Origin of the sequence: Serratia sp. BNK-12 (assembly GCF_047456085.1) — a bacterium.
GTDB lineage: Bacteria > Pseudomonadota > Gammaproteobacteria > Enterobacterales > Enterobacteriaceae > Serratia > Serratia liquefaciens.
The window spans coordinates 3,495,391-3,726,076 of the sequence record NZ_CP179896.1 but is presented as its reverse complement, the minus strand read 5'-3'; the positions used below and the strand labels follow the sequence as shown (position 1 = coordinate 3,726,076).

Below are 230,686 nucleotides of genomic sequence, written 5' to 3'. Positions count from 1 at the left end.
GCAGAAATTCGTTTCTGACGGCCAAATAAAAAGCCCGGAGCGATCCGGGCCTATCAGGATTACTTCAATCCGGCTCTGCGTGCCGCCACTTTGGCCAACGCCGACCAATCCAAATCTGCGTCGCCTTGCGCCACCGCGTCGAGGAAGTTGTCCTTCAGCACGCTGGCGAACGGCATTGGCGTGTGGCTGTTGGCGCCGGCCTCCAGCGCCAGGCCGACGTCTTTCATCCCCAGGCTTAATTTAAAACCCGCAGGTTCAAACTTTTCTTCGGCGATCAACCCTCCATAACCCTTGTAAGCCGGAGAGGCAAACAGGGTACTGGTGAGCATGTGCAGATAATCCGCGCCGGAAACGCCGTAGTTGCGCACCAGAGCACTGCCTTCCGCCATCGCCTCAATGGCGCTGGCCAACGTGAAATTGGCGGCGATTTTAACGATGTTGGCCTGTTCGGGCTGGTCGCCAAAATGCCAGGTCTGCTGGCCGAGCACCTCAAACAGCGGCTGCACCTTGGCGAGCAACAGCGGATCGCCCGCCGCCAGAATATTCAGCTTGCCGGCTGCGGCTACGTCCATCCGCCCCAACACCGGTGCGGCGATATAACCGACGTTGCGCTCCGCGTGCAGCAACGCCAGCCGTTTGGCCAACGCCACCGAGACCGTCGCCATATTGATGTGAATCGCTCCCGCCCGCAGCTGTTGCAGCAGCCCGCTTTCCACCACTACCTGCTCGGTGGCGGCATCGTTGGCCAGCATGGTGATCAGTACGTCCACCTCCGCCAGTTCTTCCGGCTGCCGAGCCTGCACGGCCCCGGCGCTCACCAAAGGCTGTGCTGCCTGGGGCGAACGGTTCCATACCTTTACCCCATAGCCAGCCTGCAACAGGTTGGCGGCCATCGCGCTGCCCATACCGCCCAGGCCGGCAAATCCGATCTTCATATCGCGTTCCTTTTCTCAGGTTATCTTCCTTCACCCTAACGCGACGCTCGGAGAACGCAAATGGCGGAATGTAACGCTTTCTTAACCGACCCGCGCCCCCCCGTTAATCGAGGTAACGGTTCCGGTGATGAAAGAGGCCTCTTTCGAAGCCAGCCACAGCGCGGCGCTGGCGATATCCTCTACCCGGCCGGTGCGCCCCATCGGCGTTTCGGCCGCGATGGCGTCAATGCGATCCTGCGGCAAACCGGTACCGAAAAAGCGAGTATCGGCGATAAAGCCCGGCGCAATGGCGTTAACCGTGATGCCTGCTTCGCCCAGTTCGCGTGCCAGGCTGAGGGTAAAACCTTGCACGCCGGCCTTGGCGGCGGAGTAGCCCAGAGCACCGGCACTGTCGCTGCCGCATTGGGCGGCGATCGAACTCAGGTTGATGATGCGACCGCCCGGTTTACGTAGATGCGGCAACATCGCCAACGTAAACAAAAAGGTACTTTTCAGGTTTCCGTCGATCACCGCGTCCCATTCCTGCTCGGCCTGCGCCAGGGGCGTATCGGCGGCAATCACCCGGGTAAAACCGGCGTTGTTGATCAGCACATCCAAAGTGCCCAGATCGGCGGCCAATTGGGCGGCCACTTCTTCCACCGCGCCACGTTGGCTCAAGTCCGCCGCATAATAGCGGGTGCCGTGGCCAATTTGCTGCGCCGCCTGTTGCAGGCGTTTAGGGTTACGCGCCACGATGGCGATGCGGTAATCCTGTTGTGCCAGTTGCTGGGCGATGGCCAGTCCAATACCGCTGGATCCGCCGGTAATCACCGCTGTACGTTGCGTCATAGCTGATTCTCCTGTGCCCGTGGTCCACGCCGGAATGGCGCAGCACTTGAGGGTTCGGAAAGTATTGGCTTTCGCTATCGATACATCCAATACTCTATCTATGCTTCCAAAATACGAAAAAGGTATCACGTGATTGAGCTACGCCAACTGCGGCAATTTGTCGCCGTCGCCGAAGAGATGAGCTTTCACCGCGCCGCCGAGCGTTTGCACATGGCGCAGCCGCCGTTGACGGCCGCCATCAGAAAGATTGAGCAGGAGCTGGGTGTCCCCTTGCTGGAACGCGGCAATCGGATCACGCGCATCACCGAGGCTGGGCAGGTGTTTCTGATCGAGGCGCGGCGGACCTTGGCGCAGTTTGAGCGCACCCTTGGCAATACCCGACGTGCGGCGCGTGGCCTGACGGAATCGCTACGGTTGACCTTTGTCGATAGCACGGTCAATGCCCTGCTGCCGGGGATCCTGCGCCAGTTTCGTCAGGCGCACCCGCAGGCGGAGTTCCATTTGCAGGAGGCCACCACCGCCGAACAGCTGATCGCGCTGCGCGACGATCGCGCCGATATCGGTATGGTGGTCCTGCCGATAGCGCCGCAGGATGAGCTGCAGATTCTACCTTTTTTACAGGATCGCATGGTGCTGGCGCTGCCGGATCACCACCCTTTGGCGACGCAACGGCAAGTGACGCTGAGCGATTTGGCCGATCAGCCCTGGGTGCTGTTTCCGGCACATTATGGGCTGGGGATGCACGCGGCGATTTTGCAGGCCTGTGCGGTAGCGGGGTTCAGCCCGCGTATCGTGCAGGAAGCTCGGCAGATGCAAACCATCGGCGGGCTGGTGGCCGGTGGGGTGGGGATTGCACTGATGCCGGCTCTGTTTGCGGTACTGAAATCACCCGGCGTGGTGTTCCGCGAACTGAGTGGCGCAGGTAGCCCGGTGCCCTATACGTTGGCGCTGGCGTTACGCACCCCTTCACCGCTGATCGAGACATTTTGTCGTATCGCCGGCGAACAGGCGGCGGCCTGGCAGCGTGCGGTTATTGACAACCGGCGCAGTGGGGGGATACCTTAAAAGCATGAATATGCCGATGCACTCCACTCACAGCCAGTCTTGGTGGCGCCTCCTCTGAAGGCGGCACGGGTATTCACACCTCTTTTCAATGCCGCCGGTTCTGGCGGCATTTTTATTGCGTTGATCCGGTGGTGTATTTACTTTCAGGAGCAATGCAATGAGCTACACCATTTTGACCGGCGATCGCGCCACCGGATCCCTGCATTTAGGCCACTACGTCGGATCCTTGCGCCAGCGCGTTGAGCTGCAACAACAGCATCAGCAAACGGTGCTGGTCGCGGACCTGCAGGGGCTGACCGATAACGGCAACAATCCGCAAAAAATCAGCGCCAACGTGCTGAATCTGGTCGCCGACTACCTGGCGGTCGGCATCGATCCGCAGAAAACCACGATTTGCCTGCAATCCGCGCTGCCGGCGCTGGCTGAGCTGACCATATATTATCTCAATCTGGTCAGCGTGGCACGGCTGGAGCGCAACCCCACAGTGAAAAGCGAAATTATCGAAAAAGACTTTTCCCGCAGCTTGCCGGCCGGTTTTCTGGTTTACCCGGTCAGCCAGGCGGCGGACATCACCGCATTTGGCGCGACCCACGTGCCGGTTGGTGACGATCAGCTACCAATGCTGGAGCAGACCAACGAGATCGTGCGGCGTTTTAATCGCATCGTTGGCAGACCGGTACTGACGGAATGCCAGCCGTTGTTGAGCAACGTCGGCCGCCTGCCGGGGCTGGATGGGCAGGGCAAGATGTCGAAATCGCGCGGCAACACCATTACTCTGGGCGCCGATGCCGAGCAGGTGCACAAGGCGGTGATGAGCATGTTTACCGATCCTGGTCACCTGAACGTTAAGGATCCCGGCCGCGTGGAGGGCAATATGGTGTTCACCTATCTGGATGCTTTCTGTGAGGATGCCGATCTGGTTGCCGATCTGAAGGCGCATTATCGTCGTGGCGGGCTGGGGGACATGAAAATCAAACGCCTGTTGGAAGATTGCCTGCAAAGCCTGCTGGAGCCAATTCGTACCCGTCGGGCCGAGTATCTGGCCGACAAGGGCGAGCTGTTGCGTATTCTGCAGCAGGGCACCCAGCGTGCCGATAAGATCAGCAAGCAGACGCTGGCACAGGTGAAAGGCGCGTTGGGGCTGGATTTCTTTAGCCTGTGTTGAACGCACGCCCTCAATCGTGGGAGAGGGCGGCGGAGTGAAATCCTTAGGCGGCGCTGTCAACGATCGGGTGTTTAACCACGAAGATATACGACAGTGCACCTATCAGGGTGAAGCAGGAACAGAGGATGAGCGCCAGGTTGAAAGAGTGGGTGGTATCGAGGATCCAGCCGGTGACCACCGGCGCGAACGAAGCGAAGATAAAGCTGGCGAAGTTTTGAATGCTGCCGACGGAGGCCGTCATGCGCGAGGTTACCGCCACGTGGATCAGGCCCCAGCAGGAGGTGCCGGCAAAGTGGATACAAAACAGCGCCATGCCGATCAACAACACCGCGCTGTAGGTGGTGGTAGCCTGGGCAACCACGGCGGTAAAGGAAGCGGACAGCAGCATGCCGGCCACAATGCAAATTTTGCGGCTTTTCAGCGGTGCCATTCCGCGCCGAACCAAAAAGTCGGTGACGAAACCGTTCGACAACATACCGGCGGCGCCAAACAGGAAGGGGATGGCACTCATTAGCCCGGTGCTTTTCAGGTCCAGATGGTAAGTGGTTTGCAGGTAACCCGGCAGCCAGGCCAGATACAGCCAGGCGGTGTAGTTGATGCCGCTAAAGCCGATCATCATGCCCCACATGGTGCGGTTTTTGAATAGCCCACGCCACTCGCGAAAGTTCATCGGTTCAGGCCGCGCGCTGACGCTACCGGCGTTCAGATAGGCCTGTTCCTGAGCACTCAGGCTGACGTCCTGCCGGTTGCGGTACAGCATGTACCAGCCGATCGACAGGGCGATCCCCAACACGCCGATGGTGATGAACATACCGCGCCAGCCGAAGGCCAGCATCATGGCCGTGAGGATTGGCGGGCTGATCGCCAGCCCGATGGTCGAAGCGGCATTGAAAATGCCCATGGGCATGCCACGATCTTTAATGTTGAACCAGTCATTGATCACCTTTACGCCGCACGGATTCATTGGCGCTTCGCCGATCCCCAGCCCGATACGTACCCAGATAAACTGGGTGAAGTTATGGATCATGCCGGACAGCGTTTGAAACAGCGACCAGACAAACATCCCGATCCCCAGCATCAGACGTGGGCCTTTTCGATCCAACAGCGGCCCGCAGGGCAGTTGGGCGATGCCGTAGGCCAATGAAAAAGCCGACAGCAGCAAGCCGATTTCGGTACCGCTCAGCCCCATTTCTTCCCGAATGGTGGAGTTCGCCACTGAGAGCGAGCTGCGATCGAGAAAATTGATTATTGCCGCCAGAAATAGCAACAACATGGCCGTAGTTTGGATTTTTTTAATTTTTGCCGAGCGGACTAACATGCCCTCCGGTGGCATAGGAATTATGTTATCGGAATAGGGATCCGTTTGTGGTTTTCCGCTATCGACGGTATGGGTTCTTTCCATCTTTCTTTGCCTCCAGAATTTCGCATTAATAATATTTATTATTCCGGGTATTCCCCTGGGAAGTGCATTAGCAGGTGGTCGGCAGTAAGCCTAGTGGGCGAAATGGGGTTGGCGGTGTGTTTTGTCGCGGTTCCGTGCAGCAGCCAATATTTTGCTGCTTTTTATCGGTTTTAAATGCTGTGGGGGTGTTTTTTATCAATAAAGAGCGCCACCCCGAATCAGGCGATGCTCTGATTGATCGAGCGGATCATGGACTGCTTGGCGGTGTCCAGATGGCGGTGCAGGCCGTTGATGGCTTCCTGATCGTTACGGCAGATCAACGCGCTGAGAATGGTCATGTGTTCTTCAATGGCGACGATATTGCGCTGTTTAAGATCGGTTTCATCCCACTGGTAGTGGAAATGAAAAATCACGGAAATGATCTCCAGCGACTGGTTGAAGAACGGGTTGTTGGCAGCGGAGAGGATCAGCCCGTGGAAATCGCGATCCAATTGGGAAAACAGGCGATAGTTGTCGCTGATGTTTTCCCGCAGTTGGCGGTGACGGCTCAGCAGCTCTTTGGCCTGCAGCCAGCGCTCGTCGTGCATCGGCAGATTGATAAAGTGGGAAAGGGCGTGCGTTTCCAGCATCTGGCGCAATTCAAACAGCTGTTCGGCGTAGCGTTGATCAAATTTCTTCATGCTCCACTGACCGCGCCGGACGCTGTCGATCAGGTTGTAACGGCTGAAGTGCAGCAGAAACTCCCGCACCACCACCGGGCTCACGTTGACCGCACGCGACAGCTGCAGTTCGCTGAAGGTATCGCCGGCACGCAGCTGCTTTTGGTTGATCATTTGGTAGAACGCCTTTTCAAACTTTTTCCCCTGTTCATCAAGAGAAAGGTTCTGGCAGTCGAAGCCATCTTGCGGCAGTGCCCGGCGTAAAATAACGTAGTCATCGCCGACTTTTTCCAGCACGCCACACTGGGACAAGTGCGCCAGCGTATGGCGTACGGTGGTGCGGCTGATGTTGTACATTTCGGCCAGGGCGGCCTGAGACGGCAGCGGCGAGCGCAGGTGGCCGTTATTGATGCTGTCGATCATCTGGTTTACCACGTTTTGCCGCAGGTTTTGGGTTCTGCTCATGCTGTGCCTCAGGTGTTTTTTATGCATTTAAAACCAATTTAAATCGGTTTATTTAGCGATACCTCACAGATTTGTCTGAACATATCGCCGGCGCTCCGGTTTTTATTTAATAACCTCCTCATCATTAGTGGAGGAAAAACGATGACAACAATGAAAACCTTAGTGTGTGAGCAGCCGACAAAATTAGTTTATCAACGGCGTCCGGTGCCTTTTCCTGCCGCGCAGGAAGTGGTGATCAAAATAATCACCGTCGGCATTTGCGGCACGGATATTCATGCCTGGTCCGGTCATCAGCCTTTCTTCAGTTATCCACGCGTATTGGGCCATGAAATATGCGGTGAAATTGTCAGCGTCGGCAATAACACCACTGACTGGCAGGTGGGCCAGCGGGTGGCGGTAATGCCGTATATTTCTTGCCACCGCTGTGGCGCTTGCCAAAGTGGCAAAACCAACTGCTGCGAGAATATTTCGGTGATGGGTGTTCATCAGGATGGCGGTTTTTGCGAATACCTCAGCGTGCCGATCGGCAACCTGCTGGCGGTGGACGATGTGGCTCCTGAAGCGGCGGCACTGATTGAGCCCTTTGCCATCAGCGCTCATGCGGTGCGTCGTGCCGGAATTGCGGCGGACGATCAGCTGCTGGTGGTAGGTGCCGGGCCTATCGGGCTGGGCGTCGCGGCGATTGCCAAAGCCGATGGCGCGCAGGTGGTGGTGGCGGATACCAGCGCCGAGCGTCGGCGGCACGTCGAGCAGGTGTTGCAGTTACCAACGCTTGATCCGCAGGATGAACGCTTTGATGCGGCGCTGCACGGCCAGTTCGACGGCAAATTGGCCGCCAAGGTGATTGACGCCACCGGCAACCCGCAGGCGATGAACCACGCCGTCGATCTGATTCGTCACGGCGGCAGCATCGTGTTTGTCGGCTTGTTTAAGGGCGACCTGCAGTTCTCCGATCCGGAGTTCCATAAAAAGGAAACTACCCTGATGGGCAGCCGCAACGCGACCAGCGAAGACTTTGCCAAGGTGGGGCGGCTGATGGCGGCAGGGAAAATCACCGCGCAGATGATGCTTTCACACCATTTTGATTTCGATAGCCTGGCGGAGCATTACGAAGCGCAGGTGATCAACAACAGGCAGTTAATTAAGGGTGTCATTCACTTTCAATAAGCCCCAGCGGGAAATGATGGCACGCGTCATTTCCCGGCCACAAAAGCATCATCCCGTTGTCATAAACTTATCCGTTAATAGGTGCCCATAATGATTAGTCACTGAAACCAGAGAAATCATATGGCTCAGGCACTGTTAAAACTGGCACCAACCGATTTTCCAGGGCAGCAACCGGTTCAACTACAAAAAGTGTTATCGGTTAAAGGTTTGGGAAAAGCGTATAAATCTCAGCATCGCGTGCTGGATGACATCAACTTCGATCTGCACGTCGGTGAATTCGTGGCGGTGATCGGGCGTTCCGGCGCCGGCAAATCCACCTTGCTGCATACCCTGAACGGCACCATTCCTTCGAGCTGTGGCGAGATGCTGCACTTTGAGGATGACGGCGTAGCTCAGGATATCGCGCAGCTTTCCCCTCGTCAGATGCGGCAATGGCGTGCCCGCTGCGGCATGATTTTCCAGGACTTCTGCCTGGTGCCACGGCTGGACGTGATGACCAACGTGCTGTTGGGGCGACTGAGCCACACCTCGACCCTGAAATCCTTCTTCAAACTGTTTGACGATACCGACCGCGCCCGTGCTATCGAGCTGTTGCAATGGCTCAATATGCTGCCGCATGCCCTGCAGCGCGCCGAAAACCTGTCAGGCGGTCAGATGCAGCGAGTGGCGATCTGCCGCGCGCTGATGCAAAACCCCAAAATCCTGCTGGCCGATGAGCCGGTGGCGTCGCTCGATCCGAAAAATACCCGTCGCATTATGGATGCGCTGCAAAAAGTCAGCGAAAACGACATCGCAGTGATGGTGAACCTGCACTCGGTCGAGTTGGTAAAAGAGTACTGCACCCGGGTGATCGGCATTGCACAGGGCAAGATCGTGTTTGACGGCCACCCTTCGCAATTGAACGAACGGATACTGCACCAGCTGTACGGCGAGGAAGCCAATCAGATCCATTAACCACCAGAACCTTTATCTTCACTTTTACCTTTACACACACAAGGCATTGTAATGAAAAAAGTATTGAGTCTGACCACAGTGATGGCCGGCGCGATGATGGTATTTAATGCTGCCGCAGCGGATGCACCTAAAGAACTGAATCTGGGCATTCTTGGCGGACAGAACGCCACCCAGCAAATCGGCGACAACCAGTGCGTGAAGCAGTTCCTGGACAAGGAACTGAACGTGGACACCAAGCTGCGCAACTCCTCTGACTATTCTGGCGTGATCCAGGGCCTGCTGGGCGGCAAAATCGATCTGGTGCTGAGCATGTCACCGTCGTCGTTTGCCTCGGTCTATATCAAGGATCCGAAAGCGGTAGATATCGTCGGCATCGCGATTGACGACGTAGACCAATCTCGCGGTTACCACTCCGTGGTAGTGGTTAAAGCTGGTAGCCCGTATAAAAAGCTGGAAGATCTGAAGGGCAAGGCCATTGGCTTCGCCGATCCGGATTCCACTTCCGGTTTCCTGATCCCGAACCAGGAGTTCAAGAAACTGTTCGGCGGCACGGTAGACAATAAATATAATAACGCCTTCTCTAGCGTCACCTTCTCCGGCGGCCATGAGCAGGACATCCTTGGCGTGCTGAACGGCCAGTTCGAAGGCGCGGTGACCTGGGCGTCGATGATCGGCGACTACAACACCGGCTATACCAGCGGCGCGTTCAACCGCATGATCCGTATGGACCATCCCGATCTGATGAAACAGCTGCGCATTATCTGGCAGTCGCCGCTGATCCCGAATGGCCCAATCCTGGTGAGCAACTCGCTGCCGGCTGATTTCAAAGCCAAGGTCGTGACGGCCATCAAGAAGCTGGATAAGGACGATCACCAGTGCTTCATCAAGGCCATGGGCGGTAAACAGCACATCGGTGACACCACTCTGGCGGAATACCAGAACATCATCGACATGAAACGTGAGCTGACCAAAGGCGACCGTTAATGCTGACGGGGCTCGGCCTGGTCGAGCCCCGCTGAATTCCTCACGTCGGAAACCTATTTTGAATACAGATTTTGCGCACTACTACCAACAGATCCGCAGCAAGCAAAAGCGCGAGACGCTGTTTTGGTCGCTCGGTCTGGTGGCGCTCTACCTGGGCGCCGGCAGCATCGCCGAGTTCAACCTGCACACCGTGTGGGTCTCCATTCCTCACTTCTTTGATTATCTGGCGGAAACCATCCCCACCCTGCATTGGAATCTGCTGTTCGCCGATGGCCGCACCGAAGGCTCTTTGGCCTACTGGGGCTATCGGTTGAATATCCAACTGCCGCTGATTTGGGAAACGCTGCAGCTGGCGCTGGCGGCCACCATTCTTTCGGTACTGGTGGCGGGGGCGCTGGCATTCCTGGCGGCCAATAATACCCACAGCCCGGCGTCGTTGCGGCTGGCAATCCGGACGCTGGTGGCGTTTTTGCGCACCATGCCGGAGCTGGCCTGGGCAGTCATGTTCGTGATGGCGTTTGGCATCGGTGCCATTCCGGGCTTTTTAGCCCTGGCGCTGCACACCATCGGCAGCCTGACCAAACTGTTTTATGAATCGATCGAAACCGCGTCCAACAAGCCGGTACGTGGGCTGGCGGCCTGTGGCGCGACGCCGCTGCAGCGCATGCGGTTTGGCCTTTGGCCGCAGGTAAAACCGGTCTTCTTGTCGTACAGCTTTATGCGCCTGGAAATCAACTTCCGTCAGTCGACCATTTTGGGGCTGGTGGGGGCGGGCGGCATCGGCCAAGAGCTGATGACCAATATCAAACTCGATCGCTATGACCAGGTCAGCATGACGCTGCTGCTGATTATTCTGGTGGTTTCGCTGCTGGACTATGCCTCGGGCGAACTGCGCAAACGGGTCGTGGAGGGGAAAAAATGATCACAGCACCAACGCTCACGGCGGAAGGGATGCAGGCGCTCAAGCAGCAGCATCCGGAAATATTCTCGCAGCAGCGCCGCTACCTGCGCACCGTCGGCATTATCGCGGTAGCGATCGCGCTGTATTACCTGTTCTTCTTCCAGTTTTTCGGCATCTCCTGGCCGCAGTTCGTTAACGGATGCCATCAGCTTGGCCGCTATTTTATGCGCATGTTCGTCTGGCATGATTTCGTCAACTGGCCGTTCATGTACTATTTCCAGCAGATTTTCATCACCATCGGCATCGTGTTCGCCGGGACCATTACCGCTTCGCTGATCGCCTTGCCGCTGTCGTTCTTCGCAGCGCGCAACGTGATGTCAACGCCGCTGTTGCGACCCATATCGGTGGTGGTGCGGCGGTTTTTAGATATTTTTCGTGGCATCGATATGGCGATCTGGGGGCTTATTTTTGTCCGCGCGGTTGGTATGGGGCCGCTGGCCGGGGTGCTGGCGATCGTGATGCAGGACGTTGGTCTGCTCGGAAAACTGTATGCGGAAGGGCATGAGGCGGTCGATAAATCCCCGAGTCGTGGTCTGACGGCGGTGGGGGCCAACGGCCTGCAAAAGCACCGTTACGGTATCTTCACCCAGTCGTTCCCGACCTTTCTGGCGTTAAGCCTTTACCAGATTGAATCCAACACCCGCTCGGCGGCAGTGCTGGGCTTTGTGGGGGCCGGCGGCATAGGGTTGGTGTATGCGGAAAACATGCGGCTGTGGAATTGGGACGTCGTGATGTTTATCACGCTGATCCTGGTGGTGGTGGTGATGATTATGGATAAGGTGTCGTCGATCCTGCGTAATAAATACATCATCGGCGAAGACATTCCGTTGTACCAGCAGAAAAGCCAAATCGATTAAGCACTGATACTATTTCACTGGCGGTTGGACATATTTGGCTTCTGATGCTGCGTTATCCACTTACAAGATTAACGCAGCGTATAAATAGCCAGGTAATTATGATTAAGGCGCAATGTCACCGTTGCGCCTTGTTATTTTTATGGGATTTATCCCCCTCGATGTTCTATGTGTTGTGTGGTACTTCAGTAATCGCTATCGATTAGTGCGTAAGTGCATTCTTAATTATTTTATCCAGGTCTGTTAGAGGACAAAATAACCTTGAGGAATGCAGGATGCCAACTATCACTAAATCAAAATCACTTTATACTTTGACGCGACCCGTTTGGTTAGATGCTGCGGGCATGAGCAAAGGGATTGACCACGATCGTCAACATCTGGGGATTATTCTCGCCGCCGGCCAAGTGGTGCGCGTTCGCCAGACCAATGCGGCCTTTAGCGGCAAGCTGAAGCTGCGCTTGCTGAACGACGACAGCAAAACCGAGGCCGAATTCACTATCGGCAGCAGCTGGGTTGAGGCCAGCGTGAAGGCCGTATCCGTGCCGTTTATCGACACGCCATATGCGGCTGGGGCGCCCGTCGTGGAGGTTGAGTACCCGGACACGTCGAAAATCTTGCCGGTCTACCGTAAAGGCGAAAACGAAACGGCGTTCTTCGCCCGCTGGGATAATCAGGATGCGGAGTTTGCACTTGTCGAGTCCGACTACGCGGCGCTGCTGGTGCCAAAAATCAGCAAAAAAGAGCTGAAGGCGCTGGGCGAAGCTAAAAACATCGACGGCCTGATCGCCTATTACGATCGCATTTTCACTTTTTATAATGCGCTGGCGGGGGTGTCATTCGAGGCTGAGAATGCTTCGGATCTTAATATTAAAAACCGCTACTTTATTAAGGCCGATAAAAATGGCGCAGGCGCTGCTTATTACGGTGGTCGTTGGACGGCGGAAACCAGTAATTCCGTCAGCAGTTTCTGGCTAACCCCGAAAGACAATAACTGGGGAAGCCTGCATGAAATTGCCCATGGTTATCAGGGCCATTTTATGGGCGATAAATACTTCGCCACCGGTGAGATGTGGAACAATATCTATGCTGCCTGTTATCAGGACGTGATGCTGGGGGCGCGCAAATATCAAGAAGGCTGGTTGTATGCGCATGGCGATATGGCCGGCGTGGAGAAGGTTATTGTCGATTTTATCGCCAAAGCTACTCCGCTTAATCAATGGGACCTGCGCTCGAAACTCTACTTTGCGGTTCTGATGGTGGATAAGGCGGGCAAAAATGCCTTCACCCACTTTAATCAGCAATACCGTAAAAGTTGCAACACCCCAGGCTTTGTTCCTTCCGAACATGCGCTGCTGGATATGCTCAGCGAAAGCTTTGCGGTCTCCGGCGAGCAGATTGACGTTACGCCATTTATCCAACTGGTCGGCGGCTACGTCACACCGGCTCAGCAGAAGCGTAATGTCTTTAGCCACGCGAAAGCGGTTTATCCTCTCTATCAATTGGTTGCCGCGCAGGATCTCGATGCGGTGAAAACGCAGTTGAAGCTGGACTCCACCCTGCGTCTGGTGGATTCCGCCCAGTTGAAGGCTACCGGCCTGAAAGGCAACGTTACCCTGAGCTTTGACATTGACGATTTCGCCCAGATTTACGGCGAAGATCTGATCCTGCTGGAAGGGGCCCGTTACGTTCGCAAAATGCGGATCGACAGCTCAACCCTGGTGCTGAAAGAGCTACCGATTGGCGTTTATACCCTGCGACTGCCTACCGGCAAAGACCGGAAGTATCAGTTGGCCCAGGGTTACCTGGTGCTGAAACAGGGCGATAACGCGCTGAAGCTCGGCTTGGTTAAAAAAGTTGCGTCGCCGATCGCTACGCAAGAAATTAATCTGTTGGGGCTGAGTGATGCCGTTTTCGCCACGGTTGTGGCCGATCGCGGCAGGGGCAAAGTGGTGATTGACGTTACCAGCAAGGAACCGCACTCTTACTTCCCCGGAGAGACCTATGCCAAAATCACCCTGCGCAATGCACAAGATGCGGTGATCTTCAGCAAGGATATCCAGGGTACCGCCGCGAGCCTGAGCCATGATGAGTTGCCTCTTGCCGTCGGCGACAAAATTGAAATCTATCATGTGGAGCCGGGACGCGTACGGGTGGCACCGGCCTCTCCGGATATCATTGATAATAAAAATAAAACCAACGTATTGACGATCACCCAATACGGATTGAAGAACGAAACCTTGTCGGGAGATCCGCAGGCAGCTCTGTTGGTGCGTCTTGAGGCAGCGGTACAGCGTCTGCGTGAATACCGTCAGGCGTATTTAGCGCCATTCAGTGAGTTTAAAGACGATATCTATCTGGCGATCAACACCTTCGACAGCCCGCAGCGCGAGCAGTTATCGGCAAGCTATCAGGACTGCATTCCGGCTCACAATACCCGGCCGGGAGATCACCTGGGCAATGCCTTTACCCTTGCCGGCAAAGGCATTGGCGATCGTCAGTTCCTGACCGGTACGGTCGATTTGGTGAAGAAAACTTTCACCCTGTCGATTGGGGCAGGGATTGCACATCATTACTTCACGGATGTTTATGCGGCCGTTAGCTACACGGATGCGGAAGGTAACGTGCTGTATAGCGATGAGGTGGTGGGTAACCAGGAGCAACAGGCTCGTTCGGTCGTGTTGCCAATTTCCGGCTACGGCGGCGAGGTGATTCAACTGCGGCATGAGGAACCGGATAACCGCCTGATTATCACCAACGAGATGCAGCATGTCCGGCTGGCTGAAAAGGGTAAGCAGCAGAGCTATTGCCTCACGCCGGTGGGGTTGGAGCGGATGGCTGAATAACCTATACCCGTCATACTTGAAGCTGCCTCTGTGTTGGCTGCGCTCACTTACCCGAATCACTTACTACAGTAAGCTCATCGGGATGCGCTCCCTTGCCGCCTTGATGCAACTCCAATTATTTAGGGTATATATATGGTGCCGGTTTGATAACCCAAAAGCCAAATCGATTGAGAAACCCTGCACTGATCCTTATACTGCCGCACATATTCAAGGCGTGCGGCACTTATTTGATTTAACAACGCGAGCACGCCTTCCGGTTTACAAGCTAAAGGCAATTCTATGATCAACAATGACGTGCTGCGCAGCGTGCGCTACATGCTGAGTATTAACGACGCGAAAATGGTCGAGATTATCAAGCTGGATAATTTCGATGTTGCGGTCTCGGCAATGGGTGCTTACGTCATCAAAGAAGGTGAGCCAGGTTTCGAGAAGTGCCCGGACGAAGTGATGGCTCACTTCCTGAACGGTCTGGTGTTTTTCAAACGCGGTAAGGACGACAAGTTCCCGGCGCCGGAAGTGGAACTGCCGATCACCAATAACCTGGTGTTGAAAAAGCTGCGCGTGGCGTTTGAGTTGAAAGATACCGACATGCACCAGATTTTCACCGCCGTAGATTTCCGTATTTCCAAGCCGGAGCTAAGTGCGCTGTTCCGTAAAGAAGGCACCAAAAACTTCCGCCCGTGCGGCGATCAGATGCTGCGTTATTTCCTCAAAGGCTTGGCGCAACGCCTGCGCGGCGCATAAGTTACGCCACCATTGATGAAACCCGCTGCCCAACGCCAACATCCTGTTGGCGTTGTTCTTTCTGCGATATGAACCAAAATCGAGCTTAACTCTTATTTAGCGCCTCAAAAACGGCTCCAATTCTCCGTGTCATCATCGGCAAGCGCTGGTCCTTTCGCTGCGGTAATAACCTGCGGGCGGACATTAATCGCGGCGGGCACGGACGTGGATAGTTTGAAAACGGCGACGGTTTGGTTCAAGTGATTGGCCTGATCTTCCAGCGCACTGGCGGCGGAAGCTGATTGTTCAACCAGCGCGGCATTCTGCTGGGTCACCTTATCCATTTCGTTAACGGCTTGCGCGATTTGTGCAATCCCACGGCTCTGCTCTTCTGAGGCGCTTGAGATCTCCTGCATGGTTTCCGTGACCTGACCGATGGCGGTAACAATTTCCGTCATAGCCCCGTTAACGTTCTCCACCAGATCGTTGCCCTGACTGACGCGCAGCACCGACGTATCAATCAGCGTTTTAATTTCTTTGGCTGCCTGAGCGCTGCGCTGTGCAAGGTTGCGCACTTCACCGGCGACCACGGCAAAGCCACGGCCTTGTTCACCTGCACGGGCCGCTTCCACCGCCGCATTCAGGGCCAAAATATTGGTTTGGAAAGCGATACCGTCAATGACGCTGGTGATATCACCAATTTTGCGTGAGCTGTCGGCGATATCGCTCATGGTGACCACCATTTTGCGAGTAATCTCGCCGCCGTTGATGGCACTTTGCGAAGCGCTTTTCACCAACGAAGTGGCAGCGCCGGCGCTCTCTGCGTTGTTTTTCACCGTAGCAGAAAGCTGCTCCATGCTGGCCGCCGTTTCTTCCAGCGAACTTGCCTGTTCTTCCGTGCGGCTTGAGAGGTCGTTGTTACCCGCGGCAATTTCCTGCACGCCGGTATAAATATTTTGCGTGCCTGAACGGACGGCGCTGACGGTATTCGCCAGCTCATCACGCATATTGACGAGGCCTTGCATCAGCTTGCCAATTTCATTATTCCCACTGGCATTAATTTCTATCGCCAAATTTCCGTGTGCAATTTCAGCTTGATAGTCGATAATCTGATTGATTTTGTTGATCACATATTTTCTGATCCAGACCAGTACCACGCCGGTGAGCAGAATAAAGATGAAAATAAACGTCAACGATAAAGGCACCATTTTATGGTAACTGTCCTGTGCCGCAATACCCGCTGGAGTAATAATATCGTTGGCAACGTAGGCTGATGTCTCATCAAGCGCAGACATGAAATGCGTGGCTGAGCTATTGTGCATAATTGTTTGGAAACGGGAGATATCGCCATCTTCCAGGCTGATAATTAATTTAAGCAGGTCGCCGCGTGCTTTTTCATACAGATTCTTGACGTTCTTGGTCCGCGCTTGTTCATCCTGATCCTTCAGTGACAGTTGATAAAATTCTTCCATTAATTTATCAACTTCGGTGAGGCGCTGGCGAAGTTCGCCCAAAGATTTTTTTGCATTGTGATTTTGTGGCTGCGTGCTGAGCATCAAGGCATCTTTCAGCACGTCTTCACGGATCTCGGTAACGGAAGCGTAGGCATTATCCATTGCCATGATTTGATTAAAGCCGGAGGAGATTTGGGTAATGCGGTTATTGGTGCCTGAGGCATCCAGAATGCTCCATGCGCCGGAGAATATCTGAATAATACAGAATAGGGTTAAAATCCCCATTAGCCCGTGGGAGATTTTTAATCGTTCAAACATAGTACAACCTGAGATTTCAGTGAGGTGCCAGTGCGGCAAATAACACTATTTTGCCGCGAGAAGTGCTGTGTGTTTTCGGCAGATTACGATAAAACTTTAGTGATTAATTGGGAGCGGGATTTGAGGGCCATATTATCTTTGTTTTTAACTTTTCGTTTTTAGTTGAAACATACAGATAACATGAACTGGCCTGAGGCCTATTATCCAAAGCCCGGCAGTAAAGTAATAGCGATACCTCGAGGGAAAATAGCTTAAGGTTTTGTAACGGAGCGTATTTATTTTTCCTGGTAATTATTAATCATGTTTCTATTTTAATGGCGGTGCAGCCAAACCCAAACAGGGCTCAGACTGCTGACAAACGCTCGAAAAGGCTAAACCGGTAGGGGTCGAACATGTTCGACCCGATTTAATCCATTGATTATGCTATTGGGCGCAGCATGCGGCGCCCCTACCATTAAACAACAGAGCACTTTGTCAACGGCTTCAGCTCGCAGGGGGGATTGGCGAACCGCCGAGCAATTGCTGCGCCAGCGATTCTGCGTGTTGCGCCACCTGCGGCAACCCCATCAGTTCACCGAAGCGTCCGCGAGCGGCGGGGCCTGCCACATAGAGACGATCGTTACTTTTTCCCTGGCGATCAATCGCTCGCGAGTGGGCATCAACCCAAATTCCCAGCGCCAGCGGATCGGGCTGGATAGCCCCTTCCGCTGCGAGCTGCTTCAGCAGCGCATCGCTGTTGAGCAACGCACCGTGCGCCGGGCCCGTTGTGACAATCAGTTTATCCACCCGCAGAGTTTCCGTGACGGCTTTACCGCGTGCCTTCACCGTCAGAATGAGCGTTTCTTTGTCTACCTCAACCTGCTTAAGGCTGGCGGCCAGCACCTTAAGGCGCCCATTTTGCTGTAGCAGGGACAATACCTCACTGACCTGCGGTGCAATGCGGTAACGGTGCACGTCCCACCATGGACGCAGATGGCGTAGAAAGCGCCGCTGTTCTTTCAGCGAAAGCCGTTGCCAAATCTGCTGTCCGTTCAGCCGTACGTCATCCAGTACCCCTTGCCAGGGCAGGCCTTCCTTGGCGGCCAGCGCTACTTCCTGTCGGACTCGCCGCAGCCAGGCGCGGGCGCTGTCCGCCTGTGGACGCTGATAATCAAGCTGGCGAGGCGGCGACTCACCGGTCAGATTTGGCCGGGGCAGCAGGCCGCGGCGCGAGAATGCCAGGATCGGCCCACGATGCCCCTGGCGGTCAAGCGATGCCACCACGTCAGACATGGTTAACCCGGAACCGATGATAGCCACCCGCGCACTCTTCTCCACCCCGATTAACGCATCTGTCCGCCACGGGTTGGCGATCAGGCCTGGATGGTCTTGCGGCACCTGCTGTAGTTGTCTCGGTACGTCAGGGGGAGGGTGGCTGATGGCCAGCACCACCTCATCCGCGCGATATCTATCCCCGGAGGCCGTCAGCACCTCTGCATTTTGCAGCGCCACGGCATAATCCTGAACATGGGTGACCTCTACTGGCGATGTTTCCAGCGCAGCGGCCAGCTTGTCGACAATATAGGCGGCGAACCGTCCCCGTTGCGGATAAAGGCTGCCATCCGTCCAGAGCGCTTTGTCATCCTGTATGAGGCCTCCCTCCGCCCTCAGCCAGCGGTCGAAGTCACCTTCTTCGGCGGCGGAAAGCTGCATACGTGCGGCAGGGACGTTTATGCGATGCGCCGGGTCGACCGTGCCATAAGCCACGCCCTGAGCCAACTGGGCTCGAGGCTCGATAACGATCACCTTCAGGCCGGATTGGCCCAACCGCGCCAGATGAATAGCCAGCGCGGTACCGCTAAAGCCGCCGCCAATGATGACAATCTGCCGATCAGCCATGACTTAACACCGGTTGCTGTTGGCGTTCCAGCTCGCGAACCCGCGGGATCACTTCGCGGCCAAAGAACTCCACCTCTTCCTGAAAATGCAGGAAGCCCAGCAGCATCAGATCCACGCCGGCTTGTTTGAGTTCGACGATCCGCTCCGCTATCTGCTGCGGGGTGCCAATCAGGTTGGTTTTGAAGCCATCGTTATATTGCACCAAATCCTCCAGCGTCGATTTCGCCCAGTTACCTTCCCCCTCAGGGGAGGCGCTACCGGCATTTTTCACCTCAGACTGGAACCCTTTCACCGCATCCGGATTCGCATTGTCCAGGATATCACGCAGTACGCTTTGCGCTTCCTGCTCCGTTTGGCGGGCAATGACGAAGCCATTGACGCCGATCTTGACCTTGTGCTGATTTTCGGCGGCTTTTAGCTGGATATCTTCAACCTGCTGACGGATACCTTCCGGGGTGTTGCCGTTGGTGAAGTACCAGTCGGACACTCGTGCGGCCATATCCCGCGCGGCTCTTGAACTGCCTCCCTGGAAAATCTCCGGTTGCGGATCCAGCGGTTTCGGCTTCAGCGAATAGTCGCGGAAGCGGTAAAAATCACCGGCAAAGGTGAAGCTGTCCTGCTGCCAGATGCCCTGCAGGCAGCGAATGAACTCTTCCGAACGCAGATAGCGCTCCTCGTGATCCAGCCAGGGTTCGCCAATGGCTTTGAACTCGCCCCGGAACCAACCGCTGACGATATTGACCGCAATACGCGCGTTGGACAGATGGCTGATGGTGGCAATCTGTTTGGCGGCGAGGGTTGGATTCCATGGGCCCGGCAACAGGGCGGCGATGACCTTGAGCTTGTCCGTCGCTCCCAGCAAGTCCTGTGAAAATGTCACCGACTCATGTTGATTATCCGCGCCATAGCCGGCGGTAAAGCGGATCTGCGTCAGGGCATAGTCAAACCCGGCGCGCTCGGCAATTTGCGCCAGCTTGCGGTTATAGTTTGCATCCCAACTGGTGCGCTGAGGGATTTGGCTGATCACCAGGCCACCCGACACGTTAGGGACCCAGTAGGCGAACTTGATCGGTTCATTGCTCATGGTTTTCTCCTCAGTTTCACTTTTTCACCGGACGACGATCGCCGCCGATGGTTTCTCCAAATGGCCCGGTGTTAACCGTGCGCTGACGTTTTTCGACGTTGCCCGCCAGCGGCAACAGTGGCATCACCAGTTCGGCAAACCGGTGAGCCTCTTCCAGGTGCGGATAACCCGAGAAAATAAAATTAGTGATCCCCAATGCCTGATATTCACGGATGCGTTCGGCAACCTGTTGTGGATTGCCGACCAATGCGGTACCTGCGCCGCCGCGCACCAGCCCCACGCCTGCCCATAAGTTGGGGGCGATGCGCAAACTGTCCTTCGAGCCGCCGTGCAGTGCGCTCATGCGGGCCTGTCCGGTCGAGTCCATACGCGAGAAAATTTTCTGTGCGGCGGCGATGGTGTCATCATCCAAATGGGCAATCAGTTTGTCGGCGGCAGCCCAGGCTTCCTCTTCCGTTTCCCGAACAATGACGTGCAGGCGAATGCCGTAGTCCAGCGTGCGTCCGCGCTCCTGGGCGCGCCGACGCACCACGGCAATTTTCTCCGCCACCTGCTCAACCGGTTCTCCCCAGGTGAGATAGGTGTCGATCTGGCTCGCCGCTACCTCCAGCGCTTCCTCTGACGAGCCGCCAAAAAATAGCGGCGGCCCGTTCTCCTGTACCGGCGGGAACAGCACTTCAGCGCCTTCAACCCGCAAATAATCGCCCTGAAAATCGACCTTTTCGCCTTTCAGCAGGCGAGAATAGACCTCCAGAAACTCGCGGGTGACCTGATAGCGCTCGGCGTGACTGAGGAAGATCCCATCGCCTTTGTTCTCGATGGGATCGCCACCGGTCACCACGTTGATTAACAGGCGTCCCTCCGAAAGGCGATCCAGCGTAGCGGCCATCCGCGCGGCAAGGCTCGGGGGCTGCAACCCAGGGCGCACGGCGACCAGATAGCGCAGACGTTTGGTGAGGGGGGCGAGTGCGGCCGCGACCAGCCAGGAATCCTCGCAGCTTTTGCCGGTTGGGATCAGCACGCCGTAATAGCCAAGGTTGTCTGCCGCCAGCGCAACCTGTTGCAAATAAGGCAGATCTACGGCTCTTCCGCCCTCGGTCGTGCCCAGATAACGGCCGTCGCCGTGGGTTGGTAAGAACCAGAATACGTTGATGTTTTGCGCCTGCCGTTCGCTCATTATTCATTTCCTATATAACGATATCTTAATTTATTCAATAGAATTTCCACGCTTGGTTATAAACAACCAAGCAGAAAGCATGCCAAAATGATTGGTTATTTTTGTTCTTATCTATTAACAAGTTAGTGATTTTTGCCGTGGACGGTTTTGCTGCAAATGCAGCAGTGACTGATGGCAGGCTGTTGCATTTGCAGCAAAGGGGCGGTCGAGCCTCTCGTCTTGTCTGGCCGCTGTCGGTATTGTTTCTGTACTGTTCCCTTAAAGGTATCGACGATGCAAAGCTCCGGTCCGCGGTTAATTGACCCCGCTTCTCTTGCCTTCCAAAACGTTCTGGATCGTCTGGCTCCGACGGACGCCACCGTGCTTATCGTGGGCGAAACCGGTACGGGTAAGGAGCTAATGGCCCGCTATCTGCACCATCACAGCTTAAGGCGCGATCGCCCCTTTCTGGCGGTGAACTGTGGCGCGCTGACGGAGAGCCTTGCCGAGTCGGAACTGTTTGGACATGAGAAAGGTGCTTTCACCGGGGCGGTGGATCGCCACCAGGGTTGGTTCGAGGCGGCAGAAGGGGGCACCTTGCTGCTGGATGAAATCGGTGAGTTAAGCCTGCCGCTACAGGTAAAGCTGCTGCGTGTATTGCAAGAACGGGAAGTGACCCGGGTGGGCTCCCATCGGCCGGTAAAAGTGAACGTCCGCGTCGTGGCCGCTACCCATGTGGATCTGGCGAATGCCATCCGCGAACGCCGCTTTCGTGAAGATCTTTATTACCGGCTCAACGTGGCCGCCGTCACTCTGCCCCCCTTGCGCCAGCGGCGGCAGGATATTCCACTGTTGGCTGAGCATTTCCTGACGCTGTACGCGCGGCGGTTGGGGCGCCCTCAGCTGCGTCTTAGCGCAGAGGCGCTGGCCACGCTGATGGATTACCCGTGGCCGGGGAATATCCGCGAGCTGGAAAACACCCTGCATAATGCGGTGCTGCTCAGCAAAGCGCCGCTGATTACGCCGCAGCAGCTGAGGCTAAGCGCTGAAATGGCCAGCTTGCCGCCTCAGGGGGATGCTTCGCTGGACAGCTTCCTTCGCCAGCAGTTGGTGGGTAACGATGGCCCCCTCTACCAGCGGGTGATCGACTCGCTGGTGCGCAATGCTTTTGAACTGAGCCAGGGTAACCAGTTGCAGGCCGCGGCGCTGTTGGGCATCAGCCGTAATACGCTGCGTACCCATCTGGGGCATCTTGGCTTAATCAAAGCCAGGAGAAGCGTCGGCGGCACGGCGTTAAAATCAGGCCGGGAGACCGGCAGCCGTGAACGCGAACTGCGTATTGGTTACCAGAAGTTTGGCAACCTGGGAATACTCAAGGCCCGCCAGTCGCTGGAGGCGCGCCTGGCCGACAGTGGGGTGAGCGTGTTGTGGAGCGAGTTTCCTGCCGGTCCTCAGTTGCTGCATGCCCTGACTAACCGAGAGATCGATTTTGGCACTACCGGCGAGGTTCCTCCTTTATTTGCTCAGGCCGGTAACAGCCCATTGCTGTACGTTGCCTGGGAACCGGCCGCACCACAAAGCGTGGCGTTGCTGGTTACCGATGACAGCCCGATCCGCACTCTTGCCGACCTGCGCGGAAAGCGGATTGCGGTCAATAAAGGCTCCAATGTGCATTATCTGCTGTTGCAGATCCTTGATGAAGCCGGATTGACGCTGGAAGACGTGCGGGTGGTTTATGCGCCGCCAAAATACCCGCTGACCCCCAGCGATCATCATGCGGTGGATGCCTGGATGATGTGGGATCCCTTGCTGAGCGATGCCGAACAAAGCGGGCAGTTCAGGGTTATCGCCAACGGCGTAGGGCGGGTGAACAACCATCAGTTCTATCTTGCTCACCGCGATTTCGCCGGCCACTCTTCCGATTTGCTGCACGGCCTGATGGCGGCGCTGGAACAAACCGGGCACTATATTGACGCCCATCGCGACGAAGCGGCAACGCTGTTGTCGGCCGAACTGGGGCAAGGTATCCCCTCGCTCACCCACGCACTGGCTCGTCGCAGCCATCAGACACGCCGAATGGATTTAAATATCATTCGCCAGCAGCAGGCGATAGCCGACCGTTTTTACGCTTTGGGGCTGTTACCCCGAGCGATTAAAGTTCGCGAGGCGATATGGCAGTGACGGGTTACTTCCGTCATCAACCCAGTTCCCTTGGCGCTAATATATTCATCAAAGTGGGCTGCGGCTTGTTTGTGATCAATCGAAAAGCGGCATTTAGCCGCGTGAGTCGAGAGCGTGGTGCATACCAGAAAGCCCCGCCAGCGCTGTAATAACAGAAAGTGTACTGCACCTTTTTTGCTCGCCGATTGTGCAGCGCTGGTGCAGGATGATTATTTTATTGTCATAAGTTTTAATTATAATTTATTGAAATCATACGATTAAAAATTGGCACGTCGGTTGCTCTATTGAATCCCATCTTGTGTACTAGATGGAATTCAGCCGATGACCCAGCCTGTTAATACGCTACGCGGTTTCACCCTCAGCGAATGGCAACACCACTATCACACCCGCCCGGCCGACGAGCGCATTGCCTGCGTGCGCGCTACCCTGACTGCACTGGCCGCCGACCTGCCGGTGGATGACAACGCCTGGCTGTATCTTGCCAGCGCCGCACAGCGTGAAGTGCAGTACCAAAGATTGGCGCAGCGGCTTGAAGCGCTCGCCGGCGATATCAGCCAGCTCCCGCTGTTTGGCGTACCCTTTGCGGTAAAAGACAACATCGACGTCGGCGGCTGGCCGACCAGCGCGGCCTGCCCGGAGTTCGCTTATCTGGCGGCGTCGGATGCCACCGTGGTCGCCAATTTGTGCGCTGCCGGTGCCATCGTGATCGGTAAAACCAATCTCGATCAGTTTGCGACCGGGCTGGTGGGCACCCGTTCGCCACACGGCGCGGTGGTCAACAGTTTCGATAGTCGCTACGTCAGCGGTGGTTCCAGCTCCGGTTCGGCGTCGGTAGTGGCGCGCGGCCTGACGCCGTTTTCTCTGGGCACCGACACCGCAGGTTCGGGGCGCGTTCCGGCAGGATTCAACAATATTGTCGGCCTGAAACCGACCAAAGGCGGGCTGTCGAACCGTGGCGTGGTGCCCGCTTGCCGATTGAATGACACCGTATCGGTGTTTGCCCTGACGGTGGCGGACGCAGCGCTGGTGGCCGAATTGGCCGGCGGCTATGACGCAGCCGATGCCTATTCCCGCATTAACCCCCGCACCGCCCCGGCGGATTTACCTGCGTCACCTCGTTTCGCGGTGCCTGCGCAACTCGAATTTTTCGGCGATGTGCAGGCCGAGCGGGCATTTCAGCGGGCGCTGGCGCAGTTGAAAAGCAGCGGCGTGACGCTGGAAACCCTCGATTTTACGCCGTTTCGCGTGCTGGCGGAGCAGCTCTACTACGGCCCTTGGGTGGCGGAGCGCACCGTGGCGGTCGAAGCGATGCTGAGCGCCAACCCGCAGGCCATCAATCCGGTGGTGCGCGGCATCGTCAATAACGGCCTGAAGTACAGCGCCTGCGATGCTTACAAGGCGGAATACCTGCGTGCCGAACTGACGCGGCAGATTGAGCAGCAACTGGCTCCCTTTGATGCGCTGGTGGTGCCGACCTCGCCGACGATCCGCACCCTGGCGGAAATGGAGCAAGAGCCGGTTTTGTTTAACTCGCAGTTCGGCACCTACACCAATTTCACCAACCTGGCCGATCTGAGCGCACTGGCGCTGCCTGCGCCGATGCGTGACGACGGATTGCCTGCCGGTATCACCCTGATTGCACCCGCCTGGCACGATCGTGCGTTGGCGGCGTTCGGCCAGCGCTGGCAGCAGGCCCAGGATCTGCCGCTTGGCGCAACGGGTCGCCGGTTGCCTGCTGCTCAATTCTTGACGCCATCCAGCCAGCACGTGCGGGTAGCGGTGGTCGGTGCGCACCTCAGCGATATGCCGCTGAATTTCCAGCTCGTGCAACGCGCGGCAACCTTCGTAGAGCAAACCACTACCGCGCCGTGCTATCGCCTCTACGCCCTCGCCAATAGCCAACCGCCAAAGCCGGGGTTGGTCAAAGCCGCTCAGGGGGCCGCCATCAGCGTCGAACTATGGGATATCCCGCTGGCGCGTTTCGGCGAGTTGGTGGCCGAGATCCCGGCGCCGCTGGGTATGGGCACCTTGCTGCTGGCAGACGGGCGACGGGTGAAAGGCTTTATCTGCGAACCCTGGGCGCTAGAGGGCGCGACGGACATCACTGAATTTGGCGGTTGGCGCCACTATACCCGTCATCCTTCAAACCGTGGCGTTGTTGGCTGCACAGGCGCACCCCAGTCACTTACCTGAGTAAGCTCCCGGGGATTTACCTGTTTGCCGCCTAGCCACTGCCTGAAAACTATTGGGTATAGCGAATCTGGTCTTATAAGGGTTTCATTATGTTTACTAGCGTATTAATTGCCAACCGCGGCGAAATTGCCTGCCGGGCGATCCGCACTCTGAAACGTTTGGGCATCACCAGCGTAGCGGTCTATTCCGATGCCGATCGCAACGCCCCGCACGTAACCGAGGCTAATCTGGCGATACCGCTCGGTGGCGACAAGGCCGCTGACAGCTATCTGTGCATCGACAAGATCCTGGCGGCCGCGGTGCAAACCGGCGCGCAGGCGATTTATCCGGGCTATGGCTTCCTTTCCGAGAGCGCCGAGTTTGCCGACGCCTGTGAAACGGCGGGCATCGCTTTTATCGGTCCGACGGCGGCGCAAATCCGCGAGTTTGGCCTGAAACACCGTGCTCGCGAGCTGGCGGCGGTGGCGCAGGTGCCGATGACGCCGGGTACGGGCCTGCTGAACAGCGTTGAGGAGGCGGTCAGCGCCGCCGGCCGCATTGGTTATCCGGTGATGCTGAAAAGTACCGCCGGTGGCGGTGGCATTGGCCTGACGCGCTGCGACGATGAAGCCGCGCTGCGTGAGGCTTATGACAGCGTAAAACGCCTGGGCGAGCAGTTCTTCCGCGACTCTGGGGCCTTTATTGAGCGCTTTGTCGATCAGGCCCGGCACGTGGAAGTGCAAATATTTGGTGACGGTCAGGGCTGGGTGGTGGCGCTGGGTGAGCGCGACTGCTCATTGCAACGCCGCAACCAGAAAGTGGTGGAGGAAACCCCGGCACCGAATCTGCCCGCCGCCACGCGTCAGGCGCTGCATCAAGCCGCAGTGGCGCTGGGGACGTCGGTCAACTACCGCAGCGCCGGCACCGTGGAATTTATCTACGACGCTGCGCGTGACGAGTTTTATTTTCTGGAAGTGAATACTCGCCTGCAAGTGGAGCATCCGGTGACTGAATGTGTCACCGGGTTGGATCTGATCGAATGCATGTTGCAGGTGGCGGCGGGCGATGCGCTGGACTGGGCGGCGTTGCAACGAGCGCCGCAGGGGGCATCGATTGAAGTGCGCATCTATGCCGAAGATCCGCTGAAGCATTTCCAACCCAGCCCCGGCGTGCTGACTGAAGTGCACTTTCCGGACGACGTGCGCGTCGACGGTTGGGTGGCCACCGGCAGCGAAGTGTCGGCCTTTTATGACCCGATGATCGCCAAGCTGATCGTTCATGGCGAAGACCGCCGCCAGGCGCTGGAGAAAATGCGTGTCGCGCTGGATGCAACCCGACTGCACGGGATTGCCACTAACCTGGACTACCTGCGACAGGTGATTGCGACCGAGGCATACCAGAACGGCAGCGTCTGGACACGCATGCTGGACAGCTTCCGGTTCCAACCCAATAGCATTGAAGTGCTGCAGCCGGGCACCTACAGCAGCGTGCAGGATTATCCCGGCCGTGTTGGCTATTGGGATATCGGCGTGCCGCCGTCGGGGCCGATGGACGACTTCGCTTTCCGGCTGGCCAACCGCATTGTCGGCAACCACCCCAGCGCCGCCGGGCTGGAGTTTACCCTGCAGGGGCCGATCCTGCGCTTTCACTGCGACGCCATCATTGCCCTGACCGGCGCGGATTGTCCCGCCGATCTGGACGGTGAGGCCGTGGCCTACTGGCAGCCGATAGCGGTGCGTGCCGGTCAGGTACTGCGTTTGGGGCGAGCACAGCGGGGATGCCGTACCTATCTGGCGGTACGCAATGGTTTTGACGTGCCGGTGTATCTGGGCAGCCGTTCGACCTTTGCGCTGGGGCAGTTTGGCGGCCACGCCGGCCGTACCCTGCGCGTGGCGGACATGCTGGCGGTATCGCAACCGGGTTTGGCTGCCGCCACGACTCCGGCGCCGATTGCGGCCCCGCAGGCAATGGACGAAAGCCTGATCCCGCAGTACGGCAATCTGTGGAATATCGGCGTGCTGTATGGTCCGCACGGCGCACCCGACTTCTTTACCCCGTCATCCATCGAATGTTTCTTTGCCGCCGAATGGCAGGTGCATTACAACTCCAACCGGTTGGGTGTACGCCTGTCCGGGCCTAAACCGGAATGGGCGCGACAGGACGGCGGCGAGGCGGGGCTGCATCCGTCCAACGTGCACGACTGCGAGTACGCCATCGGTTCGATTAACTTCACCGGCGATTTCCCGGTGATCCTTACCCGCGACGGACCGAGCCTGGGCGGCTTTGTTTGCCCGGTGACCATCGCCAGGGCGGAGCTGTGGAAGGTCGGTCAGGTGAAACCAGGGGATCGCATCCGTTTTCATCCTATCGGTTTCAAGCAGGCGCAGTCGCTGGAGCAGGCGCAGCTCGGCAGTATCGAAGCCCTGGCGGCGGTGAAGGCCATCACCCTGGCACCGCCGGATCTGATGCCGGGCACGACTGCCTCCGCCGCCATAGTGGCGGCGTTACCGGCCACCGACAGTCGGCCGGCAGTGGTCTATCGCCAGGCCGGGGATGGTTACATTTTGCTGGAGTACGGCGACAACGTGCTCGATCTGGCGCTGCGGCTGCGCATCCATTTGCTGATGCAATCGCTCAAGCAGGACGTGATCCTGGGCGTGGAGGAGCTGGCACCCGGTGTGCGATCGCTGCAGATCCGTTATGACAGCCGCATTATCGGTCAGGCCGATTTACTCCAGCGCTTGTTGGCGCGCGAACAGGCGTTGGGTGATGTCAGCCAGCTGAAAGTGCCGACGCGAACGGTTTATCTGCCGATGGCGTTTGAAGATTCTGCCACGCTGGGCGCGGTGGAACGTTACCAGCAGACGGTGCGTTCGTCGGCCCCCTGGTTGCCGAACAACGTCGATTTTATCCAGCGCATCAACGGGCTCGGCAGCCGCGAGCAGGTGCGCGACATCATCTTCGACGCCAGCTACCTGATCCTCGGGCTGGGCGACGTCTACCTGGGCGCACCCTGCGCGGTGCCGATCGACCCGCGGCACCGTTTGCTCAGTTCCAAATACAACCCGGCGCGCACCCATACCGCCGAAGGCACGGTTGGCATCGGCGGCATGTACATGTGCATCTATGGCATGGATTCGCCGGGCGGCTATCAGTTGGTCGGACGTACCTTGCCGATTTGGAACAAATTTCTCAAAAACCCGCAGTTCAACCCCGGCGAGCCCTGGCTGCTGCATTTCTTCGATCAGGTGCGTTTCTACCCGGTGAGCGAGCAGGAGCTGGATGAGCAGCGCGAGGCATTCCGCGAAGGGCGCGCGCAGATCCGCATTGAGGACAGCGAATTCGATTTTGCCGATTACCGCCGTTTTCTGGCGGAAAACGCGGAAGACATCAGCGCCTTCCAGCAGCGCCAGCAACAAGCATTCAGCCACGAAGTGACGCGCTGGCAGGCGGAAGAGGGGGAGGCCGAGGCCCAATTGTTGCCACCGCAGACTGATGAGGAAGAGGTGGATGGCGATCTGGTCAGCGCCGACCTGAATGGCAGCGTGTGGAAGATCCTGGTTGAGCCGGGGCAGAGGGTAGAAGCCGGTCAGCCGCTGATCGTGGTCGAGGCGATGAAAATGGAGCTGGCGGTCACCGCGCCGCGCGCCGGGATCATCAAGCGCATCAGTTGCCAGCAGGGGCGACCGGTGGGGCCGGGCGATGCGCTGCTGTGGCTGGAACACGCCAGCTAACGCTCAATCATTCACGTCGGGGCGCGCTATGCCGCGCCCACGGAGAGGCATGCGATGCAAATCACCAATAACCGCAGCAAGGCTCGGCCGGAGGGGCTGGCGGAACGTATCTATCTGCAGCTCAAGGACGACATTTTTGATTTTCACCTGCTGCCGGGTGATCGCTTCAGCGAAAACGAAATTGCCGTGCGTATGGACGTCAGCCGTACGCCAGTGCGTCAGGCGTTGTTCTGGCTGGAGCGCGAGGGCTACGTAGAGGTGCATTTTCGCAGCGGCTGGCAGGTGCGCCCGTTCGATTTTGCCTACTTCGAAGAACTGTATGACCTGCGCATCGTGTTGGAGTGCGAAGCGGTAAAACGGCTGTGCGCTCGGCCAATGGGCGAGGTGCCGGGGCAGTTGGCGGCGCTTACCCGTTTTTGGATCGATGAACCGCGGCTGGAGGAGGGAAAAACCGTCTCAGTGTACGACGAGCAGTTTCATATGGCGCTGGTCGAGGCGGCGGGGAATGGCGAAATGGCGCGTATTCACCGCGATTTGACCGAGAAAATTCGCATCATACGTCGGCTCGATTTCACCCAGGAAAGCCGGGTGGAGGCGACCTACAACGAACACGCCGCCATTTTGCTGGCGATCTTGCAACACCGAACCGAGGAGGCGCAAACGCGGCTCAGTCACCATATTGCCGTCAGCAAGGCTGAAGTAAGAAAAATAACTCTGCATATGCTGCATCAGGCCCGGCTTCGTCAGCCATAACCCGGCGTCTTTCGAGCTGCAGCGTTGTTGGCTGCAACTCGAAATTCCTAGGGTTAATTCTTCTTAACAAGGTGGGTTTTCTAACATCAACATCAGGAGTTTGAATTATGCAACGTCGTCACTTTATAAAAGCTTTTGCGTTGTCCGCCACCGTGATCGGCATGGGGATGGCCTGGGGCGTACAGGCCGCCGACACCATCAAGGTCGGTATCCTGAGCTCGCTGTCCGGCACCATGGCGATTTCTGAAACGCCGCTGAAAGACGTGGCGCTGATGACCATCGACGATATCAACGCCAAAGGTGGCGTGTTGGGTAAAAAGCTTGAGCCGGTGGTGGTGGATCCGGCCTCCAACTGGCCGCTGTTCGCCGAGAAGGCGCGTCAGTTGTTGAGTCAGGACAAGGTGGCGGCGGTGTTTGGCTGCTGGACTTCGGTGTCGCGCAAGTCAGTGCTGCCGGTGTTTGAAGAGCTCAACGGCCTGCTGTTTTACCCGGTGCAGTACGAAGGGGAAGAGATGTCGCCGAACGTGTTCTACACCGGTGCCGCGCCTAACCAGCAGGCAATCCCGGCGGTGGAGTATCTGCTGAGTGAAGACGGCGGAGCGGCCAAACGCTTCTTCCTGTTGGGAACCGACTACGTGTATCCGCGCACCACCAACAAGATACTGCGCGCCTTCCTGCATTCGAAAGGGATCCAGGATAAAGACATTGAAGAGGTCTATACGCCGTTCGGTTACAGCGACTATCAGACCATTGTCGCCAACATTAAAAAATTCTCCGCCGGGGGCAAAACGGCGGTGATCTCCACCATCAACGGTGACTCCAACGTCCCCTTCTACAAAGAGCTGGCCAACCAGGGGATCAAGGCTACCGATGTGCCGGTGATTGCCTTCTCGGTCGGTGAAGAAGAGCTGCGCGGTATCGACACCAAACCGCTGGTGGGTAACCTGGCGGCCTGGAACTACTTCGAGTCGGTGGATAACCCGACCAACAAGCAGTTTGTCAGCGAATGGCGAGCCTACGCCAAGGCCCATAACTTGCCGAACTACGCCACCGCCGTGACCAACGACCCGATGGAAGCGACCTATGTCGGTATCCATATGTGGGCGCAGGCGGTTGAGAAGGCCGGAACTACCGACGTTGATAAGGTGCGCGCCGCCATGGCCGGACAGACCTTCGCTGCGCCATCGGGCTTTACCCTGACCATGGACGCCACCAATCACCATCTGCATAAGCCGGTGATGATCGGTGAGATTGAAGGCAACGGCCAGTTCAACGTGGTGTGGCAGACCGATGCGCCTGTTCGCGCTCAGCCGTGGAGCCCGTACATTGCCGGCAACGACAAAAAGCCGGATCACCCGGTAAAAGGCGGTCAGTAAAACCCGGTTCCCCCGCTGCGGCGGGGGCAGGCTACGACGCCCCATTGCGACGAGACACCCGATGAAACTTTTCTCTTTAAGCCAACTCAGGCCTCTGTGTTTTCTGCTGTGCTGCCTGCCGATGTTCGCGCAGGCGGGGCCGGCCGATGAATTTGCTACGGCCAATCGCACGCAGCAAGCCAAATTATTACAGGCATGGGCCACCGCGCCGGATGCTTCGCGACTGCCGCTGCTGCAAGCGCTGAAACAAGAAAGTGTGGTGATCGACGACGCCAAACATGCCTTTGTCCAGCAGGGCGAAAATTACCAGCCCTTGTCTGGCAGCGCTGCCCCGGTCGGCACACCGAAGAAGCTGTGGTTGAACAACCGGCTGCGCATCCTGATTGCCAACGCACTGTCGGCGCATCGGCTGGTCAGCGAGGACCCGGCGGTGCGTTTACAGGCGGCGCAGGCCCTGCAGCGCGAGGCGCAAAGCGATCAGTTGCCGCTGCTGACCCAGCGTTTGGCGCTGGAACAAGACAGCCGGGTGCATGAGGCATTGAGCATCGCGCTGGCGAATCTGCAACTTAACGATGCCGATGCCGGGGTACGCCTCAACGCGGTGCGCTTGCTTGGCAGCTCGGGCGATCCTGAAACGCAAACGCGCCTGCAGGCGTTGACGGAGACAGGCCATGAGCCGGACGCCGCGGTACGTGCCGAAGCGATGAAAAGCCTGAGCAGCGTGAAACATCGGCTGATGATCGGTGACCTGATCGGCCAGGCATTTACCGGTCTGTCGCTGGGTTCGATCCTGCTGTTGGCGGCGCTCGGTTTGGCAATCACCTATGGCCTGCTGGGGGTGATCAACATGGCGCACGGCGAAATGCTGATGCTCGGCGCCTATTCGGCTTATCTGGTACAGGGGCTGTTTCAGCAGTTTGCGCCGCAGTGGCTGGCGCTGTATCCGCTGGTGGCGCTGCCGGTGGCGTTCGCCATCACGGCCTGCATCGGCATGGCGCTGGAGCGCACGGTGATCCGCCACCTTTACGGCCGACCGCTGGAAACGCTGTTGGCCACCTGGGGCATTAGCCTGGTGCTGATCCAAGGGGTACGGGTGCTGTTCGGTGCGCAAAACGTGGAGGTCGCAAACCCGGCCTGGCTGTCGGGCGGTATTCAGCTCCTGCCGAATCTGGTGCTGCCGTGGAACCGCATTGCCGTCATCGTGTTTGTGGCGCTGGTCCTGATCCTCACCTGGCTGTTGCTGAATAAAACCCGACTGGGCATGAACGTGCGAGCCGTGACGCAAAACCGCGCCATGGCCGCGTGTTGCGGTGTGCCCACCGGCCGTGTCGATATGCTGGCGTTCGGGTTAGGGTCCGGCATTGCCGGGTTGGGCGGCGTAGCCTTGTCGCAGTTGGGCAACGTCGGGCCCGAGCTGGGGCAGGGTTATATCATCGACTCCTTCCTGGTGGTGGTGCTTGGCGGCGTGGGCCAGTTGGCCGGGACGGTGGTGGCGGCTTTTGGCCTCGGTATCCTCAACAAAATTCTCGAACCACAGATTGGCGCCGTGCTGGGTAAAATCCTGATCCTGGCGCTGATTGTCCTGTTTATTCAAAAGCGTCCTCAGGGGCTATTTGCCCTCAAGGGCAGGGTGAATGACTGATGAGCCAACCTTTGACTGTAACCGGGGTGCAAAAGGCCCCCCGGCTGGCGCTCGGCATCGGCGGGCTGGCGTTGCTGACGCTGTTAATCATGCCGTTTCTCGCGCTGTTACCGGCGGATCACCCGCTGGCGATCTCCACCTATACCTTGACGCTGGTAGGCAAAATTCTGTGCTATGCCGTGGTGGCGGTGGCGCTTGATCTGGTGTGGGGCTATGCCGGGTTGTTGTCCCTGGGTCATGGGCTGTTTTTCGCTCTGGGTGGCTATGCCATGGGCATGTACCTGATGCGCCAGGCGGCGGGAGAGGGCCTGCCGAGCTTTATGGCGTTCCTGTCCTGGAGCGAACTGCCCTGGTTTTGGAGCGGCACCCAGTATTTCGCCTGGGCATTGTGCCTGATTGTGCTGGTGCCGGGCGTGCTGGCTTTTGTCTTCGGCTACTTCGCCTTCCGTTCAAAAATCAAAGGCGTCTATTTTTCCATCATGACGCAGGCATTGACCTATGCCGGCATGCTGCTGTTCTTCCGCAACGAAACCGGGTTCGGCGGTAACAACGGCTTTACCGGCTTCACCACGCTGCTGGGTTTTCCGATCACCGCGACCGGCACGCGGGTGGCGCTGTTTCTGGCAACGGTGTTGTTGCTGGCGGCCAGTTTGGCGATCGGCTTTGCCCTGGCGCGCAGCAAGTTTGGCCGGGTATTAACCGCGGTGCGCGATGCGGAGAATCGCCTGACGTTTTGCGGCTACGATCCAAAAGGTTTCAAGCTGTTCGTCTGGACGCTGTCGGCGGTGCTGTGCGGCCTGGCCGGGGCGTTATATGTGCCGCAGGTGGGCATTATCAACCCGGGTGAAATGTCGCCGACCAACTCGATCGAGGCCGCTATCTGGGTGGCACTCGGCGGACGCGGCACCTTGGTGGGGCCGCTGCTCGGTGCCGGTATCGTCAACGGTGCCAAAAGTTGGTTCACCATGGCGATCCCGGAATACTGGCAGTTCTTCCTTGGCCTGATGTTTATCATCGTCACGCTGTTCTTGCCCAAAGGGGTTATCGGCCTGCTACGCAGAGGGAAATCACAATGAATTCGCTGCAAATGACCGACGAGTTGTTTACCCAACCGTTGCCGGCAGATAAACATCGCCAGCAAACCGATCCGGTGCTGTTGCTCGACAAGATCAACGTCAGCTTCGACGGTTTTCGCGCACTGAGCGATTTGTCGTTGCAGATTGGCGTAGGGGAATTGCGCTGTGTGATCGGGCCAAACGGGGCAGGGAAAACCACCTTGATGGATGTGATCACCGGCAAAACCCGGCCGGACAGCGGCAGAGTGTTTTACGATCAAACGGTCGATCTGACCGCGTTGGATCCGATGCAGATTGCCCAGGCCGGCATTGGCCGCAAGTTCCAAAAGCCTACGGTGTTTGAGGCACTGACGGTGTTCGAAAATCTTGAGATTGCCCAGAAGGCGAAGAAATCGGTGTGGGCCTGCCTGCGCGCCAGGCTGAGCGGCGAACAGCGCGACCGTATCGATGAAATGCTGAAAACCTTGCGGCTGGGCCATGAGCGACATCGGCCCGCCGGACTGCTGTCCCACGGGCAGAAGCAATTTCTTGAGATTGGCATGCTGTTGGTGCAGGAGCCGCACCTGTTGCTGCTCGACGAACCGGCAGCCGGAATGACGGATGCGGAAACCGAGTACACCGCCGAGCTGTTCCGCGCATTGGCGGGCAAGCATTCGCTGATGGTGGTAGAGCACGACATGGGCTTTGTCGAAACCATCGCCGATCATGTCACCGTACTGCATCAGGGCCAGGTGCTGGCGGAGGGCTCTTTGGCGCAGGTGCAGGCCAACGAGCAGGTGATTGAAGTCTATTTGGGGCGCTGAGGAACCACTATGTTGCAGGTTAATGAGCTGAATCAATACTACGGCGGCAGCCATATATTACGCGGCCTGTCGTTTGAGGCCCGCATCGGTGAGGTGACTTGCCTGCTGGGGCGCAACGGCGTGGGGAAAACCACGCTGCTGAAATGCCTGATGGGGCTGATCCCGGTTAAAAGCGGCACCCTCAGTTGGCAGGGAACGGCCCTTAACGGCAAAAAACCGCACCAGCGTGTACAAGCGGGGATCGCCTATGTGCCGCAGGGGCGAGAGATTTTCCCGCGCCTGACGGTAGAGGAAAACTTGCTGATGGGACTGGCGCGTTTTTCCGGCACCGAGGCACGTAAGGTGCCGGAGCATATTTATGAGTTATTCCCTGTCCTGTTGCAGATGAAAGATCGGCGCGGTGGCGATCTCTCTGGCGGGCAGCAACAGCAGTTGGCGATTGGGCGTGCGCTGGCCTGTCGGCCGCAGTTGTTGATCCTCGACGAGCCGACTGAAGGGATCCAACCTTCGGTGATCAAAGAGATCGGCGCTGTGATCAAGCAGTTGGCGGCAGGTGGTGATATGGCGATCCTGCTGGTAGAGCAGTTCTATGATTTTGCCGCCGAATTGGCAGACAGCTATCTGGTGATGTCGCGTGGCAGCATCATTCAGCGTGGGGCAGGCAGCGCGATGGAGCAGGACGGCGTACGCGGGCTGGTGGCGATATAAACGTGGGGATGACCCAATAAATTGCGTGTGGGTGGGATCCCGGGAGTGATGCAAAAGCCTGATGATTCTTACCCAATGGATATCTTCACGAAAATAAATGAGATGCCCAGTGGCTGGCAGAACGCAGAGATCTTGTGCAATCAAGGCTACGTTTCTGCCAAGCTGAAAATGGCTAAGATTATCAAATGCCTTATGAATATGGTTAAGGTAGCCTTCGGCGGCTTGTAATCCATACCGCTCCAGGCCATAGAAATAAATACTTTCCATATCATCCAGCGCTTTTGGGCGGACGACTAGTTTTCTCCGCATCCTTTTGTTTTACGCCGTATTCTTTCCATGAACACATCTCGATCCCACTCTTGGGCATCGCCACTATTTTCACCTTCGGCGATCAAGCGGCGCAGTTCTTCCAGTTTTGATGCAGCTGTACGTTCGCGCAGGGTACGTACCGATTCGCGGATGACCTCGCTTGGGGTACGGTAGTCGCCGCTGGCGACCAGGCCTTCGACAAACCCACGCAGTTCTTCACCCAGGTCTACCGTTAACGTTCTGCCCATTGTGCGCCTCCATCAATTATGTCTCTTTTGTAAGATTTGTTCTTACAATATAGTTGCTAAGATACTCCAGGAACTGACCGACTGCAAACCTCGGTCCGTTTGGATAATCGGGGATACACCTAAAATAATTAAGGATAATTATGAACGAAATCAATATCTCACGCCTGTCTTGTATCGTCCTGTCACTGTTCCCGGCCCTGTGGGGGATTTTCAGCCTGCTGAACAATACTGCGGATTTTGCCAATACCGCCCGGCATGCCGTGGGGCCCCTGCTAACTATGCAAAATACCTATCAGGTGCCCGGTCTGATGTGGCGTGCCATCACCGCGCCCTGGGCCGGAATGGTCGGGTTGGCGTTTATTACCCTGCTGGAATCTCTGGCCGGGATCGCGGCAACCTTGGGCATAGTGCTGATGGTGAAACATATGGGTCACTCTTATGCGACGTTCGCCAGAGGCAAAGCCTGGGCCATGCTGGGTGCGCTATGTGCGATTACAGTATGGGGGATCGGTTTTATGGTGGTCGCCGGCGACTGGTTTATGGCCTGGCAGGCCAAGGAGGATCCGCTGGCGGTGCAGCTGGGTGCCTTACTGTATATGGTGCCCAATACGCTGGCGCTGATGTTGTTGATGCTGCAACGGGACTCGCGATAGGCGCTGAGGGGGCGACATTTTAATAAAACTGCGGCGAAGTTCGCGAAAGTGTTGCCAAATGCTAACCTGCCGCAGTCTGTCACATTTCGTTCATAATTGTGCCATAGCATAATGACTCTTAAATAAATTGATAATAAATCAACAGGTTAAATTTTTTAAGGGAACAGGCATGAGCGATAAACCACAGAATGATTTGCCGCCGTCGGCGCAGCAGCAACCGAGCAACCCGGCGCGTCGCCGCTTTTTGGCGGGGGCGACGGCATTGGGCGTTGGCGCCTCTATTGCCCCCTTGGCCGGAGCCGCGGCGGAGGGGAACAAAAAAGTGCTGCTAAACGCTTTGCCGCAAAGTGCACAAAACTCGTTGCTGCGGCGCTATGTGAAGAATGTGGTGGTGATTTACGCCGAAAACCGCAGCTTCAACAACCTGTTCGCCAATTTCCCCGGGGTAGAAAAACCGCTGTCGGCGCTCAAGCCGGAGGAGTACCAGCAGCGCGATCGCGATGGTCAACTGCTGGATACGCTGCCGCCGATCTGGAAAGGCCTGGTGCCGAAGGCTCAGGAAGTCGGGCATGTTAACTACAAAATCGACGAAGATGCGGTTTTTACCACTCAACTGCCGAACCAGCCGTTTGTGCTGACCGGGCCGCAGGGGGAAAACCTGCCGCATGGCGTGGTAACTCGCGATTTGTGGCACGTGTTTTATCAGAACCAGATGCAGATCAACGGCGGCAAAAATGACAAATTCGTCGCCTGGGCCGATTCCGGTGCTCTGACCATGGGCTATTACGGCGACGGCGCATACAACCTGCGGCTATGGACGTTGGCGCAGGAATTTACCCTGTGCGATAACTTCTTCCAGGGGGCGTTTGGCGGCTCGTTCCTCAATCATCAGTATCTGATTTGCGCCCGCCCACCGTTCTACCCCGACGTGCAAAACTCTGTCGCCAAAGACGGCATTGCTCAGCTTGAAAGCGACGACGTGACGGACTGGCGTTTAAAGCCGCTGAGCGATTCGCCGGTCAGCGCTTCATTCGGCATTCCGCTGTTCGGCAAAAGCCTGATGACGCCGGACGGTTACGCGGTCAATACCATGGCGCCACCGTACTGGCCGTCATGGACGCAGGATGAGAAAGATCCGACGTTGGCGGATGCCACCATGCCCAACGTTATGCCGCCACAGAAACACCCGCACATTGGCGATTTGCTCAGCCAGAAAGGGATCGATTGGGCCTGGTACGCCGGTGGTTGGCAGTACGCGCTGGACAACCGCAAAGATCAGGGTGATTTCCCCGGCGCACCGGATTTTCAGTATCATCATCAACCGTTCAATTACTTTGAAAATCTGGGGCCGTCCAACCCGCAGGCGCGCGAAGCTCATTTGCGTGATGGCGGCATTGGCGATTCAACCGCCGGCAATAAATTCCTGGCGGCGGTGGAAGCGGGCACCTTGCCGCCGGTCGCTTTCTACAAGCCACAGGGCAACCTCAATATGCACGCCGGCTATTCGGATGTCGAAGCCGGAGACCGTCATATTGCCCATATTATCAATAGCCTGCGTAATGGCCCGCAGTGGGATAACAGCGTGGTGGTCATTACATTCGATGAAAACGGCGGCTGGTGGGATCACGTTGCACCGCCGCAGGGGGATCGTTGGGGACCTGGCTCGCGCATTCCAGCGTTGGTGATCTCACCGTTCGCCCGTAAGGGATATGTCGATCACCAAGTGTACGATACCGGATCCATCTTGCGATTCATCAGTCGGGTGTTTGATTTGCCAACGCTGGAAGGGCTGGCAGATCGCGATAAGGCAATGGCGACGCGTGGCCAGAAACCCTTGGGGGATCTGACCGGCACGCTGGAGTTTCCGGGTTAATCTCATGCTTGAGCGCTGGAGTTACAGCGCTTTCGACATATACCAGATGCCGATGGAACCTTGGGCGCTGGTGTAGCAGGTCTCGCCGCAAATGCTCAGCCCCTGACGTTGGTAAAAACGCTGGGCGCTGGTGTTGCGCTTTAGCACCTCCAGCCACAGCGTTGTCTGCTGGCGTTCGAGTGCCCGCTGCTGTACCTGTTCAAAAAAACGCTGGCCGTAACCCTGGCCGGCATATTCCGGCAGGAAATAGATTTTCTGCAGTTCTGCGCCCGTCTGTTGAGTGGGCGCCAGCAGGCTGTTGAAGTTCAGCCGTGCATAGCCCACCAGACGCTCGTCTTCATAGCCCAACAGCCAGCACACGTCCGGATCCTGCAGGGTCTGCTCCAGGGCTTCGACCGCAAAGTCCTGAGCCAAAAAAGCATCCAATTCCGCTTTATGGTGCCAAAGTTCGCCAAAATGGGCCTGATAAGTACGAATACCGACGTCACGAACTAGCGCTAAATCATGGCGTAAAGCCTGGCGAATACTGAACATGTAAACCTCTTGATGGATAGGAACAGGGCCGTTGGCGAGGATTTAGGCAATCCAGCGCATACTCAATATACTCAATATCCGCATACCGGAGGGAGTATGACCGAGAAACAACACACCCATCGTCGACAGGGACATCGCATGGCCATGCAGATGCTCACTGCCAATCAGCTACAGCATCTTAAGCCAAGTAAAGGTTCGGCGCGATTCCTGGTAGTTGAAATCGATCCCGATGCTCGTCAACCCCAAGGCCAGAGTCACGTCGGTAATAACACTTTGCGTAAAAAACTGACGGACATGGTCAATGACCCCGAGGTGGAGCCGAATACGGCGATGCAAATGCTGGAGATTGCGTGGGATAGGGTGACAAAGTCTGCTGGAGTGAAGGTTCCGGTAGCTGCAGTCGACATTGAAAGCGAAGCCAGTGAACCTGACGCTTTAATGGAAACGAGTTATCTATTGCTGTTAGCACGGTATCAGTAACAGATAAAAGCGTTTTAATACATCTATTCGAACTGGCCGATAGCATGGGGATGACGCTTCTGGAGGGGGTTTGAGCACGCCAATATTATCGGTTTAGCGCTTTTCCTCTCTTCTTCCTGATCCTGACTGAGCCCGATCAGTCCAAATGTTTCGGCGTCTCGCGCCTGAACCCCAGACCGATAATCCGGCCAAACAAATGTGGCAACCAACGGCTGTTGCCTACCCGGGCCATCAGTTTGGAGCTCTCGCCGGCACGGCGTTTTTTCGGCCTGCGCTGGCTCATTTTGATTTGCAGGAACTGAGTGGCTTTGGTGGGGAAGTTGCGGCGTCGCTGTACCTGCTGCAGGTGTTTTAGCTGCAAGCGCTGGCTGCGCAGCGGGGGAATGATCGCGTTGGCGGTCGCGACTGCATCCTGAATCGCCAGATTCACCCCAACGCCACCGATGGGTGACATGGCGTGCGCGGCATCGCCAATGCACAGCACGCCCGGCTTGGCCCACTGATCCAGACGATCGATGCGGATGCTGAGCAGCTTCACCTGTTGCCAACTGACGATCGTTTGCAGGCGATGATCCTGGAACGGTGCCACCTCGGCAATCTGCAGTAAAAAATTCTCCAGCCCGTCTTGTTGGATCGCCTCGAAGCTGCCTTTGTCGATCGAATAGCCACACTGCCAGTATTCACCCCGGTCGATCATGATGAAGTTTTGCTTTGGCCCGGTGTGGCCCATCGACCAGGCCGGATCGCCTTCCTGTTTATCGATTTTCATCCACAACACGTCGCGCGGTGAGCCAAAACTGTGGCTGCTGAGAGAAGCCTGTTCACGCACCACCGAGTTGCGTCCGTCGGTACCTATCACCAACTGGCAGCGAACGCGGATCGGCCCTTCCGGCGTGTCCGCCAGCACGCCGCAGACCTGGCCGCGATCGTACAACAGCTGGTGCACCTGCGCGGACTTGATCAGTGTGAATTCGGGAAAGGCGGCGGCCTTTTCTGCCAGAAAGTTGAGAAACTCCCATTGCGGCATAAAGGCGATAAATTTGCAGCGGGTTGGCAAGCGTGTGAAGTCTGCCAGCCGAATGTCACGCCCGGCGATCTCGGCATGCAGCGTTTCCGCACGCTGGTGTGGCAGAGCCAGCAATGCTTCCAGCAGGCCAAGCTGGTGCATGATTTCCAGCGTCGAGGGGTGAATGGTATCGCCGCGAAAATCACGCAGAAAATCGGCGTGTTTTTCCAGCACCGTCACGTTAATGCCAGCCCGAGCCAACAAATAGCCGAGCATCAGCCCGGCGGGGCCGCCGCCAACGATACAGCAACGGGTGACATAAGGCGTGATCAGGGACTGTGGCATAGCGGTGACCTCAACGAGTCGCATCCTGCAAATCGTTATTGAAAACTTTATTATGATAATGATTATCAATATCAAATAAGGCTGTCAACCCGTAGCACTGTGTGGTCAAAGAGTGAAAACCGATTTTTTTGCCCGTGTTCGCCTGGCGTTAGGCTTTACCTCATCCAGAATGGCCGCCCCGTCGTCACCGGCGGGCAGGGGGAAGCGTATTCCCGAGCGCCTTGCTGAAAGCGGTTGACCCGCGATGCCTGACGCGCCATCTTTATCCATAAATCGGTATTATTTTGATTAATGGTTCTTAAAAACGGGACGGTCAGTATGGGGCGTGTCACCTTTGATCTCGAAGATCTGCGCAGTTACGTTACCGGTATTGAGTTGGGCAGTTTCGCCAAAGCGGCGGAGCGGCTGGGGCGCTCAACCTCGGCAGTCAGCGCGCACCTGAAAAAGCTGGAGCAACAGGTTGGCACCCCGATTCTGCGCAAGGCCGGGCGCAACATGGTGATGACCGAGGCCGGCGAGACATTGCTGGGCTACGCCCGCCGGCTGCTGGAGCTGAACGATGAGGCCGCCGCGGCGGTGCGCGGGCTGGATTTGCATGGCCGGGTACGCTTGGGGTTACAGGAGGACTTCGGAGAAACCTTTTTGCCGCAGGTGTTGGGCAGTTTCACTCGCGCGCATCCGCGTGTGCGCATCGAAGCGCGGATCGCCCGCAATGCCGAGCTGATCGACTGGGTATTGAAAGGGGAGCTGGATTTGTCGCTGGCGTGGGACGGGGGCATCAGCACGCCATTTCACCAGGCGCTGGGGCAAAGGCAAATGCACTGGATCGCCTCGCCTGATTTTGATCTGTCGCTCTGGCGCAGTGGGCATGAACCGCTGCCGTTGGTGATGTTCGACGCCCCTTGCCTGATGCGCAGTGCGGCGACGCAGGCATTGGATCGCGCCGGGATTGCGTGGCGTGTCGCCTTTACCAGCCGTAGCCTGAATGGCGTATGGGCTGCCGTCAGCGCCGGGCTGGGAGTGACGGTACGCACCGATGCCGGGCTGCCGTCGGGAATATCCCTTCTGCCGCCCGGCATGTTACCGGCGTTAAGCCCGCTTGGCGTGGTGTTGCATCGCTCACAAGAAACTCCAACGGCGGCCATTCAGCGGTTGGCGCAAATCGTGGCCGACAGAATCAAAAACTAGTCCTGCTCGATCGGCTGATTGCCGCTCAGCGCACCCCATTCGGTCCAGGCGCCGTCATACAGTTTCACCTGTTTTGCATCGAGGGAAAGCAGGCCAAAAGCCAGCACTGCCGCAGTTACCCCGGAGCCACAGCTGGTGATGATTGGCCCGTTGAGATCGACGCCCTTGTCGCTGAAGGTTTTCTTGAGGGCTTCCAGCGATTTGAAGCGGCCGTTTTCCAGCAGTTCGCCGTAAGGAATATTGATGCTGCCGGGAATATGGCCACGGTGCAGGCCAGGGCGCGGCTCTGGGGCTTCAGCGTAAAAACGCGGCGCGGCGCGTGCGTCGAGGATCTGCACCTGCGTGTTCAGCGCCTGTTCCACCTGCTGCATAGTGACTACCGCGTCCGCGTTGAAGCGGGCGTTGAAGGTTTGCTGCGTGCGTTGCGTTGCGCCGGTTTCCAGCGGTTGGCCCAGGGCAGTCCAGCCGTTGAGGCCTTCGTCCAGCACATAAACCTGCTGCGCGCCAAAGTTACGGAAGGTCCACCAGCCGCGTGGGGCAGAGAACTGATTGCCCTCGTCATAGAACACAATGGTGTGTTGATCGCTAATGCCCAACTTGCCTGCCGCCGCGCTGAAGGCTTCCGCCGTGGGCAGCATATGCGGCAGATCGGTGTTTTTATCCGCGACGTCATCGATATCGAAGTACACCGCGCCCGGGATATGACCGCGTTCAAATTCGGCAAGCATATCTTTTTTCGGTACCAGGCCGACCGGAGACATTCTGACATCGACCACGACCAGATTTTCATCGTTGATATGTTGTGCAAGCCATTGGGGAGTAACCAGAAACGGAGAGTTCATCGTCATTGTTCGCCTGTGGTGAAAACGGTTTTTCACTATACACCAGCGCGCACTCCGATGAGGTAAGATGTTAGCTCAATGGCGAAAACGGGAGCCTGGCGGGATGACGGATAAGCATTTTGGCGGCGCGAAAATCGCGCTGTTGTGCGGCAACAGCGTGCTGACCTATCAGCGAGACGACAAGCCCGACATTCCCTGGCCTGGCTGCTGGGATCTGCCCGGTGGTGGGCGCGAAAACGAGGAAACGCCGCTGCAATGCGTGCAGCGGGAAACCCTGGAAGAGTTCGGCCTGCGGATTGCCGCGGGGCAGGTTCGTCACCAGCAGCGCTACGAGGGGATTTTCGCCGGCTATCCACCGACCTGGTTTATGCTGGGCGAAATCACCCCGCAGCAGATTGCCGCCATCCGCTTTGGCGATGAAGGGCAGCGTTGGCAGATGATGACACTCGACCGCTTTATCCATCACCCGCAGGGGATCTCCCATCTTCAGCAGCGGCTGGCGGAGCACCAGCAGCGTTAGGGACGTTCCTCGGCCTCCACCCGGGCGATCAGCGCCTCCAACTGACGGTCGGAAAAGACCTCAATGCCATTCTGACGCAGCAGTTCGGCGGTGACGCCGCTGCCGGGTTTGGTCTGGCCGCTGAAAGAACCGTCGTAGATAAATTGGCTGCCGCAGGACGGGCTGCCGTCGGTGAGCAGGGCAAAGCGGCAGCCGTGGCGCCGCGCGGTTTCCAGCGCCAGATGGGCGCCAAGCAGGTAACTGTCGGTGACGTCACCGCCGCTGATCTCCATAACCCGAGCCCGTTGCGCGAGCACCGTGGCCCCTTCGGCGGTCGGAGTGATTTCTGCTGAGGGACGTGGCGTGGAAAAGCCGGCGGCCAGTTCCGGGCAGCAAACCACCAAACGGCCTTCGCGCTGCCAGCGCAGCAGGGTGAGATGGGGCAACGGTTTATCGGAACCGTTATAGCGAACTTTAAAACCGGCCAGGCAGGCGCTGAATAAAATTTTTGACGGCATGGGTCTGTCTCTGTCGCAGTGGCGAAAGCGTGGCACAGGTGGCCCACGCGCGCGGCTTTAACATAGCAGAATCAACCCGCCGAGGGCAGGGCCAAACGGTTAATCTCCACCGGTTCAAGGATGCGCAAGTCTGTCTCGCGCCGTGCCACGGCCAACATTGCCAGTCCGATACGTTCGGTGGTGGTGACCTGATTGGGGAACAGCCGTTGGGCGCCAAACCACAGCGGTTTAAAAAGCCGGTACAGCAGATCATAAAGCCGGGTTCGGGAACGGATGCCGTGCAGCGGCACGATAACGCCAGGGCGGAACATCACCGCGTGGAACGGCAGCGCCAACAAGGCATTTTCGGTTGCGCCCTTGACCCGTGCCCACATGCTGCGGCCTTGCTCGCTGCTGTCGGTGCCGACGCCGGAGACATAAATAAAGACCATGTTCGGGTTTAACCGCGCCAGCGGGCGGCCCGCAGCCAGCGTCAGATCGTAGGTCAGGGCACGGTAGCGTGCTTCGCTCATGCCGGCGGAAGATACGCCAAGGCAGAAGAAGCAGGCGTCGTAGCCGCTGAGCTGAGTCTCCAGGGCGGACAAATCACTCAGATCGGGCAACGTCAGTTGGCGAAGCTTGGCATCGCTTTGCGCCAGTTCACTGCGGCCGATGCTCAGCACTTCCGTCACCTGCGGATCGAGCAGACATTCGCGCAGTGCGCCTTGCCCGACCATGCCGCTGGCGCCGAATATTATCACTTTCATAACCTGTTCTCCTGACGCCCGGCGATGCGTTGATGACGCCAGCGGTTCGGCGTTTGTGATTCCCATTGCATAAAGGCACGGCTAAATGAATTCAGTTCTTCGAACCCGAGCACGAAGGCAATTTCACCGGGCTCCAGATCGGTATCCGACAGCAGATGACAGGCCGTACGGTGGCGGGTTTTATCCAACAGTTGCTGATAGCTGTAGCCGTGCTGTTGCAGACGACGCTGCAGGGTGCGTGGGCTGAGGTACAGCTCGGCAGCCACGCTGTTCACGCTGGGCCGTTGTCCGCGCATGCTACGGGTGAGGATCGCCATCACCCGTGCGGGCAAACTGTCGTCCTGCTCGACCTTGGCCAACTCGGCTTCCAGCCCAGGCAGCAGCACGGCCAGCATGTCCTGGTTATAGGTGATAAAGGGCTGCTGCATCAGCGCACGATCAAACACCAGCACGTCCAACGGGGCGTCGAAGCGGATCGGACAGCTAAAATGGCGCAGCAACGGCGAAGCGGGATCGTGGTGCCGCGTCAGTTCAATCGCCCTCGGTTGAATTGCCAGGCCGGTGCCACGACGGCACAGAGTGGTGATGGACGCAAACATGGCGTCCACCAACAGTTCAGGGGCATGACCTTCGGCCATGGTCCAACGGGTGTGCAACCGCACGGCCTCGCCATCTTCCGTCAGCGTCAGTTCTTCGGGACACACCAACCGCTTGTAGCGGGCGACTTTTTGCAAGGCCTCCCCCAGCGTCGCCGAATGCAGCGCCGCGACCGAAGCGATATCGTAATGCTCCGGTGCGACGTCACTGCCGAGGCGAAGACCAAAGGCCGTATCATCGGTCAGGCGCGGGAGCGCCTGCCAAATATCAAAGAACTGCCTAGTGGAAAGCTTGACCTTTTCGCGCCCGTGGCTGAGCAGCCCGCTGGGGAGGCCGGCCAGTTGACCAAGCTTTTCAATATCCACCCCCAGCGCTTTGAGACGAATGGCTAAGGCGCTGGAGACCGGGATTTGATCGCTGCTCATGGTGTTCCTTATGATTTGCCGGCCACCAACGCCGCCATGGTTTCGTGATCCGGTTGGCTATCGTCCCGGTCGGTGCTCAGGCTGAGGTAACGGAATTTGGCATCCGCCGCTTCACGTTCGGCCTGCACCTGTCCGGCGATAAATACCGCATCGCTGCCGAGTAACAGGCGCAGCGGGGGTTCATCCATCTCGGCGATCTGCAAGATAACCTGCGCGGCCTTGGCCGGGTCGCCGGGTTGGTTGCCGTTATGCTGTTGCAAGTAGTCTAGCATGGGCCCAAGCGTTGCCTGATAAGCGGCGCTGACAGGGGCGATGGCCATTGATGAGCCGGCCCAGTCGGTGCGGAAACCGCCGGGTTCAACCAGGGTCACCTTCACGCCGAAGGGCGCAATTTCTTTTGCCAGCGATTCGGAGAAGCCTTCGACCGCCCACTTGGCGGTGTGGTAAGCGCTCAGACCCGGTACGCCAAGGCGTGCGCCTATGGTGGAGATCTGAATGATATGGCCGCTGCCCTGTTGACGCAGCACCGGTAGCGCCGCGCGGGTGACGTTAAAAACGCCATAGAAATTGGTATCGACCTGGGCGCGGAAATCGGCTTCATCGGCATCTTCCACCGGCGCGATGTTGCCATAGCCGGCATTGTTGACCACCACATCCAGTCGGCCGAAGCTGTCTATTGCTGTCTGTACCGCACGTTTGGCGGCCACGGCGTCAGTAACGTCCAACTCCACCGTGACCACTTGCTCACCGTACTGTTCCACCAGCGGCTGTAACTGCTGTGGCTGGCGTGCGGTCGCGACCAGACGGTGGCCGGCGGCCAAAACAGCCTGCGCCAACTGCTGGCCCAAACCGCGTGAACTGCCGGTAATTAACCATACCTGAGACTGAGACATAACCACCTTCCTGTACCTGCTTGTTGAAGAGGTTCTACTCTAGAAGGTTCGTCCACATGCGGATAATCCGATTGCGCCAGAGTTTAATCCGATCGCGCCAATGTGATGTCGCGCTCTGGGGCGTGCGCCAGCATCAGCATTTGAATGGTCTCGCCAACCCGTTGCACCGCTTGTTCAATCTCTGGCGTCAGCTTGGGCGCATAGTTGATACGCAGGCAGTTACGGTATTTACCGGAGGCGGAAAAAATGCTGCCGACGGCGATCTGCACACCCTGTTGTTCCAAATGGCGATTTAGCCGCAGGGTATCAAACGCTTCATCCAGCTCAATCCACAGCATAAAGCCGCCGCGCGGTTGGCTAACACGGGTACCGGGCGGGAAGTACTTCATAATCCATCCGGTCATCACGTCCCGGTTCTGCTGGTAGCGGGTACGCATGCGCCGCAGATGTTGCAGATAGTGGCCGTGACGGATGAATTCGGCAATCGCCAGCTGTGGCTGGGTCGCGGTAGAGCCGGTGCCGATATATTTCATGTGCAACACGCGCTCCAGATAACGCCCTGGGGCAATCCAACCAATGCGCAGGCCGGGGGCCAGCGTTTTGGAGAACGAGCTGCACAGCAATACCCGGCCGTCTTCATCGAAGGATTTGATGGTGCGAGGCCTTGGGTATTGGTAGGCGATATCACCGTATACGTCGTCTTCGATGATCGTCACATCGTAGCGCTGCGCCAGCGTCAGCAAACGCTGTTTACGCTCCTCCGGCATAATGTAACCCAAGGGGTTATTGCAGTTGGGCGTCAACAGAATGGTTTTCACCGGCCACTGCTCCAGCGCCAGTTCCAGCGCCTCCAGGCTGATCCCGGTCAGCGGATCGGTAGGGATTTCCAACGCCTTCATGCCCAACCCTTTCAGCGTTTGCATGGTGCCGTGAAAGCAGGGGGAGTCTACCGCCACGATATCCCCCGGCTGGCAGACGGCGCGCAGGCCGGTGAACAACGCCTCGTGGCAGCCGGTGGTGATCACCAACTGGTCGGCACTAATCTGGCAACCGGAGTCCAGCAGCAGCCGGGCGATTTGTTCACGCAAGCCGATAACGCCTTGAATGCTGTCGTAGAGCAGGCTGCGCAGATCGCCGTGACGGCCCAGGGTGCCCAGCGCTTTGGTCAACGGTTTCAGCGTAGGTTCGCTGATATCCGGCATGCCACGGCCGAGCTGGATCACATCTTCGCGCGGTTTATTTCGGATCAGTTCCAGTACCTGCTCCCACTGCGAAATATCCACCGGTCGCTGCACCGGACGGGTGACGGCGGGAAGCTCGGCCAGAGTGCGGCGCCTTTGTACGAAATAGCCGGATTTGGGGCGCGCTTCCACCAGTTGGCTCTCTTCCAGCAGGCGATAGGCCTGTTGCACCGTGCTGATGCTGACGCCGTGTTCCAGGCTTAGTGCGCGCACCGACGGCAGACGATCGCCGGCCGGATAGAGCCCCTGTTCGATGCGTTGGCTAAGGAGCGCGGCCAGGGTGGCGTAGCGTGTCATACAGATACCCAAAGTGAGAATGGTTGAGGAAAAAACCGGTACAGATGAGATTAAATTAGACCATTCAGATAGGCAGAGACAGCTTTTGTATGGAAAAAATATCAACGCCCTGAATCTGTATTGTTTTTCGCGCGATCAGCATCATAGGTTTCGTGATCAAACCGAAAGAGGATCTGTGATGAGCATTTCTGTTGAGGGCGAACCGGTACAGCACCGGGCGAGATTTCCACTTTGGCAGTTGTACCTGCAGCGTTATCGCACCCGTAGATCTTTGTTGCAGTTGGACGATGCTCAACTGGCGGACATTGGTCTGTCGCGCGCACAGGCAATGCAAGAAGGGCGCAAGCCTTTTTGGAGAACATAAATGTTGAAATTGTTGGGTAAGGCCTCGTCGATCAATGTGCGCAAAGTATTGTGGACCAGCCATGAACTGGCGTTGCCGCTGACCAGAGAAGACTGGGGCAGTGGTTTTCGCTCCACGCAAACACCGGAGTTTTTGGCCCTCAACCCCAATGGCCTGGTGCCGGTATTGATTGACGGCGATCGGGTGCTGTGGGAATCCAACACGATTTGTCGTTATCTGGCGGGCCGAGAAGGGCGTCAGGATCTGTTGCCGACAGAACCGGGCGCACGGGCAGCGGTAGAAATGTGGATGGACTGGCAGGCCACCGATCTCAACAACGCCTGGCGCTATGTTTTCATGTCGCGAGTTCGCCAGGATGCCGCCTACCAGGATCCGGAGCGACTGGCAGCGGCGGAGCGGGAGTGGAACAGGTTAATGGGCATGCTCGAACAGCATTTGGCGCAGGGGAATGCTTATATTGCTGGCACGACCTTTAGCCTGGCGGATGTGGTCATTGGGCTGTCGCTCAATCGTTGGCTGATGACGCCTTTCTCGCGCCCGGATTACCCAGGGTTACAAGGGTATTTGCAACGGCTGCAACAGCGGCCGGGTTTCTTGCTGTATGGTGCCAACGGGTTGCCATGATATGAAATAAAATATTCATTTTGGCCTGACATCTTTGGCCAGAAGACGCCGCGTACCCTCGAGGCTGCCTCGTTACATTCCCGTCTGCAAGGTTTCATGAACGGCATCACGGATATGAGTTTTATTTTTCTCTTTGCTTGTTATTGAAATTTATATTTCATATAACCGTATCACAGACGGCGCGTTTCATTGAGTGGCGCGCTGACCAGATTACGGATACAGGCAACGGGAGAGGGTGATGAAACAGGTACGCGTTGGTTTAATTGGCACCGGCTACATTGGGCGCTGCCACGCTATTGCTTATGCGCAGGCTGCCACGGTATTTCCACTGAAGGGGGAACTGGTGTTGGAAATGCTGGCGGAAGTGACGCCGGAGCTGGCGCAGCAGCGCGCTGCGGAATTTGGTTTCTCTCGTTCGACCGCCGACTGGCGCCAACTGGTGGCCGATCCGGCTATTGATGTGGTGGATATCTGCGCGCCGAATTTCCTGCATAAGGAGATGGCGCTGGAAGCGATTCGTCACGGCAAACACGTTTATTCTGAAAAACCGCTGGCGTTGGACGCCAAAGACGCCGCTGAAATGGTGCAGGCCGCTCGCGCCAAGGGGGTTAAAACGCTGGTGGGTTTCAACTATATGAAGAACCCGACCAGCCAGCTGGCGCGCGAAATTATCGCCAATGGCGAGATTGGCGAAGTGGTGCATTTTTACGGCACCCACAATGAAGATTATCTCGCCGATCCGCGTACGCCTATCGACTGGCACTGCCGCAAGGCCACGGCCGGGTTAGGCGCGCTGGGCGATTTGGCGGCGCATATTGTCAACATGGCGCATTACCTGGTGGGTGACATTGTGGCGGTCTCCGGCGATATGCAGACCATCATCAAACAGCGCCCGGATGCGAAAGACCCTACGCTGATGCATCAGGTTGAAAATGAGGATCAGGCCAGCGCGCTGGTGCGTTTTGCCGGTGGCGCCATGGGTACCATCGAGACTTCACGCATTGCCTGCGGGCGCAAGATGGGGCTGACCTACGTGGTCACCGGGACCAAGGGCACGTTAAGTTACACCCAGGAGCGAATGGCGGAGCTGAAGCTGTATCGTCACGATGAGCCGGCGGAGCGCCAGGGGTTTAAAACGCTGCTGGTAGGCCCTAAGCATCCGGATTACGCCGCCTTCTGTATTAGCGCGGGGCACGGCATTGGTTTTAACGATCAGAAAACGGTGGAGATCCGCGATCTGGTTAACGGCATTGCCGCCAGTGATCGCATGTGGCCTGACTTTGAAGAAGGCTGGAAAGTATCTTGCGTACTGGATGCGATAGCCGCCTCCGCCGAACAACGGCGCTGGCTGGAAATTAATCGCGATTAACCCAGGGCTATGACGCTCACAACTTGAGAGCGTCATAGCTTAGCTGGCTAATAAGTTAATAAGCTATTAGCTTGATAACTTGCTGCGGTGATAGCCTGCTAATCAAAAAGCGAAGCAGGAACAACCGAATGCGCCCCAAAAGGCATTGTCGTCTGAAACAGGAATGCTGGAACGGCGGGCGACGTCATGCTGATGCGCGTGCACGCCGCAAGGGCCGCAACACTGGTGCGCCTGGCTCAGCACCCCGACGCGGGCCGCGGCTGAAGGAGGGGCAGAGCGATAATGCCCCGGCACCTGGGTCACCGGCGACCAGTCAGGCAGTACCGGAATTGCCGGCGGCGCCAGCGGTGAAAAACTGCCGGCGGCGTATACCACCTTGCCGTCCACCACCGTCATCACCGATTCAATCCCCTTGATCTGCTCCTCGGGTATGCTGAAATAATCCTGCGACAGCACGGCCAGATCGGCTAACTGTCCGACCTTAATCTGTCCTTTTTTACCCTGTTCGGTTGAGAACCAGGCGCTGCCCTGGGTCCACAACATCAGGGCCGTTTCGCGATCCAATCGCGCACTGTCGTCGTACATCGCCATACCGCCAACGGTACGGCCGGACACCAGCCAATACAGCGCCGTCCACGGGTTATAACTGGCCACGCGGGTGGCGTCGGTGCCTAACCCGACCGGCAACTCGGCCGCCAGCATTTTTGCGACCGGCGGCGTCTGTTTGGCGGCTTCTTTGCCGTAGCGTTCGGCAAAGTATTCCCCCTGAAATGCCATGCGATGCTGTACGGCAATGCCGCCGCCCAGCGCTTTCACCCGCTCGATGTTACGTTCGGAGATGGTTTCCGCGTGGTCGAAGATCCAGTGCAGGCCGTTGAACGGAATATCGCGGTTCACCTTTTCGAACACGTTCAGCATGCGGCTGATGGATTCGTCATAGGTGGCATGCAGGCGGAACGGCCAGCGGTGCTCGACCAGATGGCGCACTACGCGCTCGAGCTCGTCTTCCGTACCTTCCGGCAGATCCGGACGCGGCTGGAGGAAATCCTCGAAGTCGGCGGCGGAGAACACCAACATTTCACCGGCACCGTTATGACGGTAAAAATCGGTGCCCTGACCGGGTTTCAGCATGTCGGTCCACAGCTGGAAATCTTCCAGCTCCTGCTTCGGTCGCTGAGTGAACAGGTTATAGGCGATACGCAGAGTGAGTTGCTGCTTATCGTGCAGTTCGGAAATCACCTGATAGTCATCGGGGTAGTTCTGGAAGCCGCCGCCGGCGTCAATGGCGCTGGTCAGGCCCAGGCGATTGAGCTCGCGCATAAACTGACGGGTGGAATTGACCTGTTGTTCAAGCGGCAGCTTGGGCCCTTTGGCCAGCGTGGCATACAGGATCATGGCATTAGGCTTGGCAATCAGCATGCCGGTTGGGTTGCCGTTGCCATCTCGCTGGATCTCGCCCCCCGGCGGATTTGGCGTGTCCTTGGTGTAGCCCACCACTTTCAGCGCGGCACGGTTGAGTAAAGCGCGATCGTACAGGTGCAGAATAAACACCGGGGTGTCCGGCGCCGCCTGATTAATTTCGTCCAGCGTTGGCATGCGGCGTTCCGCGAACTGGAATTCGGTCCAGCCGCCGACCACCCGCACCCATTGTGGGCTGGGGGTACGCAGTGCCTGCTGTTTCAGCATGCGCAGCGCATCGGCCAACGACGGCACTCCTTCCCAACGCAGCTCAAGGTTGTAGTTCAGACCGCCGCGGATCAGGTGCAGGTGCGAGTCATTGAGGCCGGGGACGGCGGTGTGGCCGTGCAGATCAATCACCTGAGTTTCAGGTCCTGCATGCTGCATAACGTCGTTTTCACTGCCGACGGCGAGGAATTTGCCGTCGCGGATAGCAACCGCCTGGGCGGTAGGCGCCTCGCGATCGACGGTGTGAAATTTACCGTTGGTGATAATCAGGGAAGCAGAGTTACTCATAACGTTCTCCCGGCAGGCCGCCTAACGGCGGGTGAGCCATTGATGAAATATGCGTGTGACTATCGGCATCCAGAGGAAGACCACCAGGGCGACGACGGTGGCGTCATTAAGCAGGTGGCCGACCAGCGTGCCGTTCAACTGCGGCAACAGGTTTCCCCAAAACCAGGGCACCAGATTGGTGGACGGAAAAATCACCAGCAGGGTGATCAAAAATTGTTTCCACTTGGCGGGCTGGCGGGTATTGGCGCTCGGCGGCGTGAACCAGAATTCTGCGCCGGGCCGAATTTCAATGCTGTCGCTCTCCAGCAGCAGCGGCGAAACTTCCTCGATGTAGCGTTTGCGCAGCGGTGAATTCACCCACTGGGACAGGTTGTCGAGATTGTCAAAACGAACCAGTACGGTGTAGGCCTGCTCATGACCGGTGGGGCGGATCACGTTAACGCCCAGATGTCCGGCAAAGTTGGCGGCTTCGGGCATAATGCGCTTCAGCCAGGCCTCGTAGGCCGGTTCCTGCCCCGGCGCCAAACGGTGAGTGATAACTAGCGTGACATGCTGCGGGTGGGCCATAGCACCGACTCCAGAAAAACCCCGGCGACGCGGCCGGGGTTAAGGTTTATTTCGCCACCCGCGCCGGGGCGTGATGCACCATGGTGTAAGCGTAGTCAACGCCCATGCCGTAAGCACCGCTGTGTTCGCGCACCAGTTCCATAACCGCGTCGTAAGTCTCTTTGCGCGCCCAGTCGCGTTGATACTCCAATAGCACCTGCTGCCAGGTTACCGGGATGGCACCGGCCTGCACCATACGGTCGATGGAACGCTCATGCGCATCCACCGAGGTACCGCCGGAAGTGTCGGTGACCACGTAAACTTCATAGCCTGCCTCGAGCGCCATCAGCGCCGGGAAAGTCAGACAGACTTCGGTCCACAGCGCGGAAATCACCAGCTTTTTGCGACCGGTGGCTTCAACGGCCTTTACGAAGGCTGCGTCTTCCCAGGAGTTCATCGAAGTGCGTTCAATCGGGGTGATTTCAGGGTGAACCGCCAACAGTTCTGGCCAGATATAGCCGCTGAAACTTTCGGTTTCAACCGAGGTGAAAAGGGTGGGAACATTAAAAATCTTGCCGGCTTTCGCCAGACCGACCACGTTGTTTTTCAGCTGCTGGCGATCAATATTGGCCACGCCAAAAGACATTTGCGGCTGGTGGTCAATGAAAATCAGTGCAGAATTATCTTTATCAAGTAATTGAAATTTAGACATTATTTACCTTCCCAGAAAGACTTAGGTTTAACAACGGGTGAATGTAACGTCGATAAACCGCATGGTAGGCAGGGGCTGATTTCAAAGATAGCGCAGAATTTTTGCCGTCTTGTTGAGTTTTTTTATACACGGAGAGGGAGCGATGAGGTTAAACCTGGAAGCGTTATTGATTTTGGATGCGCTCGATCGGCACGGGTCATTTGCGGCGGCCGCCGCCGTGCTGTTTAAAACACCTTCGGCGTTGAGCTATATGGTGCAAAAACTGGAGAGCGATCTCGACATCACCTTGCTCGATCGCTCAGGCCACCGCGCCAAATTCACCGATACCGGCAAGTTGATGTTGGAAAAGGGCCGGGTGCTATTGCGCGCCGCGCAGGATTTGGAGCAGCAGGCTCGCTATGTGGAAAACGGCTGGGAAAGCGAGATCACTCTCGGTATCGATGCCTCGTTTCCTTTTGAGCGCCTGTTGCCGCTGATGGAAGAATTTTATCAGCAGAATCACCATACCCGGCTGCGCGTTAGTCACGAGGTGCTGGCGGGATCCTGGGAGTCGCTGGTTTATGGTTGTGCGGATATTATTATTGGCGCGATTTGTGAACCCCCGTCGCGGGTAGGCTATGCTTTTAGTCAGTTGGGTCGGCTGGACTACGTATTTGCCGTCGCGCCGCAACACCCGCTGGCGACAATGGCGGAGCCTTTGCCGAAGGCAGAGATCCGTCAGCACCGTGCCGTGGTGGTGCGTGATACCTCAAGGGTGAACGCACCGCAGAACCTGAATATTCTTGAGGAGCAGGACACTTTGACAGTATTCGGTTTCGACGCCAAGTTGCGGGTGCAGCTCAGCGGTCTCGGCTGTGGTTATTTGCCGCGTTATCTGGCTGAACCTTACCTGAAAAGTGGCGAGTTGGTCGCGAAAAACGTCGAATCTGAGCGCTGCAGCGACGTCGCTTATTTTGGCTGGCGTGAGAATAACGCCGGTTTGGCGTCCAAATGGTGGCGTGAACGCTTGCAGCAGTGTGCCGATGCCGGGAGCCTGTACCCGGCATCTTGATGCCCCGCCATTGTGCGGAACGACAAGGATGCAGAATGATGAAAACAGGGATGTGGCTTTTGGTAGCGTTGTTACCGTTGCTGGCCGGTTGTAATACGGACCACCGTTCCGAGGCTGCCGGGCTGGAGAAACCGATGTCTGCCGCGGCATCGGTGCAGCCGCCGTCGGGCAACTACCCGGAAAGAATGCGTCGTGCCATTACGCAAGAAATGCCGACGCTCGGCAAATACAAATCCCAAACCTGTTCGATCAGCATTCATCTGTTACCGGACGGCTCCCTGAAGGATTTCAAGGTTCTGGCAGGCGATGCTGAGTTTTGCGCTGTAGCAAGTCAGGCAGTACAGCGCGCCAAACTGCCCAAAATGACCAGTCAGACCGAATACGCCTTATTCAACAGCTCGGTGCTGGATTTCGTTCCCTGATGCCGATGGCTTACCGCATCGGATGCCGGGATGCGGTGAGCAAAATACCTGTTACAACATGCCCTTCTGCGCAAAGGTGATGCGGGTGGCCTCATTGAGGTCAAGTTCACCTAACTTGTCAGGCCTCACCCAGGCCACTTCCTGAAACTCTTCATTGACGGTGATCTGACGATTGGCGCTGACACAATCGAAGATCAGATACAGCATATAGATAGGCTCTTGTGTCCCGTCAGGATATGTCTTGGTGCGGACATCATCTCTGAAAGTCCAGGGTGTCATCTGTGTGATCTGCAGGGCTTCGCCTAATTCTTCTCTGATCTCACGACGGAGCGCTTGCTCAATTGTCTCTCCCGGTTCCATGCCACCGCCGGACAATGCCCACTGGCCGGGAAAAACACCGCGGTCATCAGCCATTTTACAGAGTAAATACTCGCCATTATTCTCAATGATTGGGCAGACAATGATCCGTTGACGCATGCAACCTCCTGATGTGACGAATTTTTATTGCTAACGTGGGCAAAGGCTTTTCGACTCGGATCTTACCAGCAATCGCTGCTGGCGGACGGCGTTGAATTCAATGAACGCGCGATAATGGGAGCGCCATCAATAAAAGCGGCATAAATAGCTGATTTTTAACTTTGCTTTACCGCTTTCGTTATTTTGAGCGCCTGCGCTGCTCGCAGATACTGAGGAAAATGACCCACAGCGAGCCGCCGCATGTCCTCAACCAAAAGCCACAGCCACTATTTGCATTCTGCACAACGCCTTTGGATCCAACAGCTTAACCAGCGCTGGTATTGGCGATGCGAGTTGCCGACCTGGGGCATCATGGCGGCGGTGTACGGCGGCTGGTTTGGCGTGGTGCACTACTGGCAGTCGCTGGGACCCTGGCTTGGCACGCCGTTGCTGATTTTGTTGGCCACCTGGTATATGTCGTTGCAGCATGAGCTGATCCACGGCCATCCGACACGGTGGCCCCGCATCAATCAACTCTTTGGCCTGTTGCCGCTGGCGGTGTGGTATCCCTATGGGCTGTATCGCGATTCGCATATTCAGCATCACCGCAATGAACATCTGACCGACCCGCATGAAGATCCCGAAAGTTATTATTTCAGTCAGACACAGTGGCAGCGTTATCCCAGATTGTTTCCGCTGTTGGCCAAGGTGCGCAATACGCTTGGCGGGCGGATTGTGTTCGGTCCGGCGCTGGATATCGTCGCGACGGGGGTTAATGCGCTGAAAGCGATTGCCGCCGGTGAACTGCGCACGTTGGTGATGTGGTTGGTGCATCTGCTGCTGCTGGCGGCAGTGCTGGTTTGGCTGAAGCAACATGGCATTGGCACGGCGTTTTACCTGTTGGCGATCGGCTATCCAGCGCTGGCGCTGACCAAGATAAGATCGTTTTTTGAGCACCGCGCCGTTGAAGCTCCGCAGGCACGTTCTATTATTAATGAGGCGGCTTGGCCGTGGCGGCTGCTGTTTCTCAATCTGAACTATCATTTAGTTCACCATGATCTCCCCGGCTTGCCGTGGTACGGTTTAAGGCAGGTCTATCTGGCGGAGCGCGGTGCTTACCAGCAGCGCAGCCAGGGATTTGTGGTGCAGGGCTATGGCCAATGGGTCAGCGAATACGCTTTTACCCCGGTCGCCGTTGAGGTTCATCCGTTTAACGCCGGCGAGCCGCTAAAGGAAGTTCAGGGCGAAACCGAAGCCTGGCCGGCGGAGACTTTTATCGTGCGATGGAAACGCGCGTCTCAGGATTTTCCAATCGATCTGGCCAAATAGCCGGAAAATACACAACAAGAGGAAAAAGTATGGCAATCACCCCATTACGTGGTCGCGTTTTCGCTTTGGCACTGGGTTTACTTGCCGCGAGTATCGGCGTGGCTCAGGCGGCCGACACGGTGCGCGTGGGCTCAAAAATCGATACCGAAGGCTCGCTGCTGGGTAACATCATCGTGCAGGTGCTGGAGTCCAACGGCATCAAAACCACCAACAAATTACAGCTCGGTACCACCAAGGTGCTGCGCGGGGCGATCACCTCCGGCGAGATTGACATCTACCCGGAATACACCGGCAACGGCGCATTTTTCTTCTCCGATGAAAAAGATCCGGCGTGGAAGAACGCCCAGGCCGGTTTTGAGAAGGTCAAAAAACTCGATTACGACAAGAACAAAATTGTCTGGCTGGATGCTTCGCCGGCCAACAATACCTGGACTATTGCCATCCGTCAGGACGTGGCGGACGCCAACCACCTGAAGACGCTTGCCGATCTGGGCAAATGGATCAACGGCGGCGGCAAGTTCAAACTGGCGGCCTCGGCGGAATTTATCGAACGTCCGGACGCACTGCCGGCATTCCAGAATGCCTATGGCTTTAAGCTGAATCAGGATCAACTGCTGTCGCTGGCTGGAGGGGACACGGCGGTGACCATTAAAGCGGCGGCGGAGCAAACCTCCGGCGTGAACGCGGCCATGGCTTACGGCACCGATGGCCCGGTGGCGGCCCTGGGTCTGCAAACGCTGGAAGACCCAAAAGGGGTGCAGCCGATTTACGCACCGGCACCGATCATTCGTGAAGCCGCGCTGAAACAGCACGCCAATATCGCCGAATTGCTGAAGCCGGTCTTTGCAACGCTGGACGGCCCGACGCTGCAAAAACTTAATGCGCAGATCGCGGTGGAAGGTCAGGATGCCAAACAGGTTGCGGCCGCTTATCTGAAAGAAAAAGGATTGGTTAAGGGATAGCGCTGATATTCCCTCTCTCTCCATGGGAGAGAGGGAGAGCAGGGCCCATTGACTATGGAGCCGGAGAGTTTCTTTGATTATTGCCGTAAAAAACCGCGTATTACTGACGCTGCTTGTTTTGTTGCTGCTGGCCGCATTTGGCCTGCCGTTCCTCAGCTATGCCCCCAATCGCCTGCTGTCGGGCAAGAGCATTTCCCTGATTTCCCTGCTGCACGGCCCGGCGCTGTGGCTATTGGCCCCGCTGTTGGTGCTGGCAGTGCTCAGCCTGTTGCCACCGCTCAGGCGCAATGCATTGTTGACCGCGCTGGCGGCTGCAGCGCTGCTGGCGCTCACCTTCTGGCTGAGCGGGCATGCTGCGCAGCAGTTGGCGCAGGATGGTTCCAAACTGGCGCGTACCTCCTGGGGCAGCGGCTGCTGGCTGATGCTGGCGCTGAGCCTGCTGATGGCTGCCGATGCCATCACCCGCATCACGTCTTCGCATTTGTGGCGCATGCTCGGCAACCTGCTGGTGATATTGCCTGCGCTGGCGCTGCTGTTCGGCCATCAGTTGGATCAGCTTTCGCTGCTGAAAGAATATTACAACCGGCAAGATGTGTTTGATGCCGCGCTGTTGCAGCACCTGACTATTCTGCTGGCGACGATGGTCCCGGCGCTGCTGATCGGCGTGCCGCTCGGGGTGTTGTGTTTTCGTTCATCCCGTTTGCAAACCCCGATCTTCTCCACGCTGAACATTATCCAGACCGTGCCGTCGATTGCCCTGTTCGGCCTGCTGATAGCGCCGTTGGCCGGGTTGGCGAAGGCGGTGCCCTGGCTGGCGGAACACGGCGTCAGCGGCATTGGCATGGCGCCGGCGATAGTCGCCCTGGTGTTGTACGCCCTGTTGCCGCTGGTGCGCAGCGTGGTGGCCGGGTTACAGAGCGTGCCCGCCAGCGTGATCGAATCTGCCAGCGGTATGGGACTGACGCGCGGCCAGATTTTCTTTCGCGTACAGCTGCCGTTGGCTTTGCCGCTGTTTCTGACCGGCGTGCGCATTCTGGCGGTGCAGACCGTCGGTATGGCGGTGGTGGCCGCGTTGATCGGTGCCGGAGGTTTCGGCGCCATCGTTTTCCAGGGTTTGCTGAGCAGCGCGCTGGATCTGGTGCTGCTGGGCGTGATCCCGGTGATCGTGATGGCGGTAATCGTCGATTCGCTGTTTAAATTTATGGTTTCAATTTTGGAAGTGTCACGCCGATGATTCAGTTTAATCAGGTCAGCAAGATTTTTCAGGGTAAGCCGGCGGTGGACGATCTGACGCTGCAGATTGCCAAAGGCGAATTTGCCGTACTGATCGGTACCTCAGGCTCCGGTAAATCCACCACATTAAAAATGATCAACCGGCTGATCGAACACGATCAGGGCAAAATTTACTTTGCCGATGAAGAGATCCAAAAATTCAAACCGCAGGATCTGCGGCGCCGCATGGGCTATGCCATTCAGTCGATCGGCCTGTTTCCGCATTGGACGGTAGAGGAGAACATCGCCACCGTGCCGCAATTGCTGAAATGGCCGCGGGCACGGATCCGCGATCGGGTGACCGAACTGCTGGAGCTGTTGCACCTGGAGCCGGAACTGTTCCGACACCGTTATCCGCACCAGCTTTCCGGCGGGCAACAGCAGCGGGTGGGAGTGGCGCGCGCGTTGGCTGCCGATCCGGAAGTATTGTTGATGGACGAACCCTTTGGCGCTCTCGATCCGGTAACGCGCACCGCGCTGCAGACGGAGATTGCGCGTATTCATCATCTCTCCGGGCGCACCATCGTACTGGTGACGCATGACATTGACGAAGCGCTGGCATTGGCCGATCGCATCGTGTTGCTCGATCAGGGACGTGTGGTGCAACAAGGCACGCCGCTGGAGCTGCTGACTGCACCGGCCAACGATTTTGTGCGCGATTTCTTTGGCCGAAGCGATCGCGGCATCAAACTGCTTTCTTTAGGCACGGTGGCGGAACGGGTACGGCCCGGGCATGCGGACGGTGAACCTATTTCCTCCACCATGAACCTGCGTGAAGCGCTGTCGGTATTTGTGGCGCGCGGCAGTGAATGCTTGCCGGTGGTGGGGGAGCAAGGAGAAGCACTCGGCGTGCTGCATTTCAACGATCTGATTGCCCAAAAGGCGCTGTCATGAGTGCGCCTAAAGCCCTGCGTTGGCTTCGCGATCCGCTGCCCTGGACCTTTGCCCTGCTGCTGGCGCTGGTGTTTGGCATGAATCATTTGCATGGCCTGTTTGCTGCCTGGTTTCCCGATCTGGAAAGGCCGGTGTATCAGCAGGACAGTTTTATCTCGCTGGTGTGGGCACATCTGTTGCTGGTCGCGGTCTCCAGTCTGATCGCCGTGGTGATTGGCGTAGCGGCCGGGATCGGCGTGACGCGCCCTGCCGGTAAGGCGTTTCGTTCGCTGGTGGAAACCGTGGTAGCGGTCGGCCAGACTTTTCCGCCCGTGGCGGTGCTGGCGGTAGCGGTACCTGTGATGGGCTTTAGCGAACAGCCGGCGATTATCGCACTGGTGCTGTACGGTTTGCTGCCGATCTTGCAGGGCACTCTGACGGGTATTGAATCGGTACCCAGCGCGACACGCGAGGTTGCGCAAGGGGTTGGCATGAGCGCCAGGCAAATTCTGTGGCGCGTCGAACTGCCGCTGGCGGCGCCGGTGATTGTTGCCGGTATTCGGACCTCGGTGATCATCAATATCGGCACGGCGGCAATCGCTTCCACCGTCGGCACCAAAACGCTTGGTTCGCCGATAATCATTGGCCTAAGCGGTTTTAATACCGCCTACGTGATCCAGGGCGCGGTAGTGGTGGCGCTGCTGGCGATCATTACCGATATGCTGTTTGAGCGCTGGGTGCGCTATCTCACCGCCTGGCGTCAGCAGACGCAGGCGGCTTCTTCTGCGGGGTAAGGGAATAGGATGCAAGTATCTTTGCCGATGTATGGCGTGACTCATCAACCGGCCGAATCTTTCTGGCGAGTGCTGCGCGGTAAATTACTGCAGTTGGGATTGCCGCTGGCTCCTGAACAGCTCGTCTGGCCGCACGACCTGGCTCAGCAATGGCTACAGGACGATTTATTGCTCAGCCAAACCTGCGGTTATCCGCTGGTCAGCAGCCTGAAGCAGGTGCAGCTGATCGGGACTTATCACTACCGCGTCGAGGGTTGTGAGGGCGCGAATTACAGCAGTTGGTTGGTGGTGCGCGACGACGACTCAGGCGAGCGGCTGGCGGATTTTCGCGGCCGGATCGCCGCATACAACAGTACCGACTCTCAGTCAGGGCATAACAGCTTGCGTGCGCTGATCGCACCCTTGGCACAGAACGGCAGCTTCTTCAGTGCTGCCATCGCCTCCGGGGCGCACTATCAGTCGCTCAAGCTGATCCAAAACCGGCAGGCAGACATTGCCGCCGTCGACTGCGTCAGCCTGGAACTGTTGAAACGGGCACGGCCACAGGCGTTGGCCGGGCTGAAAATTATTGGACGAACGGCCAGCGTGCCGGGGCTACCCTTGATTACCTCGTCGCAGACCCCGCCGGAACAGCTGGAAATACTGCGTGCCGGGGCGAAGGCGATGCTGGGCGAAGCGGTAAGCGACAATCTGCTGATCGGCGATTTCAGCCTGGTGCCGCGTTCGGCATACCAAATAATCACCGAGCTGGAGCAGCAGGCCGCCGCCCGCGGGGTGACAACGCTGTAAGCTTATGACTGGCCTGCGTTCAGGCGGCGCTAAAGCGTGCGTTCAATTTTTGATCGACAATGATCTCGAAGTCAGTAAATAAGGCTTTGGGTTTGACCGTTCGGCCGCGTTTTTCCATCGATACCAGACCGTGGCCGCTGAGCGTTTTCAGCGTGGCGGAAAGATTGCTTATTTGCCGACCGGAGAGTTCCGCCAATCGGCTCATGGTTTCCGGTTTTTCCGTATCAATCATCCGCAGCAAGGCAATATTTTCATTGCTGAGCACCTGGGCCAAAGCAATCATTGAGGTGAACCAGACCTGCGGTTCACGCTCCTGCGGCTGGTATTCACCTTTTGCAATGGCCAGTATCCGTTTGCGGATCAACTCTTCAGGCATTACGCCAATCAGTGCTTTCATCTTCAACCTCGGTTTTCTCTCTTGCTTATGACTTCATCGATTTTATTGAAGAAATCTTCCACCAACTGAAAAGCGGAATGAAACTCATAGGGTGAGCCTTTATCCGTGGGCGTCTGATGTTGGTGGTCGTAAAGTATTCGGCCTGAAAATAGCCCTTTTCTAGGGACTTTAATGGCATGGGCATTGTCGATGCCAAACACTCGGGTGTTGTATTTATCATGCAGCGTCAAGTTGTAGCGTATGCCATGGGGAATGAAAGCCGTTTTGGTTACTTTCCATGCTTCTATTTTCCACCAGTAGCCATCTTCACGGTTTACTCGGGTGCCATGAAGGCTAAGGATGTAGTCCAGTCCATTGCTTGCATCCATTTTCAGTACTCCAGAAAGTTATGATTTAACCATAACTCTTGAGTGTTTTACGGTCAATGCTATTTCATCAGGAAGAGTGGCAGACTGAATAGATGAGACTTTGACCGCAGAATGGGGTTGAACACAGCGGTAATTTGTTGACGTTTCTGTCGGCGGCAGCGCGCAGAAAATCGCACCAACGGTTGGCGAAAGAAGAGAAGGGGAATTGCTGCTGAAATGGAGCAATGAGGCGGTTACCGCGCCCTTTGCAGATACCGGCGCGCGTCGGGCGACTGCAGCGTTTTTTTACAACAACGCTGCCAGCGCGGGACGCATCACTTGGCCTGAATGCTCTCTGCCGGAGTGGCAGTGGCGGCGGCTTCGTGTGACGTGGCGGTCTCTTCTAGCGGCGTGGTGGAACGGGTGTACATATTCAGCCCGGCCAGGAATACGCCGCCGAGTGAACCAAAGGCACACAGAAAGATAACGATAATGAACGATTTTTTCAGCATGGGGATGATTTCGCAGGTTGCCAGGAACAACGGGAATTATAGACGCTTCGTAATATGAAACAAGAATCGTTTTAATACCCGTCGTCTTTCAAGCTGCAGCGTTTAAACCTGTTTCCGGTGGATTTGTCACTCCAGCCGCTGTAGGGGGCGAATACATTCGCCCCGATTAATTCGGCCGCAGCGTGCAGCGCCTCTACCTTTCCCTGCTTATGCGACTGACCGGGCGAGTAAACAGGAATTTGCCCAGCGTCACCAGCACCACCGCCGCTACGATAATCACCAGCGCCGCCCATTCACGCGGTGCCAGCGATTCGCCGGCAAAACCGATGCCGAGCAGCACGGCCACCACCGGATTGACATAGGCATAACTGGTGGCTACCGCCGGACGCACGTTTTTCAGCAAAAACATATAGGCGCTAATGGCCAACATGGAACCGAAGATAATCAGGTATCCCAGCGCAAAGAAACCTTTGGCGCTGGGCATCTGCGTCAGGCGTTCGCCGCTGAGCTGACTGACGACCAGCAGAACCACTCCGGCAACCAGCATTTCCGCCGCGCCCGCCATCGGTCCGGCCGGTAGCGAAATACGTGACCCCAGCACCGAGCCAAAGGCCCAACTGGCGGAAGCCAGCAGGATCAATAACGCACCGGTAGGGTTGCCCACCAGGTTATTGCCGGTATTGAGCAATACGATCCCCACAAGGCCCAATGCGATACCTGCCCACTCCAGCTTGGTATTGCGCATGCCCCAAAACAGGCTGAAGAACAGGGTGAACAGCGGTACCGTCGCGACCATCACGGCGGCAATACCGGAAGGTACGTGCTGGTGTTCCGCCACGGTCACCAGACCGTTACCCACCGCCAGTAGCAAGATACCGATAGTGCCAGCGGCCAGCCACTGCCTGAGGGTTGGTAATGCATGGCCGCGCAACGCTAAAAAGCTGAACAGCACTATACCGGCGACCAAAAAGCGGATCCCGGCCATCATCAGCGGTGGCCAGCTCTCCACGCCCAGACGAATAACGAAGTAGGTAGAACCCCAGACAATATATAACGTGAACAGCGCCCCGATTAACGGCAGGACGTTACGGCTACTTTGACTCAGCATGGATATTTATTCTGCAGGGAGGTTATTATTAGAGGACTCAGTAAACCCGATCGCACGGAAGATTAGCAACGCTTTTCACTATTTTTTAACGGCAAGGTCGGCTGGCGAATCGATGAGAATCGAGAGAGAACGCCAGCCTGCAGATAGCCTTGAGCCGAGTGCCGATTACAGCAGCGAAATACGGTAGGCGCAGCGGCGTGCACCGGCCAGAATATGTTCGGAACGTTCAACCTGCGCCTGCAACACCTCGGTGAAAATACTCAGCTCAGCACGGCAGAACCCCTGACAAACGGTAGCGGCGGCGCAAATAGGGCAGTGGTTCTCTACCAGCAGAAAGGAGCCGTCTTCCTGAGTACGGCATTCGGCCATATAGCCTTCGCGGCAACGAATGGCCGTCAGACGCTGAACCCGTTCCTGCAAGTCGGTAGCGCCAATCATCGCCTGCTTGTAATTAATCCGCGTTTCTTGCTCGCGGGTGTCGATCAATAACTCAATCGCCTGCTCGCCCAGCTTGTCGCGTACGGTGCGCAGCAACTGTACCGTCAATTCTGAATGGGTATCCGGAAAGCGCGCATTGCCGGCGGCGGTCAGGTGCCAGAGCTGCACCGGTCGGCCGACGCCGCGGGTTTCCGCCACGGCTTCAACCAGCCCGTCTTTGGCCAGTTTGACAAACTGCTGGCGCGCAGCCTCACCTGTGGTGCCAAGAACCTTTCCTGCATCAGACGCTTGTTGTGGGCCGCGGGTTTTTAATAGTGTCAGCAAACGGTCACTGACCGATTGTGCGGGACTACCGCCATTTTCCAAGTTTATTCTTGACATATTTCTCCGCCTCGCCCTACCATTATTCCAAGTTAACTCTTGTTAAATTTAACGCAATATCACTATTAACTCAATGCCCTTCCTCTGAAAACAGGACGACAACCGTGATAACCAACGATGATAGCCGCTGGGCCGACTTATTCTCCGGCAAAAATGGCGCCAGTGCGATCGCGCTCTCACTCGGCGTAGCGCTGCATGCGATCAATATTCTGGTCGCCACCACCATTCTGCCCTCGGTGGTGCAGGATATTGGTGGCCTGAATCTGTATGCCTGGAACACCACGCTGTTTGTGGTGGCGTCGATTCTCGGATCGGCGTTATCTGCACGTCTGCTCAGTGGTTACGGTGCACGCAGTGCCTATCTGGTGGCGTCGCTGTTCTTTATTGCCGGGGCAATGCTGTGTGCATTGGCGCCGTCGATGCCGGTGATGCTGATAGGTCGCACCGTGCAGGGGTTCGGCGGCGGGCTGATTTTCGCGCTTTCGTACGCCATGATCAACCTGGTGTTCGAGCAAAAACTTTGGCCGCGGGCAATGGCGCTGATTTCGGCGATGTGGGGTATTGCTACGCTGGTGGGGCCGGCGGTGGGCGGCATTTTCGCCGAACTGAACGCCTGGCGCTGGGCCTTCGGCATCCTGTTGCCAATCATGGTGTTGTACGCCGGGTTCACCTTCCTGATCCTGCCGAAAGGCAAACCGCAACAGCAGGCAGCGCCGCTGCCGGTAGCCCAGCTGTTGCTGCTGGCGGTGGCGGTGCTGGTGGTATCCGCCGGCAGCCTGGCCGACAGCGCCTGGGTCAATTTTGGCGGTATTGCATTGGCCGTGCTGATGATGGTTTGGCTGATTCGCCGTGAAGCACACTCCCGCGCCCGTCTACTGCCTCAAGGCGCTTTACGCCGCGGTTCCCCTCTGGCTTCGTTGTATATCACCGTTTCCCTGCTGGTTGTGGGCATGACCAGCGAAATCTTCGTGCCTTATTTTCTGCAAACGCTGCACGGGCAGTCACCGCTGATTTCCGGCTATATCGCAGCCACCATGGCGGCGGGCTGGACGCTGTCGGAGATCCTCAGTTCGGGCTGGCGCAGTGCGGGTATGCGTCGGGCCATTATCAGCGGGCCGCTGTTTGTGTTTGTCGGGCTATTGGCCCTGGGCGTATTGATGCCAACGCCTTCCGGTGGTCATTGGTCGGCACTGACGCCGATTGTCATCGCTCTGACAGTGGTGGGGTTTGGTATCGGTTTTGGCTGGCCACATCTGCTGACGCGTATTCTGCAAGTCTCGCCAGAGGCGGATAAGGATATTGCCGGCGCGTCGATCACTACGGTGCAACTGTTTGCCACCGCGTTCGGTGCCGCGTTGGCGGGAATGGTCGCCAACCTGGCCGGGCTGAACGTGCCGGGTGGGGCACCGGGTGCCGCCTCCGCCGCGCGCTGGTTATTCCTGCTGTTTGCCTTGGCGCCGCTGCTGGCGGTCTTTAGCGCCTGGCGCTGTGCGGCGATTACTCCACCTGTTGTGGCAACCAGCGATGCCGAAATTGCGCTGGCATCGCCGGGGTTGTCGCTCTCTGCCACCCCTGTGAGCGAATGCGTTCGTCCTGAATAAGACGGGTGCCGCCTGCTGGTTTTTATAACTTCGCAGGGTTTACTTCAAAATCTGATTGACGAATCCCGTATTTGAGATTATTTCTCTCATATGGGATTTTTCATATCAGGGCTATAGAGACCATGGATAACGGAGTGGACAGCGCCGACCTTCGCTTGGCGCAACGGCTGTCTGATTTACGCCAGCAGCAGGGCTGGTCGCTGGAAGCGTTGGCGCAGCAAACCGGCATCAGCCGGGCAACGCTATCGCGGGTTGAGCGTGCGGAAACCAGCCCGACCGCCTCGTTGTTGAACAAACTGTGCGCGGCGTATGGGCTGACCATGTCACGGCTGCTCAGCGAGGTTGAGGACGAACCGCCAGAGTTGCTGCATCGCGAACAGCAGACGGTGTGGGTTGATCGCGCCAGCGGTTTTCATCGTCGTTCGGTATCACCGCCCGCCGCCCTCTATAAGGCGGAATTTATCGAGGGCACGCTGGAGGCCGGCGCGGTGATCGCTTATGACGCCCCTTCGATTCACGCGCTTGAACACCATTTATGGCTGCTGGAAGGCCGGCTTGAATTGACGCTGGAGGCGCGAACTTTTCAGCTAGAACCGGGCGATTGCCTGCGTTACCGCTTGTTCGGCGCTTCAAAATTTCATGCACCCGGCCCCGAGCCGGCCCATTACACCCTCGTTATCTGCAGGCCATAATCATGGTTGAGATACAGCAATTGAACGTCAGTGCGGTACAGAGTGCGATCCCTGAACTGGCGGCGATGCTGCATGCCAGCGTCTCGCAGGGGGCGAGCATCGGTTTTGTCATGCCGTTTAGCGTTGAGGAGGCGCAGGCGTTCTGGCACCGTCTGTTGCCGGCTATTGAACGGAAGGAAAGGCTGCTGCTGGTGGCCCGAGATCGAGATGCCGGAAGGGTGGTCGGTACGGTGCAACTGCTGCTGGATATGCCTGATAACGGCCGCCACCGGGCGGAGGTGGTGAAGCTGATGGTGCACCCGGATGCTCGCCGTCAGGGCATTGCCCGCAGCCTGATGTTGCAGGTGCAACAGCTGGCGGTTGAGCATCAACGGCATTTACTGGTGCTGGATACCCTGACCGGCGACACGGCGGAAGGCCTGTACCGTCGGCTGGGCTTTCAACTGGCGGGCAGCATTCCGCAATACGCACGCGCCAGCAATGGCGGTGCGCTGGACGCCACCAGTTATATGTATAAATTGCTCTGACTACCCCGTCGTTTTTCAAGCGTTATCGCCTAAGGGGGCGAACGTGGTACAAACCGGTCACATAGGTAACACTTTTAACCGGTCACATGGGTAACAGTTATAGACTGGCATAGCGGAGGTAATTCACTATGCCCTGGACCGAGACCGTTACCATGAAACGCCTTGAATTTATTCATGCCTGTCAGACCAGCGGGGATTCTTTTTCCGCTGTCTGCAGGCATTTTTGTATCAGCCGTAAAACGGGTTACAAGTGGCTTAAGCGTTTTCAGCCCGATGACGTCTCCTCTCTTGAGGACCATTCCCGTGCACCTCTGACTCATTCACGGCAACATTCATCCGACGTCATTAACTGCCTCATTAGCCTTCGTCGTGCTCATCCTGACTGGGGCCCAAATAAAATTCGTCAGTGGCTTCTCAACCATGAAATCCCTTTTGACGTTCCCGCAGGCAGTACGATTGGCGATATTCTCAAACGCGAAGGCCTTGTCCCAGACAGGATAAAACGCAGAAAAACTCCCGAAAATACGCATGCGCTCACTGATATTCAGGCCGTCAATCAGGTCTGGAGTGCTGACTTTAAAGGTAAATTTAGGCTACTCAGTCAGGAGTACTGTCGCCCTTTTACACTGACCGATAACCATAGCCGTTATCTTCTGGCATGTGAGGCTAGCGCGTCAGAAAACCTGCTGTTCACTCGAGCCTGTTTTGAGAGAGCCTTCCATGAGTATGGTCTGCCAGAGGTTGTGCGAACTGATAATGGGGCGCCCTTTGCCGGAACGGGTATAGCCGGGCTGAGTAGTCTCAGTGTATGGATGATAAAGTTAGGTATTTACCCGGAGCGTATAAAGAAAGGCCACCCGGAACAAAATGGCCGTCATGAACGGATGCACCGTTCGTTAAAGGCTGGCCTAAGCCATAACAACATCCGGCAAACGATGGAAGAACAACAGGCATGGTTCAGTGATTATCGTTATGAATTTAATCATGAAAGGCCGCATGCGGCACTGGGAGGAGCAACGCCTTCTTCGGTGTGGACACCTTCACCCCGGCAGTGGGACGGACGGATACCGGAGGTCAATTATCCGGAAGGAGCCCGGTTGTACAAGGTGGCTGAAAAAGGAGATATACGGCTCGGTAAAAGACTGTTTGTCAGCGAGGCGTTACGGGGAGAATATGTGATGCTTAAAGAAGTGGGTGAAGGGTTGGATGTCGTGTTGTTCGACCGGATGATACCGGCTTATTACGACAGAGCTAAGCACAGTATTATCCGTATCGATTAGACGAAAGTGTTACCTATGTGGCCGGTCAGATCTGTAACCCATGTGGCGGTTGTACCCGTATCGCCCCCTTAATCAGAACGCAGCCAGCGCCGTCCCTGCAAGGCTTGGGAGGTTACTGTCCGTTCCAGGCCTTGATTGCCTGTTGGCGAATCTGCAGCTTTTGCTCTGGCGTCAGCTTGTTATAGTCCTTCGCCATGCCGCTTTCCCAATCGCCGTACAACGGGTTGGGCAACACGATAAACTCGGTGCCGAATTTGCTTTGGTTGTCGGCGACGAACGCCCGCCGCTGCGCGTTATCTTTGTGGTAGGTCGCGGCGCCGAAGTCGTTCAGGTTGTCACCGGCGTAAACCACGATGTCGTAACCGGCGTTCTTGATTGCGTCGAAACGCGCCTGCTTGTTGGAGGTATCACCGCTTAACAGCACGGTTTTTTCCGACATGCCGGTGAAGCCCAATTTTTGCATATTGGCCAGCGTGGCGGCGTATTCAGACTGTTTGCGGTTGGAGACGTAAAACATGGTGCCCTGATGACTGTTGACGTAGCGGGCAAACTGCACGGCACCTGGCACCGCGCCGGCCTGTTGCGCCTGTGACCACTTCGCCCAGGTGGCAGCGGCGAAAGGTTGGCCCTGCTGCGCCTGCCAGCCGGAATAAGGGCTGTTATCCAGCATGGTTTCGTCCAAATCGACCACCACGGCCTTCTTCTTGCCCGGCGCGGCCTTGGCCTGATCAAAGGCCAGCCTGGCGCTGTTGAAGGCCTGGTGCGTCAGCGCCTGATATTCGCCGGATTGCTGGAACCAGTTCAGCGCCAGCACGGATTGCTCAGCCAACTGCTGTTGTGCCTGCCGATCGGTTTTTGCTGGCTGCACGCAGCCGGTCAGGGTCACCAGCGCAATGCCGATCGCCGCGCCGAGGGCCATTTTCTGTCTCATTATTCCTGCCATAAATAAATCACTCTCTGATTGTTATTGTGGTGTGTTCAAGGTCATCGTCATTTCAAACTGGCGCAACGCGTCCTGCTGCCAGCCGAGTCGGTCGAAGAAGGGGGCGGCCACTTCAGGAACGTAAACGTTGGCTACCAGCGGTAACGGCGCAAACTTCGCCTGTAATGCAGCCAGCATGGTACGGGCATGGCCCTGACTGCGGTGCTGCGGCGGCACGTAGATCATGCGCAAAAAGCACTTGTCGGCGCCCAACTGCACCACCGCATAGGCCTGGTGGCCAAGGCTGAAAGCATGGGGTTTGCCGGGTAGCTTGAACAACGTCTCCGGCGCGATCAGCCAGGGCAGGTCGGTGGCACCCTCGGCAATCAGGCGGTGAGAGACGAACAGCGGGTCGATCTCTTGCAACTGCGCAACTTCGTCAAGTACCGGCGTAGCGGCCAGATGCCCGGTCAGCGTGCGGACGATTTGCAACCCGGCCCGATGGTAGAGCGCCAACGCAGCCTCGTTCCCTTCAATCACTTCCAATGACAGTTGACGATCGCCGCGCTGATGCGCGTCGGCGACAATGCGTTTCATCAAGGCTTTTCCCAAGCCTTTGCCGCGCATTTCCGGACGGATGGAGAGTGCCGATATCCGGCTGTGCAGGCCACGGCGGCTGATCAGCGCCAGCGCTACCGGTTGTTGCTGGTGGGTAACGATAATACTGTCGTTCAGGCTGAGGTCTTCGGCACCAAAACGGCGGGCGAAGGTATCACCGTCAATCACGAAACGTACAATATAGTTTTCAAAACAATGACAAAGGATCTGCGCCAGCTCGTCGCTGCTGTAGCGCAGGGCGCTTTGGTACTCGAAGCTTTCATCGGTGTGCATGAGCTTTCCCTGTCTAAGGCGGAAGCTATACATCTAGACCCGATTGTTTTATAAGGCAAGTTTCCGCGTGCGGTTACGGGATATGCAGCGGTAAATGAGGCAGGAACAGGCGGTAAAAGCACAAATGAAAAAACCGGGCGTTGCCGCCCGGCGAAGTAACTCTGGGTATAAAGTGAAGCTAAGGTTTGCAGTGGTGGTTATTCATCACATCAGAACTGGTAGGTCAGGGCGACGGCAATCACGTTGTCGTCTTTCAGACCCAGCTTGTTATCGCTGTCGAGTTGGTTGATTTTATAATCGACATAGGTCGACATGTTCTTGTTGAAATAGTAGTAGGCGCCAACGTCGATATATTTCACCAGGTCGGCGTCGCCGATGCCTTCAATATCTTTGCCTTTCTGCTGAACATAACCCAGCGATGGACGAAGACCGAAGTCGAACTGATATTGCGCAACCAATTCCAGACCTTCCGCCTTATTGGCAAAGCCGCTTACGGAAGTGGAATTATTATTGATAGTGGCGGTGCCGGAGATTGGCGCGATATTACGGCTTTGCGAATAGGTTGCTGCCAGGTAAACATCGTTGTTGTCGTATTTCAGGCCGCCGGCCCAAATATCAGCTTTGTCGCCCTTACCGAAGGTACCCGCTTTTTGCCCGGCAGTACGGTTGGAAGAGGCATAGGCGGCACCCACGCTCAGGCCGTCGATGATTTCATAGCTGGAAGACAGACCCCAACCGTCGCCGTTCGCCTTGCTGTTGGAACGGCCGTCGTTTTCGTTCTTGCCCTGGTACTGTACCGCGAACTTCAGACCTTCGACCAGGCCGAAGAAGTCATTGTTACGGTAGGTTGCCACGCCGTTGGTACGACCATTCATAAAGTTGTCGGTTTTGACGTAGGCGTCATCACCGAACTCAGGCAGCATATCCGTCCAGGCGCCGACGTCATAGATAATGCCGTAGTTGCGGCCGTAGTCGAATGAACCGATATCTTTATATTTCAGACCGGCGAAGCCCAAACGGGTTTTGGTATCTTTTGTGCCGTCAGATTCAGAGTGGTTGGCTGCTATTTGATATTCCCACTGGCCATAGCCAGTCAGCATATCGTTAATTTGAGTAGCGCCTTTAAAACCGATACGCACATAGGTTTTATCGCCATCATTACCGGCATCGTCAGAGAAATAGTGCAGTGCTTTTACGCGGCCGTAAAAATCAAGTTTGTTGCCGTCTTTATTGTAGATTTCTGCTGCCTGTGCTGTCTGCGCAATTAAAAGTGCCGGAATAATAACGGCCAGAAGATTACGTTTCATGATTTACCCTGCTTTATTCGATTGAAAGACGCTTATCATCAGTAGTACTGCTGTTTCACTGTGCCGCCTGTTTGTTTGCAGCGAGGATTTTTTACCGTAGTTATGTGATCTATTTATGACAAAATATTCATTTCCATGTCGAACGATTAAAAATCTCGCGGAAAGCGTCTGTTTCTTCTACGGGCGCCTAGAATTCCCCGTGATGCCCATCAGGTCGCTGCCAAAAATCATGCGTGAGATTTATACGTTGACGACTTCCTTCAGCGCATCAGGAGGGCTTATTGTCCTGTTTATGTGAATGATTGATGCTGAAAATCCCGATTTTCACCCATGCAGGTTGAGGGTAGCGTAAAGCTTCCCTTAAGCAGCAGGAGTGCAAGATGCAACCTTCCCAACAGGCTGGCCAGCAGGCGTTTGGCGACATTGCCCCCAAGTTGGCACAGCTCAGCGACAGCGTATTATTCGACGATGTATGGCAGCGACCGGGGCTTACGCCGCGCGAGCGCAGTCTGATCACCGTGGCGGCGCTGGTGGCGCTCAACCGCGTGGAGCAGATGCCGTTTCATCTGCAACTGGCCGAACGCAATGGCGTGAGCGTTGAACAGCTCGCCGAGGCGATCACTCATCTGGCGTTTTATGCCGGTTGGCCAGCGGCGGCCTCTGCCGTGGCACGCCTGCGCGAATTGAAACAGGAGTAGTCCCATGCCATTCAGCCGTATCGCTTTGCATCAGGGCAAGTCAGCGCAATACCTGAAAACCTTATCTGACAGCCTGCACCAGGCGCTGGTCGAGACTTTTAGCGTGCCGCCGGCCGACAAGTTTCAGGCCATTGATCAATACCGCCCCGGCGAGCTGATTTACGATCCCAATTATCTCGGCGGCCCACGTTCGGCGGATTATGTGCTGTTTTACATCACCATTGGCCGTCCGCGCGATACCGCCACCAAGCAGCGTTTTTATCAGCGGTTGGCGGCGTTGCTGGAAGAAAACCTGCAGTTGAGCCCGCAAGATGTGATGGTAGTGATTACCACCACCCAACAGGACGAGTGGTCGTTCAGTGCGGGTCGCGCCTCAATGATCGAAGGCTAGGCTGACGCAGCCGACGGTCTGTGGGACAATAGCGCCATCATTTCGTTGAGATACAGAGTTGAATGGCGCTCTCCCCCGCAGTTAAAGATCAGATTGGCCAGTGGTACAAAGCCCTGCAGCAACAAATACCGGATTTTATTTCCCGTGCACCGCAACGGCAGATGATCGCCGAAGTCGCGAAAACCCTGGCCGGAGATTATCCGCGCCACCTGGCGATTGAGGCGCCGACCGGCGTGGGCAAAACCCTGTCGTACCTGATCCCAGGGATCGCCGTAGGCCGCGCGGAGAGCAAACCCCTGGTGGTCAGTACCGCCAACGTGGCGTTGCAGGATCAGATCTACAGCAAGGATTTGCCGTTGCTGAAGAAGATCATTCCCGATTTGAAATTCACTGGTGCCTTTGGCCGCGGGCGCTATGTTTGCCCGCGTAATCTGGCGGCATTGAGCACCGACGTCAGCGAGCAGGGCGATCTGACGCTGTTCCTGGATGACGAACTGGCGCCTTCCAGCGGGGAAGAGCAGGCGCTGTGCCAGAAACTGAGCAAAGCGCTCAGCCGCCATGAGTGGGATGGGTTGCGAGACCATTATCAGCTGACGATCGACGATCCGCTATGGATCAAACTGAGCACCGACAAGGCCAACTGCCTGGGGCGTAACTGCCATTACATTCGCGAATGCCCGTTTTATATCGCCCGTAAAGAGATTGAAACCGCCGACGTGGTGGTGGCTAACCATGCGCTGGTGATGGCGGCGCTGGAAACGGAATCGGTACTGCCCAACCCGAAAGAGCTGTTGCTGGTGCTGGACGAAGGTCATCACCTGCCGGAAGTGGCGCGTGACGCGCTAGAGATTGACGGCGAAATCACCGCGCTGTCGACCAATTTGCAACTGGACATGATCGTGCGTCAGGTTGAACAGTGCATGACGCAATATCGCCCGAAAAGCCCACCGGGGCTGACCAACGACGAACGTTTGAAAAATCACTGCGAAGAGATGCGTGAGCTGATCCAGATTTTTGAGCATCAGGTCAGCGCCTATCTGCCGACCGACACCGTGATTGCCGAACACCGGTTTGAAATGGGCGAACTGCCTGCGGAGATGGTGGAAACCAGCGCACGCTTGTTCAAGCTGACTGACGCGTTGCGTGGGGTGGCGGAATTTATCCTCAACGATCTCAGCGAGCAAACCGGTAAGCACGACATTGTGCGACTGCACCGTTCAATCATTCAGATGAGCCGCACCCTGGGTTATCTGGAAGCGATGAGCAAACTGTGGCGGCTGGCGGCGCTGGACAAGTCTTCCAATGCGCCGATCTCCAAATGGGTCACGCGCGATTTGCGCGATAACGTGACGCACCTGTATTTGCACTGCGTAGGCATTCGCGTCAGCGACCAGCTCGAAAAGCTGTTGTGGCGCAAGGTGCCGCATGTGGTCGTCACCTCGGCGACCCTGCGTTCATTGAACAGCTTTGCGCGCCTGCAGGAAATGAGCGGGCTGAGCGAGAAAGCCGGCGATCGTTTCGAAACCCTGTCTTCGCCGTTTAACCACGTTGAGCAGGGCAAGATTGTCATCCCGAACATGCGTTTCGAACCGGCGATGGCCAACGAAGCTGAGCATCTGGAAGAGATGGCGCGCTTTTTCCGCGCCGAGCAGGCCAGCGGCAAACACAAGGGCATGCTGATCCTGTTCAGCAGTCATCGGGCGATGCAGACCTTCCTCAGCTACGTGACCGATTTGCGCCTGATGCTGTTGGTACAGGGTGATCAACCGCGTTATCGCTTGGTGGAAGAGCACCGCAAGCGGGTCGAAAAAGGCACTGCCAGCGTGCTGATCGGCCTACAGTCGTTTGCTGAAGGGCTGGATCTGAAAGGGGAATTGCTGACCCAGGTGCATATTCACAAGATCGCCTTCCCGCCGATCGACAGCCCGGTGATCCTGACCGAAGGCGAGTGGCTGAAGTCGCTGAAGCGTTATCCCTTCGAGGTACAAAGCCTGCCGAGCGCTTCGTTCAACCTGATCCAGCAGGTGGGCCGACTGATCCGCAGCAATGAATGCCACGGCGAGATCGTGATTTACGATCGCCGCCTGCTGACCAAAAGCTACGGCTCGCGCCTGCTGGCGGCATTGCCGGTGTTCCCCATCGAACAGCGTGAGGTGCCTGAAGCCGACAAGGCACACCAGGCAGCGCTTAAATCCGCCGCCGAAGCGGAGAAAAAGAGCAAGAAGCGCAAGGGCCCGTTCGCCCGCAAACGTACCCGTTAATCACAGCATTGGCGGCAGGCGACGTTTCACCGGCGTTGTTTTGACGATGGAGGTATTGCTCTGTGCGCGCTCGGCCAGCCGATCGAGGATCTGGTCGAGTTGCTCCATCGAATGCGCCACCAGACGCACGATAAAGCAGTCTTCGCCGGTCACCTTGTCACACTCAACCACCTCCGGGATCTCCTGAATCATTTGCTCGACCTTTTTCAGCATGCCCGGCAGCGGTTTGATGCGCACCAGCGACTGAAAAGCGTAGCCCAACGCCTGCAAATTGACGTTCAGGGTGTAGCCCTGGATCACGCCGCTCTCCTCCAGCCGCCGCAGCCGCTCCGAGGTACTGGGTGATGACAACCCGACGCTGGCGCTGAGGGTTTTCAGCGATACCCGCGCATCCTCTGCCAGCAGGTTCAGGATTTGACGATCGATAGCATCCATAGGCTCTCCATTAGGTTTTTTTCAATTCATGCCTTAATTAAAAAGGAATTTAAGCATTATTGCCTTTTTTATGCCATGGAAACCGCTGTAGGAAAGCCGCAAGCTAAGTGCATAGGCTTACTGTGAGGAAACTAAGATGAATGCAGAGATAAAACGCGGCTCGCTGGAGATGATCGCCGCGATGTTGATTTCCGGTACCATCGGCTGGTTTGTGCTGATGTCCGGCCAGCCGGTGATCAACGTGGTGTTCTGGCGCTGTGCGGTAGGGGCGCTGGTGCTACTGGCCATTTGTGCTGCGCTGGGGCAGCTGCGGCGCGACAGCCTGACGCGTACTACGTTGCTGGTGGCAATCGCCGGCGGCGTAGCGCTGGTGGTTAATTGGCTGTTGTTGTTTGCTGCCTATTCCTATGCGTCGATCTCCATCGCGACGGCGGTGTATAACACGCAGCCGTTCATGCTGGTGGCGCTGGGGGCGCTGTTTCTCGGCGAGAAGCTGACCCTGCGTAAGCTGTTTTGGTTGGTATTGGCGTTTATCGGCATGACGCTGGTGGTGTTGGCGCAGCCCAAACAGGCCGGTGGACAGAACAACTACCTGATGGGCATTTTGTTGTCGCTGGGCGCGGCATTTTTTTACGCGCTGATGGCGCTGGCCGCCAAACGGCTGAAAGGGACGCCACCGCACCTGATCGCCTTGATCCAGGTAACGGTCGGCGCGCTGATGCTGTTGCCGATGGTAGATTTCCACGCGCGGGCCAATGCCGGACAGTGGGGCATGCTGGTGACGGTGGGCGTATTGCACACCGGGATCATGTATGTGTTGCTGTATGGCGCGATCCAAAAGTTGCCGACCAACCTGACAGGTTCGCTGTCGTTTATTTATCCGATCGCCGCCATGCTGGTGGATCGCCTGGCGTTCGGTCACCGATTGGTGGCGCTGCAGTTTGCCGGCGCTGCCCTCATTTTGCTGGCGGCGGCAGGCATGAACCTGCTGGGGGAGCGCCGTGTTCGGCTAGCGGCTGCGCCAGGCGGCAAGCAGGCCCCCGAACAATGACAGCGCCAACAGCAACAACATCACCGGCGTGTAGCCGTAGCTCGGGTAAATCAGGGTCGCCACCGCCAGGCCAACGGCGCCGCCGAGATTGTGCAGTGTCCAGGTGATGCCTAACGCGCCGCCGCTTTGCGACTCGCTGACGCTGTTGAGCGTCGCCAACACCAGCGGGCCGAGAATGCAGCCCCAGCCCATCCCCATCAGGGCGAAGGCCCCGAGCAGCAGCGGCAGCGGGCTGTCGACGCTAAACCGGCTTTGCAGGGCGGCGGAGCCGGCAAGGGCGGTAAAACCGAGGATCAACGTCGCGCGTGGGCCGGATTTATCCACCCATCTGCCGACCCAGGGCGAGAGGGCTGCCATCACCGCGGTGGTTGGCAGCAACAACAGTCCCAGCATCGTTCCCTGGTAGTGGCGGGTGTTCTCCAGGTAGATCGGCATCAAAAAGAAAGCGGCGCAGTAGAAAAAGGCCAATAGCGCGCTCATCAGGCAAACGCGCAAAAAGGCGGGACGCCGCAGCAAAACCAGCGGTACCAGCGGCGAATGTGCCCGTCGTTCAACCGGCAGTAGCAGGCCGAGCGCGGCGAGCGCCAGTGCAGCCGTTAACCCGGTTTTTGCGCTCAGCCATCCCCATTGGCTGCCCTGACTGATGACCAGCAGCAGCCCGGCAACGCCGATCACCAACAGCAATAAACCGGGGATATCCAGCCTGCTGCCTTGTTGGGCGCGAGACTCTCGAACGCTTCCCAGGCAGAAGGCGAAACTCAGCGCAATCAGCGGCACGTTCAACAGAAACACCCAGCGCCAGCCCAGGGAACCGACCAACAGGCCACCGGCCACCGGGCCGATCGCCAGACCCAGGCCGTTGACCGCCAGCAAAATGCCGATTGCACGACCGCGCTGCTGCGGCGGCCAGGCATCGGCGACAATGGCCGTAGTGGCGGTGTACAGTACCGCGCAGGCGGCGCCCTGCACAAAACGCCAGACGTTGAGCAGCTCAATACTGCCTGAGAGCCCGGCGCCCAACGACGCGGCGGCGAACGTCAGCATTCCGCAGTACAACACCCGACGACGGCCATACAGATCCGCCAGCCGCCCGGCGCTGACCATAAAGGCGCACAGTGCCATCACGAACAACGTCATCACCCATTGTACGCTGCTCAGGCTGGCGGCCAGCTCACGCTGGATCGCGGGGATGGCGGTATTGACGATGGTGAAATCGATACAGCCCAAAAAGCTGGCGATACTGATGCCAATCAGCAGACGCCATAGTTGGGGCGTGCCGCTGTCGGTCAGAATTTCACTGCGTTCGCTCATAGGGGTTTCCTGGCAGAGAAGAGTGCGTCCAGTTTACTCAGCGAAGGCGGTAGCCAGTGGCGTTGTTTCATCGTTTAATAGGCGAATTAATATCGCCAATAGGGCAGGTATCATGATTTCCAGCGAACGATTACATGCAATCCGCGCTTTTGTGCAGGCGGTGCAGGCCGGTGGTTTTAGCCGTGCCGCCGAGCAACTGGGCCTTTCGCGTTCAACGGTGGGTAAAGCCGTGGCTCGGCTGGAACAGCGGCTGCAGGTGCGGTTGTTCCAACGCACCACGCGCAGCCTGTCGCTGACCGATGAAGGGCAGTTGTTCTATGACGATTGCCTGAAGGCGCTGGCGGCGCTGGAAGCGGCGGAAAACCAGCTGGCGGTTCGGGCCCAAACGCCGGAGGGACGACTGCGGGTATCGCTGCCGGTGCTGTTCGGCCAAAAGTGGGTGATGCCGCCGCTGCTGGCATTGGCGGACCGTTACCCGAAATTGCACATTGAAGCGTTGTTTTCCAACCGTGCGGCAGATTTGGCGGAAGAGGGGATCGATTTGGCAGTGCGGATCGGTTCGCCGGGTGATGCCGCGGCCATCACCGCGCGGCAACTGGGTGAGCAGCGGCAAATACTCTGTGCTGAACCGGGTTATCTGACACGACAGGGGGAACCGAGCACGCTAGCAGAACTGTCGCAGCATCAGGCGATTGGCTTACTGCGTGATGGGCGTAGCCAGCCGTGGCATTTGCTGGATGAACAGGGTAAAGCTCAGCGACTGTTGCCACCGGCCCGTTTGAGATTGGGCAATATGGAGGCGGTGCTGGGGGCTGCCTGCGCCGGTCAGGGAGTTGCCATGCTGCCGCGTTGGCTGGCGCATGATGCGCTGACGGCCGGGACGTTGCGTGAGGTTTTACCTGGCAGCTGCGGTGCAGGGCTGGCGATTAACGTGGTCTGGCTAAAAGGGACCGGCATGCCGTTACGGGTGAGGGTCGCCATTGATGCCCTGCTGGCGGCCTTCACCCCCAAAGCGCCGTGGCAGTGATTTGGCGCTGGTAAACGCCGGTGGCGCGGCTATGATAAAGCCTGCTTCCCACCATGCTGCGTACGGGTGATTTATGATCGATGCTTCCACCATTTTGCTGTTTTCCGGGGCCTGTCTGGCGCTGACGATGACCCCTGGGCCGGATATGTTGCTGATTGCCTCGCGCAGCGTTAGCCAGGGGCGCCGTGCCGGTTTCGCGTCACTGGCGGGGATCCAACTGGGTACCTATTGCCACGCGCTGGCGGCGGCGTTAGGCCTGTCGCAACTGTTTGTCGCGGTCCCGCTGGCCTATGATGCGGTGCGTATGTTGGGGGCAGCCTATTTACTGTATCTGGCGTGGAAAACGCTGCGATCCGGCAGCAGTTTGCAGGCTTCTGCGGGATTAGCCGCGGTACCGGCTGCACGCATTTTCCGGCAGGGATTATTCACCAACATTCTTAACCCAAAAATGGCGCTGTTCGTTTTAGCGCTGTTCCCACAGTTTATCGATCCACACGCCGGTTCGCTGGTGGTACAAATGCTGTTGCTGGCGACGGTGTTAAATCTGGTGGGGTTGGTGATTAACGGTGGGTTGATCCTGGCGGTCAGCGGCATGAAAAACCGTTTTATCGGCCGCCGCTTCAGTGCGCGCTGGCCGAATTACCTGTTGAGCGGCGTGTTCGCCGGGCTGGCCTGCAAGCTGATTTTTGACAGCCGCAAATAGCCTTACGCCTGTAAGGATGCTTCAAAAGCCGCGCTGGCCGGGCATTGCGGTAGCGCGCTGTACATCACCAGCCGCAAATGATTTTCTTCATCGACAATAAACGACGCATGTTCGAAGGTTACCTGGCCGGCGCCCGGCACAATGAACGTGCGTTCTCCCTGGCAGCGACCGTGAATGTCATGCTGTTGCCATAGCTGACGGAACTGAGGCGAAACCTGCTCTAGCGCCTGCACCCGCTGTTGCATGGTGGCGTCTTGTGGCGCACGCGCATAGTCGCGGCGGAAGCTGGCGAGGATTTGCGGTGCCTGCGCTTGCCATTCCACCAGCCGTTGATTGAGTTGGGGATCGGCAAACAGCATCCACAGCATATTGCGCTGATCCGCCGGGCGATCGCCAATCGCGAATAGCCGTTCCGCCGCCGGGTTCCAGGCGATGATGTCCCAGCTCAGATTCATCACGTAAGCCGGGCGCAGTTGCAGATCGTCCAGCAAGCGGCGCACCAGCGGTGAAACCTGACACCACTGATGACCGACCGGTATCGGCGGGCGTTGATGCGCCAGCAAAAACAGATGGTAGCGCCCGGTCGCATCCAGCTTTAAAACCCGCGCCAGATTTTCCAGAAAATCGACCGAAACGTTGATTTCCCGCCCCTGCTCCAGCCAGGTGTACCAGGTCAATCCTACGCCTGCCAACGCGGCGACTTCTTCGCGCCTCAACCCCGGCGTACGGCGACGCGTGCCGCTCGGTAAGCCGACGGCCTGCGGTGACAGCTTCTCGCGTTTTTGACGCAGAAAATCCGCCAGATCCTGACGGGTTCGGTTGAGGGTACGCGGTGGCATAGCGGTCGTCCTGTTGCTGTTAGTAATAGTATAACTGGCTATATAGTAACAGTTTATGACATGTTCCATACTGCCGCCATCGTAATCTTTGGAGGCACGTATGGAACAGTCATTAGCACAAGGCGATCGTCGTCTGGTGGGGTTACCGGTGTTGCTGTTGGGCGGCTTTGTGACGGTGTTTGACCTGTTTGTGGTGAACGTCGCGGCGCCGGTGATCCAGCAGCAGTTCGCGGCCAGTTTCGCTGGCGTGGGGTTGATCATTGCCGGTTATGAGTTGGCATTCGGCGTGTTGTTGATTGCCGGTGGACGTCTGGGCGATCGCTTTGGGCGACAGCGTATGTTTAGCCTCGGCATGCTGGGGTTTACGCTGACGTCGGCGCTGTGCGGTATGGCTACGTCACTGAGTATGCTGATCGTTGCGCGTTTTCTTCAGGGGGCCGCCGCGGCTCTGCTATTTCCGCAGATATATGCGTTGATGCGCGTATTGTACAACCCACATCAGCGGCGGCGCGCCTTCGCCTGGCTGGGGATGACGCTGGGGCTGGCGGCGATTTTCGGCCAGATATTCGGCGGGTTTATTATTGAAGCCGATGTTTTCGGCAGCAGCTGGCGTATGATTTTTCTGATCAATCTGCCGATCGGCGTATTGGCAATCGTGGCGGCGCGTCGCATTCCCGAGTCACGTCTTGAACAAGCACAGCGGCTGGACGGCATGGGCTTGCTGTTGGCGGCGACCGGTTTGCTGTTGCTGCTAGTGCCCTTGTTGGAAGGGCCATCGCGCGGCTGGCCCTGGTGGGTATTACCGGCGTTGGCTTGCGGAATTGGCATGCTTTGGGCTTTTATTCGTTGGGAGCGGCGTCTGGCGCAGCGTTCTGGGGATGCGGTCCTGGATCCTGCGCTGTTGCGGCAGGGCAGTTTTACCCCGGGGGTGGCCGTGGTGCTGGCGATTTACTCGACCGCCTCTTCGTTCTTTCTGTGTTTTGCCCTGCTGCTGCAAGCGGGAATAGGCCTGACGCCGTTTCAGGCCGGTAGCCTGTTTGCCCCTGCCAGTGCGGCATTTATGTTGGCCTCGTTCCTGGCACCGGGGCTGGTGCAACGGTGGGGGAACGGCGTGCTGGCGCTTGGCGTCGCAGTCTATGCCGCCGGCATGGCGCTGTTGGTGGTGGAGGTGCTGTCGGGTGCGGCATTGGTACAGCCGTTGTGGTTATTGCCGGGGCTGGTGATCCTGGGCTTCGGCCAGGCGCTGAGCATGACGCCTTTGCTTAATTTGGTGCTCGGGCTGGCGAAAGAGCATCAGGCCGGGATGGCCGCGGGGGTCATTTCGACCGTGCAGCAGGTGGGCGGGGCGTTGGGGATTGCCGCCAGCGGCGCGTTTTTTGTTCCCCTGTTGGCGGGCGGTGCTGGCGCAGAACGTTACGGACAGGCGTTTGCCGGCGCGATGGTTTACAACCTGCTGGCGATGGCCGTTGCCTTCGGCTTGCTGAGGTGGATCATCCAAAAACAACGCAAACTGGCCCTTCAGTAAACCCATGGCGGGTGTTATTGCTATTTACCGCCAACCGTAAATCCCCAAGGAGCCAAGGTAATGTATCTGCCTGCCTCATTCCGTGAAGACCAACTGGACGCTCAAATTGCGCTGGTGCGCGCCAACCCGCTCGGCATGTTAATCAGCCAGGGGGAGCAGGGCCTGGTGGCGGATCCGCTGCCCTTTTTAATCGATGCCGATGAGCAGGGCAACGTCCTGCTGCGGGCGCATTTGTCCCGTGCCAATTCCCATTGGCGGCTGTTGCAGGCTGCCAGTGAGTGCCTGGTGATTTTTCAGGGAAGAGACGGATATATTTCCCCTGGTTGGTATGAGACCAAACGCCGGAGCGGCAAAGTGGTACCCACCTGGAATTACAGCGTGGTACAGCTGCGCGGTACGCCACGGATCACGGAAGATGCCCGCTGGCTGCGACAACAGCTGGAGGGTTTAACTGCGCTGCAGGAGGGGCATCAACCTGAACCCTGGCGAATGGAAGATGCTCCGGCCCACTATATTGCCGCACAGAACCAGGGCATTGTCGGCATTGAGATAGCCGTAACCGAGCGTTTGGGCAAATGGAAAATGAGCCAAAACCGCAGTGCCGAAGACGCTGATGGGGTGATCGCCGGGCTGCGAGCAGGCGATTCGGACCAGCAGCAACTGGCGGATGAGGTTGAGCGTCGACGCGGATAGGGTATGCTGATCCCAGATTGGATCAGGGGACAGCAGAACGATGGATTACACCAAAATTATCAAAGAAATCGGCCGTGGCAAAAACCATGCGCGCGATCTGGATCGGGAAACCGCTTTCCAGCTCTATCAAAAGATGCTGGCCGGTGAGGTGGGCGAACTGGAGTTGGGCGGTATTCTGATCGCCCTGCGGATTAAAGGCGAAGCCGAAGAGGAAATGCTCGGTTTTTATCAGGCGATGCAGCAACAGGTGATGCGTCTGCAGGTGCCGCAGGGACGGCCGATGCCGGTGGTACTGCCAAGCTATAACGGAGCGCGCAAGCAGGCGAATCTGACACCGCTGTTGGCGTTGTTGCTGACGCGCGTCGGGTTGCCGGTAGTGGTGCACGGCGTGCTGGACGACAGTACCCGGGTTACCAGCGCGGAAACTTTTCAGGCGCTGGGCCTGCCCTGGTCGCCAGACGCTGCCCATGCCCAACGGCGTTTGGATAACGGCGAAACGGTGTTTATCCCGGTCTCGGCGCTGTCTGCCCCTTTGGATCTGCAACTTGGCCTGCGCTGGCGCATGGGGGTACGTAACAGCGCCCATACGCTGGCCAAACTGGCAACGCCGTTTGGTGAACAGGATGTGTTGCGCATTGCCAGCGTGTCGCATCCGGAATACGTCGGTCGGGTGGCTTCTTTCTTCCGTCAAATTGGCGCCCGTGGCTTGCTGATGCACGGCACCGAAGGGGAGGCGTACGCCAATCCTCAGCGCTGCCCGCAGATCCATTACATCGTTAACGGCGAGCAGCAAGTGTTGCTGGAGCGTCCGGAGCAGGATCCCACGCCGGAGCTGCCGGCAGCCAAGGATGCAGAAACCACCGCTCGCTGGACTGAGCGTTGCCTGGCGGGGGACGTGGCGATCCCGCTGGCGATCCAACGCCAGATCGCCTGCTGCCTGTTGGCCGCCGGTGAAGTCGACACCCTGGAACAGGGACTTGAACGTTTACGCAGCGCGTAAAACCCTTGTCTATACTGGAATATTTCGCTAATCGGCTGAAAGGATGGTTATGCAACAGGCTCTCGATTACTTCAATCAATTGAATCAGGACTATCTTGAGGTGCACCGCACCAAGGAAGATTTGTTTTGGCAAAACTATATGGGCATTGGCGGTGAGGGCGTTTCGGCCCGCTTCTCGGCGGCGGAAAGCGCCTATAAGCGTTTTATCGCCGAGCCGCGTCGGTTAGCGGAAATTCGTCAACTGTTGGCCGGGCTGGAGGCCCTGCCGCAGGATGCTCAGCGAGATGCGCTGCAGCACGGGCTGAACGGTTGGCTACGCTTTTTTGATTGCAACGCGATTGAAGATGCCGAGGCTCAAACGCTGTTGGATCAAATCATCAGCGCTGAGGCGGATCTTTATACCCGCCGCAAGGCTAACCCGGTCAGCCACTTGAATGCCGCCGGGCAGCGGGTAAATGCCTCGCTCGGCGAGCTGTTGACCAATCAGGCGACCAATGAAAATGAAGAGTATCGCCGCAGCTCGCAGAACGCGCTGCGTGAACTGGAGCAGTGGCTGTTGCATAACGGCCTGCCGGAGCTGATTAGCCTGCGAAACCGTTTTGCTCGCCAGATGGGCTTTCGTAACTATTTTGACTACAAGGTGAACAAAACCGAGCGTATGACGCCGGAACAGCTGTTCGCCATCCTTGATCGCTTCGAGCAGCAAACTCGCGAAGCCAACTCACGCAGCCTGCAGCAATTGGCGGCGGAGAAGGGTGAACAGGCACTGGAACCCTGGAACGTACGTTTTGCCAGCGCCGGTGATGTGACCCGCCAACTGGATCCATACTTCCCGTTTGCCCAGTCGCTGGAGCGTTGGATCAACAGCTTTAAACGGCTGCATATCGGATTTCGCGGTGCGCAGATGGATCTCGATCTGCTGGTGCGTGAGGGCAAGTATGAAAACGGGTTTATGCATGGGCCAGTGCCGCCGTTTATCCAGCAGGGCAAATGGCTACCGGCACGCATTAACTTTACCAGCCTGGCGCAGCCGGATCAGGTCGGTAGCGGGGCTCATGGTTTAAATACCTTGTTCCACGAAGGCGGTCACGCCGCACACTTTGCCAATATCTGCCAGAATGCGCCCTGTTTTTCGCAGGAATTCCCCCCGACCTCGATGGCCTACGCCGAAACCCAGTCGATGTTCTGTGACAGCCTGCTGGACGACGCCGATTGGTTGAAACGCTATGCGAAAAACGCGGCGGGTGAGGCCGTGCCGGATACGTTGATTGAGGCCAGCATCGCTGCGCGTCAGCCGATGCGTGCGTTCAACGAACGTCATATTTTACTGGTGCCTTACTTTGAGTGGGCGTTGTATCAGTGGGATGACGAACAGCGCACCCCGGAAGCGATAACCGCACTGGCACGCGAAGTTGAGCAAAAAATATTGGGCATCAGCGGCAGCCCGCGGCCGACGCTGGCGATCCCGCATTTGCTGTCGCTGGAATCGGCCTGCTCATATCAGGGCTATCTGCTGGCGCTGATGGCAGTTGAGCAGACGCGACACTTCTTCTTGCAGCGCGACGGTTACCTTACCGATAACCCGGCAATTGGTCCGGATCTGGCGCGTCATTACTGGCTGCCGGGTAATGGTGTCAGCCACGATGACACGCTGCGGAGTTTGACCGGTGAAGGTTTCAACCCGGACTATCTGGCGCAGGCCTGCAACCAGACGGTGGCGCAGGCCTGGCAGGCTGCACAGCAAACCATAGCGGCTGCAGTTGCCCGGCCACAGCCGGCGGCAGACTTCGATTTGGCGGCACATATCCGCGTGGTGGATGGCGATCTCGTGCTGGCCGATAACGCCGAAGGCGATGAAAAGATGTGCCGTGATTTCGCCGCGGCGATTAATGCCCGCCTGAATTAAATAGCCATAAAAAAGCCCGCCGATAGCGCGTATCGGCGGGCTTTTTCATTGTAATCCGTTAATTACTTGTAGATTACCGCGGTGCCGTGCATCAGGTTGTTGCCGCCAGCGGAGGTAATGGTGAACGCTTTGGCACCGGCCGCATCGGCTTTGGCGGACAGTTGCGCTTTCAGGCTGCTCAGGTCGGTCGCGCCACTGGCAGAGATCACACCGGCCTTCTCAAACTGTGTGGCATCTTGTGCGCTGACGTAGTCGGCAGCAAAAGAAGTGAAAGAGACGGCGCTCAGAGCGATAGCAGCAGCAAAAGTTTTGATGTTTTTCATGATAGTCATTCCTGTCTGGTTTTTAAGGGAGAAAGGCGCTTGCCTTTCGATGGAGTGATTATTGCGCAGTGACAGGAAGGATGAAATCGGAGAGTATTGATAATATCGTTCAATTTATTTGATTATTAATTGAGCCCTCCCTTCAGAGGAAGAAAGGGCCGTTTATTATCGTTTTTGCGCATCCGGGCGAACCAGATCGAAACGGTGTTGCTCCGAGATGCCATAGTAGGCCGTCGGCCCGCCGGCGCGCAGGATAGGCTCGGCAGCAGCGGTCTGATAAACGCCGTGTTGGTCCAGCAGTGACGAATCGATATGTACCGCGACCACTTCTCCCAGTACCAGCCAGGTATACACCTTTTCTCCGTCGGCGCTTTGCAACTGAATGCACTGTGACAGGCGGCATTCAAAGTTCACCGGGCTTTCCGCCACCCTTTCCGCTTTCACCCGACGGCTGGGCAGCGGTGTCACGCCGGCAAAGGCAAATTCATCTTCACCGCGGGCCAGGCTGGCCGAGCTGTTGTTCATGGCATCGGCCAGCGGGCGCGTCGCCAGATTCCAGACAAACTCCCCGGTTTCGACGATGTTTGCTACGCTGTCTTTCCAACCGCTGCTGGCGAAACCGATGATCGGCGGGCGGTAGTTGAAGCAGTTGAAAAAGCTGTAGGGGGCCAGATTGCGCTGGCCGCTCGCGCTGACCGATGAGATCCACCCGATGGGGCGTGGGCCGATGATGGCGTTCAGGGGATCGTGCGGCAGACCATGGCCTGTCGCGGGCTCGTAGTAATATTGGGACTGACTGCTCATAAGTGACCCAGGGTGGCTAAACAGAACTTTTATTCTGACGGGTTTCCCGTCGGCTGCAAGTTTGCCGCTGCTTTATGGTATCTTACGCGCCAGAAATACCTTTAAGAGAGCCCGTCACGGTGGAAAAAAAGAAAACCTTCCCGCAGCAGAAAAGCGGCCTGCACCCGCGTAACCGTCATCGCTCGCGCTATGATTTCCCGGCGCTGATCGCCAGCTGCCCTGCGCTGGAGCCGTTCGTCAAGCCGAATGCCTGGGGCGATATTTCGGTAGATTTTGCCGATCCGGCGGCGGTTAAAATGCTCAACCGTGCGTTGCTGCAACATTTTTATGGTATCGAACATTGGGATATTCCCGCCGATTATCTGTGTCCGCCGATCCCAGGACGCGCCGACTATTTGCACCACCTGGCCGACTTGTTGGCGACCAGCAACGGCGGCGAGATACCGCGTGGTAAAGGCGTGGCGATCCTCGACGTAGGCATTGGCGCCAACTGCATTTACCCGATCGTCGGCCTGCGTGAATACGGCTGGCGCTTTACCGGTTCAGAGATCGACCCGGTGTCGCTCAATTCGGCCAAAATGATTGTCGAGATGAACCCGACACTGAGAAACAGCGTACGTTTACGTTTGCAAAAACAGCCTGAGTTTATCTTTAACGGTATCATTGGCGTGGCGGAGAAGTTCGACGCCACGTTGTGTAACCCACCGTTCCACGGTTCAGAGCAGGAAGCACAGGCGAGTACCCGCCGCAAACTGCATAAGCTGGGCAAGGGTGAGGTGGCGGATAAGCCGGTACAGAACTTTGGCGGCAAAAATAACGAGCTGTGGTGCGAAGGCGGCGAAGAAGCCTTCGTGCGTAAAATGGTAGAGGAAAGCGTGAGTAAGGCGCAAAACTGCCTGTGGTTCACCTCGCTTATCTCCAAAAACACCACTTTGCCATCTATTTACCACGCGTTGAAGCTAGCTGGCGCCGCAGAAGTGCGCACCATTGAGATGGCGCAGGGGCAAAAGATCAGCCGTTTTGTAGCCTGGACCTTCCACGACGCGGAACAGCAGGCTGCCTGGGCGGCAGAACGCTGGCGTTAATTTCGGGGTTTGCATAGATTTTTGTCGGTATGGGAGATAACTCCCATACCGGCTTTAGGTTTGACTCCCTTTCTTGACATATCCTATTAAGATTCCTTAACTGTAGCCATACCAATAATAGCTATCCCAGCAGTGTGCATCGTCTCTCTCTATGTTGCAGGAGACAGGTTGCGGCACTGATGTGCCGTCTCTTTCATTCGACACATTAGTGGGATTTATTATGATTCCTTTATCTACGCAGCAAGAGGTCGGCGCCCTGATTATCGGTATTTTTGGGCGTCTGCCAACGGTTTCAGAAATCGACTATTACGATAGTCAATTTGATATCAGCAGTCAGCCGCCGGCTTATATGGCCAGTATCTTAATGAGTCAGCCTGATGCCGACTGGATGAGCGGCCAGAGCGAATACGATATTCTAACCTCAGTCTACCTTTCAGTTTATAACGCCTACCCCGATCCGGATTATATCAACGAGCTGCTTATGCAGGGCCATTTCAACAGCGCGATCGCCAGTGTAGTCATCAGTCTTTTTAATTATCTTGGTGACGATCCTGTCATTCTGGCGCAGCGTGATGCATTGGACCAACGGATTGCCGAGGGACTCTTTCCTTCCGTCGCCGCGGATGCTGTCGGAGGGGCAGGCGATGCCATCGCCGTGTTCTACCTGCTGAAAGCCCCTTGGCTGGCCGACGAAATCAATTCGTATGGCAGTCAGCTCAATCAGGGTGCCGACCTGGCCGTTTTGGCGCAGGAAAAAATAGAGACCTTGCCAATCAATAACCTTTCCGACGGTGATTTTATTCAACAGTTGTTTGAACAGGGTTTCGAACGTTCGCCAACGGCGGCTGAGCTGGCCGATTATCAGCATCAACTGGCGGAAGGGGCGACACGTGGTGAGCTGCTGGTTGCCATGATTGAGCAATTACGTGGCGAAGTGGCACCGGCAGATCAAACTGCGCAACAGCATTTTAATGATGCCGGTTATGAATTTCCTTCGGGGGAGTTGCCCGCAACGGTTTATTTGGAACAGGTGGCAGCACTGTTCCGCGCTATTCCTGAACGGAGTATCGATGCCGGTTCATTGGATACCTGGAGCAAAACCCTGGCCTCTGGCACCCTGAGCTATGCTGAGTTGGTGGCTGGCCTGTTGGCAACTCCCGAGTTTCAGGAACAAATTGGCAACCTGCAGGGGGATGCTTTTATTCAGCACGTGTATCAAGCCGTTCATGGCAGGGCAGCAGATGAGCAACAGTTGGCGCATTACCGGACGTTGGGTGACGACAAGGGGCTAATCACGCAGGCCGTGGTTGAGGATCTGGTGACTAGCGACATCATCGGCGGTATTACTCAGAGTGAGCAATGGGCGTTTGCCCGCGAAATTGGCCAAAGTCTGGGTTATAAAACCACGGCTTCGCTAAGCACCAGCGAAGAGGGCGGAAATGCCTACGGGACGGTAAACACTCATGTCGGACACTCGTTGAGCAACGCCGAAACTGCGGTACTGTTCCGGGTTTTCCTTAATGCAGATACGGATGCCGCAGTGGATCTGAGCTACGCTGCCCAACTTTCCTATCTGATTATCAATGGGGATGGGGCTGCAGCCATTCAGTTGCACAACAATCCGAACGTCAAATATGGCGTGGCGGTGACCGTAAATAACGCTAACGTCACCCTCGACGGTACCTACGGTAGCGATCGGGTACAGTTAACCGGGCTGGCCGATGTCGCTGCCGCAACCGGAAATTTTAATCTGAGTGAGGGCAATGACAGCCTGCTGTGGGCCGGGAACTCTACCGGAGGCGCCAATCATGTAGGTTGGTCGCTGAAGGCTGACGGTGGCGCAGGCATGGACATTCTGTCCGCTAATCTGATCGTCAAACTCACGTCCACGCTAGACCTTTGGGGAATGCGTGTCAGCACGGTTAGCAGCAACGCTGCAAATTTCAGCCATTTTGAGCAGCTTGATCTGGCTGGTTATATTGGCCAGGCCGAAGCGACCCTGAATAAGGTCAGTTGGAGTGGGATTCAGACGGTAAAACTGGCCACTGAAGCACACGTTTTTGACTACGGCGTGATAAGTGGTAACGCAACGGTTGAGGGAACCCTAGGTGGGTATGTCATTCAGGATCGGGTGGCAAACGATCTTGGTAGTGGTGGACTGTTGCTTTCCGGCCGGGCAGATAACGTTAAAGTGATTAACGCCAATGCGCAAGCCGCACGGCTTGAATTCAGCAGTGTGGGCAATCAGTTTGACAGCCGGATCGAAATCGATTTTCTGGAAAATGCTACTCACCGCGTCGATCTGTTATTTTCCGGCAGTGGAAACGTCGGATTTTTGGCGCTGGATTCCCACGGCAGTGAAAATCCGCTGGAGCTGATTGCCATCAATGCCACGGGTTGGAGCCCCAGCACATTGACTTTGACCGGCAGCAATGACCAGGTGCATGACATCGTGCTTTCGGGTCGAGCGAGCTTCAACCTGACTTTAGAAGAGGGGTATCACAATGTGGGCCTGATTGATGCTTCAGCCTTTGCCAGCAACGCGTTCACTCTCAATTCGGCCCATGGCGGCAGCGGAAACGGTACGCTGATTCAGATGCTGGATTTACTGCCCCTCAGCGGCGCTAGCCAGGCGAAATTAGCTCCGTTATTGGTCGAATTGGGGCTGGTGGGTGAGCAATTGTTAGTCAAAGGTGGGGGCGGCAATGACCAGTTCAATATCATGGGCGATACCACGCTAATCGCAGGTGCAGGGAAAAACAGTATAACTCTGCAATCAAGTACGGCAGCTTCCGGCGTCACTCTCAAGGGATTTTCACTACAGCAAGACAGCGTTACTGACGTTTTGTCTGGCGTACGCTTATCCCATAATGCCGGGGGGAGCTCATTGGCAGATTACGGTACCAGCGACGGTCAAAATATTGAAGGCCGGATCGGTGCGCTGACAGATGAACAGATGGGGAGCCCCAGCCAACTGCTGGCGGCACTGTTGGATCTGGACAGACCGGGGGCGCTCAGCGCTAAGGTGGGGGTGAGCAGTGTATTGGCCGATCAAAACAGCAGTTATATTATTGTCGACAATAACGACGATCACCGGCTGGATGCTGCAGACAGCGTGATCTTACTTTTGGGCCAGGATCACCAGCTGTTACTTAGCGAACTGCGCTATGTCCCACCGGAGGTCACTGTCACCGGTTCGGCATCAACGGAGGAATTATTGGTTGCCTGAATCTTGGTTGTTGGATTAATGTACTCTGGTGCCGGTTATTTGACCGGCACCTATAAATCTTCGCGTTTCCCTTTCAATTTCCGCATGTTGCGTTATTCTCAATACGTCGTCCAATACTAAAAATCTTAAATAAGTTATTTATTCAAAACACAATAGTTACCTTACTTAATTGATATTTTAATCCGGTGAGCTTTATCTGCCAGGAGAATTAGGCCTGCCTGTTTCTCAGGGTGATGCACGTCTGCGTGTGGGCGCAGCGTGCAGAAAAATAAAATGAAAAGCACTTGTCTGCTAAATCATCTGCCAGAAGGATTTTAACCCTATGCTGTTACGATTCAGTCAGTTAAACACCCACAGCCGTGCCGAGTTGAGCGCGATAGAAAATGCCGTTGCCATGATCGTATTTAAACCCGATGGCACCGTGCTGCGCGCTAACGATTTATTTCTAAAAACGATGGGATTTCAACGACAGGAAGTTATCGGCCAGCATCACCGCCTCTTTTGTTCCCCGGAATATGTCGTCAGCCCGGCATATCGCAATCACTGGGATATATTAAATAACGGCAAGCCCATTACCGATAATATAAAACGCATTCGCAAAGACGGCGAGGCCGTGTGGCTGCAGGGCACCTATACCCCGGTGATGAATAAACAGGGGCGGGTGGTGGAGATCGTCAAGATCGCCAGCGTTGTGACGGAGCGCATCACCCAGGCGCAGGAGCATCAGAGCCTGCTGTCGGCGCTAAACCGTTCGATGGCAATGATCACCTTTGACGCGCACGGCAAGATCCTTGCCGCCAACGACAATATGCTGAAATTGATGGGCTACCGAATCGAGGAGGCGCGGGGACAGGCGCATGCGGTGCTCTGCCCACCTGAGTTTGCCCATTCTGACGATTACCGCCAGCATTGGCGGCGTCTCGCACGCGGCGAGTTTATCACCGGGCGTTTTGAACGGGTGAACCGGCGCGGAGAGCGGGTATGGCTGGAGGCCAGTTACAACCCGATTCTTGATGATGATGGGCAAGTGGTCAAAGTGGTGAAAATTGCTCAAGATATCACCCGGCAGATGATCCAACAGCAGCACGAAGAAGAAATGGTGCGTAATGCCCACCATTTATCACTGGATACTGACCGGACCGCTGCACAAGGGGCCGTGATCGTCCAGCAGGCGGTCGCAGGCATGCAACAGGTTGAAGCGGCCGCGCGCGATACTTCCGCGGTGGTCAGTGAGCTGGGCATTGGTTCACAGCAGATAGGCACTATGGTGGAGGCAATCCGTAAAATCGCCTCTCAAACCAACCTGTTGGCGATTAATGCCTCGATTGAGGCAGCGCATGCGGGTGAGCATGGGCGCGGATTTGCCGTTGTCGCTAATGAAGTACGTACTCTGGCGGAACAGTCTCGCCAGGCGGCGACTGAAATTGAACGTATCACCAAATCTATTCAGCAGGGAGTGGCGGCGGCCATAGCCGGCATGGCGGTCTGTGTGGAACAGGCTGGCGGTGGCGTGGCGTTGACGCACGATGCCGGTGAAGTGATTAATCGGGTGAATATAGGTATGCAGGATGTGGTCAAACTGATGCAGACGTTTACCACGGTCAAGCAGGGAGAGTCGTTGCACTGAGGTCGGTGACGCTAACCCCTGCCGGGGTTAGCGTCATTCTTCACTCAACTTGTTTTGTTGCCGACTGTTGCGTACCTGGCGCATAAGAAAGTTGCATTGCCTGTTGCGGCATAGCGATACCGGCTTGATCAAAGTGTATTTTGACCAGACGGTCGAGGGCATACTGCACCACCCACTGCTTTAACGCCTGGGTGCGTACGGTCACCCGGGTGGTGAAGGAGCGATCGCCCAGCGCCACTACGCCGTTGAACACCGGTTCGCCCACCAAAAAGCTCTTCACCTGTTCGTCTTGTTTCAACGCGGCGACGGCTTGATGCAGCACCTCATGGACATGATCGATATCTTCGTCACGGCTAACGCTGTAGTTGGCGCGGTACACGCCAAATTCACGGGCGTAATTCGCCAGCGTCGTGATCGAAGAAAAGGGGACGATATGATACACGCCGTAATCGTCCCGCAGGCCAATCGACCGGATGGTCATGCGCTCAACCGTACCGGTAATGCCGCTGACGGTGACGTACTCGCCGGTATTCATGCCGTTCTCAAACTGGATGAATACGCCGGTGATCACGTCCTTTACCAGCGTTTGCGCGCCAAAACTGATGGCCAGCCCCAACGCCCCGGCCCCGGCCAGCAGCGGGGCAATATTAATCCCCACCTGCGACAGCACAATCATAATGGTAATGGTGCTGATAACGATGGCCAGCACGTTACGAAACAGCGTCAGCAGCGTGCGTTCACGCGCGCTGGGACGGATGCCGTTGCTCAACTCCAGCGCCAGTCGATGTTCGATAACGCTGGCCATCAGCGTCCAGCTGATAACCGCAATCACCAGGATCAGCAGGATATGTACCAGTCCGCCGACGATTTTTTCCCCGTTTTCGCTGCTTGCCCACTGGTAAAGGTTGATCAGATGCCAGGCGTCAAACAGCAGCAGCGTGACCGTCAGCACCACCATCACCCGCAATATTTTCAACCCATTGGGAATATAGGAATTAATACGACGTTCCAGCATCGGATAGCGTCGGTTGACATCATCCGGCAGCGAAATACGGCGGAAAATCCAGCGGGTCAGTTGGCCGGAGATCAACGCCCCGACGCCGATAACCACCAGGCTTTTTACCGTTGCGGTCATCATAAAGTTCAGGCTGTTGCCAATATCGAACTGCGACAGGACAAACAGCACCAGGAAATAAGCGATCGCCAGCAGGTGCCAGACATGGCCCAAACCGCGCAGAATGATGCTGAAGAACGCCATCGATCGTTCGGCCAGCAGGTTAATCTGGAGCTGTATCGGCTTGCGGTTACGCAGGATCAACGCCAGTGCGTATAGCGTCAGTGCCAGCATGATGACCAGATTGGCTGCGGCGGCTGCGGGGTAACTGATCTGTGTCGCCACTACCGGCACCACCACCATCAGGCCGTAGCCGATCAGGCCACTCAGCCAGGCAAGGCGCGTATTCCAGTAATGGGCGACGGCATCGGAGAACGCAAAAGGACGCAGGTAATCGAAATTGGGTGCAAAAATCAGCCGCAGTACCGCCTTGAAGAATTCGATCACCGCGAAGGCGCTAAGAAACAGGGTTTGCAGCCGCAATATGGTGGCGTTGTCGGCGTGGACATGACGGGCAAACAGATTACCGGCAGTCAGTGCCAGCAACAACACCAGCAAATCGATAGCGAAGGCGCCGAGGATCGCCGTTGGCAGTTTGTACCACGAATCATGCTGAAGTTTGGCGTTGTGCCCCCAGTTGCCGATGCGTTTGTATAGCGGGCGGATTATCCGGCGGATCAGATGGAAGAGGGCAAAGGTCAGCGCAACCGTCAGCAGAAAATAGCCCAAAGCCCGAAAAAAAACGTCCGGATGGAAAGTGCGTTTTGGCCCAGAGTCGATCAGTTTTTGCCTCGAGTTTAACTTCTTGTCGAGGGTGCTAAGGCTGTCTTGCGCCAAACTGGTCAGGCTTTCGCTCAGCGAGTCTGACGGCTCGGGCGTTGCTGACTTGGGCTGCGCTGCGGCTGGTTGATCCGCAGCCTGTCTCAGATGGTTAATCAGTTCGGCACGGGCTTTGTCGTCTTGCAGAATATCTGCGAGCGCCGCGTAGGAGGTTTTTTGCTGCTCGGTTTGGCCACTGGGCGCGGGATCCTGTGCGGGCTGCGCCGTTGCCAGTGGAGAAACTGCATAAGTGATCAGCAGCAGCAACAGGGGAAACAGCTGTTCTCGCAGATGAGAACCGAATCGGGAGTATGCGGTTGCGGGCATGTATCCTCTCTTGGGGCTCTGTAAATCGGCGGATTAATTACAAATGTTAAGAAAAACAAAGAATATAGTAGAAAATGAAGAGGCGCAGGGAGTGATAACGCGTGCTATTGCCATATAGAAACGGCGGGCCCGGAACAGGCCCACCGCTGGGTAGGGTAAATCAGGATACGTGCTGCAAGAACTCCTGCAAGCGCGGGCTTGGCGGGTGGTTGATCAGGTCATGCGGGTTGCCGTCTTCCGCAATCCGGCCTTTATCAATAAAGATCAGTCGCGAAGCCACTTTTTCGGCAAAGCCGACTTCGTGGGTGACGATGACCATGGTCATGCCTTCTTCCGCCAGATCCTGCATAACCTTCAGCACTTCATGGCGCAGTTCCGGATCAAGTGCGGAGGTCGGTTCATCAAACAGCATCATTTTCGGTTTTACCGCCAGCGCACGGGCGATAGCCACGCGCTGCTGTTGGCCGCCGGAAAGCTCGGAAGGGTAGTGATGTGCACGCTCCGCCAGGCCGACTTTGGCCAGCAGTTCGCGCGCCAGTTTTTCCGCATCCGACTTTTTCAAACCGCGTACGCGGATCGGGCCGAAGGCAACGTTTTCCAGTGCGGTCAGGTGTGGGAACAGGTAAAACTGTTGGAATACCATGCCGGCTTCCTGACGGATCAGACGATCGTCAACCTTGGGATCGTTGGCTTTCAGGCCGTCGACGATCAGATCGCCACTGGTGATCTCTTCCAATTTGTTGATGCAGCGCAGCAGCGTGGATTTGCCGGAGCCGGAAGGCCCGATAATCACCACCACTTCACCCTGATTAATTTTCAGGTCGATATTGTGCAGCACCTGGGTTTGCCCAAAGTGCTTGGAGACGTTTTTAAATTCAATCACAGGATTTTCATCCTTCTTTCCAGACGACGCAGCACGAAGCTCAGCACCAGGGTAATAATCAGATAAATAACCGCCACGGCGCTCCAGATTTCCAGCGCGCGGAAGTTGCCGGCAATAATTTCCTGGCCCTGACGGGTCAGTTCCGCCACGCCGATCACGATAAACAGCGAGGTGTCTTTAATGCTGATGATCCACTGGTTACCCAGCGGCGGCAGCATGCGGCGCAGCGCCAGTGGCATAATGACATAACGGATGGTTTCGCGGCGCGACAGACCCAACGCCAGACCTGCTTCACGGAAGCCGCTGTGGATCGACAATACGGCGCCGCGAGTGATTTCCGCAATGTAGGCGCCGGAGTTGATCATGATGGTGACCACCGCCGCGCTAAAGGGATCGATGCGCAAATCGCTGAACGCCATCGGCAAGGCGAAGTAGATAAACATCACCTGCACCACGATAGGCGTGCCGCGAATAACTTCGATGAATACCAGGGCGATGTGGTTGGCAATCCAACCGCCGTAGGTACGGGCAAAACCGGCAACGAGGCCGATGATCAGGCCGCCAATCAGACCGAGGACCGAAATCCACAGGGTCATTTTGGCGCCTTCTAACAGGATAGGGATGGCGGGCCAGATGGCGCTCCAGTCGAACTGCATGGTGTTTTCTCCCGGTGATCCCAAACGTGGGAATCAGATACAACAAAGCGCAGGGGCTAAGGCACCACCCCTGTGCTTAAGTGAATCAGTGACTGACTTCATCCGTTATTTAGGTTCGGTACCGAACCATTTTTTGTAGATTTCGTTGTAGGTGCCGTTGTCGCGCAGCGTTTTCAGCGCGCCATTCACCTTCACGCGCAGTTCGTCACTGCCTTTAGGGAAGGCGATGCCGTATTGCTGTGCTTCCAGCGAGTCGCCAACGGTTTTGAACTTGCCGGCGCCGGCGGTTTTAATGAAGTACAGAATGTTTGGCGTGTCGTGCAGCACCGCGTCAGCGCGTTTGGTGCCCAGTTCCATATAGGCGTTATCGATGTTCGGGAACTGACGCAGGTCTTTGGTTTTGATGTGCTGCTTGGCGTAATCCACGGAGCCGGTGCCACTCTTCACCGCCACCACTTTGCCGTTCAGATCGTCAATGCCCTTGATGCTGTTATCGTTGGCGTTAACCATCACCAGCAGGCCGCTTTTGTAGTAGCCGTCAGAGAATTCGATGGCTTTTTTACGTTCTTCGGTAATGGTGATGCCCGCCAGCGCCAGGTCGATATTTTTGGTTTGCAGTGCCGGGATGATGCCGCTGAAATCCATAGGCTTCAGGGTGTAATCCAGTTTCAGTTCTTTGGCGATAGCGGCCCACAGGTCGATATCGAAACCAACGTATTTATCGCCTTGTTTGAATTCAAAAGGAACGAACGCGGTATCGGTGGCGACGACCAGTTTGTCTGCTGCGTGGGAGCTTACGGCAAAGGCCAGCGAAAGTGCGGCCAGGGAGACTTTAAAAATTGACTTCATGAGAGGAATTTCCTGTACAGGTTGCGGATTACCCATTTTTTATATTGCAGTTGGTGCCATGAAAAAATCGTGCCATGTTTTCAACTACTATAAAAACAAAGAGTTGCGGTGTGATGTTGGCTCTGAAGGTCGAATTATTATTTTTATGCACCAAATTGAGGCCCCAAAATGGTGCTTTTGGCGACCTGGTGGTGCATGGGTCTATCATTAACCAAATAATGGGGTTGAAACAACCGATAGTTAACGGTTTCGCTTCAATATTGATAACTAACTCTAACTTTTATGCCGCAAGCTTGTTGCATTTGGTGCAGGAGTGTTCTGTCAGAGAGGTCCATGGGGTATATTTTGCGTCGATAAGCTCAACGCAACTGGCTGTCTTTACTGCCGCGACGGTTATATAAACTGCTTGCCGCCTGCTTTTTATCCAACTCGGTTTGGCAGGCCAGGCAATAACGCACGCCTTTCAGCGCCTGCCGACGCGCCAGAGGGATTTCCTCTCCGCATTCCTGACAGTAATGTTCGCTTTCGCCCTGTCCCAGCGCCTGTCTGGCACGCTGTACGGCATCATCGACGGTAGAGTCGATTTGATCTTGTACGGCACCGTCTGCCGCCCATCCGCTTGCCATGATCACCTCGCTAGTGCTGAGTCTTCATCAGTTCGTTTTATCTACTATTTATCTACTATGGGCTGTTTTTTGAGCAATTCAAGCGGCGTAAAAGAAAAACAGGCCGGGGCAAAGCCCGCAGCCTGTTCAATCCCGCAATGCGGAACGCTTTGATTGTTTGTCGCGCAGATTTATTCGATGTTGGACTCGATAAACCACAGGAACTTGTCCAGATCGCGTGACGCAGCGGTAAACATATCCGCGGTATCTTCATCAGCGACTTCTGTGATGGCCTTGCGAATGTCGTTCGCGGCCACACCGTAGCGATCGGCCAGCGCTTTCAGGTGTTCCTGCACGCTGTGGATGTTGGTCGGATAGCTTTTCAGCGGGGTCTTGTCATTCACGACCTGCACGGTACCCAACGCCACGCCGCCCAACTGCACCACGCGCTCGGCAAAAGTGTCCAGGTGATCGATGATGGCGGTACGGAACCCGTCCAGCATTTCATGCACGGCAATGAAGTTGGCGCCACGCATGTTCCAGTGCGCCTGCTTGGTGATCAACGACAGATCGGTAAATTGAACCACCTGATGGTTCAACGCCTTGATGGCTTCCAGTTTGGTTTTTTCGTCCATGTCATTACGAGTGTAAAGCAGCTCAGAAGATTTCGTTTTCACCAGTTTAGCGGTACTCATATCAGATATCCTCTCGTTAGTTCGTTGTCCTATTTTTGTCACGGGAGTAATTATAGCAGCGATATAGCATTTTGCAGGCCGAAAATGGCTATTGGATAAATAGGTTCTAACGAATTGAAAATTAACTCCAGTAAGGGTAAGGTTATAGGGATATATTTATTTTTTTACTAATGGTTTGAATTGTAATGATATTGTTTCGTCCTCTCTCGTGAGGGTGGTTCCGCAGGGTAATAATTTCAGGAAGGCGTTTAATAACCATTTTCATTTATATTTTCATCAAAATTCGTCATTCTAAATCATTTTTATTTCATTTTATTAATTGCCTGTTAATTCATATTGATAGACGAATAACATCCCGCTAAGCTATTTCCCTCCATCTCAGAATTCGCTCCCATGAAAATTAACGTCGTTGGAACCAGTGGCAGTGGCAAAAGCACGGTGGCGCGCCAGCTAGCGGAAAAGTTTGCGCTGCCTCATATCGAGCTGGACAAGCTGTTTTGGCGTCCGCAATGGCAGGGTACACCCGATGACGAGTTTTTGGCGCAGGTCGCGCAGGCGCTGGCCAAGGCGGAGTCCGGCTGGGTGCTTGACGGCAATTACAGCCGGACCAAAACGATTAAATGGGAAAGCGTTGATTGGGTGGTATGGGTAGATTACGGCTTTTGTCGTACGCTGTTTCAGGCGGTGCGTCGTGCCGCTACACGCGCATGGCAAGGTACCGAGTTGTGGCCCGGCACCGGTAACCGCGAGAGCTTCCGCCGTTCCTTTTTCAGCCGTGATTCCATCGTTTTATGGACCATCAAAACCTACCGTAAAAACCGGGCCGGCTACCTTGCGGATATGAACGATGCCCGGTATCGCCATATCCGCTTTATCCAACTGCGCTCTCCGGCGCAGACGGCGAGGTTTATACGCGCTTTGCCCCAGTATTGATCAGGGCGGCTTTCGCTCAGCGCGATGGGAGGTCGGTCATCCAGACAGACCGGCTGGCCAATTACAGCAGCAGGGTGTAATGCACCTTTATCACCGCTTTTTTGATTGGCATCGATACATTAAGTTGGCAAGCGACTTTGTGCGGCTCATGAGGTAAAAATATGGCGTACATACCGGGAAACATCGCCAGCGTCTGGCGGTGGCGTATGATATCCAGCAGTTGTACATCTCGTGCATCGTCATAAGGCAACTCACTTTGCCAATCCCCCGGCAAACCGTAATCAATGCGTTCTTCACCGCCGAGGAGCAGATGAATGGCGGCATATTCCTGATGCAGCTCTGCACGTCGGGTTTCCGCTAGCCCGGTGGTTAGCGTCATCACGTCCATAAAGATCTTCTCACCCTTTATCTCATGCCGCCCCTGAGCCAGCTCGGCGAGATCGTATTGACGCACAGCGGTGATGGTTTCGACCAGTGTCGGTGACAGCCCACGCCCATAGCGTGGGTTAAACAGCGTGTTATAAATCACTTTAACTCTCCATGTGGTTAACCCTGCCGGGTTTATTTCCATAACTACCTGGGGGGACTGCGGGGAAAAGTATGCCTGTTTGCCAGCGTGAAAACAGTTAACCCGCCTGCATTCCGCTTTGGGCAAATGCAGGCGTAGCCAACACTCAGGACAGGTTTTCGATTTGCGGTTTGGGTTTGATGGTCAGGGTCGCCCCCATGGAGGCGGTAATGATCGCCGCCAGCGCCAGCCATTGCACCGTCGTCAGGTGTTCATTCAGGAACAGCATGCCCGAAAGCGCAGCCAGTGCCGGTTCCAGGCTCATCAATGTGCCGAAAGTCCGCGCCGGTATTTTTGGCAACGCAATAATTTCCAGCGAATAGGGCAGCGCGGTAGAGAGGATAGCTACGGCCAGGGCGACCGGCAGGATATCAATGTTCAGCAGTGCGCTGCCGGCTTGCCAGGCGCCAATCGGGCAAAACACCACGGCGGCAATCAGTGAACCCACCGCAACGGTTCCCGGCCCGTGGTCGCCACCGGCTTTCTGGCCGCAGATAATGTAGACCGCCCAACAGGCACCGGCACCCAGCGCACAGGCGGCGCCGAAGGGATCGATGCTGCCCATGTCATGGCCCAACGGCAGCAGGAACCAGAGTCCGGCGATCGCCAGTGCCACCCACAAAAAGTCAATCGCACGGCGTGAAGAGAACATGGCGACCGCCAGCGGGCCGGTGAACTCCAATGCCACGGCGATACCGAGCGGCAGAGTACGCAGAGAAAGATAAAACAGGTAATTCATCGCGCCCAGCGCCAGACCGTAAATGAACAACGGTAGTCGGCTACCGGCGGCAAATCGCATGCGCCACGGGCGGAAGATAATAAAGAGGATCAGCGTGCCGATACTCAAACGCAGCGTGGTGATGCCTTCTGCGCCGACCAGCGGGAACAGGCTTTTGGCCAGGGAGGCACCGCTTTGGATAGAGACCATAGCGATGATCAACAGGCAGATTGGCAGCAGCGTAGAAGACGCTTTTGCGGTTGCAGACGAAGACATCCTTTAGAGCCTTTTATGCATTTCCCACGATCTGGGAAGAGGTCGATGTTTGGATGACGGCAGTGTAAATGAATTGCGGTAAATGTGTCTGAGAAAAGCATTTTCAACGAAAAAAAGCGCTGGCTTACGGCACCAGAACAGCTTTTATGGTCAAAAAGTGCTCTTTTTTTAAGAATTGTCTGGATATTAAATAGGTGATTCTTATCACAGAAACGCGTAGAATGCGGCTCGAAAATAGAGCGAAATGAAGTAGATACACTGTTCTTGAAATCTAATGTTACACGATATAAAGCATTAGACACTCATTTTAAGGCAGAGTTTCACGCTAATTTTTGTTATATTTTCAATGCATGAACAAATGGATTTACTTAAAAATATAACGCGTTTGAGGTGGTTATGAAAAAAATTGCATGTCTTTCCGCAGTAGCAGCCTGTGTATTAGCAGTAACCGCAGGTACCGCATTCGCTGGTCAGAGCACCGTATCCGCTGGCTATGCGCAGGGTGATCTCCAAGGCGTTGCTAACAAAGCCGACGGTTTCAACCTGAAATACCGTTACGAGTTCGACAACAACCCACTGGGTGTTATCGGCTCCTTTACCCACGTAGAGAAGAACGGTTCTGAGAACGGTTACTACGGTAAAGCTCAGTACAACTCTATCACTGCCGGTCCAGCTTACCGCTTCAACGACTGGGCAAGCATCTACGGTGTAGTGGGTGTTGGTTACGGTAAAAACATCGACAACGCTCAAAACGGTACTGACCGTAACGGCAGCAGCGACTACGGCTTCACCTACGGTGCTGGCCTGCAGTTCAACCCAATCCAGGACGTAGCACTGGACGTTGGTTACGAGCAGAGCCGTATCCGCAGTGTTGACGTTGGTATCTGGAGCGTTGGCGTAGGCTACCGTTTCTAAGATTTCTCCATGCCTGCGGGCATGAGCATGTGGCGCAGTTGGCCGCATCAGATAAAAATCCGCCTTCGGGCGGATTTTTTTTGCCTGTCATTCGGCGTCGGTCACTTGCCCAGTTTTTGCGCCGGTTCCGTTGAAAACCGCGCGCTGCGGGCATCTCGCTCATAGCCTTGTGGTTGCGTAAGAATGTCGTACAGTGCCGGTCGACGACCGTGGATCCAGCGGCGGCCCGTGCTGAGCGGGATCAGCGACAGATCAAGGTTGGCCGTGACCATCTGATCTTCTGCCGCCCAGGTTTCCGCCAGAATGCGGCCATAAGGGTCGAGGATCATCGCATTGCCGGTACGCACTTCGTCATCGTCACGTCCCACTCCGTTGCTGAACAACACAAACAAACCGTTGTCATGGGCACGTGCCGGGAGCCAGCGCATCAGCCAGCCACGCCCGTGTTCGCCACGAAACGCCGCCTCTATCGCCGCCGGATCCTCCTGCCGCCGTTGCCAAATTTCCAGTGGGATCGGCTTCATGCCGTGTGGGCTACGCGAATGAGTGCCGCCGGTCTGATGCGGTGCCAACAGCACCTCTGCCCCCAGCAATGCGGTCGCGCGGACATTCTCAACCAGGTTATTGTCCCAACAGATCAGCACCCCCATTCGGATACCCCATGGGGTGTCGAACACGGTGAAACTGTCGCCGCTGGCGATTGCCGGGTGTTCAAAGGCATGCAGTTTACGGTGAACGTGAAGCTTGCCGTCGGGTAGGCAAACGGCGTAGGCATTGTAATATTTGCCGTCCTCTCCCAATTCGATCAGCCCGACGCCGATCGCCATGTTATAGCGTTCGGCCAGCGGGCGAATGCGCGCCAGCGAAGGGCTGTCGGCGATGGGCTCCGCCAGTGCACCAATTTCACCGGCGCTGAGGTGGCGTACGTGCCAATAGCCGGTGATGCACATTTCCGGGAAGGTCAGCAGCTGGATCTGTTCGGCGGCGGCGCGGGTGATAAAGCCCTCGATCACCGACAGGTTGTAGTTTTTATCATTGGCGCGATGCTGAAACTGCACCGTCGCGGCGCGTAAAGAGTTTGTCATAGGATTACCTTTTGGCTGTTATCTGGCGTTGATTACAGCAAAGCCTTTGATTACTGTATAATCAATTAAATTCCTTTTTTGATAACCTAACGGAATGGATATACGACAACTCCGCGCCTTCGTGGTACTGGCCGAACAGGGCAATTATCGCTTGGCGGCAGAGCGGCTGTGCATCACTCAGCCGGCGCTGAGCAAACAGATCCAGGCGTTGGAAACGCTGCTGGGCGCCCGCTTGTTTAACCGTGGCCGTCAGGGGGCGCAGCTGACCGCCAGCGGCCAACGGCTCTATCCTGAAGCTCAAACGTTAGTCGCTCAGCATCTGCAGTTTCAGCAGCGAGCCGTGCAGGTGGTACGGGGGGAGGCGGGGCGTTTGGCAATCGGCTTTGGCCTGTCCAGCTTTCATCTGGCGCCGCAGTTGGTGGCCGCTTTCCGTCATCGCTTTCCCGAGGTTGCCGTGGGGTTGGAAGACTTGCCTTCAGAACGGCAATATCAGTTGCTATTGCAGGGGGAGCTGCAGGTGGGATTTGTGCGATTACCTGTCAGTACGCCGTTGCGCGCCAGTGCGTTGTTGAGTGACCGATTGGTGCTGGCGGCGCCTTCGGCGCTGGCGCTGCGGGCGGACACCCTCATGGAGCAATTCAACACCTTACCGTTGTTACAGTTGACGCCCAAGCGTGGGCGCGGGCTGAGCGACCAGTCGCTGCGTTTTATTGCCGCCCATCAACTGGCACCTAACGTGGTACAGCAGGCCGGTGATATTCAAACCTTGCTGGCACTGGTTGCCGCCGGCATTGGCGTTGCTCTGCTGCCGCATAGCGTCACGCATATTGCGCCGGCGGGCATCGATATTCTGCCGCTGAGCGGCGAACAGACCCAATGGCAAGTCGGTATCGCTTGGAACCCGCAGCAGCCTGATGCGCTACGGGATAACTTTGTCCAGGTCGCTTTGGCTACCGCGTCGGGTCAGGTTGCCGGCTTATAGCGGGCAGTGCATCACCAGAATTGGGCTTTGGTGGTACTCGCTGCGATGACTTTCGCTGAAACCGACTTTCTTCGCCAATGCCAATGAGGGCTGATTTTCCGGGGAGATAATGCATACCGCCTTATCGCCCGGTAAATGGTCTTTTCCCCAGGCCAAAGCCGCGCGCAGCGCTTCGGTGGCATAGCCTTTACCCTGTGCCGAGGTCACCAGCGTCCAGCCCATTTCGGGGGCATCAAGCGCCGGATGGATATTGCGCTGGAAGTCGGAAAAACCGATGCCGCCAAGGTAAGCGCCGCTGACTTTATCGCGCACGGCCCAGTAGCCATAACCCAGCAACGCCCAGTGGCCGACGTAGCGCATCAGGCGGCCCCAGGAATCTTCACGATCCCTCGGCGTGCCGCCGATATAACGAACCACTTCAGGATCGGCCCACATGGCGGCCAGCGAGTCAAAGTCGTCCAGCGTATGTGCATCAAGGCGTAAACGTTCGGTAAGCAACAGCGGTGCGGTAGTGATAAGAGGCATTATTTTTTCCTGCACAGAGCCAGAGGCGGTCTGTGCAGTATGCCAGAGAAATTACACCGCCAGCCACAGTAACCAGGTGAACAGGAAACCGCTCAGGCCAAGGATCGTCGTCAGTACCGTCCAGGTTTTCAGGCCATCGGCGACCGAAAGCCCGAGGTATTTGGTGACGATCCAAAAGCCGGAGTCATTTACGTGCGATAAGCCCAGCCCGCCGAAGCAGGTGGCGAGAGTGACCAGTACCAATTGCAGCTGATTAAGCCCGCTAACCGCTTCCGATAACAGGCCACCAGTCGTGAGTATCGCTACAGTAGCGGACCCCTGAGAGGCGCGCAGCGCCAGCGAAATGATAAAAGCTGCCGGGATCAACGGCAGGCCTATGGTGGTCAGCACGTCTGCCAATGCCTTGCCCACGCCTGACTCCACCAGGACTTTGCCGAATACGCCACCGGCACCGGTAACCAGGATCACCACCGCGGCGGTCGGCAGAGCGCCCCCCATGACGTCGCTGGTGTGTTGCAGGCTCCAGCCGCGACGAATGGCCAGGAAGTAGAATGCCAGCAAGAGGGCAATCATCAGCGCTACCGCCGGTGAGCCGAGCAACGAAAGCGTGTCGCGCAGTGCTGAACCCGGCTCGAGCAGCGTGGCCGAAACGGTGCCCAGCATGATAATCGCGATAGGAATGACGATCAGCGCGGCCACCAACCCGGCGCCAGGCGGATTGATGCGGTCGCTCAATGGTGCTTTGCCTTCCGGCGCCGGTTCGGGCGCTGCCAGCTGCAGCTGTTCCAGTACCTCAATCGACAGTGGATAAGTTTTACGATTCAAATGCTTGGCTGTGAAATAACCGATCACGCCTACCGGAATACAAATCGCGAGACCGATAATGGTCAGCCAGCCAATATCGGCGTTCAGCAGCCCGGCTGCGGCGACCGGGCCTGGATGTGGCGGCAGGGCGACGTGAACCGTCAGCATTACGCCGGCCATCGGCAGGCCGAACTTCAGCGGCGAAACTTTAGCGACCTTGGCAAAACCGTAGATGATCGGCGCCAGGATGATAAAGCCGACGTCGAAAAAGACCGGAATGCCGAGAATAAATGCGGCGATGGTCAGGGCGGCCACGGTATGTTTCGGCCCCAAAGCTTTGCTGAAGCGCTGGGCCAGCGATTCGGCACCGCCAGAATGTTCGATCATACGGCCGAGCATCGCGCCCAGGCCGATGATAATGGTCACCGAACCCAGTACGCCGCCCATACCTGCGGTCATCACTTTCATCACTTCGCCGGTAGGAATGCCGCTGGCCAACGCCACCAACAGACTGACCACCAGCAAGGCGACAAAGGGCTGGATCTTGGCCTTGATGACCATCAGCAAGAGCAGTACCACACCTAATACGGCAATCATCAAAAGCATAGAGGTAGACATGAAATAGCCTTTAATCGGGTAAGAGTCAGGCACCGCGATCGCCGGTTGGCGATACGGGTGCGTTTAATTTTTATGTTTTGGAAATCCCTGGGTTGGCGCAGTGCCTTACTGGTAAGGTCTTAGCCAATCAAGCCCGACGGTGGTATCGCCACGCGGCCGGTATTCACAACCGATCCAACCTTGATAGCCGATGGCGTCCAGTTGGTCGAACAGCCACGGGTAATTCAGTTCGCCGTCGTCCGGTTCATGACGATCCGGCACCGAGGCAATCTGAATATGGGCGTAGCGGCCGGCCAGCGAATGCATCAGCCCGCTGATGTTGCCGTCCACCAACTGAGCATGGAAAAAGTCGAACTGTACGAAGACGTTCGAGCGATCGATGGCCTCGACCAGTTCGGCTGCCTGGTGCTGGCTGGAAAACAGATAATGCGGCTTAACCTGTGGGCTGAGCGCTTCAATCAGCACCTTGATGCCGTGCTGGGCGAAGCGGTCTGCGGCATAGCGAATATTATCGATAAAGGTATCGCGATAGCGCTGCCAGTCCGCCCCCGGGGGAACGACGCCGGCCATCACGTGCACGTTGGGGCAGTTCAGCGCAATGGCGTAAGCCAGGGCGCGATCGATATCTGCACGCGCATCTTGCTCGCGGCCCGGCACCGCCGCCAGCCCCCATTCGCCGGCTTCGGCATTGCCCGGCGCGGTATTAAACAGCACCTGCTGCAAACCGTTGCTGCGCAGTTGTTCCGCCAGCAATTCGGCCGGATAGTCATAGGGAAACAGGAACTCGACTGCCGTGAAACCTTCGGCTGCGGCAGCCTCGAACCTTTCCAGGAATGGCAGTTCGTTAAACATCATCGATAAATTGGCGGCAAACTTAGGCATGGTTCAGCTCCGTAGCTCGGTAATTTCATCATCGGTCAAATAGCGTATTGGGCGGTCGCCGAGGGTGAAAATCAGCCTGGCGGCATCTTCCATCTCTTCGGTATTATCCGCTGCCGCCCGCAGATCCTTGCCCGTAACCACCGGGCCGTGATTGGCCAGCAAAAAGGCGCGGTGGGTCGGTGCCAGTTTGGCCAGGTCTTCCGCCAGCCGTAAATCACCTGGGCGGTAGTACGGCACCACCGGCACCTTGCCGACCCGCATCACCACATAAGGGGTGAAGGGTTTTATGGCATTCTCCACGTCCAACCCTTGCAGGCACGATAACGCGGTGAGGTAGGTACAGTGCAGGTGCACCACCGCTTTGCACTCTGGGTTATTCAGATACAGCGCACGATGAAAGCTGATCTCTTTCGAGGGTTTGTCGCCGGACAGCCATTCGCCGTTCAGGCTGACTTTCGACAGCCGCTCGGCCTGCAGTTCGCCCAGGCAGGATCCTGTCGGGGTTGCCAGCAGCGTGCCGTCCGCCAGCAACAGCGAAAGGTTACCGGCGGAGCCCGTGGCGTAGCCGCGTTGGAAGAACGAGGCTCCGAGGCGCACCATCTCTTCGCGTGCCTGTTGTTCGGTCGTCATTGTCATAATGGGAATTCCGTTTGTGCCCGGGCGAAAAAGTTATCATCGCCAAAATTGCCCGATTTAAGGGCCAGTGAAACCGGTTGTTCGATGGCGCGAACCCAGGGTACGCCGGGAGAGATGCAGGGGCCGATGTGGAAGCCGCGAATGCCCAGCGCCTGCGTCACTACGCCAGAGGTTTCGCCGCCGGCAACGATAAAGCGACGGTACCCTGATTGTTGGAGCTGTTTAACCACTCCGGCAAACAGTGACTCCACTGCCTGACTGGCTGCAGCCATGCCATATTGTTGCTGAACCTGCTGCAGTTTCTCCGGTTCGGCGGTGGCATACAGCAGCGGGGCCAGCGGGGCATTTTCCTGCCGCTGTACCCAGTCGGCCAGTTCTGTGACATAGGCCGCGCGGTCAGATTCGCTAAGGCAACGCGCCACGTCGATAGCCATGGCCGGGGCCTGTTGACGATATCGAGCGACCTGTCGATTGGTCATGACGGAGCAGGAGCCGGACAGGACCACCGCTTTCTCCCCCTGTGGGGCTCCCGCGGCCTGCGGACGATCTTGTCCCGGCTGAGCCCATTGCCGTGCGAGGCCGATGGCCAGGCCCGATCCGCCGGTCACCAGCTTCATATTTTTCAGCGCTTCGCCCTGGGTCAGCAAGTGCTGCTCATTGAGCGTATCCAGCACCGCATATCGCACGCCTTGCTGCGCCAGCTGTTGCAGCTTTTCCACCACCGCACCGGCACCGCAATCCATCTCTGCGGCCGTTACCAGTCCGCAGCGTCCCTGAGCCTGTGCTTCCATCAACCGCAGCAGATTGCTGTCGGTCATCGGCGTCACCGGGTGATGGCGCATGCCGGACTCCGACAGCAGTTGATCCAACACAAACAGATAGCCCTGATACACCGTCCGGCCGTTGACCGGCAGCGCCGGGGAAATCACCGTTTGGTTTTCGCCCAGTGCATCAAGCAGCGCATCGGTCACCGGGCCGATGTTACCCTGCGCAGTGCTGTCGAAGGTTGAGCAATATTTGAAGTAAAATTGCCGGCAGCCCTGGCGCTGCAGCCAGGCCAGCGCCTGCAAAGATTGTTCAACTGCCTGCGAAGCTGGGCAGGATCTTGATTTCAGGCTGATAACGACCGCTTGCGCTTCAATCGGCATTTCATCATGCGGTACGCCATTTAACTGCACCGTCGACAGGCCGTTTTCCACCAGAAAGCTGGCAATGTCGGTCGCGCCGGTAAAATCATCTGCAATTACGCCGAGCAGCATTATGCGTTCTCCTTCTTTTGCGGCAGGTCGATACCGGAGAAGATTTTGATCACTGCGCTGTCATCCTCTTTGCCGAAACCGGCATTGCTGGCGGCGGTAAACATATTAAAAGCGGTAGATGCCAGCGGCAGCGGGAAATGCAGTGCTTTGGCGGTATCCGCCACCAGCCCCAGATCCTTCACGAAGATATCCACCGCCGATTTGGGCGCATAGTCGCCGTCAACCACGTGACGCATACGGTTCTCGAACATCCAGGAATTGCCGGCCGCGTGGGTGACGACGTCGTACATGACATCCAGAGGAATACCGGCGCGGGCAGCCAGCGCCATGGCCTCGGCTCCGGCGGCGATGTGCACCCCGGCCAGCAATTGGTGGATGATTTTCACCGTGGCACCCAGGCCAATCTCTTCACCAATGCGATAGACCTTGCCGGCAATGGCGTCCAGCACCGGCTGCAATTGTTGGAATGTAGATTCTGCGCCGGATGCCATCACCGTCATTTGGCCTTCAGCCGCCTTGGCTGCGCCACCTGAAACCGGAGCGTCAAGCATGTTCAGGCCAAGCGCCAGCAGTTGTTGTTCTATCTGCCTGGCATCGGCAGCGGAGATGGTGGAAGAGACCATGACTGGCGTATTGGGCTTCAGCTTCGCCGCCAGGCCGTTTTCGCCGAACAGGATCTGCTTGACCTGAGCAGCGTTAACCACCAGCAGCAATAACGCATCCAACTCAGAGGCGAATCCATCTGCGCTGGTGGCAGCCTGTTTGGCCCCGGCCTGCTGCAATGTGGCCAGCGCCAGTGGGTTAAGATCGACACCATAAGTCGTCAGCCCGGCATTAATGCACGACTTCGCCGCCCCCATTCCCATGGAACCTAACCCTACGATGCAAACTGCAAAATCCCCTGGCTGTGTCATTTGGCACCTCGTGTTAATTTTAGTGATAATTTGTTTTGTTGTGTTAAATGTAAGCGCATTGATACGCTGAGTCAGCGATCGATATCACAATTATTAACATTAAGTGGAGCCTTAATTGATGCGCTTAAAAAGGTTGATATCGCGTTATCTCACTGTTTTAAAAATATTTAAAATAAGTCATCGATACCATGAGCGATCTCACGGCCTGCAAAATGGCTGCTTTCATCGAACGAAAATTGACGTAAAATCACAATTATTATCACTGTGGTAAAAAGAGAGGGAACCGTGATACCTGTAGAACGCCATCAGCAAATTTTAGCGCTGGTATCAGAACGCGGGGTGGTCAGTATTGCCGAATTGACCGAGCGGCTGGGAGTGTCGCATATGACGATTCGCCGCGATCTGCAAAAACTGGAGGAGCAGGGCGCGGTACTGGCAGTGTCAGGCGGGGTGCAATCTGCTGAACGGGTGGCGATTGAACCTTCTCATCAGGATAAGGAAGGGATGTACAGCCAACAGAAAGCGGCCATCGGTCAGTTGGCTGCCCGGCAGGTCCCGCCCAACAGCTGCATTTATCTGGATGCGGGCACCACTACGCTGGCATTGGCAAAGCACCTCAGTGAGCGCGAAGATCTGACGGTGGTCACCAATGATTTTGTGATTGCGGGCTACCTGATAGAACACAGCCAGTGCAAGATCATTCACACCGGCGGCACCGTCTGTCGCGAGAACCGTTCCTGCGTTGGTGAAGCGGCGGCTCAGGCGCTACGTGGGTTGTTTATCGACCTGGCGTTTATTTCCGCCTCATCATGGAGCATGCGCGGCCTGTCGACGCCCAATGAAGATAAGGTGATGGTGAAGAAAGCCATCGTTGACGCCAGTCGCCGCTGTATCCTGCTCAGCGATACCTCAAAATACGGTAAAATAGCCACCTATCTGGCGTTGCCGATTGCGGTATTTGACGCGATTATTACCGATGATAATCTGCCCGCCGCAGCGCGAGAGGCGATCCTGCAGGCGGATATCACGCTGATGACGACCGGGGAGAAAAACTGAACATAGCCTCGTATTGACAGCGTCGGAATAAATGCACCAGCGGGCGGTGAGCTCTCTGCGCAGCGCTACGCAGAAATTAAATGCCGCTGAACCAGTTATAGCCCTGATCTTCCCAGTAACCGCCGGGATTGGTATCGCTGACGAAAATGGCGGCGATATGTTTGGCGTTCTTGAAGCCCAGCTTGGTCGGCACCCGCAGCCGTAGCGGGTAACCGTAATCGGCCGGCAGCGCCTTGCCGCCGAAATCCAGCGCCAGAATGGTTTGTGGATGCAGTGCGGTGGCCATATCGATGCTGGAATAGTAACGATCCGCGCATTTGAATCCGACGTAACGGGCGTTCAGATCCGCCCCGATGTGCTGCAGGAAATTGCGCAGCGGCACGCCACCCCATTGGCCAATGGCACTCCAGCCCTCGATGCAGATTAACCGGGTTATCTGGCTTTGCTGCGGCAGGCGTTGCAGTTGCTCCAGCGTCCAGGGGGCCTTTTTTTCTACTTTACCGGAGACTTCCAGCCGGTAGCTGGCGAGATCCACTTCCGGAACGTTGTATTCCGGGTAATACGCGTTGAACGGGAACGGATGGGTAATCTGATCCGAACGGTAGGTCTGCGCCAGCTTTTGGCCGTTGAACAGCCAGGCTTGCACCCGATCGTTCCAGCGGGACATTGCCCACAGCACTTTATCCACCTGGTCACCGTCCTGCAGGTTGCAGCCGGTCAGCATGGCGACGCCACCCAGCGTCAGGCCGGAGCGAAGCATCAGGCGGCGCTGCAAATTAACCAGCTGTTTCTTTTGTGCCGGTTCCAGCCCCGGTGCCATGGGGCGTTGTTTTTTATCCGTCATGTTTGCCACCCGTTATCATTGCCCACAGCGTGCGCGGCACGATAATCACCATCAGCAGGTGAATCACCACAAATAAGCCAATGCCTGCCATGGCGAAAAAATGTACGTAACGCGCAATGTCAAAGCCGCCGAACAGGCTAACCAAACCTTGTAACTGCACCGGTTTCCAAATGGCTAGCCCGGAGAGCACCAGCAGCAGCCCCAGAAGCAGTACGCCGAGGTACATCAGTTTTTGAATGGCGTTGTAATGACCATGCTGATGTTTGAGCCGCAGTGTTACGGCTTGCCAGATATCGCGCCGCAGCGCGCCGAGGCCAAGCGGCAGCAGATCGCGCCGCAAGTGGCCGCTGAACAGGCTCCACAAGACATAACACAGCGCGTTGCAGGCCAGCAGCCACATCACCGCCAGATGCCAGCCGATCGCGCCGCCCAGCCAGCCGCCGAGCGTGACTTGCGGCGGAAAGCGGAAGCCGAACAGCGGCGAAGCGTTATAGATTTCCCAGCCGCTCATGAACATGCAGACCATGGCGAACAGGTTAATCCAATGGGTCAGGCGGACCGGCCAGCGATGCACCGGCCGCGGCGCGTTGCTTTTCATCATGCACTCCTGAATTACATCGGTGGAACGGTACCGTCTTTGCCGGCAGAAATGCGGGTAGCAACGCGTTCGCCCTTATCGTCCGTGGCGGAGAACAACACGATATGCGCGCCCAGTTTCAACAGGCTGCGGTCACCGGGATCCAGAGTGACGATCGGCACATCTTCCGGCACGTTAACGGTTTTCTGCTGGTTACCGTAGGTCACGGTCAGGGTGCGGCCGTTGGACTTCACCAGTTTGCCCACGGTGCCGTTCGTCATGGTGTCGACCTTACCGTCGGCGGATTCCCAGGCCGAGTGGCCTTCGCCGGTGCCACGCAGGCTGGCTGCGAACACGTGCACTTCCAACGCTTTCAAAGAGCCGTCCGGCTGCGGTACGGCAGCGGTGCCGATAAAGCTGTCCGGCTTGATATCATCCAGCGTGCCCTTCGACACGCTCAGCACTCGGGTCTGGTCATTGAGCTTGACGCTGACCTTTTCCCCTTTGCGATCGGTGACCTGCAGGCTGGTGTCGCTCACCTGATCGATAACGCCACGCAGCGGGGCAATCACCTTGCCTGGGGTTTGCGCTGCGGCGGCCGCACCGCTGCACAGCATGAGAGTGGAAAGCAGTAAACCGGCAAAACGATGACGGGTAATCATAAAGTTCTCCTTTGTTTAGGTTGCCGGTTAAGCATGGTTGAACACCGGGGACAGCACCATGTCCGTTTGATGACATTAATGTCATCAAGAATGTCCGCCAGAACTGCTAGTATTTCCGCAAGAGTCATGAGGTGGCGATAATGCGAATACTGGTGGTTGAAGACGACATCAGCACGGGTGATTACCTGAAAAAGGGGCTGGGAGAGGCGGGGTACAGCGTCGATTTGGCACGTAACGGCACCGACGGCCTGTTTCGGGCACTGGAACACGGCTATGACGCTATCGTGCTGGACGTAATGTTGCCGGGGCTGGACGGCTGGCAGATTATCGAGGTACTGCGCAAGAAAAGTGATGTGCCCATTCTATTTCTGACCGCGCGAGATGGGGTGCAGGATCGCATTCATGGCCTCGAACTGGGTGCCGATGATTACCTGATTAAGCCCTTCTCCTTTACGGAACTGGTGTTGCGTCTGCGCACTTTGCTGCGGCGTGGCACGGTACGTGAAGCCGATCACTATGTAATAGCCGACCTGCAGCTCGACGTGCTGCGCCGTAAAGCGGTGCGGCAGGAGCAGGTGATCGCGCTGACCAATAAAGAATTTATGTTGTTGCATCTTCTGGTACGACGTGAGGGGGAGGTGTTGTCACGCACCATGATCGCCTCCCAGGTTTGGGACATGAACTTTGACAGCGATACCAACGTGGTGGATGTCGCCATCAAGCGGCTGCGTGCCAAGATTGACCGGCCGTTCGAGGTCAAGCTGATCCACAGCGTGCGTGGTATCGGCTACGTTTGCGAACCGCGTTCATGAAGGCCGTGATCCAGCGTTGGCGCGTCTTGTCACTGACGTTGCGCAGCGCCATGCTGTTTGCGCTGGTGGCGGCTCTGGTGGTTAGCGGCGCGGGCGGCTACCTGTACGGTGCAATGCGTCAGGAGATGACTACCCGTAGCGATTTGCAGGTTACCGGCCGGGTGGAGTATTACCGCAATTTGCTGAGTCAGCGTTTTCCGTTGGAGCGTCTGACGGCGAATACCGGCCTGTTCGAAAATATGCTGGGTAACGAACAGGACGTGCTGATTTTTCAGCAGCCGGGGAAAAAACCGTTAATCAACGTGAATCCGGCGAGGTTGATCCTGCCACCGGTGATCCCGACGCCGGTCGGCACGCCGCAGCGCTTGAGCGCGGTTCAAGGCGGAATGACCGCTCAAGGAGTGCCATTGCGTGCTGCATCGGCACTGGTCAGGCTGGAGGACGGTAACCTGCTGCAAATTTCGGCTGCCCATGTGATGGTCAATGAGCAGAAGATGCTGGCGCGTTATCTCTGGCGGATCGTCGCCGCCGTCGCGGTGGCATTTATTCTGATTGCATTGCTGGGGTACTGGGTGATGCGCCGCGGGCTGCAGCCACTGTGGCGAATGGCGGCGCAGGCGGCGGTGATCACCCCGAACACGCTGTCGACTCGCCTGAGCGAGCACGGGGTACCGAAGGAATTGCAGCAACTGACCCGTTCGTTCAACGCCATGTTGGATCGCCTGAATGAAGGTTATCTGCGCCTGACGCAATTCTCCGCCGATTTGGCCCATGAAATCCGCACGCCGGTAGGGGCACTGATGGGGCACTGTCAGGTAGCGCTGTATCAGGCGCGCAGTGTGGAAGAGTATGAAACCTTGTTGTCGAACAACATGGAGGAGCTGGAGCGTATTTCCCGTATGGTGGAAAATATTCTATTTCTGGCGCGCGCCGGCGAAGGGCAAGCGGTGTTGAACCCTCAGCGGCTTGATGTGGCGCAAGAGCTGCAACGGGTGGCTGACTACTTCGAAGGTTTGGCGGAAGAACGCGGCATTACGTTGGTCTGCCAGGGAGAAGGGCAATGGATGGCGGATGCCATGCTGTTTCAGCGCGCATTGAGTAACCTGGTCTCCAACGCGGTACGCTATGCCGATGAAAACAGTCAGGTACAGCTGCAGGCTGTCAGCCAGGCCGATGGTGGGCTAGCGATACTGGTTATCAATCAGGGCCCGCCGATCTCCCCGGCGCATCTGAACAAATTGTTCGACCGCTTCTATCGTGCCGATGCCGCCCGCAGTTCCGGCAGCCATGCCAGCGGACTGGGCCTGGCGATCGTCCGTGCGATAATGACACTGCATGGCGGCACAGCGCACGCCCATTGTGTTGTCGAAGAAAATACTGCTCGCATCACCTTCAGCCTGATATTCCCCGCGCAAGAATAGCCTATTTCCCACGCCGGATTTGATTGGCTGGGTCGGCCAAATCCGTTTATCCGGCCTGGTCGAAACTCTTTACTTTCATTTACCGCTGGGCTAACCCAATCACCTCCGGATCAAAAGATTAATTCTGACCAGAATTAGGGCAATGTTGTGGCCTAAGCCCGGTTTTTTGGCGGCGACCCCTTTTGGCAAAATTCACCCATCGTTACGTTGTTATTAAAATTGCTTGCATTAAAGGAATGACGAGAATTTTCAGCTTAAAGGCGGTAATTTACAAAACAAAAAACTAACTTTAAGATCTTTTACATATAAATATATCAATGATGTGGATGTTTGTATAATCTTTGGTTATGGCATATGAGAAAATTCTTATATCAAAAATGATAAGGTGAGAAATATTTACTTTGTGGCGTTAATTGATTTTCAGAAGGGTCAGTGGCTAAGGTTGGCTAATTAACCTGATTAAATATTGCTTAATATTCTATTAACATTTAACGCCGGCGATAAATAATCCTAGAGTGAAACCTGTGAAAAATGAAATATAGAATTAATGACCACATCATTTTTGACGTGGATACGGGAACCATGAGCCTGACAGATTTTCCTGACGATCCCATCTCTATTTCCAATCCGTCGAAGCGGTTACTGCTGCTATTGATTACGCATCATGGCGAGCCAGTGGGGCGGGAGGTAATATTCAAGAAGGTTTGGGATGATTATGGCATGGTGTCAGGCAACAATAATCTTAACCAATGTGTGAGTAAATTACGTCGGGTTATTAAAAATCTGGGAATTGAGGACGAGGTGATTGTCACCGTCCCCAAGGTCGGTTTTATGCTGCGATATGAAATTAGGGTGGAGTCTTGCGAAGGGCCGGAAGATCGTTTCGTAAATGGAGATATAAATTCCCCTCCACCGGCGCCGGTTCAAGCGGAAATCGCGCCTTCGTCAGGCTCTTCAGCCGCAGTCGAAGCGGTTTATACCGGGTATTCCCGGCGCTGGTGGGCGATAGTCAGCGTAGTGGCATTGGGGGTAATTATGCTGGCGGTTGGCATTACCACCTATCTCACCGGTTCGGTTTCCCGGCAAGAAATCTATCTGGGCAAAGTCAGCAGTTGTAAGGTGTTTATGTCGATGCCGGGCGCCTCAGCTGCCGTCAGTGCTGCTCTAAGTCGCGACATTCTGGCCTATGCGGGCCCGCAAACGGCAGAGTGCAGCGGTGACGAATTCCTGTTGGTAGTACGCAGCAATCAGGTACGTTCTTACATTTCGGGCATTTCCCGACTGTTTTTTCTGCGCTGTCGCATTTTACGCGAACATCGGGTAGAGATTTGCTCTGGACTCGAAAGCGACAACGCCGCAATTCTTAATTAATCATCAATCGGTGTCAGGATGAACGCCACCCCGGGGGAAAGGAATATGCCACCAATCTTTATTGTCTTGATATTAAATACTTAATTTTCACCACCTGGTTAATAATGCAGCATTTATTCGATGCAAGCCTTATATTTTGCTAGCCGGCGCTGCCTGGCATTTCTGCGCCAACCGCTTTTGTAATACCTAATTATGGTAATAGATTATGAAAAATATCTCTTTCAGGGAGGACATTCTCTTTTTCGAACCCAACCCCTGGGTGAGAAAAGGATTACGGGCACTTATTGGAACCGAACCCATACACTACCAATTTGTGCACAGCATCAGGACAGTGGAGGCAGGGTTAAAGGAGAATGAGAAACAAATCCTCATAATGGAGCTGTATAATGAAAGTGAGAGTTTGTATGATGTATTACATTTCATCCTGACGATAAAGGATATTTGGCCCAAGACGCCACTGATCATATTTACTGAAGTGACCAATGCCAGCATATTGACCATTCTGGCTGCTCAAACGCATTTATCCCTGGTGGCAAAAGACGATCCCTTGGATTGCCTGTATCAGGCCATTGACGCTGTCGGCACGGGGGTAAGTTACCGTAGTCCGGCGATTCAGGCAGCGTTGATATCCGCGGTAGAACCCTTGTCCCGTAGCGAATGGCAAATATTGGCGATGATGATCGCCGGCGCCAATCCGCGACATATCGCCAGTATTACCCATCGCAGTTGTAAAACGGTCAGTAGCCATAAGCTGAATATCATGCGCAAGCTGAGGCTTAATCAAGCAGGGTTTATGCGTCTGATTTTGGCCTTCAGGACTCAACACCCGGCCTAAAAATTCGCCGTCGGTTGTAATGGCACACGCCGCGCCGGCGGTTTAATACTTTCTCGTTCCAAGCGCTTATCCCTTTATTTCCTGTCAGCCACCCAGATGAATTGATCTGCATCAAATTAAACATCCTACAAAAATAAACCTGTCGCCCTTATTTATGCGCTGACGCAATAGTGCGTTTTATATACCGTTAACGCGGTTTTAGAGGGGATGAAAACAATAGGTGTTTTGTTCCCTGCAGCATCATTACATGGCCCTTTTAACTTACTGGAAGCAAAATAAACATTAAAGTAAGAATAAAAATCTAAATATTTGACCATTGGTAGTTAATGGTTCTTTTTTGATTTGATGCGGTTACTCTTTTCTCCGTCAAGCAGACTGGCTAAAAGCACTCATGCAAGTGACTGATTAAGGCACGTCAGGCTAATGGACGCACAATCATATTTAAAGTTGAAGGGAGTTTTACCATGAAGAAAATTACACTGGCTCTGGCAATCATTTCCGCCTTCGCTGCGGTCAGCACTGCTCAAGCCGCCGACGTTACCGCTCAGGCGCTGGCTACCTGGTCTGCTACCGCGAAGAAAGACACCACCAGCAAACTGGTTGTTACCCCAATCGGCAGCCTGTCTTTCAACTATGCGGAAGGCATCAAGGGTTTCAACAGCCAGAAAGGTCTGTTTGACGTGACCGTAGAAGGGGATGCCACTGCAACTGCCTTCAAACTGACTTCTAAACTGGTTTCAAACACCCTGACTCAGCTGGATACCTCTGGCTCAACCCTGAATGTCGGCGTGAACTACAACGGCGCAGCGGTAGAGAAAACGGCGGAAACCACCATGATCGACACCTCTGCCGGCATTTTGGGCGGCAACCTGAGCGCGTTATCCAACGCTTACAATCAGGCTGTCCGCACCAGTGCACAAGATCAGTTCACTTTCACCATTATTGGCGCCACCTCTGACGGTACCACTGCGGTCACCGATTTCAGCACCCTGCCGGAAGGTATCTGGAGCGGTGATGTGAGCGTGGAATTCAACGCCACCTGGACTGCGTAATCCCCGAGTTGCTGGTTTAGAGCAGGGGGCAATCCCCTGCTTATTCCACCCCGCTGAAGAACGTCACTGGAATACCGTTATGAAACGACTCTCTCTCGCCGCCTGCCTGTTGCTATCGCTGTCTCAACCTGTTTTCGCGCTCGACGTCGGTGAGATCAGCTCGTTCATGCACAGCGATAGCGCGCGTCTGAGTAAAGAAATCAAGAACACCACCGACAGCGGTCGTCTGGTGAATATCAAGATCGAGCGAATTTCCAGCCCGCTGGAGTCCGGCACGGTGCTTCCGATGGGCAGTAAAGATGAAATGTTGCTGTCGCCGGCCAGCCTGATATTGCCGGCCAATGCCAGCGACGTGATCCGTTTCTATTACAAAGGCCCCAGCGACAACCAGGAACGGTATTACCGCATTGTCTGGTTCGATCAGGCGTTGAGCGATGTGGGGAAAAACTCGGCTAAACGCAACGCGGTTGCCACCACATCGGCACGTATCGGCACCATTTTGGTGGTGGCGCCACGGCAGGACCAATTCGACTATCAGTTTGCCGACGGCCAGATCAAAAACACCGGCAACGCCACCTTTAAGGTGGTGGCCTACGGTAATTGCCGCGACAAGAAAGAGGGGAATGACTGCAAGGAAAACTATTTCGTCATGCCAGGCAAGGCTCGAGCTTTCAGCAAGGTGGATGTCAGCGACAAGAAGGGTCGCGTTGCGCTGTGGCATGGCGAGCAGTTTATCCCGGTGAAATAACGGACTGCGTAACCCACGGCAAAGCCTATACGGAATGGAACTCATAACAAGAATTCAAGGAGTGGATGTGAAAGGTGCGCTGGATGATGTGTTGTTGAAAACCCTGCTTGCCGCCGGCGCGCTTGTGCTTCCTGCCGTGCTGTTGCCGGGTCAGACGACGATGGCTGCCGGACTGACCCAGATTGATGGCGTTTTGATCCCCCAGACCTTCAGCCTGGCGTTGCGCGAAGGCATGAGCATCCCCCTGCTATTGCACTTTGAAAAAAACAGCGGTGTAAAAGACGACCGCCGTATTGGCCATGCCTTTTTGTACCTCGAAAACGACCAACTAAAAATTCGCCAAATTGCCCTGGAAGATGGCGACGAGGGGACACCGCTGACTGCGGAAACCATCAAACAGCTGCAGGCGCTGCAGGAGACCGCATTTGATCGGCAGCAGCGTATTGCGCTGACGCCCGACGCCTGGCTGGCGCTGGATTTCCGCCAGCTCAATTTACAGCTGGTGGTGAAAGCGTCCGCGATGGGAACCCTGCTCCGCGCGCGCTCCAGCGACATTGGCGCGTCGAGCGTCAATGCCGTCAGCAGCACGCTGGACTATAACCTTGGTATTTACGATAACCGCACCCGTGCCAGCGAGGGCAACACTTCCAGTTACCTGTCACTCAACAGCGTTACCGCTCTGCGCGAGCACCACGTGGAAGTGAACGGTTCGATTTACGGCATCGGCAGCGGCGACGAAAACGCTACGCTGTATAAGGCGATGTACGAGCGCGACTTTGCCGGCCGCCGCTTTGCCGCCGGCATGCTCGACAGCTGGAACCTGCAGTCGCTGGGGCCGGTCACCACCATCAACTCCAGCAAGATCTACGGCCTGTCCTACGGCAATCGTGCCAACTCTACCGTTTTTGATAACAGCCAGTCGCTGACGCCGATCGTGGCATTTTTCCCATCGGCGGGGGAAGTGCACTTGTCGCGTGAAGGGCGGCTGCTCAGCGTACAAAATTTTGCCATGGGTAACCATGAAGTGGATACCGGTAACTTGCCTTACGGCATTTATGACGTCGAAGTCGAAGTGGTGGTCAACGGCAAGGTGGTAGATAAGCGCATGCAGCGGGTGAACAAACTGTTCAGCCCCAATCGTGGTGCCAATGCGCCGCTGGCCTGGCAGTTTTGGGGTGGAATGATCCGTATGGACGACTGGCGCGGCGATAACCAACGTCAGCGACCGGCGAAAGATTCTTATCTGCTGGGTGCCTCTGCTACCGGCAACGTAAACAGGCTCAACTGGGCGCTGTCCGGCTATTCGTTTGACAGCAACGCGGTCGGTGAAAGCCGCATCAGCGTACCGCTCTCCGAGTCGATTCAGTTCAACCTGCAGAACATGGCGGCCTCCGACAGCTCATGGAGCATGGTTAACAGCGTCAGCGCAGCGCTGCCTGGCGGTTTCAGCAGTTTGTGGATCAATCAGGAAAAAACCTCGATTGGCGACAAACTGCTGCAAAACGATGCATATAACCGTGCGATCGGCGGCACGATGAATTTTGGTGCGCTATGGTCGCCGTTGGGTAGCCTGAGTCTCAGCTACAACGACGATAAGAAGAACAACAGTCATTACTACAACGCCGATTATTATCAAAATGTGTTTACTGGCCGTTTTGGCACGCTGGGCGTACGCGCCGGCATACAGCGCTATAACAACGGTGGCTACAGCGCAAATACCGGTAAATATATTGCGCTGGACTTCTCTTTGCCGATGGGCAATTGGCTCAGCGCCGGAGTTTCCAATCAAAACGGCTATACCACGGCTAACCTGGCGGCGCGCAAGGATATTCAAAACGGGCCGATCCGCACCCTCGGCGCCAACCTGTCGCGGGCGATATCCGGCGACACTAACGGCGATAACAGCCTTAACGGCGGTGCATACGCGCGCTTTGATACCAAATATTCCGCCGGTACGGTCAACGTCAGCAGCTCCGCCGACGGTTACGTCAACTCAAGTCTGTCCGCCAGCGGCAGCGTGGGTTGGCAGGGGCGTGATATTGCGGCCAGCGGCCGAAGCGAAGGTAATGCGGGCATCATCTTTAATACCGGTATTGAAAACGACGGCATGCTGACCGCCCGGGTCGACGGACGGACGGTCAAGCTGACCGGCAATAAAAACTATGTGCCGTTGTCGCCGTACGGTCAGTACGAAGTGGAGTTGATGAACAATAAAAACTCGGCGGAAAGCTTCGATATCGTCACCAAACGCAAGAGCAAGCTGACGCTGTATCCGGGTAACGTGGCGGTGATCACGCCAGAAATCAAACAGATGGTGACGGTGTTCGGTCGCATCAAGGCTGAAGACGGCACGCTGCTGGCCAACGCCTATATCAAAAACCATATCGGGCGCACCCGCACCGATGACAAAGGCGAATTCATTATGGACGTCGATAAGAAATTCCCGGTTATCGACTTTACGCATAGCGGTAACCAGAGCTGCGAAGTGGATCTGGATCTGAGCAAGGCTCAGGGCGCCGTGTGGGTCGGTGACGTGGTCTGTACCGGGCTGAAAACCTATGCCGGCAACAATATGCAGGCAGGAGAAACGATCAATGAAGGCTAAAATTGCGCTGCTGCTTATGCTGTGGGTGGCCCTGCCGTTGCGTGCGGCGGTTACCGTTACCAACTGGCCAAACGCCGCGACCGTGAAGTTCGTGTTCGTTGAAAACAACGCCGACGACAACTTTTTCGTTACGCCGTCCGGGGTGCTGGATCCGCGCATGACCGGTGCGAATAAATGGACCGGCCTGAAATACGGCGGCTCCGGCACCATTTATCAGCAGAGCCTGGGCTATGTGGACAATGGTTATAACACCGGCCTGTCGGCGAACAACCGCTTTGACATGTGGCTGGAAAATGCCCCGATAAAAAATCCGTTCCTCGGCCTGCGCTGCATTAACTGGTATGCGGGCTGTAATATGGACACCAGCCTGATCCTGCCGCAAAGCACCGATGAAAAAGGGTTTTATGGTGCGGTGGTGACGCCGGGCGGCGCAAAATGGATGCACGGCATGATGTCGCCGAGTTTCTACCAATATTTACAGCAGATGGCCCCCGGCGATGCATTCAGCATGCAGATTAACAGCTGCCAGACCTCGGCCACTTATGATGCCGGCGCTGGGGGACGGTGCCAGAACCAGGCCAGCGGTAATTGGTACAAACGCACCGTGACCCACAGCAAGGCCGCGCATCTGCGCTTTATCAACACCAACGCGGTATCGGAAGTGTTTGTTAACAGCGACGGCGTGCCGATCATCGGTGAGGGGAATGCCGACTGTAAAAACCAGACTATCGGTGCGCGCGCCGGCATCATGTGCAAAATGGTCAGCTACGATCTGCAGACCGATGGCAGCGTCAGCAATACCTCGATTCACGTGTTCCCGGCCATTAACCATGCGGCGCTGTCCTCGGCGGTTAACGCCGCCGACCTGCAGTTCAGTCTGAACGGCAACACCTGGAAAAACACTTCCGGTACCGGCAGCTATTACACCTTTAACGAGCTGAAAAGCAGCAATGCCATCTACGTCTTTTTCGCCAGCAACTTCTTTAAGCAGATGGTGAAGCTGGGGATCTCCGACAGTGGCACTCGCGACCTGATTAACTTCCGCTTCCAGAACACCACGTCGCCGGAGTCCGGCTGGTATGAGTTTTCCACCTCAAACCAGCTGATTATTAAACCGCGCGATTTCAGCATTAGCATTATTTCTGACGACTATGACAATACCCCTCATCGTGAAGGTTACGTTGGACCGGGTGAGCCACCACTGGAGTTTACTTATATTGTTACCACCAGTGGTAAAACCGCTGCCGATGAGGTGAGAGTCATGGCCACCGGCCCGACACAGGCCCTCAGCGGCAGAAGCTACTGCATTTTTTCCTCGGCGGATAACAGCACCAAAGTACCGTTCCCGGCGACGCTGAGCATCACTACCAGCACCAACGGGCAGCAGGATTATGACGCCGGCTGCGACGGGCAGTGGCATGACATGACGAATGCGTTATGGAGCAGTACGCCGTGGAATGACATTTCCGGCGAGGTAGGGGTGTTAAACAAAACACGGGTGAAATTCAGTATCCCGATGAATAACCCGATTTCACTGAGGACGATTGAAGGTAATGGTTGGTACGGCGACGTTAGCGCCGCCGGTGAGATCCATGTTGAAGCCACCTGGCGCAACATTAACTAGGGGAAAGGCTGTGAGAAGCTTGCTGCTCGGGCTATTGTGCCTGCCATTTTATGCCAGCGCGATTAACGTTGGCACCCTGACGTTCGCGATGGATCAGGACCAATCCTTCACCGCCAAGCGGGTGCTGAACAATAACCGCAGCGCGCGTATTTATCAGGTGACGCTGCGGGCCATTGATCGACCGGGTGATAGCGAAACGCGGAGCAAACCGGCCGATGGCGAACTGCTGTTTGCCCCTCGTCAACTCCAGCTGCAGGCGGGACAGAGCGAATATTACAAGTTCTTTTACCGCGGGCCGCAGGATAACCGCGAACGCTATTACCGGGTATCGTTCCGAGAAATTCCGACCCGTTTATTCGATCCCGCAGGGCAAAAGGCGACTGGCGTGACGCTGGAGCCAATCGTGGTAATGGACACCATTTTGGTGGTGCGGCCGCGTCAGACCAATTTTGCCTATCGGCTCGATTCACAGCGCGGCACCGTCACTAATACCGGCAACACCTACTTCAAGCTGTTGATCAAGCCCGGTTGCGACAGTACCGACGAAGAAGGGGTAACCGAATACCTGCGTCCTGGCGATACTTTGACTCATGCCGGTATTCGCCAGAAAGGGCAGAAATTTATTATCTATAACGACAAATTTATCAGCATCGATAAAAGCTGCCTCAACGAATAATAACGCGCTAACGCAGCGGGATTGAGAAGCGGAAGCAGGCACCGCGTTGCGGTTGTTCGATCAGTTGGATATCGCTGTCGTGCAGCAACAAAATGCGCCGCACGATCATCAATCCCAGCCCGCTGGCGTGGCGACGCGCGCTGCTCAGAATAGAAGGGCGAACGAACAGATCGGCGCGCAGCTCCTGTGGGATACCGGGGCCACTGTCGTTAAGTTGAACCAGCACCTTGCCTGCCTGCTGCCAGAGCCGCACTTCAATCTCGCCCCCCTGTGGCGTGTGACGAATAGCGTTGTCCAGCAGGTTGGTCAACACGCGTTCAATCATGCTGACATCGGCGAACACCAATGGAATGCCCGGGGCGATATCAGCCAGCAGCCGTTGCTGGCGAGCCTCGGCTGCCAGCTCGAACTTCTGGAACACATCCTGCACCAGCTCGCTGAGCGAGAACGGCTCTTTCTGCGGTTTCACCACGCCATACTCCAGCCGTGCCAGCTCGAATAACTCCTGCGCCAGCCGACCGACCTTGCGGCTCTGCGCCAGCGCGATCTCCAGATAGCGTTGGCGATCGTTTTCACTCAGGCTGGCGGATTTTACCGACAGCGTTTCCAGGTAGCCGTGCAGCGAAGTCAGCGGGGTACGCAGGTCGTGCGAGATATTGGCGATAAACTCGCGGCGCTGTTGGTCCTGCTGTGAAAGCGACTGCCACTGTATGGCGATGCGTTGCGCCATGCTGTTGAATGCTTGCTGCAGACGGCTGACCTCGTCGCGTCCGGCGGCGTCGACCGGCAGCGCGGCATAGGCCTGTACCGCAGCGATGCCGCCGCTGTCCAGCTCGCTGACCTGACGCGTAAGACGACGGATTGGCCGGGTGACCCAATAGAACGCGAATCCGCCGGCCAACAGGCTGAACAGCACCATCAGGCCCGATGACCACAGCGCCATGGAAACCGCAGAGCTAAACAGCGCGTTGCTGGCCAGTGCGTCGTAATCTTCGCCCAGCAGCACCACGTACAAATAGCCTTCAACCTGGCCATTGACCTTCAGCGGTGCGGCGCTGAACACTTTTCTGGCATTCGGGTTGCGCGGGTCATCGCCGTAAACCGGCATGCTGGCGCCATCGAACAAGGCCTGCAGCGGCAGCAAATCCACTTTCTGGCGTTTCAGGTGGCCGGCCGGCGCGGCGTTGCCAATGATATTGCCCTGTTTGTCGAGCAGGTAGACCTCAACGCTGGGGTTTACCGCCATCAGCTGATCGAACAGGCTGTGAACCGAGGGGGCGTTCAGCCCGTTTTGCCCCAACAGCGGGTTACTGTCGGCAATGTGCTGCGCCAGATTACCGGACAACCGCTGGATCACCGCCTGGCTATACTGGGTACTGCTGCGCACCTGCATCCAGCCGGATATGGCGCAGCTGACCACCATCAGCAGTGCGAAGATCAGGGTCAGACGTTGCGTTAACGTAAGGTTTTTCATGATTCACTCTTGCGGCGCTGCCGCGAATTTGTAGCCCATACCCCACACGGTGAGGATGCGCTCGGGTTCCGCCGGGTTGCTTTCAATCTTGATGCGCAGCCGGTTGATGTGGGTATTCACGGTGTGCTCATAGCCTTCGTGCTGATATCCCCACACCTGGTTGAGCAGGCTCAAGCGGGAAAAGACCTTGCCGGGGTGTTTGGCAAAAAAATACAGCAGGTCGAATTCACGCGGCGTCAGGTCGATGGCTTGATGATTCAACAGTACTTCACGCGCAATCGGATCGATGGTCAGGCCGTCAAAGCTCAAGGTGCCGGCGTCCATTTTCAGGTTGCGGCTCATGGCTTCCTGACGGCGAAACAGTGCCTTAACCCTGGCCACCAGTTCCAGCATCGAAAAGGGTTTGGCGAGATAGTCGTCGGCACCGAGTTCCAACCCCAGCACGCGATGTACCTCGCTGGATCGCGCGCTGGTGATGATGATCGGCGTGTAGCGCGTCATGTTGCGCGCGCGGCGGCAGATCTCCAGCCCATCGATCCCCGGTAGCATCAAATCGAGGATCAATGCGTCCCAGCCGCCCTGTTCCAGCATCGCCATCCCCAGATTGCCATCGGCGGCATGGCTGATGTCATAACCCTCGTCGCGCAGATGTAACTGCAGCAGCTCCGCGATATTGCCGTCATCCTCGACGATTAAAATTTTCTTTGGCTTTTCCATTCTCTCACCGCTGATTGCCAGGCCTTAGTGAAGTCTACACAACCACCGAAGCCGGAGTTATCACATTTTATTTAACTTTGCGTGAGGTCTTGGGGAACAAATCGGACGGATACTCAGCCCATCGAAACCGCCACCGTCAGGAGAGACGTCATGGCCATGTCCATTACGCCGGAGAAACCCGCACTGATCCACCCGCTGTGGCTGCGCCTGACGCATTGGTTGAATGCGTTGGCGATGCTGATCATGGTCACCAGCGGGTGGCGCATCTACAACGCTTCCCCGCTGTTCAACTTCAGTTTTATCAATGAGCTGACGCTAGGCGGTTGGTTGGGTGGGGCGCTCCAATGGCACTTCGCCGGCATGTGGCTGTTTGGGATCAACGGGTTGTGTTATCTGCTGATCAATCTGTTCAGCGGCCGTTTGAAACGCAAATTTTGGCCGCTCAGCCCAAAAGCCTTGTTGAGCGATCTGCTGGCAGCGCTGCGGGGCAAACTCGGTCATAGCGATTTGCGTCATTACAACATGGTACAGCGAGCTGCTTATCTGTTTGTGATGGTGGCAGGCGTAGTGATGGTGATATCTGGCCTGGTGTTGTGGAAGTCGGTGCAATTTCCGCTGCTGCGCGAATTGCTCGGCGGCTATGAAGCGGCACGTTATATCCACTTTTACGCCATGTCGGCGCTGGTGGGGTTTGTAGTAGTGCACCTGGTCATGGTGGCGCTGGTACCACGCACGCTGTTGGCCATGCTGCGTGGACGTTAAGGAGAACCCGATGAAAACAGATAAACCCCTTATCAGCCTGAGTGAAGGCCGGGAGATTGTCAGGGAGGCACAGCAGTTGCTGGCGCGTCAGTTGACCTCCTCTTCACGCCGCCGTTTTCTGCGTAACGGGTTGACGCTGGGTGGTATTGCGATGCTCACCGGCTGTGATCTTAGCGACAACACCCATGTGGAGCAGGCGTTGAGCCGTATCTCGCGCTTTAACGATCGGGTGCAGGGGTGGCTGTTTAACGCCGACCATTTGGCACCGGTGTATGCCGAGTCGCAGATTACTCGTCCGTTTCCGTTCAACGCGTTTTACGCCGAAGAAGAAGCGCCGGATATCAATGGCGAGGATTATCGGCTGGAAGTCAGTGGGTTAGTGCTGAATAAGCAGCCGTGGACCTTGCCGCAATTGCACAGCATGACGCAAATCAGCCAGGTGACGCGCCATATCTGCGTTGAAGGTTGGAGCGCCATCGGTAAGTGGGGGGGCGTACCCTTTGCGCAATTTTTGCAGGCGATCGGCGCGGACCTGAGCGCCAACTATGTCAGCTTCAAATGTGCCGACGACTACTACACCAGCATCGACATGGCCACGGCGCTGCATCCGCAAACCATTATGGCGCTGACTTACGATGGCCAGATCCTGCCACGTAAATACGGCTATCCGATGAAGCTGCGCATGCCGACCAAGCTCGGCTACAAGAACCCGAAACATATTCAGGTCATAGAGATCACCAACCGCTTTCCCGGCGGCTACTGGGAAGATCAAGGTTACAACTGGTTTGGCGGCAGCTAACGACGGCCCCAACTATCCCCGGCACACAGGTGCTTTTTAAATGAGAAAAGGAAATACCATGAAAAAGTTATTCGCAGTAATGATGTGTAGCGCGTTGATGTTAGGTTCCCTCGGTGCCAATGCCGCCGACAGCATGGGCAAAGACGCGATGAAAAAAGACGGCATGAACCAGATGTCGCACGACGGTATGGCCAAAGACGGCATGAAAAAAGAGTGTATGGGCAAGGATTGCATGAAGAAAGACGGCATGGGCAAAGATGCCATGAAACATGATGGCATGAAGAAAGACAGCATGGGTAAAGACGCCATGAAGCATGACGGCATGAAGAAAGACAGTATGAGCAAAGACGCTATGGGGCAGTAAGCCGCCGCGTCCCGCAGCCGGATGGACGCTGGTTTAATCCCGGCTGCGGGCAAGTACAACGGGAGGGACGATGGTTCAGACTATGTGGCTGCAGCGCTTTAAGCGCTCGAACTGGGACGTGGCCTTTATGCGGCTGGCGCTGGTGGTGATCTTCGCCGCTTTCGGCTATGCCAAGTGGTTTGATTATGAAGCGCAGGGGCTGGTGCCTCTGATTGGTAATAGCCCGCTGCTGGCCTGGATGCACGATGTGTTTGGCATTCGCGGTGCCAGTTATGCGTTAGGGGTTGCCGAGTGGAGCTTTGGTCTTTTGCTGCTGGCCGGTTTTTGGTCGCGACGTTTGGGGTTATTGGGGGCGGTGGGATCGACACTGACTTATCTGACGACCCTGACGCTGATCTTCTCCACACCGGGTGCCTGGGAAGCTTCGGCCGGTGGCTTTCCGGCGATGGGGGGGGCCACCAGCTTTCTGCTAAAGGATCTGGTGTTATTGGCGGGTTCGATACTGCTGCTAAAAGCCGACTTGCCTGACGATATACCGTAAAAAAAGGCGCAGTTTTTAAACTGCGCCTTTTGGCCATGATGAACGGATCACATATCCGGGAAGGTCAGGGTATTGCCCGGCGCCTCACGGTGGATATGCACAAAGTTCAGGTGTTTCTCATACTGATCGAGAATATCGCCGATCACCTGCTCTTTGCTGTAATCCATCAGGTCATTGCCCTGGGTGCCTTCCATCAGGAAGGTTTCCAACCGGTAGTAGTGCGACTTGCCGGAGCGAGCACGATAGGTAAAGCCCGGCACCGAATAACGCTGTGGCCAGATCTGATAGATGAAGTTCTGCTCTTCGCCCAGATGCACCAGCAGCTCCAGATGGCTCAAACGTTCATCTTCGGTCGGCGGTACCTCACTGAATTCCACTTTGGCACCGCGCAGTTCCAGCTCACGCGCCACTTCTTGCATTGCCGGTCGGCAACGAGTATCCAGCATTTTCTGCGTGTACTGCGTGCCAGGATAATTCATTACGCGCGACAGGCGCTGTTTCCAGTTGAGCACGTCATTGCTGGACACCGGCATTGGCGCACTGGTGTTCAACGCGCTGGCTTTGCGGTAATCCTCTACCCGCAATGACTTATACAATCCGGCCATCACGAAGAAGATCACAAAGCTGAACGGCAGGCCCATGATCACCGTGGTTTTTTGCAACGCGGGCACGCCGTCGGTCATCAGCATGCCGATGGTCAGCAGGCCAATGGTTATCGACCAAAAAATACGTAGCCAGTTGGGCGCATCGTTGTTGATGTCGCTCAGGCGCGAGGTGAAGTTACCCAAAACCAGTGAACCTGAATCCGCCGAGGTGACGTAGAACAGCAGGCCAGTGATGGTTGCCACCGAGGCGCTGAAGGTGAAGCCCGGATACTGAGCCAGCAGGCTGTAAAAACCGCGTTCCGGATACTGCATTACTTCCTGCGCGAAAGCGGCGTTACCGTGAATGATCTGATACAGCGCGCTGTTGCCGAAAATCGACAGCCACAGCAGGGTGAATACGAAAGGAATAATCAGCGTACCGACTACAAATTGGCGGATGGTGCGCCCACGCGAAATACGCGCCAGGAACAGGCCGACAAACGGCGCCCAGGCCACCCACCAGGCCCAGAAGAACAGGGTCCAGTTGTTCATCCATTCTACCGGACGATCGAAGGCGAAGCTGTTAAGGGTCATTCCCATAAAGCGGTTAACGTAGTCGCCAACGTTGAGCACCAGCGCATTGAGCAGGAATTCGGTATCCCCGAAGAACAGCACGAACATGATCAGTCCCAACGCCAACAGCACGTTGAGTTCGGACAGAATGCGGATGCCCTTGTTAACACCTGAGGTCACCGAAATGGTCGCCATGATCACCGAAAGCAGGATCAGCGCGGCCTGAACCGTCAGATTTTCCGGAATGTGGAACAGAACTTTCAGCCCGTAGTTCAACTGCACTACGCCAATACCCAGCGTGGTGGCGATGCCGAAGATAGTGCCCAGCACGGCCGCAATGTCTACGCTGTGGCCGATCGGGCCGTTGATGCGTTTACCGAAAATCGGGTAGAGCGCCGAACGGATGGTCAACGGCAGGTTATAGCGGTAGCTGAAGTAGCCGAGGGCGATGCCCATCAGCGCATACATCGACCAGCCGGTCAGCCCGTAGTGGAACAGTGTCCACACCATGGCCTGGCGGGCGGCTTCCATCGTCTGGCCCTGGCCTTCCGGTGGCATCATATATTGCGTCACCGGTTCGGCGACCGAGAAGAACATCAGATCGATGCCGATGCCGGCAGCGAACAGCATCGCTGCCCAACTCATCAGGCTGAATTCGGGTTTCGACTGTTCTGGCCCGAGCTTGATCGAACCGAAGCGCGACGCGGCGATAAACACCACAAATACGATGTACAGGGTAGCGGCCAGCAGGTAATACCAGCCGAAGGTGGTTGAAACCCAATTCAGGGTGCGGGTGATCCATCGCCCGGAGAAATCGGTAAAGAAGATGGTCATCAGCGAGAAGGCCAGAATCAGCCCCGCCGAGGTAAAGAAAACCACCGGATTAAGGCCATCCTTTTGTGGTTTTGAGGAGGTTTCGCGTGTTGTCATCGTCTTCCTCTGTTTTTTAACAACTGAGTAAAATCGTGCCCACACACCAGCCTGAACGGACGCATCGGCGCCGTCCGGAAAAGTGCGGATATAAAGCCGCGGCAATCGCTATTCTGCTTGCCAAAGATTGCCGCTTTGCTTGTTAACGAAACAGAAAATCGTTTCGTGGTGGGAACCGCTTACAGACACTGATTTTGGTCAGATTCGTTAAATACCTCACAAAAATCAGCCAGTTCCACAACCGAAAAGTACATATTTGTAACCAAGCGGTAATAAAATATATGCAATTTTTATTGAACGTTCAATCAAAAAAAAGTTTAATAGTGAGCATGAAGACCAAGTTCAGCAGGTGAAAAGGGCGTGAAATCCCGCCGCTGAGACGAGGCCGAAGTCGGTTTTGTGAGAGTCGAATTATGCCAAAGGTAGGAATGCAGCCAATCAGAAGGCAGCAGTTGATAGATGCCACGCTGGCCGCGGTGAACGAAGTGGGAATGCATGACGCCACCATCGCGCAAATAGCGCGGCGGGCCGGAGTTTCCAACGGCATCATCAGCCATTATTTCAAGGACAAGAACGGCCTGCTGGAAGCCACTATGCGCTATTTGATTAGCCATTTGGGCGAGGCGGTGAAGCTGCGGCTACAGGCGTTAAGCGACCAGAGCCCGGCATCACGGCTGCAGGCGATCGTCGCCGGTAACTTCGACGACAGCCAGATCAACAGTGCGGCGATGAAAACCTGGCTGGCGTTTTGGGCCAGCAGCTTGCACCAGCCGCAGCTTAATCGGCTGCAACAGGTTAACGGCCGTCGGCTGTATTCCAACCTGTGTGCCGAATTTAGTCGCCAACTGCCCAAGGCGCAGGCGCGACTGGCAGCCAAAGGATTGGCAGCACTGATTGACGGCCTGTGGCTGCGCAGTGCGTTGCGCGGCGCGGCGTTCAACCAGACGCAGGCGATCGCGCTCACGACCGAATACATTACGTTTCAACTCCGGGGGCAAACGCCACCCTGAGGATAACCCAAGGAGAACCTATGTCCCGTTTTGGCTTACAGAAGCTCTATATTAATGGTGCCTATGTAGACAGTACCGATGGAAAAACTTTCAACGCGGTTAACCCGGCGAACGGTGAAGTGCTTGCCGAGATCCAGTCTGCCAGCGCTGAAGACGTCAACCGTGCGGTGGCCAGTGCAGCCAGCGGACAGAAAGTGTGGGCGGCGATGACGGCGATGGAACGTTCTCGTATTCTGCGCCGAGCGGTGGATATTCTGCGCGAACGCAACGACGAACTGGCCGCGCTGGAAACGTTGGATACCGGCAAGGCCATGTCGGAAACCACTGCGGTGGATATCGTTACCGGTGCCGACGTATTGGAATATTATGCGGGTCTGATCCCGGCGATCGAAGGCCAGCAGATCCCGCTGCGTGACAGCGCCTTTGTTTATACCCGTCGTGAGCCCCTGGGCGTGGTGGCCGGTATTGGCGCCTGGAACTACCCGATCCAGATTGCCCTGTGGAAATCCGCACCGGCACTGGCGGCAGGCAACGCGATGATCTTCAAACCCAGTGAAGTCACTTCCCTGACGGCGCTGAAGCTGGCGGAAATCTATACCGAAGCCGGTTTGCCGGACGGCGTATTCAACGTGGTCACCGGCAGCGGCGCAGAAGTCGGCCAGTACCTGACCGATCATCCCGGCATTGCCAAGGTGTCCTTCACCGGCGGTGTAAAAACCGGCAAGAAAGTGATGGCTAACGCCTCAGGTTCGACGCTGAAAGAAGTCACCATGGAGCTGGGTGGCAAATCCCCGCTGATTATTTTTGACGACGCCTGCCTGGATCGCGCCGCCGATATCGCCATGATGGCCAACTTCTACAGCTCCGGCCAGGTGTGCACCAACGGGACTCGAGTATTTGTCCCCGCAGCGTTGCAGGCCGAGTTCGAAGCCAAAATCCTCGAGCGCGTTAAGCGCATTCGCCTGGGGGATCCTACCGATCCACAAACCAACTTCGGCCCGCTGGTCAGCTTCGCGCATATGGAGTCGGTATTACGCTTCATCGAAAGCGGCAAGAAAAGCGGCGCTCGCCTGTTGTGCGGCGGCGAACGTGTGACTGAGGGTGAATACGCCAAAGGGGCTTATGTGGCGCCGACGGTATTTACCGACTGCGGTGACGAGATGGAGATCGTGCGCGAAGAGATCTTTGGGCCGGTAATGAGCATTCTCACTTACCACAGCGAAGAAGAAGTGGTACGCCGTGCGAACGACACCACCTTCGGCCTGGCTGCCGGTTTGGTGACGAACGATCTGACCCGGGCGCATCGGGTGATCCACCAGTTGGAGGCCGGCATTTGCTGGATCAACACCTGGGGTGAATCGGCGCCGGAAATGCCGGTCGGCGGGTACAAGCAGTCTGGCGTCGGCCGTGAAAATGGCCTCAGTACGCTGGAACATTACACCCAGGTCAAATCGGTACAAGTCGAGCTGGGCGAATATATTTCCATCTTTTAAATATCCCCGTCGTCTTTCAAGCTACAGCGTTGTTGGCTGCGAACGCGGACCCCAGTCACTTACTTGACTCCTGGGGTTCCACGCCCTTGCCGCCTAGCTGTAACGCGAAATCCATAGGGCATAATCCTTTCTTGCATCCAAAACTGCCTGGATATATTCAGCATGCGATATTCAAGCCATTCGCATCATTCAGGCATACGAATATTTAGGAGATAATGTATGGAATACGATTACATCATTATCGGTGCCGGCTCAGCCGGTAACGTTTTAGCCACCCGTTTAACCGAAGACGCTGATGTTAGCGTATTGCTGCTGGAAGCCGGCGGCCCGGATTATCGGATGGATTTTCGCACCCAGATGCCGGCCGCGCTGGCATTCCCGCTGCAGGGCCGTCGTTACAACTGGGCGTATGAAACCGATCCTGAGCCGCACATGAACAACCGCCGCATGGAGTGTGGCCGGGGTAAAGGGCTGGGCGGCTCATCACTGATTAACGGCATGTGCTACATCCGCGGCAACGCGATGGACTTCGACAACTGGGCAAAAGCACCGGGGTTGGAGGACTGGAGTTATCTGGACTGCCTGCCATATTTCCGCAAGGCGGAAACCCGCGATATCGGGCCTAATGATTATCACGGTGGCGACGGCCCGGTCAGCGTGACCACGCCGAAAGCCGGTAATAACGAATTGTTCCACGCAATGGTGGAGGCCGGTGTGCAGGCGGGTTATCCGCGTACTGATGACCTGAACGGCTACCAGCAGGAAGGCTTTGGCCCGATGGATCGCACGGTCACGCCGAAAGGCCGTCGCGCCAGCACCGCTCGGGGTTATCTGGATCAGGCTCGTTCCCGTTCAAACCTGAAGATTGTCACTCACGCGTTGACCGACCGCATCCGCTTCGAGGGTAAGCGTGCGGTGGGCGTTGACTACTTGCAGGGCGAAAGTAACCAAATCACCAGTGCCCGTGCGCGTCGTGAAGTGTTGCTGTGTGCCGGGGCGATTGCCTCGCCGCAGATTTTGCAGCGTTCCGGCGTTGGTCCAGCGGCGCTGCTGAACCGCCTGGACATCGATCTGGTGCACGATCTCCCCGGCGTGGGCGAGAACTTGCAGGACCATCTGGAAATGTACCTGCAATACGCCTGTAAAAAACCGGTGTCGTTGTACCCGGCATTGCAATGGTTCAACCAGCCGAAGATCGGCGCAGAGTGGCTGTTCAACGGCACCGGCGTGGGCGCCAGCAACCAGTTTGAAGCCGGTGGCTTTATCCGCAGCCGCGAAGAGTTCGCCTGGCCGAACATTCAGTACCATTTCTTGCCGGTGGCGATTAACTACAACGGCAGCAACGCGGTGAAAGAGCACGGTTTTCAGGCGCACGTCGGTTCAATGCGCTCCCCGAGCCGTGGCCGGGTGCAGGTGAAATCGAAGGATCCGCGCCAACATCCGAGCATCTTGTTCAACTATATGGCGACCGAACAGGACTGGCAGGAGTTCCGCGATGCCATTCGCATCACGCGCGAAATCATGGCGCAGCCTGCATTGGACGAATACCGCGGCCGCGAGATAAGCCCGGGGCCAGAAGTGCAGACCGACGAACAGCTGGACGCTTTTGTGCGTGAGCATGCCGAAACCGCCTTCCATCCTTCCTGCTCATGCAAAATGGGCGAAGACGAGATGGCGGTGGTGGATGGGCAAGGGCGAGTGCACGGTATGGAAGGCCTGCGGGTGGTGGATGCGTCCATTATGCCGCTGATCATCACCGGTAACCTGAACGCCACCACCATCATGATCGCCGAGAAGATTGCCGATCGTATTCGCCAGCGCACGCCGTTGTCGCGTAGCACTGCCGACTATTACGTGGCCGGCGACGCCCCGGCGCGTAAGCCATAACCCACATGCCCTCTCGCCGTTGAGGGGGAGGGCCGCTGTAGCAAGCAACCCCCTCTCCAATGTCCTTCCCCGAGGCGAGGGGGCAATTCATTCCCGTTATCTCTCACCTCAGCAGGTACAAACGTACCCCTTAAGCCGGCAGGGCGATCGCCTGATCGAAACTGTTTGGCGTCGCCATGCGCCACATGCGCGCATAAAAATCGCTTTCGATCTCTTTTTGCAGCAGTGCACCAGGCTCCAGGTAGTAATAGATGTCGGCGTAGACCTTGATTTCGGTTGAAGTAATACGGCGCAGCATATGATGCGAAGTCAACTGCTCAGGGCGGCTGACGCCCGCCGCCGCAAGCATTTCTGCCAGCGCTTTCACCGTATTCTGGTGGAAGTGATAAACGCGTTCGGCCTTGTTTGGCACCACCAGGGCTTTCTGTCGCAGTGGATCCTGGGTGGCGACCCCGGTAGGGCAGTGATTGGTATGGCAGCTTTGCGACTGAATGCAGCCGACGGCGAACATAAAACCACGGGCTGAGTTCACCCAGTCGGCGCCCAACACCAGCACGCTGGCGATATCGAAGGCGCTGATGATTTTACCGCTGGCACCAATCTTGATTTTGTCACGCAGTCCGCAGCCCACCAGGGTGTTATGGACGAATAACAACCCTTCGCGCAGCGGCATGCCCATATAGTTGGACAGTTCGAGCGGTGCTGCGCCGGTTCCGCCTTCTTTGCCGTCCACCACGATAAAGTCCGGCAAGATCTGGGTTTGCAACATGGCTTTGGCGATGGCGACAAATTCCCACGGGTGGCCGATACAGAGTTTGAAGCCCACGGGTTTGCCACCGGACAATTCACGTAGCTGCTGGATGAAATGCATCATTTCAATTGGCGTGCTGAAGGCGCTGTGCGAAGCCGGAGAAATACAGTCGACCCCTTCAGGTACGCCGCGCGTTGCGGCGATTTCCGCATCCACTTTTTTCGCCGGTAGTATGCCGCCATGTCCGGGTTTAGCACCCTGGCTGAGCTTGATTTCAATCATTCTCACCTGCGGTTTTTTAGCCTGCTCGGCGAAGCGTTGCGGATCAAAATGGCCGTCGGCGGTGCGGCAACCGAAGTAACCGCTGCCCAATTCCCAGACCAGGTCGCCGCCATTTTCGCGATGATAACGGCTGATACTGCCTTCGCCGGTGTCGTGGTAGAAATTGCCCTTTGCCGCGCCGAGGTTGAGGGCGCGAATGGCGTTGGCCGACAGGGCGCCGAAGCTCATGGCGGAGATGTTAAAGATCGACGCGGAGTAGGGTTGGCTGCAATCTGGACCGCCGATCGTCACGCGGAAGCTGGTGGGGTCAGATACCTCGACCGGACGCATGGAGTGCCCGATACATTCGTAGCCGGTTTGATAAACGTCCAACTGGGTACCGAACGGCTTGTCGCCCATTTCATTTTTGGCGCGTCGGTAAACCAGCGTGCGTTGGGTACGTGAAAACGGGATCTGCGCGTTATCTTCTTCCAGTAAGTACTGGCGTATTTCCGGGCGAATAAACTCGAAGAAAAAGCGCAGTCGGCCGATGATCGGATAGTTTCGGCAGATGGCGTGGCGTTGTTGGGTCAGATCATAAATGCCCAGAGCGCTCAGACCACCAAAAATGATCGTCGGTAGCCAAAACCAGGGGCTATGGGACAACAGCGCCAAAGACGCCAACGTCAGCAAAAGACTCAACACAAGGCAGGTATAACGGCTGAATAATGATGACTTCATAACATCTCCTGATGTTTTTATTAGTCCAGACGACATGGCTCACAGAAAGTTTGCTGAGCGGATCCTAACCAATAGACAGGAGTGTTATGTGGCTGTTACTGCTTTATCGTTGATTGTTACATTAATTTAACGTTGAGTCCGCCCTTCAGGCCGCCGGGTGGCAGCCTGAAGGGGAGGAGGGAGTTACTTGCTGGCAACGAAAATACTGCTCATGCTGCGCAGACGCAGCTTTTTCATCGCACTGTATTTCTGAGAGAAAATCGTTTTGGGGTGGGTGCCGCGCTTTTGGGCAATATGCAGCAGGCTGTCACCGCGCAACAGGTTGAAGATAACGTCGCTTTCCGCCGGGCTAAGCTCGCGGGTTTTCTGCATTTTTATCCCCCCGGGCTCTTTGCTTTCCAGCAGGTTCTGTATTTTTTCCTGCAGCGAATAAAGTGGAATGCGTGTAGACACCAATTCAACGGAGATGCCCAGGATCGACAATAGTTTCACCACGCGTTCATCGTCATAAAACACCAACAGACGCGTTTTGGAGTTGTATTGCTGATGCAAAGACACCAGGCTTTCAATGACGTTAACGCTTTGCTCCAGATTTTGTGAGGTGAAGATCAGGGCGATGTCGTGCTTAATTATTTTCTCCGCCTTGGCGCCACCGTGCATAAAATCTGAAAACAGTCTGATATCGTACTTGCCGTAATGTTTTTTCAGTAACACCGAAAGGCCGACATAGCTGTACTTACACTCACTAATAACAAGGACATTGTTTTTAGACATAATGGCAAACACCCATAATGAGTTAAAAGTATTCAGCTGTAAGAAGCGAGTTCAAATCCTTGATGTCGGATTCCTTCCACAGCTTTCCCTGCAGTGCGTAATATGGCATTTCGTCCAGCCATTTTTTATGCTCGGGGGTTTCAACCCCTTCAATAATTACCTTGTAATGATTAAGGTAAAAAAAGCGCAATAAAGCGCGCATTAAACCGTCGCCGCCGGACTTTTTCATAAAGTCCCATAACAAAAAGCGGTCGAGTTTAACGAAGCGGAACTGGCTGTTATACAGCGCGGAAAAACCCGCATAGCCAGAACCAAAATCATCGAGCCAAAATGAATAGCTCTTTAGTGAAGGATCGCCATGAACGCGATCTTTAACCAAACGGGTTGAGTTCTCACTGATTTCGAAATGTATACAGCGAGTGGCGCTAATTCTTTCTGCAAAATGGCTATTGGCCAACGAACGCAGTGAATGGTCGTCTACATTCAGCGTGGCTATAACCTGATTCTCATGAAACCAGTGATTATATTTCTCTATCAGACTGACCTGGTCTAACAGAATCTCAATTCGGGTCTCGCTATCGGCAGTACGAAAGAACTGTTCAGGAGAGAAATGCGCATATTCACTATTAAAAGTGAATCGAGATAGGCACTCAACGGCCAGCAATTGTCCGGATTTTGCGAACATTGGCTGGAAAACATAATTAATTCCGTTATTTTTCTCTCTAAAAGAACTGCGCATTCCTCAATCCCTTGATTGATATGTAACTACCTGTTTTTTAACTAAAATTAATTCAATATCAGGCTGTTTATAGGTAAATGTCTTATTTGGTGCGACGTGATTGTGAAATGTCGCTTGCAGACCATTTAACGCGCATTTAGTCGTGAAGTCCAAAGGGCTCTAAAGGTAACAAAATGTAAATATACGGAATAATATGCTGTTAATCAGGCCTTAAAGAAAAATGTCTGACTGCATGACTTTCCAAAACACAGATTATTCCTATTCGATTGAATCGTCAACATCGATCGATAGGTATTTGTTGATAGTTTATTCCTATCAAGAGGGGGGTTATGAATGTTTTAAACGATTTAACAATAAGAATGCGCTTAGTCTATATTTCGTCCGGCAATGGGTTCATCGAGGCAACACTCCTTTTAAGCAAGGAGTGCTATCGCTGAGTGTATGCTCAGTGCCGGGGAACTATATATTCGTCTGTCACTGAATCGATTATTTTATTGTTTTTCTATGGAGCTGGAAATGAAAAAAGTATTATTGCCTTTGGCCGCGCTGGTATTGTCTGCTACTGCTTATAACGCTACTGCTGCAAGCGGCAACGTTAAATTCACCGGTGAAATCGTACAGTCCACCTGTAAAGTTGTTGATAAAGACCAGAATAAAGAAGTTTACCTGGGTAAATACCCTACTACCGCATTCCCAACTTCTGGTTCTACCAGCGGTGCTAAAGCTTTCGATATTAGCCTGGAGAAATGTGAAGCGGGTAACTACACCCTGCGTTTCGACGGTAACACCCCAGCTGGCCACCCAGAGCTGTTGGCTGTAACTGGCGGCGCTAACGGCGTTGGCGTTGAAATCCTGGATAACAACGGCGCAACTCTGCCAATCTCTCAGGAAGTTGCTACCCCAGCGACCGTTTCTGTTGCTGCTGATGGCGACAACCCAGGTTCTGCGACTTTCAACCTGCGCGCTCGTTATAAATCTTACCAGGATCTGGTCACTGCGGGTCAGGCAAACTCTAACGCTACCTTCACCATCGAATACAAGTAATTTAATTCGCTGGCAGGATAGATAGAGCTATTGGCCACGGACGGCTAAATTCTGAGAGTTGAGATATTCCGATGAAAAAAGTGCTTTCTTGTATTTTATTCGCGTTTTCCGTAAATGCTTTTGCCGGAATTCAGGTTGATTCGACGCGCGTAATTTATAACAGCGGAAGTAAATCCGCATCGCTCTCAATCAGCAATGACAGCGACGACACCTATATGGTGCAAACCTGGTTGGATAATGGCGATTCAAGCCAGATGCCGAAGAATTTACCGATCGTGGTCACTCCACCTATTTTAAAACTGGCTGCCAAAAAAGACGCAATTCTGCGCTTTATTTATTCCGGCAGCGGGTTACCGCAGGACAGAGAAAGTCTGCTCTGGGTAAACGTACAGGAAATTCCGCCAACGCCTAAGCAAGACAACGTGCTGCAGGTGGCGATCCGTACCCGTATCAAACTGTTCTACCGCCCAGAAGCCTTGAAGGCCAACCTGCAACAGCAGGCAGAGGCACTGAAATGGCAGCGTCAGGGCAGCAATCTGGTGGTGACCAACAATGGTCCACTGTTTGTGACGCTGGGTGTACTGACGCTGAAAAGCGGTGGCAAAAGCTGGAAAGTGAATGCCGACATGGTGAAACCGCAAGATAGCCTGCGGATTGCTCTGCCACAGGGCGCGCAGTCGGCCAACAGTATGTCGTTCACCTATATCAACGATTACGGCGGCCACACCGAGATTAAGAACGTTGCATTAAATTGATTTAAGCCCTTCAAGGAATGAACAAAAAATGGCACATAAAAGAATAACAACCCTCACGCCAAAACGTTTGGTCAGGCTGATTAATGGTGTAATTTATTTTTCTGCGGTGCCATTTTCATTCTCTCATATGGCCATGGCGGAGGAGCAGTTCAACACCTCCTTCATCCATGGCGATGACAACATTGCCCAGGTGGCAGCGTTGTCCAGCGGCGATGATATCCTGCCAGGTAAATATCCGTTCGATATTTACCTGAACGGACAGCGTATCGATCACCGTGACATCGAATTCAAAAAAGACGCCAAAGACACGCCGGTAACGCCTTGCCTGACTGCGCAGGATTACCAGGACTACGGTGTAAAACTGCCGGGCGATATGAAAACCGAAGGTGCCGCACAGTGCTACGCTCTGTCACAGCAAATTTCGGGTGCCAAGCTGAGCTACGACGCAGCCATACAGCGTATGGATTTGGAAGTGCCGCAGATATTCCTGGAGCCGCGTCCACAGGGTGCTATCTCGCCGAAGGTTTACGATCGCGGGATTAACGCCGGTTTCGTTAACTATAACTTCAGCGGCAACCATAATAATTATCGTAATAACGCCAACGATAAAACATCCGACTACTACTTCCTGAGCCTGAACAACGGCATCAATGTCGGTAATTGGCGCCTGCGTAACAACTCGACGCTGAATCAGCAGTCGGGTGCCGGCACGCACTGGAATACCGTTTCAAGCTGGGCGGAAACCGACATCGTTTCCCTGCGCAGCCGTCTGGTGATTGGCCAGACCAACACCAATAACAACGTATTCGACAGCATTCAGTTCCGCGGTGTGCAGATTTCCAGCGCCAACGATATGCTGCCGGAAAGCCAGCGCGGTTACGCGCCCGTGGTCCGTGGCGTGGCGTCGACCAACGCCCGCGTTGAGATCCGCCAAAACGGCTACACCATTTACAGCACCAACGTGCCGCCGGGTCCGTTTGCGCTGACCGACATCTTCCCAAGCACCTTGAGCGGTAACCTGAACGTCACGGTCATTGAGGCCAACGGTTCAAGAACCTCTTTCGTGGTGCCGTTCTCTTCCGTGCCGAACATGCTGCGCGAAGGGATCTGGGACTACCAGATGACCGCCGGTAAATACCATGACGGCACCACCAAATACCAGCCGAAGTTTGTGCAAGGCACCTTGTCCCACGGCATGGCGTATGACATCACGCCTTATGGTGGGGTGCTGGTCGCGGAAAATTACCGTTCGGCGGTAGTGGGTATGGGTAAAAACATGGGTGTCTGGGGGGCAGTTTCCTTCGATATGTCCTATTCCGACACCAACCTGGTCAACGGTGACGACAAACAGGGGGAGAGCTTCCGCTTCCTGTACTCCAAATCGCTCAACGACTGGGGCACCGAATTCCAGATCGCCGGTTACCGTTACTCGACCTCTGGTTACTATGATTTCTCTGATGCGGTTGCGGAACGCGATCGCTATGAAAACGGCGTCTACCGTAACGATTACTACGATGAGAATGACCGCAATCTGGGCGTGCCGGATTGGGCAGAATCACGTCGTCGTACCTATTACACCAGCCGTTTCAATAACAAACGCCAGCGTGTAGAGTTGTCGATCAACCAGCGTATTGCCGGTAACTCAACGCTGTATACCAATATCAGCAACCAGTCATATTGGGGCGGCTCCGGCCAGGATCGTACGGTTCAAACCGGCTTTAACAGCAGCTACAAAAATATCAGCTACGGCGTGTTCTATCAGGACAGCCGCAGCAACTACGGTTATAAAGATCGCAGCATCAACATGAGCGTCTCTATTCCGTTCAGCTTCTTCAGCCGCGATTCGTCTGATATGACGGCCAGCTTCAACGCCGGTCACAGCAAGCAGAGCGGTAATACATACAGCGCTGGCCTGAGTGGTACCGCGCTGGACGATAACCGTCTGAACTACGCGGTGCAAAGTGGTCACGATCGTTACTCCGGCCAAACCAGCTCGGCTAACGTCGGCTACCAGGGCAGCATGGGTACCGTCAATGCCGGTTACAGCTACAGCAATGATTACCAGCAGTCTACCCTGGGCGTGTCGGGCGGTATCGTGGCGCACTCCGGCGGCGTGACGCTGACCCAGCCGCTGCAAAATACCTTTGTGCTGGTTGAGGCCAAAGATGCCAAGGGCGTCCGTCTGGAAAACCAGCCGGGTGTGGCTATCGACCGCTTCGGTTACGCGGTAATGACCTCGGCCTCACCTTATCGTCACAACCGCGTGGCGTTGCGCACTGAGGATATCGGCAACGGCCTGGATATCCCGATGGCGGCCCGCGACGTGGTACCGACATATGGCGCCATTACCCGCGTGAAATTTGAAACGCATACCGGCCAAAGCCTGCTGGTACACAGTAAACTGTTGGACGGCAGCGTACCGCCAATCGGCGCCAACGTGTTTAGCGCCGACGGCAAGAACAACGGTACCGTGGGTACCAATGGGGATATTTATATCTCCGGCGCATCCGCAGGGGATCGCCTGTTGGTTAAATGGGGCAGCGATGCCGGCGACAGCTGTTCACTGGTGGTGCCGGAACTGAAATCGGCGACCGAACAGCTGATGGGCTATCAGGAACTTTCGCTGACCTGCGGAAAACCGTAAAAGGAATGAATATGTCTTCTTTGTTGTTAAAACATAAAAACCTCGGGCTGGCGGCAGGGCTGCTGGTCACGCTGGGGACGTTCTCGCAGAGCAGCTTTGCGCTGGCTTGTAAGCAGAATGGCAACATTCGTCAGGATATCGTGTTGGATAAGGCGATCAAGGTGTCAACGGCCAATACTGCCCCTGGGGCATTACTGTGGCGTTCACAGACCTTCACTTCGACCTTCCAGTGTGTGGATGACTGGAATAACCCAAAAGGGGAAAATGCCTTCCTGTACTGGGATCCTAAGGCTCGCATGAGCCAGATCCATAACTCGATTGAAGTCGGTGTAACCTACAACGGCCTTGATATCAAGCCAACTAAAGGTGCCAAGCAAGACGTGGGGCCGGGTACCGAGTGTCGTCGTTCCGGCTCACGATGTCTTTCACCAGCCAGGTCGTTGACCGTGACGGTTTCCTATGCCATTTACATCAAGGCGACGGGTAAGGCGCCACCTGCGGGCGGCAAGATCAATGACAATAACGCGTATTCCGTATTCCAGGTGGATGGGGTTGGTGGTCTGAACGGCACGCCAGACAGTAACTTTAACGCCTATATTTCCGGGTTGGGCAACATTCAGTTTATCTCTTGTAACCCGAAAATTACCGTGGTGGCTAACAACGGTTCAACCGTAAACTTTGGCACCATTCCGCGTCAAAATGCGGTGGCCGGCAAAATCGAGAAGCAGGTTCCTTTCTCCGTTGCGGCTAACATGTCTGACCCGACAACCGGGCAGGATTGCAAAGGGGAAACCTTGCAGGCCAGTTTCAGCACCACTTATCCCTTGCAGGATAACAGTCTGATTATGCCAACCAGCAACAGCGGCTTCGGTATTTTAATTTCGCAGGCCGCAACGCCGAACACGCCGATCATGATGAACTCCCCGGTTGATCTGGGCCTGGTCAACGGTACTATCGTTGAAAAGAACTTTTTGGCCAGTCTGAAGTGGTTGAATACCAATCCACAGGTTGGGCCATTCAGTGCTTCGGCGAATATTGACGTAACCTTTAAGTAATCTCTTTCAGTAAAAAAGGGGTTCAGCCTGCGCTGAACCCCTTTTTTAATGCATTTTTCTCTCAGCTCTGGCCAACCCAGTTGGTGCAGACACTGTCCAGACATTTCCCCGCATACCACAGATGAACGCCAGGGGACTCATGGCGATGCCCGTTCAGCGGTTCTATCGGCTGCGGGTGCATCTCTGCGACGTCCCAGCGAGTTGTGCGACGATAAACCGCCGGCGTTTTGCCGAACTGTTTTTTAAATGCGCGCGAAAAAGACGGCTGGGAATCGAAATGATATTGCAGGGCGATGTCGAGAATGGGGCGAGGGCTTGAACGCAGCGCCTGCGCGGCCTGCGACAGACGCCGCTCGCGGATGTAACTGCCTAAAGCATGTCCGGTAGTGCTGCGGAACATCCTTTGCAGGTGCCACTTGGAGTAGCCTGACTTCGCCGCTACGTTGTCTAACAGTAACGGCTGATCCAGATGGGTTTCAATCCAGTCCAGCAAATCGTGAATGATATTAACGCGATCCATTGTTTTAGTTCTCCTGCGGGTACGACATTCAGGTCACAGTAGGTAACAGTAATTATCCAAGCTAGTACTTTGATAATAGGCCGCGGAGACGGGTTACGCAAGTGTTAACCCGGGGGAAAAAGGTGGCTAAACGTGCTCTTTGGGTCGCAGGGAAATGAAAAAGGCCGCACGTGGCGGCCTTGAGCAAAGAGGGGAAAGACGGGGATCAGTTAGTTTCCGGCTTCACTTCGATATAGTCCAACTGCAAGACGCTGCTGGTGTAGCCGCGGATCTTGTTGGTCATTTCAATATCGCCGTTCAGCTTGTGGCCGTAAGACGGAATGATCTCTTTCAGTTTGCTCTGCCATTCCGGCGTAGCCACTTTATCTTTGAACACTTTCTCCATCAGGTGCAGCATGATCGGTGCGGCAGTTGATGCGCCCGGTGATGCACCCAGCAGAGCGGCAATGCTGCCATCTTCGGAGCTGACCACTTCGGTACCGAACTGCAGTACGCCACCTTTATCTGCATCTTTTTTGATGATCTGCACGCGTTGGCCGGCGGTCCACAGTTTCCAGTCTGCCTGTTTGGCTTCAGGGAAGTACTCTTTCAGCGCAGCGAAACGATCGTCGTCGTTCATCATCAACTGGCCTACCAGGTATTTCACCAGGTCGAAGTTGTCCAGCCCGACGTGGGTCATTGGCATCAGGTTCGAAGTGCTCAGGGAGTGCAGCAGGTCGAACAGTGAACCGTTTTTCAGGAACTTGCCGGAGAAGGTGGCGAACGGTCCGAACAGCAAGACACGCTTGCCGTCCAGCATGCGGGTATCCAGGTGCGGAACCGACATCGGCGGTGAACCTACGCTGGCCAGGCCATAAACCTTGGCCAGGTGTTGGTCAGCGATTTCCGGGTTGGTGGTGACCAGGAACTGACCGCCGACAGGGAAGGCACCGTAGCCTTCGGCTTCGGGAATGCCGGTTTTCTGCAGCAGCGTCAGAGAAGCACCGCCTGCACCGATAAACACGAATTTGGCATTCACGGTGGTTTCTTTGCCGTCGCGGTTCAGATCGGCCACGGTGACGCGCCAGGTGTTGTCGGCATTGCGCTTGATGTCGCGGACTTCATGGCTCAGGTTCAGCTTGAAGTTCGGGTTTTTGGTCAGCGTGTCCACCAGTTGGTGGGTGATCACGCCAAAGTTAACGTCGGTACCCAGCGGCATGCGGGTCGCAGCAATTTTCTGCGCCGGATCGCGGCCGTTCATCACCAGCGGAGCCCACTGTTTAATCTGGTTAGGGTCTTCTGAGTACTCCATACCACGGAACAGGGTGCTGTGTTGCAGTGCGGCATAGCGTTTGCGCAGGAAGTTGACGTTGTCGTCACCCCAGACAAAGCTCATGTGCGGCACGCTGTTAATAAAGGATTTTGGATCTTTCAGGACGTTATTTTTCACCTGATAAGACCAGAATTGACGCGAGATTTCAAAAGACTCGTTAACCACCACGGCTTTGCTGATGTCGATGGTGCCGTCTTTTTTTTCCGGGGTATAGTTCATTTCAGCGAAGGCGGAGTGACCGGTACCGGCGTTGTTCCAGCCGTTGGAGCTTTCTTCAGCCACGCCGTTCATGCGCTCATACATGTCGATGGACCAGTTTGGCTCCAGCTCATGCAGGTAGGTCCCCAGCGTGGCGCTCATGATGCCACCGCCGATCAATACCACATCAACGGACTTATTCTCTTCCGCCGTCGCCTGTTGCGTAACGCCAAACAGGTTCAGACAGAAGATCAGGACGAGTAATTTTCTCATTGAATCAAATCTCTTGTGTGTAAATTCTACTCATTGCAGGTGAAAGAATTTATCGGGAGTTACCCTGGAAATAAGTAAAACTAACCCGCCCGGCTAAGCCGAGTGACAGTGATAATGTCTTTTTGTTAATCGTTTTCTTAACGAAAAGTGGATTATTACAGGCTGTCTGGGGACAGGTTGTTCAACTCTGGTTACTGCGGGGATATTATTGTTTGCAATATTGTTAAAAACTACTTTTGTAACTAAAAAAAGCCCATTAAAGGCAGGAATCATTCATTTATTATTTTTATTTAAATATAACCGCTAAATTAATAAGGTCTAATTGCCGCTGATTTAAACGATATGCCAATATCACACAATATTTATGGAATAATGGCAAATAGCAGCAGGTAACAAAATGAAAATGGCCGCCGGGCATTTCAGTGCGGCCAAGATGCTGGTTGACGCTTAGCGGCGGGCCTTCATTGCTGCCGATGGCCACTCTTCTTTCAGCAGTGCATAAATCAGTTCATCACCCCATTGGCCATTGAAACGATCATTTTGTCGCAGGTGCGCCTCTTTGCGCATCCCCAGACGTTCGACGACCCCGATAGACCCCTGATTGGCAGCATCGAGCCGGGCAAAAATGCGGTGGCAGCCCACTTGGTTAAACCCCTGATCCAACATCGCTTGCACGGCTTCGCTGGCATAACCTTTACCGGCATAAGCCGGGCTGAAGATATAACCGATCTCGGCTTGTAATGCTGCGCGGTTAGCCAGTTTCAACAACACTTCACCGATCAACTCTCCGCTGTCCTTTAGGGTGACGGCGCAATAAAAAATATCGCCGTCCTGACTGAAGCGCGAAGCTATCGCCTGAGCAAGCTGATCGGCCAGTTGCGCGTTGTCCGGGGTGGGGGCATACAGATAACGATAGACCTCCGGCAAACGGTGGTAAGTCGAGTAGGCTTCGAGATCGTCGGGCGTGAAGCGGCGCAGTTGCAGGCGTTCGGTGTCGAAGGGCAGGGTAATCAAATGCAAGAGCACATCCTTATTGTCGGGTGGGATCACATTGGTTTGTTTACGAACAGGGCAGAACATTTTTGCGAGGAATACAGGTCCCACAATATAGCAGTAGCCTGGAGGTTTCAAACGGCGAAAACCCTGTTCATCGCCGGCGTGAGCAACGATGAACAGGGTTTAATTAATCAGTGGACGGGGTCGTTAGCTTACTTGATCGCCATGGCGTCACGCATGGTATAGAACAAATCTGTCTGATCGGTCAGCCCGACGACGTTGGCGGCATGCGGGCCGTAGGCGGCAACACGCAGCTGGGTGCCGGTGTGGCCCTGCGAATCCTCTTCCGAGTTGCCGTAGCTGATGGTCATCGGCGCACCATCTTTGGTGGTCAGCATTTGCGTCAGGCCCGGCGCTTTGGCGTCGGCGGCGATAATCTGGCTGGAGTGAGCATGGTCAGCGGTGACGATCACCAGAGTGTTGCCGTCGGCACGGGCGAATTCCAATGCTTTCTGCACGGCTTCATCCAGATCGACAGTTTCCCCGAACTGGCCGCACGGGTTGGCGGCATGATCCTGTTTGTCGATCGATGCGCCTTCAACCTGCAGGAAGAAACCATTTTTGTTGGTTTTCAGCAGATCGATGGCTTTCTCGGTCATGACCGCCAGCGTCGGGATATCCGCCGTACGTGCCGGGTTGTTCTGACAGGTCACCGCCGGTTGGTCGATATTACCGTGATAGCTGGCCTTCGGCCCCTGCCAGCGTACCGGCATATTGCCGGCGGCAAACAGCCCCAACAGCGGCTTTTGCTGATTGGCGACGTTAACGGCGTTCAGGGCATCGAGGTTTTCCACCCACTGATAACCTAATGCATTTGCCTGCTCTTTCAGTGATTTTCCCTGCCATTCGCCACTTTTGGCTAACTGATTAAAGGATTTTGCTCCGCCGCCTAAGGTGACGTCGGCGCGGGCTTTGAGTAACTGTTCACTGATCGAACCGCGGCCGCCATTTTCCAGCGCGTTGGTTGCGCATTTTTCACTGGTCTCTTCCGGGCCGTAACATTTACGCGAGGTGACGTGGGAAATCTGCGCCGCAGGTGTGGCGTCTTGCAACTCTGCGGTGGAAACGTTGCCGGTGGCTTTACCCGCCGCTTTGGCAATTTCCAATAAGGTCGGTTGGTCTTTGCCATTAACGTCAACGCCCAGCGCGCCGTTATAGGTTTTGACGCCGGTGGACCAGGCAGTCGCGGAGGCGGCGGAGTCAGTGACGTAATCCGGCTTGTGGGTTTTCTTGTCCAGCGAATAATGGGTGTATTGGCCGGTTAACGGCAGGGCATCGATGCCTTTGAAATAGCCGCCTGCGCCTTCGGCATAGTTGCGTGCCGAAGTGATTTCCGAATCGCCCATGCCGTCGCCAATCAGCAAAATCACATTCTTGACCGTTTTATCAGACAACGAAGCTTTCAATGCCGCGGTTTGATCGCCACTCAGGCGACGTGCTCCGCCGGGTTCAACGATATTGCCGCGAGCCGCACGCTCGGAAAGTCCGGCAGCGTTGGCCGGCGTCTCATCGGCGAAGGCGCTGGAGCATAATAAGGCGGATAACACGGCACTGGCGATCAGGGAAACAGGCTGCAACATCGGGGAAAGCTCCTTGTCGTAATAAAAAAACATAAATACCCGGTCGCCTTTCAAGCTACAGCGTGGTTACCAGCACTCGCTAACCCCAGGTTACTTACTGGAGTAAGCGCCTGGGGATGAGCGAGCAGGATGCCTGACTGTGGCTTAAAAATCATAGGGGTATAACACGAACTTGTTAAGCAGGGAGGGTAATGCAGGGGTGTGACACTTTTATGACGGTAAAGAAGACGCAAAAGGGATAGCCGGGCGGCTATCCCAGGCAAGCCATTATTCGCTGCGGGCGGGAATGTTGACGCCGCGTTGCACCGCCGGTCGTGCCAGACCGCGCTCCAGCCATTGCCCTACGCGTGGGAAACTGTCGAAATCGACTATCTCGCGGGCTTCGTAGAAGCCGATCAGATTACGCACCCAGCCCAACAGTGAAATGTCGGCAATGGTGTAATCCTGGCCCATGATCCAGTCGCGGCCTTCAAGCCGGCTTTCCAGTACGCCCAGCAGGCGTTTCGACTCATTCTTATAACGCTCAAGCGGGCGCTTATCTTCGTATTCACGACCGGCGAAACGGTGGAAGAAGCCGAGCTGACCGAACATGGGGCCAACGGCCGCCATTTGGAAAAATACCCACTGAATGGTTTCATAACGCAGAGCCGGATCCTGCGGCAGGAACTTGCCACTTTTTTCCGCCAGATACAGCAGAATGGCGCCGGATTCGAACAGGGGTAATGGCTTGCCGCCTGGGCCATCGGGATCGATGATTGCCGGGATCTTGCCATTCGGGTTCAGCGACAAAAACTCGGGCGTCCAGGTCTCGTTTTTGCCGATGTCGATCAGGTGCGCTTCATACGGCAGGCCGATCTCCTCCAGCATGATAGAAACTTTTACCCCGTTCGGCGTGGGCAGCGAATAGAGCTGCAGCCGCTCCGGATGCTGCGCCGGCCACAGTTTGGTGATTGGGAATTGGGTTTGATCGAGCATGGGGAGTCCTCGGGTTGACGGTTTGCTTATTGAGTATTGCACCAAAACTAACCTGTTGTGAGGTTAAACAGTGAGGTCAAAATGTGCTTTAAGCGCTTTTTTCCCGCTGGCGGTGAGCTGCAGTTCACGACTCTCCAACTGGCGTTTTATCCAGCCACGACGGATAAATGCGGTAAGCATCGCCGCACCTAATGCACCACCCAGATGGGCCTTGCGCTCGCTCCAGTCCAGGCAGCCGCAGGCGAAGCGCCTTCGTGAGGGCGCAGGGGAACAGTCGACGCCCAACCGAGTGAGTGCAGCGTGGCCAGCCTCGCTTAACCGATAGTCTTCCTCACCTTCTAACCAGGTTAGCTGATGCAGGCGTTGGTGCAGTTTTACCGCCACTTCACCGGCGAGATGGTCATAACAGGTACGAGCAAATTGCAATGACGTCGGAGTAGTGCTTTTCACCACGGGCTTTTCGACGCCGGCCAGTGCCATTAGCGTTTCCAGCGCGGCGGCGACTTCCGGCCCTGCCAGACGGAAATAGCGGTAACGCCCTTGCTTGACGCAGGCGATCAGTCGCTGTTCCTGCAGGCGTGCCAGATGGCCGCTGGCGGTAGAGGCGGCAACGTCCACCGCGGCGCTGAGTTCGGTGGCGGTATAAGCGCGACCATCCATCAGCAGGCACAGCATGCGCGCCCGGGTGCGGTCGGCAATGGCACCGCTCAGTGCCGCCAGACGATCTTCAATATCGATGTTATTCATACTTCGAGATTAGGCGAAGTATGGCTGTGCGTCCACCGTTAGGATGGGTTCACAAAATGCATGTGTGCCTGAGTTTTACCTCTGACAGGAGCGCCCTATGATTGCCGTTATTTTTGAGCTGCAGGCCGCTGACGGTCAGCGTGAGACCTACCTTGATTTGGCCGCCGATCTGAAGCCGCTACTGGCAGAAATTGACGGTTTTATTTCCATTGAACGTTTTCAAAGCCTGGCCGATCCGCAGCGGCTGCTGTCACTGTCCTTTTGGCGTGATGAGGCGGCGGTACAGCAGTGGCGAAATGTCGAGCAGCACCGAGCCGCACAGAAACGGGGCCGCCATGGCGTGCTGGCACAGTATCGCCTGCGGGTGGCTGAGGTGGTGCGGGACTATGGTCTGGATCAGCGAGAACAGACCCCGCATGACAGCCGCGGCTATCACGCGGGGTAAAGTGCGCGGCCATTATCAGTTATGACTCTGTGAGGCACAGCGTTGTTGACAATATTTGGGTATTTGCCTTATTGATAATGTATGAGCATAAACAAGGTTTCATTCGCGCAGATTATTATCACCATTCTCGGAGTGGTGGGATAGCGCGTCTCTGTCATGCTAAAACCCGCCGGTAAGGCGGGTCATATTTTCCTCCTGCCGGTACTCACCTTCAGGAGAACGCCATGAATAATTCCTCCCACGCCGTTTTACATTTGATGTGCGGCAAAGCCGGCTCCGGCAAATCAACCCTGGCAAATCGACTTGCGCAGCAGCCCCATACGCTGCTGATCGTTGAAGATAGCTGGTTGGCAACGTTATATGACCAGCAGATGAAAACCCTACAGGACTACGTTCGTTACTCCGCCAACCTGCGGCAGGTGCTGAGCGAGCATTTGGTGCAACTGCTGCGGCATGGTCTGTCGGTGGTGCTGGATTTTCCGATGAATACGCCGGATCGGCGCTTATGGGCCAGACAACTGGCGGAGGAGGCCTGTGTAGCGCACTGCCTGCATTTTCTGGACGTCAGCAATGCGCAGTGCAAGAGCAGAATAAAACACAGAAATGAGCAAGGTGAACATCCCTTTGTGCTCAGTGAAGAGACCTTCGATCTGCTCACGCAATATTTTGTCGCCCCTACCGAGGAAGAACGCCTGAGCCTTATCAGATACGGTGAATAGATGGGGTGAAGCGCAGAGACCGCGGAGAAAAGCATCCAATGCCGGCGACGCTATCGCCGGCATCGTCAGGATCAGAAAGGCTTGGTCGGCAGGTATTTACCGTCTAGCGTGATCACCGCGCGTTCGCCACCGTCCGGATCCGGCACTTTCTTGATGTCCAGTTTGAAGTTAATCGCACTGATAATGCCGTCGCCAAACTGCTCATGCACCAGCGCTTTCAGCGTGGAGCCGTAAATTTGCACCATTTCATAAAAGCGATAAATGGTTGGATCGGTCGGCACACCGCCAGGGATGCTGCCGCGCAGCGGAATGGTTTGCAGCAGACGGATGGCGTCTTCGTCCAGATCGAGCTTGGCGGCCACCACACGCGCCGCCTGTTCTGGCAGCGGATGCTGACCCAGCAGAGCGGCGGTGACGAAGGCCAGACTCAGCCCGGTACCCTGGTTGATCGCTTCGAAGGTCAGGTTTTTACGGATCTTGGCGGCCATAATGGTGTCGGTCAAGGTTTCGCGTGGGGATGAATAATGCAGGGACTGTGTCATGTTATCTCCTTATTGAGATTAAAAACGGGATACGGCAGGGGTAGCCGTGACATTTGGATTGGTGGCCAGTGGAATAAAGCGGCGGGTTTCGCCATCCAGCGCTTCAATACAGCCGCTGGCAATGTCATAGACCCAACCGTGCAGCTTCAACCGGCCCTGCTCAAGCGCCAGCGCCACTGAAGGATGGGTTTTAATATTGGTCAGTTGTGCGATGACGTTCTCACGTACCATCGAACTGACGCGTTCACTTTCAGAGGTATGCGGATGGGCCTGATTCACCGCCTTGGCTGAATCGGCGTAACGCAGCCAATTCGCTACGGTTGGCATATGATCCAGGCACTGACAGGTGGCGATGGCGGTCATTGCGCCGCAGTCGGAATGTCCGCAGATCACGATATCTTCCACGCCGAGTGCGGCGACGGCATATTCCACAGAAGCAGTTACGCCGCCCGGCTCCGGGCCGAACGAAGGCACGATATTGCCGGCATTGCGGATCACGAACAGGTCACCCGGCTCACGCTGGGTGATCAGTTCCGGCACCAGGCGGCTGTCGGAACATGAGATAAACAGGGTGCGTGGGTTCTGGCGCGTGGCCAACTGCCGGAACAGTTCGGACCGTTCGACAAACGCCTCGCGCTGGAACTTCAAAAAACCCTCAATAACCTCTTTCATGCTGTCTCCATCAGGATGCTGTTAAGCGATGGGGGGCATGATGCGCCACTCTGGCTATAGGGTCTAAGACCCATTTATAATGGTCTCCATAGGAATTACTAATAGTTGAGGCGTTATGCTGCTGCGACACATCCGTTATTTTCTTGCCGTTGCCGAACAGGGCAACTTCACCCGCGCCGCCGAAGCGCTACACGTTTCGCAACCGACGCTGTCGCAACAAATCAAGCAGTTGGAAGAAAACCTGGGAACGCCTCTGTTTGATCGTTCTGGCCGAACGGTACGCCTGACCGACGCCGGTATGGCCTGGATGCGCTATGCCCGGCTGGCGCTGCAGGATCTGGAAGCCGGCACTCGGGCGATCCACGACGTGGCGACGCTGGAACGCGGTAATTTGCGGCTGGCGATGACGCCAACCTTTACCGCCTATCTGGTGGGGCCTGTTATCGATGCTTTTTATCGGCAATATCCGGGCGTTTCGGTGAGTATTCATGAAATGACGCAGGACAGGATCGAGGCGCTTCTGGCGGAAGACCGGCTGGATGTGGGGATCGCGTTCAGTCAGGCGCAATCGGTGGACATCGTGGCCGAGGAGCTGTTTACCGAGTCACTGAATATGATGGTTGGGGCTCAGCACCCGCTGGTTCAACAGCATGAGCCTTTGAGTGCGCAGGTGTTCGAACAGCAACCGCTAGTGTTATTAAGCGAGGACTTCGCTACCCGTCAGTTTATCGACGATTATTGTCGTCGACAGGGGATCCGCCCCCGGGTAGCAATGGAGGCCAACGCAATTGGTGCCATCATTGAAATTGTGCGCCGTGGCCAACTGGCTACCCTGCTACCGGCAGCGGTTGCGCAGGAAAACCCGCAGTTGCACCCGGTACGGCTTACCGACGTCATGCCCGCTCGCCGGGCGGTGTTGCTGCAGCGTAAAGACGCCTACCATAGCGCGGCGTCACGGGCGTTTATCGAGGTTTTGCACCGGCAGAAATTTAGCCAGGGACATTCCGGCCCGCTATAAAACCGGCTGAATACCGTGGTAGTGTGGGGCACAGAGCTGGTCCGATCGTCACTTTCACTCTTGGCTGAATAGGGAGGTTTTTGTGAAAAGGATCTTGAGCGTTATTATTTTGGTTTTTGTTTCTTTCTGTTCCCTCAACGGTTACGCCGCTGAGCAACACCGTGAAGCGACAGAAAATAATTTATCCAAGGTGACTCATTTCTCTTTGGGAATGAACGGGTTTGTTGGCATTGGCAGTGCCGGAGAAACCGATGTAATAGAAATCCTAACCTACCAGGACGCGGGGGCCGTTTTCTTGCGTATTGCCAATAACCCGCAGGCAACCCCAGAAGCGAAACTTTATGCTGCCTGCGGCTTAAAAAAGCTCAATAACAAAACCGGCGAACCCAATTTCACCCAAGTGTGGGATCAACCGGTTTCGGTATTGAAAGGGGATGTTTTAAGGAAAGAAAAATTCAGCGATGTTTATTTCAGTATTCTAAAACAGGGGTGTTGGTAAACCTCTGCATTCACCTCCCTCAGGCCGAGACGTTCTTTCCACTTGGCCTGCCGCCGCACCTTTGCTCAAATTGTCACCGAAACTTCCCGCGATCTCTGTTGCCCGTTATGGCATAATGCGCGCCAAATCACATTCCCAATGATATGAAGAGCGAGCGCTGTGTTAAGCACTAACAACATCACTATGCAGTTTGGCAGTAAGCCGCTGTTTGAAAACATCTCCGTTAAGTTTGGCGGCGGTAACCGCTATGGTTTGATCGGCGCCAACGGCTGCGGCAAATCCACATTTATGAAAATCCTGGGCGGCGATCTGGTGCCGAGCGGCGGCAACGTGTTCCTCGATCCGAACGAGCGCCTGGGTAAACTGCGTCAGGATCAGTTCGCTTTCGAGCAATACAGCGTGCTGGACACCGTCATCATGGGCCACAACGAACTGTGGGCGGTGAAGGAAGAGCGCGATCGCATTTATGCGCTGGCTGAAATGAGCGAAGAAGACGGCTATAAAGTGGCCGATCTGGAAGTGGCCTACGGCGAGATGGACGGTTATACCGCCGAAGCGCGCGCCGGCGAACTGCTGCTCGGCGTCGGTATCCCGGTTGAACAACATTATGGCCCGATGAGCGAAATCGCACCGGGCTTCAAACTGCGCGTGTTGCTGGCGCAGGCGCTGTTCTCCGATCCGGAAATTCTGTTGCTCGACGAACCGACCAACAACCTGGATATCGACACCATCCGTTGGCTGGAGCAGGTGCTGAACGAACGTAACAGCACCATGGTTATCATTTCGCACGACCGTCACTTCCTGAATATGGTTTGTACTCACATGGCGGATCTGGACTACGGCGAACTGCGCGTGTATCCGGGTAACTACGACGAATATATGACGGCGGCCACTCAGGCGCGTGAACGTCTGGTTGCTGATAACGCCAAGAAGAAGGCGCAGATTAACGAACTGCAATCGTTCGTGAGCCGCTTCAGTGCCAACGCCTCCAAATCCAAGCAGGCAACCTCACGTGCCCGCCAGATCGACAAGATCCAGCTGGAAGAAATTAAGGCTTCAAGCCGTCAGAACCCGTTCATCCGTTTCGAACAGGACAAAAAACTGTTCCGTAACGCGCTGGAAGTGGAAGCGCTGGCCAAAGGTTTCGACAACGGTCCTCTGTTCAGCAAGTTCAACCTGATGGTTGAAGTGGGCGAGAAAGTGGCGGTGTTGGGCCCGAACGGTATCGGTAAATCTACCCTGCTGAAAACGCTGGTGGGCGATACGTTGCCGGACAGCGGTACCGTGAAATGGTCTGAAAATGCCAAGATCGGTTACTACGCTCAGGATCACGAATACGAATTCGATGACACCCTGACGGTGTTCGACTGGATGAGCCAGTGGAAGCAGGAAAAAGACGACGAGCAGGCGGTGCGCAGCGTGCTGGGCCGTTTGCTGTTCAGCCAGGACGACATCAAGAAGAAAGTGAAGGTGTTGTCCGGGGGTGAGAAGGGTCGCATGCTGTTTGGCAAGCTGATGATGCAGCGTCCTAATATCCTGGTTATGGATGAACCGACCAACCACCTGGATATGGAATCCATCGAGTCGCTGAACATGGCGCTGGAAATGTACGAAGGCACCTTGATCTTCGTTTCCCACGACCGTGAGTTCGTTAGCTCGTTGGCGACCCGCGTACTGGAAATGACGCCGACCAAAGTGATCGACTTTACCGGCAACTACGAAGATTATCTGCGTAGCCAGGGTATCGTGTAACCCAGCGGCAGAGGCGCGGCATGCTGCGCCCGAAGCTATAACCGGTGACGAATTTGTCATCAAACTCGGGCGGGAGCATTCCCGCCAGAGACTGCTGACAAACATATAATGTTTGGCGGCAGGCGCTAAAGGTTTTGAAAACAAATCAGGAAAATCAATTTATTGATTTTCGGCTGATAACACAAAGGGGGAAAAACCACGCTTTTATCCCCCTTTGTCAAAAAATCTCAGGCGGGAGCATTCCCGCCTTTTTTGTCTCTGCTATTCCCCGCCGCAAACTTCGCACTGCGGATCCTTCGGCAGCTTCATCTCGCGGAACTGCATCGTCATGGCATCAAACATCAGCAGTTTTCCGGTGAGCGGTTGGCCGTACTGCGTCAGCAGTTTGATGGCCTCCATCGCTTGCAGCGTGCCGATGGTGCCGACCAGCGGTGCCATGACACCGGCCTCGACGCAGGTGAGGGCGTTGTCGCCGAATAACCGACTCAGGCAGCGGTAGCAGGGTTCTCCGGGCTGATAGGTGAAGACGCTGAGCTGCCCTTCCATGCGGATGGCCGCGCCGGACACCAGGGGTTTGCGCTGAGCATGACAGAGGCGATTTAGCAGATTGCGCGTCGCCACGTTGTCAGTGCAGTCCAGCACCAAATCGCAGGCGGCAATCTGCGCCGCCATCTGGTCGTCGTCCAGCTGTGCATCAACAGTTTCAATCTGAGCATGTGGGTTGATGGCACTGAGTTCGAGACGGGCCGATTCAACTTTCGCCATACCGATGCGCGCGTCGCGGTGCAGGATTTGGCGCTGCAGGTTAGAGAGTGAAACGGTGTCGAAATCAACCAGCGTCAGGTGGCCGACGCCCGCCGCGACCAGATAGGGGGCGGCGGCACAGCCTAACCCGCCGAGGCCGACAATCAGTACCCGGGCGGCCTTCAGTTTTTCCTGACCGTCGAAGTCAAAGCCACGCAGGATAATCTGGCGGTTATAGCGCAGCGCTTCGGCATCGGTTAATTCCGGCAGCATGCTCAGCTCCTCAGCAAGGCGTTGAAGGGCTCAATGTCCACTTTTTCGCCCACTGCCACGGAGCCGCGTTCGCGCTCCAGCACGATAAAGCAGTTACCCTGGCTGAAAGAACTGAACACGTGTGACCCTTGATGGCCGGTGGTGCTCACTTCCAGCTCGCCCTGAGCGTTGCTGCTAAACACGCCGCGCTGAAAATCAAGGCGTCCCGGCGCTTTCTTCAGGGGGGTCAGGGCGCGAGCCTGCAAACGCGGTGGCAAATGCCAGTCGCTGTGGCCCGCCAGCTTCGCCAACAGCGGCTGCACCAGTTGGTAGAAGGTCAGCGCTGCAGAAACCGGGTTGCCCGGCAGGCCACAGAACCAGGCCTGCTTGAGCTTGCCGAAGGCAAAGGGTTTACCGGGTTTGATCGCCAGCTTCCAGAAGCCGACTTCGCCCAGCTCGTCGAGCATCTGCTTGGTGTAGTCGGCTTCACCGACCGAGACGCCACCGCTGCTGATCACCACATCGGCCTGGCGGTCTGCCTGCTCGAAGGCGGCGCGCAGCGCGTTTTGGTCATCACGGATAATGCCCAGATCCAGCGTTTCGCACCCTAACTGTTCCAGCATCAGGCGTACGGCAAAACGGTTGGTATCATAGATTTGGCCCGCCTGCAGCGGCTGCCCGACCGGCTGTAACTCGTCGCCGGTGGAGAATACCGCCACCTTCAGCTTACGTACCACCTGCACCTCGGCGACACCGAGCGAGGCCAACAGCGGCAACTGCGCAGCGCCCAGTCTGATACCCGCAGGTAAAACCCCGGCACCCTGGCGAATATCTTCCCCCGCCAGGCGAATATTTTGCCCGGCTTGCACTTCGGCCGTGAAGCGCACGCCGGCATCGCTGATCTCGGCCTGCTCCTGCATGATCACCGCCTCGGCCCCTGCTGGGACAGGCGCGCCTGTCATGATGCGTACGCAGGTACCGGTTGGCCAGTTGCCGTCGAACGGAGCACCGGCAAAAGCTTTGCCCGCGACTGGCAGCGGCGCGTTGGCTTGCAGATCGGCGAGGCGCACGGCATAGCCGTCCATGGCCGAATTGGCGAAGGGCGGTACATCAATCGGCGAAATGACCGGCGCGGCGGTAATGCGGCCGGCGGCGGCGGTCAGGGCAATGGATTCGGTCTGCTGAAGGGGGGAGATCTGGCTGAGCATCTTCTCCAGCGCCTGCTCCAGGGAAATAAGATCGGAAGTATGGCAATGATCCATAAGGAACTCCGTAATCAGGGTGCGCGACAAATGGCGGCAAAGTGGGGGTATTATGAAGGATGCTATGCTGAAGTAAACAACGGGAGGCAGTGATGCACAGACAGGTATTAGACTTTTGGTTTGACGAGATCGAACCGGCAATGTGGTTCAAAAAGGACGATGATTTCGATCGCCTGTTGCATACGCGCTTTGGTCAGATCTGGCAGGCCGCCGCCGCCGGCGAGCTGGCGCACTGGCGAGACAGCATTGAGGGGCGGTTGGCGGAGGTGATCGTGCTCGATCAGTTCAGTCGCAACCTGTTCCGCGGCACGCCGCGTTCATTTGCCAGCGACTGCATGGCGTTGGTGCTGGCACAGGAAGCGGTCCGTAGTGGGCAATGTGAACGACTTACGCCAGAGCAACGGGGCTTTCTCTATTTGCCCTTTATGCATTCAGAGTCGGCGTTGATTCATCAACAGGCTTTGGCGTTGTATACCGAGCTGGGCAATGCCAATCAGTTGGAGTTTGAAGTGCGGCACAAAGCCATTATTGACCGCTTTGGCCGTTACCCACACCGTAATGCGATATTAGGCCGAGTCTCTACCCCGGAGGAGGAAGCATTTCTGCTGTTACCGGGGTCAGGATTCTAAATATTGATCATCTGCGTTCAGCCGGCTAAAAAACAGCAGGTTGAACGCACAACGGCCGGATATTTAGAGATATCGATTATTTTTGCCGGTAATTACTGTGTGCCCCTCACGGGTTTCTACCAAAAATCCCAATCGTTATTCAGAACGGTTTTTCCAATTTATAACTCTCTGTTTTTATTCCATTAAGCTATTTCAATGTGCGAAATAATCTAAGCGGGCTACGCTAAAAGCTGGGCGAAGACTTTATGCTTTACTTCGATAGCGCGGCTAAATATAGTCGGGAAAAGGCCGAATAATAATTATACCCGTCGCCTTGCCGGCCGCCGCGTTGTGGGCTGCCGCCGAGGTGAATCTATTTCCCCTTCAATAAGGGGCGGGATTGGCAGGATTAACACAGGGTGACAGGCAAATGAGCAAACCAGTGATTGCCATTCATGGCGGCGCGGGCGCAATTACCCGTGCGGCGCTGAGTGCTGAAAAGGAACAGGAGTATATTCAGGCGTTGTCCGACATCGTCGCCGCCGGCCAGCAGATCCTGGCCCAGGGTGGCAGCGCCCTGGATGCGGTCACCGAGGCGGTAAGGCTGCTGGAAGAGTGCCCATTGTTTAATGCTGGTAAAGGCTCGGTATTCACCCATCAGGGCACCCACGAGTTGGATGCCTGTGTGATGGATGGGAGCACCTGCGATGCCGGTGCCGTGGCCTGCGTCAGCCGGATACGCAATCCGGTGCTGGCTGCGCGCGCGGTATTGGAAAACAGCCAGCACGTGCTGTTCGCTGGGGAGGGTGCGGAGAAATTTGCCGCCGCCCACGATCTTGAAATGGTCGCACCCGATTTCTTCTTTACCCAACCACGTTTTGACCAACTGCACCGTGCTCAGGCAGAGCTTGGGCGTGTGTTGCTCGATCACGATGGCGCAGCGCAAAGCGGTGAGCCGATCGACCCCGATCGTAAATTCGGTACCGTTGGCGCGGTGGCGCTGGATGCCCTGGGCAACCTGGCGGCCGCAACGTCGACGGGCGGCATGACCAACAAACAGGCCGGCCGGGTGGGGGATACGCCGATCATCGGTGCCGGTTGTTACGCCAACAATGCCACGGTGGCGGTCTCCAGCACCGGTACCGGGGAAACCTTCATGCGCGGCGTGTCGGCTTATGACGTTTCCGCGTTGATGGAGTACGCCGGGCTCAGTCTGCAGCAGGCCACTGACCGGGTGGTGATGGAAAAACTGCTGGCGATGGGTGGCAGCGGCGGCATGATTGCCATCGACAGTCACGGCAACGTGGCGCTGCCTTTCAACAGTGAAGGCATGTACCGCGGTTTCGGTTATGTCGGCGATGCGCCGTCCGTAGGGATTTACCGCTAACCGATCGCCAGGAGGGTGCATGACCGATGCCTTAATGCCGCTTGCGGCCGACGCCGGGCTATTATTGCCGCCGCAGCGCGTGCTGTCGGTGCGCGATCTGAGCGTCCAATTTCAACAACAGGGCGATACCGTAGAAGCGGTGCGCAACCTGTCATTCGATCTCGATCGCGGCGAGACGCTGGCGATCGTCGGTGAATCCGGTTCGGGTAAATCTGTCACCTCTCTGGCATTGATGCGCCTGGTCGAACAGGGCGGTGGCAACATCGTCAGCGGGACGATGCCCTTTCGTCGGCGTAACGGCGAGGTGCTCGATCTGGCCCACGCACGTCAGGGGACATTACGCACGGTGCGCGGTGCCGATATGGCGATGATCTTTCAGGAACCGATGACCTCGCTGAACCCGGTATTCCCGGTAGGGGAACAGATCGCCGAATCTCTGCGCCTGCATCAGGCGATGGATCACCGCGCCGCCAGACAAGCCGCCTTGCAGATGCTCGATTTGGTGCGCATTCCCGAAGCCAAAGACGTACTTAACCGTTACCCACATCAGCTCTCCGGCGGTATGCGCCAGCGGGTGATGATCGCCATGGCGCTGTCTTGCAAGCCGGCCTTATTGATTGCCGATGAACCTACCACAGCGCTGGACGTCACCATTCAGGCGCAAATCCTGCAGCTTATCCGCGTACTGCAGCAGGAAATGCAGATGGGGGTGATTTTTATTACCCACGATATGGGCGTAGTGGCGGAGATAGCCGATCGGGTACTGGTCATGCGTCAAGGGGAACAGGTGGAGCAGGGGCCGGTGCGCGAACTGTTTGCCGCGCCGCAACAGCCCTACACCCAAGCGCTGCTGGCGGCGGTACCCAGGCTGGGATCAATGGCGGAGTTGGACTTCCCGGCGAAATTCCCGTTGCCAAACGGCGCAGACAATGGCGGGCCGCAGGATACCGTACCGCCGGGGGCGACGCCGATCCTGCGGGTAGAAAATCTGGTGACGCGCTTTGACCTACGCAGCGGTATTTTAAATCGCGTCATCCGGCGAGTGCATGCGGTGGAAAACGTCAGTTTTGATCTCTACCCCGGCGAAACGCTGGGGCTGGTGGGAGAGTCCGGCTGCGGCAAATCCACGACTGGCCGCTCGTTGTTGAAGCTGGTGGACAGCCAGCGCGGCACCATTACCTTTGACGGTCGTCAGATCAATCAGTTGAAAGGCCCGGCGCTGCAGCACCTGCGGCGGGACATCCAGTTTATCTTCCAGGATCCTTACGCCTCGCTCGATCCGCGTCTGACCGTCGGGTTCTCGATCATGGAACCGCTGCTGGTACATAACGTGGCACGTGGCAAGGCGGCACAAGAGCGCGTGGCCTGGCTGCTGGAACGCGTCGGGCTTAAACCAGAGCATGCGCGTCGTTATCCGCATGAGTTTTCCGGTGGCCAGCGGCAGCGAATCTGCATTGCGCGCGCGTTGGCGCTTAATCCCAAGGTAGTGATCGCTGACGAATCGGTGTCGGCGCTCGACGTGTCGATTCAGGCGCAAATCGTCAATCTGCTGCTCGATCTGCAGCGTGAGTTCGGCATCGCCTTTTTGTTTATCTCGCACGATATGGCGGTAGTAGAGCGCATCAGCCACCGCGTAGCGGTGATGTATCTCGGGCAGATTGTCGAGATTGGCCCGCGTCGGGCGGTGTTTGAGAACCCGCAGCACGCTTACACCCGCAAGCTGATGGCGGCGGTGCCGGTGGCCGATCCTAACCATGCTTATAAACGCCAGCCGCTGCTGGTCGATGAAATCCCCAGCCCGATCCGCGCGCTGGGCGATGAACCCGTTACCGCACCGCTAGTGCAGGTTGGACCGGGGCATTTTGTCGCCCGCCATCCGATCGCCGGTGCCTTTTAGTGACCTCAGGAGAGACAAGCACCATGAAGCACTCATTCAAACGTAAGGCATTAGCGGGCGCCGTGCTGCTGGCGGCCGCGGTCGCCGGCCCAGCCTGGGCTGCGAAAGATGCGGTGATCGCCGTCGCGTCCAATTTCACCACGCTTGATCCGTATGACGCCAACGATACGCTGTCGCAGGCGGTGGCCAAATCCTTCTATCAGGGCCTGTTCGGTTTCGATAAAGACATGAAACTGGTGAACGTGCTGGCGGACAGCTATGAGGTGAGCAAAGACGGCCTGACTTACACCCTCAAGCTGCATCCGGGGGTGAAATTCCATGACGGCACCGAGTTTAACGCCGAAGCGGTGAAGGTGAACCTGGATCGCGCCAGCAACCCGGACAATCACCTCAAGCGCTACAACCTGTTCAAAATGATCGACAAAACCGAAGTGGTGGACGCCAATACGGTGAAGATCGTGCTGAAAGCGCCATTCTCGGCCTTTATCAACAACCTGGCGCACCCGGCGGCGGTGATCATTTCGCCGGCCGCGTTGAAGCAGTACGGCAAAGAGATTGGTTTCCACCCGGTGGGGACCGGCCCTTATCAGTTCGTGACCTGGAACCAGACCGATTTCGTCAAGGTGAAAAAGTTTGACGGTTATTGGAAACAGGGGCTGCCGAAGCTCGACAGCATCACCTGGCGCCCGGTCGTGGATAACAATACCCGCGCTGCCATGCTGCAGACCGGTGAAGCGACCTTTGCCTTCCCGATCCCGTATGAGCAGGCCAAGGTGCTGGAAGGCAATGCCAAGCTCGATTTGGTGGCCGCGCCGTCGATCCTGCAGCGTTATATCAGCCTGAACGTGACTCAAAAGCCATTCGATAACCTGAAAGTGCGTCAGGCGTTGAACTACGCCATCAATAAAGACGCGCTGATCAAGGTCGCGTTCTCCGGCTACGCCGTTCCGGCGGAAGGCCCGGTGCCGCCGGCGATCGATTTTGCCACCCGTTACCAGCCTTGGCCTTATGATCCGGCCAAGGCGCGCGAACTGCTTAAAGAGGCCGGTTATCCTAACGGTTTCACCACCACCCTGTGGTCGTCTCATAACCACAGCACCGCGCAGAAAGTGCTGCAGTTTGCCCAGCAGCAGTTGGCGCAGGTTGGCGTGAAAGTGACGGTGACGGCGATGGATGCCGGTCAGCGCGCGGCCCAGGTGGAAAGCGTTGGGGTGAAAGACACCGGCGTGCGTATGTTCTATACCGGCTGGTCAGCATCAACCGGTGAAGCGGACTGGGCCTTGTCACCGCTGTTCTCAACCCAGGCTGCGCCGCCGAAGCAGTTCAACACGGCGTTCTACAGTAATCCGCAGGTAGATCAGGATCTGACCGGCGCGCTGGCGACCACTGACCGCGCCGAGAAGCAGAAACTGTACAAGGACGCGCAGGATCGCATCTGGGCAGATGCGCCATGGATTTTCCTGGCCACCGAGCGCTTGCTGTCGGCTAACAATAAACAGCTGAGCGGCTTTTACGTGATGCCGGATACCTCGTTCAACTTTGATAATGCCGATCTTAAATAAGGCACCGATCCCCGCTCTCCTGGAGGGCGGGGTGAAGGGACGCACCCAAGATGCTTAATTATTTTCTTAAACGACTGCTGGGCCTGATCCCGACGCTGCTGATTGTCGCGGTGTTGGTGTTTTTGTTCGTCCATATGCTGCCCGGCGATCCGGCGCGGCTGGCGGCAGGGCCGGAAGCCGACGAAGCGGTAGTACAGCTGGTGCGTAAGGATCTGGGGCTGGACAAGCCGCTGCCGCAACAGTTCGTGCACTTTTTTGTCAATGCGCTGCGGGGGGATTTCGGAACCTCGATGGTTTCCAAGCGCCCGGTGAGCGAAGAGATCGGCTCGCGCTTTTTACCGACCCTGTGGCTGACGCTGAGCAGCATGCTGTGGGCGGTGATTTTCGGTATGGGCATCGGCATGGTGTCTGCCGTGTGGCGTAACCGCTGGCCCGATCGTCTCGGCATGACCCTGGCGGTCTCCGGGATTTCGTTCCCCGCCTTTGCGCTGGGTATGCTGCTGATGCAGGTGTTTTCCGTCAATCTCGGTTGGTTGCCGACGGTGGGCGCCGACAGTTGGCGGCACTATATTTTGCCTTCCATCACCCTTGGGGCTGCGGTAGCGGCGGTGATGGCGCGTTTTACCCGCGCTTCGTTTGTTGAGGTGCTGCAGGAAGACTACATGCGTACCGCGCGCGCCAAAGGGGTACGGGAAACCATGGTGGTAGTGAAACACGGGCTGCGCAACGCGATGATCCCGGTCGTCACCATGATGGGATTGCAGTTTGGCTTCCTGCTCGGCGGCTCGATCGTCGTGGAGAAGGTCTTCAACTGGCCGGGGTTGGGCAGGCTGCTGGTCGATTCGGTGGAGATGCGTGATTACCCGGTGATCCAGGCCGAAGTCTTGCTGTTCTCGCTGGAGTTTATTCTGATTAACTTGTTGGTGGACCTGCTGTATGCGGCAATTAACCCGGCAATACGATACAAATGAGGGCGCTGCATGATTAAGCATTGGCGACGCGACGCCGCACTGAAGGCGATGCCGACAATCGATCCTAACGCGGTACGAACGCCGTGGCATGAATTCTGGCGGCGGTTCCGTCAGCAACGCGTGGCGCTGGTCGCTGCGCTATTGGTGTTACTGTTGGTGGTTGCTGCGCTGCTGGCACCCTATCTGGTTCCCTTTGACGCGGAAAATTATTTTGATTACGACCGCCTGAACGAAGGGCCTTCGCTGATGCATTGGCTGGGGGTGGACTCGTTGGGGCGGGACATTTTCAGTCGCATTCTGATGGGGACCCGTATTTCGCTGGCCGCCGGAGTGTTCTCGGTGCTGGTGGGCGGGCTGATCGGTACGCTGCTGGGTCTGCTGGCGGGCTATTACGAAGGCTGGTGGGATCGCATTACCATGCGTATCTGCGATGTGCTGTTCGCCTTTCCTGGCATTCTGCTGGCGATCGGCGTGGTGGCGATTATGGGCAGCGGCATGGCCAACGTGATTATTGCCGTGGCCATTTTCAGCATTCCGGCATTTGCCCGGTTGGTGCGGGGCAACACCCTGGTGTTGAAACATCTGACCTACATCGAGTCGGCACGCAGCATTGGCGCGTCAGACTGGACCATCATCATGCGGCATATTTTGCCGGGGACAATTTCGTCGATTGTGGTGTATTTTACCCTGCGCATCGGTACTTCAATCATCACCGCCGCCAGCCTGTCGTTCCTCGGGCTGGGTGCCCAGCCGCCAACGCCGGAATGGGGCGCAATGCTCAACGAGGCGCGGGCGGATATGGTGATTGCGCCGCACGTGGCGATTTTCCCCAGCCTGGCGATATTTATCACCGTGCTGGCGTTTAACCTGTTGGGGGATGGCTTGCGCGATGCGTTGGATCCGAAGTTGAAGGGATAACCGTTTTTTAGTCCAAAGGAGCTGGCTATGAGTCATATCAGTAAAAAGGGAATTAAAACAAGCATGCTGATTACCATCATCACCTATTGGGGAGGATCCTATCTGGTGTGCAATTCGTCGCTTCTGGTAGCCTACCCCAATATTAGCTATGTCGATGTGGTTGTTGGTTTGCTGGCATTTTTTGGTATCTGGAAGGCCTGTAACCTGATGCAAGCCTTCTACCGTTGGTATAACGGCATCGAGAATGTTTCATGATCTTTAGCGTGAGAGAAGGCTAACGTACCGGATAAGATAAATTTATCTCAAGATTAATACGCTAAGCTTTTAGTGTTCTAATTAAATTGAGTCTTTTAGTGTTCTAATTAAATTGAGTCTTTTAGTGTTGTCGGTTAATAACCGAAGAATACATGATTAACCTATTGCTCTCGTCACGTTTTCACTAAATAAAGTTTGTATTTTACTTTCGCAATTATATTATCACTATGGTTGCCCAGTATGTTTGTTTGTGAGGATTTAATAACTTTAATTCATGGAGTGAATAATATGGCTATTCGTGAGTTAACATCACAGGATCTTGATTTAATTTCTGGCGGAAACGCTGACTCCGGTTATGAAGGCCGTGGGGATGGCCGTGGTCACTATGGTGGAGCACCGAATACCTGTGCGAATAAAGTGGGTGCCAGTCTCATTGCCGGTGTGATTGAAGGCGTGGTTATCGGTGCTATTCTTAGAGCTGGTCATCCGGCAGCTATGATTGCTGGTGCTGTGTTTGGGGGAATACAAGCGGGAATATCATGTGCGGATGAGGGGCCTAGCAGAGGGGGACGACAGGATGCGCTGGGAGGTAATAATAGCCGTAATAGTGTGAATGGCCAATGTCGCTGGTAATTCATATTTCATCAATGGAATATAAGATGAAAGCTTGCATTATTATCGCACTATGGACATCAATATTTTACCCTTTGATTAATCACTCATCACTGGCCATTATGAAACCGAATAATAGCTATGTGGATATTGCCGTGGCGGTTTTCGCCTTTTTTGGCGTGAAGGCGGTAATGACTTCAGTTGAGAATTTTTATTATTGGTTTAATGGCCGGGAATAAGCAGTCGCCGTAATAAGTGCTTGCGATAGCGATTATCGCAAGCACTGTTACGGTTTTATGATCAGCGGAACAGATGTTCGGCGTGGAAGCGCAGATGGTCTTCGATAAAGCTGGCGATGGTAAAGTAGCTGTGATCGTAGCCCGGCTGAATGCGCAGGATCAGCGGCCAGTCACGCTGGCGTGCCAGCTCGGCCAGTTTTGCCGGCTGCAGTTGATCTGCCAGGAACTGATCGTCGTCACCTTGATCCACCAATACCGGCATTTTTTCCGCGCCGTTGGCCAGCAGGTGGCAACTGTCATACTGCAGCCACTGGCTTTCGTCGTCGCCCAAATAGGCGGCAAAGGCTTTACGTCCCCAGGGCACCTGACAAGGGTTAACGATCGGCGCAAACGCCGATACCGACCGGAAGCGCTGGGGATTGCGGAACGCCATCATCAGTGCGCCGTGGCCGCCCATCGAATGGCCGAAAATCGACTGGCGCTCGCTGACGCTGAAATGCTGGTTGATCAACGCCGGTAGCTCATCGCTGATGTAGTCGTACATGCGAAAGTGCTTGTCCCACGGCGCTTGGGTGGCATTCAGATAGAAGCCTGCGCCCTGGCCCAAATCGTAGCCTTCATCATTCGGCACATCGTCGCCGCGCGGGCTGGTGTCGGCCATCACCAATACCAGTCCCAGCTCGGCGGCGATACGCTGCGCACCGGCCTTCAGCGTGAAGTTTTCGTCATTGCAGGTCAGCCCCGACAGCCAGTACAGCACCGGCGGCGGGTTATCATCGCGCGGTGGCGGCAGATAGATGCTGAAAGTCATGTTGCAATTCAGGCTCTGCGCCGCATGGCGGTAACGCTGTTGCCAGCCGCCAAACATGCGGTGCTCTTCGAGAAGTTCTAATGACAAGGTCATCTCTGCCTCCTGGCTTATTTTTTGTCGAAGTGAATAACGGAACGAATGGATTTGCCTTCGTGCATCAAATCGAACGCCTCGTTAATCTGCTCCAGGCCCATGGTGTGGGTAATAAAGTCATTCAGCGCGAATTCGCCGTTCATATAACGCTCAACGATACCTGGCAATTGCGAACGGCCTTTCACCCCACCAAAGGCAGAGCCGCGCCAGACGCGACCGGTCACCAGTTGGAACGGACGGGTGGAGATTTCCTGACCTGCACCGGCGACGCCGATGATTACGGATTCGCCCCAGCCTTTATGACAGCATTCCAGCGCTGAACGCATTACGTTGACGTTGCCGATACACTCGAAGGAGAAATCTACGCCGCCGTCGGTCAGTTCAACGATCACGTCCTGGATCGGCTTATCGTAGTCTTTCGGGTTGATCAGATCGGTAGCGCCCAGCTTGCGCGCCAGATCGAACTTGCTGGTGTTGATGTCGATGCCGATGATGCGACCTGCACCGGCCATCTGTGCGCCGATAATGGCCGACAGACCGATGCCGCCAAGGCCGAAGATGGCAACGGTATCGCCTTTTTGCACTTTGGCGGTGTTAATAACCGCACCCATGCCGGTGGTGACGCCGCAGCCGAGCAGGCAGACTTCTTCCAGCGGTGCTTCTTTACTGATTTTGGCCAGTGAGATTTCCGGTACCACGGTGTATTCGGAGAAGGTTGAAGTGCCCATGTAGTGGAAAATAGGCTTGCCGTCCTTAAAGAAGCGGGTAGTGCCGTCCGGCATCAGGCCCTTGCCTTGGGTGGCGCGGATCGCCTGGCACAGGTTGGTTTTGCCGGATTTACAGAATTTGCACTCGCCGCATTCCGGGGTGTACAGCGGGATCACGTGATCGCCTACCGCCACGCTGGTCACGCCTTCGCCGATGGCTTCCACCACGCCGCCGCCTTCATGGCCGAGGATTGCCGGGAACACGCCTTCGGGATCGGCACCGGACAGGGTGTAGGCGTCGGTGTGGCAGACACCGGTGGCGACGATCCGCACCAGCACTTCGCCTTTTTGCGGTGGCATCAGATCGACTTCTTCGATCTTCAGCGGCTGGTTCGGTCCCCAGGCAACGGCGGCACGGGTTTTGATCATTTCCATCATAGTCTCCAGTGGTCTATTTTTTAAATCAGGCTATGTCGATAGCATCGGGTAAGTCATGGGCAGTATTTTCAACCGCAACGGTTTCTGCCTGTTCAATAATCAGTTCTTTCAGGGCGCGAACGTTCGGGCCAAAGGCGTCGCGTCGCCACAGTAGCCAGGTGGCAGTTTGGGCAATGTCGTCCGGCAGGGTGTGTACTTTCACCCGTTCATGGCCGGGCAGCAGGCTTAGTACCGAATGCGGGATCATCGCCAGCCCGGCGCCGCTGGCGACGCAGGCCAGCATGGCGTGGTAGGACTGGATTTCCATAATCTGGCCTGGCAGTGCACCTTCGCGCTTGAACCAGGACTCCAACCGCAGACGGTAAGAACAGCTTGCGCGGAAGGCAAATAGGGTTTCGCCCTTGGCATCTTTGGCGTTATGGATCGGCAGGTGGTCGAGACAGGAGATCACCACCATATGTTCGGGGAAGGCAATACAGCCATTGAGTTCGTCATACTGTACCGGCCCGTCGACCAGCGCGGCCGCCAGCGTACCTGCGCGGACTCGCTCGGTGATCTCGCCGGAGGTGCCGGTGGTCAGCGACAGCGACACCTGCGAAAAACGCTGATGATACGCCGCCAACAGGGTGGGCAACCGGGTGGCGGCGGTGCTTTCCATCGAGCCGATGGCGAAGTTACCCGCCGGCTCACCGGCATGGGTAATGCTCATGGCTTCTTCGCTCAGTGCCAGGATACGGTTGGCATAACAGAGAAAGTTATGGCCCATCGGCGAAAGGCGCAGTCGCTGTTTTTCACGGATAAACAGATCGGTGCCCAGTTCCTGTTCGAGCTGACGCAGGCGTGTGGTCAGGTTCGAGGGGACGCGGTGCAATTGCTCTGCGGCACGGGCGACGGAGCCGGTTTCGGCGACGCTGCAAAACATGCGGAGCTGGGTCAGATCCATTATCTTCTCTTTTCGTGATGAACTTGATGAGTATTATTCAGTTTTTGTGAGTGTAATACTGCTGCATGATACTGGCAACTTTCTTTTAACAGTATGGATAACTCTACATGGCCTTAAGAATTGCCCTGAGCGGTTTTATCGCGTTGATCGTAGCCATGGGGATCGGCCGCTTCGCCTTTACCCCGCAGGTGCCGCTGATGATTGCTGAGCATCAGTTTACTCTGACCGGCGCCGGGTTGGTGGCGGCCATCAACTACCTGGGCTACCTGTGCGGCGCTTACGATGCCATGCGTGCCAGCCGACACGTTGAACGTCGGCTGTGGTTGGGCGTGTGGGGGGCGGTGATCTTGACGCTGCTTTCCGCCTGGGTGCAGGGGGAGTGGTGGCACGGAGCGGTGCGTTTCTTCATCGGGTGGGCCAGCGGTTGGTCGATGGTACTGGTAGCGGCCTGGACCAACGAACGGTTGGCGCACTACGGCCGACCGGCGCTCAGCGCGGCGGTATTTGCCGGCCCGGGAGCCGGGATTTTTATCAGCGGCATGCTGGCGGTGGGGATCCACAGCCTGGCGTTGACCGCGTCACAGGCCTGGCTGGTCTACGGCGTACTGGCGCTGGTATTGATTGGCGCGATCAGCATTAATCTGCCGAAGACCGGCGAATTGCATCGTCCTGACGTGGCGCCTGAGCCATTGTTGTTGACCCCGGCGCTGAAACGTCTGGTGTGGAGCTACAGTCTCGCAGGCTTTGGTTATATTCTGCCGGCCACTTTTTTGTCGCAAATGGCCGCGGCGCGCTTTCCCGGCAGCCTGTTCGCGCAATTTGTCTGGCCGATCTTTGGTGGGGCGGCGGTGCTGGGGATTGTCATCGGTATTCTGACCCGTCACCGGCTGACTACTCAAACCCGGCTGGCGATCACCCTGTGGGTACAGGCATTGGGGGTGTTAAGCGCGGAAATCGTACCGGGAGTTGCCGGCTTGGCACTGGGCGCGTTGCTGACCGGTGGCGGCTTCCTCAGCGTGGTGCAGCTGTCGATCCAGCATGGCCGTGAGCTGGCCCCCAACCATGCCCGTTATATGGCGGGACTGCTGACCACCGGCTATGCGATTGGTCAGTTGGTCGGCCCGACGCTGTCGGCGTTGTCAACCGCATTGACCCACCGGCTGGAACCGGCATTGTACGTGGCCGTGGCGGCGCTGATTGTGGCCGGTCTGCTGGTGGTCAATACGTCGGCTCGCGAGCTGGCGCGAAAACCGATGGCGCAGTGATTAAATTCCGTACAAAAAACGTGGAATAGCCGCAGCCGGCCTGATTGTGCTAAATGCGAATATTTCACCTGCGGATGAAACACAATCACTGGATAATCCCCTCGCTCTCATCTAGAGTGGGGGCAAAATCTTGACTGGGTTCACGTTATCAACTGCGGAAACGTCTGTCGTCAGGAGAGTATGCAATTCATCCCTCTGCTCGGTAAAACAGCCGGATGGGTGAGTTCAAGTCCGTTGGAGAGAAGAAATGACATCATCATTAAGTAAAGAAGCTGCATTGGTTCACGCGGCGCTCGAAGAGCGCGGTCTGGAAACTCCGTTGCGCGGCGAAGTGCTGGATCGCGAAACGCGTAAACGTCGTATTAAAGAGCACATGACCGAAATCATGCAGCTGCTTAATCTCGATCTGTCCGACGACAGCCTGGCGGAAACCCCGCACCGCATCGCCAAAATGTATGTCGATGAGATTTTCTCCGGCCTGGACTACGCCAACTTCCCAAAAATCACCGTCATTGAAAACAAGATGAAAGTGGATGAAATGGTGACGGTGCGTGATATCACGCTGACCAGCACCTGCGAACACCATTTTGTCACCATCGATGGCAAGGCGACCGTTGCCTACATTCCCAAGGATGCGGTGATTGGGCTGTCGAAAATCAACCGTATCGTGCAGTTCTTCTCCCAGCGCCCACAGGTGCAGGAGCGCTTAACTCAGCAGATCCTGGTGGCATTGCAAACCTTGCTGGGCACCAATAATGTGGCGGTATCAATTGATGCGGTCCATTATTGTGTTAAGGCGCGCGGTATCCGTGACGCGACCAGCGCCACCACCACGACCTCTCTGGGTGGGCTGTTCAAGTCCAGCCAGAACACCCGTCAGGAATTCCTGCGCGCGGTGCGCCATCACCAGTCGTGATGGGTCGCTAGAATGGTAACAGGCGCCTGCGGGCGCCTTTTTAATGAGCGGAATACAGCGATAAAATAATGAACACTAGCCCAACGGCTCCTTTGCCGCGCATCGCCACGCTGGACTGCGTGCGCGGTATCGCCATCCTTGGCATTTTGCTGCTGAATATCAGCGCCTTTGGCCTGCCGAAGGCGGCCTATCTCAATCCGGCCTATCTGGGCTTGCCTACAACGCGCGATGCCTGGACCTGGGCGCTGCTGGACATTTTCGCGCAGGCTAAATTCCTGGCGATGTTCGCCCTGTTGTTTGGCGCCGGGCTGCAGATGCTGCTGCGCCGCGGCAAAGGCTGGATACGTGCACGGCTGTCGTGGCTGGTGCTGTTTGGCCTGGGACATGCCATTTTCCTTTGGGACGGCGATATCCTGCTAGCCTATGGGCTTATCGGGCTGGTGTGCTGGCGGATGATCCGCGATGCGAAAGAAACCTATCAACTGTTGAAAACCGGCGTGGTGCTGTACCTGATTGGCGTCGGGGTGCTGTTGTTGTTGGGCTTCATTTCGCACGGTGAACCTGGCAGTTTCTGGCAACCCGGCGTGGCAGAGCTGCAGTATGAGAAGTTTTGGAAGCTGCAGGGCGGGATGGAAGCCTGGCGCAGCCGCACCGATCTTCTCTCCTCCAGCCTGCTGGCGATTGGCGCGCAATACGGTTGGGAGTTGGCGGGGCTGATGCTGTTCGGCGCCGGTTTAATGCGCAGTGGCTGGCTACGCGGCACTTATTCACCGGGTTACTACCGCCGGCAGGCAGCATGGCTGATACCGCTTTCATTGCTGATCCAACTGCCGGCCGTGGTGCTGCAATGGCATCTTCACTGGGACTATCGTTGGAGCGGTTTTTTATTGCAGGTGCCACGTGAGCTGGGGGCGCCCCTGCAGGCGATGGGCTATCTGGCGCTGTGCTACGGTTTTTGGCCGACGCTGTCGCGTTTGCGCATTGGGCACTGGTTGACGCAGGTCGGGCGCATGGCGCTGAGCAATTACCTGCTGCAAACGCTGATCTGCACCACGCTGTTTTATCGCTTTGGCCTGTATCAACAGTTTGACCGCCTGCAACTTTTGGCTTTCGTTCCGTTGGTCTGGCTGGCTAACCTGTTGTTTTCAAACCTGTGGCTGCGCTATTTCGAGCAGGGACCGGTGGAGTGGCTGTGGCGCAAACTCACCGCCCTGGCTACCGGCAAGGTAGAGCCCAAGGCGGTGAATTGAGATCTGGCGCAGGTAGGTTAAAAAAATGTATGTAAACGTTTTCTTTCCTGTGACGTAATTCACGCAGAGGAGGATGACAAACGGGGTAGGATAGCGCCACTGTCAACTACCCCGACCTCAGGATCCTTCATGACCTCTGTTCACCCAACCACCATTCGCGACGTGGCGAAGCGTGCGGGCGTGTCTGTGGCGACCGTCTCCCGCGTGCTGAATCACAGCGCCCTGACCAGCAAAGAGACGCGCGAGCAGGTATTAAAGGCGGTGGCTGAACTGGGCTATCGACCCAATGCCAATGCGCAAGCCCTGGCTACCCAGAGCAGCGATACCCTTGGGGTGGTGGTGATGGATGTCTCCGATCCCTTCTTCGGCGCACTGGTGAAAGCGGTAGACACCGTGGCGCAACAGCACCACAAATACCTGTTGATCGGTAACAGCTATCACCAGGCGGATAAAGAGCGCCACGCCATCGAGGTGCTGATTCGCCAACGCTGCAACGCCTTGATTGTTCATGCTAAAACTCTGTGTGATGCCGAGCTGATCGCCTTTCTCGATCAGGTGCCGGGTATGGTGCTGATCAACAGAATCATACCCGGCTATGAACATCGCTGCGTCGGGCTCGATAACGTCAGCGGCGCAGAGATGGCGATGCGTTTGCTGCTGTCGCAGGGCCACCAGCGTATTGGTTATCTGGGCTCGAACCATGCAATCGAAGACGGGCCGCTGCGCCAGCAAGGCTACACGCAGGCGATGGCGGCGGCCGGGCTGGCAACGCCCGACAGCTGGCGCGCCTATGGTTCGCCAGATTTGCAGGGCGGGGAAGAGGCGATGATCGAACTGCTTGGCCGCAACCTGCATCTTAGTGCGGTATTCGCCTACAACGACGCCATGGCCGCCGGGGCGATGGCGGTGTTGAAAGAAAACGCTATCACAGTACCGCAAAACTTCTCGCTGGTTGGGTTCGACGACATCCCCATCGCTCGCTACACCAGCCCCAAGCTCACCACGGTGCGTTACCCGATTGTCACCATGGCGACGCTGGCCACCGAACTGGCCTTGCTGGGCGCGGCAGGCAAGCTGGAGCCGCAGGCCCGCCATTTGTTTATGCCGACCCTGGTCCGACGCCATTCTGTGGCCCCTTGGCAAAGTGAGGCGGCGGTCACTCTCTGAACATTTAATCTTGTGTAACCGTTTTCAATCTGTGAGAAAATTCACAGATTATTAACATCACGCCGTCTATGCTCTAGGCGTTTTCCAGCGTAAAGGCACTTGCCGCTGCTGTTTTAACTCACGCTGGCGCCACATTTTTCAGGAATAACATGATTCACGGATGACAGGGAAACTGCCAGGCCCGGTCGTGCTGACACCGCCGGTTGCCCTTGGCCTAATACCGAGCAAGACCCTACATAAACCGGAGACACACAATGAATAAGAAGGTTTTCACCCTGGCCGCGACGGCCGCAGCCATGATGTTTGGCGCCGCAGCTCACGCAGATACCCGTATTGGCGTCACGATTTATAAATATGACGACAACTTTATGTCGGTGGTGCGCAAGGCAATCGAGAAAGACGCCAAGGCCTCTCCGGATGTCACCCTGCTGATGAATGACTCGCAGAACGACCAATCCAAACAAAACGACCAGATCGACGTGCTGATCGCCAAGGGCGTAAAAGCGCTGGCGATTAACCTGGTGGATCCAGCGGCTGCCCCGGTGGTGATTGATAAGGCACGCGCAAACGATATCCCTATCGTGTTCTACAACAAAGAGCCTTCCCGCAAAGCGCTGGACAGCTATGACAAAGCCTATTACGTGGGCACCGACTCTAAAGAGTCCGGCGTGATCCAGGGCCAACTGATTGAGAAACACTGGAAGGCCAACCCGAACTGGGATTTGAATAAAGACGGTCAGATCCAGTACGTGTTGCTGAAAGGTGAACCGGGCCATCCGGATGCAGAAGCGCGTACCACTTACGTGGTGAAAACGCTGAATGACGACGGTATTAAAACTCAGCAACTGCAGATGGACACCGCGATGTGGGACACCGCACAGGCAAAAGACAAGATGGATGCCTGGCTGTCCGGCCCTAACGCCAACAAAATCGAAGTGGTTATCGCCAACAACGATGCCATGGCGATGGGTGCGGTAGAAGCGCTGAAAGCGCACAACAAATCCAGCATCCCGGTATTCGGTGTCGATGCCTTGCCAGAGGCTCTGGCGATGGTGAAATCCGGCGCGATGGCGGGGACGGTGCTGAACGATGCCGACAACCAGGCCAAAGCCACCTTCGAGCTGGCGAAAAACCTGGCTGCGGGCAAACCTGCTGCCGACGGCACCCAATATAAAATCGACAATAAAGTGGTGCGCATTCCTTACGTTGGCGTAGATAAGGACAATTTGTCCAAATTTGTTAAGTAAGTTCTGAATGGCCCCGCCTGCGGTGCGCTGCCCAGCGCCAACACCAGGAAAGCCGCCGGCGGGGTAATTTTTCTTAAAATCACAGCCCAGATCCGATGAGTTTCAAGCTGCAGCTAATTAGGCGGTGGTTTGGAAGGTGTCGGATCACATAGCCAGGTGTATTTATGGCCGACAGCCCACGCGAATTTTTGCTGGAAATGACTGATATCAGTAAATCATTTCCCGGCGTCAAGGCATTGGATAATGTGAATCTGCGCGTTCGTCCGCACTCCATTCATGCATTAATGGGAGAGAACGGCGCGGGGAAGTCGACATTATTAAAATGCCTGTTCGGCATTTATAAAAAGGATGCCGGCAGTATTATTTTTCAGGGCCAGGAAATAGATTTCAAAAGCTCTAAAGAGGCGCTGGAACACGGCGTGTCCATGGTGCATCAGGAATTAAACCTGGTCTTGCAGCGCACCGTGATGGACAACATGTGGTTGGGGCGCTACCCGACCAAGGGCATGTTTGTCGATCAGGACAAGATGCTGAAAGATACCCAGGCGATATTCGACGAGCTGGATATTGATATTAACCCGCGGGATAAAGTGGGCACGCTATCGGTATCGCAAATGCAGATGATTGAAATCGCCAAGGCTTTCTCCTATGACGCCAAGATTGTCATTATGGATGAGCCCACTTCATCGCTGACGGAAAAAGAGGTGAACCACCTGTTCACCATTATCCGCAAGCTGAAGGAACGCGGCTGCGGCATCGTCTATATCTCGCATAAGATGGAAGAGATCTTCCAGCTGTGCGACGAAATCACCATTCTGCGTGATGGCCAGTGGATCGCCACCCAGCCGCTGGAAGGGCTGGATATGGACAAGATCATCTCGATGATGGTGGGGCGTTCGCTCAGCCAGCGTTTCCCCGATCGACAGAATACGCCGGGCGAGGTGATCCTGGAGGTGAAGAACCTGACCTCCTTGCGCCAGCCTTCGATTCGCGACGTCTCTTTCGATCTGCATCAGGGCGAGATCCTCGGCATCGCCGGGCTGGTGGGGGCCAAACGTACCGACATCGTCGAAACCCTGTTTGGCATCCGCGAAAAAATTGCGGGTACCATCAAGCTGCACGGTAAAACCATCAACAACCACAGCGCCAATGAGGCGATAAACCACGGTTTCGCACTGGTCACCGAAGAACGTCGTTCCACCGGGATTTATGCCTATCTGGACGTGGGGTTCAACTCGCTGATCTCCAATATTCGCAACTACAAAAATAAAATCGGCCTGTTGGATAACGCCCGCATGAAAAGCGATACCCAGTGGGTGATCGATGCCATGCGGGTCAAAACCCCGGGCCACCATACCCACATAGGTTCGCTGTCGGGCGGTAATCAGCAGAAGGTGATCATCGGCCGTTGGCTGCTGACTCAGCCGGAAATATTAATGCTGGATGAGCCGACGCGCGGCATTGACGTCGGCGCCAAATTCGAAATTTATCAGCTGATGACCGAACTGGCGAAGAAGGGCAAGGGGATCATTATTGTCTCGTCTGAAATGCCGGAGCTTTTGGGAATTACCGACAGAATACTGGTGATGAGTAATGGTCAGGTTGCGGGCATCGTCAACACCAAACAGACCTCGCAAAATGAAATTTTACGTCTCGCATCCCTGCACCTTTAAGGATCAGAATTATGAACGCGCTGAATAAAAAAACTTTGTTCACCTATTTCAAGGAAGGTGGCATTTACGTAGTGTTGCTGGTGCTGCTGGCAATTATTATTATCCAGGACCCGACCTTCCTCAGTCTAATGAACCTGAGCAATATCCTGACCCAGTCTTCGGTGCGCATCATTATTGCACTGGGCGTGGCGGGGCTGATTGTTACCCAGGGGACTGACCTGTCCGCCGGGCGCCAGGTTGGCCTGGCGGCGGTGATCGCGGCGACGTTGTTGCAGTCGATGGATAACGTGAACAAGGTATTCCCGCATATGGAAACCTGGTCGATCCCGCTGGTGATCCTGCTGGTGTGCGCCGTGGGTGCGGTGATCGGTCTGGTGAACGGTTTGATCATCGCTTACCTCAATGTGACGCCGTTTATTACCACGCTGGGCACCATGATCATCGTTTACGGCATCAACTCGCTGTATTACGACTCCGTTGGCGCCTCGCCAGTGGCGGGGTTTGATCCCAAGTTTTCCACCTTTGCCCAGGGGTTCCTGCGTTTTGGCGACTTTAAGCTGTCGTACATCACCTTCTACGCCATCATTGCGATTATTTTTGTCTGGATCCTGTGGAATAAAACCCGCTTCGGCAAAAATATTTTCGCCATCGGCGGCAACCCTGAGGCAGCCAAGGTTTCCGGCGTGAACGTGCCGCTGAACCTGATCATGATTTATGCGCTGTCCGGGGTGTTCTACGCCTTCGGCGGCTTACTGGAAGCGGGCCGTATCGGCAGCGCCACCAATAACCTGGGCTTTATGTATGAACTGGACGCCATTGCGGCGTGCGTGGTGGGCGGGGTGTCCTTTGCCGGCGGCGTCGGGACGGTGCTGGGGGTCGTGACCGGGGTCATCATCTTTACGGTTATCAACTACGGCCTGACCTACATTGGCGTTAACCCTTACTGGCAGTACATCATCAAGGGCGGCATCATTATCTTCGCCGTGGCGTTGGACTCCTTAAAATACGCCAAGAAAAAATAGTTGTGTCTCAGCTATGAAAACGGCCAGCAAATGCTGGCCGTTGCTGTTTCCAGGGCGGCATAAAGCTTATTTGGCCTTTTGTTTTTCCGCAGCCAGCTTGTGTTCCAGCTCAACCAATTGCTCTGGCGAAACTGCCGGGTAGCCTTGGGCATCTTCCGGTACGGTATGCATGGCGGAAATGGGGATCAGTGGCCCGAGGAAGCGCGGCTCGCGTTTTAGTATGTACAAATCGGTCAGTGCGCCAAGGCGGGCGAAGATCTCGCGTGCCCGTACCGTCATCATGTCTTTTGGCGAAGGAACTGCGTAGCACTGAGCCTGGATCCCCATATGCAGCGCGATAAACAGCGCGCGCTCGCAATGGAAGCGCTGGGTGATAATGATAAAGTCGTTGGTGTCGAACACTTTGCGGGTGCGGACGATAGAGTCAAGAGTACGGAAACCGGCATAATCCAGCACGATATCGCTGGGCGCCACGCCGGCGGCGATCAAATCGCGGCGCATGGTCATCGGCTCGTTGTAGCTTTGCTGGGCATTGTCGCCGCTCAGCAGCAGGTATTTCACTTTGCCGCTGTTATAGGCATTAATCGCGCCCTGAATGCGGTAGCGATAATATTGGTTGATCACGCCGGTGCGGTAATATTTGGCCGTGCCCAGTACCACGCCGACCTGGCGATGAGGCAGGCCTTGCAGTTCGTCATAGACGTAAGGCGCGGTTTTCCAGCTGATCCAACGATCGAGCGCGAGAGCCGAAAGCATCAACAGCGCAGTGATGATGAACAGGCTGATTATCAGGCGTTTCCACATGTTATTGCCTTACGCGCACAGGGGCCAAAAAAGATGGCTCAAGGCTACTTTACCTGACAGGCCGACGCAAGCTTGACGCCCTATCAAGCAAGCATTGCACCGCATTTTTAGGCGGTTTGAGCATAAAAAAAGCCCGGCGAGCCGGGCCTGATGTTTAACTGTGCAAATCAGAATGAAGTGCGCTTATAGCTGCGGTATTGCGGGCGCCAGAAGTTGTGTTCGATGCCTTTCGACAGCGCTTCTTCTGAGGTGACCACAGCAACGCCTTGCAGCTGTGCCGCTTTACCCACTTCCATGGCAATGCACTTGGACACGCCCTGAATATCGTCGATATTCGGCAGCAGTGCGCCATGCCCGTCGGTCGCCAGCGGCGAACAGTCGGCCAGCGCACGGCTGGCGGCCATCAGCATCGCGTCGGTGACGCGGGTGGCGCCGGAGGCCAGTACGCCCAATCCAATCCCCGGGAAGATATAGGAGTTGTTGCACTGGGCAATCGGGAATACCTGATCTTTGTAGCTCACCGGCGCAAACGGGCTGCCGGTTGCTACTAATGCAGCGCCTTCGGTCCAGTTAATGATGTCTTCCGGGCGGGCTTCCACGCGGGAGGTTGGGTTGGACAGCGGCATGACGATCGGGCGCGGGCAGTGCTTGTGCATTTCGCGGATCAGTTCTTCGGTAAACAGGCCTGGCTGGCCCGAAACGCCGATCAAAATGGTTGGCTTGGCATTACGCACCACGTCCAGCAGGGAAATGGCATCGCTTTCTGTCTGCCATGCGGTCAGATGCTCGCTCTTTTGCACCAGCTTGCTCTGGAAATCGAGCAGGTTAGGCAGTTTGTCGGTCAGCAGGCCGAAACGGTCGACCATAAAGACGCGCGCGCGGGCTTCGTCTTCGCTCAGGCCTTCGGATTTCATCTGCGCGATAATTTGCTCGGCAATACCGCAACCTGCAGAGCCGGCGCCCAGGAAGGTGACGGTCTGATCGCGCAGTTGGCTGCCGGCGGCGCGGCTGGCGGCGATCAGGCTGCCCAGCGTGACGGCTGCGGTGCCCTGAATGTCGTCGTTGAAGCAGCAGATTTCGTCACGGTAGCGGTTCAGCAGCGGGGTGGCGTTATTCTGCGCAAAATCTTCGAACTGCAGCAGCACGTTCGGCCAGCGGCGCTTGACCGCCTGGATAAACTCTTCAACAAAGGCGTGGTATTCGTCGCCTGAAATACGCGGGTGACGCCAGCCCATGTACAGCGGATCGTTCAGGCGCTGCGGGTTGTTGGTGCCGACGTCCAGCACCACCGGCAGGGTATAGGCCGGGCTGATGCCGCCGCAGGCGGTGTACAGCGACAGTTTACCGATTGGAATGCCCATGCCGCCGATACCCTGGTCGCCCAGACCGAGAATGCGCTCACCGTCGGTGACGACGATCACCTTAACGTTTTGCTTGGTGGCGTTTTGCAGCATGTCGTCAATGCGGTCGCGATTAGGGTAGGAGATAAACAGCCCACGCGCCCGGCGGTAAATATCGGAGAAGTGCTCACAGGCCTCGCCCACCGTCGGCGTGTAGATGATCGGCATCATCTCGCTCAGGTGCGCTTCCAGCAGGCGATAGAACAGGGTTTCGTTGGTGTCCTGGATATTACGCAGATAAATGTGTTTATCGCTGTCGTTTTTGAAATCCTGGTACTGGCGGTAGGCACGTTCCGCCTGCTCTTCGATGGTTTCTACCGCTTCTGGCAGCAACCCGTGCAGGTTGAAATGGCTGCGTTCATCCTCGGTGAAAGCGCTGCCTTTATTGAGCAGCGGAAATTCCAGCAGAATAGGGCCGGCATAAGGGATGTAGAGAGGGCGTTTGCTTTCGTATTCAAGTTCCATGGCTTTTGCTCTTCAACGTATCGGATAACTTTATGAGCTAGATCCTAAAAGATCGGGGAAATATGTACAGCAATTGTTATCGGATCATGAGGTAAATTGGCGTAATTATCGACGATCAAGTCCTAATTTAACTAAAGAAAGTGTTTTAAGACGTGAATGCCATTGTAATCGGCTGGCGGGGCTGGTAACAGCGGTGCCGGGCAGCACCGCCAGGGGGCAGATTTAGAAAGTGATACGACTGACATTTTGGCAACCCAGCGCGGCCAACGTGGCGCGGGTGGCATCCCATTGGGTGAGGATGGCACTGTCGGGCTCGGCCAGCACCGCTCGAACCACTTTTTGGCAGTCGCCGCCGGAGACGTTCATCAGAATCAGCGCGGCCTGCAGCGGCGGCAGGCTGGGGTTGAAGGCTGCGTTTTCCGCATAACGACCGCTATAAATCGTCCCGTCTTCGGCTTCCAGTGCGACGCCGCTGTGAGCATTGCTGTAGGGCGCGTGACTCTGATTGGCGGCAGCCAGCGCGGCCATCTCCAGTTCGTCGGTCAGCGTCAGTTGGAAACCATGATCGACGCGGTCCATCAGCAACGTGGCGATATTCAGGTCTTTCGGGCCGAAGGCATCCGGCAGATAGTCGCCCAGGGTGGCCGGTTCGCGACCGGGCAGACGAATTTTCAGCGTGGTACCACTGTTGAGTTCGTTCATAAACTGACGGCAGTGGCCACAAGGCGTGTAGTTAACGGTGATGGAGGCTAACGCTGATTCGCCGCGTAGCCAGGCATGAGTCACGGCACACTGCTCTGCATGAATGGTTTGTTGCATCGGCGCGCCGCTGAACTCCATGTTGGCGCCAAAATACAGGTTGCCGCTCTGCCCGCGAGCAATGGCGCCAACATAAAACTGCGAAATCGGCGCTAACGAGCAGGCCGCCGCCAGCGGCAGCAGAGCGAATGCCAGAGCATCATCATCCAGCCCGCAGCGCTGCTTGATAGCATCCACTTGTTCCGCCTTGAGCATGGCCGGAAAATCAGGCGCATCAAAATAAGGCAGCAGGGCGGATTGCAATGTGGCGGGCAGTTCAGCAAAAGCGGTTTGAAAACGCGGGTGCATAGAAACTCTCTCTACAGGTTAACGGGATAACATTCTAGGCAGCCCGGCGCGAATAAAGTGTGATGTAAATCTCTTTATTGATGAAATCAATGCAATGAAAACCATAAATGCGAGATGTATCGCAAGTTTTAGGCCTTAGGCAAACAGGTGCAACAGTACCGGAAACAGAAACGGCGCCAGCAGCGAGGTGATGATGCCGCAGATCACCAGGGCCAGTGAACCAAATGCCCCTTCCTGATAGTCCATTTCTGCACAGCGTGCCGTGCCGAGCGCATGTGACGCGGTCCCCATAGCCAACCCGCGTGCCGAGCGGGTGGTGATTTTCAATACTTTGAACAGCGTATGCCCGAAAACCGCGCCGAGAATACCGACGAAAATCACGCAAACGGCGCTGATTGCCGGAATGCCGCCGAGCGACTCTGCGACCGCCATGGCGATGGGCGTGGTGACCGATTTTGGCATGATGGAAGCGGCAATTTCCGGCGTAGCCCCCATCCATAAAGCGATGGCGCCGCCGCTGATCATCGCGGTGAGGCTGCCGATAAAGCAGACGGCGATAATGGACTTCCAGCGGGCGCGGATCTGATGCAGCTGTTCATACAGCGGATAAGCCAATGCCACTACGGCCGGTTGCAGCAAGTCATTGAGGATTTTACTGCCCTGAAAATAACGCTCATAAGGAATGCCGGTCAGCAACAGCAGGGGGATGATCACCGCCATCGACACCAGCAGTGGGTTCAGCAACGGCATGTTCAGCCATTGCGCCAGTTTGCGCGCTGCAAAATAGATGGCCAGCGTCAGCGGTAATGACCACCAGATTTCATGGATCATTTTTCGCCCTCCGCGGCATCAGGCTTGCCGATGATGCTGCGCTCCCGGTGGAAATAATGTGAGGTGTAGCCGACCACCACCAACACCATCAGGGTGCTGACGATGCAGGACACCACCAGCGGCCCCAGATGCTCGATAATCTGGTCATAGTATTTCATCACGCCCACGCCGATAGGCACGAACAACAGCACCATATAGCGGATCAGCAGGTGGCAACCGGGTTTGACCCATTTGGCCGGCAGAATTTGGGTGGAGAGCAGGGCGAACAGCAATAGCATGCCGATAATGCTGCCCGGAATGGCGATCGGCAGCAGAGCCGCGATGGCATTGCCGGCGAGCAGACAAAGGTAGATAAGGACGAATGCCCTCAGGTATTTCCAGCACAGAGTGAGTAGCTTGGCCATAACTTAATCCCGTTTAACCGATGCATTCATCATACAATTAAACTGTGATCTTCGCCACAAATCACACCATGAATTCTCTCTATGGCTACCATGCCGATGGGGCTGGTTGACAACCGCGATGAAAAGGGACGCGGGTTTATTCTGCACTGGCGAAGTTGGCATTCTGTTGTTGCCTCTGCGCTAGGCGATGCCCGAGAAAAAAGAATAGCAGGCTGAGCAGCGCAGCAGCAATCAACATCAGAAACATCATTTGCGGCGCGGCGTAGCTGAGAATAAAACCGCACAGTACCGGATTGATGGCGCCGCCCAGAGCGCTCAGGTTTTGTACGCCGTAATAGCTGCCTTTCAGATGCTGTGGCGCGATGAAGTCGATAAACATATATTCCACCGGGATCACTATGATTTCGCCCAGGGTGAATATCGCCATGGCAAGGATCCAGAGCCAGAGCGATTGCCCGGCCAGCCAAAAACCGATCAGCCCGAGAATGAAAAATAGCGTGCCCAGCGCCAGCCAGCGCAGCATATTTTCCTGGCGCATGCCGCGGCTGAGCAGATACTGCAGGGCGATGACGATACAGGCGTTGACGATCATCACCGCCCCAATGACCTGATAAGCGAACTCTGCATTAGAAACGGTGATCAGGTATTGCGATAAATAGCCGGAGAACTGGCCAAAAACCACCGCACCCAGCGTACTGCCAAGGGTAAAGTAAATCAGCCGGCGATCGTTACGCAGGATGGTCAGCGTCTGGCGAAAATTAGGGCGCGCGGCGGGCGTTGCATCCAGCGCGACCGGGGCCGTAGCGGACTGCCTGCGCAGGATGACGTTCAGCGTCGCCACCGTGAATAAAGCCAATCCACCGGAAAGGTAAAACGGCAACAGCGGATCCAGACCTGCCACCAGTACCCCCAACGATGATCCAACCGCCCAGCCGACGTTGACCAGCGTATAGTTTATTGAAAAGGCTTTGATGCGCTGCGCGACCGGCAGCCAGTCGGCAAAGCACGCTTTAATGGTGATGCCCAATACGGAATAGGCGGTATGTAAAATAGCCAAAACCACAACGATACCCCCCGGCCGCGGGATCCAAGGGATAGCGAAAAAACTCAGGGCGAACAAAAGAATGGAAATCAGGATCAGCGTGTTTTTGTTGAATTTGTCTACCAGGTAGCCGCCATACAGGCTGGCGAAAATGCCGATCGCCAGGCTGATACCCAGAATGATGCCGACGCTTTTGGGCAGCAGATGAAAATGCCCGGTCAGATAGATAGTAATGAACGGCAGCGTTACGCCGCGGCCAATGGTCAGTACCAGCGAACTGACCAGCAAGGCGTTAATCAGCGGTGGGAATCCCTTCATATCAGACCTGTTTATGCATACAGTGATAAAACCAGTATGGATAACATAGCTCATTTTGGCCGTCTGGGAAGAGGCGATGTAAAAAAAGAGGTTACCTCGGTAACCTCCTGGAGAGGGATTACTTGCCGGTTTTAGCCTGTAGCCTGGCGAACCACTGCTGGACTAAGCGCATAAAAAGGGCCGAGCAAGCTCGACCCTTTAGAGGTTGGAAAACCGGTGTTATTTCACCTGCATACCTGGCTGTGCACCGCTGTCCGGGCTCAGCAGGAAGATCTCTTTCCCTCCTGGGCCGGCAGCCATCACCATGCCTTCAGAAATCCCGAAGCGCATCTTACGCGGTGCCAGGTTGGCGACCATGATGGTCAGACGGCCTTCAAGCGCTTTCGGATCCGGGTAAGCGGAGCGAATGCCAGAGAAGATCTGACGTGATTCGCCGCCCAGATCCAGCTGCAGCTTCAGCAACTTGTCTGAACCTTCAACAAAGTCGGCGCTCTTGATCAGTGCAATGCGCATATCAACCTTGGCGAAATCGTCAAAGGTGATGGTTTCCTGAATAGGATCGTCCGCCAACGGCCCGCTGACCACTTTCGTTGCCGCCATGTCTTCTTTCGAGGCGCTAACCATTTCATTGACCTTATCCAGGTCGATACGGTTGAACAGCGCCTTGAATGCGTTGACCTGATGCCCCAACAGCGGTTGCTGGATGCTGTCCCAGGTAAGCTCGCAGTTGAGGAAGGCTTCGGTACGTTCGGTCAGTGACGGCAGCACCGGTTTCAGATAGGTCATCAGCACGCGGAACAGGTTGATACCCATGGAACAGATGGCCTGCAGATCGGCATCGCGGCCTTCTTGCTTCGCCACCACCCAAGGAGCCTGTTCGTCCACATAGCGGTTAGCCAAATCGGCCAGCGCCATGATTTCACGGATTGCACGGCCCGACTCACGGCTGGCGTAGGCATCGGCGATGCTTTGCGCTGCGTTAACGAAGGTCTGGTACAGCGCCGGATCGGCCAGCTTGTCGGCCAGTTGGCCACCGAAACGCTTGCTGATAAAGCCGGCGTTGCGCGAAGCCAGGTTGACCACTTTATTGACGATGTCGGCGTTCACCCGCTGCACGAAATCTTCCAGATTCAGGTCGATATCGTCAATGCGTGAAGACAGCTTGGCGGCGTAGTAATAACGCAGGCAGTCGGCATCCAGGTGTTGCAGGTAGGTGCCGGCCTTGATGAAAGTGCCGCGAGATTTGGACATCTTGGCGCCGTTCACCGTCACATAGCCGTGCACGAACAGATTGGTCGGTTTGCGGAAGTTACTGCCTTCCAGCATCGCCGGCCAGAACAGGCTGTGGAAATAAACGATGTCTTTACCGATAAAGTGATACAGCTCGGTCGTGGAGTCCTTACGCCAGAACTCGTCGAAATCCAGATTGCCGCGCTTGTCGCACAGGTTTTTGAATGAACCCATGTAACCGATAGGCGCATCTAGCCAGACGTAGAAGTATTTGCCCGGCGCGTCCGGGATTTCAAAGCCGAAATACGGCGCATCGCGGGAGATATCCCACTGTTGCAGGCCGGATTCGAACCACTCCTGCATCTTGTTTGCCACCTGTTCTTGCAGCGCGCCGGAACGGGTCCAGGCCTGCAGCATTTCGCTGAACGACGGCAGATCAAAGAAGAAGTGCTCTGAATCACGCAATACCGGCGTTGCCCCGGAAACTACGGATTTCGGCTCGATCAACTCGGTCGGGCTGTAGGTCGCGCCGCAGACTTCGCAGTTGTCGCCGTATTGGTCCGGTGATTTACATTTCGGGCAGGTGCCTTTGACGAAACGGTCGGGCAGGAACATGCCTTTCTCCGGATCGTACAGCTGTGAAATGGTGCGGTTCTTGATAAAGCCGTTTTCTTTCAGGCGGCCGTAAATCAGGCTCGACAGTTCACGGTTTTCATCGCTATGGGTGGAATGATAGTTATCATAGCTGATGCCAAAACCGGCGAAATCCTGTTGGTGCTCCTGGCTCATCTCCGCAATCATTTCTTCCGGCTTGATGCCCAACTGCTGAGCTTTCAGCATGATTGGCGTGCCGTGCGCGTCGTCCGCACAGATGAAATGAACCTCGTTGCCGCGCATTCGTTGGTAACGAACCCAGATATCTGCCTGGATATGCTCGAGCATGTGGCCGAGATGGATGGAACCATTTGCGTACGGTAGCGCGCACGTCACCAATAATTTTTTCGCGACTTGAGCCATAGTGAGAACTTGGTTTCTGTAATGAATAAAAAGGGTCTTCGATGTTACCCGATCGCGCCCGCTACGGCTAGGGCGGTTTCTTTGTGCGGACATGCGCCGACCGGCGCTCACTTCTGATATGCTTAGCGGGAAGCTATCCATTCAAAATCAAGGAGCCGGGATGAACGCAAAATCCCCCGAGCAGACCAACCCCGAAGTTCTGCGTGCCCTGGTGACCGGTGTACTGGCCGCCTTTGAACACCCGACGTTAAAAAACAATCTGACTGCGCTGAAGGCAATTCACCACTGCGCGCTGCTGGATAATGTGCTGCATATTGAATTGACCATGCCCTTTGCCTGGCAAAGTGGTTTTGAGGCGCTCAAAGACAGCGTCAGCACAGAACTGCTGCGCGTGACCGGCGCCGAGGCGATTGACTGGAAACTGAAGCATGATATCACCACGCTGAAACGCGCCAACGATCAGGCCGGCATCAAGGGCGTGCGCAATATTATCGCCATCAGTTCCGGCAAGGGCGGGGTGGGCAAATCCACCACAGCGGTTAACCTGGCGTTAGCGCTGGCGGCAGAAGGCGCCAAGGTCGGCATTTTGGACGCCGACATCTACGGTCCATCAATCCCGAACATGCTGGGGACGGAAAACGAGCGACCAACCTCACCGGACGGTCAGCACATGGCGCCGATCGTGGCCCACGGGTTAGCGACCAACTCGATCGGTTATCTGGTGACCGATGACAACGCCATGGTTTGGCGTGGCCCAATGGCCAGCAAGGCGCTGATGCAACTGCTGCAGGACACGCTGTGGCCGGATCTGGACTATTTGGTGCTGGATATGCCGCCGGGTACCGGCGACATCCAGTTGACGCTGTCGCAAAATATTCCGGTCACTGGCGCTCTGGTTGTTACAACACCGCAGGATATTGCGCTGCTCGATGCCGCCAAGGGCATTGTGATGTTTGAAAAAGTGCATGTGCCGGTCTTGGGTATCGTGGAAAACATGAGCGTGCATATTTGCAGCAACTGCGGACATCACGAGCCGATCTTCGGTACCGGCGGGGCGGAGAAGCTGGTGAAGAAATACCACAGCCGCCTGTTGGGGCAACTGCCGCTGCACATTTCTCTGCGCGAGGATTTGGATCGCGGTGCGCCAACGGTGATAAGCCGACCGGACAGCGAGTTTGCCGAACTGTATCGCCAACTTGCCGGACGGGTTGCTGCGCAAATGTACTGGCAGGGCGAGGCGATCCCGACGGAAATCTCTTTCCGCGCGCTGTAATCGCCGCAGGCAGGAAAATAAAAACCCCGGCTATCTCCGGGGTTTTTCTTATGGTGCTGTGACGTGTTTGTGCAAATCGGCGCGGGTATAAGGGTGTTCGATGTGCGCGAGGGTTACAGCAATATGTTCCAGCAGGCCTTGCGTGGGCGCCGGTTGTCGATTGCCCATCAGCGCCAGTGGTAAGGCCAGAGCGGCGATAATTCTCGGCCATGAAAGCTGTGGCCGCACCTTACCGCGTTGCAGCAACAGAAATAAGGTACTGGCCAGATAACCAAGCACTAGCCCGCTAACCACTTCCGAAGGTGAATGCACCTGAATGGCCAACCGCGATAGCCCTATGGTGAGTGGCAGGACCAAGCCGAACACTAACGCCATGCTGCGTACGGCATGGGAAAAACGTCCGGTCAGCGTCCAGAGGAATACTGGCCAGATGCTGGCGGCCAGGGCTGAATGACCGCTAAAACCGGTAAAGTCATAACTTTCGATGCCAATCCCCCAGCCCATAAAGGCCAGCTTGGACACACATACCACAGCGCCGGCGCTGCCGAAGATCAACGCCCATTGCCAGCCGGCGGTTCTGGTGGCGCGCGGGACGACCAATGCGACAAAGAGAATTAATGCACATGGCAACAGCAACATGCTGTCGCCAAAAAATGTCAGAAAATACCAATCCAGCACGTCAGACTCCGATAAAATACAGCACCCCATGGGTAGGATGATGAGCAAGCATGGGAGTTTATCTCGTGACGCCCAATTGCCCTAGACGCAATAATCTTAAAACGTTGCAAGCACCGTTGTGGCGAAATAACTGCAGATAGCAACCACCAGCGCCAATATAGTCTGGCGCAATGCCCGCTAACTCCCTATAATTGTCGCGTTTTAGTCCCCCCCTTCACACTACGAAATCAGGTCTTTAATTTTATGACTGACAAGCCGCATCAGTGCGTCATTATTGGTATCGCCGGCGCATCTGCCTCCGGAAAAAGCCTTATCGCCAGTACGTTGTATCGTGAGCTTCGCGATCAGGTTGGCGATGAACATATCGGCGTTATTCCTGAAGACAGTTACTACAAAGACCAGACACACCTGACCATGGAAGAACGGGTCAAAACAAACTATGACCACCCGAGCGCCATGGATCACAATCTGCTGTTCCAGCATCTGCAAATGCTGAAATCGGGCAGGGCGATAGAGTTACCTTTGTATAGCTACACCGAACACACGCGCAAAAAAGAGACTGTTCACCTGGAACCGAAAAAGGTGATTATTTTGGAAGGGATCCTGCTGTTAACGGACATCCGTTTACGTCAGGAAATGAACTTCTCGATCTTTGTCGATACGCCGCTGGATATTTGCTTGATGCGTCGTATGAAGCGCGACGTGAATGAGCGTGGTCGTTCAATGGATTCGGTAATGGCGCAATACCAGAAAACCGTTCGTCCGATGTTCCTGCAGTTTATCGAACCTTCCAAACAATATGCCGACATTATTGTCCCTCGTGGCGGCAAAAACCGCATTGCGATCGATATTCTGAAAGCCAAAATCAGCCAATTCTTTGAATAATGCCGTTCAATGGCCGGAAAACCTGTGTTTCCGGTCAGCGGGCAACTATTTGCGCTGCGGCGTAGACCTTTCGCCCGTTGTGTGGCAATTTTTGTTTTAGTGACACGCCTGATGGAGATAAAGAAATGAGACTGTGCGACCGTGATATAGAAGCCTGGCTGGATTGCGAAAAGCTGGTGATTTCACCGCGTCCGCCGATTGAGCGTATTAACGGGGCCACAGTGGATGTCCGTTTAGGCAATCAGTTCCGCGTGTTTCGCGGCCACACCGCCGCGTTTATCGATCTCAGTGGGCCGAAAGACGAAGTCAGTGCCGCATTGGATCGCGTGATGAGTGATGAAATCGTTCTGCCAGAAGGCGAAGCCTTCTTCCTGCATCCGGGCGAACTGGCGCTGGCGGTGACGCTGGAGTCGGTAACGCTGCCAAACGATCTGGTGGGGTGGCTGGACGGGCGTTCTTCTCTGGCGCGCCTGGGTTTAATGGTGCACGTTACCGCACACCGTATCGACCCAGGCTGGCAGGGCCGAATTGTTCTGGAGTTCTATAATTCAGGTAAGCTGCCATTGGCATTACGCCCGGGCATGCTGATTGGCGCGCTGAGTTTTGAACCGCTTTCTGGGCCGGCGGCACGTCCTTACAACAGCCGGCAGGATGCAAAATACCGCGATCAGCAGGGTGCGGTAGCCAGTCGAATCGACAAGGACTAACAGCGCTGGAAGCACTGTCGGTGGGGCGTTGACAAGAGGATGGCATGAGAAGATTACTGACGACTTTGGTGATTTTGCTGGTGGTGCTGGTGGCGGGAATGTCTGCGCTGGTGCTGTTGGTTAATCCGAATGATTTTCGCGCCTATATGGTCACGAAGGTCGAACAAAAGAGCGGTTATCATCTGACGTTGGACGGTGAGCTGCGCTGGCACATCTGGCCACAGCTCAGCATCCTTGCAGGGCGCATGACGCTGACAGCCCCCGGAGCCACTGCGCCGGTGGTGAGCGCCGACAACATGCGGCTGGATGTCAAACTGCTGCCGTTGTTATCGCATCAGCTGTTTGTGAAACAGGTTATGCTGAAAAACGCCGTTATCCGCCTGACGCCCGACAGTGAAGAGCAGACCCAACCTGACGCACCGATCGCCCCCGCGGGCCATTCCGAAGAGTCGGCAGAGGCGCCGTGGAAATTTGATATCGATAATCTTCGCGTGGTGGACAGTCTGCTGATCTGGCAGCGTGCCAACAACGAGCAGATTAACGTTCGCGATATCAACCTCACCCTGCAGCAAAATGCCAAACGCCAGGCGCAAATGGAACTTTCCAGCCGGGTGAACCGCAATCAGCGCGATCTGAGTTTCAGTATGGCGGCGGATATCGATCTGCAGCAATTTCCACGACGCATTGCCGCCAATGTGAGCCAGTTCAGTTATCAACTGGAAGGTGCTGACATTCTGGCCGGCGGTATTAAGGGCGAAGGCAGCGCTCAGGTGGTATATCAGCAAACGCCACAGCAAGTCGCACTAAGCCAGCTTAGCGTTAGCGCAAATGACAGCACGTTCACCGGTGACGCCGACATTAAGTTCGGTGAAATCCCGGCCTACACGCTTAACCTGGCGTCCACTGTGCTTAATTTGGATACATTTACCGGTTGGCAAGCCAGCAGTTCACAAGCTCAGCCATCACAGGTTGTGACCTCAGCGCCGGTCATAGCCAGCCAAATGGACGATCCTCAGCACAATCTTGAGGTGCTGCGAGATTTTAATGCTCAACTCAATTTAAGCGTGGATCAACTGACTTATCGCGGCATGAACATTGCCCATTTGGTGCTGCAAGCGGATAACCGGCAGGGGTTGTTGACATCTCATTCGCTCTCTGGACAGTTGGCTGGCGGTGATTTTGCGTTGCCAGGGACGTTGGACGCACGGGGGAGCCGTCCGGTCATCACGGTGCAGCCGGTTGTGAAACAGGTTGAACTTGGCACCGTTTTGAAAGCGTTCGAGATGCCACAGGTGTTGACCGGCAAATTCAGCATGCAGGGGGATTTAACCGGCGATCGCTTTACCTCACAGTCATTTGAACGACGTTGGCAGGGCACGGCTCAGATGACGATGCAGGACGCGCAGTTGCATGGTCTGAATATTCAACAGTTGATTCAGCAAGCGGTGGCGCGTAACGACAGCAGCGTACGCGGGCAAGACGAATATCAACGTTATACCGAAGTGAAACAACTGTCGGCGAAAGCCAGCCTTAATCGGGGCACGGTAAAAATTACCGAGCTGGGCGCAGATTCCCCATTGTTGAACCTGAGTGGCGGCGGTACCGTGGATATGCCGGGCAAACAGTGCGATATGGCGCTTAATGTCCGGGTAACCGGCGGTTGGCAGGGACGCGACGATCTGATCCAACAACTGCAGAAAACGCCGATCCCACTGCGGGTTTATGGCCCGTGGAACCAGCTTAACTACCAATTGCAGGTCGATCAGATATTGCGTAAAACGCTGCAGGACCGGGCGAAGGACGCGCTGAACAAATGGGCAGAAAAGAACCAGGATTCACGCGAAGGGCAGGATCTGAAAAAGCTGCTCGATAAACTCTAATCTTAACGATGCGGGTCGGTTCTCGGCCCGCATTTTTGATAAACCCCGTAAAGTGTTTCTCCCCCCAATAATTTCCTCCCGTAACATTGACGAACATCATGATGCATTTGACTGAGTTTGTGCAGAGTGTGCGCAGTAAGGCGATTTATACGCTTTGGCATGGTCAATAACGATAATGATAAGTTGAGGGAATATGATAGAGCTTCTGATTGGGGCGGTCGTCGCGGCGGGCGTTGGCCGCTACATCATCAAGGGTTACTCCGCTACCGGAGTGTTGATGGTGGGGGGCTTATTGCTGTTGGCAATCAGCGCCCTGATGGGCAAAAGCCTGTTGCCTGCCAGTGCTGCCACTACCGGGTGGCGTGCGACTGACATCATCGAATACGTCAAAATCTTGCTGATGAGTCGCGGTGGCGATCTTGGCATGATGATTATGATGCTGTGTGGCTTTGCAGCTTATATGACGCATATTGGTGCTAATGATGTGGTCGTAAAGCTGGCCTCACGTCCATTGCAGATGATCAACTCTCCTTATCTTTTAATGGTGGCAGCCTACTTTGTCGCTTGCCTGATGTCACTGGCGGTATCATCCGCTACCGGCCTGGGCGTATTGCTGATGGCAACGCTATTCCCGTTGATGGTTAATGTCGGCATCAGCCGCGGTGCAGCGGCGGCTATCTGCGCTTCGCCTGCGGCGATTATCCTGGCGCCAACCTCCGGTGATGTGGTATTGGCCGCCAAGGCAGCGGAAATGCCGCTGGTCGATTTTGCTTTTAAAACCACTTTGCCCATTTCCATTGCGGCCATTGTCTGCATGGCCATCGCGCATTTCTTCTGGCAACGCTATCTGGACAAAAAGGGCAACGAACAGCATCACATTATGGATGTGAGTGAAATCACTACTCACGCACCGGGGTTCTACGCCGTGCTGCCTTTCACCCCTATCCTCGGGGTGTTGGTATTTGACGGTAAATGGGGGCCGGAACTGCATATCATCACCGTGTTGGTCGGGTGCATGTTACTGGCAGCGGTAATCGAATTCCTGCGCAGTTTTAGCGCCAAACAGGTGTTCACGGGATTGGAGGTTGCTTATCGCGGTATGGCGGATGCTTTTGCCAGCGTCGTGATGCTGTTGGTGGCAGCCGGCGTTTTCGCACAGGGGCTTAGCACCGTCGGATTTATCAGTGGGCTGATCAGTCTGGCGCAGTCGTTCGGTACCGGTGGCATTATCATGATGCTGGTACTGGTGGTGATTACCATGCTGGCAGCCATGACGACCGGTTCGGGGAACGCACCTTTCTATGCTTTCGTTGAGCTCATTCCCAAGTTGGCGGCGCAGATGGGGGTTAATCCGGCTTATCTGGTGATCCCGATGCTGCAGGCTTCAAATCTGGGGCGCACCCTGTCGCCGGTATCTGGCGTGGTGGTTGCGGTGGCCGGCATGGCTAAGATCTCGCCTTTTGAAGTGGTAAAACGCACTTCGGTGCCGGTGATTGTCGGGTTAATCGTGGTGATTGTGGCGACGGAGCTGCTGGTTCCCCAGCATTTATAAAAGGGGCCGGGTCATACCCGGCCAGGCTTTACACCTCGTAGTCCGGCTCGGGCACCGACAGCGGGGTGATTTTCACTTTCAAGATACGGTGGCTACTGACTTCCAGCGGTTCGAACAGGTAGTCACCGATCCGCAACTGCTCGCCTTCCTGAGGAATACGCTGGCTGTGCTCCATCAACAGGCCGGCCAGCGTGTGATACTCACGCTTGTCTTCCAACGGCAACGGCAGGTACAACACCAAATCTTCCAGTGGCATATAGCCGTTAGCGGTCCAACTGCCATCCTCATTTTGCTGGATATCATGCCGGGCATCCACTTCCTCACCGGCTTCCGGCAGGTTACCGGCGATGGTTTCCATCACATCGGTCAGCGTGACGATCCCTTCCACCGAGCCGAACTCATCGACCACAAAGGCAAAATGCGTCTGCGCCTGACGGAATTGTTCCAGCGCGCTCAGCAGGGTTAACTGCTCGGGGAAGATCAGCGGTTGCAGCACCAGCGCGCGTAAATCTAGCGGGGCCTGGGTAAGCTGTTGTTTCAACACGTCAATGGTGTGAATAACGCCGAGCGGTTCATCACTGGCGCTGTTTTCCACCACCACGATGCGCGTATGCTGATTTTTTTCCAGCAGTTGGGTCAGCTTTTCCTGTGGGTCATTCAGCTCAAGGTATTCCACATCATGGCGGGAAGTCATAATGCTGCTTACCGTACGCTGGGCCATGCCCAACACGCGTTCGATCATATGGCGTTCCTGCTGATTGAAAATCTCGCCGCTTTCACTGTCGCTGTCGGCCAGCAGGTTGGCTGAGTGGCTGTCGACTTCCGCTTCTTCATGTTTGCCGCTCAGCATGCGCAGCACGGCCTCTGCCGTCCGTTCGCGCAATGGTCGCACTTTGGAAAGAAAGCGGCGCCGATTGAACTGCGACAGCTGGTTCAACGCTTCGATCATCACCGAGAAGCCAATTGCAGCGTACAAATAGCCTTTTGGAATATGGTAGCCGAAGCCCTCGGCGACCAGGCTAAAGCCGATCATCAGCAGGAAGCTCAGGCACAGGATAACGATTGTCGGGTGGGCGTTGACGAAGCGTGTTAAGGGCTTGCTGGCCAGCAACATCAGGCCGATAGCGATACAAACCGCAATCATCATGACGGCGAGGTGATCAACCATACCGACGGCAGTGATCACCGAGTCGAGCGAGAATACGGCATCCAACACCACGATTTGCGCCACCACCGGCCAGAAACGGGCACCCTTGCGCGAGCCATGTTGCTCTTCATCTTTACCCTCCAGCCGTTCGTTAAGCTCCATCGTGGCTTTGAACAGCAGGAAGATCCCCCCAATCAGCATGATAAGGTCGCGACCGCTAAACGGATGTCCGGCGGCAAAAAACAGCGGTTGGGTCAGCGTAGCCAACCATGAGATGGAGGCCAACAGGGCCAAACGCATCAGCAATGCCAGTAACAGGCCTACGACGCGAGCCTTATCTCTCTGATGTTTAGGTAATTTTTCCGCCAGAATGGCGATAAAGATAAGGTTGTCTATACCCAGAACGATTTCCAGCACGACCAGAGTGGCCAGGCCGGCCCAAATTGTTGGATCCGCGATCCATTCCATACGCCCAATTTCACCTGTAAGTTCGACGGCTTATGCCGCCAGTGAATGATGGGTGTTGCACCGGGAAAATTCAACTTTAAAACCATGGCCTGGAAGGCTAAGGATGCAACATGACGGAAATCACTAAAATAATGCATAAAAAATCACCCCGTTGAAGGGCATTCGGAATGAACTGTGGCGAGAAATAGGTGGTTTTCGGAAAAGAGAGTCCCTGGCCGGAGCATGGCATCAGACGCCTGATGATAAAATCAGCGTTAGTATAAATTTTAAAAATCAATCCGTTATAGGTTTGGCTGGCTGCTACACTTTGTTCAGTCTGCTCCAGTGGGTAGTCTTATTCTGAAAAGGGCATCCAACGGGTATCTTAGGCTTGTATCGATAAGGTAATAGTATAAGAATCTTAGCCACATAAACATTTACAAGTATCATCGTTTGGTTATAAGGGCGTATTTATTTTGTTTTTTCTGTGATCTATCTATCGCTTAACAAACGAATACGGCCCCTAATTTACATCAAAGTGAGATTGGAACCCCCAATCAACCCATAGAGAACGATGACAGTGCACTGGTAGCTGAAAGCCAGGGGCGGTAGCGTGTCCAAATCATACGGCCCCGGTTTCGTAAATATCTGGAAACAGGCTTAAGTCGGCTACGTTATAGTTATTAGATTGTGGATAAAAAAATGCAAAAGAGACTGAAGGCTGTGATCCCTGTAGCTGGCCTGGGAACCCGTATGTTGCCGGCGACAAAAGCTATTCCTAAAGAAATGCTGCCGGTGGTCGATAAACCACTGATTCAGTACATTGTGAATGAGTGTGTGGCCGCCGGGATCAAAGATATTGTGTTGGTCACCCACTCCTCCAAAAATGCGATTGAAAACCACTTCGATACCTCGTTTGAGCTTGAGGCGGTTTTGGAATCGCGCGTTAAGCGCCAGTTACTGGAAGAAGTACAGACTATCTGCCCGGCAGATGTGACGGTGATGCAAGTGCGTCAGGGTCAGGCTAAAGGTTTGGGGCACGCGGTGTTGTGCGCCAAACCTATGGTAGGCGATGAGCCTTTCGTCGTTTTGCTGCCTGACGTATTGCTGGATGATTCCACGGCAGATCTGCGTAAAGAAAACCTGGCCAAGATGATCGAACGTTTTACGCTGACTGGCTTTAGCCAGATCATGGTGGAACCGGTACCGGAGCAAGACGTCTCTAAATACGGGGTTGTCGATTGCGGTGGTGCAACCTTATCTGCAGGTGAGAGTACCCCGATGACGGCGGTCGTTGAAAAGCCAGCGCTTGAAGATGCGCCTTCTAATCTGGCGGTAGTGGGACGTTATGTTCTGTCTGCCGATATCTGGCCACTGCTGGAAAAAACCTTGCCGGGCGCCGGTGATGAAATTCAGCTTACCGATGCCATTGCGGCATTGATGGGGCAGGAAACCGTTGAGGCTTTTCACATGAGCGGCAAATCACACGACTGTGGTGATAAGTTGGGTTATATGAAGGCATTCGTGCAGTATGGTCTGCGTCACAGCTCGGAAGGCGAAGGCTTTACCCAATGGTTGAAGCAGACGTTGAACAGCAAGTAAGAGTTACGGCTAAAATACGATCACAAGATCGATAGAGGATTATCATGACTAAGTTGAAAGCTGTCATTCCTGTTGCAGGTCTGGGTATGCGTATGCTGCCTGCAACCAAGGCTATTCCGAAGGAAATGTTGCCGATCGTTGATAAGCCGTTGATTCAATACATTGTCAATGAGTGCGTCGCTGCCGGGATTAAAGAGATCATCTTGGTGACGCATTCATCAAAAAATGCGATAGAAAACCATTTCGATACCTCGTTCGAATTGGAAGCGATGCTCGAAGCGCGCGTAAAGCGCCAGTTGCTGGATGAGGTGCAGTCTATTTGCCCTAAAGGGGTAACCCTGATGCATATTCGTCAGGGGCAGCCTAAAGGTTTAGGGCATGCTGTACTGTGTGCCAAACCTCTGGTAGGGAATTCACCTTTTGTGGTTCTGTTACCGGATGTCTTGCTTGACGATGCGAAAGCCGATCTGAAGAAAGACAACTTACCGCATATGATTGCTCGCTTTGAACAAACGGGCTTGAGTCAGGTGCTGGTACAGGCTGCTGATGAACATGTCCTGCATGATTACTCCGTTGTGGAATGTGAAACTAACAGTTTGCAACCCGGTGAGAGTTCGAGGATGACCTCTATTATCGAGAAACCGGGCCGTGAGGTTCAGTTGAAATCGAATTATTCTGCAGTAGGGCGCTACGTTTTGTCCGCGGATATCTGGCCACTGTTGGAGAAAACAGAGCCAGGCGCTTGGGGAAGAATTCAGCTCACAGATGCCATTGCTGAACTGTTAAAACACAAGCCGGTCGAGGCTATGGAGTTGGTGGGTGAGTCGTTTAACTGTGGCGAAAAAATGGGCTATCTGAGAGCGTTTGTCACTTACGGCTTACGCCATCCTACCCAAGGCAAAGCGTTTCGCGAATGGGCTGAAACGCTGAAGTTGTGATATCCCTCAAATCTTGGGCGGCTGGCATAAACATGTCTTGTTTATTACGTTAGCCGCCTCATTTCACATAAATGTTTTTATATTAGTATCTGATAGCTTGTGGAATAATGCGGCGTTCAAGTGATAGGTCGCAATCCCATTACGGCACGGCAAAATTTTGTAAGCACCTACTCGTTGTGATTCAGCAGATATAGCAGTCACTGATGGCGAAAATGATACGGCTGATAACAAGAAAGTCGCAATTTTTCAATAGGCCATATTAACTCTTTTAACTTCAACAGTGGCTTAACGTTCTGACATTTTAGCGATCTGTGAAAGGTACCTATTTGCGAGTGGGCAGCTCAATGCAGGAACATAACAACGCAATTTGGTAAGGTTACAAACATGCAGCCATAGAGGCTAGCTTGGTAGCTTTGCGGATACATTTACTTTGAAAGTGATGATAACTCGATGGCAAAACGACAATTGAAAATGATATCGGTATTGGTATCAATTAGTATAATCAGTGGCTGTACGGTTATTCCGGGTACACATCTATCAACATCAGGAAAAGATGTTGTTAAACAAGAAGATAGCGACTTCGATATTGATTCTTTGGTTAATGTGTACCCGATGACGCCTAAACTGCTGGATTCGTTACGTACAGCTAAGGTTGTCGCTCAGCCCAATCATCTGCTCGATGCTTCATTACGCTCCTATGAGTATCGTATTGGCGTAGGCGATGTGCTCAATGTGACGGTCTGGGATCATCCTGAGTTGACTACGCCGGCTGGGCAATATCGCAGTGCAAGCGATACGGGCAACTGGGTCCACTCTGATGGCAGTATCTTTTATCCCTACATAGGCAAAGTGAATGTAGTTGGTAAAACAGTGACGCAGATCCGCGATCAGATATCCAACCGTTTAGCGCAATATATTGAAAGCCCGCAGGTTGATGTGAGCATAGCGGCCTTCCGTTCGCAAAAAGCTTATGTTACAGGGGAAGTGAGCAAGTCTGGTCAGCAAGCGATCACCAACGTACCATTAACGGTGATGGATGCAATCAATGCTGCCGGTGGTTTAACCGAGCAGGCTGATTGGCGTAATATTGTCCTGACTCACAACGGAAAAGAACAGCTCATTTCGCTGCAAAAGTTAATGCAAAACGGTGATTTGACTCAAAACCGTCTGCTGTATCCCGGCGATATTCTCTATATCCCGCGGAATGATGAACTGAAGATCTTTGTCATGGGCGAGGTGAAAGCACCAGCGACCCTCAAAATGGATCGCAGTGGTATGACATTGACTGAAGCGTTGGGCAACGCCCAAGGATTGACTCAAAGTACAGCCGATGCAACAGGAGTATTTGTTATTCGACCACTGCACGGCACAGAAGGGAATAAGCTGGCGAATATATATCAGTTAAATATGGCTGATGCGACAGCATTGGTGATGGGTGCCGAATTCAAGTTGCAGCCTTATGATATTGTCTATGTAACAGCAGCGCCGATTGCACGTTGGAACCGTTTGATTTCACAACTGGCACCGACGATTGCTAGCTTCAATGATTTGACTGAAGGTTCACTGCGTGTTCGTAACTGGCCATAGGAATGAATATGTTTGACTCAATTCTGGTTGTCTGCGTCGGCAATATTTGTCGCTCACCAACAGCAGAAAGATTGTTGATTAAATATTTGCCAGAAAAAAAAATAGCGTCTGCAGGGATTTCCGCATTAGCAGGGCGTGAAGCGGATAGTAGTGCTTGCGCCATAGCAGAGAAGAATCTTTTAAGTCTGGATGGGCATGTCGGCAGACAGCTGACCAAGGAAATGTGTCGGGAGTACTCTCTTATTTTGGTCATGGAAAAAGGACATATTGATGCTGTTTGCCAATTAGTACCCGAGGTTCGTGGAAAGACTATGCTTCTGGGACATTGGTTAGGGCAGAAAGAGATCCCGGATCCTTATCGGAAAAGTACTGAGGCATTTGAATTTGTCTACCGCCTTATTGATGAAGCTGCTCAGAAATGGGCACAGGCACTAAATCGTTAACCAGAGATCATAATGACTGATAATACTAAAGCAGGCTTATCTACGGCCAACGATAATGATGAGATTGATTTAAATCGTCTTTTAGGCGTTTTACTTGACCACCGATGGTTAATAACCGGTGTGATCACACTGTTTGCAGTGGTAGGAATTATTTATTCTATTTTTTCCACCCCTGTTTATCAGGCTGATGCCATGGTGCAAGTAGAGCAAAATGCCGGTAATTCAATTCTTAGCGATTTTTCTCAAATGTTGCCGTCAAGCCAACCTGGTTCGGCCACTGAAATTGAACTTATCTCCTCACGAATGGTGATAGGCAAAACGGTAGATGATCTGAATCTTGATATTGCTGTTAATCAGGATTATTTCCCTATGTTTGGCCGAGGTTGGGAAAGATTAAGTGGCAAAGAGCCAAGTGAAATTTCAATCAATCGCTTAAAGGTTCCAGAGTATATGGTTGAGAAACCACTGGAATTGAAAGCCTTGGGTGGAAAACAATATTCTCTAAGCTATGACGGTAACGAGATATTGAAAGGAACTGCCGGCGTTTTAGCGGCCGGTAAAGATATCCAGATATTTGTTTCTGATATAAAAGCAGAACCAGGTACCACCTTTCAGGTGGTTAAGCGACTAAAGCTTAATGTTATCAATGATTTACTAAGAAATTTAACAGCAGAAGATAAAGGCAAGGATACTGGCGTACTGGCCCTGAGTTTGACAGGGGAAAACCAAACGCGAATTCGTGAGGTTTTAGACAGCATCACTAAAAATTACCTGTTGCAAAACGTCGAACGTAAGTCTGAAGAAGCGGGGAAAAGTTTAACGTTCCTTAAAGAACAAATTCCAGATGTTCGTGCGAAGTTAGATGCATCAGAAGATTTACTGAATAAGTATCGTCAAAAGAATGATTCGGTGGATCTTTCACTAGAAACAAAAGCGGTATTGGATTCTATTGTTTCTGTTGAAACGCAACTGAATGAGTCAACGTTTAAAGAGGCTGAAGTTTCAAAGCTTTATACCAAACAGCATCCAGCCTATCGTGCGTTGCTTGAGAAAAGACAGACATTAGAAGACGAAAGAAACAAATTAAATAAGCGCATTGCGACAATGCCGAAGACTCAGCAGGAAATTTTACGTTTGACCCGAGATGTTCAGGTTGAGCAAGAAATTTTCATGCAGTTGTTGAATAAAGAGCAAGAGTTAAGCGTGACCAAAGCGAGCACGGTTGGCAACGTACGTATTATTGACCCGGCGTTGACCCAAATCAATCCTGTACAACCTCGTAAGACACTGATAGTACTGTTAGCGGTCTTCGTGGGGGGACTGCTTTCTGTTGGTTTTGTCCTGCTGAAAACCATGTTGCATAAGGGGATTGATAATCCTGAAGCTCTGGAAGAGCATGGTATAAATGTTTATGCCAGCATTCCTCTTTCCGAATGGCAACAGAAGAAAGACATTGAGATGGCAAATAAACGTGGAAGAAAAATATCTTCTACGGACTCGGTCTCCTTGCTTGCCATAGGTAATCCAGCGGATCTTGCTATCGAAGCCATTCGTAGCCTGCGTACAAGCTTGCATTTCGCCATGATGGAAGCGAATAACAATGTGTTAATGATCTCGGGCGCGAGTCCAAACATTGGTAAAACGTTTGTAAGTATTAACCTGGCGGCCGTAATTGCTCAGACCGGACAGCGCGTATTAGTTATCGATGCAGATATGCGTAAAGGTTACTCCCATATTTTAGTAGGAACTGAGTGGAATAATGGCCTGTCTGATTTCCTTTCAGGAAAAATTACTCAAGAGCAGGCTATTCATCAAACGAAAGTTGAAGGGATGGACTTTATTCCTCGTGGGCAATTACCGCCAAACCCTTCTGAGCTGTTGATGCATTCGCGTCTGGCAGATCTACTCAACTGGGCCGGTGGAAAATACGACTTGATTCTTATCGATACCCCACCAGTATTGGCTGTTACAGACGCATCTATCATTGGGCGATTGGCAGGTACTTCGCTTATGGTAGCGCGCTTTGGTGTGAATACCGTTAAAGAAGTTGATTTCAGTATTCGTCGTTTTGACCAGAATGGCATCAATATCAAGGGTGTTATTTTGAATGCTGTAGAAAAACGAGCCAGCAATTACTATGGTGGCTACGGTTACTACCAATATAGTTATACGAGTGATAAGAAGCAGTAAGCGCAAAGTTCGGGGTGAAAGCTACCAGGCACTGCCTGGTAGCTCTACTTTCAGATACTAAATAAAAGTAGTATACAATGAGCCATACATTAAAAGAGCGAGCCGTATCGGGGATGATATGGAGCATTATCGAACGTTTTCTAGTACAGGGAGTTCAGTTCGGAATCAGTATAGTTTTAGCCCGTATCATATCCCCTTCAGACTTTGGCCTAATTGGCATGGTTGCAGTATTTATCGTTTTATCTGATATAATAATTAATAGTGGGTTCACTCAGGCTCTAATTCAGAAAAAAGATAGAACTCAAACTGATTACTCAACGGTATTCTACTTTAATTTACTTATAAGCATCTTATTATACGCTGTCATCTACTTTATAGCTCCCCTTGTTGCTGATTTCTATAGCGCACCTCCATTGGTTCATATAATTCGAGTTTTGGGCATTAGTATAATAATAAAATCATTATGCTTAGTTCAAACGACAAAATTGGCAATAGACCTGAATTTTAAGTTAAGAACGAAGATAAATTTTTTATCTGTAATTATTAGTGGTTCAATTGCACTGTATCTTGCCAATCACGATTATGGAGCGATGGCACTTGTATATCAAACTTTAATAAACTCCATATGTGTTACTATTTTCATGGCTATCCTATTAAGATGGCGCCCAAATTTTGAGTTCTCATTTGATTCATTAAGCAGACTTTTCGGATTTGGTTCTAAACTTCTGCTTGCAAGCTTTGTACGGACAATTGTAGATAATTGTTATGCGATTTTAATCGGACGTTTCTTCTCCAGTAAAGAAGTCGGTTATTATACGCAAGGCAGAAATATTCCTGATCTTATCTCGGTAAATTTGTTTAATATATTGCAGGGTGTGTTGTTCCCAATATTATCCTCTACCCAAGATGACACTGAACGTCTTATACGTATCTACAAAAAAAGTCTCGATATGACGGCATTCATCGTTATGCCTGCGATGGTAGGGTTTACTTTTTTGGCCGAGCCATTCGTACATTTTTTCCTAACGGATAAATGGTTACCAGCAGTGGTGGTGATCCAGTGGATTTGCTTATCACGAATGATAATTCCTATAAGCGCTCTTAATTGTAGCTTGATTAATGCAGTAGGGCGTTCCGATACTTATTTGAAGGTTGATTTAAGCAAGTTACCTATTACCGTAGGTGCTTTATTGATTACAGCTCCTTTTGGGTTGACTGCTGTAGTCGTCGGTAACTTTATTGTTTCTCTGATTTGTTTCTTCATCAATGCTTACTACCCAGGAAAATGGTATGGGCATGGTGCGTGGCAACAGATTAAAAGTATGCTTCCAATGATGGCAGCGACTCTGATCATGTCGGCAGCACTGTGGTTCATACGGATTGATAACGGCATTTATGAAATAATGGTAAAGGTTGCTGTTGGTGCCATCGTTTATTATTTGGCCAGTATGCTGCTAAAGATTGAATCTTGTTATGAAGTTAACAAAATTATTCTTTCTAAGATAAAGAAAAAGAAAGCATGATGAAGTATCGCCTGAAAAATATTTAAGGAAGGATAATGAAGACGGTTATAATTATAAATGAAGTTTGTTCAGACAATATAGGCGATCATGCGATCAATGAAGGTTTGACTGAACTGGCCAGAATCACAGGATATGAAGCAAAAAGTTACGGATTTGATGCTGAGAAAAAAACGGTCAAACCTAATATTAAAAACGAAAAGTTAACACCAAAAGTGTTTCTAAGAAGGGCTAAAAACTTCCTTTTCAACCGGATACAAATTCTAAAATATCTTCGGTGGTACTTACATAATAGAAAAAGAATAAAAGAAACCTCACAAAGCGATGCTGCGTTGATGATGATTGGGGGCGGGCAACTGATCCAGAGTGGGGGCACTTTTCCTATTGCCATGTATACTTGGGCTAAATATGCCAAGGCTTCAAAGAAACCTTATGTTATTTTAGGAATCGGTTGTGCTGAGAAATTTAGCTATATCGATAAGCTTCTCTATAAATATGCACTGGGTAAGGCTGATGGTGTATATGTACGGGAAAAACGATCAATTGATAAATTGAAGACGTTTTTTGATATCACTCCAGATTACATTCCTGATCTTGCATTTGCGCTTTATGGTAAGAAAGAAAGTGTAGAAAAAAACAGTGTCATAGTTGGTGCGACTGCCTATTATGTTTATTTGAAAAATGTGAAAGAGTTACAGCAAACTGACTTTAAAAGTCAGGAAGAGTACATCAGTGATTGGCGTGAGGTAGTTGAAAAAGAAATAAAAGAATCAGAAAATAGAATAGTGCTTATTTCGACTACCGTAGAAGATGCCGAGCTTAATAAGTTGATTTACCGTGAAGTTATGAAGAAAAACCCAGGTGCTAACGTTGAAATTTGTGAAGCAGTACCGCCATTACCGGTTTATCTGAACTACTTGAATGCCTCACATAAGGTCTATTCAGGACGAATGCATTCGCTTATTCTTGGAAAAATACTGGATAATGAACTTGAGCCATGGTTAATTTCAAAGAAAATTGAATATTTCATGGATGAATATGGTTCGCGGAGTGTTGCAGACATCAACAATGAGCTTGTAGATGTTTTCTCAAAAATCATCAAGCGATTTAATTAAGGAGAGAATTTTGCTTTTATTTGATCTGACGGCAACACAGCCATCACCAGAGTCTAAATTTCATGGTGGTTCTGAGTATGCTAAGCAAATATTCTTTTCAAGTATTGAAAGGGGTCATAAAGACTTTGTCTGCGTTTATGATAAGAGTAAAGATCTTGATAACAAAATAAAGAAAGTTTGCGAAGAAAGTAATATCGAAATGATTGCGGTTGAAAATGATACTGCATTAATTTCGCTAGTTAATTCGAATCGCTTTTCTAAATTTTACTCGGCTTTGCCTTATCATCTCTACGATATCGATACAAGCAATGTTCAGTTTATAATGACAGTACATGGTTTGCGTGAAATTGAATGTAGCTATGATCCTGTTCAGTGGCATTATCGAAGTGGATTATCGTCAAAATTAAAGCTGCTGATAAAACGAGCATTATTTAGGAATAAAGAATGGGATACCTATTATAATCGCTTTGGTCGTCTGCTAAATAAGAATAAAATAAAAATAATTACTGTATCTGAACACAGCAAGTATTCAATGTTATGTTTTTATCCGGCACTGAACAAAGAGGACATATATGTCTCGCCAGCGCCTTGTCCTTTTGGCAAGGAGAACCCGGAGTTAGCGAAAGAATACGCAAATTTAGCACAGTACAGCCGTCAGTTTTTCTTATTGGTTAGTGCTAACCGTTGGATGAAAAATAACTATCGTGCAATAAAGGCGCTAGATAACTTTTACAATAAGAACCCAGGATGTGAATTAAAAACGATAGTGTTGGGTAAAAAAGATCCGCATCCAGGAATTAAGAATATTGAGAAGTTTATTTTTATCGACTATGTGGATTATGAGTCATTAGACTGGTTCTATAAAAATGCTTATGCGTTCATTTACCCTAGTCTCAATGAAGGTTATGGCTATCCGCCATTGCAAGCGATGCATTATGGAACTCCAGTGATAGCGGCAGCAGTATCAAGTATTCCTGAAGTATGCAAAGATAATGTTATCTATTTTAACCCTACTAATATAAATGAAATTGAAAATAGAATATCTCAAATTTTTCATAATGAAGCCCTGTATAATAGGCTTTCATCATCTGGCCAAAAGAATGCATTTGAAGTAAGTAATGTCCAGAATGAAAAATGGGATAAACTCCTGGATGTAATTTTTAACAGTAATGAAAATTGATTGATTAGCTGAGGGAATCGTGAAAAAAATTCTTTTTATTATGCCTATTCTTGGGCGGTCTGGCGCAGATAGAGTTATTTTTACATTGTTAAATAATATAGACAGATCACGGTTCCAGCCACATCTTCTTCTTTATAAAAATGACAATGAAAAAAATGTCCTGGTTAAGGAATTGGAAAGTGATGTTGTTGTTGAATATTTGAACATTACAGGCAGGGCGCGCTATGCATTACCTAAAATTGTTTTTGGAATTAAAAAAACCTGTAAAAGGCATGATATAGACACTATATTTATTAGTTCGGGAACCTCGAACGCAACATTGTCTCCTTTCCTTTCGTACTTCGGGAAGCATATAAAAAAGATTGCTCGAGAGTCAAACTTACCCAGTCTATTTGAAAAAAACTTTATCGCAAAATTTTTATATAAAACATGCTATAAAAGTTATGATGTTATCATTGCACAGAGTGATGATATGGTTAATGATTTAGTGACAAAAATGAATGTGCCTGAGGGTAAAATAGTAAAAATCAATAACCCACTTGATTACAAACGTATTAAGTCAATGAGTGTACTGCCATCAGAGCATAATTTCCCCTCTGACCGAGTTAACTTGCTCACTATTGGGCGGTTAACTTATCAGAAAGGGTACGATCAACTGTTAAAGTCATTTAGTTCACTTTCAAAAGACAAGTATCATTTAACAATTGTAGGTGAAGGAGAAGATGAGGCAATACTGAAAACTACCTGTTCTGAATTAGGACTTGAGAATAGCGTAACTTTCATTCCTGCAACAGATAATCCTTATGCACTGCTAAAAAAATGTGATGTGTTTATATCCAGCTCACGTTGGGAAGGATATCCCAATGTGGTCATTGAGGCAATTACATGTGGTACCCCTGTTCTGGCGAATGCTTATCCAGGGGGGATTAACGAAATTATTAATGATAATAACGGTATAATCTGTGATATTACCGGCGATATAGAGACAAGCTTAAATAAAGTTCTTAAAATTGAGAATGTTTTCATTGATCAAAGTGTTATTGATGGCATTTTGCGGAAATATGAAACCATTCTATAAGGCACTTATTTTTCAGCATTGTGAGAAGTATAGTTAACTCAGGAAAGTACGCTATGTCTTTTATTTCCTTTGTGTGCGGAGTTATGTATGAAACGATTTACTGTTCTTGATAGTTTTCGTGGCATATGCGCACTGTGTGTTGTATTTCACCACTTTAATATTACTGGAAGTATGACGGAATGGAGCTTGTTCCGTAATGCGACTTATATGGTGGAGTTTTTCTTTGTCTTGAGTGGCTTTGTTCTAACTCATGCATATAGCAAGCGTGAATTTGACTGGAATAAAATGAGGTCGTTTGCAGTCTCTCGTACATTCCGGCTTTTCCCTTTGCATGTTTTTATGCTGATAGTGTTTATTTTACTTGAATTAATAAAACTTATAGCACAATCAAAAGGGGTAGACTTTAATAAGCCTGCATTTACCGGTGTCAACGCACCAATACAAATACTTCCAAATTTACTTTTACTTCAAGCATGGCTACCGTCAGCGGCAACGCTGTCGTTTAATTACCCATCCTGGAGTATTAGCATTGAATATTACCTATATGTTATATTTGCACTTCTAATGTTTTCACTGCGTAAGGCTAGTAAAACTATAGTGCTGGCATTTTTCGCTATTTCAACCATTGCTTTTCTTGCATTAGTTTTCCCCATTACGACATCAGTAAAGGTTGAAGCACTTAACGGACTATCATGTTTTTTTGGTGGTGCGGTTACTTACTTTATTTATAAACGATTCCAACCCACAAAATTGAATCCATTACTCTTTTCTCTCCTTGAAATTGTAATGTTGCTGCTCTGTTATTTTTCAGTAACTATGCAATATGATTTTAAGAACGTTGCAACCAGTATGATATTTTGTATGACTATTTATGTCTTTTCTTTTGAGGCAGGTATAGTTTCTTCGTTGCTGGCTAAAGCCTTCTTTGAATTTTTCGGGAAAATTTCTTTCTCTATTTATATGACTCATGCAGCAGTTATTTTTATAGCGATAAGTATCGCGATGGCGTATGAGAAATTTTTCGGTAAAGAGTTGACTTACTCCATTACAACAAAATCACAGAGCACACTAAGATATATGGATCTTGGTTCAGGATTTTATAATAATGCACTGGCGCTGATAATTGTATCCATTGTTATTGCTGTTTCCTATTTCACCTATAGGGTAATAGAGGTAAGATCAATCTCTGCGGGGAAAAGATTTTCCAAGAAAGAAACTAATGATTACATTTTAAAATCTAAACCCGATGGTAAACTTTAGCCTTCGTATGGACTACACCTTATGGCTTATACAATGAGATTATTTCAACTTAAGAATATACCTGTAAGTTTTCTTTTGTTTTTTCTCACACTTTGTTTCTTTTCTGGTGTTATTGGCATTGCCTCGGCAATGCTGGGCATGCCTGTTTTAAAGGTGTGGAAGGAAGCTCTGATCGTTATTCTTTTCTTTATAGCATTGTTTTTTTCAAAAGGAAAAGTAAGTAGCAAGATAATTATCCCAACGACGATTCTTCTGTTGATTGGGGCTTTTTCTATTTACTCCATGCTGGATATTCTTGCATCACATACCTTCATAATACTGTATCAGCTTAAATTCGATATTATACCTGTGATGTTTATTGTCGCAGTTCTTATAATTTTTTCTAAGATGAGCAAAGAAGAACTACTGGCTTTTAGCATCAAATTTGTAAAAATGACCCTGTTTTTAGGTGCGCTAAATGCCATCGCTGTTATTCTTCAGCAGTTATTCCCCGATTCATTTATGGGGTTATTGGGCCTGGACGCTGGCCAATGGGGAAGTGATGCTGGTGTTCGCCTTAACTCAACGGAGGGGAACATTCGTGCAATTGGTTTGCAGCTTTCATTTACGATGTCTGGTGTCTTGATGTTGTTCTGTATGATTTTGTCTGTTGAGTGCAGTCATTTCATTAAAAGTAAAACTATAAAAATATTTCTTTTTGCTTTATTCCTGGTCGCGATTTTTTGCACTACTTATAAAACAGCTATCATTGGTGTGGTTGTGTATTTCTTGGTTAAATTTTTTGAGAAATTCCTTCCTTCAATCTCAAAGGTATCTATATTTATTATTGGTACCATTCTGGTTTTGTTTTTTGTTTACTCAACACATGATTATTCAGTTTATGACAGCGTTCGTGTCTACAACCAAACGGCAGCCTATAACTCCATTTACCTTAGGGTACTAGAGCACCATAAAATAATAGCCTCACTGGATTCACTAGAGAAGGTTCTCTTCGGTGCTGGATTAGGTATCAATGGTACTTTTGGTTTGGATAAATCAGAATATGGTATAAATGCAATTGCCACAGATAGTGCGTATATTTATTTGGTTAGTAACTATGGATATGTAGGGTTCTTCACTTATTTATTCCTTCTTATTTACATTCAGATAAAGCTATTTGTGATAAAGGACTGTGACGTTTTTGGTGCTAGGCATTTGATATTCTTTACGTTGTCAATTGAGTTATTTTACAACCTGGGATTAGGAAATTTCCCCAATAATATATTTTTGGTGGTTTTTGTTGCGATACCTTTTGTGCTAAAGAAAAAAGGTTGTACAAGGGAAGATATTGCCGCTTATAGCTATAGATAATAGTTTTTATAAAATATAGAGAGAGGTTATGATTTATATCAACGCAAGATTTCTTACGCAAGATGTGACAGGTGTGCAACGATTTGCTGAACAAATCTGCATCGAATTAGTGCGATTGAGAGATGACGTTATTCTCTTGGCCCCTAAGGATATAAAACGATCTTCACTACCGGCCAGTTTTAATATTCAAACTATCGGCGAGAAAAGCGGTCATTACTGGGAGCAAGTTGAGTTACCGAAGTATTTAAAATCCATAGATTCGCCATTGTTAGTGAATTTGTGTAGCACTGCTCCTGTTTTTTATAAAAACCAAATAGTTACACACCATGATGTCACCTATAAGCGATATAAAAAAAGCTTCTCATTGAAATTCAGGATGCTCTATTCACTACTTATCCCTATGATGTTGAAGAGTAGTAAAGCATTGATCACAGTTAGTGAGTTCTCGAAATCAGAAATATTACAGTATTTTAATTATAATCCTGAAAATATCCATATTATTTACAATGCCGTAGGAAGTGAGTTCGTTAATTATCCTAAAAACAATAATAACTCGGAGAAATATTTTCTCGCTGTCTCATCACCAAATTTCCATAAGAATTTTCATGGTATGCTTGATGCGTATAATCTATTGAAAAGCAGGACTGGAAGTGATGTGAAATTGAAAGTTATTGGTAAGTCGGCATCCAGTTTTGCGACCCAGGATTTTTCTAAAAACACGCAGGATGAAGATGTGACTTTCTTAGGTAGAGTTGATGACAATCAGTTAATATCACTTTATCAGAATGCGACCGCATTCGTATTCCCCTCTTTCTATGAAGGGTTTGGGATACCGCCCCTTGAAGCACAGGCATGTGGATGTCCGGTGATTTCTTCCAATAAAGCCTCAATGCCTGAGGTATTGCGTAATAGTGTTCTTTATTTCGATCCATATAATGTTTCCGAAATGGCAAGTATGATGGAGAAGATTATATCTGATTCATCTCTGAGAGATACTCTGGTGATTGCGGGCCTTGAAAATGTGAAAGATTACTCATGGAAGGTTTCGGCACAGAAAGTTAACTCCATCATTGAAACTACTACTGCATCGAGGACCTAAAATATTATGAAGGTTCTTCATGCAGCAGAAACGATTAAGGGGGGAGTTGCAACTGTTATGCGACAGATAGCCTTGGCGAGTGTTGCTAGTTCTGAGATAACCGAACTTCATTGCCTTGTCCCTGAAAATCAAAAGAATGAAATTAGCGCTTTACCGACTGAAAATGTAGTCACCTTCAAAAGGACAGGAAGAAACCTGGGTTCTTTTTTATCGTTTACGCTTCAGTTTATCTCCAATATTATCAAATATAAGCCTGAATTAATTCATCTTCACAGTACTTTTGCCGGTGTCTTAGGACGTATAGTCTTAATTTTACTTTATCCAATTTATCGTCCCAAGATTATTTATTGCCCTCATGCCTTTTCTTTTCTAATGGAGGGTAATAAATTAAAGAAAATGGTCTATAAAACCATTGAGCGTGCGCTACTCCCTATAACGGATGCCGTAATCTGCGTCAGTGAGTTTGAACGAAATGCTGCAATAGAAAATGGTTTAAACGAAAAAAAACTCAGCGTTGTATATAACGGTGTTCCTGTCGTTGATGTGAATGAGACGTTTACAAATCCTTATGATAATAATGTTATTAATTTATTGTTCGTAGGTCGCTTCGACTATCAGAAAGGGTTCGATATTTTATCTTCGATGATTGAGACATTAAAGGGAAAACCCTATCACCTGACGGTGGTTGGTGGTGCTGTCCATGGCGCGGAAGTTTATCCAGATTTGCCACAAACTACTTATACGGGATGGTTATCATCCACTGAGATTGCCCCCTATTTTTCTCATGCTGACGTTTTGATTGTTCCTAGTCGCTGGGAAGGTTTTGCGATGGTTTCACTTGAAGCCATGAGCTATGGCATACCCATCGTTTCCAGTAATTGCACGTCGTTTCCTGAAATGATTTTCCCTGGTGTAAATGGCTATATGTTCGAGTTATCGTCACCTGAAACATTGCCAGAAATTGTTGACGGTGTATCAAAAGAAGGTTGGGCATTGATGGGGGAAAATGCCAGATCTATTTTTATGGATAAATTCATCTCTGAGCGAATGGTAGATGGAACGTTTAATGTCTATAAGAAAGCTTAAGCTGACAGCTTACGGATGTGCTGCATTGCAACATTTGTAACGTTATTTAGTTGCATGAGTTCTTATGTTTATATTATGGATATTAGCTAATACAGGACTCTATTGAATTCAATTTCATTGGATATTGAATGGGGTTGGATGGTTTCGTCATTTATTTGGCATGGTAAAAATTATGGCAAAAGAACAAAAGTACCGTAGTAGTGGAGTAGCAAAACTAGCTCTTGCGTTCTCCGATGTGTTTTTTTTCAATCTAGCGGTATATATAACTTATTTATTATTAGATAATTTTTTTGGCGGTTTGGAAAAGTTTGTACCGGAAGACCAATTTAATATCAGATTGTTAGTCCAATTTATTTTATCAGTGATTTGTATGGTATGGTTTTGGGTGCGTCTACGCCATTATACCTACCGGAAACCTTTTTGGTTTGAACTGAAAGAAGTGGTACGAACATTATTGATTTTTGCACTTCTTGATCTTGCACTGGTTGCTTTTTCAAAATGGAATTTCTCACGTTATGTATGGTTGATTTCATGGATGTTAATTATCTTTTTAATCCCATTAGGCCGATCGTTAACAAAGAGATTACTTGATAAGTTTGGTTATTGGAAAAAGCATACAATCATTATTGGTTCTCGAAAAAATGCGTTCGAAGCCTATGCTGCTCTACAAAGTGAGGCAATACTTGGGTTTGAAGTCTGCGCTTTTGTATGCACCGATGACCCGTGTGAAACAAACTACTTTGGGGTTCCTGTAATCAACTCTGAAGAAGAGCTTTGGGCTGCTGTTGATATAGAGACAACGCAGTTTATCGTGGCATTAGAGTTTGAGCAGCATGCGTTGCGTGATCGTTGGTTAAAGGATCTTGCCAAACACAATTGTCGTTCAGTATCAGTTATACCGACACTTCGTGGTGTGCCGCTCTATGGCACTGATATGTCGTTTATCTTCAGCCATGAGGTCATGATACTGCGTGTAAGTAATAACTTGGCAAAACGGTCATCACGTATTATCAAACGCACATTCGATATTTTTGGCTCTTTATCGATCATGTTAATGCTTTCGCCAGTATTAATGTTCCTGGCCTTTATGGTTTCCAGAGATGGAGGAAAGCCAATTTATGGCCATGAAAGGGTAGGTCACAATGGCAAGAAGTTTAAATGTCTAAAGTTCCGATCTATGGTGATGAATTCTAAAGAAGTTCTTGAAGAGTTATTGAAAAATGATCCGGAGGCTCTGGCCGAGTGGAACCGCGATTTTAAGCTCAAGAACGATCCTCGCATCACAAAAATCGGCGCTTTTATTCGTAAGACTAGCCTGGATGAACTCCCACAGCTATGGAATGTTTTTATTGGTGAAATGAGTCTGGTTGGGCCGCGTCCGGTAATTGAGGATGAGCTAGAGCGTTATGCAGGTGATGTTGACTATTACTATATGGCAAAACCGGGAATGACAGGTCTCTGGCAGGTTAGTGGCCGAAATGATATTGATTACGACACTCGTGTTTATTTCGATGCCTGGTATGTCAAAAACTGGGCTTTATGGAATGACATCGCTATTCTGTTTAAAACAATATCTGTAGTGCTAAAAAGAGATGGGGCCTATTAACGTTATTTTCTGATATCCAAATGGCCTTTAAAAACCTGCTTGCTTTCGTTAGCAAGCAGGTTTTTTTATTCCAGGAACGAGAAGAGCAAAACGGGATGTTTAGGGTTGATTGCTCATTTTCAAGACAGGAGTGCTACTGTCAGCGTTGATAGGAGTATTACCTTGAATCAGTAATGGCGTCACTTTAGTGGGCTGTTGTGATAATGAGAAACTTTTTAGCTTATTCATAACTCCGCTCTCAGCTTGAGACGGTTTATTGCTCCAGGTAATGGTTGCTCTCTCAGTGCCTTTTTTCAGCACGACTATGTTGTCACCGTTCTCTGATTGTTTATAGTTAACTACCTGGTAGTTATTGGCAATTGCGGCTATTTTCTTTAAGTTATCGGCAGCAGGTTTTGCAACCAAATTTTGTGCTATAAATCCAAAGCGGTGTTCGCGATTGTTTGGATTTGCGCCATCATCAATCAGATCATACCACCAGATCCCTTTAATATAGTCCCTGGATTTCGCCAATAGGGTATATTTTATAACATTCTGTGCAGCCAAATCACCAGATATTCCACCATCGCCGATATGTGTTGGAAAACCCATTTCAGTAATGTAAATAGGCACAGTACGCCCGACCTTAGCCTTTAGTTTATTTTCGAAGACATCGATACCCGCCAGATTACCCTCAGGTTTTCGCATTTCCTTATCAGGGTTACGATAGGAATATGGATGGACAGATATACCATCAACATATTGCATCATTCCCATGTCAAGCAACTTATCCAGCCAGGCATTATCCTTATCCTTTAATGGATTAAGCGAGCCGGTCATCACGATTGCTTCTGGATCTGCTTTTTTTACAGCCAATGCGGTTTTCTTGACCAACTCAAAAAAAACTTCTTCAGAAGGGGGTTTTTTATTACCTCTGACCCCCGTTCCAACCAACCATTCATTCCATACTTCGTAATATTTCACTTTGCCTTTAAATCTTTTTGCCGTCCAGTAAGCGTAATTAGCAAACGCATCGATCGCGGCCTCACTGGAAGGATAACCATTTTTATCATACAAAGGATTGGTATAAGCCAATACCAACATAGAACTTAGGCCGAAGCTCTGTTCGCTTGTAGCAAACACTGAATCAACTTTCCCTAAATTGCCAATCAATGAATACTTTCCTACAGGGCCTTCTACCTGCGCCCATGGATAATCTTCACGTATGGAGGTAAAACCATATTCTTTTGCCAATTTTAAATAATAATCCCCAGAATTTGGATAATGCCGCACATGCATGTTTATACCCACTTCAAATGCATGGGAATAGGTGATTGGCATGAAAATAATCGCGGCAGAAAGCATTTTTAGAATTGCATTTCGGCAGTTGAAATTTTTCATAATGTACCCTTTTTGACTAATTTATCGGAGTTTTAAACTGTAAATTTAGTGGTTTATGGTTTTTTATATCAATCATTTTTGTAGGTAAATTCAGTGACTTAGGTAATAGTGGCGACTTTCTCTCTTTATGTATATAGGATTAATGGTAATTTTATATCTTATCTCTTTGTTTTTTTTGTCATAACCATTAAGTTTTGTGTGAAATCATTACGTTGTTTACTATTTTTTAATTCAATTCCCATCCATTTTCTTCAGGCCCCTTGCCTTGACAAAACTCGTTTCATTTCCTTTTATTTAAGTGCAGTAAAGTTTCTTATTCTTTATTACCGCTAAGTCTGGCATCTACGTTATGTCGGTTTGCGACGTAATATTTTGATTGTAAAAATCATGCATCCAAGGGGGATGTTATGGCTTCTCTAGTTTCGCAATATGAATCCGCAGCAATCTATTATGCTGTTCTGGGCAAGAACGCATCTACATCCGCTATTGATTACTTTGCACAGCAATTGCAGTTGGGAAATAAAACCGATTTGCAATTTATCAATGGATTACTAGCATCCGCTGATGGGATCGCCCGTTTTGGGACAAAAACGCCAACAGAAATTCTACAAACAATTTATACAAACATTCATGGTGTTGCAGCTTCCTCCGGCGTTATTGCTGACCTGCTGGGGACCGGGGATAGCATAGGGACAATAGTCCATGGTTTGATTGATGATTTGACGGGATATTTAGGCTCAGACAGCGCAACCTTGACGCAGCAGAGTTACTTTGATGCCAAAATCAAATCAGCTTTATTCCCTTCGTCTAGTGCGGGTTCTGCCGGTACCGGAGCTTCAGATGTTGCAGCTATTTATCATGTTCTTGGTGCAGGCCTATCAACTTCAGGCCTCAACTATTGGGGGGGCGCGCTGAATGCCGGCACCACGACCATCGATAAGGTTGCTCAAGCATTCGTTAACGATCGTTCCTACCTCACTTCTTTAAGTAATGAGGATTTTGTTGCACGTATTTTCCAGTATGGATTTGAACGTGCGCCAAGCTCTGCGGAAGCTTCCAGCTATTTAGCCTTGCTTAACGGTGGTGCGACCCGCGGAAGTGTTGTGGTTGATATCATTGAAGCATTGCGCGGAGGCGTGGCGCCAACAGATGCTACAGCCCAGTCTCACTTTAATGCTATCACCAGTGTTTATACGCCAGGTCAATTACCTGCGCTGAATATACAAGAACAAGTTGCTGCAATTTATCTGGGTGTTCCTGGACGTGGCATTGATGCCCAGGCGTTGGATACTTGGGGTAAGATTTTTGCCTCAGGCAGCCTAACCTCTACAGCACTGACTGCAAAACTGCTGGGGTCAACTGAATTCCAGCAAAAAGGTGGCCAGCTGTCAGGCGATGCTTTTATTCAACATGTTTACACTCTGGTACATGGTGTTGCAGCGACTACGGCACAATTAGCTGCCTATAGCGCTCTAGGCAGTGATAAGTCAGTTATTACTCAGGCAATTATCAACGATCTGCGCACTTCAATCGCAACCGATGCCGCTACTGTTACTCAACAGCACGGGTTTGAATTCGATATCGGCACCAGCTTGCTGTACAAAACAGCAGCTTCACTCACAGCAACCGCCGCTGGCGGCAATGCCACCGGCACGGTTAACACCGGTTCTTCACACCAGATCAGTAATGCTGAAACCGCCGTACTGCAAAACGTGTTGTTAAACGCCAACGCGGCCAGTGTCGTTAACCTGAAGTTCGCCGATCACCTGGCGAACCTGACCATTAACGGCACCAGTGCAGCAACGGTTAACCTGTCTGACAATGGCGTTAACCCGGGCGTAGGCATTACCGTCAACAACGGCAATGTCATTTTGAACGCCAGCTCGGGTGCGGATGCAGTGGTTGTTACTTCAACGGCTAATATTGCCACCGGCACCGGTCAGTTTAACCTTGGTGCAGGTAACGACAGCCTGGCGTGGGCGGGTAATGGGGTATCAAACGGCGCTAACACGGTAGCGACCACCATTAAAGCCGATGGCGGGGCAGGTATTGACTCGATCTCCGCCAACTTTATCACCAAGTCTGTTGTGACTAACCAAAACGCCCTGGGCATTCGTAGCAGCGTTGTCACCAGTAATGCTAATAACTTCTCGAATTTCGAGAAGATTGATCTGACTGGATTTATCGGCAAATCTGTTGGCACCCTGATTACCACGCCATTGATCGGTTCACCGACCACTACCAGCGTAACCACACCGACGCACGTCTTTGATTTTGGTTTAACCAACGGGACGGCGACAGTTGAAGGGACTACTGGGGGCACGGTAACTCAAGGCGCAGCAGCAACTAACCTGGGCTCTCAAGGTTTTGTGATCTCTGGCTTAACCAATGCCAGTGTCATTAACGCTGCGGGCGGCAACGCTGCACAACTGGAAGTGAAGGGCGATGCAACATCTGCCAGCACCTTGGGCTTCACTTTCGTTCAAAATGCTACCGACCACTTCAATATCAATTTTGATGCTGTAAGTTCTTCAAACGTTAATGCTGGCGCTATCAGCCTGACCAGTAGCAGCAGTGCTTTGTTGGGTACGGCACTGGGTACGGTGAATATTGCCTCTGGTGGTACGGGGTCGTTTAGCAATATCGTCTCATTGGCTGGTACCAACGCGCAGGTTCAGAACATAAACGTTACAGGTGATCATGTTCTGGATTTAACGCTGGGCAACGGCTTCAGTAATGTGCGTGATGTTAATGCATCCACCAATACTGCTGGCTTGAACCTGGATTCAAACCATGCCGGTACCGGTGACGGTATTATCGTTCAACTGCTGAATATCCTGCCGTTGAGTGTCGTGACTACTGGGCTGTTGGCTCCGGTACTTACCGCTCTGGGTCTGAACGGTTATCAACTGACTGTCGAAGGGACCGGCGCGGCTGACAGCTTCAACGTCCTGGGTAACACAACCCTGGCCGGTGGCAACGGTGTGAATACCTATGAGCTGAAGTCCAGTACCACTCAGGCCGGTGTTACCATTACCGACTTTGACAGCACCAAAGACAAGATCGTTGATGCAGCCTCTGCTTTGACCATCTCCGGTAATACCAGCGGCACCGCGGTGGCGGATTACGGCACTCGTGCTTCTGATACTCTGGATGCGCTGCTGGGTACTCTGGTTGGCGGGCTGACCAACGGCGTTATTGGCCTGTTGGGCGGTATCCTCGGTCTCGGTAGCAGCAACGCACTGACGGCTAAAGTGGGTGTGGCGTCAGTGGTGTTTGGCGGTACTGGCGATAATGCCAGCTCTTATGTGATTATTGATAACAACAATAACCACACGCTGGATACTAGCGACAGCGTTGTTTACCTGACAGGGCAAAACCATCAGCAACTGCTGGATACTCTGCATTACGCATAAGGTAAGCTCTGTAGGTTAATAGTTTCCATTGAAACTGTTATTGGTTAAATAATACGGGGAGGTCAAACTTCCCGTATTTTTTTATTTTGTGATCGGCGTCATTATCTCTAGCTTATTCCTTTCTGCATAATTCCCTCATATTTCACCATGTCTTTCATCTTGTTGTTTTCCTTGCGTTTCGAGGAAGTGACCTCCAGGCTTTTTTTTGCGTATTACCTTGCTGATATGGCCGTTCCCTATCTATAGTTAAAAAAAGTATCTGCAGTCTCGAGCATGTTTGGGGAGGCTTCTTTCGGATTTTCTTTATTTTTGTTTTTTTTAGGAATTTCCTTAGAAGAAATCAATGCGGATTGGACTGACAGTGCACATGATGTAAGGGCAGAATGTGAATCAATTTATACCGCGCAATGAAATTGCGGATGTTATACGGACACGCAGTAAAGTTTTTTGGACCGTTGGCATATTCACCGCATTTATTAACTTGTTAATGCTTGTTCCTTCAATCTATATGCTCCAGGTTTATGACCGGGTGCTTCCTTCGCGCAATGAAATCACCTTACTGATGCTGACGCTGATTATGCTGGGAATGTTCGGCATGATGGCGCTGCTGGAGTATGTGCGCAGCATGGTGGTGATCCGTATCGGTAGCCAATTGGATATGCGTTTGAATACGCGGGTTTATACGGCAGCGTACGAATCTAACCTTAAGAATGGTTCTTCCGATGCAGGGCAGATGCTGGGTGATTTGACTACCGTACGGCAGTTCCTGACCGGCAGCGCACTGTTTGCTTTCTTCGATGCGCCCTGGTTCCCGATTTACCTGCTGGTGATTTTCCTGTTCAACCCGTGGTTGGGTTTGTTTGCTCTGGTTGGCTCATTGCTGCTGGTTGCGTTGGCGGTGGTCAACGAAATGGTTTCCAAGCAACCCTTGGGCGAAGCGAGCAAGTTATCGATCATGTCCAGCAGCCTGGCAAGTACCAATTTGCGCAATGCTGAAGTGATCGAAGCATTGGGCATGCTGCCTAATCTAAAACGACGTTGGTTTGGATTGCATCAGAGATTTCTCAATAGCCAGCGTGTTGCCAGCGAGCGCGCGACTACCGTCAGTTCCATCACCAAATTTGTTCGTCTCTCTCTGCAGTCATTGGTCTTGGGGTTAGGGGGATGGTTGGCGATTGATGGGCATATCACCCCCGGCATGATGATCGCGGGCTCTATTTTGATGGGGCGTACTCTGGCGCCCATCGAGCAGGTGATTAACGTCTGGAAAAGCTGGAGCTCAGCCAAACTGTCCTATCAGCGTTTGGTCAAACTGCTTGATAAGCATCCTCCGCGCGGAATGGGGATGTCGCTTCCCCGTCCTGAAGGGATCATCTCGGTCGAAGGCGTCACCGCCACCCCACCGGGATCAAAAGCCGATGCGGTGTTGCACAATGTCAGCTTTGCTATTCAACCGGGCGACGTGCTGGGGATTATCGGGCCAAGCGCTTCCGGTAAGTCTACGCTGGCGCGTTTACTGGTCGGTATCTGGCCAGTCAGTGAAGGCATTGTGCGTCTTGATAATGCTGATATCTACCAGTGGAATAAAGATGAGCTGGGGCCGTACATTGGCTACCTGCCGCAGGATATCGAACTCTTTGCCGGCACCATCGCTGAAAACATCGCTCGCTTTAACGATATCGACTCCGAGAAAGTTATTGAAGCCGCCAAGCTGGCCGGGGTGCATGAACTGATCCTGCGCTTCCCTAATGGTTACGACTCGATCATCGGTAACGGCGGGGCAGGGTTATCCGGCGGACAGAAGCAGCGAATTGGCCTGGCGCGTGCGCTGTATGGCGATCCATCTCTGATCGTGTTGGACGAGCCTAACTCCAATTTGGATGACGCCGGTGAGAAAGCGCTGAATCAGGCCATTTTGTTCCTCAAGCAGCGTAATAAAACGGTGATTCTGATTACTCATCGCACCAACCTGCTGTCGATGACCACCAAGCTGCTGCTGTTAGTCAACGGTAGCGTCAATGCGTTTGGCCCAACGCAGCAGGTTCTGCAAGCCCTGGCCAATGCGCAAAAAGCGCAGACTCCACAGCAAGCCGTGCGTGCGGTCAATTCCGAGCCGGACGAAGGCAATATCCCAAAAACTCAAATTAATTAAGCCGTGAACTTGCCGGGCGGGGCCACAGCGCCGCCTGCAGTCGAAGGAGTTGGTATGTCTACGCACATTGGCGAGCCGCAAGACTCGTATTCAGAAGAGATCCCACAAGACGAGCGGCGTTTTACCCGCATGGGATGGTTGGTGGTGGGGCTTGGCCTGTTTGGTTTTTTCGCCTGGGCTGCATTTGCACCTTTGGATAAAGGGGTTGCTTCGCCAGGCTCGGTGATTGTTTCCGGCAACCGCAAGACCGTGCAGGCGCCGGCTAGCGGCATCATTAAAAGCATCACCGTAAAAGAAGGCGACAGGGTTAAAGCCGGTGAAGTATTGGTGCAACTCAGTCAGGTACAGGCGCAGGCGCAGGTTGATTCTCTGCGCGATCAATACTACACCACCCTGGCCACCGAAGGCCGCCTGCTGGCTGAACGTGATGGTTTAAGCAAAGTGACTTTCTCGCCGGTCTTCGAACAACTTCAGGCTCAGCCGCGGGTTGCCGAGATCATCGCGCTGCAAACCCAGCTCTTCTCCTCGCGCCGTCAGGGGCTGCAAAGCGAAGTCGACGGTTATAAACAGTCGATGGACGGTATGCGCTTCCAGTTAAAAGGCCTGCAGGATTCCAGGGTCAATAAACAGATCCAGCTTTCCAGCCTGCGTGAGCAGATGAACAGCATGAAACAACTGGCTGCCGACGGCTATTTACCGCGTAACCGTTATCTTGAAGTACAGCGCCAGTTTGCGGAAGTTAACAGCAGCATCGATGAAACCGTCGGGCGGATCGGCCAAGTACAAAAACAGCTGCAGGAATCTCAGCAGCGGATCGATCAGCGTTTTGCCGACTACCAGCGCGAGGTCAGAACTCAACTGGCGCAAACGCAGATGGACGCCAGCGAATTCAGAAACAAGCTGGAAATGGCGAATTTTGATCTCGGCAACACCGCTATCACCTCGCCGGTGGATGGCACCGTAGTCGGATTGAATATCTTTACTCAGGGGGGCGTCGTGGGAGCGGGTGACCACCTGATGGACGTTGTACCCAGTCAGGCTACGCTGGTGGTGGATTCCCGCCTGAAGGTAGAGCTGATTGACAAGGTGTACAACGGGTTGCCGGTGGATTTGATGTTTACCGCTTTCAACCAGAATAAAACCCCGAAAATTCCGGGGACGGTGACGTTGGTTTCTGCCGACCGCTTGGTTGACAAGGCCAATGGCGAACCCTACTACCAAATGCAGGTCACGGTATCTCCAGAAGGCATGAAAATGCTGGGTGGGGAGGATGTTAAGCCGGGTATGCCTGTTGAGGTGTTCGTGAAGACAGGGTCACGCTCACTGCTGAGCTATTTGTTTAAACCTATTTTGGATCGCGCTCATACTTCATTAACCGAGGAATAATTTTGATTCAATTTAAACGACAGGTTGCTGGCCTTGCTATCAGTACCCTCTTGTTTGCGATATCTGCGCCGGTTCATTCGATAGGGATTCTAGACGCATATTCGCTGGCACTTGAAAAAGATCCGACCTTTCGGGCGGCTATAAAAGAAAAAGAAGCGGGGGATGAAAACGAAAATATCGGCAGGGCGGGGCTGCTGCCGAAGGTGTCGGCCAATTACCAGAATTCACCGCGTAACTGGCAGACGCAAAAGTATCCGGCGAGTGACATTTTTGGCAACAGCCTTGGTGAGGCGACCAAACGACAGCAGTATCGCAGCCATTCCAGTTCGATAACGCTGACGCAACCGTTGTTTGATTACGAAGCCTATGCGCGTTACAAGGCCGGCGTGGCGCAAACGCTGATGTCAGATGAGCGTTACCGCAGTAAGTATCTCGATCTGGCTGTGCGGGTGATCTCCGCCTATGTTGAAGTGGCTTACTCCAAAGACCAGATTGCGCTGGCCTCAGCGCAAAAGGCGGCTTACAAAGAGCAATTGGCGCTGAACGATCGCTTAATGAGCGCGGGTGAAGGCACCATTACCGACGTTTCAGAGACCCAGGCGCGCTACAGTCTGGCAGAGGCGCAGGAAATTGAGGCACGTGATGCCCTGGATGCGGCACAACGCGAGCTGGAGGTGATTATTGGCGTACCGCTCGATCAACTGGATGAGCTACAGGTACTGCGCCCCGGTAAATTCCAGGTGGCACCGTTAATCCCTTCCAAATTTGAAGAGTGGCAAAAAATTGCCCTGGAGAATAACCCGATGTTGGCTGCCTCTCGCCATGGCGTTGATGCTGCCAAGTATGAGGTAGAGAGAAACCGCGCGGGCTTCATGCCGCAGGTTCAGCTCTATGCTTCCCATTCGGAAAATGACTCCAGCAGTGATAACACGGTTAACCAAAAATACCGCACCGACAGTATCGGCGTGCAGGTGAGCGTGCCGATCTATGCCGGCGGTGGGGTATCAGCATCGACTCGCCAGGCGGCTTCACGCTATGGGCAGGCGATGTATGAAATGGATGCACAAGTCGGTACCACGCTGAACGATCTGCGTAAGCAGTTCAATCTTTGCATCAGTAGTCGTGCAAAATTAGCGGCGTATGAACTGGCGGTAAAATCGGCGACAACGCAGGTAACGGCCACCCGCCAGAGCGTGTTGGCAGGGCAGCGCGTCAACGTCGATGTGCTGAATGCCGAGCAACAACTTTACAGCGCGCAGCGAGACCTGGCTTCGGCTAAGTACACCTACATAAAGTCCTGGATCACCCTGTTGAGCGACTCTGGAACGCTTGACGAAAAGGACGTGAAACGAGTGGCGCAGTATTTCTCTATGAATCGCTGACCGGGTAGGGATAAATGGTTCAAATACTCACCATGAGTATTTGTCTGAAAGAGCAGCCTCAAGCTGCTCTTTTTTGTCTCAATACGTTATGTTAGCAACCGGTGGTGCTCCTGCCTCGCCTGTAAAACTGTACTTTTCGCTATAAATCATTGCGTATAGATCTATGGGAAGATATTGGCATAGGCAGGGGTTTTTAACATACATGTAACTTCTGTATGTAATTGTATGACTTTTATAATGCTGGGTTGGCTGGCGCTACGCCGCACTCTCGTTTATAAGACAGACGACTGAGTTAAGGGTTAATAATGTCAAAACTAATTCCTGTGGTTATGGCCGGTGGTACCGGCAGCCGGTTGTGGCCACTGTCGCGCGAATCATTCCCCAAACAGTTCCTTTCCATTGATGACAGTGGATTTAGTTTGCTGCAGCAAACTTTACAGCGCTTATCTGGACTGGAGGGCGTCGAAGTCGCCGCACCGTTGGTCATCTGCAATGAAAATCATCGTTTTCTGGTCGCGGAACAACTGCGTGAAATCGGGCAGCTTGCGACAAACATTATCTTAGAACCGGTTGGACGCAATACTGCGCCAGCTGTTGCATTGGCAGCACATCTGGCCGCAGAAGAAGATGATGACAGCATGCTCTTGGTGTTGGCCGCAGATCATTTGATTACGAAAGTGGAAAACTTTCACGCGGCAATAAAAGCGGCTATTCAACATGCTACTGAAAATAACTTGGTGACTTTCGGTATTATTCCTGGACATCCAGAAACGGGCTACGGCTATATCAAGCGTGGCAATGCACTTTCTGGCGAATGTTTTAAAGTTGACGCTTTTGTAGAAAAACCTTGCCTTGAAAAAGCCGTTGAATATTTGGCAAGTGGTGAGTTTAGTTGGAATAGTGGCATGTTTATGTTTAAAACTGCCAAATTTTTGCAAGAACTACAACAGTTTAGCCCAGAAATTTTCAGCACTACGCAACAGTCCGTGGCAGCCAGTCAGCGCGATATGAACTTTATTCGCGTTGATCAGGAAATCTTCAAGCACTGCCCTAGCGACTCCATTGATTATGCTGTCATGGAGAAAACACAGGATGCGGTGGTGATCCCTATCGATGCAGGTTGGAGCGATGTGGGGTCATGGTCATCGCTGTGGGAGGTTTCCGAAAAAGATGCTCGCGGAAATGTTAACGTCGGCGAGATTATCTCCATCGATTCGAATAATAACTATATATCATCTGACGCTGCGCTAGTTGCGACTATTGGGTTGGACGACCTTATCGTGATCAATACCAATGATGCATTGTTGATTTCGACAAAAGATCGCGTTCAGGACGTTAAGAAAGTGGTCGATGAGCTCAAAAAACGCAATCTTCATCACTTCCGTCAGCACTCCTCTTCTTATCGCCCATGGGGCAAGATCTGTGATATCGACAACGGCGAGCATTTCCAGGTCAAAAAGATCATTGTTCGTCCTGGTGAGGGATTGTCAGTACAGCGCCACCTTCATCGAGCAGAGCACTGGGTCGTCGTTAGCGGTACGGCGAAAGTGAATGTTGAAGACAAAGAATTCTTCTTATCTGAGAATCAATCTACATTCATCCCTGCCGGCAGTGTCCATACCCTGGAGAACCCTGGGAAAATCGACCTTGAAATTATTGAGGTTCGATCAGGATTTTACCTGGAAGAAGATGACATTGAACGTTTACATGATCGGTACGGCCGAGTTTAATTAAAGGATTTGGTGATGGAAAAGTTAGCCTGTTTTAAAGCTTATGATGTGCGCGGTAAGTTGGGTGAGGAACTGAATGATGATATCGCCTACCGCATTGGGCGCGCTTATGGCGAATTCCTAAAACCGAAGACCATCGTTCTCGGTAGCGATGTACGCCTGACCAGCGAAAGCTTGAAGCTGTCGTTGGCAAAGGGTCTGCAGGACGCCGGCACCGACGTGATCGACATTGGTATGACCGGCACCGAGGAAGTCTATTTTGCCACCTCTCATCTGAAAGCGGATGGCGGTGTGGAAGTGACAGCCAGCCATAACCCGATTGACTACAACGGAATGAAGCTGGTGCGTGAAGGCTCACGTCCTATCAGCGGTGATACAGGCTTGCGCGCAATTCAGGAGCTGGCGGAGAAAAACCAATTCCCTGAGCCGGCCGCGACTCGTGGCAGCTATGTTCGTCAGGATGTGTTGGCAGATTATGTGCAACATGTGCTGTCCTATGTGAACGTCGAGAACTTTAAGCCACTAAAGTTGGTGATCAACTCTGGTAATGGTGCCGCCGGTCATGTGATCGATGCGATTGAAGCCTCCCTTAAAGCTTTGAACGTCCCGTTGGAATTTATCAAGGTTCACCATCAGCCGGACGGTACCTTCCCGAATGGTATCCCCAACCCGTTATTGCCAGAATGTCGTGCAGATACCGCCAATGCGGTGCGTGAACATGGCGCAGATATGGGGATTGCATTCGACGGCGATTTTGACCGTTGCTTCCTGTTTGACGAAAAAGGCGACTTTATTGAAGGATATTATATTGTTGGCCTTCTGGCAGAAGCTTTCCTGCAAAAACAACCCGGTGCAAAAATCATTCATGATCCACGCCTGAGCTGGAACACCATCGATGTGGTGAGCGAAGCGGGCGGGGTACCAGTAATGTCGAAAACCGGGCATGCATTTATTAAGGAACGCATGCGTGCGGAAGACGCGATTTATGGCGGCGAAATGAGTGCGCACCATTATTTCCGCGATTTCGCCTATTGCGACAGCGGCATGATCCCATGGTTGCTGGTGGCTGAATTGGTGTGTGTTAAAGGACAAACTCTGGGGGAATTGGTGCAGGACCGTATTGCGGCGTACCCATCTTCAGGGGAAATCAATATCAAACTGGCACAGCCGGCAGCTTCAATTGAAAGCGTCAAACAACATTATCTGTCGCGGGCAGTCGAGGTTGACTACACCGATGGTATCAGCATGGAGTTTGGTAACTGGCGTTTTAACCTGCGCTCGTCCAACACCGAGCCGGTAGTTCGTCTCAATGTTGAGTCACGTGCAGACGTGGCCCTCATGAAAGAAATGACAGATGAGATTTTAGCGATACTGTCTCGCTAAATTCGCCGTGATGGTGTTGTATCAGAACAGGGCTGCGTTTTGCAGCCCTGTTTGTTGAATGAGTTCGATAAGCGGGGCTGTGATCAATAAAAACGGACTCAATCATGGGCGTTGCCATCGAGCACATATGATTTATCCTAAAGACAATGACGTCGATGGAGGTTACTGTCAGCACTTTGCTGTCTTGTCCATTTTTAGGCTGTAACTCCCAAAGGCTATCGGATTGAGAAAGTAATAGAATTTGTGTCGTTAGCGCTTCAGGCGCGCATAAGGAGTGGTGAATGGCAATTTTAGTTACCGGTGGTGCCGGTTATATCGGTTCTCATACGGTATTAGCCTTGCTGGAACGCGGTGAAGAAGTGATTGTGCTGGATAATCTGTCGAACTCGTCAGAAGAATCACTGCATCGTGTCGAACAGTTAACGGGCAGAGCGGCTACCTTTTATCAGGGGGATATCCAAAATGGCGACTCCCTGCGTAGCATATTCGATGCGCATGATATCTCTGCCGTCATCCATTTCGCTGGATTGAAGGCGGTGGGGGAATCGACCCGTAAGCCACTGGAATACTATCAAAACAACGTTGCCGGTACGTTGGTGCTGCTAGAGGAAATGCGTCGTGCCGGTGTGGCTCAATTTATCTTCAGCTCTTCAGCTACGGTATATGGTGCGAACTCCCCGGTTCCTTATGTAGAAACCACGCCGATTGGTGGTACCACCAGTCCTTACGGCACGTCAAAGTTGATGGTTGAGCAAATTCTGCAGGATTTCGCTAAAGCGGAACCGCAATTTTCCATTATCGCATTGCGTTACTTCAATCCGGTAGGTGCGCACGAATCTGGTTTGATTGGTGAAGATCCAAATGGCATTCCAAACAACCTGTTGCCTTATATCTCTCAGGTGGCCATTGGAAAGCTGGAAAAGCTGGGTATATTCGGCGGAGATTATCCGACTAAAGATGGTACTGGCGAGCGTGATTACATCCATGTGATGGATCTGGCTGAGGGGCACCTGATGGCTATGGACCATCTTAAGAACGTTGATGGTTTTAAAGCTTACAATCTCGGGGCAGGCGTGGGTCACTCGGTATTGAGTATGGTGCAGAGCTTTGAGAGGGCGTCAGGCGTGAAGATACCTTATCAAATCTTACCGCGGCGCGACGGAGATCTGCCCGCTTTCTGGGCTGATGCCAATTTAGCGCGCAAGGAACTGGGGTGGGAAGTGCGTCGCGGTATTGACGATATGATGCGCGATACCTGGAACTGGCAGAAAAATAACCCACAGGGTTACCGCAGCAAGAGTTAGCGAAAATCTAAGTACAATTCTCAAAAGCCCATATGATATGGGCTTTTTTGTTGGTTTGGTTAGAGGCTTTCATTGATTATCAAAATAAAGAATTAATAAGCATTCTCAATAAGGATTATTATGATTACGTTAGGTATTATAATTATGCTATCTAATAAGTCTTGATGCATTGGTAGCGGTATATTATACACAATTGCTCATTTCGTTAATGTGTCAAGTGGATGTGAATTGGTTTTTTGTTTTTGTTTTTCAGTGTATTACCTGTTTTTCTGCCGATGGGCGACTAACCGTTAGACAGATAACGTTTTGTCTATGTCGTGTTAATGTATTAACGCCTAACATCGGTGTATACTTCAGGCCGAAGAAAACTGATATCGTTTTGGCAGCGCGCTTAAGAACAGTTAATGACCATGAAACGCCATTATGATGATTTTTGACGTGTTGCATTAATGAACCTGAAGTTGTTGGGAGTCCCCACAGAAATGCTAAAAGCTGTCATTCCAGTTGCTGGTCTCGGTACCCGCATGTTACCGGCGACAAAGGCTATCCCGAAGGAAATGTTGCCGGTCGTTGACAAACCTCTCATCCAATACATCGTGAATGAATGTGTCGCAGCGGGTATTAAAGAGATTATTCTTGTTACGCACTCATCAAAAAACGCCATTGAGAATCACTTTGATACGTCGTTTGAACTGGAAAGCATGCTGGAATCACGTGTCAAGCGCCAACTGCTGGAAGAGGTACAATCGATCTGTCCCAAAGGGGTCACGCTGATGCATGTGCGGCAGGGCCAATCCAAAGGATTAGGCCACGCGATTCTCTGTGCTCGTCCACTGATCGGCGATGAGCCTTTTGCCGTGCTGCTGCCAGATGTTTTAATGGATGATGTCGCAAGTGATTTGGCAAAAGATAATTTAGCAAACATGATCGCCATATTTGGCGAGAGTGGCCGCAGCCAGGTTATGGTTGAGCCCGTGCCTGAAAAAGACGTTTCTAAATATGGCGTAGTTGATTGCAGTGGTGCTCCAGTAGCTCCGGGGCAGAGTGTGCCGATGCACGCCATTGTCGAGAAACCATCAGTTGATGAAGCGCCTTCGAACCTGGCAGTGGTTGGTCGCTATGTGCTGGCTGCGGATATTTGGCCATTGCTTGAGAAAACACCCTATGGCGCAGGTGGTGAGATTCAGTTAACAGATGCTATCGCAATGTTAATGGAACAACATCCCGTAGATGCTTTTGCCATGGTAGGGCGTTCCCATGACTGTGGCGATAAATTGGGATACATGAAGGCTTTCGTTGAATATGGACTTCGTCATTCTACGCAAGGTAAGGACTTTACTGCATGGCTGAGAGACCAACTCTTAGCTTGAATTAGAGTGATCTGATGAATCCAGCCGATTCCTAAAGTAAAATGAAACGGCTGGATGTAACGTGGATCCTCATCACTCGCCATGAAAAGACACTGTTGCCATGGTGAGTGTTAAGGGATATGCATTGCTGAATGTTATATTAAAATCAATCGGTTATGATGAGAGTGCTCTGGTTGCCGCAATGCCAGGGGCGGTAGCGTGGTTACAAATGCTCTTGAAAAATATCCTGAAGTTCACTCGGTCGATTCTGCGACTTGGAAGTGTTACTAATTATTATCGATGCCAGTTGAAATAACATTAGGTTTCAATTGCTAGGGAATTTTAATCTTAAATCGAGTTTTCATATGAAGTATAGCTTAGGTTACCTCTGGGATTTGGCTGCAGTCATCACAGAGAAAGAATTGAAAGTAAGATATAAAAGTAGTTTTTTCGGTTATTTATGGTCAATTGCCAATCCATTGCTCTTTGCCATGATCTATTACTTTATCTTTAAGTTGGTCATGCGTGTTCAGATTCCAAACTATACAATATTCATTATTACTGGTCTTTTCCCATGGCAATGGTTTGCTAGTTCAACGACAAATTCTCTATATTCTTTTATAGCAAATGCGCAAATAATAAAGAAAACAGTATTCCCACGCTCAGTTATCCCTTTCAGTAATGTGCTCATGGAGTGTTTGCATTTTTTATGCACCATTCCTGTGATCATTGTTTTCCTCTATGTGTACGACATGCGCCCTTCGGTTGACTGGATTTGGGGTGTTCCATTAATTGGTATAGCCCAAATGTTGATGACTTTTGGTATTGCTATGATGTTGTCGACATTAAATCTTTTTTTCCGTGATTTAGAAAGGTTCGTGACGCTAGGCATTATGCTTATGTTTTATTGCACGCCGATTCTTTATTCTGGTGACATGATTCCAAAAGAGTACAAATTCTTGATTGATTATAACCCGCTGGCAAATATGATACTGAGTTGGCGGGATCTCTTCATGAATGGGGTTATTGATTACCATCAAGTTGGTATGCTTTATGGATATGCTCTTTTATTCGTCATCATTGGCACTAGCATATTTAATAAATTAAAGTACAGATTTGCAGAGATACTATAATGAGCTTGGCTATAGAATTTAAAAATGTCACTAAGCGCTATCCATTATATCATCATATTGGATCTGGCATTAAAGAATTGATTTTTAATCCACGCCGTGCGTTGAGCTTGCTAAGTGGCCGAAGTTATTTAGCGATAGAAGACATCAGCTTTCAGGT

The 230,686-nt window shown here is 54.1% G+C and carries 207 protein-coding genes and 1 pseudogene (2 of these 208 running past the window's edge); 126 read left to right on the top strand and 82 right to left on the bottom strand.

The window, feature by feature from the left end; genetic code table 11:
• A protein-coding gene (locus ACMGG1_RS17305; protein ID WP_020825820.1) for a cysteine hydrolase family protein crosses the window boundary here: on the top strand, positions 1 to 18 show its final stretch. It extends 510 nt beyond the left edge of the window; 18 of the gene's 528 nt are visible here — the last part of the coding sequence; the start codon falls outside the window, past its left edge; the stop codon is at positions 16 to 18.
• A 41-nt stretch (positions 19 to 59) separates the two neighbouring features.
• Here ACMGG1_RS17305 and ACMGG1_RS17300 read toward each other — a convergent pair whose 3' ends face one another.
• The gene (locus tag ACMGG1_RS17300; RefSeq protein WP_414160895.1) at positions 60 to 935 is read right to left on the bottom strand and encodes an NAD(P)-dependent oxidoreductase; all 876 of its coding nucleotides are present in this window, start codon (positions 933 to 935) and stop codon (positions 60 to 62) included.
• A gap of 81 nt (positions 936 to 1,016) precedes the next feature.
• Entirely contained in the window at positions 1,017 to 1,763 is a 747-nt protein-coding gene (locus ACMGG1_RS17295) for an SDR family NAD(P)-dependent oxidoreductase (RefSeq protein ID WP_414160894.1), read from the bottom strand.
• 129 nt (positions 1,764 to 1,892) lie between these two features.
• Between ACMGG1_RS17295 and ACMGG1_RS17290 the strand changes: the two genes are divergently transcribed.
• Both ACMGG1_RS17290 and trpS read left to right on the top strand, forming a co-directional pair.
• Positions 1,893 to 2,828, top strand: coding sequence for a LysR family transcriptional regulator (locus tag ACMGG1_RS17290; protein ID WP_414160893.1), 936 nt, complete (start codon positions 1,893 to 1,895; stop codon positions 2,826 to 2,828).
• Positions 2,829 to 2,985: 157 nt separating this feature from the next.
• Positions 2,986 to 3,993: a tryptophan--tRNA ligase gene (gene trpS, locus ACMGG1_RS17285; protein ID WP_414160892.1), complete on the top strand. Its 1,008-nt coding sequence runs from the start codon at positions 2,986 to 2,988 to the stop codon at positions 3,991 to 3,993.
• Between the two features lie 43 nt (positions 3,994 to 4,036).
• Here trpS and ACMGG1_RS17280 read toward each other — a convergent pair whose 3' ends face one another.
• Both ACMGG1_RS17280 and ACMGG1_RS17275 read right to left on the bottom strand, forming a co-directional pair.
• Positions 4,037 to 5,395 carry an MFS transporter gene (locus tag ACMGG1_RS17280; RefSeq protein WP_046374184.1) on the bottom strand — a complete coding sequence of 453 codons (1,359 nt, stop codon included), beginning with the start codon at positions 5,393 to 5,395 and terminating at the stop codon, positions 4,037 to 4,039.
• A gap of 218 nt (positions 5,396 to 5,613) precedes the next feature.
• Entirely contained in the window at positions 5,614 to 6,519 is a 906-nt protein-coding gene (locus ACMGG1_RS17275; RefSeq protein ID WP_130015958.1) for a GntR family transcriptional regulator, read from the bottom strand.
• A 141-nt stretch (positions 6,520 to 6,660) separates the two neighbouring features.
• Here ACMGG1_RS17275 and ACMGG1_RS17270 point away from each other — a divergent pair, with 141 nt between their 5' ends.
• The 7 genes from ACMGG1_RS17270 to ACMGG1_RS17240 all read left to right on the top strand — a co-directional run bounded on the left by ACMGG1_RS17270 (position 6,661) and on the right by ACMGG1_RS17240 (position 15,026).
• The gene (locus ACMGG1_RS17270) at positions 6,661 to 7,686 is read left to right on the top strand and encodes a zinc-binding alcohol dehydrogenase family protein (RefSeq protein WP_201895604.1); all 1,026 of its coding nucleotides are present in this window, start codon (positions 6,661 to 6,663) and stop codon (positions 7,684 to 7,686) included.
• A gap of 120 nt (positions 7,687 to 7,806) precedes the next feature.
• Positions 7,807 to 8,640, top strand: a complete 834-nt coding sequence (gene phnC, locus ACMGG1_RS17265) for a phosphonate ABC transporter ATP-binding protein (protein WP_020825828.1) — start codon at positions 7,807 to 7,809, stop codon at positions 8,638 to 8,640.
• A gap of 51 nt (positions 8,641 to 8,691) precedes the next feature.
• Positions 8,692 to 9,624 (top strand): phosphonate ABC transporter substrate-binding protein, encoded by a 933-nt coding sequence (gene phnD, locus ACMGG1_RS17260; RefSeq protein WP_020825829.1) that lies wholly within the window; start codon positions 8,692 to 8,694, stop codon positions 9,622 to 9,624.
• Positions 9,625 to 9,682: 58 nt separating this feature from the next.
• Complete coding sequence (gene phnE / locus ACMGG1_RS17255; RefSeq protein ID WP_020825830.1) at positions 9,683 to 10,546, top strand: phosphonate ABC transporter, permease protein PhnE; 864 nt, start codon at positions 9,683 to 9,685, stop codon at positions 10,544 to 10,546.
• Positions 10,543 to 11,442, top strand: a complete 900-nt coding sequence (phnE, locus tag ACMGG1_RS17250; protein ID WP_041414326.1) for a phosphonate ABC transporter, permease protein PhnE — start codon at positions 10,543 to 10,545, stop codon at positions 11,440 to 11,442. Before phnE (ACMGG1_RS17255) ends, phnE (ACMGG1_RS17250) begins: the two co-directional genes overlap by 4 nt.
• Before the next feature lie 272 nt (positions 11,443 to 11,714).
• Positions 11,715 to 14,282, top strand: a complete 2,568-nt coding sequence (locus ACMGG1_RS17245; protein ID WP_414160891.1) for a putative mucin/carbohydrate-binding domain-containing protein — start codon at positions 11,715 to 11,717, stop codon at positions 14,280 to 14,282.
• A gap of 279 nt (positions 14,283 to 14,561) precedes the next feature.
• Positions 14,562 to 15,026, top strand: a complete 465-nt coding sequence (locus ACMGG1_RS17240) for a DUF1456 family protein (protein ID WP_020825833.1) — start codon at positions 14,562 to 14,564, stop codon at positions 15,024 to 15,026.
• 104 nt (positions 15,027 to 15,130) lie between these two features.
• Here ACMGG1_RS17240 and ACMGG1_RS17235 read toward each other — a convergent pair whose 3' ends face one another.
• The 4 genes from ACMGG1_RS17235 to ssuD form a co-directional block, all read right to left on the bottom strand.
• Positions 15,131 to 16,777, bottom strand: a complete 1,647-nt coding sequence (locus ACMGG1_RS17235; protein WP_201895602.1) for a methyl-accepting chemotaxis protein — start codon at positions 16,775 to 16,777, stop codon at positions 15,131 to 15,133.
• Between the two features lie 483 nt (positions 16,778 to 17,260).
• Positions 17,261 to 18,655: an FAD/NAD(P)-binding protein gene (locus tag ACMGG1_RS17230; protein WP_217330949.1), complete on the bottom strand. Its 1,395-nt coding sequence runs from the start codon at positions 18,653 to 18,655 to the stop codon at positions 17,261 to 17,263.
• On the bottom strand, positions 18,648 to 19,739 hold the full coding sequence (gene sfnG / locus ACMGG1_RS17225; RefSeq protein WP_122077743.1) for a dimethylsulfone monooxygenase SfnG: 1,092 nt from the start codon (positions 19,737 to 19,739) through the stop codon (positions 18,648 to 18,650). The genes ACMGG1_RS17230 and sfnG overlap by 8 nt, the downstream gene beginning before the upstream one ends.
• 16 nt (positions 19,740 to 19,755) lie before the next feature.
• Positions 19,756 to 20,916: an FMNH2-dependent alkanesulfonate monooxygenase gene (gene ssuD, locus ACMGG1_RS17220; protein WP_020825837.1), complete on the bottom strand. Its 1,161-nt coding sequence runs from the start codon at positions 20,914 to 20,916 to the stop codon at positions 19,756 to 19,758.
• Positions 20,917 to 21,189: 273 nt separating this feature from the next.
• Between ssuD and ACMGG1_RS17215 the strand changes: the two genes are divergently transcribed.
• The 9 genes from ACMGG1_RS17215 to urtE all read left to right on the top strand — a co-directional run bounded on the left by ACMGG1_RS17215 (position 21,190) and on the right by urtE (position 35,340).
• Entirely contained in the window at positions 21,190 to 23,076 is a 1,887-nt protein-coding gene (locus ACMGG1_RS17215; protein WP_259216638.1) for a sigma-54-dependent Fis family transcriptional regulator, read from the top strand.
• Positions 23,077 to 23,397: 321 nt separating this feature from the next.
• A complete protein-coding gene (atzF, locus tag ACMGG1_RS17210) occupies positions 23,398 to 25,269 on the top strand; it encodes an allophanate hydrolase (protein ID WP_414160890.1) in 1,872 nt (623 codons plus the stop codon).
• A gap of 89 nt (positions 25,270 to 25,358) precedes the next feature.
• Entirely contained in the window at positions 25,359 to 28,982 is a 3,624-nt protein-coding gene (uca, locus tag ACMGG1_RS17205; RefSeq protein WP_414160889.1) for an urea carboxylase, read from the top strand.
• A 54-nt stretch (positions 28,983 to 29,036) separates the two neighbouring features.
• On the top strand, positions 29,037 to 29,735 hold the full coding sequence (locus tag ACMGG1_RS17200; RefSeq protein WP_414160888.1) for a GntR family transcriptional regulator: 699 nt from the start codon (positions 29,037 to 29,039) through the stop codon (positions 29,733 to 29,735).
• Positions 29,736 to 29,842: 107 nt separating this feature from the next.
• On the top strand, positions 29,843 to 31,111 hold the full coding sequence (gene urtA / locus ACMGG1_RS17195; protein WP_020825842.1) for an urea ABC transporter substrate-binding protein: 1,269 nt from the start codon (positions 29,843 to 29,845) through the stop codon (positions 31,109 to 31,111).
• A gap of 61 nt (positions 31,112 to 31,172) precedes the next feature.
• On the top strand, positions 31,173 to 32,753 hold the full coding sequence (gene urtB / locus ACMGG1_RS17190) for an urea ABC transporter permease subunit UrtB (RefSeq protein WP_048761414.1): 1,581 nt from the start codon (positions 31,173 to 31,175) through the stop codon (positions 32,751 to 32,753).
• Positions 32,753 to 33,829 carry an urea ABC transporter permease subunit UrtC gene (gene urtC / locus ACMGG1_RS17185; RefSeq protein WP_122077754.1) on the top strand — a complete coding sequence of 359 codons (1,077 nt, stop codon included), beginning with the start codon at positions 32,753 to 32,755 and terminating at the stop codon, positions 33,827 to 33,829. The genes urtB and urtC overlap by 1 nt, the downstream gene beginning before the upstream one ends.
• Entirely contained in the window at positions 33,826 to 34,632 is an 807-nt protein-coding gene (gene urtD / locus ACMGG1_RS17180) for an urea ABC transporter ATP-binding protein UrtD (protein WP_020825845.1), read from the top strand. The genes urtC and urtD overlap by 4 nt, the downstream gene beginning before the upstream one ends.
• A gap of 9 nt (positions 34,633 to 34,641) precedes the next feature.
• Positions 34,642 to 35,340, top strand: coding sequence for an urea ABC transporter ATP-binding subunit UrtE (urtE, locus tag ACMGG1_RS17175; RefSeq protein ID WP_020825846.1), 699 nt, complete (start codon positions 34,642 to 34,644; stop codon positions 35,338 to 35,340).
• Positions 35,341 to 35,385: 45 nt separating this feature from the next.
• Here urtE and ACMGG1_RS17170 read toward each other — a convergent pair.
• Both ACMGG1_RS17170 and ACMGG1_RS17165 read right to left on the bottom strand, forming a co-directional pair.
• A pseudogene (locus ACMGG1_RS17170) lies at positions 35,386 to 35,649 on the bottom strand (type II toxin-antitoxin system RelE/ParE family toxin); the annotation flags it as partial.
• Positions 35,634 to 35,897, bottom strand: a complete 264-nt coding sequence (locus tag ACMGG1_RS17165; RefSeq protein WP_129940125.1) for a type II toxin-antitoxin system ParD family antitoxin — start codon at positions 35,895 to 35,897, stop codon at positions 35,634 to 35,636. The pseudogene ACMGG1_RS17170 and the gene ACMGG1_RS17165, both read right to left, overlap by 16 nt.
• A 140-nt stretch (positions 35,898 to 36,037) precedes the next feature.
• On the opposite strand from ACMGG1_RS17165, the gene ACMGG1_RS17160 reads away from it, so the two are divergent.
• Both ACMGG1_RS17160 and acpA read left to right on the top strand, forming a co-directional pair.
• The gene (locus ACMGG1_RS17160) at positions 36,038 to 36,550 is read left to right on the top strand and encodes a DUF2165 family protein (RefSeq protein WP_130015971.1); all 513 of its coding nucleotides are present in this window, start codon (positions 36,038 to 36,040) and stop codon (positions 36,548 to 36,550) included.
• A 169-nt stretch (positions 36,551 to 36,719) separates the two neighbouring features.
• Positions 36,720 to 38,423 (top strand): acid phosphatase, encoded by a 1,704-nt coding sequence (acpA, locus tag ACMGG1_RS17155; protein WP_414160887.1) that lies wholly within the window; start codon positions 36,720 to 36,722, stop codon positions 38,421 to 38,423.
• A 21-nt stretch (positions 38,424 to 38,444) separates the two neighbouring features.
• Here the strand turns inward: acpA and ACMGG1_RS17150 are convergent, their stop codons facing one another.
• Complete coding sequence (locus ACMGG1_RS17150; protein WP_198640175.1) at positions 38,445 to 38,957, bottom strand: GNAT family N-acetyltransferase; 513 nt, start codon at positions 38,955 to 38,957, stop codon at positions 38,445 to 38,447.
• 96 nt (positions 38,958 to 39,053) lie between these two features.
• Here ACMGG1_RS17150 and ACMGG1_RS17145 point away from each other — a divergent pair, with 96 nt between their 5' ends.
• A complete protein-coding gene (locus ACMGG1_RS17145; protein ID WP_414160886.1) occupies positions 39,054 to 39,437 on the top strand; it encodes a hypothetical protein in 384 nt (127 codons plus the stop codon).
• Positions 39,438 to 39,573: 136 nt separating this feature from the next.
• Here the strand turns inward: ACMGG1_RS17145 and ACMGG1_RS17140 are convergent, their stop codons facing one another.
• Positions 39,574 to 40,788 (bottom strand): FAD-dependent oxidoreductase, encoded by a 1,215-nt coding sequence (locus ACMGG1_RS17140; protein ID WP_020825853.1) that lies wholly within the window; start codon positions 40,786 to 40,788, stop codon positions 39,574 to 39,576.
• Positions 40,789 to 41,106: 318 nt separating this feature from the next.
• Here ACMGG1_RS17140 and ACMGG1_RS17135 point away from each other — a divergent pair, with 318 nt between their 5' ends.
• On the top strand, positions 41,107 to 41,976 hold the full coding sequence (locus ACMGG1_RS17135) for a LysR substrate-binding domain-containing protein (protein ID WP_130015974.1): 870 nt from the start codon (positions 41,107 to 41,109) through the stop codon (positions 41,974 to 41,976).
• Here the strand turns inward: ACMGG1_RS17135 and sseA are convergent.
• Entirely contained in the window at positions 41,973 to 42,818 is an 846-nt protein-coding gene (gene sseA, locus ACMGG1_RS17130) for a 3-mercaptopyruvate sulfurtransferase (RefSeq protein ID WP_046374167.1), read from the bottom strand. The two genes, ACMGG1_RS17135 and sseA, sit on opposite strands and share 4 nt — an antisense overlap.
• A gap of 103 nt (positions 42,819 to 42,921) precedes the next feature.
• Here sseA and ACMGG1_RS17125 point away from each other — a divergent pair, with 103 nt between their 5' ends.
• Positions 42,922 to 43,338, top strand: coding sequence for an NUDIX hydrolase (locus ACMGG1_RS17125; RefSeq protein WP_400825192.1), 417 nt, complete (start codon positions 42,922 to 42,924; stop codon positions 43,336 to 43,338).
• On the opposite strand, the gene ACMGG1_RS17120 is transcribed toward ACMGG1_RS17125, so the two are convergent.
• The 5 genes from ACMGG1_RS17120 to ACMGG1_RS17100 all read right to left on the bottom strand — a co-directional run bounded on the left by ACMGG1_RS17120 (position 43,335) and on the right by ACMGG1_RS17100 (position 48,034).
• Entirely contained in the window at positions 43,335 to 43,835 is a 501-nt protein-coding gene (locus ACMGG1_RS17120) for a DUF523 domain-containing protein (RefSeq protein ID WP_414160885.1), read from the bottom strand. The genes ACMGG1_RS17125 and ACMGG1_RS17120 overlap by 4 nt on opposite strands.
• Positions 43,836 to 43,906: 71 nt before the next feature.
• Positions 43,907 to 44,581, bottom strand: coding sequence for an epimerase (locus tag ACMGG1_RS17115; RefSeq protein WP_020825858.1), 675 nt, complete (start codon positions 44,579 to 44,581; stop codon positions 43,907 to 43,909).
• Positions 44,578 to 45,603: an AraC family transcriptional regulator gene (locus ACMGG1_RS17110; RefSeq protein WP_046374163.1), complete on the bottom strand. Its 1,026-nt coding sequence runs from the start codon at positions 45,601 to 45,603 to the stop codon at positions 44,578 to 44,580. Before ACMGG1_RS17110 ends, ACMGG1_RS17115 begins: the two co-directional genes overlap by 4 nt.
• Positions 45,604 to 45,611: 8 nt before the next feature.
• Positions 45,612 to 46,496: an oxidoreductase gene (locus ACMGG1_RS17105; RefSeq protein ID WP_262244492.1), complete on the bottom strand. Its 885-nt coding sequence runs from the start codon at positions 46,494 to 46,496 to the stop codon at positions 45,612 to 45,614.
• Positions 46,497 to 46,579: 83 nt separating this feature from the next.
• Positions 46,580 to 48,034 (bottom strand): PLP-dependent aminotransferase family protein, encoded by a 1,455-nt coding sequence (locus tag ACMGG1_RS17100; RefSeq protein WP_048761448.1) that lies wholly within the window; start codon positions 48,032 to 48,034, stop codon positions 46,580 to 46,582.
• A 178-nt stretch (positions 48,035 to 48,212) separates the two neighbouring features.
• Between ACMGG1_RS17100 and ACMGG1_RS17095 the strand changes: the two genes are divergently transcribed.
• The 3 genes from ACMGG1_RS17095 to ACMGG1_RS17085 all read left to right on the top strand — a co-directional run bounded on the left by ACMGG1_RS17095 (position 48,213) and on the right by ACMGG1_RS17085 (position 50,391).
• A complete protein-coding gene (locus ACMGG1_RS17095) occupies positions 48,213 to 48,398 on the top strand; it encodes a DUF1127 domain-containing protein (protein WP_046374161.1) in 186 nt (61 codons plus the stop codon).
• Positions 48,399 to 49,022, top strand: a complete 624-nt coding sequence (locus ACMGG1_RS17090) for a glutathione S-transferase family protein (protein WP_116690922.1) — start codon at positions 48,399 to 48,401, stop codon at positions 49,020 to 49,022.
• A gap of 238 nt (positions 49,023 to 49,260) precedes the next feature.
• Entirely contained in the window at positions 49,261 to 50,391 is a 1,131-nt protein-coding gene (locus tag ACMGG1_RS17085; protein ID WP_414160884.1) for a Gfo/Idh/MocA family protein, read from the top strand.
• A gap of 102 nt (positions 50,392 to 50,493) precedes the next feature.
• On the opposite strand, the gene ACMGG1_RS17080 is transcribed toward ACMGG1_RS17085, so the two are convergent.
• Genes ACMGG1_RS17080 through ACMGG1_RS17070 form a run of 3 tightly spaced genes read right to left on the bottom strand, consistent with a single transcriptional unit; the run spans position 50,494 to position 53,623 of the window.
• Positions 50,494 to 52,365, bottom strand: a complete 1,872-nt coding sequence (locus tag ACMGG1_RS17080; protein WP_414160883.1) for an amidohydrolase — start codon at positions 52,363 to 52,365, stop codon at positions 50,494 to 50,496.
• Between the two features lie 21 nt (positions 52,366 to 52,386).
• Positions 52,387 to 52,932 (bottom strand): antibiotic biosynthesis monooxygenase, encoded by a 546-nt coding sequence (locus ACMGG1_RS17075; RefSeq protein WP_115059469.1) that lies wholly within the window; start codon positions 52,930 to 52,932, stop codon positions 52,387 to 52,389.
• Positions 52,933 to 52,978: 46 nt separating this feature from the next.
• Positions 52,979 to 53,623 carry a hydrolase gene (locus ACMGG1_RS17070; RefSeq protein WP_020825867.1) on the bottom strand — a complete coding sequence of 215 codons (645 nt, stop codon included), beginning with the start codon at positions 53,621 to 53,623 and terminating at the stop codon, positions 52,979 to 52,981.
• A 142-nt stretch (positions 53,624 to 53,765) separates the two neighbouring features.
• Here ACMGG1_RS17070 and ACMGG1_RS17065 point away from each other — a divergent pair, with 142 nt between their 5' ends.
• A complete protein-coding gene (locus ACMGG1_RS17065) occupies positions 53,766 to 54,674 on the top strand; it encodes a LysR family transcriptional regulator (RefSeq protein WP_115059468.1) in 909 nt (302 codons plus the stop codon).
• A 35-nt stretch (positions 54,675 to 54,709) separates the two neighbouring features.
• Positions 54,710 to 55,096, top strand: coding sequence for a cell envelope integrity TolA C-terminal domain-containing protein (locus ACMGG1_RS17060; protein ID WP_020825869.1), 387 nt, complete (start codon positions 54,710 to 54,712; stop codon positions 55,094 to 55,096).
• A 51-nt stretch (positions 55,097 to 55,147) separates the two neighbouring features.
• On the opposite strand, the gene nudI is transcribed toward ACMGG1_RS17060, so the two are convergent.
• Positions 55,148 to 55,573 carry a nucleoside triphosphatase NudI gene (gene nudI, locus ACMGG1_RS17055; protein WP_020825870.1) on the bottom strand — a complete coding sequence of 142 codons (426 nt, stop codon included), beginning with the start codon at positions 55,571 to 55,573 and terminating at the stop codon, positions 55,148 to 55,150.
• 240 nt (positions 55,574 to 55,813) lie between these two features.
• On the opposite strand from nudI, the gene ACMGG1_RS17050 reads away from it, so the two are divergent.
• The 6 genes from ACMGG1_RS17050 to ACMGG1_RS17025 all read left to right on the top strand — a co-directional run bounded on the left by ACMGG1_RS17050 (position 55,814) and on the right by ACMGG1_RS17025 (position 61,571).
• The gene (locus tag ACMGG1_RS17050) at positions 55,814 to 56,881 is read left to right on the top strand and encodes a fatty acid desaturase (RefSeq protein ID WP_217330960.1); all 1,068 of its coding nucleotides are present in this window, start codon (positions 55,814 to 55,816) and stop codon (positions 56,879 to 56,881) included.
• A gap of 29 nt (positions 56,882 to 56,910) precedes the next feature.
• Positions 56,911 to 57,843, top strand: coding sequence for an ABC transporter substrate-binding protein (locus ACMGG1_RS17045; RefSeq protein WP_020825872.1), 933 nt, complete (start codon positions 56,911 to 56,913; stop codon positions 57,841 to 57,843).
• 79 nt (positions 57,844 to 57,922) lie between these two features.
• A complete protein-coding gene (locus ACMGG1_RS17040) occupies positions 57,923 to 59,077 on the top strand; it encodes an ABC transporter permease (protein WP_234529104.1) in 1,155 nt (384 codons plus the stop codon).
• On the top strand, positions 59,074 to 60,009 hold the full coding sequence (locus ACMGG1_RS17035) for an ABC transporter ATP-binding protein (RefSeq protein WP_048761476.1): 936 nt from the start codon (positions 59,074 to 59,076) through the stop codon (positions 60,007 to 60,009). Before ACMGG1_RS17040 ends, ACMGG1_RS17035 begins: the two co-directional genes overlap by 4 nt.
• The gene (locus ACMGG1_RS17030) at positions 60,006 to 60,782 is read left to right on the top strand and encodes an ABC transporter permease (RefSeq protein WP_116690916.1); all 777 of its coding nucleotides are present in this window, start codon (positions 60,006 to 60,008) and stop codon (positions 60,780 to 60,782) included. The genes ACMGG1_RS17035 and ACMGG1_RS17030 overlap by 4 nt, the downstream gene beginning before the upstream one ends.
• 9 nt (positions 60,783 to 60,791) lie before the next feature.
• Entirely contained in the window at positions 60,792 to 61,571 is a 780-nt protein-coding gene (locus ACMGG1_RS17025) for a phosphate/phosphite/phosphonate ABC transporter substrate-binding protein (RefSeq protein WP_129983536.1), read from the top strand.
• A gap of 19 nt (positions 61,572 to 61,590) precedes the next feature.
• Here ACMGG1_RS17025 and ACMGG1_RS17020 read toward each other — a convergent pair whose 3' ends face one another.
• From ACMGG1_RS17020 to ACMGG1_RS17000, 5 genes are all read right to left on the bottom strand, one after another.
• Complete coding sequence (locus ACMGG1_RS17020; protein WP_048761481.1) at positions 61,591 to 61,968, bottom strand: transcriptional regulator; 378 nt, start codon at positions 61,966 to 61,968, stop codon at positions 61,591 to 61,593.
• 2 nt (positions 61,969 to 61,970) lie between these two features.
• A complete protein-coding gene (locus ACMGG1_RS17015; RefSeq protein WP_414160882.1) occupies positions 61,971 to 62,336 on the bottom strand; it encodes a hypothetical protein in 366 nt (121 codons plus the stop codon).
• A gap of 314 nt (positions 62,337 to 62,650) precedes the next feature.
• Positions 62,651 to 62,827, bottom strand: coding sequence for a hypothetical protein (locus ACMGG1_RS17010; RefSeq protein WP_162838007.1), 177 nt, complete (start codon positions 62,825 to 62,827; stop codon positions 62,651 to 62,653).
• Positions 62,828 to 63,020: 193 nt separating this feature from the next.
• Entirely contained in the window at positions 63,021 to 63,935 is a 915-nt protein-coding gene (gene yedA / locus ACMGG1_RS17005) for a drug/metabolite exporter YedA (RefSeq protein ID WP_414160881.1), read from the bottom strand.
• A 165-nt stretch (positions 63,936 to 64,100) separates the two neighbouring features.
• A complete protein-coding gene (locus tag ACMGG1_RS17000) occupies positions 64,101 to 64,754 on the bottom strand; it encodes a helix-turn-helix transcriptional regulator (RefSeq protein ID WP_046374146.1) in 654 nt (217 codons plus the stop codon).
• A 104-nt stretch (positions 64,755 to 64,858) separates the two neighbouring features.
• On the opposite strand from ACMGG1_RS17000, the gene ACMGG1_RS16995 reads away from it, so the two are divergent.
• The 4 genes from ACMGG1_RS16995 (at position 64,859) to ACMGG1_RS16980 (ending at position 68,854) form a co-directional block, all read left to right on the top strand.
• Positions 64,859 to 66,355: an MFS transporter gene (locus ACMGG1_RS16995; protein ID WP_238387431.1), complete on the top strand. Its 1,497-nt coding sequence runs from the start codon at positions 64,859 to 64,861 to the stop codon at positions 66,353 to 66,355.
• 122 nt (positions 66,356 to 66,477) lie between these two features.
• Positions 66,478 to 67,047, top strand: a complete 570-nt coding sequence (locus tag ACMGG1_RS16990) for a helix-turn-helix domain-containing protein (protein ID WP_048761487.1) — start codon at positions 66,478 to 66,480, stop codon at positions 67,045 to 67,047.
• 2 nt (positions 67,048 to 67,049) lie between these two features.
• Positions 67,050 to 67,574 (top strand): N-acetyltransferase family protein, encoded by a 525-nt coding sequence (locus ACMGG1_RS16985; protein ID WP_414160880.1) that lies wholly within the window; start codon positions 67,050 to 67,052, stop codon positions 67,572 to 67,574.
• 152 nt (positions 67,575 to 67,726) lie between these two features.
• Positions 67,727 to 68,854, top strand: coding sequence for an integrase core domain-containing protein (locus ACMGG1_RS16980; protein ID WP_414160879.1), 1,128 nt, complete (start codon positions 67,727 to 67,729; stop codon positions 68,852 to 68,854).
• Positions 68,855 to 68,966: 112 nt separating this feature from the next.
• Here ACMGG1_RS16980 and ACMGG1_RS16975 read toward each other — a convergent pair whose 3' ends face one another.
• The 3 genes from ACMGG1_RS16975 to ompC form a co-directional block, all read right to left on the bottom strand.
• Positions 68,967 to 69,785 carry a 5'-nucleotidase, lipoprotein e(P4) family gene (locus ACMGG1_RS16975; protein WP_369982326.1) on the bottom strand — a complete coding sequence of 273 codons (819 nt, stop codon included), beginning with the start codon at positions 69,783 to 69,785 and terminating at the stop codon, positions 68,967 to 68,969.
• Positions 69,786 to 69,818: 33 nt separating this feature from the next.
• The gene (locus ACMGG1_RS16970) at positions 69,819 to 70,667 is read right to left on the bottom strand and encodes a GNAT family N-acetyltransferase (RefSeq protein ID WP_259216658.1); all 849 of its coding nucleotides are present in this window, start codon (positions 70,665 to 70,667) and stop codon (positions 69,819 to 69,821) included.
• A gap of 209 nt (positions 70,668 to 70,876) precedes the next feature.
• A complete protein-coding gene (gene ompC / locus ACMGG1_RS16965; protein WP_046374141.1) occupies positions 70,877 to 71,974 on the bottom strand; it encodes a porin OmpC in 1,098 nt (365 codons plus the stop codon).
• A gap of 380 nt (positions 71,975 to 72,354) precedes the next feature.
• Here ompC and ACMGG1_RS16960 point away from each other — a divergent pair, with 380 nt between their 5' ends.
• The 3 genes from ACMGG1_RS16960 (at position 72,355) to dinG (ending at position 75,324) form a co-directional block, all read left to right on the top strand.
• Complete coding sequence (locus tag ACMGG1_RS16960) at positions 72,355 to 72,672, top strand: carboxymuconolactone decarboxylase family protein (protein WP_020825886.1); 318 nt, start codon at positions 72,355 to 72,357, stop codon at positions 72,670 to 72,672.
• Between the two features lie 4 nt (positions 72,673 to 72,676).
• Complete coding sequence (locus ACMGG1_RS16955) at positions 72,677 to 73,063, top strand: tautomerase family protein (protein WP_122077792.1); 387 nt, start codon at positions 72,677 to 72,679, stop codon at positions 73,061 to 73,063.
• 62 nt (positions 73,064 to 73,125) lie between these two features.
• Positions 73,126 to 75,324, top strand: coding sequence for an ATP-dependent DNA helicase DinG (gene dinG, locus ACMGG1_RS16950; RefSeq protein ID WP_174573941.1), 2,199 nt, complete (start codon positions 73,126 to 73,128; stop codon positions 75,322 to 75,324).
• Here the strand turns inward: dinG and ACMGG1_RS16945 are convergent, their stop codons facing one another.
• Entirely contained in the window at positions 75,325 to 75,759 is a 435-nt protein-coding gene (locus ACMGG1_RS16945; protein ID WP_020825889.1) for an Lrp/AsnC family transcriptional regulator, read from the bottom strand. It abuts the gene before it with no gap.
• Between the two features lie 136 nt (positions 75,760 to 75,895).
• Here ACMGG1_RS16945 and ACMGG1_RS16940 point away from each other — a divergent pair, with 136 nt between their 5' ends.
• Positions 75,896 to 76,810 carry a DMT family transporter gene (locus ACMGG1_RS16940; RefSeq protein ID WP_046374138.1) on the top strand — a complete coding sequence of 305 codons (915 nt, stop codon included), beginning with the start codon at positions 75,896 to 75,898 and terminating at the stop codon, positions 76,808 to 76,810.
• Here ACMGG1_RS16940 and ACMGG1_RS16935 read toward each other — a convergent pair.
• A complete protein-coding gene (locus tag ACMGG1_RS16935) occupies positions 76,769 to 78,121 on the bottom strand; it encodes an MFS transporter (protein ID WP_414160878.1) in 1,353 nt (450 codons plus the stop codon). The genes ACMGG1_RS16940 and ACMGG1_RS16935 overlap by 42 nt on opposite strands.
• A 112-nt stretch (positions 78,122 to 78,233) precedes the next feature.
• Between ACMGG1_RS16935 and ACMGG1_RS16930 the strand changes: the two genes are divergently transcribed.
• Complete coding sequence (locus ACMGG1_RS16930) at positions 78,234 to 79,148, top strand: LysR family transcriptional regulator (protein WP_198640167.1); 915 nt, start codon at positions 78,234 to 78,236, stop codon at positions 79,146 to 79,148.
• A 73-nt stretch (positions 79,149 to 79,221) separates the two neighbouring features.
• Positions 79,222 to 79,851 (top strand): LysE family translocator, encoded by a 630-nt coding sequence (locus ACMGG1_RS16925; protein ID WP_414160877.1) that lies wholly within the window; start codon positions 79,222 to 79,224, stop codon positions 79,849 to 79,851.
• A gap of 2 nt (positions 79,852 to 79,853) precedes the next feature.
• Here ACMGG1_RS16925 and ACMGG1_RS16920 read toward each other — a convergent pair whose 3' ends face one another.
• The gene (locus ACMGG1_RS16920) at positions 79,854 to 80,690 is read right to left on the bottom strand and encodes a helix-turn-helix transcriptional regulator (protein WP_261108226.1); all 837 of its coding nucleotides are present in this window, start codon (positions 80,688 to 80,690) and stop codon (positions 79,854 to 79,856) included.
• A gap of 100 nt (positions 80,691 to 80,790) precedes the next feature.
• On the opposite strand from ACMGG1_RS16920, the gene ACMGG1_RS16915 reads away from it, so the two are divergent.
• Genes ACMGG1_RS16915 through ACMGG1_RS16900 form a run of 4 tightly spaced genes read left to right on the top strand, consistent with a single transcriptional unit; the run spans position 80,791 to position 85,814 of the window.
• Positions 80,791 to 82,215 carry an MFS transporter gene (locus tag ACMGG1_RS16915; RefSeq protein ID WP_262215359.1) on the top strand — a complete coding sequence of 475 codons (1,425 nt, stop codon included), beginning with the start codon at positions 80,791 to 80,793 and terminating at the stop codon, positions 82,213 to 82,215.
• A gap of 60 nt (positions 82,216 to 82,275) precedes the next feature.
• Positions 82,276 to 82,908: an FMN-binding negative transcriptional regulator gene (locus ACMGG1_RS16910; RefSeq protein ID WP_414160876.1), complete on the top strand. Its 633-nt coding sequence runs from the start codon at positions 82,276 to 82,278 to the stop codon at positions 82,906 to 82,908.
• 40 nt (positions 82,909 to 82,948) lie between these two features.
• Positions 82,949 to 83,908: a DNA-binding protein YbiB gene (ybiB, locus tag ACMGG1_RS16905; RefSeq protein ID WP_122077804.1), complete on the top strand. Its 960-nt coding sequence runs from the start codon at positions 82,949 to 82,951 to the stop codon at positions 83,906 to 83,908.
• A 49-nt stretch (positions 83,909 to 83,957) separates the two neighbouring features.
• Complete coding sequence (locus ACMGG1_RS16900) at positions 83,958 to 85,814, top strand: M3 family metallopeptidase (protein ID WP_414160875.1); 1,857 nt, start codon at positions 83,958 to 83,960, stop codon at positions 85,812 to 85,814.
• Positions 85,815 to 85,876: 62 nt separating this feature from the next.
• Here ACMGG1_RS16900 and bhsA read toward each other — a convergent pair whose 3' ends face one another.
• Together bhsA and ACMGG1_RS16890 are read right to left on the bottom strand one after the other, a co-directional pair.
• The gene (gene bhsA, locus ACMGG1_RS16895; protein WP_020825899.1) at positions 85,877 to 86,137 is read right to left on the bottom strand and encodes a multiple stress resistance protein BhsA; all 261 of its coding nucleotides are present in this window, start codon (positions 86,135 to 86,137) and stop codon (positions 85,877 to 85,879) included.
• Between the two features lie 165 nt (positions 86,138 to 86,302).
• A complete protein-coding gene (locus ACMGG1_RS16890) occupies positions 86,303 to 86,941 on the bottom strand; it encodes a flavin reductase family protein (protein WP_414160874.1) in 639 nt (212 codons plus the stop codon).
• 119 nt (positions 86,942 to 87,060) lie between these two features.
• Here ACMGG1_RS16890 and rlmF point away from each other — a divergent pair, with 119 nt between their 5' ends.
• From rlmF to ACMGG1_RS16875, 3 genes are all read left to right on the top strand, one after another.
• The gene (rlmF, locus tag ACMGG1_RS16885; protein WP_020825901.1) at positions 87,061 to 88,026 is read left to right on the top strand and encodes a 23S rRNA (adenine(1618)-N(6))-methyltransferase RlmF; all 966 of its coding nucleotides are present in this window, start codon (positions 87,061 to 87,063) and stop codon (positions 88,024 to 88,026) included.
• A gap of 220 nt (positions 88,027 to 88,246) precedes the next feature.
• Entirely contained in the window at positions 88,247 to 91,255 is a 3,009-nt protein-coding gene (locus tag ACMGG1_RS16880) for a DUF4214 domain-containing protein (RefSeq protein WP_414160873.1), read from the top strand.
• 322 nt (positions 91,256 to 91,577) lie between these two features.
• Positions 91,578 to 92,882, top strand: a complete 1,305-nt coding sequence (locus ACMGG1_RS16875; RefSeq protein WP_414160872.1) for a methyl-accepting chemotaxis protein — start codon at positions 91,578 to 91,580, stop codon at positions 92,880 to 92,882.
• 40 nt (positions 92,883 to 92,922) lie between these two features.
• Here ACMGG1_RS16875 and ybiO read toward each other — a convergent pair whose 3' ends face one another.
• From ybiO to dps, 6 genes are all read right to left on the bottom strand, one after another.
• Positions 92,923 to 95,142: a mechanosensitive channel protein gene (ybiO, locus tag ACMGG1_RS16870; RefSeq protein ID WP_217330971.1), complete on the bottom strand. Its 2,220-nt coding sequence runs from the start codon at positions 95,140 to 95,142 to the stop codon at positions 92,923 to 92,925.
• Positions 95,143 to 95,302: 160 nt separating this feature from the next.
• Positions 95,303 to 96,025 carry a glutamine ABC transporter ATP-binding protein GlnQ gene (gene glnQ / locus ACMGG1_RS16865; RefSeq protein WP_020825913.1) on the bottom strand — a complete coding sequence of 241 codons (723 nt, stop codon included), beginning with the start codon at positions 96,023 to 96,025 and terminating at the stop codon, positions 95,303 to 95,305.
• Positions 96,022 to 96,681, bottom strand: a complete 660-nt coding sequence (gene glnP / locus ACMGG1_RS16860) for a glutamine ABC transporter permease GlnP (RefSeq protein WP_020825914.1) — start codon at positions 96,679 to 96,681, stop codon at positions 96,022 to 96,024. The genes glnQ and glnP overlap by 4 nt, the downstream gene beginning before the upstream one ends.
• A 105-nt stretch (positions 96,682 to 96,786) precedes the next feature.
• Positions 96,787 to 97,530 (bottom strand): glutamine ABC transporter substrate-binding protein GlnH, encoded by a 744-nt coding sequence (gene glnH / locus ACMGG1_RS16855; RefSeq protein ID WP_046374121.1) that lies wholly within the window; start codon positions 97,528 to 97,530, stop codon positions 96,787 to 96,789.
• A gap of 359 nt (positions 97,531 to 97,889) precedes the next feature.
• The gene (locus tag ACMGG1_RS16850) at positions 97,890 to 98,156 is read right to left on the bottom strand and encodes a DksA/TraR family C4-type zinc finger protein (protein WP_020825917.1); all 267 of its coding nucleotides are present in this window, start codon (positions 98,154 to 98,156) and stop codon (positions 97,890 to 97,892) included.
• Between the two features lie 170 nt (positions 98,157 to 98,326).
• Positions 98,327 to 98,830 carry a DNA starvation/stationary phase protection protein Dps gene (gene dps / locus ACMGG1_RS16845; protein ID WP_020825918.1) on the bottom strand — a complete coding sequence of 168 codons (504 nt, stop codon included), beginning with the start codon at positions 98,828 to 98,830 and terminating at the stop codon, positions 98,327 to 98,329.
• Positions 98,831 to 99,223: 393 nt separating this feature from the next.
• Here dps and ACMGG1_RS16840 point away from each other — a divergent pair, with 393 nt between their 5' ends.
• Positions 99,224 to 99,763, top strand: a complete 540-nt coding sequence (locus ACMGG1_RS16840; RefSeq protein ID WP_122077820.1) for an adenylate kinase — start codon at positions 99,224 to 99,226, stop codon at positions 99,761 to 99,763.
• 61 nt (positions 99,764 to 99,824) lie between these two features.
• Here ACMGG1_RS16840 and nanQ read toward each other — a convergent pair whose 3' ends face one another.
• Together nanQ and rhtA are read right to left on the bottom strand one after the other, a co-directional pair.
• Positions 99,825 to 100,292: an N-acetylneuraminate anomerase gene (gene nanQ, locus ACMGG1_RS16835; RefSeq protein ID WP_261108206.1), complete on the bottom strand. Its 468-nt coding sequence runs from the start codon at positions 100,290 to 100,292 to the stop codon at positions 99,825 to 99,827.
• A 145-nt stretch (positions 100,293 to 100,437) separates the two neighbouring features.
• Complete coding sequence (gene rhtA / locus ACMGG1_RS16830; RefSeq protein ID WP_142815651.1) at positions 100,438 to 101,325, bottom strand: threonine/homoserine exporter RhtA; 888 nt, start codon at positions 101,323 to 101,325, stop codon at positions 100,438 to 100,440.
• A 396-nt stretch (positions 101,326 to 101,721) separates the two neighbouring features.
• Here rhtA and ompX point away from each other — a divergent pair, with 396 nt between their 5' ends.
• The gene (gene ompX, locus ACMGG1_RS16825; RefSeq protein ID WP_020825922.1) at positions 101,722 to 102,240 is read left to right on the top strand and encodes an outer membrane protein OmpX; all 519 of its coding nucleotides are present in this window, start codon (positions 101,722 to 101,724) and stop codon (positions 102,238 to 102,240) included.
• Positions 102,241 to 102,341: 101 nt separating this feature from the next.
• Here the strand turns inward: ompX and ACMGG1_RS16820 are convergent, their stop codons facing one another.
• Entirely contained in the window at positions 102,342 to 103,325 is a 984-nt protein-coding gene (locus ACMGG1_RS16820) for a nitrilase family protein (RefSeq protein ID WP_048761562.1), read from the bottom strand.
• A 94-nt stretch (positions 103,326 to 103,419) separates the two neighbouring features.
• On the opposite strand from ACMGG1_RS16820, the gene ACMGG1_RS16815 reads away from it, so the two are divergent.
• Positions 103,420 to 104,307 (top strand): LysR family transcriptional regulator, encoded by an 888-nt coding sequence (locus ACMGG1_RS16815; RefSeq protein ID WP_128864010.1) that lies wholly within the window; start codon positions 103,420 to 103,422, stop codon positions 104,305 to 104,307.
• Here the strand turns inward: ACMGG1_RS16815 and ACMGG1_RS16810 are convergent.
• The 6 genes from ACMGG1_RS16810 to ltnD all read right to left on the bottom strand — a co-directional run bounded on the left by ACMGG1_RS16810 (position 104,302) and on the right by ltnD (position 109,945).
• Positions 104,302 to 104,832 (bottom strand): GNAT family N-acetyltransferase, encoded by a 531-nt coding sequence (locus ACMGG1_RS16810; protein ID WP_020825925.1) that lies wholly within the window; start codon positions 104,830 to 104,832, stop codon positions 104,302 to 104,304. The two genes, ACMGG1_RS16815 and ACMGG1_RS16810, sit on opposite strands and share 6 nt — an antisense overlap.
• Positions 104,833 to 104,883: 51 nt before the next feature.
• Positions 104,884 to 106,254: a GntP family transporter gene (locus ACMGG1_RS16805; RefSeq protein WP_122077826.1), complete on the bottom strand. Its 1,371-nt coding sequence runs from the start codon at positions 106,252 to 106,254 to the stop codon at positions 104,884 to 104,886.
• Positions 106,255 to 106,359: 105 nt separating this feature from the next.
• Positions 106,360 to 107,136, bottom strand: coding sequence for an HPr family phosphocarrier protein (locus ACMGG1_RS16800; protein WP_046374115.1), 777 nt, complete (start codon positions 107,134 to 107,136; stop codon positions 106,360 to 106,362).
• A gap of 3 nt (positions 107,137 to 107,139) precedes the next feature.
• Positions 107,140 to 107,772, bottom strand: coding sequence for an aldolase (locus ACMGG1_RS16795; RefSeq protein ID WP_122077830.1), 633 nt, complete (start codon positions 107,770 to 107,772; stop codon positions 107,140 to 107,142).
• Complete coding sequence (gene otnK / locus ACMGG1_RS16790; protein WP_414160871.1) at positions 107,769 to 109,031, bottom strand: 3-oxo-tetronate kinase; 1,263 nt, start codon at positions 109,029 to 109,031, stop codon at positions 107,769 to 107,771. The genes ACMGG1_RS16795 and otnK overlap by 4 nt, the downstream gene beginning before the upstream one ends.
• Entirely contained in the window at positions 109,031 to 109,945 is a 915-nt protein-coding gene (gene ltnD, locus ACMGG1_RS16785) for an L-threonate dehydrogenase (RefSeq protein WP_041414346.1), read from the bottom strand. Before ltnD ends, otnK begins: the two co-directional genes overlap by 1 nt.
• Before the next feature lie 285 nt (positions 109,946 to 110,230).
• Here ltnD and ygbI point away from each other — a divergent pair, with 285 nt between their 5' ends.
• Positions 110,231 to 111,001 carry a DNA-binding transcriptional repressor YgbI gene (ygbI, locus tag ACMGG1_RS16780; RefSeq protein ID WP_116690890.1) on the top strand — a complete coding sequence of 257 codons (771 nt, stop codon included), beginning with the start codon at positions 110,231 to 110,233 and terminating at the stop codon, positions 110,999 to 111,001.
• 76 nt (positions 111,002 to 111,077) lie between these two features.
• On the opposite strand, the gene ACMGG1_RS16775 is transcribed toward ygbI, so the two are convergent.
• The 3 genes from ACMGG1_RS16775 to ACMGG1_RS16765 are packed head-to-tail and all read right to left on the bottom strand — an operon-like array spanning position 111,078 to position 113,084.
• Positions 111,078 to 111,845 (bottom strand): molybdopterin-dependent oxidoreductase, encoded by a 768-nt coding sequence (locus tag ACMGG1_RS16775; protein ID WP_020825932.1) that lies wholly within the window; start codon positions 111,843 to 111,845, stop codon positions 111,078 to 111,080.
• Positions 111,835 to 112,443, bottom strand: coding sequence for a cytochrome b/b6 domain-containing protein (locus tag ACMGG1_RS16770; RefSeq protein WP_020825933.1), 609 nt, complete (start codon positions 112,441 to 112,443; stop codon positions 111,835 to 111,837). The genes ACMGG1_RS16775 and ACMGG1_RS16770 overlap by 11 nt, the downstream gene beginning before the upstream one ends.
• A gap of 14 nt (positions 112,444 to 112,457) precedes the next feature.
• Positions 112,458 to 113,084 (bottom strand): hypothetical protein, encoded by a 627-nt coding sequence (locus ACMGG1_RS16765; RefSeq protein ID WP_414160870.1) that lies wholly within the window; start codon positions 113,082 to 113,084, stop codon positions 112,458 to 112,460.
• A gap of 140 nt (positions 113,085 to 113,224) precedes the next feature.
• Between ACMGG1_RS16765 and ACMGG1_RS16760 the strand changes: the two genes are divergently transcribed.
• From ACMGG1_RS16760 to ACMGG1_RS16720, 9 genes are all read left to right on the top strand, one after another.
• Positions 113,225 to 113,896, top strand: coding sequence for a heavy metal response regulator transcription factor (locus ACMGG1_RS16760; RefSeq protein ID WP_020825935.1), 672 nt, complete (start codon positions 113,225 to 113,227; stop codon positions 113,894 to 113,896).
• Positions 113,893 to 115,317, top strand: a complete 1,425-nt coding sequence (locus ACMGG1_RS16755; RefSeq protein ID WP_130015999.1) for a heavy metal sensor histidine kinase — start codon at positions 113,893 to 113,895, stop codon at positions 115,315 to 115,317. Before ACMGG1_RS16760 ends, ACMGG1_RS16755 begins: the two co-directional genes overlap by 4 nt.
• A gap of 531 nt (positions 115,318 to 115,848) precedes the next feature.
• Positions 115,849 to 116,688, top strand: coding sequence for a winged helix-turn-helix domain-containing protein (locus tag ACMGG1_RS16750; protein WP_130016000.1), 840 nt, complete (start codon positions 115,849 to 115,851; stop codon positions 116,686 to 116,688).
• Positions 116,689 to 116,893: 205 nt separating this feature from the next.
• Entirely contained in the window at positions 116,894 to 117,523 is a 630-nt protein-coding gene (locus ACMGG1_RS16745) for a LuxR C-terminal-related transcriptional regulator (protein WP_414160869.1), read from the top strand.
• A gap of 464 nt (positions 117,524 to 117,987) precedes the next feature.
• Positions 117,988 to 118,575, top strand: coding sequence for a common pilus major fimbrillin subunit EcpA (gene ecpA / locus ACMGG1_RS16740; protein WP_020825939.1), 588 nt, complete (start codon positions 117,988 to 117,990; stop codon positions 118,573 to 118,575).
• A gap of 79 nt (positions 118,576 to 118,654) precedes the next feature.
• The gene (locus ACMGG1_RS16735; RefSeq protein ID WP_334647399.1) at positions 118,655 to 119,323 is read left to right on the top strand and encodes a hypothetical protein; all 669 of its coding nucleotides are present in this window, start codon (positions 118,655 to 118,657) and stop codon (positions 119,321 to 119,323) included.
• A gap of 79 nt (positions 119,324 to 119,402) precedes the next feature.
• The gene (locus ACMGG1_RS16730; protein WP_414161456.1) at positions 119,403 to 121,928 is read left to right on the top strand and encodes a CS1-pili formation C-terminal domain-containing protein; all 2,526 of its coding nucleotides are present in this window, start codon (positions 119,403 to 119,405) and stop codon (positions 121,926 to 121,928) included.
• On the top strand, positions 121,918 to 123,552 hold the full coding sequence (ecpD, locus tag ACMGG1_RS16725) for a fimbrial adhesin EcpD (RefSeq protein ID WP_115059434.1): 1,635 nt from the start codon (positions 121,918 to 121,920) through the stop codon (positions 123,550 to 123,552). The genes ACMGG1_RS16730 and ecpD overlap by 11 nt, the downstream gene beginning before the upstream one ends.
• Positions 123,521 to 124,228 (top strand): fimbria/pilus periplasmic chaperone, encoded by a 708-nt coding sequence (locus ACMGG1_RS16720; protein ID WP_048761595.1) that lies wholly within the window; start codon positions 123,521 to 123,523, stop codon positions 124,226 to 124,228. Before ecpD ends, ACMGG1_RS16720 begins: the two co-directional genes overlap by 32 nt.
• A gap of 7 nt (positions 124,229 to 124,235) precedes the next feature.
• Here the strand turns inward: ACMGG1_RS16720 and ACMGG1_RS16715 are convergent, their stop codons facing one another.
• Entirely contained in the window at positions 124,236 to 125,702 is a 1,467-nt protein-coding gene (locus tag ACMGG1_RS16715; protein WP_115059432.1) for a sensor histidine kinase, read from the bottom strand.
• A 3-nt stretch (positions 125,703 to 125,705) separates the two neighbouring features.
• Positions 125,706 to 126,419: a response regulator transcription factor gene (locus tag ACMGG1_RS16710; protein ID WP_020825945.1), complete on the bottom strand. Its 714-nt coding sequence runs from the start codon at positions 126,417 to 126,419 to the stop codon at positions 125,706 to 125,708.
• A gap of 150 nt (positions 126,420 to 126,569) precedes the next feature.
• Between ACMGG1_RS16710 and ACMGG1_RS16705 the strand changes: the two genes are divergently transcribed.
• From ACMGG1_RS16705 to ACMGG1_RS16690, 4 genes are all read left to right on the top strand, one after another.
• The gene (locus ACMGG1_RS16705) at positions 126,570 to 127,181 is read left to right on the top strand and encodes a cytochrome b/b6 domain-containing protein (RefSeq protein ID WP_020825946.1); all 612 of its coding nucleotides are present in this window, start codon (positions 126,570 to 126,572) and stop codon (positions 127,179 to 127,181) included.
• A gap of 10 nt (positions 127,182 to 127,191) precedes the next feature.
• Complete coding sequence (locus ACMGG1_RS16700; protein ID WP_020825947.1) at positions 127,192 to 127,980, top strand: molybdopterin-dependent oxidoreductase; 789 nt, start codon at positions 127,192 to 127,194, stop codon at positions 127,978 to 127,980.
• Positions 127,981 to 128,038: 58 nt separating this feature from the next.
• Positions 128,039 to 128,344, top strand: a complete 306-nt coding sequence (locus ACMGG1_RS16695) for a pentapeptide MXKDX repeat protein (RefSeq protein WP_414160868.1) — start codon at positions 128,039 to 128,041, stop codon at positions 128,342 to 128,344.
• 70 nt (positions 128,345 to 128,414) lie between these two features.
• A complete protein-coding gene (locus tag ACMGG1_RS16690) occupies positions 128,415 to 128,885 on the top strand; it encodes a YkgB family protein (RefSeq protein ID WP_046374100.1) in 471 nt (156 codons plus the stop codon).
• A gap of 47 nt (positions 128,886 to 128,932) precedes the next feature.
• On the opposite strand, the gene ACMGG1_RS16685 is transcribed toward ACMGG1_RS16690, so the two are convergent.
• A complete protein-coding gene (locus ACMGG1_RS16685; RefSeq protein WP_020825950.1) occupies positions 128,933 to 130,972 on the bottom strand; it encodes a choline transporter in 2,040 nt (679 codons plus the stop codon).
• 413 nt (positions 130,973 to 131,385) lie between these two features.
• Between ACMGG1_RS16685 and betI the strand changes: the two genes are divergently transcribed.
• The 3 genes from betI (at position 131,386) to betA (ending at position 135,362) form a co-directional block, all read left to right on the top strand.
• Entirely contained in the window at positions 131,386 to 131,982 is a 597-nt protein-coding gene (gene betI / locus ACMGG1_RS16680) for a transcriptional regulator BetI (protein ID WP_046374098.1), read from the top strand.
• A 20-nt stretch (positions 131,983 to 132,002) separates the two neighbouring features.
• Positions 132,003 to 133,475 (top strand): betaine-aldehyde dehydrogenase, encoded by a 1,473-nt coding sequence (gene betB / locus ACMGG1_RS16675; RefSeq protein ID WP_020825952.1) that lies wholly within the window; start codon positions 132,003 to 132,005, stop codon positions 133,473 to 133,475.
• Between the two features lie 219 nt (positions 133,476 to 133,694).
• Entirely contained in the window at positions 133,695 to 135,362 is a 1,668-nt protein-coding gene (betA, locus tag ACMGG1_RS16670; RefSeq protein ID WP_414160867.1) for a choline dehydrogenase, read from the top strand.
• 130 nt (positions 135,363 to 135,492) lie between these two features.
• Here betA and ACMGG1_RS16665 read toward each other — a convergent pair whose 3' ends face one another.
• From ACMGG1_RS16665 to ACMGG1_RS16655, 3 genes are all read right to left on the bottom strand, one after another.
• The gene (locus ACMGG1_RS16665; protein ID WP_115059427.1) at positions 135,493 to 137,115 is read right to left on the bottom strand and encodes an FMN-binding glutamate synthase family protein; all 1,623 of its coding nucleotides are present in this window, start codon (positions 137,113 to 137,115) and stop codon (positions 135,493 to 135,495) included.
• Positions 137,116 to 137,298: 183 nt separating this feature from the next.
• Positions 137,299 to 137,889, bottom strand: a complete 591-nt coding sequence (locus ACMGG1_RS16660; RefSeq protein WP_020825955.1) for a LuxR family transcriptional regulator — start codon at positions 137,887 to 137,889, stop codon at positions 137,299 to 137,301.
• A gap of 22 nt (positions 137,890 to 137,911) precedes the next feature.
• Complete coding sequence (locus ACMGG1_RS16655; RefSeq protein ID WP_122077852.1) at positions 137,912 to 138,628, bottom strand: EAL domain-containing protein; 717 nt, start codon at positions 138,626 to 138,628, stop codon at positions 137,912 to 137,914.
• A gap of 516 nt (positions 138,629 to 139,144) precedes the next feature.
• Here ACMGG1_RS16655 and ACMGG1_RS16650 point away from each other — a divergent pair.
• The 4 genes from ACMGG1_RS16650 (at position 139,145) to ACMGG1_RS16635 (ending at position 144,126) form a co-directional block, all read left to right on the top strand.
• Positions 139,145 to 139,672, top strand: coding sequence for a fimbrial protein (locus ACMGG1_RS16650; protein ID WP_012005952.1), 528 nt, complete (start codon positions 139,145 to 139,147; stop codon positions 139,670 to 139,672).
• Between the two features lie 71 nt (positions 139,673 to 139,743).
• Positions 139,744 to 140,427, top strand: a complete 684-nt coding sequence (locus ACMGG1_RS16645) for a molecular chaperone (protein ID WP_414160866.1) — start codon at positions 139,744 to 139,746, stop codon at positions 140,425 to 140,427.
• Between the two features lie 28 nt (positions 140,428 to 140,455).
• A complete protein-coding gene (locus ACMGG1_RS16640; RefSeq protein ID WP_020825959.1) occupies positions 140,456 to 143,071 on the top strand; it encodes a fimbria/pilus outer membrane usher protein in 2,616 nt (871 codons plus the stop codon).
• Positions 143,072 to 143,082: 11 nt separating this feature from the next.
• Positions 143,083 to 144,126, top strand: coding sequence for a fimbrial protein (locus ACMGG1_RS16635; RefSeq protein WP_128864018.1), 1,044 nt, complete (start codon positions 143,083 to 143,085; stop codon positions 144,124 to 144,126).
• A gap of 61 nt (positions 144,127 to 144,187) precedes the next feature.
• On the opposite strand, the gene ACMGG1_RS16630 is transcribed toward ACMGG1_RS16635, so the two are convergent.
• The 6 genes from ACMGG1_RS16630 to ACMGG1_RS16605 form a co-directional block, all read right to left on the bottom strand.
• A complete protein-coding gene (locus tag ACMGG1_RS16630; protein ID WP_142815637.1) occupies positions 144,188 to 144,646 on the bottom strand; it encodes a helix-turn-helix domain-containing protein in 459 nt (152 codons plus the stop codon).
• A gap of 205 nt (positions 144,647 to 144,851) precedes the next feature.
• Positions 144,852 to 146,429, bottom strand: coding sequence for a malate:quinone oxidoreductase (locus ACMGG1_RS16625; RefSeq protein ID WP_020825962.1), 1,578 nt, complete (start codon positions 146,427 to 146,429; stop codon positions 144,852 to 144,854).
• Positions 146,430 to 146,876: 447 nt separating this feature from the next.
• Positions 146,877 to 147,449: a GNAT family protein gene (locus ACMGG1_RS16620; RefSeq protein ID WP_316044338.1), complete on the bottom strand. Its 573-nt coding sequence runs from the start codon at positions 147,447 to 147,449 to the stop codon at positions 146,877 to 146,879.
• 188 nt (positions 147,450 to 147,637) lie between these two features.
• Complete coding sequence (gene phoA, locus ACMGG1_RS16615; RefSeq protein ID WP_414160865.1) at positions 147,638 to 149,065, bottom strand: alkaline phosphatase; 1,428 nt, start codon at positions 149,063 to 149,065, stop codon at positions 147,638 to 147,640.
• A gap of 267 nt (positions 149,066 to 149,332) precedes the next feature.
• The gene (locus tag ACMGG1_RS16610) at positions 149,333 to 150,040 is read right to left on the bottom strand and encodes a glutathione S-transferase N-terminal domain-containing protein (RefSeq protein ID WP_020825966.1); all 708 of its coding nucleotides are present in this window, start codon (positions 150,038 to 150,040) and stop codon (positions 149,333 to 149,335) included.
• 63 nt (positions 150,041 to 150,103) lie between these two features.
• Complete coding sequence (locus ACMGG1_RS16605; protein ID WP_020825967.1) at positions 150,104 to 150,787, bottom strand: ArsR/SmtB family transcription factor; 684 nt, start codon at positions 150,785 to 150,787, stop codon at positions 150,104 to 150,106.
• A gap of 97 nt (positions 150,788 to 150,884) precedes the next feature.
• Between ACMGG1_RS16605 and ACMGG1_RS16600 the strand changes: the two genes are divergently transcribed.
• Entirely contained in the window at positions 150,885 to 151,232 is a 348-nt protein-coding gene (locus ACMGG1_RS16600; protein WP_020825969.1) for an antibiotic biosynthesis monooxygenase family protein, read from the top strand.
• Between the two features lie 224 nt (positions 151,233 to 151,456).
• Positions 151,457 to 151,951: an AAA family ATPase gene (locus ACMGG1_RS16595; protein ID WP_400825285.1), complete on the top strand. Its 495-nt coding sequence runs from the start codon at positions 151,457 to 151,459 to the stop codon at positions 151,949 to 151,951.
• Positions 151,952 to 152,022: 71 nt separating this feature from the next.
• Here ACMGG1_RS16595 and cynS read toward each other — a convergent pair whose 3' ends face one another.
• Positions 152,023 to 152,493, bottom strand: a complete 471-nt coding sequence (cynS, locus tag ACMGG1_RS16590) for a cyanase (RefSeq protein ID WP_046374089.1) — start codon at positions 152,491 to 152,493, stop codon at positions 152,023 to 152,025.
• 18 nt (positions 152,494 to 152,511) lie between these two features.
• Positions 152,512 to 153,165 (bottom strand): carbonic anhydrase, encoded by a 654-nt coding sequence (locus tag ACMGG1_RS16585; protein ID WP_046374088.1) that lies wholly within the window; start codon positions 153,163 to 153,165, stop codon positions 152,512 to 152,514.
• A gap of 115 nt (positions 153,166 to 153,280) precedes the next feature.
• Here ACMGG1_RS16585 and cynR point away from each other — a divergent pair, with 115 nt between their 5' ends.
• The 3 genes from cynR (at position 153,281) to ACMGG1_RS16570 (ending at position 156,434) form a co-directional block, all read left to right on the top strand.
• Positions 153,281 to 154,183, top strand: coding sequence for a transcriptional regulator CynR (gene cynR / locus ACMGG1_RS16580; protein WP_414160864.1), 903 nt, complete (start codon positions 153,281 to 153,283; stop codon positions 154,181 to 154,183).
• Positions 154,184 to 154,265: 82 nt separating this feature from the next.
• Positions 154,266 to 154,682: an MchS3 family protein gene (mchS3, locus tag ACMGG1_RS16575; protein ID WP_201895568.1), complete on the top strand. Its 417-nt coding sequence runs from the start codon at positions 154,266 to 154,268 to the stop codon at positions 154,680 to 154,682.
• A 159-nt stretch (positions 154,683 to 154,841) separates the two neighbouring features.
• Positions 154,842 to 156,434 (top strand): ABC-F family ATPase, encoded by a 1,593-nt coding sequence (locus tag ACMGG1_RS16570; RefSeq protein ID WP_071827008.1) that lies wholly within the window; start codon positions 154,842 to 154,844, stop codon positions 156,432 to 156,434.
• Positions 156,435 to 156,695: 261 nt separating this feature from the next.
• Here ACMGG1_RS16570 and moeB read toward each other — a convergent pair whose 3' ends face one another.
• Positions 156,696 to 157,451 (bottom strand): molybdopterin-synthase adenylyltransferase MoeB, encoded by a 756-nt coding sequence (gene moeB / locus ACMGG1_RS16565; protein ID WP_122077873.1) that lies wholly within the window; start codon positions 157,449 to 157,451, stop codon positions 156,696 to 156,698.
• Positions 157,452 to 157,453: 2 nt separating this feature from the next.
• Entirely contained in the window at positions 157,454 to 158,692 is a 1,239-nt protein-coding gene (moeA, locus tag ACMGG1_RS16560; RefSeq protein ID WP_262016703.1) for a molybdopterin molybdotransferase MoeA, read from the bottom strand.
• A gap of 92 nt (positions 158,693 to 158,784) precedes the next feature.
• On the opposite strand from moeA, the gene ACMGG1_RS16555 reads away from it, so the two are divergent.
• The 9 genes from ACMGG1_RS16555 to ACMGG1_RS16515 all read left to right on the top strand — a co-directional run bounded on the left by ACMGG1_RS16555 (position 158,785) and on the right by ACMGG1_RS16515 (position 167,141).
• Positions 158,785 to 159,321, top strand: coding sequence for a DUF924 family protein (locus ACMGG1_RS16555; RefSeq protein ID WP_128864029.1), 537 nt, complete (start codon positions 158,785 to 158,787; stop codon positions 159,319 to 159,321).
• Positions 159,322 to 159,730: 409 nt separating this feature from the next.
• Complete coding sequence (locus ACMGG1_RS16550) at positions 159,731 to 160,687, top strand: isoaspartyl peptidase/L-asparaginase family protein (protein ID WP_020825978.1); 957 nt, start codon at positions 159,731 to 159,733, stop codon at positions 160,685 to 160,687.
• 19 nt (positions 160,688 to 160,706) lie between these two features.
• Positions 160,707 to 162,584 carry a dipeptide ABC transporter ATP-binding protein gene (locus ACMGG1_RS16545; protein ID WP_414160863.1) on the top strand — a complete coding sequence of 626 codons (1,878 nt, stop codon included), beginning with the start codon at positions 160,707 to 160,709 and terminating at the stop codon, positions 162,582 to 162,584.
• 23 nt (positions 162,585 to 162,607) lie between these two features.
• Positions 162,608 to 164,146, top strand: a complete 1,539-nt coding sequence (gsiB, locus tag ACMGG1_RS16540) for a glutathione ABC transporter substrate-binding protein GsiB (RefSeq protein WP_020825980.1) — start codon at positions 162,608 to 162,610, stop codon at positions 164,144 to 164,146.
• Between the two features lie 50 nt (positions 164,147 to 164,196).
• A complete protein-coding gene (gsiC, locus tag ACMGG1_RS16535) occupies positions 164,197 to 165,117 on the top strand; it encodes a glutathione ABC transporter permease GsiC (protein WP_046374081.1) in 921 nt (306 codons plus the stop codon).
• A 9-nt stretch (positions 165,118 to 165,126) separates the two neighbouring features.
• The gene (gene gsiD / locus ACMGG1_RS16530; protein WP_020825982.1) at positions 165,127 to 166,035 is read left to right on the top strand and encodes a glutathione ABC transporter permease GsiD; all 909 of its coding nucleotides are present in this window, start codon (positions 165,127 to 165,129) and stop codon (positions 166,033 to 166,035) included.
• Positions 166,036 to 166,062: 27 nt separating this feature from the next.
• Positions 166,063 to 166,290 (top strand): hypothetical protein, encoded by a 228-nt coding sequence (locus tag ACMGG1_RS16525; protein ID WP_259216692.1) that lies wholly within the window; start codon positions 166,063 to 166,065, stop codon positions 166,288 to 166,290.
• Between the two features lie 240 nt (positions 166,291 to 166,530).
• Positions 166,531 to 166,923: a hypothetical protein gene (locus tag ACMGG1_RS16520; RefSeq protein WP_128864030.1), complete on the top strand. Its 393-nt coding sequence runs from the start codon at positions 166,531 to 166,533 to the stop codon at positions 166,921 to 166,923.
• 26 nt (positions 166,924 to 166,949) lie between these two features.
• Complete coding sequence (locus tag ACMGG1_RS16515; protein ID WP_414160862.1) at positions 166,950 to 167,141, top strand: hypothetical protein; 192 nt, start codon at positions 166,950 to 166,952, stop codon at positions 167,139 to 167,141.
• 61 nt (positions 167,142 to 167,202) lie between these two features.
• On the opposite strand, the gene fghA is transcribed toward ACMGG1_RS16515, so the two are convergent.
• From fghA to ptrR, 3 genes are read right to left on the bottom strand one after another with little or no spacing between them, the layout of a single operon-like run.
• Positions 167,203 to 168,045 carry an S-formylglutathione hydrolase gene (fghA, locus tag ACMGG1_RS16510; RefSeq protein ID WP_020825985.1) on the bottom strand — a complete coding sequence of 281 codons (843 nt, stop codon included), beginning with the start codon at positions 168,043 to 168,045 and terminating at the stop codon, positions 167,203 to 167,205.
• A gap of 14 nt (positions 168,046 to 168,059) precedes the next feature.
• Positions 168,060 to 169,187 (bottom strand): S-(hydroxymethyl)glutathione dehydrogenase/class III alcohol dehydrogenase, encoded by a 1,128-nt coding sequence (locus tag ACMGG1_RS16505; RefSeq protein WP_020825986.1) that lies wholly within the window; start codon positions 169,185 to 169,187, stop codon positions 168,060 to 168,062.
• 28 nt (positions 169,188 to 169,215) lie between these two features.
• Positions 169,216 to 170,133 (bottom strand): putrescine utilization regulator PtrR, encoded by a 918-nt coding sequence (gene ptrR / locus ACMGG1_RS16500; protein ID WP_046374078.1) that lies wholly within the window; start codon positions 170,131 to 170,133, stop codon positions 169,216 to 169,218.
• Between the two features lie 107 nt (positions 170,134 to 170,240).
• On the opposite strand from ptrR, the gene ACMGG1_RS16495 reads away from it, so the two are divergent.
• The 7 genes from ACMGG1_RS16495 (at position 170,241) to mglC (ending at position 178,673) form a co-directional block, all read left to right on the top strand.
• A complete protein-coding gene (locus ACMGG1_RS16495) occupies positions 170,241 to 171,398 on the top strand; it encodes a YbfB/YjiJ family MFS transporter (RefSeq protein ID WP_020825988.1) in 1,158 nt (385 codons plus the stop codon).
• 247 nt (positions 171,399 to 171,645) lie between these two features.
• The gene (gene folE / locus ACMGG1_RS16490) at positions 171,646 to 172,314 is read left to right on the top strand and encodes a GTP cyclohydrolase I FolE (protein ID WP_041414357.1); all 669 of its coding nucleotides are present in this window, start codon (positions 171,646 to 171,648) and stop codon (positions 172,312 to 172,314) included.
• 68 nt (positions 172,315 to 172,382) lie between these two features.
• Positions 172,383 to 173,564 carry a DUF418 domain-containing protein YeiB gene (gene yeiB, locus ACMGG1_RS16485; protein WP_048761668.1) on the top strand — a complete coding sequence of 394 codons (1,182 nt, stop codon included), beginning with the start codon at positions 172,383 to 172,385 and terminating at the stop codon, positions 173,562 to 173,564.
• A gap of 129 nt (positions 173,565 to 173,693) precedes the next feature.
• Positions 173,694 to 174,731: an HTH-type transcriptional regulator GalS gene (gene galS, locus ACMGG1_RS16480; protein WP_414160861.1), complete on the top strand. Its 1,038-nt coding sequence runs from the start codon at positions 173,694 to 173,696 to the stop codon at positions 174,729 to 174,731.
• Between the two features lie 254 nt (positions 174,732 to 174,985).
• Entirely contained in the window at positions 174,986 to 175,978 is a 993-nt protein-coding gene (mglB, locus tag ACMGG1_RS16475) for a galactose/glucose ABC transporter substrate-binding protein MglB (protein WP_020825992.1), read from the top strand.
• A 164-nt stretch (positions 175,979 to 176,142) separates the two neighbouring features.
• The gene (gene mglA / locus ACMGG1_RS16470) at positions 176,143 to 177,651 is read left to right on the top strand and encodes a galactose/methyl galactoside ABC transporter ATP-binding protein MglA (RefSeq protein WP_020825993.1); all 1,509 of its coding nucleotides are present in this window, start codon (positions 176,143 to 176,145) and stop codon (positions 177,649 to 177,651) included.
• A gap of 11 nt (positions 177,652 to 177,662) precedes the next feature.
• Positions 177,663 to 178,673, top strand: coding sequence for a galactose/methyl galactoside ABC transporter permease MglC (gene mglC / locus ACMGG1_RS16465; RefSeq protein WP_012005998.1), 1,011 nt, complete (start codon positions 177,663 to 177,665; stop codon positions 178,671 to 178,673).
• A gap of 66 nt (positions 178,674 to 178,739) precedes the next feature.
• Here mglC and sanA read toward each other — a convergent pair whose 3' ends face one another.
• From sanA to metG, 7 genes are all read right to left on the bottom strand, one after another.
• A complete protein-coding gene (sanA, locus tag ACMGG1_RS16460) occupies positions 178,740 to 179,477 on the bottom strand; it encodes an outer membrane permeability protein SanA (RefSeq protein WP_020825994.1) in 738 nt (245 codons plus the stop codon).
• Between the two features lie 167 nt (positions 179,478 to 179,644).
• Positions 179,645 to 181,342, bottom strand: coding sequence for an NAD-dependent malic enzyme (locus tag ACMGG1_RS16455; protein ID WP_128864032.1), 1,698 nt, complete (start codon positions 181,340 to 181,342; stop codon positions 179,645 to 179,647).
• 222 nt (positions 181,343 to 181,564) lie between these two features.
• Positions 181,565 to 182,449, bottom strand: coding sequence for a cytidine deaminase (gene cdd / locus ACMGG1_RS16450; RefSeq protein WP_048761681.1), 885 nt, complete (start codon positions 182,447 to 182,449; stop codon positions 181,565 to 181,567).
• A 135-nt stretch (positions 182,450 to 182,584) separates the two neighbouring features.
• Entirely contained in the window at positions 182,585 to 183,280 is a 696-nt protein-coding gene (locus tag ACMGG1_RS16445; RefSeq protein WP_020825997.1) for a CidB/LrgB family autolysis modulator, read from the bottom strand.
• A complete protein-coding gene (locus ACMGG1_RS16440; protein ID WP_142815623.1) occupies positions 183,277 to 183,684 on the bottom strand; it encodes a CidA/LrgA family protein in 408 nt (135 codons plus the stop codon). The genes ACMGG1_RS16445 and ACMGG1_RS16440 overlap by 4 nt, the downstream gene beginning before the upstream one ends.
• A 136-nt stretch (positions 183,685 to 183,820) precedes the next feature.
• Positions 183,821 to 185,044, bottom strand: coding sequence for an MFS transporter (locus tag ACMGG1_RS16435; protein WP_409324824.1), 1,224 nt, complete (start codon positions 185,042 to 185,044; stop codon positions 183,821 to 183,823).
• A gap of 219 nt (positions 185,045 to 185,263) precedes the next feature.
• Positions 185,264 to 187,291, bottom strand: a complete 2,028-nt coding sequence (metG, locus tag ACMGG1_RS16430; protein WP_142815622.1) for a methionine--tRNA ligase — start codon at positions 187,289 to 187,291, stop codon at positions 185,264 to 185,266.
• A gap of 160 nt (positions 187,292 to 187,451) precedes the next feature.
• Here metG and apbC point away from each other — a divergent pair, with 160 nt between their 5' ends.
• Positions 187,452 to 188,564 carry an iron-sulfur cluster carrier protein ApbC gene (apbC, locus tag ACMGG1_RS16425; RefSeq protein WP_217330982.1) on the top strand — a complete coding sequence of 371 codons (1,113 nt, stop codon included), beginning with the start codon at positions 187,452 to 187,454 and terminating at the stop codon, positions 188,562 to 188,564.
• 48 nt (positions 188,565 to 188,612) lie between these two features.
• Here the strand turns inward: apbC and ACMGG1_RS16420 are convergent, their stop codons facing one another.
• The gene (locus tag ACMGG1_RS16420) at positions 188,613 to 189,242 is read right to left on the bottom strand and encodes a phosphatase PAP2 family protein (RefSeq protein ID WP_217330983.1); all 630 of its coding nucleotides are present in this window, start codon (positions 189,240 to 189,242) and stop codon (positions 188,613 to 188,615) included.
• A 243-nt stretch (positions 189,243 to 189,485) separates the two neighbouring features.
• Here ACMGG1_RS16420 and udk point away from each other — a divergent pair, with 243 nt between their 5' ends.
• From udk to dcuC, 4 genes are all read left to right on the top strand, one after another.
• Positions 189,486 to 190,127 (top strand): uridine kinase, encoded by a 642-nt coding sequence (gene udk, locus ACMGG1_RS16415; protein WP_020826003.1) that lies wholly within the window; start codon positions 189,486 to 189,488, stop codon positions 190,125 to 190,127.
• Between the two features lie 125 nt (positions 190,128 to 190,252).
• The gene (dcd, locus tag ACMGG1_RS16410) at positions 190,253 to 190,834 is read left to right on the top strand and encodes a dCTP deaminase (protein ID WP_012006010.1); all 582 of its coding nucleotides are present in this window, start codon (positions 190,253 to 190,255) and stop codon (positions 190,832 to 190,834) included.
• 44 nt (positions 190,835 to 190,878) lie between these two features.
• A complete protein-coding gene (gene asmA / locus ACMGG1_RS16405) occupies positions 190,879 to 192,714 on the top strand; it encodes an outer membrane assembly protein AsmA (protein WP_128864035.1) in 1,836 nt (611 codons plus the stop codon).
• A 193-nt stretch (positions 192,715 to 192,907) separates the two neighbouring features.
• Positions 192,908 to 194,266: an anaerobic C4-dicarboxylate transporter DcuC gene (gene dcuC / locus ACMGG1_RS16400; protein ID WP_128864036.1), complete on the top strand. Its 1,359-nt coding sequence runs from the start codon at positions 192,908 to 192,910 to the stop codon at positions 194,264 to 194,266.
• 28 nt (positions 194,267 to 194,294) lie between these two features.
• Here the strand turns inward: dcuC and ACMGG1_RS16395 are convergent, their stop codons facing one another.
• The gene (locus ACMGG1_RS16395) at positions 194,295 to 195,881 is read right to left on the bottom strand and encodes a TerC family protein (protein WP_128864037.1); all 1,587 of its coding nucleotides are present in this window, start codon (positions 195,879 to 195,881) and stop codon (positions 194,295 to 194,297) included.
• 681 nt (positions 195,882 to 196,562) lie between these two features.
• Here ACMGG1_RS16395 and galU (ACMGG1_RS16390) point away from each other — a divergent pair.
• From galU (ACMGG1_RS16390) to wbaP, 14 genes are all read left to right on the top strand, one after another.
• Positions 196,563 to 197,462 (top strand): UTP--glucose-1-phosphate uridylyltransferase GalU, encoded by a 900-nt coding sequence (galU, locus tag ACMGG1_RS16390; RefSeq protein ID WP_414160860.1) that lies wholly within the window; start codon positions 196,563 to 196,565, stop codon positions 197,460 to 197,462.
• Between the two features lie 44 nt (positions 197,463 to 197,506).
• Positions 197,507 to 198,400 carry a sugar phosphate nucleotidyltransferase gene (locus tag ACMGG1_RS16385; RefSeq protein ID WP_259216705.1) on the top strand — a complete coding sequence of 298 codons (894 nt, stop codon included), beginning with the start codon at positions 197,507 to 197,509 and terminating at the stop codon, positions 198,398 to 198,400.
• Between the two features lie 450 nt (positions 198,401 to 198,850).
• Positions 198,851 to 199,987 carry a polysaccharide export protein gene (locus ACMGG1_RS16380; protein ID WP_044549349.1) on the top strand — a complete coding sequence of 379 codons (1,137 nt, stop codon included), beginning with the start codon at positions 198,851 to 198,853 and terminating at the stop codon, positions 199,985 to 199,987.
• Between the two features lie 8 nt (positions 199,988 to 199,995).
• Complete coding sequence (locus tag ACMGG1_RS16375) at positions 199,996 to 200,430, top strand: protein tyrosine phosphatase (RefSeq protein ID WP_414160859.1); 435 nt, start codon at positions 199,996 to 199,998, stop codon at positions 200,428 to 200,430.
• Between the two features lie 12 nt (positions 200,431 to 200,442).
• A complete protein-coding gene (wzc, locus tag ACMGG1_RS16370; RefSeq protein ID WP_044549354.1) occupies positions 200,443 to 202,620 on the top strand; it encodes a tyrosine-protein kinase Wzc in 2,178 nt (725 codons plus the stop codon).
• 77 nt (positions 202,621 to 202,697) lie between these two features.
• Positions 202,698 to 204,143: a lipopolysaccharide biosynthesis protein gene (locus ACMGG1_RS16365; protein ID WP_044549356.1), complete on the top strand. Its 1,446-nt coding sequence runs from the start codon at positions 202,698 to 202,700 to the stop codon at positions 204,141 to 204,143.
• 35 nt (positions 204,144 to 204,178) lie between these two features.
• A complete protein-coding gene (locus ACMGG1_RS16360) occupies positions 204,179 to 205,255 on the top strand; it encodes a polysaccharide pyruvyl transferase family protein (protein ID WP_259216707.1) in 1,077 nt (358 codons plus the stop codon).
• Positions 205,221 to 206,435 (top strand): glycosyltransferase, encoded by a 1,215-nt coding sequence (locus ACMGG1_RS16355; protein ID WP_259216708.1) that lies wholly within the window; start codon positions 205,221 to 205,223, stop codon positions 206,433 to 206,435. Before ACMGG1_RS16360 ends, ACMGG1_RS16355 begins: the two co-directional genes overlap by 35 nt.
• A 19-nt stretch (positions 206,436 to 206,454) precedes the next feature.
• Positions 206,455 to 207,513 (top strand): glycosyltransferase, encoded by a 1,059-nt coding sequence (locus ACMGG1_RS16350; protein WP_240504838.1) that lies wholly within the window; start codon positions 206,455 to 206,457, stop codon positions 207,511 to 207,513.
• 87 nt (positions 207,514 to 207,600) lie between these two features.
• Positions 207,601 to 208,773 (top strand): acyltransferase family protein, encoded by a 1,173-nt coding sequence (locus ACMGG1_RS16345; RefSeq protein WP_259216709.1) that lies wholly within the window; start codon positions 207,601 to 207,603, stop codon positions 208,771 to 208,773.
• 21 nt (positions 208,774 to 208,794) lie between these two features.
• Positions 208,795 to 210,123, top strand: a complete 1,329-nt coding sequence (locus tag ACMGG1_RS16340; RefSeq protein ID WP_259216710.1) for a hypothetical protein — start codon at positions 208,795 to 208,797, stop codon at positions 210,121 to 210,123.
• 28 nt (positions 210,124 to 210,151) lie between these two features.
• Entirely contained in the window at positions 210,152 to 211,222 is a 1,071-nt protein-coding gene (locus tag ACMGG1_RS16335) for a glycosyltransferase family 4 protein (RefSeq protein WP_259216711.1), read from the top strand.
• A gap of 6 nt (positions 211,223 to 211,228) precedes the next feature.
• On the top strand, positions 211,229 to 212,308 hold the full coding sequence (locus tag ACMGG1_RS16330) for a glycosyltransferase (protein ID WP_128864044.1): 1,080 nt from the start codon (positions 211,229 to 211,231) through the stop codon (positions 212,306 to 212,308).
• Positions 212,309 to 212,480: 172 nt separating this feature from the next.
• The gene (gene wbaP / locus ACMGG1_RS16325) at positions 212,481 to 213,914 is read left to right on the top strand and encodes an undecaprenyl-phosphate galactose phosphotransferase WbaP (protein ID WP_044552857.1); all 1,434 of its coding nucleotides are present in this window, start codon (positions 212,481 to 212,483) and stop codon (positions 213,912 to 213,914) included.
• A 99-nt stretch (positions 213,915 to 214,013) separates the two neighbouring features.
• Here the strand turns inward: wbaP and ACMGG1_RS16320 are convergent, their stop codons facing one another.
• A complete protein-coding gene (locus ACMGG1_RS16320; RefSeq protein WP_048823785.1) occupies positions 214,014 to 215,294 on the bottom strand; it encodes a cellulase family glycosylhydrolase in 1,281 nt (426 codons plus the stop codon).
• A gap of 407 nt (positions 215,295 to 215,701) precedes the next feature.
• Between ACMGG1_RS16320 and ACMGG1_RS16315 the strand changes: the two genes are divergently transcribed.
• The 10 genes from ACMGG1_RS16315 to ACMGG1_RS16270 all read left to right on the top strand — a co-directional run.
• Entirely contained in the window at positions 215,702 to 218,710 is a 3,009-nt protein-coding gene (locus tag ACMGG1_RS16315) for a beta strand repeat-containing protein (protein ID WP_128864045.1), read from the top strand.
• A 385-nt stretch (positions 218,711 to 219,095) separates the two neighbouring features.
• Positions 219,096 to 220,862, top strand: a complete 1,767-nt coding sequence (locus ACMGG1_RS16310; RefSeq protein WP_020826025.1) for a type I secretion system permease/ATPase — start codon at positions 219,096 to 219,098, stop codon at positions 220,860 to 220,862.
• Between the two features lie 54 nt (positions 220,863 to 220,916).
• Positions 220,917 to 222,248, top strand: coding sequence for an HlyD family type I secretion periplasmic adaptor subunit (locus ACMGG1_RS16305; protein ID WP_020826026.1), 1,332 nt, complete (start codon positions 220,917 to 220,919; stop codon positions 222,246 to 222,248).
• A gap of 2 nt (positions 222,249 to 222,250) precedes the next feature.
• Positions 222,251 to 223,630 carry a TolC family outer membrane protein gene (locus tag ACMGG1_RS16300; RefSeq protein WP_044549370.1) on the top strand — a complete coding sequence of 460 codons (1,380 nt, stop codon included), beginning with the start codon at positions 222,251 to 222,253 and terminating at the stop codon, positions 223,628 to 223,630.
• Between the two features lie 305 nt (positions 223,631 to 223,935).
• Positions 223,936 to 225,360, top strand: a complete 1,425-nt coding sequence (locus ACMGG1_RS16295) for a mannose-1-phosphate guanylyltransferase/mannose-6-phosphate isomerase (RefSeq protein WP_128864046.1) — start codon at positions 223,936 to 223,938, stop codon at positions 225,358 to 225,360.
• A 15-nt stretch (positions 225,361 to 225,375) separates the two neighbouring features.
• The gene (cpsG, locus tag ACMGG1_RS16290; protein ID WP_262215310.1) at positions 225,376 to 226,743 is read left to right on the top strand and encodes a phosphomannomutase CpsG; all 1,368 of its coding nucleotides are present in this window, start codon (positions 225,376 to 225,378) and stop codon (positions 226,741 to 226,743) included.
• Positions 226,744 to 227,024: 281 nt separating this feature from the next.
• The gene (gene galE / locus ACMGG1_RS16285; RefSeq protein WP_122077936.1) at positions 227,025 to 228,047 is read left to right on the top strand and encodes a UDP-glucose 4-epimerase GalE; all 1,023 of its coding nucleotides are present in this window, start codon (positions 227,025 to 227,027) and stop codon (positions 228,045 to 228,047) included.
• A gap of 482 nt (positions 228,048 to 228,529) precedes the next feature.
• Positions 228,530 to 229,417, top strand: a complete 888-nt coding sequence (gene galU, locus ACMGG1_RS16280; RefSeq protein ID WP_128864335.1) for a UTP--glucose-1-phosphate uridylyltransferase GalU — start codon at positions 228,530 to 228,532, stop codon at positions 229,415 to 229,417.
• Positions 229,418 to 229,761: 344 nt separating this feature from the next.
• Positions 229,762 to 230,529, top strand: a complete 768-nt coding sequence (locus ACMGG1_RS16275) for an ABC transporter permease (RefSeq protein WP_122077938.1) — start codon at positions 229,762 to 229,764, stop codon at positions 230,527 to 230,529.
• On the top strand, positions 230,529 to 230,686 hold the start of the coding sequence (locus ACMGG1_RS16270; RefSeq protein WP_122077940.1) for an ABC transporter ATP-binding protein. Its footprint extends 583 nt past the window's final position; 158 of the gene's 741 nt are visible here — the first part of the coding sequence; it begins with the start codon at positions 230,529 to 230,531; its stop codon lies off the right edge, out of view. The genes ACMGG1_RS16275 and ACMGG1_RS16270 overlap by 1 nt, the downstream gene beginning before the upstream one ends.

Excerpts from the sequence above, each read along its gene's own strand:
- ACMGG1_RS16795 (WP_122077830.1), bottom strand. The coding sequence starts at position 107,772 with ATGACAATGACGACCGAACAACAGGCACGCGAAGAGATGGTGCGCCTC.
- betA (WP_414160867.1), top strand. The coding sequence starts at position 133,695 with ATGGAATACGATTACATCATTATCGGTGCCGGCTCAGCCGGTAACGTT.
- ACMGG1_RS17240 (WP_020825833.1), top strand. The coding sequence starts at position 14,562 with ATGATCAACAATGACGTGCTGCGCAGCGTGCGCTACATGCTGAGTATT.
- galS (WP_414160861.1), top strand. The coding sequence starts at position 173,694 with ATGACCTCTGTTCACCCAACCACCATTCGCGACGTGGCGAAGCGTGCG.
- ACMGG1_RS17230 (WP_217330949.1), bottom strand. The coding sequence starts at position 18,655 with ATGGCTGATCGGCAGATTGTCATCATTGGCGGCGGCTTTAGCGGTACC.
- ACMGG1_RS17245 (WP_414160891.1), top strand. The coding sequence starts at position 11,715 with ATGCCAACTATCACTAAATCAAAATCACTTTATACTTTGACGCGACCC.
- folE (WP_041414357.1), top strand. The coding sequence starts at position 171,646 with ATGACATCATCATTAAGTAAAGAAGCTGCATTGGTTCACGCGGCGCTC.
- ACMGG1_RS17020 (WP_048761481.1), bottom strand. The coding sequence starts at position 61,968 with ATGAAAGCACTGATTGGCGTAATGCCTGAAGAGTTGATCCGCAAACGG.
- atzF (WP_414160890.1), top strand. The coding sequence starts at position 23,398 with ATGACCCAGCCTGTTAATACGCTACGCGGTTTCACCCTCAGCGAATGG.
- ACMGG1_RS16925 (WP_414160877.1), top strand. The coding sequence starts at position 79,222 with ATGATCGATGCTTCCACCATTTTGCTGTTTTCCGGGGCCTGTCTGGCG.
- ACMGG1_RS16365 (WP_044549356.1), top strand. The coding sequence starts at position 202,698 with ATGAGCCATACATTAAAAGAGCGAGCCGTATCGGGGATGATATGGAGC.
- ACMGG1_RS16990 (WP_048761487.1), top strand. The coding sequence starts at position 66,478 with ATGGATAACGGAGTGGACAGCGCCGACCTTCGCTTGGCGCAACGGCTG.
- ACMGG1_RS16275 (WP_122077938.1), top strand. The coding sequence starts at position 229,762 with ATGAAGTATAGCTTAGGTTACCTCTGGGATTTGGCTGCAGTCATCACA.
- bhsA (WP_020825899.1), bottom strand. The coding sequence starts at position 86,137 with ATGAAAAACATCAAAACTTTTGCTGCTGCTATCGCTCTGAGCGCCGTC.
- ACMGG1_RS17085 (WP_414160884.1), top strand. The coding sequence starts at position 49,261 with ATGAAACAGGTACGCGTTGGTTTAATTGGCACCGGCTACATTGGGCGC.
- betB (WP_020825952.1), top strand. The coding sequence starts at position 132,003 with ATGTCCCGTTTTGGCTTACAGAAGCTCTATATTAATGGTGCCTATGTA.
- wzc (WP_044549354.1), top strand. The coding sequence starts at position 200,443 with ATGACTGATAATACTAAAGCAGGCTTATCTACGGCCAACGATAATGAT.
- ACMGG1_RS16710 (WP_020825945.1), bottom strand. The coding sequence starts at position 126,419 with ATGGAAAAGCCAAAGAAAATTTTAATCGTCGAGGATGACGGCAATATC.
- ACMGG1_RS16805 (WP_122077826.1), bottom strand. The coding sequence starts at position 106,254 with ATGTCTACCTCTATGCTTTTGATGATTGCCGTATTAGGTGTGGTACTG.
- ACMGG1_RS16355 (WP_259216708.1), top strand. The coding sequence starts at position 205,221 with ATGTTTTCTCAAAAATCATCAAGCGATTTAATTAAGGAGAGAATTTTG.
- ACMGG1_RS17030 (WP_116690916.1), top strand. The coding sequence starts at position 60,006 with ATGAGTGCGCCTAAAGCCCTGCGTTGGCTTCGCGATCCGCTGCCCTGG.
- ACMGG1_RS16820 (WP_048761562.1), bottom strand. The coding sequence starts at position 103,325 with ATGACAAACTCTTTACGCGCCGCGACGGTGCAGTTTCAGCATCGCGCC.
- ACMGG1_RS16750 (WP_130016000.1), top strand. The coding sequence starts at position 115,849 with ATGAAATATAGAATTAATGACCACATCATTTTTGACGTGGATACGGGA.
- otnK (WP_414160871.1), bottom strand. The coding sequence starts at position 109,031 with ATGCTGCTCGGCGTAATTGCAGATGATTTTACCGGCGCGACCGACATT.
- ssuD (WP_020825837.1), bottom strand. The coding sequence starts at position 20,916 with ATGAGCGAACGGCAGGCGCAAAACATCAACGTATTCTGGTTCTTACCA.
- fghA (WP_020825985.1), bottom strand. The coding sequence starts at position 168,045 with ATGACCTTGTCATTAGAACTTCTCGAAGAGCACCGCATGTTTGGCGGC.
- ACMGG1_RS17295 (WP_414160894.1), bottom strand. The coding sequence starts at position 1,763 with ATGACGCAACGTACAGCGGTGATTACCGGCGGATCCAGCGGTATTGGA.
- ACMGG1_RS16345 (WP_259216709.1), top strand. The coding sequence starts at position 207,601 with ATGAAACGATTTACTGTTCTTGATAGTTTTCGTGGCATATGCGCACTG.
- ACMGG1_RS17025 (WP_129983536.1), top strand. The coding sequence starts at position 60,792 with ATGCAAGTATCTTTGCCGATGTATGGCGTGACTCATCAACCGGCCGAA.
- ACMGG1_RS16600 (WP_020825969.1), top strand. The coding sequence starts at position 150,885 with ATGATTGCCGTTATTTTTGAGCTGCAGGCCGCTGACGGTCAGCGTGAG.
- ACMGG1_RS17300 (WP_414160895.1), bottom strand. The coding sequence starts at position 935 with ATGAAGATCGGATTTGCCGGCCTGGGCGGTATGGGCAGCGCGATGGCC.
- ACMGG1_RS17060 (WP_020825869.1), top strand. The coding sequence starts at position 54,710 with ATGATGAAAACAGGGATGTGGCTTTTGGTAGCGTTGTTACCGTTGCTG.
- ACMGG1_RS16295 (WP_128864046.1), top strand. The coding sequence starts at position 223,936 with ATGTCAAAACTAATTCCTGTGGTTATGGCCGGTGGTACCGGCAGCCGG.
- ACMGG1_RS16455 (WP_128864032.1), bottom strand. The coding sequence starts at position 181,342 with ATGGAACTTGAATACGAAAGCAAACGCCCTCTCTACATCCCTTATGCC.
- ACMGG1_RS16800 (WP_046374115.1), bottom strand. The coding sequence starts at position 107,136 with ATGCCTAAGTTTGCCGCCAATTTATCGATGATGTTTAACGAACTGCCA.
- galU (WP_128864335.1), top strand. The coding sequence starts at position 228,530 with ATGCTAAAAGCTGTCATTCCAGTTGCTGGTCTCGGTACCCGCATGTTA.
- ACMGG1_RS16875 (WP_414160872.1), top strand. The coding sequence starts at position 91,578 with ATGCTGTTACGATTCAGTCAGTTAAACACCCACAGCCGTGCCGAGTTG.
- ecpA (WP_020825939.1), top strand. The coding sequence starts at position 117,988 with ATGAAGAAAATTACACTGGCTCTGGCAATCATTTCCGCCTTCGCTGCG.
- ACMGG1_RS16915 (WP_262215359.1), top strand. The coding sequence starts at position 80,791 with ATGGAACAGTCATTAGCACAAGGCGATCGTCGTCTGGTGGGGTTACCG.
- ACMGG1_RS16695 (WP_414160868.1), top strand. The coding sequence starts at position 128,039 with ATGAAAAAGTTATTCGCAGTAATGATGTGTAGCGCGTTGATGTTAGGT.
- rhtA (WP_142815651.1), bottom strand. The coding sequence starts at position 101,325 with ATGTCTTCGTCTGCAACCGCAAAAGCGTCTTCTACGCTGCTGCCAATC.
- moeB (WP_122077873.1), bottom strand. The coding sequence starts at position 157,451 with ATGCTGCCGGAATTAACCGATGCCGAAGCGCTGCGCTATAACCGCCAG.
- ACMGG1_RS17150 (WP_198640175.1), bottom strand. The coding sequence starts at position 38,957 with ATGTTCAGTATTCGCCAGGCTTTACGCCATGATTTAGCGCTAGTTCGT.
- ACMGG1_RS16315 (WP_128864045.1), top strand. The coding sequence starts at position 215,702 with ATGGCTTCTCTAGTTTCGCAATATGAATCCGCAGCAATCTATTATGCT.
- ACMGG1_RS16495 (WP_020825988.1), top strand. The coding sequence starts at position 170,241 with ATGGCCTTAAGAATTGCCCTGAGCGGTTTTATCGCGTTGATCGTAGCC.
- ACMGG1_RS16775 (WP_020825932.1), bottom strand. The coding sequence starts at position 111,845 with ATGACGGATAAAAAACAACGCCCCATGGCACCGGGGCTGGAACCGGCA.
- ACMGG1_RS17200 (WP_414160888.1), top strand. The coding sequence starts at position 29,037 with ATGCAAATCACCAATAACCGCAGCAAGGCTCGGCCGGAGGGGCTGGCG.
- ACMGG1_RS17095 (WP_046374161.1), top strand. The coding sequence starts at position 48,213 with ATGAGCATTTCTGTTGAGGGCGAACCGGTACAGCACCGGGCGAGATTT.
- ACMGG1_RS16645 (WP_414160866.1), top strand. The coding sequence starts at position 139,744 with ATGAAAAAAGTGCTTTCTTGTATTTTATTCGCGTTTTCCGTAAATGCT.
- apbC (WP_217330982.1), top strand. The coding sequence starts at position 187,452 with ATGAACGCAAAATCCCCCGAGCAGACCAACCCCGAAGTTCTGCGTGCC.
- cynR (WP_414160864.1), top strand. The coding sequence starts at position 153,281 with ATGCTGCTGCGACACATCCGTTATTTTCTTGCCGTTGCCGAACAGGGC.
- ompX (WP_020825922.1), top strand. The coding sequence starts at position 101,722 with ATGAAAAAAATTGCATGTCTTTCCGCAGTAGCAGCCTGTGTATTAGCA.
- ACMGG1_RS16545 (WP_414160863.1), top strand. The coding sequence starts at position 160,707 with ATGACCGATGCCTTAATGCCGCTTGCGGCCGACGCCGGGCTATTATTG.
- ACMGG1_RS16980 (WP_414160879.1), top strand. The coding sequence starts at position 67,727 with ATGAAACGCCTTGAATTTATTCATGCCTGTCAGACCAGCGGGGATTCT.
- ACMGG1_RS17065 (WP_115059468.1), top strand. The coding sequence starts at position 53,766 with ATGAGGTTAAACCTGGAAGCGTTATTGATTTTGGATGCGCTCGATCGG.
- ACMGG1_RS16360 (WP_259216707.1), top strand. The coding sequence starts at position 204,179 with ATGAAGACGGTTATAATTATAAATGAAGTTTGTTCAGACAATATAGGC.
- mglB (WP_020825992.1), top strand. The coding sequence starts at position 174,986 with ATGAATAAGAAGGTTTTCACCCTGGCCGCGACGGCCGCAGCCATGATG.
- ACMGG1_RS16840 (WP_122077820.1), top strand. The coding sequence starts at position 99,224 with ATGAAAATTAACGTCGTTGGAACCAGTGGCAGTGGCAAAAGCACGGTG.
- ACMGG1_RS17050 (WP_217330960.1), top strand. The coding sequence starts at position 55,814 with ATGTCCTCAACCAAAAGCCACAGCCACTATTTGCATTCTGCACAACGC.
- phnE (WP_041414326.1), top strand. The coding sequence starts at position 10,543 with ATGATCACAGCACCAACGCTCACGGCGGAAGGGATGCAGGCGCTCAAG.
- ACMGG1_RS17100 (WP_048761448.1), bottom strand. The coding sequence starts at position 48,034 with ATGACACGCTACGCCACCCTGGCCGCGCTCCTTAGCCAACGCATCGAA.
- ACMGG1_RS16655 (WP_122077852.1), bottom strand. The coding sequence starts at position 138,628 with ATGCGCAGTTCTTTTAGAGAGAAAAATAACGGAATTAATTATGTTTTC.
- gsiB (WP_020825980.1), top strand. The coding sequence starts at position 162,608 with ATGAAGCACTCATTCAAACGTAAGGCATTAGCGGGCGCCGTGCTGCTG.
- ACMGG1_RS16515 (WP_414160862.1), top strand. The coding sequence starts at position 166,950 with ATGAAAGCTTGCATTATTATCGCACTATGGACATCAATATTTTACCCT.
- ACMGG1_RS17035 (WP_048761476.1), top strand. The coding sequence starts at position 59,074 with ATGATTCAGTTTAATCAGGTCAGCAAGATTTTTCAGGGTAAGCCGGCG.
- ACMGG1_RS17075 (WP_115059469.1), bottom strand. The coding sequence starts at position 52,932 with ATGGCCCACCCGCAGCATGTCACGCTAGTTATCACTCACCGTTTGGCG.
- ACMGG1_RS17235 (WP_201895602.1), bottom strand. The coding sequence starts at position 16,777 with ATGTTTGAACGATTAAAAATCTCCCACGGGCTAATGGGGATTTTAACC.
- ACMGG1_RS17270 (WP_201895604.1), top strand. The coding sequence starts at position 6,661 with ATGACAACAATGAAAACCTTAGTGTGTGAGCAGCCGACAAAATTAGTT.
- urtB (WP_048761414.1), top strand. The coding sequence starts at position 31,173 with ATGAAACTTTTCTCTTTAAGCCAACTCAGGCCTCTGTGTTTTCTGCTG.
- ACMGG1_RS16715 (WP_115059432.1), bottom strand. The coding sequence starts at position 125,702 with ATGAAAAACCTTACGTTAACGCAACGTCTGACCCTGATCTTCGCACTG.
- ACMGG1_RS16585 (WP_046374088.1), bottom strand. The coding sequence starts at position 153,165 with ATGAAAGAGGTTATTGAGGGTTTTTTGAAGTTCCAGCGCGAGGCGTTT.
- ACMGG1_RS16955 (WP_122077792.1), top strand. The coding sequence starts at position 72,677 with ATGCCATTCAGCCGTATCGCTTTGCATCAGGGCAAGTCAGCGCAATAC.
- ACMGG1_RS16555 (WP_128864029.1), top strand. The coding sequence starts at position 158,785 with ATGCACAGACAGGTATTAGACTTTTGGTTTGACGAGATCGAACCGGCA.
- ACMGG1_RS16930 (WP_198640167.1), top strand. The coding sequence starts at position 78,234 with ATGATTTCCAGCGAACGATTACATGCAATCCGCGCTTTTGTGCAGGCG.
- ACMGG1_RS16690 (WP_046374100.1), top strand. The coding sequence starts at position 128,415 with ATGGTTCAGACTATGTGGCTGCAGCGCTTTAAGCGCTCGAACTGGGAC.
- ACMGG1_RS16375 (WP_414160859.1), top strand. The coding sequence starts at position 199,996 with ATGTTTGACTCAATTCTGGTTGTCTGCGTCGGCAATATTTGTCGCTCA.
- galU (WP_414160860.1), top strand. The coding sequence starts at position 196,563 with ATGCAAAAGAGACTGAAGGCTGTGATCCCTGTAGCTGGCCTGGGAACC.
- ACMGG1_RS17135 (WP_130015974.1), top strand. The coding sequence starts at position 41,107 with ATGGGGCGTGTCACCTTTGATCTCGAAGATCTGCGCAGTTACGTTACC.
- cynS (WP_046374089.1), bottom strand. The coding sequence starts at position 152,493 with ATGACACAGTCCCTGCATTATTCATCCCCACGCGAAACCTTGACCGAC.
- cpsG (WP_262215310.1), top strand. The coding sequence starts at position 225,376 with ATGGAAAAGTTAGCCTGTTTTAAAGCTTATGATGTGCGCGGTAAGTTG.
- ACMGG1_RS17140 (WP_020825853.1), bottom strand. The coding sequence starts at position 40,788 with ATGCCACAGTCCCTGATCACGCCTTATGTCACCCGTTGCTGTATCGTT.
- ACMGG1_RS16940 (WP_046374138.1), top strand. The coding sequence starts at position 75,896 with ATGAATGCAGAGATAAAACGCGGCTCGCTGGAGATGATCGCCGCGATG.
- ACMGG1_RS17000 (WP_046374146.1), bottom strand. The coding sequence starts at position 64,754 with ATGTCAAGAATAAACTTGGAAAATGGCGGTAGTCCCGCACAATCGGTC.
- ACMGG1_RS16910 (WP_414160876.1), top strand. The coding sequence starts at position 82,276 with ATGTATCTGCCTGCCTCATTCCGTGAAGACCAACTGGACGCTCAAATT.
- ACMGG1_RS16520 (WP_128864030.1), top strand. The coding sequence starts at position 166,531 with ATGTTTGTTTGTGAGGATTTAATAACTTTAATTCATGGAGTGAATAAT.
- galE (WP_122077936.1), top strand. The coding sequence starts at position 227,025 with ATGGCAATTTTAGTTACCGGTGGTGCCGGTTATATCGGTTCTCATACG.
- dcd (WP_012006010.1), top strand. The coding sequence starts at position 190,253 with ATGAGACTGTGCGACCGTGATATAGAAGCCTGGCTGGATTGCGAAAAG.
- udk (WP_020826003.1), top strand. The coding sequence starts at position 189,486 with ATGACTGACAAGCCGCATCAGTGCGTCATTATTGGTATCGCCGGCGCA.
- ACMGG1_RS16650 (WP_012005952.1), top strand. The coding sequence starts at position 139,145 with ATGAAAAAAGTATTATTGCCTTTGGCCGCGCTGGTATTGTCTGCTACT.
- ACMGG1_RS16320 (WP_048823785.1), bottom strand. The coding sequence starts at position 215,294 with ATGAAAAATTTCAACTGCCGAAATGCAATTCTAAAAATGCTTTCTGCC.
- ACMGG1_RS16770 (WP_020825933.1), bottom strand. The coding sequence starts at position 112,443 with ATGAAAAGCAACGCGCCGCGGCCGGTGCATCGCTGGCCGGTCCGCCTG.
- ACMGG1_RS16640 (WP_020825959.1), top strand. The coding sequence starts at position 140,456 with ATGGCACATAAAAGAATAACAACCCTCACGCCAAAACGTTTGGTCAGG.
- yeiB (WP_048761668.1), top strand. The coding sequence starts at position 172,383 with ATGAACACTAGCCCAACGGCTCCTTTGCCGCGCATCGCCACGCTGGAC.
- ACMGG1_RS16685 (WP_020825950.1), bottom strand. The coding sequence starts at position 130,972 with ATGACAACACGCGAAACCTCCTCAAAACCACAAAAGGATGGCCTTAAT.
- mglC (WP_012005998.1), top strand. The coding sequence starts at position 177,663 with ATGAACGCGCTGAATAAAAAAACTTTGTTCACCTATTTCAAGGAAGGT.
- ecpD (WP_115059434.1), top strand. The coding sequence starts at position 121,918 with ATGAAGGCTAAAATTGCGCTGCTGCTTATGCTGTGGGTGGCCCTGCCG.
- ACMGG1_RS16440 (WP_142815623.1), bottom strand. The coding sequence starts at position 183,684 with ATGGCCAAGCTACTCACTCTGTGCTGGAAATACCTGAGGGCATTCGTC.
- ACMGG1_RS16850 (WP_020825917.1), bottom strand. The coding sequence starts at position 98,156 with ATGGCAAGCGGATGGGCGGCAGACGGTGCCGTACAAGATCAAATCGAC.
- asmA (WP_128864035.1), top strand. The coding sequence starts at position 190,879 with ATGAGAAGATTACTGACGACTTTGGTGATTTTGCTGGTGGTGCTGGTG.
- ybiB (WP_122077804.1), top strand. The coding sequence starts at position 82,949 with ATGGATTACACCAAAATTATCAAAGAAATCGGCCGTGGCAAAAACCAT.
- phnD (WP_020825829.1), top strand. The coding sequence starts at position 8,692 with ATGAAAAAAGTATTGAGTCTGACCACAGTGATGGCCGGCGCGATGATG.
- ACMGG1_RS16610 (WP_020825966.1), bottom strand. The coding sequence starts at position 150,040 with ATGCTCGATCAAACCCAATTCCCAATCACCAAACTGTGGCCGGCGCAG.
- ACMGG1_RS16755 (WP_130015999.1), top strand. The coding sequence starts at position 113,893 with ATGAAGGCCGTGATCCAGCGTTGGCGCGTCTTGTCACTGACGTTGCGC.
- ACMGG1_RS16735 (WP_334647399.1), top strand. The coding sequence starts at position 118,655 with ATGAAACGACTCTCTCTCGCCGCCTGCCTGTTGCTATCGCTGTCTCAA.
- ompC (WP_046374141.1), bottom strand. The coding sequence starts at position 71,974 with ATGAAACGTAATCTTCTGGCCGTTATTATTCCGGCACTTTTAATTGCG.
- ACMGG1_RS16335 (WP_259216711.1), top strand. The coding sequence starts at position 210,152 with ATGATTTATATCAACGCAAGATTTCTTACGCAAGATGTGACAGGTGTG.
- ACMGG1_RS16665 (WP_115059427.1), bottom strand. The coding sequence starts at position 137,115 with ATGAAGTCATCATTATTCAGCCGTTATACCTGCCTTGTGTTGAGTCTT.
- gsiC (WP_046374081.1), top strand. The coding sequence starts at position 164,197 with ATGCTTAATTATTTTCTTAAACGACTGCTGGGCCTGATCCCGACGCTG.
- ACMGG1_RS17070 (WP_020825867.1), bottom strand. The coding sequence starts at position 53,623 with ATGTCTAAATTTCAATTACTTGATAAAGATAATTCTGCACTGATTTTC.
- cdd (WP_048761681.1), bottom strand. The coding sequence starts at position 182,449 with ATGCACCCGCGTTTTCAAACCGCTTTTGCTGAACTGCCCGCCACATTG.
- glnP (WP_020825914.1), bottom strand. The coding sequence starts at position 96,681 with ATGCAGTTCGACTGGAGCGCCATCTGGCCCGCCATCCCTATCCTGTTA.
- ACMGG1_RS17275 (WP_130015958.1), bottom strand. The coding sequence starts at position 6,519 with ATGAGCAGAACCCAAAACCTGCGGCAAAACGTGGTAAACCAGATGATC.
- gsiD (WP_020825982.1), top strand. The coding sequence starts at position 165,127 with ATGATTAAGCATTGGCGACGCGACGCCGCACTGAAGGCGATGCCGACA.
- ACMGG1_RS16445 (WP_020825997.1), bottom strand. The coding sequence starts at position 183,280 with ATGATCCATGAAATCTGGTGGTCATTACCGCTGACGCTGGCCATCTAT.
- ACMGG1_RS17110 (WP_046374163.1), bottom strand. The coding sequence starts at position 45,603 with ATGAGCAGCGATCAAATCCCGGTCTCCAGCGCCTTAGCCATTCGTCTC.
- trpS (WP_414160892.1), top strand. The coding sequence starts at position 2,986 with ATGAGCTACACCATTTTGACCGGCGATCGCGCCACCGGATCCCTGCAT.
- ACMGG1_RS17125 (WP_400825192.1), top strand. The coding sequence starts at position 42,922 with ATGACGGATAAGCATTTTGGCGGCGCGAAAATCGCGCTGTTGTGCGGC.
- ACMGG1_RS16815 (WP_128864010.1), top strand. The coding sequence starts at position 103,420 with ATGGATATACGACAACTCCGCGCCTTCGTGGTACTGGCCGAACAGGGC.
- sanA (WP_020825994.1), bottom strand. The coding sequence starts at position 179,477 with ATGTGGAAACGCCTGATAATCAGCCTGTTCATCATCACTGCGCTGTTG.
- yedA (WP_414160881.1), bottom strand. The coding sequence starts at position 63,935 with ATGCTGAGTCAAAGTAGCCGTAACGTCCTGCCGTTAATCGGGGCGCTG.
- betI (WP_046374098.1), top strand. The coding sequence starts at position 131,386 with ATGCCAAAGGTAGGAATGCAGCCAATCAGAAGGCAGCAGTTGATAGAT.
- nudI (WP_020825870.1), bottom strand. The coding sequence starts at position 55,573 with ATGCGTCAACGGATCATTGTCTGCCCAATCATTGAGAATAATGGCGAG.
- ACMGG1_RS17115 (WP_020825858.1), bottom strand. The coding sequence starts at position 44,581 with ATGAAAGTGATAATATTCGGCGCCAGCGGCATGGTCGGGCAAGGCGCA.
- phoA (WP_414160865.1), bottom strand. The coding sequence starts at position 149,065 with ATGTTGCAGCCTGTTTCCCTGATCGCCAGTGCCGTGTTATCCGCCTTA.
- ACMGG1_RS16765 (WP_414160870.1), bottom strand. The coding sequence starts at position 113,084 with ATGATTACCCGTCATCGTTTTGCCGGTTTACTGCTTTCCACTCTCATG.
- glnH (WP_046374121.1), bottom strand. The coding sequence starts at position 97,530 with ATGAAGTCAATTTTTAAAGTCTCCCTGGCCGCACTTTCGCTGGCCTTT.
- ACMGG1_RS17090 (WP_116690922.1), top strand. The coding sequence starts at position 48,399 with ATGTTGAAATTGTTGGGTAAGGCCTCGTCGATCAATGTGCGCAAAGTA.
- urtE (WP_020825846.1), top strand. The coding sequence starts at position 34,642 with ATGTTGCAGGTTAATGAGCTGAATCAATACTACGGCGGCAGCCATATA.
- ACMGG1_RS16385 (WP_259216705.1), top strand. The coding sequence starts at position 197,507 with ATGACTAAGTTGAAAGCTGTCATTCCTGTTGCAGGTCTGGGTATGCGT.
- dcuC (WP_128864036.1), top strand. The coding sequence starts at position 192,908 with ATGATAGAGCTTCTGATTGGGGCGGTCGTCGCGGCGGGCGTTGGCCGC.
- ACMGG1_RS16505 (WP_020825986.1), bottom strand. The coding sequence starts at position 169,187 with ATGGAAATGATCAAAACCCGTGCCGCCGTTGCCTGGGGACCGAACCAG.
- ACMGG1_RS17080 (WP_414160883.1), bottom strand. The coding sequence starts at position 52,365 with ATGAGTAACTCTGCTTCCCTGATTATCACCAACGGTAAATTTCACACC.
- ACMGG1_RS16660 (WP_020825955.1), bottom strand. The coding sequence starts at position 137,889 with ATGTCTAAAAACAATGTCCTTGTTATTAGTGAGTGTAAGTACAGCTAT.
- ACMGG1_RS16550 (WP_020825978.1), top strand. The coding sequence starts at position 159,731 with ATGAGCAAACCAGTGATTGCCATTCATGGCGGCGCGGGCGCAATTACC.
- metG (WP_142815622.1), bottom strand. The coding sequence starts at position 187,291 with ATGGCTCAAGTCGCGAAAAAATTATTGGTGACGTGCGCGCTACCGTAC.
- ACMGG1_RS16705 (WP_020825946.1), top strand. The coding sequence starts at position 126,570 with ATGGCCATGTCCATTACGCCGGAGAAACCCGCACTGATCCACCCGCTG.
- ACMGG1_RS17120 (WP_414160885.1), bottom strand. The coding sequence starts at position 43,835 with ATGCCGTCAAAAATTTTATTCAGCGCCTGCCTGGCCGGTTTTAAAGTT.
- urtC (WP_122077754.1), top strand. The coding sequence starts at position 32,753 with ATGAGCCAACCTTTGACTGTAACCGGGGTGCAAAAGGCCCCCCGGCTG.
- ACMGG1_RS16760 (WP_020825935.1), top strand. The coding sequence starts at position 113,225 with ATGCGAATACTGGTGGTTGAAGACGACATCAGCACGGGTGATTACCTG.
- urtA (WP_020825842.1), top strand. The coding sequence starts at position 29,843 with ATGCAACGTCGTCACTTTATAAAAGCTTTTGCGTTGTCCGCCACCGTG.
- ACMGG1_RS17280 (WP_046374184.1), bottom strand. The coding sequence starts at position 5,395 with ATGGAAAGAACCCATACCGTCGATAGCGGAAAACCACAAACGGATCCC.
- ACMGG1_RS16625 (WP_020825962.1), bottom strand. The coding sequence starts at position 146,429 with ATGAGAAAATTACTCGTCCTGATCTTCTGTCTGAACCTGTTTGGCGTT.
- ACMGG1_RS16745 (WP_414160869.1), top strand. The coding sequence starts at position 116,894 with ATGAAAAATATCTCTTTCAGGGAGGACATTCTCTTTTTCGAACCCAAC.
- ACMGG1_RS16970 (WP_259216658.1), bottom strand. The coding sequence starts at position 70,667 with ATGCACACCGATGAAAGCTTCGAGTACCAAAGCGCCCTGCGCTACAGC.
- ACMGG1_RS17015 (WP_414160882.1), bottom strand. The coding sequence starts at position 62,336 with ATGGATGCAAGCAATGGACTGGACTACATCCTTAGCCTTCATGGCACC.
- uca (WP_414160889.1), top strand. The coding sequence starts at position 25,359 with ATGTTTACTAGCGTATTAATTGCCAACCGCGGCGAAATTGCCTGCCGG.
- ACMGG1_RS17160 (WP_130015971.1), top strand. The coding sequence starts at position 36,038 with ATGAACGAAATCAATATCTCACGCCTGTCTTGTATCGTCCTGTCACTG.
- mglA (WP_020825993.1), top strand. The coding sequence starts at position 176,143 with ATGGCCGACAGCCCACGCGAATTTTTGCTGGAAATGACTGATATCAGT.
- ACMGG1_RS17105 (WP_262244492.1), bottom strand. The coding sequence starts at position 46,496 with ATGTCTCAGTCTCAGGTATGGTTAATTACCGGCAGTTCACGCGGTTTG.
- ACMGG1_RS16720 (WP_048761595.1), top strand. The coding sequence starts at position 123,521 with ATGTTGAAGCCACCTGGCGCAACATTAACTAGGGGAAAGGCTGTGAGA.
- ptrR (WP_046374078.1), bottom strand. The coding sequence starts at position 170,133 with ATGGATCTGACCCAGCTCCGCATGTTTTGCAGCGTCGCCGAAACCGGC.
- dinG (WP_174573941.1), top strand. The coding sequence starts at position 73,126 with ATGGCGCTCTCCCCCGCAGTTAAAGATCAGATTGGCCAGTGGTACAAA.
- urtD (WP_020825845.1), top strand. The coding sequence starts at position 33,826 with ATGAATTCGCTGCAAATGACCGACGAGTTGTTTACCCAACCGTTGCCG.
- ACMGG1_RS16305 (WP_020826026.1), top strand. The coding sequence starts at position 220,917 with ATGTCTACGCACATTGGCGAGCCGCAAGACTCGTATTCAGAAGAGATC.
- ACMGG1_RS16890 (WP_414160874.1), bottom strand. The coding sequence starts at position 86,941 with ATGAGCAGTCAGTCCCAATATTACTACGAGCCCGCGACAGGCCATGGT.
- phnC (WP_020825828.1), top strand. The coding sequence starts at position 7,807 with ATGGCTCAGGCACTGTTAAAACTGGCACCAACCGATTTTCCAGGGCAG.
- sseA (WP_046374167.1), bottom strand. The coding sequence starts at position 42,818 with ATGAACTCTCCGTTTCTGGTTACTCCCCAATGGCTTGCACAACATATC.
- ACMGG1_RS17215 (WP_259216638.1), top strand. The coding sequence starts at position 21,190 with ATGCAAAGCTCCGGTCCGCGGTTAATTGACCCCGCTTCTCTTGCCTTC.
- dps (WP_020825918.1), bottom strand. The coding sequence starts at position 98,830 with ATGAGTACCGCTAAACTGGTGAAAACGAAATCTTCTGAGCTGCTTTAC.
- moeA (WP_262016703.1), bottom strand. The coding sequence starts at position 158,692 with ATGGATCATTGCCATACTTCCGATCTTATTTCCCTGGAGCAGGCGCTG.
- ACMGG1_RS16935 (WP_414160878.1), bottom strand. The coding sequence starts at position 78,121 with ATGAGCGAACGCAGTGAAATTCTGACCGACAGCGGCACGCCCCAACTA.
- ACMGG1_RS16920 (WP_261108226.1), bottom strand. The coding sequence starts at position 80,690 with ATGCCACCGCGTACCCTCAACCGAACCCGTCAGGATCTGGCGGATTTT.
- ybiO (WP_217330971.1), bottom strand. The coding sequence starts at position 95,142 with ATGCCCGCAACCGCATACTCCCGATTCGGTTCTCATCTGCGAGAACAG.
- ACMGG1_RS16595 (WP_400825285.1), top strand. The coding sequence starts at position 151,457 with ATGAATAATTCCTCCCACGCCGTTTTACATTTGATGTGCGGCAAAGCC.
- ACMGG1_RS16340 (WP_259216710.1), top strand. The coding sequence starts at position 208,795 with ATGGCTTATACAATGAGATTATTTCAACTTAAGAATATACCTGTAAGT.
- ltnD (WP_041414346.1), bottom strand. The coding sequence starts at position 109,945 with ATGACACAGCCAGGGGATTTTGCAGTTTGCATCGTAGGGTTAGGTTCC.
- ACMGG1_RS16330 (WP_128864044.1), top strand. The coding sequence starts at position 211,229 with ATGAAGGTTCTTCATGCAGCAGAAACGATTAAGGGGGGAGTTGCAACT.
- ACMGG1_RS16635 (WP_128864018.1), top strand. The coding sequence starts at position 143,083 with ATGTCTTCTTTGTTGTTAAAACATAAAAACCTCGGGCTGGCGGCAGGG.
- ACMGG1_RS16900 (WP_414160875.1), top strand. The coding sequence starts at position 83,958 with ATGCAACAGGCTCTCGATTACTTCAATCAATTGAATCAGGACTATCTT.
- acpA (WP_414160887.1), top strand. The coding sequence starts at position 36,720 with ATGAGCGATAAACCACAGAATGATTTGCCGCCGTCGGCGCAGCAGCAA.
- ACMGG1_RS17145 (WP_414160886.1), top strand. The coding sequence starts at position 39,054 with ATGACCGAGAAACAACACACCCATCGTCGACAGGGACATCGCATGGCC.
- ACMGG1_RS16605 (WP_020825967.1), bottom strand. The coding sequence starts at position 150,787 with ATGAATAACATCGATATTGAAGATCGTCTGGCGGCACTGAGCGGTGCC.
- ACMGG1_RS16985 (WP_414160880.1), top strand. The coding sequence starts at position 67,050 with ATGGTTGAGATACAGCAATTGAACGTCAGTGCGGTACAGAGTGCGATC.
- ACMGG1_RS16975 (WP_369982326.1), bottom strand. The coding sequence starts at position 69,785 with ATGAGACAGAAAATGGCCCTCGGCGCGGCGATCGGCATTGCGCTGGTG.
- wbaP (WP_044552857.1), top strand. The coding sequence starts at position 212,481 with ATGGCAAAAGAACAAAAGTACCGTAGTAGTGGAGTAGCAAAACTAGCT.
- sfnG (WP_122077743.1), bottom strand. The coding sequence starts at position 19,739 with ATGAGCAATGAACCGATCAAGTTCGCCTACTGGGTCCCTAACGTGTCG.
- ACMGG1_RS16630 (WP_142815637.1), bottom strand. The coding sequence starts at position 144,646 with ATGGATCGCGTTAATATCATTCACGATTTGCTGGACTGGATTGAAACC.
- ACMGG1_RS16945 (WP_020825889.1), bottom strand. The coding sequence starts at position 75,759 with ATGGATGCTATCGATCGTCAAATCCTGAACCTGCTGGCAGAGGATGCG.
- ACMGG1_RS16380 (WP_044549349.1), top strand. The coding sequence starts at position 198,851 with ATGGCAAAACGACAATTGAAAATGATATCGGTATTGGTATCAATTAGT.
- ACMGG1_RS16960 (WP_020825886.1), top strand. The coding sequence starts at position 72,355 with ATGCAACCTTCCCAACAGGCTGGCCAGCAGGCGTTTGGCGACATTGCC.
- ACMGG1_RS17045 (WP_020825872.1), top strand. The coding sequence starts at position 56,911 with ATGGCAATCACCCCATTACGTGGTCGCGTTTTCGCTTTGGCACTGGGT.
- ACMGG1_RS16700 (WP_020825947.1), top strand. The coding sequence starts at position 127,192 with ATGAAAACAGATAAACCCCTTATCAGCCTGAGTGAAGGCCGGGAGATT.
- ACMGG1_RS17165 (WP_129940125.1), bottom strand. The coding sequence starts at position 35,897 with ATGGGCAGAACGTTAACGGTAGACCTGGGTGAAGAACTGCGTGGGTTT.
- ACMGG1_RS16525 (WP_259216692.1), top strand. The coding sequence starts at position 166,063 with ATGAGTCATATCAGTAAAAAGGGAATTAAAACAAGCATGCTGATTACC.
- ACMGG1_RS16435 (WP_409324824.1), bottom strand. The coding sequence starts at position 185,044 with ATGAAGGGATTCCCACCGCTGATTAACGCCTTGCTGGTCAGTTCGCTG.
- ACMGG1_RS16395 (WP_128864037.1), bottom strand. The coding sequence starts at position 195,881 with ATGGAATGGATCGCGGATCCAACAATTTGGGCCGGCCTGGCCACTCTG.
- ACMGG1_RS16810 (WP_020825925.1), bottom strand. The coding sequence starts at position 104,832 with ATGCCTCTTATCACTACCGCACCGCTGTTGCTTACCGAACGTTTACGC.
- ACMGG1_RS17010 (WP_162838007.1), bottom strand. The coding sequence starts at position 62,827 with ATGCTGAAAAAATCGTTCATTATCGTTATCTTTCTGTGTGCCTTTGGT.
- ACMGG1_RS16880 (WP_414160873.1), top strand. The coding sequence starts at position 88,247 with ATGATTCCTTTATCTACGCAGCAAGAGGTCGGCGCCCTGATTATCGGT.